202 protein-coding genes, 1 tRNA gene and 1 CRISPR repeat array (2 of these 204 cut by a window edge) are annotated in these 230,686 nt (G+C 49.0%); of the genes, 98 read left to right on the plus strand and 105 right to left on the minus strand.

What is annotated here, in order from left to right; all coding sequences use genetic code 11:
• The 10 genes from bamA to fnr form a co-directional block, all read right to left on the minus strand.
• Window positions 1-1,086 carry the start of an outer membrane protein assembly factor BamA gene (gene bamA, locus ABF87_RS00530; protein ID WP_160827173.1) on the minus strand. Its footprint begins 1,269 nt before the window's first position, so 1,086 of the gene's 2,355 nt are visible here — the first part of the coding sequence; the start codon lies at window positions 1,084-1,086; its stop codon lies off the left edge, out of view.
• 3 nt (window positions 1,087-1,089) lie between these two features.
• Complete coding sequence (rseP, locus tag ABF87_RS00535; protein ID WP_160827174.1) at window positions 1,090-2,457, minus strand: RIP metalloprotease RseP; 1,368 nt, start codon at window positions 2,455-2,457, stop codon at window positions 1,090-1,092.
• 274 nt (window positions 2,458-2,731) lie between these two features.
• Window positions 2,732-3,919 (minus strand): 1-deoxy-D-xylulose-5-phosphate reductoisomerase, encoded by a 1,188-nt coding sequence (gene ispC, locus ABF87_RS00540; protein WP_160827175.1) that lies wholly within the window; start codon window positions 3,917-3,919, stop codon window positions 2,732-2,734.
• Window positions 3,916-4,740, minus strand: coding sequence for a phosphatidate cytidylyltransferase (locus ABF87_RS00545; RefSeq protein WP_160827176.1), 825 nt, complete (start codon window positions 4,738-4,740; stop codon window positions 3,916-3,918). Before ABF87_RS00545 ends, ispC begins: the two co-directional genes overlap by 4 nt.
• 13 nt (window positions 4,741-4,753) lie before the next feature.
• Window positions 4,754-5,521: a polyprenyl diphosphate synthase gene (gene uppS, locus ABF87_RS00550; protein ID WP_160827177.1), complete on the minus strand. Its 768-nt coding sequence runs from the start codon at window positions 5,519-5,521 to the stop codon at window positions 4,754-4,756.
• A gap of 1 nt (window position 5,522) precedes the next feature.
• Window positions 5,523-6,080 carry a ribosome recycling factor gene (gene frr, locus ABF87_RS00555; protein WP_160827178.1) on the minus strand — a complete coding sequence of 186 codons (558 nt, stop codon included), beginning with the start codon at window positions 6,078-6,080 and terminating at the stop codon, window positions 5,523-5,525.
• 116 nt (window positions 6,081-6,196) lie between these two features.
• Window positions 6,197-6,913 carry a UMP kinase gene (pyrH, locus tag ABF87_RS00560; protein ID WP_160827179.1) on the minus strand — a complete coding sequence of 239 codons (717 nt, stop codon included), beginning with the start codon at window positions 6,911-6,913 and terminating at the stop codon, window positions 6,197-6,199.
• A gap of 31 nt (window positions 6,914-6,944) precedes the next feature.
• Window positions 6,945-7,829 (minus strand): translation elongation factor Ts, encoded by an 885-nt coding sequence (gene tsf, locus ABF87_RS00565; protein ID WP_160827180.1) that lies wholly within the window; start codon window positions 7,827-7,829, stop codon window positions 6,945-6,947.
• 154 nt (window positions 7,830-7,983) lie between these two features.
• Window positions 7,984-8,706, minus strand: a complete 723-nt coding sequence (gene rpsB / locus ABF87_RS00570; RefSeq protein WP_160827181.1) for a 30S ribosomal protein S2 — start codon at window positions 8,704-8,706, stop codon at window positions 7,984-7,986.
• Between the two features lie 264 nt (window positions 8,707-8,970).
• Complete coding sequence (fnr, locus tag ABF87_RS00575; protein WP_160827182.1) at window positions 8,971-9,723, minus strand: fumarate/nitrate reduction transcriptional regulator Fnr; 753 nt, start codon at window positions 9,721-9,723, stop codon at window positions 8,971-8,973.
• 147 nt (window positions 9,724-9,870) lie between these two features.
• Here fnr and hemN point away from each other — a divergent pair, with 147 nt between their 5' ends.
• The gene (gene hemN / locus ABF87_RS00580) at window positions 9,871-11,241 is read left to right on the plus strand and encodes an oxygen-independent coproporphyrinogen III oxidase (RefSeq protein WP_160827183.1); all 1,371 of its coding nucleotides are present in this window, start codon (window positions 9,871-9,873) and stop codon (window positions 11,239-11,241) included.
• 89 nt (window positions 11,242-11,330) lie between these two features.
• On the opposite strand, the gene ABF87_RS00585 is transcribed toward hemN, so the two are convergent.
• Window positions 11,331-11,642, minus strand: a complete 312-nt coding sequence (locus ABF87_RS00585) for a cytochrome c (protein ID WP_160827184.1) — start codon at window positions 11,640-11,642, stop codon at window positions 11,331-11,333.
• 812 nt (window positions 11,643-12,454) lie between these two features.
• Here ABF87_RS00585 and ABF87_RS00590 point away from each other — a divergent pair.
• The 4 genes from ABF87_RS00590 to ABF87_RS00605 all read left to right on the plus strand — a co-directional run bounded on the left by ABF87_RS00590 (window position 12,455) and on the right by ABF87_RS00605 (window position 17,306).
• The gene (locus ABF87_RS00590) at window positions 12,455-13,213 is read left to right on the plus strand and encodes a DUF2490 domain-containing protein (RefSeq protein WP_160827185.1); all 759 of its coding nucleotides are present in this window, start codon (window positions 12,455-12,457) and stop codon (window positions 13,211-13,213) included.
• Between the two features lie 213 nt (window positions 13,214-13,426).
• Window positions 13,427-16,372, plus strand: coding sequence for an RNA polymerase-associated protein RapA (gene rapA / locus ABF87_RS00595; RefSeq protein ID WP_160827186.1), 2,946 nt, complete (start codon window positions 13,427-13,429; stop codon window positions 16,370-16,372).
• A 168-nt stretch (window positions 16,373-16,540) separates the two neighbouring features.
• Window positions 16,541-16,936, plus strand: a complete 396-nt coding sequence (locus tag ABF87_RS00600; protein ID WP_160827187.1) for a nucleotidyltransferase domain-containing protein — start codon at window positions 16,541-16,543, stop codon at window positions 16,934-16,936.
• Complete coding sequence (locus tag ABF87_RS00605; RefSeq protein WP_160827188.1) at window positions 16,926-17,306, plus strand: DUF86 domain-containing protein; 381 nt, start codon at window positions 16,926-16,928, stop codon at window positions 17,304-17,306. The genes ABF87_RS00600 and ABF87_RS00605 overlap by 11 nt, the downstream gene beginning before the upstream one ends.
• Before the next feature lie 397 nt (window positions 17,307-17,703).
• Here ABF87_RS00605 and dsr1 read toward each other — a convergent pair whose 3' ends face one another.
• The 13 genes from dsr1 to ABF87_RS00670 form a co-directional block, all read right to left on the minus strand.
• Window positions 17,704-21,525, minus strand: a complete 3,822-nt coding sequence (dsr1, locus tag ABF87_RS00610) for an anti-phage defense-associated sirtuin Dsr1 (RefSeq protein ID WP_160827189.1) — start codon at window positions 21,523-21,525, stop codon at window positions 17,704-17,706.
• A gap of 226 nt (window positions 21,526-21,751) precedes the next feature.
• Window positions 21,752-22,855 carry a Fic family protein gene (locus ABF87_RS00615; RefSeq protein ID WP_160827190.1) on the minus strand — a complete coding sequence of 368 codons (1,104 nt, stop codon included), beginning with the start codon at window positions 22,853-22,855 and terminating at the stop codon, window positions 21,752-21,754.
• Between the two features lie 102 nt (window positions 22,856-22,957).
• Window positions 22,958-24,049: a redox-regulated ATPase YchF gene (ychF, locus tag ABF87_RS00620; protein WP_160827191.1), complete on the minus strand. Its 1,092-nt coding sequence runs from the start codon at window positions 24,047-24,049 to the stop codon at window positions 22,958-22,960.
• A gap of 56 nt (window positions 24,050-24,105) precedes the next feature.
• Window positions 24,106-24,675, minus strand: coding sequence for an aminoacyl-tRNA hydrolase (gene pth / locus ABF87_RS00625; RefSeq protein ID WP_160827192.1), 570 nt, complete (start codon window positions 24,673-24,675; stop codon window positions 24,106-24,108).
• A 105-nt stretch (window positions 24,676-24,780) separates the two neighbouring features.
• Window positions 24,781-25,404 carry a 50S ribosomal protein L25/general stress protein Ctc gene (locus ABF87_RS00630; protein ID WP_160827193.1) on the minus strand — a complete coding sequence of 208 codons (624 nt, stop codon included), beginning with the start codon at window positions 25,402-25,404 and terminating at the stop codon, window positions 24,781-24,783.
• A 64-nt stretch (window positions 25,405-25,468) separates the two neighbouring features.
• Window positions 25,469-26,419 (minus strand): ribose-phosphate pyrophosphokinase, encoded by a 951-nt coding sequence (locus tag ABF87_RS00635; protein ID WP_160827194.1) that lies wholly within the window; start codon window positions 26,417-26,419, stop codon window positions 25,469-25,471.
• 162 nt (window positions 26,420-26,581) lie between these two features.
• Window positions 26,582-26,656: transfer RNA gene (locus tag ABF87_RS00640), tRNA-Gln, on the minus strand.
• Between the two features lie 4 nt (window positions 26,657-26,660).
• Window positions 26,661-27,503, minus strand: a complete 843-nt coding sequence (ispE, locus tag ABF87_RS00645) for a 4-(cytidine 5'-diphospho)-2-C-methyl-D-erythritol kinase (RefSeq protein ID WP_160827195.1) — start codon at window positions 27,501-27,503, stop codon at window positions 26,661-26,663.
• Between the two features lie 30 nt (window positions 27,504-27,533).
• On the minus strand, window positions 27,534-28,193 hold the full coding sequence (gene lolB, locus ABF87_RS00650) for a lipoprotein insertase outer membrane protein LolB (RefSeq protein ID WP_160827196.1): 660 nt from the start codon (window positions 28,191-28,193) through the stop codon (window positions 27,534-27,536).
• Between the two features lie 61 nt (window positions 28,194-28,254).
• Complete coding sequence (gene minE, locus ABF87_RS00655; RefSeq protein WP_160827197.1) at window positions 28,255-28,533, minus strand: cell division topological specificity factor MinE; 279 nt, start codon at window positions 28,531-28,533, stop codon at window positions 28,255-28,257.
• Window positions 28,530-29,342, minus strand: coding sequence for a septum site-determining protein MinD (minD, locus tag ABF87_RS00660; RefSeq protein WP_160827198.1), 813 nt, complete (start codon window positions 29,340-29,342; stop codon window positions 28,530-28,532). Before minD ends, minE begins: the two co-directional genes overlap by 4 nt.
• A gap of 181 nt (window positions 29,343-29,523) precedes the next feature.
• Window positions 29,524-30,291, minus strand: coding sequence for a septum site-determining protein MinC (gene minC / locus ABF87_RS00665; RefSeq protein ID WP_160827199.1), 768 nt, complete (start codon window positions 30,289-30,291; stop codon window positions 29,524-29,526).
• 128 nt (window positions 30,292-30,419) lie between these two features.
• Entirely contained in the window at window positions 30,420-32,162 is a 1,743-nt protein-coding gene (locus tag ABF87_RS00670; RefSeq protein ID WP_160827200.1) for a tetratricopeptide repeat protein, read from the minus strand.
• 389 nt (window positions 32,163-32,551) lie between these two features.
• Here ABF87_RS00670 and lnt point away from each other — a divergent pair, with 389 nt between their 5' ends.
• The 8 genes from lnt to ABF87_RS00710 all read left to right on the plus strand — a co-directional run bounded on the left by lnt (window position 32,552) and on the right by ABF87_RS00710 (window position 40,494).
• Window positions 32,552-34,048, plus strand: a complete 1,497-nt coding sequence (gene lnt, locus ABF87_RS00675; protein WP_160827366.1) for an apolipoprotein N-acyltransferase — start codon at window positions 32,552-32,554, stop codon at window positions 34,046-34,048.
• A gap of 42 nt (window positions 34,049-34,090) precedes the next feature.
• Window positions 34,091-35,017, plus strand: a complete 927-nt coding sequence (gene glyQ, locus ABF87_RS00680) for a glycine--tRNA ligase subunit alpha (protein WP_164503095.1) — start codon at window positions 34,091-34,093, stop codon at window positions 35,015-35,017.
• Window positions 35,014-37,134 carry a glycine--tRNA ligase subunit beta gene (gene glyS, locus ABF87_RS00685; protein WP_160827201.1) on the plus strand — a complete coding sequence of 707 codons (2,121 nt, stop codon included), beginning with the start codon at window positions 35,014-35,016 and terminating at the stop codon, window positions 37,132-37,134. The genes glyQ and glyS overlap by 4 nt, the downstream gene beginning before the upstream one ends.
• 3 nt (window positions 37,135-37,137) lie before the next feature.
• Entirely contained in the window at window positions 37,138-37,677 is a 540-nt protein-coding gene (gene gmhB / locus ABF87_RS00690) for a D-glycero-beta-D-manno-heptose 1,7-bisphosphate 7-phosphatase (protein WP_160827202.1), read from the plus strand.
• Complete coding sequence (locus ABF87_RS00695; protein ID WP_164503096.1) at window positions 37,674-38,411, plus strand: lysophospholipid acyltransferase family protein; 738 nt, start codon at window positions 37,674-37,676, stop codon at window positions 38,409-38,411. Before gmhB ends, ABF87_RS00695 begins: the two co-directional genes overlap by 4 nt.
• On the plus strand, window positions 38,351-39,106 hold the full coding sequence (locus tag ABF87_RS00700) for a SprT family zinc-dependent metalloprotease (RefSeq protein ID WP_164503097.1): 756 nt from the start codon (window positions 38,351-38,353) through the stop codon (window positions 39,104-39,106). The genes ABF87_RS00695 and ABF87_RS00700 overlap by 61 nt, the downstream gene beginning before the upstream one ends.
• Window positions 39,107-39,214: 108 nt before the next feature.
• Window positions 39,215-39,865, plus strand: a complete 651-nt coding sequence (locus ABF87_RS00705) for a hypothetical protein (protein WP_160827204.1) — start codon at window positions 39,215-39,217, stop codon at window positions 39,863-39,865.
• A gap of 203 nt (window positions 39,866-40,068) precedes the next feature.
• A complete protein-coding gene (locus ABF87_RS00710) occupies window positions 40,069-40,494 on the plus strand; it encodes an Hsp20/alpha crystallin family protein (RefSeq protein ID WP_160827205.1) in 426 nt (141 codons plus the stop codon).
• 19 nt (window positions 40,495-40,513) lie between these two features.
• Here the strand turns inward: ABF87_RS00710 and ABF87_RS00715 are convergent, their stop codons facing one another.
• Window positions 40,514-40,663 (minus strand): hypothetical protein, encoded by a 150-nt coding sequence (locus ABF87_RS00715; RefSeq protein WP_160827206.1) that lies wholly within the window; start codon window positions 40,661-40,663, stop codon window positions 40,514-40,516.
• Window positions 40,664-40,677: 14 nt separating this feature from the next.
• Here ABF87_RS00715 and ABF87_RS00720 point away from each other — a divergent pair, with 14 nt between their 5' ends.
• The 3 genes from ABF87_RS00720 (at window position 40,678) to ABF87_RS00730 (ending at window position 43,394) form a co-directional block, all read left to right on the plus strand.
• A complete protein-coding gene (locus tag ABF87_RS00720) occupies window positions 40,678-42,603 on the plus strand; it encodes an ATP-binding cassette domain-containing protein (RefSeq protein ID WP_160827207.1) in 1,926 nt (641 codons plus the stop codon).
• A 106-nt stretch (window positions 42,604-42,709) separates the two neighbouring features.
• A complete protein-coding gene (locus ABF87_RS00725) occupies window positions 42,710-43,036 on the plus strand; it encodes a c-type cytochrome (protein WP_160827208.1) in 327 nt (108 codons plus the stop codon).
• 28 nt (window positions 43,037-43,064) lie between these two features.
• The gene (locus ABF87_RS00730) at window positions 43,065-43,394 is read left to right on the plus strand and encodes a cytochrome c (RefSeq protein WP_160827209.1); all 330 of its coding nucleotides are present in this window, start codon (window positions 43,065-43,067) and stop codon (window positions 43,392-43,394) included.
• A gap of 82 nt (window positions 43,395-43,476) precedes the next feature.
• Here the strand turns inward: ABF87_RS00730 and ABF87_RS00735 are convergent, their stop codons facing one another.
• From ABF87_RS00735 to aat, 6 genes are read right to left on the minus strand one after another with little or no spacing between them, the layout of a single operon-like run.
• A complete protein-coding gene (locus ABF87_RS00735; RefSeq protein ID WP_160827210.1) occupies window positions 43,477-43,917 on the minus strand; it encodes a DUF1841 family protein in 441 nt (146 codons plus the stop codon).
• A gap of 16 nt (window positions 43,918-43,933) precedes the next feature.
• On the minus strand, window positions 43,934-44,566 hold the full coding sequence (gene nth / locus ABF87_RS00740; RefSeq protein ID WP_160827211.1) for an endonuclease III: 633 nt from the start codon (window positions 44,564-44,566) through the stop codon (window positions 43,934-43,936).
• Window positions 44,566-45,216: an RnfABCDGE type electron transport complex subunit B gene (locus ABF87_RS00745; RefSeq protein ID WP_160827212.1), complete on the minus strand. Its 651-nt coding sequence runs from the start codon at window positions 45,214-45,216 to the stop codon at window positions 44,566-44,568. Before ABF87_RS00745 ends, nth begins: the two co-directional genes overlap by 1 nt.
• Window positions 45,217-45,227: 11 nt before the next feature.
• A complete protein-coding gene (locus ABF87_RS00750) occupies window positions 45,228-46,250 on the minus strand; it encodes a quinone-dependent dihydroorotate dehydrogenase (protein ID WP_193567988.1) in 1,023 nt (340 codons plus the stop codon).
• Between the two features lie 24 nt (window positions 46,251-46,274).
• Complete coding sequence (locus tag ABF87_RS00755) at window positions 46,275-47,012, minus strand: arginyltransferase (RefSeq protein ID WP_160827369.1); 738 nt, start codon at window positions 47,010-47,012, stop codon at window positions 46,275-46,277.
• Entirely contained in the window at window positions 47,012-47,710 is a 699-nt protein-coding gene (aat, locus tag ABF87_RS00760) for a leucyl/phenylalanyl-tRNA--protein transferase (protein WP_160827214.1), read from the minus strand. Before aat ends, ABF87_RS00755 begins: the two co-directional genes overlap by 1 nt.
• Window positions 47,711-47,844: 134 nt before the next feature.
• On the opposite strand from aat, the gene ABF87_RS00765 reads away from it, so the two are divergent.
• From ABF87_RS00765 to ABF87_RS00775, 3 genes are all read left to right on the plus strand, one after another.
• Window positions 47,845-48,753, plus strand: a complete 909-nt coding sequence (locus ABF87_RS00765) for a porin family protein (RefSeq protein WP_160827215.1) — start codon at window positions 47,845-47,847, stop codon at window positions 48,751-48,753.
• A gap of 463 nt (window positions 48,754-49,216) precedes the next feature.
• Window positions 49,217-50,128 carry a porin family protein gene (locus ABF87_RS00770; protein WP_160827216.1) on the plus strand — a complete coding sequence of 304 codons (912 nt, stop codon included), beginning with the start codon at window positions 49,217-49,219 and terminating at the stop codon, window positions 50,126-50,128.
• A 278-nt stretch (window positions 50,129-50,406) separates the two neighbouring features.
• Entirely contained in the window at window positions 50,407-51,237 is an 831-nt protein-coding gene (locus tag ABF87_RS00775) for an inositol monophosphatase family protein (protein ID WP_160827217.1), read from the plus strand.
• A gap of 11 nt (window positions 51,238-51,248) precedes the next feature.
• On the opposite strand, the gene scpB is transcribed toward ABF87_RS00775, so the two are convergent.
• The 6 genes from scpB to ABF87_RS00805 form a co-directional block, all read right to left on the minus strand.
• Window positions 51,249-51,884, minus strand: a complete 636-nt coding sequence (scpB, locus tag ABF87_RS00780; RefSeq protein ID WP_160827218.1) for an SMC-Scp complex subunit ScpB — start codon at window positions 51,882-51,884, stop codon at window positions 51,249-51,251.
• Window positions 51,859-52,659, minus strand: coding sequence for a ScpA family protein (locus tag ABF87_RS00785; protein WP_160827219.1), 801 nt, complete (start codon window positions 52,657-52,659; stop codon window positions 51,859-51,861). The genes scpB and ABF87_RS00785 overlap by 26 nt, the downstream gene beginning before the upstream one ends.
• Before the next feature lie 204 nt (window positions 52,660-52,863).
• Entirely contained in the window at window positions 52,864-54,066 is a 1,203-nt protein-coding gene (locus tag ABF87_RS00790; RefSeq protein WP_160827220.1) for a tryptophan--tRNA ligase, read from the minus strand.
• Window positions 54,067-54,092: 26 nt separating this feature from the next.
• Window positions 54,093-54,758, minus strand: coding sequence for a site-2 protease family protein (locus tag ABF87_RS00795; RefSeq protein ID WP_160827221.1), 666 nt, complete (start codon window positions 54,756-54,758; stop codon window positions 54,093-54,095).
• Entirely contained in the window at window positions 54,751-55,383 is a 633-nt protein-coding gene (locus ABF87_RS00800; RefSeq protein WP_160827222.1) for an L-threonylcarbamoyladenylate synthase, read from the minus strand. The genes ABF87_RS00795 and ABF87_RS00800 overlap by 8 nt, the downstream gene beginning before the upstream one ends.
• 58 nt (window positions 55,384-55,441) lie before the next feature.
• The gene (locus ABF87_RS00805; protein ID WP_160827223.1) at window positions 55,442-56,284 is read right to left on the minus strand and encodes a 3',5'-nucleoside bisphosphate phosphatase; all 843 of its coding nucleotides are present in this window, start codon (window positions 56,282-56,284) and stop codon (window positions 55,442-55,444) included.
• A gap of 131 nt (window positions 56,285-56,415) precedes the next feature.
• Here ABF87_RS00805 and ABF87_RS00810 point away from each other — a divergent pair, with 131 nt between their 5' ends.
• The 4 genes from ABF87_RS00810 to ABF87_RS00825 all read left to right on the plus strand — a co-directional run bounded on the left by ABF87_RS00810 (window position 56,416) and on the right by ABF87_RS00825 (window position 58,970).
• The gene (locus ABF87_RS00810; RefSeq protein ID WP_160827224.1) at window positions 56,416-57,639 is read left to right on the plus strand and encodes an NnrS family protein; all 1,224 of its coding nucleotides are present in this window, start codon (window positions 56,416-56,418) and stop codon (window positions 57,637-57,639) included.
• A gap of 180 nt (window positions 57,640-57,819) precedes the next feature.
• Complete coding sequence (locus tag ABF87_RS00815; protein ID WP_160827225.1) at window positions 57,820-58,068, plus strand: type II toxin-antitoxin system Phd/YefM family antitoxin; 249 nt, start codon at window positions 57,820-57,822, stop codon at window positions 58,066-58,068.
• On the plus strand, window positions 58,065-58,355 hold the full coding sequence (locus ABF87_RS00820) for a plasmid stabilization protein (RefSeq protein WP_160827226.1): 291 nt from the start codon (window positions 58,065-58,067) through the stop codon (window positions 58,353-58,355). The genes ABF87_RS00815 and ABF87_RS00820 overlap by 4 nt, the downstream gene beginning before the upstream one ends.
• Before the next feature lie 75 nt (window positions 58,356-58,430).
• A complete protein-coding gene (locus tag ABF87_RS00825; RefSeq protein ID WP_160827227.1) occupies window positions 58,431-58,970 on the plus strand; it encodes a histidine phosphatase family protein in 540 nt (179 codons plus the stop codon).
• Window positions 58,971-58,978: 8 nt separating this feature from the next.
• Here the strand turns inward: ABF87_RS00825 and ABF87_RS00830 are convergent, their stop codons facing one another.
• Complete coding sequence (locus ABF87_RS00830) at window positions 58,979-59,737, minus strand: M90 family metallopeptidase (protein WP_160827228.1); 759 nt, start codon at window positions 59,735-59,737, stop codon at window positions 58,979-58,981.
• 241 nt (window positions 59,738-59,978) lie between these two features.
• On the opposite strand from ABF87_RS00830, the gene cysK reads away from it, so the two are divergent.
• The 5 genes from cysK (at window position 59,979) to ABF87_RS00855 (ending at window position 63,351) form a co-directional block, all read left to right on the plus strand.
• Window positions 59,979-60,959, plus strand: a complete 981-nt coding sequence (gene cysK, locus ABF87_RS00835) for a cysteine synthase A (protein WP_160827229.1) — start codon at window positions 59,979-59,981, stop codon at window positions 60,957-60,959.
• Between the two features lie 29 nt (window positions 60,960-60,988).
• Window positions 60,989-61,906 carry a serine O-acetyltransferase EpsC gene (gene epsC / locus ABF87_RS00840; RefSeq protein ID WP_164503106.1) on the plus strand — a complete coding sequence of 306 codons (918 nt, stop codon included), beginning with the start codon at window positions 60,989-60,991 and terminating at the stop codon, window positions 61,904-61,906.
• A 125-nt stretch (window positions 61,907-62,031) separates the two neighbouring features.
• Window positions 62,032-62,439 (plus strand): heme-binding protein, encoded by a 408-nt coding sequence (locus ABF87_RS00845; protein ID WP_160827231.1) that lies wholly within the window; start codon window positions 62,032-62,034, stop codon window positions 62,437-62,439.
• Window positions 62,440-62,564: 125 nt separating this feature from the next.
• Window positions 62,565-62,777 carry a hypothetical protein gene (locus ABF87_RS00850; RefSeq protein WP_160827232.1) on the plus strand — a complete coding sequence of 71 codons (213 nt, stop codon included), beginning with the start codon at window positions 62,565-62,567 and terminating at the stop codon, window positions 62,775-62,777.
• 346 nt (window positions 62,778-63,123) lie between these two features.
• Window positions 63,124-63,351, plus strand: a complete 228-nt coding sequence (locus ABF87_RS00855; protein WP_160827233.1) for a hypothetical protein — start codon at window positions 63,124-63,126, stop codon at window positions 63,349-63,351.
• A gap of 450 nt (window positions 63,352-63,801) precedes the next feature.
• On the opposite strand, the gene ABF87_RS00860 is transcribed toward ABF87_RS00855, so the two are convergent.
• The 5 genes from ABF87_RS00860 to cysB all read right to left on the minus strand — a co-directional run bounded on the left by ABF87_RS00860 (window position 63,802) and on the right by cysB (window position 67,602).
• Window positions 63,802-64,275 (minus strand): DUF2165 domain-containing protein, encoded by a 474-nt coding sequence (locus tag ABF87_RS00860; protein WP_240143450.1) that lies wholly within the window; start codon window positions 64,273-64,275, stop codon window positions 63,802-63,804.
• Window positions 64,276-64,430: 155 nt separating this feature from the next.
• On the minus strand, window positions 64,431-65,273 hold the full coding sequence (locus ABF87_RS00865; protein ID WP_160827235.1) for a TIM44-like domain-containing protein: 843 nt from the start codon (window positions 65,271-65,273) through the stop codon (window positions 64,431-64,433).
• Between the two features lie 266 nt (window positions 65,274-65,539).
• On the minus strand, window positions 65,540-66,025 hold the full coding sequence (locus ABF87_RS00870) for a DUF3293 domain-containing protein (RefSeq protein ID WP_240143451.1): 486 nt from the start codon (window positions 66,023-66,025) through the stop codon (window positions 65,540-65,542).
• Window positions 66,009-66,563: a cytochrome c gene (locus ABF87_RS00875; protein ID WP_160827236.1), complete on the minus strand. Its 555-nt coding sequence runs from the start codon at window positions 66,561-66,563 to the stop codon at window positions 66,009-66,011. The genes ABF87_RS00870 and ABF87_RS00875 overlap by 17 nt, the downstream gene beginning before the upstream one ends.
• A 73-nt stretch (window positions 66,564-66,636) precedes the next feature.
• Window positions 66,637-67,602, minus strand: a complete 966-nt coding sequence (cysB, locus tag ABF87_RS00880; protein ID WP_160827237.1) for an HTH-type transcriptional regulator CysB — start codon at window positions 67,600-67,602, stop codon at window positions 66,637-66,639.
• A 521-nt stretch (window positions 67,603-68,123) separates the two neighbouring features.
• Here cysB and ABF87_RS00885 point away from each other — a divergent pair.
• The 11 genes from ABF87_RS00885 (at window position 68,124) to ABF87_RS00935 (ending at window position 84,059) form a co-directional block, all read left to right on the plus strand.
• Complete coding sequence (locus ABF87_RS00885) at window positions 68,124-68,348, plus strand: hypothetical protein (protein WP_160827238.1); 225 nt, start codon at window positions 68,124-68,126, stop codon at window positions 68,346-68,348.
• Between the two features lie 87 nt (window positions 68,349-68,435).
• The gene (locus ABF87_RS00890; protein ID WP_160827239.1) at window positions 68,436-70,178 is read left to right on the plus strand and encodes a nitrite/sulfite reductase; all 1,743 of its coding nucleotides are present in this window, start codon (window positions 68,436-68,438) and stop codon (window positions 70,176-70,178) included.
• A gap of 5 nt (window positions 70,179-70,183) precedes the next feature.
• A complete protein-coding gene (locus tag ABF87_RS00895; protein ID WP_160827240.1) occupies window positions 70,184-70,717 on the plus strand; it encodes a DUF934 domain-containing protein in 534 nt (177 codons plus the stop codon).
• 162 nt (window positions 70,718-70,879) lie between these two features.
• Window positions 70,880-71,791 (plus strand): sulfate adenylyltransferase subunit CysD, encoded by a 912-nt coding sequence (gene cysD / locus ABF87_RS00900; RefSeq protein ID WP_160827241.1) that lies wholly within the window; start codon window positions 70,880-70,882, stop codon window positions 71,789-71,791.
• A 106-nt stretch (window positions 71,792-71,897) separates the two neighbouring features.
• Complete coding sequence (gene cysN / locus ABF87_RS00905; RefSeq protein ID WP_160827242.1) at window positions 71,898-73,172, plus strand: sulfate adenylyltransferase subunit CysN; 1,275 nt, start codon at window positions 71,898-71,900, stop codon at window positions 73,170-73,172.
• A gap of 688 nt (window positions 73,173-73,860) precedes the next feature.
• Window positions 73,861-75,144, plus strand: a complete 1,284-nt coding sequence (locus ABF87_RS00910) for an EAL domain-containing response regulator (RefSeq protein WP_160827243.1) — start codon at window positions 73,861-73,863, stop codon at window positions 75,142-75,144.
• 13 nt (window positions 75,145-75,157) lie between these two features.
• Entirely contained in the window at window positions 75,158-78,703 is a 3,546-nt protein-coding gene (locus ABF87_RS00915; protein WP_160827244.1) for an FAD-dependent oxidoreductase, read from the plus strand.
• A 168-nt stretch (window positions 78,704-78,871) separates the two neighbouring features.
• Window positions 78,872-80,863, plus strand: a complete 1,992-nt coding sequence (locus ABF87_RS00920; protein ID WP_160827245.1) for a response regulator — start codon at window positions 78,872-78,874, stop codon at window positions 80,861-80,863.
• A 293-nt stretch (window positions 80,864-81,156) separates the two neighbouring features.
• A complete protein-coding gene (locus tag ABF87_RS00925) occupies window positions 81,157-82,284 on the plus strand; it encodes a Re/Si-specific NAD(P)(+) transhydrogenase subunit alpha (RefSeq protein ID WP_160827246.1) in 1,128 nt (375 codons plus the stop codon).
• Between the two features lie 86 nt (window positions 82,285-82,370).
• Entirely contained in the window at window positions 82,371-82,679 is a 309-nt protein-coding gene (locus tag ABF87_RS00930; RefSeq protein ID WP_090717315.1) for an NAD(P) transhydrogenase subunit alpha, read from the plus strand.
• Window positions 82,680-84,059, plus strand: a complete 1,380-nt coding sequence (locus tag ABF87_RS00935) for an NAD(P)(+) transhydrogenase (Re/Si-specific) subunit beta (protein WP_160827247.1) — start codon at window positions 82,680-82,682, stop codon at window positions 84,057-84,059.
• Between the two features lie 77 nt (window positions 84,060-84,136).
• On the opposite strand, the gene ABF87_RS00940 is transcribed toward ABF87_RS00935, so the two are convergent.
• Window positions 84,137-85,645 (minus strand): EAL domain-containing protein, encoded by a 1,509-nt coding sequence (locus ABF87_RS00940; RefSeq protein ID WP_160827248.1) that lies wholly within the window; start codon window positions 85,643-85,645, stop codon window positions 84,137-84,139.
• Window positions 85,646-85,721: 76 nt separating this feature from the next.
• Window positions 85,722-86,690 (minus strand): phosphoglycerate mutase, encoded by a 969-nt coding sequence (locus tag ABF87_RS00945; protein ID WP_240143452.1) that lies wholly within the window; start codon window positions 86,688-86,690, stop codon window positions 85,722-85,724.
• Window positions 86,691-87,088: 398 nt separating this feature from the next.
• Here ABF87_RS00945 and icd point away from each other — a divergent pair, with 398 nt between their 5' ends.
• Window positions 87,089-88,339, plus strand: coding sequence for an NADP-dependent isocitrate dehydrogenase (gene icd / locus ABF87_RS00950; RefSeq protein WP_160827250.1), 1,251 nt, complete (start codon window positions 87,089-87,091; stop codon window positions 88,337-88,339).
• A 143-nt stretch (window positions 88,340-88,482) separates the two neighbouring features.
• Here icd and ABF87_RS00955 read toward each other — a convergent pair whose 3' ends face one another.
• Window positions 88,483-88,686 (minus strand): cold-shock protein, encoded by a 204-nt coding sequence (locus ABF87_RS00955; RefSeq protein WP_013964362.1) that lies wholly within the window; start codon window positions 88,684-88,686, stop codon window positions 88,483-88,485.
• A 299-nt stretch (window positions 88,687-88,985) separates the two neighbouring features.
• On the opposite strand from ABF87_RS00955, the gene clpS reads away from it, so the two are divergent.
• From clpS to ribD, 5 genes are all read left to right on the plus strand, one after another.
• Complete coding sequence (gene clpS / locus ABF87_RS00960; RefSeq protein WP_160827251.1) at window positions 88,986-89,300, plus strand: ATP-dependent Clp protease adapter ClpS; 315 nt, start codon at window positions 88,986-88,988, stop codon at window positions 89,298-89,300.
• Window position 89,301: 1 nt separating this feature from the next.
• Window positions 89,302-91,557, plus strand: a complete 2,256-nt coding sequence (gene clpA, locus ABF87_RS00965; RefSeq protein ID WP_160827252.1) for an ATP-dependent Clp protease ATP-binding subunit ClpA — start codon at window positions 89,302-89,304, stop codon at window positions 91,555-91,557.
• A gap of 353 nt (window positions 91,558-91,910) precedes the next feature.
• Entirely contained in the window at window positions 91,911-93,158 is a 1,248-nt protein-coding gene (gene glyA / locus ABF87_RS00970) for a serine hydroxymethyltransferase (protein ID WP_160827253.1), read from the plus strand.
• A 64-nt stretch (window positions 93,159-93,222) separates the two neighbouring features.
• On the plus strand, window positions 93,223-93,681 hold the full coding sequence (nrdR, locus tag ABF87_RS00975) for a transcriptional regulator NrdR (protein ID WP_160827254.1): 459 nt from the start codon (window positions 93,223-93,225) through the stop codon (window positions 93,679-93,681).
• 107 nt (window positions 93,682-93,788) lie between these two features.
• The gene (ribD, locus tag ABF87_RS00980; RefSeq protein ID WP_345789858.1) at window positions 93,789-94,850 is read left to right on the plus strand and encodes a bifunctional diaminohydroxyphosphoribosylaminopyrimidine deaminase/5-amino-6-(5-phosphoribosylamino)uracil reductase RibD; all 1,062 of its coding nucleotides are present in this window, start codon (window positions 93,789-93,791) and stop codon (window positions 94,848-94,850) included.
• A gap of 12 nt (window positions 94,851-94,862) precedes the next feature.
• On the opposite strand, the gene ABF87_RS00985 is transcribed toward ribD, so the two are convergent.
• Together ABF87_RS00985 and ABF87_RS00990 are read right to left on the minus strand one after the other, a co-directional pair.
• Entirely contained in the window at window positions 94,863-95,423 is a 561-nt protein-coding gene (locus ABF87_RS00985) for a response regulator transcription factor (RefSeq protein ID WP_160827256.1), read from the minus strand.
• A gap of 4 nt (window positions 95,424-95,427) precedes the next feature.
• Window positions 95,428-96,687 carry an ATP-binding protein gene (locus ABF87_RS00990; RefSeq protein ID WP_160827257.1) on the minus strand — a complete coding sequence of 420 codons (1,260 nt, stop codon included), beginning with the start codon at window positions 96,685-96,687 and terminating at the stop codon, window positions 95,428-95,430.
• 319 nt (window positions 96,688-97,006) lie between these two features.
• On the opposite strand from ABF87_RS00990, the gene ABF87_RS00995 reads away from it, so the two are divergent.
• Both ABF87_RS00995 and ispH read left to right on the plus strand, forming a co-directional pair.
• Entirely contained in the window at window positions 97,007-98,128 is a 1,122-nt protein-coding gene (locus ABF87_RS00995) for a 3-deoxy-7-phosphoheptulonate synthase (RefSeq protein WP_160827258.1), read from the plus strand.
• 96 nt (window positions 98,129-98,224) lie between these two features.
• Window positions 98,225-99,169 carry a 4-hydroxy-3-methylbut-2-enyl diphosphate reductase gene (ispH, locus tag ABF87_RS01000; protein ID WP_160827259.1) on the plus strand — a complete coding sequence of 315 codons (945 nt, stop codon included), beginning with the start codon at window positions 98,225-98,227 and terminating at the stop codon, window positions 99,167-99,169.
• Here ispH and thiO read toward each other — a convergent pair.
• Window positions 99,159-100,262: a glycine oxidase ThiO gene (thiO, locus tag ABF87_RS01005; protein ID WP_160827260.1), complete on the minus strand. Its 1,104-nt coding sequence runs from the start codon at window positions 100,260-100,262 to the stop codon at window positions 99,159-99,161. The genes ispH and thiO overlap by 11 nt on opposite strands.
• A gap of 222 nt (window positions 100,263-100,484) precedes the next feature.
• On the opposite strand from thiO, the gene ABF87_RS01010 reads away from it, so the two are divergent.
• From ABF87_RS01010 to ABF87_RS01035, 6 genes are read left to right on the plus strand one after another with little or no spacing between them, the layout of a single operon-like run.
• On the plus strand, window positions 100,485-101,015 hold the full coding sequence (locus tag ABF87_RS01010) for a GspH/FimT family pseudopilin (protein WP_160827261.1): 531 nt from the start codon (window positions 100,485-100,487) through the stop codon (window positions 101,013-101,015).
• Window positions 101,006-101,503 (plus strand): type IV pilus modification protein PilV, encoded by a 498-nt coding sequence (pilV, locus tag ABF87_RS01015; RefSeq protein WP_160827262.1) that lies wholly within the window; start codon window positions 101,006-101,008, stop codon window positions 101,501-101,503. The genes ABF87_RS01010 and pilV overlap by 10 nt, the downstream gene beginning before the upstream one ends.
• Entirely contained in the window at window positions 101,500-102,312 is an 813-nt protein-coding gene (locus ABF87_RS01020) for a PilW family protein (protein WP_240143453.1), read from the plus strand. Before pilV ends, ABF87_RS01020 begins: the two co-directional genes overlap by 4 nt.
• On the plus strand, window positions 102,309-102,881 hold the full coding sequence (locus ABF87_RS01025; RefSeq protein WP_160827263.1) for a PilX N-terminal domain-containing pilus assembly protein: 573 nt from the start codon (window positions 102,309-102,311) through the stop codon (window positions 102,879-102,881). The genes ABF87_RS01020 and ABF87_RS01025 overlap by 4 nt, the downstream gene beginning before the upstream one ends.
• A 30-nt stretch (window positions 102,882-102,911) precedes the next feature.
• Complete coding sequence (locus ABF87_RS01030; RefSeq protein WP_160827264.1) at window positions 102,912-106,439, plus strand: PilC/PilY family type IV pilus protein; 3,528 nt, start codon at window positions 102,912-102,914, stop codon at window positions 106,437-106,439.
• Window positions 106,440-106,493: 54 nt separating this feature from the next.
• Window positions 106,494-106,973, plus strand: coding sequence for a type IV pilin protein (locus tag ABF87_RS01035; RefSeq protein ID WP_275689391.1), 480 nt, complete (start codon window positions 106,494-106,496; stop codon window positions 106,971-106,973).
• An 87-nt stretch (window positions 106,974-107,060) separates the two neighbouring features.
• On the opposite strand, the gene phoU is transcribed toward ABF87_RS01035, so the two are convergent.
• From phoU to yaaA, 6 genes are all read right to left on the minus strand, one after another.
• Window positions 107,061-107,768 carry a phosphate signaling complex protein PhoU gene (gene phoU, locus ABF87_RS01040; RefSeq protein WP_160827265.1) on the minus strand — a complete coding sequence of 236 codons (708 nt, stop codon included), beginning with the start codon at window positions 107,766-107,768 and terminating at the stop codon, window positions 107,061-107,063.
• Window positions 107,769-107,846: 78 nt separating this feature from the next.
• The gene (gene rpiA / locus ABF87_RS01045) at window positions 107,847-108,506 is read right to left on the minus strand and encodes a ribose-5-phosphate isomerase RpiA (protein ID WP_164503098.1); all 660 of its coding nucleotides are present in this window, start codon (window positions 108,504-108,506) and stop codon (window positions 107,847-107,849) included.
• Between the two features lie 249 nt (window positions 108,507-108,755).
• Window positions 108,756-109,829, minus strand: a complete 1,074-nt coding sequence (locus ABF87_RS01050; protein WP_160827266.1) for a molecular chaperone DnaJ — start codon at window positions 109,827-109,829, stop codon at window positions 108,756-108,758.
• Window positions 109,830-110,007: 178 nt separating this feature from the next.
• Window positions 110,008-110,187, minus strand: a complete 180-nt coding sequence (locus ABF87_RS01055) for a hypothetical protein (protein ID WP_160827267.1) — start codon at window positions 110,185-110,187, stop codon at window positions 110,008-110,010.
• A gap of 223 nt (window positions 110,188-110,410) precedes the next feature.
• Window positions 110,411-110,776: a nuclear transport factor 2 family protein gene (locus ABF87_RS01060; RefSeq protein ID WP_160827268.1), complete on the minus strand. Its 366-nt coding sequence runs from the start codon at window positions 110,774-110,776 to the stop codon at window positions 110,411-110,413.
• Between the two features lie 3 nt (window positions 110,777-110,779).
• Entirely contained in the window at window positions 110,780-111,562 is a 783-nt protein-coding gene (yaaA, locus tag ABF87_RS01065) for a peroxide stress protein YaaA (protein WP_160827269.1), read from the minus strand.
• Between the two features lie 168 nt (window positions 111,563-111,730).
• Between yaaA and ABF87_RS01070 the strand changes: the two genes are divergently transcribed.
• The 3 genes from ABF87_RS01070 to ABF87_RS01075 all read left to right on the plus strand — a co-directional run bounded on the left by ABF87_RS01070 (window position 111,731) and on the right by ABF87_RS01075 (window position 114,573).
• On the plus strand, window positions 111,731-113,203 hold the full coding sequence (locus ABF87_RS01070; RefSeq protein ID WP_160827270.1) for a DegQ family serine endoprotease: 1,473 nt from the start codon (window positions 111,731-111,733) through the stop codon (window positions 113,201-113,203).
• A 178-nt stretch (window positions 113,204-113,381) separates the two neighbouring features.
• Window positions 113,382-113,702 (plus strand): hypothetical protein, encoded by a 321-nt coding sequence (locus ABF87_RS14860; RefSeq protein WP_240143454.1) that lies wholly within the window; start codon window positions 113,382-113,384, stop codon window positions 113,700-113,702.
• Window positions 113,659-114,573, plus strand: a complete 915-nt coding sequence (locus tag ABF87_RS01075) for an amidohydrolase (RefSeq protein ID WP_240143455.1) — start codon at window positions 113,659-113,661, stop codon at window positions 114,571-114,573. Before ABF87_RS14860 ends, ABF87_RS01075 begins: the two co-directional genes overlap by 44 nt.
• Before the next feature lie 59 nt (window positions 114,574-114,632).
• Here the strand turns inward: ABF87_RS01075 and ABF87_RS01080 are convergent, their stop codons facing one another.
• The 7 genes from ABF87_RS01080 to mfd form a co-directional block, all read right to left on the minus strand.
• Complete coding sequence (locus tag ABF87_RS01080) at window positions 114,633-115,025, minus strand: PIN domain-containing protein (RefSeq protein ID WP_205012639.1); 393 nt, start codon at window positions 115,023-115,025, stop codon at window positions 114,633-114,635.
• Window positions 115,025-115,219: a type II toxin-antitoxin system VapB family antitoxin gene (locus ABF87_RS01085; RefSeq protein WP_160827271.1), complete on the minus strand. Its 195-nt coding sequence runs from the start codon at window positions 115,217-115,219 to the stop codon at window positions 115,025-115,027. The genes ABF87_RS01080 and ABF87_RS01085 overlap by 1 nt, the downstream gene beginning before the upstream one ends.
• Window positions 115,220-115,360: 141 nt before the next feature.
• Complete coding sequence (locus tag ABF87_RS01090; RefSeq protein WP_160827272.1) at window positions 115,361-115,657, minus strand: type II toxin-antitoxin system RelE/ParE family toxin; 297 nt, start codon at window positions 115,655-115,657, stop codon at window positions 115,361-115,363.
• Complete coding sequence (locus tag ABF87_RS01095; protein WP_160827273.1) at window positions 115,642-115,875, minus strand: addiction module protein; 234 nt, start codon at window positions 115,873-115,875, stop codon at window positions 115,642-115,644. The genes ABF87_RS01090 and ABF87_RS01095 overlap by 16 nt, the downstream gene beginning before the upstream one ends.
• Window positions 115,876-115,943: 68 nt before the next feature.
• Entirely contained in the window at window positions 115,944-116,072 is a 129-nt protein-coding gene (locus ABF87_RS15200) for a hypothetical protein (protein WP_275689392.1), read from the minus strand.
• 137 nt (window positions 116,073-116,209) lie between these two features.
• Entirely contained in the window at window positions 116,210-116,917 is a 708-nt protein-coding gene (locus ABF87_RS01100; protein WP_160827274.1) for an HNH endonuclease, read from the minus strand.
• A gap of 121 nt (window positions 116,918-117,038) precedes the next feature.
• Window positions 117,039-120,497: a transcription-repair coupling factor gene (mfd, locus tag ABF87_RS01105; RefSeq protein ID WP_160827275.1), complete on the minus strand. Its 3,459-nt coding sequence runs from the start codon at window positions 120,495-120,497 to the stop codon at window positions 117,039-117,041.
• A 656-nt stretch (window positions 120,498-121,153) separates the two neighbouring features.
• On the opposite strand from mfd, the gene ABF87_RS01110 reads away from it, so the two are divergent.
• Complete coding sequence (locus tag ABF87_RS01110) at window positions 121,154-122,044, plus strand: TRAP transporter TatT component family protein (protein WP_240143457.1); 891 nt, start codon at window positions 121,154-121,156, stop codon at window positions 122,042-122,044.
• A 115-nt stretch (window positions 122,045-122,159) separates the two neighbouring features.
• Window positions 122,160-122,759 carry an alpha-ribazole phosphatase family protein gene (gene cobC, locus ABF87_RS01115; RefSeq protein WP_160827276.1) on the plus strand — a complete coding sequence of 200 codons (600 nt, stop codon included), beginning with the start codon at window positions 122,160-122,162 and terminating at the stop codon, window positions 122,757-122,759.
• A 52-nt stretch (window positions 122,760-122,811) separates the two neighbouring features.
• Here cobC and ABF87_RS01120 read toward each other — a convergent pair whose 3' ends face one another.
• The 8 genes from ABF87_RS01120 to ABF87_RS01155 all read right to left on the minus strand — a co-directional run bounded on the left by ABF87_RS01120 (window position 122,812) and on the right by ABF87_RS01155 (window position 131,031).
• On the minus strand, window positions 122,812-123,321 hold the full coding sequence (locus tag ABF87_RS01120; protein ID WP_160827277.1) for an MFS transporter: 510 nt from the start codon (window positions 123,319-123,321) through the stop codon (window positions 122,812-122,814).
• Between the two features lie 282 nt (window positions 123,322-123,603).
• Complete coding sequence (locus tag ABF87_RS01125) at window positions 123,604-124,887, minus strand: MgtC/SapB family protein (protein ID WP_345789859.1); 1,284 nt, start codon at window positions 124,885-124,887, stop codon at window positions 123,604-123,606.
• Window positions 124,853-126,619, minus strand: a complete 1,767-nt coding sequence (gene recJ, locus ABF87_RS01130; protein ID WP_160827278.1) for a single-stranded-DNA-specific exonuclease RecJ — start codon at window positions 126,617-126,619, stop codon at window positions 124,853-124,855. Before recJ ends, ABF87_RS01125 begins: the two co-directional genes overlap by 35 nt.
• Before the next feature lie 45 nt (window positions 126,620-126,664).
• Window positions 126,665-127,513, minus strand: a complete 849-nt coding sequence (locus ABF87_RS01135; protein ID WP_160827279.1) for a transporter associated domain-containing protein — start codon at window positions 127,511-127,513, stop codon at window positions 126,665-126,667.
• 96 nt (window positions 127,514-127,609) lie between these two features.
• Window positions 127,610-128,029: an rRNA maturation RNase YbeY gene (gene ybeY, locus ABF87_RS01140; RefSeq protein ID WP_160827377.1), complete on the minus strand. Its 420-nt coding sequence runs from the start codon at window positions 128,027-128,029 to the stop codon at window positions 127,610-127,612.
• Between the two features lie 33 nt (window positions 128,030-128,062).
• Entirely contained in the window at window positions 128,063-129,064 is a 1,002-nt protein-coding gene (locus tag ABF87_RS01145; RefSeq protein ID WP_160827280.1) for a PhoH family protein, read from the minus strand.
• Between the two features lie 248 nt (window positions 129,065-129,312).
• A complete protein-coding gene (gene miaB / locus ABF87_RS01150; protein WP_160827281.1) occupies window positions 129,313-130,641 on the minus strand; it encodes a tRNA (N6-isopentenyl adenosine(37)-C2)-methylthiotransferase MiaB in 1,329 nt (442 codons plus the stop codon).
• A gap of 18 nt (window positions 130,642-130,659) precedes the next feature.
• Complete coding sequence (locus ABF87_RS01155) at window positions 130,660-131,031, minus strand: hypothetical protein (protein ID WP_240143458.1); 372 nt, start codon at window positions 131,029-131,031, stop codon at window positions 130,660-130,662.
• Window positions 131,032-131,171: 140 nt separating this feature from the next.
• Between ABF87_RS01155 and ABF87_RS01160 the strand changes: the two genes are divergently transcribed.
• The 7 genes from ABF87_RS01160 to cas6f all read left to right on the plus strand — a co-directional run bounded on the left by ABF87_RS01160 (window position 131,172) and on the right by cas6f (window position 141,211).
• Window positions 131,172-132,158 carry an SGNH/GDSL hydrolase family protein gene (locus tag ABF87_RS01160; RefSeq protein WP_160827282.1) on the plus strand — a complete coding sequence of 329 codons (987 nt, stop codon included), beginning with the start codon at window positions 131,172-131,174 and terminating at the stop codon, window positions 132,156-132,158.
• Between the two features lie 367 nt (window positions 132,159-132,525).
• Entirely contained in the window at window positions 132,526-133,482 is a 957-nt protein-coding gene (cas1f, locus tag ABF87_RS01165) for a type I-F CRISPR-associated endonuclease Cas1f (protein ID WP_160827283.1), read from the plus strand.
• Window positions 133,483-133,734: 252 nt separating this feature from the next.
• A complete protein-coding gene (gene cas3f / locus ABF87_RS01170) occupies window positions 133,735-137,043 on the plus strand; it encodes a type I-F CRISPR-associated helicase Cas3f (protein WP_160827284.1) in 3,309 nt (1,102 codons plus the stop codon).
• A 4-nt stretch (window positions 137,044-137,047) separates the two neighbouring features.
• The gene (gene csy1 / locus ABF87_RS01175) at window positions 137,048-138,544 is read left to right on the plus strand and encodes a type I-F CRISPR-associated protein Csy1 (protein ID WP_160827285.1); all 1,497 of its coding nucleotides are present in this window, start codon (window positions 137,048-137,050) and stop codon (window positions 138,542-138,544) included.
• Window positions 138,541-139,557: a type I-F CRISPR-associated protein Csy2 gene (gene csy2 / locus ABF87_RS01180; protein WP_160827286.1), complete on the plus strand. Its 1,017-nt coding sequence runs from the start codon at window positions 138,541-138,543 to the stop codon at window positions 139,555-139,557. The genes csy1 and csy2 overlap by 4 nt, the downstream gene beginning before the upstream one ends.
• Window positions 139,558-139,567: 10 nt before the next feature.
• Window positions 139,568-140,563, plus strand: coding sequence for a type I-F CRISPR-associated protein Csy3 (csy3, locus tag ABF87_RS01185; protein ID WP_160827287.1), 996 nt, complete (start codon window positions 139,568-139,570; stop codon window positions 140,561-140,563).
• The gene (cas6f, locus tag ABF87_RS01190) at window positions 140,564-141,211 is read left to right on the plus strand and encodes a type I-F CRISPR-associated endoribonuclease Cas6/Csy4 (RefSeq protein WP_205012640.1); all 648 of its coding nucleotides are present in this window, start codon (window positions 140,564-140,566) and stop codon (window positions 141,209-141,211) included. It abuts the gene before it with no gap.
• A gap of 132 nt (window positions 141,212-141,343) precedes the next feature.
• A CRISPR array of direct repeats spans window positions 141,344-145,814; the repeat unit is 28 nt; unit sequence GTTCGCTGCCGCGCAGGCAGCTTAGAAA.
• 115 nt (window positions 145,815-145,929) lie between these two features.
• Here cas6f and ABF87_RS01195 read toward each other — a convergent pair.
• Window positions 145,930-146,397 (minus strand): hypothetical protein, encoded by a 468-nt coding sequence (locus tag ABF87_RS01195; RefSeq protein WP_193567986.1) that lies wholly within the window; start codon window positions 146,395-146,397, stop codon window positions 145,930-145,932.
• Window positions 146,398-147,183: 786 nt separating this feature from the next.
• Between ABF87_RS01195 and mutL the strand changes: the two genes are divergently transcribed.
• On the plus strand, window positions 147,184-148,989 hold the full coding sequence (gene mutL / locus ABF87_RS01200) for a DNA mismatch repair endonuclease MutL (protein ID WP_160827288.1): 1,806 nt from the start codon (window positions 147,184-147,186) through the stop codon (window positions 148,987-148,989).
• 137 nt (window positions 148,990-149,126) lie between these two features.
• Here the strand turns inward: mutL and ABF87_RS01205 are convergent, their stop codons facing one another.
• The 6 genes from ABF87_RS01205 to sbcB form a co-directional block, all read right to left on the minus strand.
• Entirely contained in the window at window positions 149,127-150,581 is a 1,455-nt protein-coding gene (locus ABF87_RS01205) for a c-type cytochrome (RefSeq protein WP_193567987.1), read from the minus strand.
• A 1,411-nt stretch (window positions 150,582-151,992) separates the two neighbouring features.
• Window positions 151,993-156,528 carry an Hpt domain-containing protein gene (locus ABF87_RS01210; RefSeq protein WP_160827289.1) on the minus strand — a complete coding sequence of 1,512 codons (4,536 nt, stop codon included), beginning with the start codon at window positions 156,526-156,528 and terminating at the stop codon, window positions 151,993-151,995.
• A gap of 40 nt (window positions 156,529-156,568) precedes the next feature.
• The gene (locus ABF87_RS01215) at window positions 156,569-158,683 is read right to left on the minus strand and encodes a methyl-accepting chemotaxis protein (RefSeq protein WP_160827290.1); all 2,115 of its coding nucleotides are present in this window, start codon (window positions 158,681-158,683) and stop codon (window positions 156,569-156,571) included.
• A gap of 560 nt (window positions 158,684-159,243) precedes the next feature.
• Window positions 159,244-160,755, minus strand: coding sequence for a threonine ammonia-lyase, biosynthetic (ilvA, locus tag ABF87_RS01220; RefSeq protein WP_160827380.1), 1,512 nt, complete (start codon window positions 160,753-160,755; stop codon window positions 159,244-159,246).
• 98 nt (window positions 160,756-160,853) lie between these two features.
• Window positions 160,854-162,140 carry an NAD(P)-binding domain-containing protein gene (locus tag ABF87_RS01225; protein WP_160827291.1) on the minus strand — a complete coding sequence of 429 codons (1,287 nt, stop codon included), beginning with the start codon at window positions 162,138-162,140 and terminating at the stop codon, window positions 160,854-160,856.
• A 76-nt stretch (window positions 162,141-162,216) separates the two neighbouring features.
• Window positions 162,217-163,650 carry an exodeoxyribonuclease I gene (gene sbcB, locus ABF87_RS01230; protein ID WP_160827292.1) on the minus strand — a complete coding sequence of 478 codons (1,434 nt, stop codon included), beginning with the start codon at window positions 163,648-163,650 and terminating at the stop codon, window positions 162,217-162,219.
• A gap of 226 nt (window positions 163,651-163,876) precedes the next feature.
• On the opposite strand from sbcB, the gene ABF87_RS01235 reads away from it, so the two are divergent.
• The 3 genes from ABF87_RS01235 to ABF87_RS01245 all read left to right on the plus strand — a co-directional run bounded on the left by ABF87_RS01235 (window position 163,877) and on the right by ABF87_RS01245 (window position 167,371).
• A complete protein-coding gene (locus ABF87_RS01235; protein ID WP_160827293.1) occupies window positions 163,877-165,199 on the plus strand; it encodes an imelysin family protein in 1,323 nt (440 codons plus the stop codon).
• A gap of 74 nt (window positions 165,200-165,273) precedes the next feature.
• Window positions 165,274-166,893, plus strand: coding sequence for a di-heme oxidoredictase family protein (locus ABF87_RS01240; protein ID WP_205012641.1), 1,620 nt, complete (start codon window positions 165,274-165,276; stop codon window positions 166,891-166,893).
• A gap of 91 nt (window positions 166,894-166,984) precedes the next feature.
• On the plus strand, window positions 166,985-167,371 hold the full coding sequence (locus ABF87_RS01245; RefSeq protein ID WP_160827294.1) for a RidA family protein: 387 nt from the start codon (window positions 166,985-166,987) through the stop codon (window positions 167,369-167,371).
• A 69-nt stretch (window positions 167,372-167,440) separates the two neighbouring features.
• On the opposite strand, the gene ABF87_RS01250 is transcribed toward ABF87_RS01245, so the two are convergent.
• The 11 genes from ABF87_RS01250 to ABF87_RS01300 form a co-directional block, all read right to left on the minus strand.
• The gene (locus ABF87_RS01250; RefSeq protein WP_160827295.1) at window positions 167,441-168,463 is read right to left on the minus strand and encodes a VanZ family protein; all 1,023 of its coding nucleotides are present in this window, start codon (window positions 168,461-168,463) and stop codon (window positions 167,441-167,443) included.
• Between the two features lie 486 nt (window positions 168,464-168,949).
• A complete protein-coding gene (locus ABF87_RS01255) occupies window positions 168,950-169,468 on the minus strand; it encodes a DNA-deoxyinosine glycosylase (protein WP_160827296.1) in 519 nt (172 codons plus the stop codon).
• Between the two features lies 1 nt (window position 169,469).
• Window positions 169,470-170,207, minus strand: a complete 738-nt coding sequence (locus tag ABF87_RS01260; protein ID WP_160827297.1) for a 2,3-bisphosphoglycerate-dependent phosphoglycerate mutase — start codon at window positions 170,205-170,207, stop codon at window positions 169,470-169,472.
• Complete coding sequence (locus ABF87_RS01265; protein WP_160827298.1) at window positions 170,201-171,277, minus strand: fatty acid desaturase; 1,077 nt, start codon at window positions 171,275-171,277, stop codon at window positions 170,201-170,203. The genes ABF87_RS01260 and ABF87_RS01265 overlap by 7 nt, the downstream gene beginning before the upstream one ends.
• Window positions 171,278-171,293: 16 nt before the next feature.
• Window positions 171,294-171,755 carry an HIT family protein gene (locus ABF87_RS01270; RefSeq protein WP_160827299.1) on the minus strand — a complete coding sequence of 154 codons (462 nt, stop codon included), beginning with the start codon at window positions 171,753-171,755 and terminating at the stop codon, window positions 171,294-171,296.
• On the minus strand, window positions 171,748-172,521 hold the full coding sequence (locus ABF87_RS01275; RefSeq protein ID WP_160827300.1) for a phosphocholine cytidylyltransferase family protein: 774 nt from the start codon (window positions 172,519-172,521) through the stop codon (window positions 171,748-171,750). Before ABF87_RS01275 ends, ABF87_RS01270 begins: the two co-directional genes overlap by 8 nt.
• A 98-nt stretch (window positions 172,522-172,619) precedes the next feature.
• Window positions 172,620-173,780, minus strand: a complete 1,161-nt coding sequence (locus ABF87_RS01280; protein WP_160827301.1) for a cysteine desulfurase family protein — start codon at window positions 173,778-173,780, stop codon at window positions 172,620-172,622.
• A gap of 254 nt (window positions 173,781-174,034) precedes the next feature.
• Complete coding sequence (locus ABF87_RS01285; protein ID WP_160827302.1) at window positions 174,035-175,735, minus strand: hypothetical protein; 1,701 nt, start codon at window positions 175,733-175,735, stop codon at window positions 174,035-174,037.
• On the minus strand, window positions 175,717-176,121 hold the full coding sequence (locus tag ABF87_RS01290) for a GtrA family protein (RefSeq protein WP_205012642.1): 405 nt from the start codon (window positions 176,119-176,121) through the stop codon (window positions 175,717-175,719). Before ABF87_RS01290 ends, ABF87_RS01285 begins: the two co-directional genes overlap by 19 nt.
• Window positions 176,096-177,079: a glycosyltransferase family 2 protein gene (locus ABF87_RS01295; protein ID WP_160827304.1), complete on the minus strand. Its 984-nt coding sequence runs from the start codon at window positions 177,077-177,079 to the stop codon at window positions 176,096-176,098. Before ABF87_RS01295 ends, ABF87_RS01290 begins: the two co-directional genes overlap by 26 nt.
• A gap of 145 nt (window positions 177,080-177,224) precedes the next feature.
• Entirely contained in the window at window positions 177,225-177,842 is a 618-nt protein-coding gene (locus ABF87_RS01300; RefSeq protein ID WP_160827305.1) for a DNA-3-methyladenine glycosylase, read from the minus strand.
• A 311-nt stretch (window positions 177,843-178,153) separates the two neighbouring features.
• Between ABF87_RS01300 and mraZ the strand changes: the two genes are divergently transcribed.
• From mraZ to ftsZ, 16 genes are all read left to right on the plus strand, one after another.
• Window positions 178,154-178,600, plus strand: a complete 447-nt coding sequence (mraZ, locus tag ABF87_RS01305) for a division/cell wall cluster transcriptional repressor MraZ (RefSeq protein ID WP_160827306.1) — start codon at window positions 178,154-178,156, stop codon at window positions 178,598-178,600.
• A gap of 21 nt (window positions 178,601-178,621) precedes the next feature.
• A complete protein-coding gene (gene rsmH, locus ABF87_RS01310; protein WP_160827307.1) occupies window positions 178,622-179,560 on the plus strand; it encodes a 16S rRNA (cytosine(1402)-N(4))-methyltransferase RsmH in 939 nt (312 codons plus the stop codon).
• A gap of 5 nt (window positions 179,561-179,565) precedes the next feature.
• Window positions 179,566-179,865, plus strand: a complete 300-nt coding sequence (ftsL, locus tag ABF87_RS01315; protein WP_160827308.1) for a cell division protein FtsL — start codon at window positions 179,566-179,568, stop codon at window positions 179,863-179,865.
• Window positions 179,862-181,586, plus strand: coding sequence for a penicillin-binding transpeptidase domain-containing protein (locus ABF87_RS01320; protein ID WP_160827309.1), 1,725 nt, complete (start codon window positions 179,862-179,864; stop codon window positions 181,584-181,586). The genes ftsL and ABF87_RS01320 overlap by 4 nt, the downstream gene beginning before the upstream one ends.
• A gap of 5 nt (window positions 181,587-181,591) precedes the next feature.
• Entirely contained in the window at window positions 181,592-183,136 is a 1,545-nt protein-coding gene (locus ABF87_RS01325; protein WP_160827310.1) for a UDP-N-acetylmuramoyl-L-alanyl-D-glutamate--2,6-diaminopimelate ligase, read from the plus strand.
• Window positions 183,133-184,524, plus strand: a complete 1,392-nt coding sequence (gene murF, locus ABF87_RS01330; protein WP_160827311.1) for a UDP-N-acetylmuramoyl-tripeptide--D-alanyl-D-alanine ligase — start codon at window positions 183,133-183,135, stop codon at window positions 184,522-184,524. Before ABF87_RS01325 ends, murF begins: the two co-directional genes overlap by 4 nt.
• A gap of 61 nt (window positions 184,525-184,585) precedes the next feature.
• A complete protein-coding gene (gene mraY / locus ABF87_RS01335) occupies window positions 184,586-185,671 on the plus strand; it encodes a phospho-N-acetylmuramoyl-pentapeptide-transferase (RefSeq protein WP_160827312.1) in 1,086 nt (361 codons plus the stop codon).
• Window positions 185,668-187,080: a UDP-N-acetylmuramoyl-L-alanine--D-glutamate ligase gene (gene murD / locus ABF87_RS01340; RefSeq protein WP_160827313.1), complete on the plus strand. Its 1,413-nt coding sequence runs from the start codon at window positions 185,668-185,670 to the stop codon at window positions 187,078-187,080. The genes mraY and murD overlap by 4 nt, the downstream gene beginning before the upstream one ends.
• Window positions 187,081-187,083: 3 nt before the next feature.
• Window positions 187,084-188,244, plus strand: a complete 1,161-nt coding sequence (gene ftsW, locus ABF87_RS01345) for a putative lipid II flippase FtsW (RefSeq protein WP_160827382.1) — start codon at window positions 187,084-187,086, stop codon at window positions 188,242-188,244.
• Window positions 188,241-189,326 (plus strand): undecaprenyldiphospho-muramoylpentapeptide beta-N-acetylglucosaminyltransferase, encoded by a 1,086-nt coding sequence (gene murG / locus ABF87_RS01350; RefSeq protein WP_160827314.1) that lies wholly within the window; start codon window positions 188,241-188,243, stop codon window positions 189,324-189,326. The genes ftsW and murG overlap by 4 nt, the downstream gene beginning before the upstream one ends.
• Entirely contained in the window at window positions 189,323-190,750 is a 1,428-nt protein-coding gene (gene murC / locus ABF87_RS01355) for a UDP-N-acetylmuramate--L-alanine ligase (protein WP_160827315.1), read from the plus strand. Before murG ends, murC begins: the two co-directional genes overlap by 4 nt.
• 34 nt (window positions 190,751-190,784) lie before the next feature.
• A complete protein-coding gene (murB, locus tag ABF87_RS01360) occupies window positions 190,785-191,759 on the plus strand; it encodes a UDP-N-acetylmuramate dehydrogenase (protein ID WP_160827383.1) in 975 nt (324 codons plus the stop codon).
• Window positions 191,746-192,663 (plus strand): D-alanine--D-alanine ligase, encoded by a 918-nt coding sequence (locus tag ABF87_RS01365; RefSeq protein ID WP_160827316.1) that lies wholly within the window; start codon window positions 191,746-191,748, stop codon window positions 192,661-192,663. The genes murB and ABF87_RS01365 overlap by 14 nt, the downstream gene beginning before the upstream one ends.
• The gene (locus ABF87_RS01370; RefSeq protein ID WP_160827317.1) at window positions 192,653-193,429 is read left to right on the plus strand and encodes a cell division protein FtsQ/DivIB; all 777 of its coding nucleotides are present in this window, start codon (window positions 192,653-192,655) and stop codon (window positions 193,427-193,429) included. The genes ABF87_RS01365 and ABF87_RS01370 overlap by 11 nt, the downstream gene beginning before the upstream one ends.
• Window positions 193,430-193,449: 20 nt before the next feature.
• Entirely contained in the window at window positions 193,450-194,688 is a 1,239-nt protein-coding gene (gene ftsA, locus ABF87_RS01375; RefSeq protein ID WP_160827318.1) for a cell division protein FtsA, read from the plus strand.
• 75 nt (window positions 194,689-194,763) lie between these two features.
• A complete protein-coding gene (gene ftsZ / locus ABF87_RS01380; RefSeq protein WP_160827319.1) occupies window positions 194,764-195,915 on the plus strand; it encodes a cell division protein FtsZ in 1,152 nt (383 codons plus the stop codon).
• A 276-nt stretch (window positions 195,916-196,191) separates the two neighbouring features.
• Here ftsZ and cysG read toward each other — a convergent pair whose 3' ends face one another.
• The 6 genes from cysG to ABF87_RS01410 all read right to left on the minus strand — a co-directional run bounded on the left by cysG (window position 196,192) and on the right by ABF87_RS01410 (window position 204,359).
• Entirely contained in the window at window positions 196,192-197,625 is a 1,434-nt protein-coding gene (gene cysG / locus ABF87_RS01385; protein ID WP_160827320.1) for a siroheme synthase CysG, read from the minus strand.
• A 146-nt stretch (window positions 197,626-197,771) separates the two neighbouring features.
• On the minus strand, window positions 197,772-198,713 hold the full coding sequence (locus tag ABF87_RS01390) for a PstS family phosphate ABC transporter substrate-binding protein (protein WP_240143467.1): 942 nt from the start codon (window positions 198,711-198,713) through the stop codon (window positions 197,772-197,774).
• A 491-nt stretch (window positions 198,714-199,204) separates the two neighbouring features.
• A complete protein-coding gene (gene glmM, locus ABF87_RS01395) occupies window positions 199,205-200,566 on the minus strand; it encodes a phosphoglucosamine mutase (protein ID WP_160827322.1) in 1,362 nt (453 codons plus the stop codon).
• A 198-nt stretch (window positions 200,567-200,764) separates the two neighbouring features.
• Complete coding sequence (gene folP / locus ABF87_RS01400) at window positions 200,765-201,598, minus strand: dihydropteroate synthase (RefSeq protein ID WP_160827323.1); 834 nt, start codon at window positions 201,596-201,598, stop codon at window positions 200,765-200,767.
• A 72-nt stretch (window positions 201,599-201,670) separates the two neighbouring features.
• Complete coding sequence (gene ftsH / locus ABF87_RS01405) at window positions 201,671-203,584, minus strand: ATP-dependent zinc metalloprotease FtsH (protein ID WP_160827324.1); 1,914 nt, start codon at window positions 203,582-203,584, stop codon at window positions 201,671-201,673.
• 157 nt (window positions 203,585-203,741) lie between these two features.
• Window positions 203,742-204,359: an RlmE family RNA methyltransferase gene (locus ABF87_RS01410; RefSeq protein WP_160827325.1), complete on the minus strand. Its 618-nt coding sequence runs from the start codon at window positions 204,357-204,359 to the stop codon at window positions 203,742-203,744.
• A gap of 30 nt (window positions 204,360-204,389) precedes the next feature.
• On the opposite strand from ABF87_RS01410, the gene yhbY reads away from it, so the two are divergent.
• Window positions 204,390-204,743, plus strand: coding sequence for a ribosome assembly RNA-binding protein YhbY (yhbY, locus tag ABF87_RS01415; protein ID WP_160827326.1), 354 nt, complete (start codon window positions 204,390-204,392; stop codon window positions 204,741-204,743).
• Window positions 204,744-204,751: 8 nt separating this feature from the next.
• Here the strand turns inward: yhbY and greA are convergent, their stop codons facing one another.
• The 8 genes from greA to ABF87_RS01455 all read right to left on the minus strand — a co-directional run bounded on the left by greA (window position 204,752) and on the right by ABF87_RS01455 (window position 214,817).
• On the minus strand, window positions 204,752-205,228 hold the full coding sequence (gene greA / locus ABF87_RS01420) for a transcription elongation factor GreA (protein ID WP_160827327.1): 477 nt from the start codon (window positions 205,226-205,228) through the stop codon (window positions 204,752-204,754).
• A gap of 65 nt (window positions 205,229-205,293) precedes the next feature.
• Complete coding sequence (gene carB, locus ABF87_RS01425) at window positions 205,294-208,503, minus strand: carbamoyl-phosphate synthase large subunit (protein WP_160827328.1); 3,210 nt, start codon at window positions 208,501-208,503, stop codon at window positions 205,294-205,296.
• A gap of 44 nt (window positions 208,504-208,547) precedes the next feature.
• On the minus strand, window positions 208,548-209,693 hold the full coding sequence (gene carA, locus ABF87_RS01430) for a glutamine-hydrolyzing carbamoyl-phosphate synthase small subunit (RefSeq protein WP_160827329.1): 1,146 nt from the start codon (window positions 209,691-209,693) through the stop codon (window positions 208,548-208,550).
• 169 nt (window positions 209,694-209,862) lie between these two features.
• Window positions 209,863-210,516 carry a hypothetical protein gene (locus tag ABF87_RS01435; RefSeq protein ID WP_160827330.1) on the minus strand — a complete coding sequence of 218 codons (654 nt, stop codon included), beginning with the start codon at window positions 210,514-210,516 and terminating at the stop codon, window positions 209,863-209,865.
• 88 nt (window positions 210,517-210,604) lie between these two features.
• On the minus strand, window positions 210,605-211,792 hold the full coding sequence (locus tag ABF87_RS01440) for an aminotransferase class I/II-fold pyridoxal phosphate-dependent enzyme (protein WP_160827331.1): 1,188 nt from the start codon (window positions 211,790-211,792) through the stop codon (window positions 210,605-210,607).
• On the minus strand, window positions 211,792-212,046 hold the full coding sequence (locus ABF87_RS01445) for an acyl carrier protein (RefSeq protein WP_160827332.1): 255 nt from the start codon (window positions 212,044-212,046) through the stop codon (window positions 211,792-211,794). Before ABF87_RS01445 ends, ABF87_RS01440 begins: the two co-directional genes overlap by 1 nt.
• A 26-nt stretch (window positions 212,047-212,072) precedes the next feature.
• Window positions 212,073-212,987 carry an NAD(P)-dependent oxidoreductase gene (locus tag ABF87_RS01450; RefSeq protein ID WP_160827333.1) on the minus strand — a complete coding sequence of 305 codons (915 nt, stop codon included), beginning with the start codon at window positions 212,985-212,987 and terminating at the stop codon, window positions 212,073-212,075.
• A 6-nt stretch (window positions 212,988-212,993) separates the two neighbouring features.
• Window positions 212,994-214,817, minus strand: coding sequence for a fatty acyl-AMP ligase (locus ABF87_RS01455; RefSeq protein WP_160827334.1), 1,824 nt, complete (start codon window positions 214,815-214,817; stop codon window positions 212,994-212,996).
• Window positions 214,818-215,176: 359 nt separating this feature from the next.
• Here ABF87_RS01455 and abc-f point away from each other — a divergent pair, with 359 nt between their 5' ends.
• Window positions 215,177-217,030, plus strand: coding sequence for a ribosomal protection-like ABC-F family protein (abc-f, locus tag ABF87_RS01460; protein WP_160827335.1), 1,854 nt, complete (start codon window positions 215,177-215,179; stop codon window positions 217,028-217,030).
• 37 nt (window positions 217,031-217,067) lie between these two features.
• Here the strand turns inward: abc-f and fliE are convergent, their stop codons facing one another.
• The 3 genes from fliE to ABF87_RS15370 all read right to left on the minus strand — a co-directional run bounded on the left by fliE (window position 217,068) and on the right by ABF87_RS15370 (window position 219,974).
• On the minus strand, window positions 217,068-217,391 hold the full coding sequence (gene fliE, locus ABF87_RS01465) for a flagellar hook-basal body complex protein FliE (RefSeq protein ID WP_160827336.1): 324 nt from the start codon (window positions 217,389-217,391) through the stop codon (window positions 217,068-217,070).
• A gap of 67 nt (window positions 217,392-217,458) precedes the next feature.
• Window positions 217,459-218,790: a sigma-54 dependent transcriptional regulator gene (locus tag ABF87_RS01470; protein ID WP_160827337.1), complete on the minus strand. Its 1,332-nt coding sequence runs from the start codon at window positions 218,788-218,790 to the stop codon at window positions 217,459-217,461.
• On the minus strand, window positions 218,787-219,974 hold the full coding sequence (locus ABF87_RS15370; RefSeq protein ID WP_345789860.1) for an ATP-binding protein: 1,188 nt from the start codon (window positions 219,972-219,974) through the stop codon (window positions 218,787-218,789). The genes ABF87_RS01470 and ABF87_RS15370 overlap by 4 nt, the downstream gene beginning before the upstream one ends.
• A 318-nt stretch (window positions 219,975-220,292) precedes the next feature.
• Here ABF87_RS15370 and fliF point away from each other — a divergent pair, with 318 nt between their 5' ends.
• The 11 genes from fliF to fliP form a co-directional block, all read left to right on the plus strand.
• Window positions 220,293-221,975 carry a flagellar basal-body MS-ring/collar protein FliF gene (gene fliF, locus ABF87_RS01480; RefSeq protein ID WP_160827338.1) on the plus strand — a complete coding sequence of 561 codons (1,683 nt, stop codon included), beginning with the start codon at window positions 220,293-220,295 and terminating at the stop codon, window positions 221,973-221,975.
• Window positions 221,968-222,963, plus strand: coding sequence for a flagellar motor switch protein FliG (gene fliG, locus ABF87_RS01485; protein WP_160827339.1), 996 nt, complete (start codon window positions 221,968-221,970; stop codon window positions 222,961-222,963). The genes fliF and fliG overlap by 8 nt, the downstream gene beginning before the upstream one ends.
• Before the next feature lie 191 nt (window positions 222,964-223,154).
• Window positions 223,155-223,862, plus strand: coding sequence for a flagellar assembly protein FliH (locus tag ABF87_RS01490; RefSeq protein ID WP_160827340.1), 708 nt, complete (start codon window positions 223,155-223,157; stop codon window positions 223,860-223,862).
• Window positions 223,855-225,270, plus strand: a complete 1,416-nt coding sequence (gene fliI, locus ABF87_RS01495) for a flagellar protein export ATPase FliI (RefSeq protein ID WP_160827341.1) — start codon at window positions 223,855-223,857, stop codon at window positions 225,268-225,270. Before ABF87_RS01490 ends, fliI begins: the two co-directional genes overlap by 8 nt.
• A gap of 21 nt (window positions 225,271-225,291) precedes the next feature.
• On the plus strand, window positions 225,292-225,747 hold the full coding sequence (fliJ, locus tag ABF87_RS01500; RefSeq protein ID WP_160827342.1) for a flagellar export protein FliJ: 456 nt from the start codon (window positions 225,292-225,294) through the stop codon (window positions 225,745-225,747).
• A 211-nt stretch (window positions 225,748-225,958) separates the two neighbouring features.
• Complete coding sequence (locus ABF87_RS01505) at window positions 225,959-227,299, plus strand: flagellar hook-length control protein FliK (RefSeq protein ID WP_160827343.1); 1,341 nt, start codon at window positions 225,959-225,961, stop codon at window positions 227,297-227,299.
• Between the two features lie 426 nt (window positions 227,300-227,725).
• Window positions 227,726-228,205, plus strand: a complete 480-nt coding sequence (gene fliL / locus ABF87_RS01510; RefSeq protein ID WP_160827344.1) for a flagellar basal body-associated protein FliL — start codon at window positions 227,726-227,728, stop codon at window positions 228,203-228,205.
• A gap of 7 nt (window positions 228,206-228,212) precedes the next feature.
• Window positions 228,213-229,190, plus strand: coding sequence for a flagellar motor switch protein FliM (gene fliM, locus ABF87_RS01515; protein WP_160827345.1), 978 nt, complete (start codon window positions 228,213-228,215; stop codon window positions 229,188-229,190).
• A 16-nt stretch (window positions 229,191-229,206) separates the two neighbouring features.
• On the plus strand, window positions 229,207-229,659 hold the full coding sequence (gene fliN, locus ABF87_RS01520; protein WP_160827346.1) for a flagellar motor switch protein FliN: 453 nt from the start codon (window positions 229,207-229,209) through the stop codon (window positions 229,657-229,659).
• Window positions 229,660-229,664: 5 nt separating this feature from the next.
• Window positions 229,665-230,111, plus strand: a complete 447-nt coding sequence (gene fliO / locus ABF87_RS01525; RefSeq protein WP_160827347.1) for a flagellar biosynthetic protein FliO — start codon at window positions 229,665-229,667, stop codon at window positions 230,109-230,111.
• Between the two features lie 115 nt (window positions 230,112-230,226).
• Window positions 230,227-230,686, plus strand: the 5' portion of a protein-coding gene (gene fliP, locus ABF87_RS01530; RefSeq protein ID WP_160827348.1) for a flagellar type III secretion system pore protein FliP. It continues 254 nt past the right edge of the window; 460 of the gene's 714 nt are visible here — the first part of the coding sequence; it begins with the start codon at window positions 230,227-230,229; its stop codon lies beyond the right edge, outside the window.

The raw sequence follows: 230,686 nt of genomic DNA on the forward strand, positions 1-230,686 counted from the left end.
ATCCCGGGTGCGGTCATTGCCGCTGATGTTGATGCGCCGAACATAGACGCGGCGGCCTGGATCGATGAAGAACGTGAACGCGACCTTCCGATTCTCGTGATCCAATTCGGGCGAAGCATTGATGTTCGCAAAGGCATAGCCATCATCCCCGAGCCGGTCAGTGATCAGCTTGGTCGATTCAGTCAATTTCTGGCGTGAAAACACCTTGTCGCTTTTGAGCAGAATCAATTTCCGGATTTCTTCTTCCGGCAACAGCATATCGCCAGCTACTTTGATATCGGATACGGTGTATTGCGGACCCTCGGTAAGGTTGATGGTGATGTAGATATCCTTCATATCCGGGGTAATGGATACCTGCGTGGATTCGATGTTGAATTCCAGATAGCCGCGGTCAAGGTAAAAGGAGCGCAATGTTTCAAGGTCAGCTGCCAGTTTTTGCTTGGAATACTGGTCATTCTTGGTGAACCAGCTCAATATATCCGGTTTTCTGAGCACAAGCTGGCCGCGTAATTCGCTGTCCTTGAATTGTTCATTGCCGACAAAATTGATTTTCTTGATGCGGGCGGTGCGGCCCTCGTAAATATCGAAATTGATCGCGACCCGATTACGTTCCAGAGGTGTGGTCGTGGTCGTGATCTTGACCGCATATTTTCCGCGGGTGATGTATTGTCGCTTCAATTCCAGCTCTGCCCGTTCCAGCAATGACCGGCTGAAGATGCGCGATTCGGAGATGCCCGCCTGTTTCAAGCCTTCGAGCAGCTTGTCTTTTTCGAATTCTTTGGCGCCATTGATGCTGATTTGCGCGATGGCCGGACGTTCATCGATTTCTACAATTAAAATACCTTCTTCGGATTTGATGCGGACATCCTTGAAGAAGCCCGTGGCATAGAGCGCCTTGATGGCTTCGGTGGCTTTGGCTTCGTCTAAGGTATCTCCGACCTTGATGGGAAGGTAGCTGAATACCGTACCTGCTTCAGTGCGTTGTATGCCTTCGACACGAATATCTTTCACTACGAACGGGTCAATTGCCCAGGAAAAGGTCGTATAGAATACGCCGGCGAGTGCAGCCAGATAGGTAAATTTCATTATTTAACCAGTGATGAGCCGATTGATATCGTTATAGATGGCAAACGTCATGAGTGCGAGCAACATGGCCAGCCCGATTCTCTGGCCGATCAGGATAAACTTGTCTGAGAGCGGCGCTCCGCGGATCATTTCAATCAAATAATACATCAGGTGGCCGCCATCCAGAATCGGGATGGGCAGCAGATTGAGCACGCCGATACTGACGCTGATCAGAGCCAGAAAGGCCAGGTAGGAGACCAGTCCCATCTGCGCGGACTGGCCGGCGTAATCAGCGATCGAAATGGGGCCGCTGACATTTTTCCAGGATACATCTCCGGTAATCATCTTGGACAGCATGCGAAGCGTCAGTATGGTGGTTTCCCAGGTTTTCTCCAGGGCTTTCTGAACCGCTTTGCCGGGTGGGTAGGTGACCGTGACCATGAGCTCATCGATCTCGGCTTGATTGATCACCGGCGCAATACCGATTTTACCGATCGGCTTGCCGTTTTCAGTGGCAGCTTCTGGGGTAATGGTCAGATCGACAATCTTGTTATTGCGTAAAATTTCCAGTTCGAGCGTTTTTCCGGGATTATTGCGGATTTTCTGCACCAGTTCCACCCAGGTTTGGATTTCGATCTGATCGATGGCGAGGATTTCATCGCCGACCTGTAAGCCAGCATGATAACCGACACTGTTCTCGATGACCTGCGCAATGACGGGTTGAATGATCGGTTGATAACTGGTCAGCCCAAGAATTCCCGGAAAGTTTTCATTCAATTTATCGGGATCGACGTGGCTCAAATCCAATTGCCGCCAGTTGATCTCGCCTTTTTTGTTGATCGTTTGCACTCTGACATTGGAGGATTGATCTATGGCATAGCGCAGCAATGTCCAGCGCGCATCCTGCCAGCTCGCCACCGGCTCATTGTCGATAGTAACGATGGTGTCGCCGGGTTCAAACTGCGCCTGGGCGGCCGGTGAGCTTGGTTCAACCGGGCCGAGTATGGGCTTCATGCCATTTACGCCGAGAATGAACAACCACCAGTAGAGAACGATGGCCAGTAAGAAATTGGCAATCGGACCTGCTGCCACGATAGCAAAACGGCGGCCTACCGATTGACGATTGAACGAGCGAGATGCTTCTTCCGGCGGGACTTTGCCTTCATTCTCATCCAGCATTTTGACGTAACCGCCCAAGGGAATGGCTGCAATGACCCATTCTGTTTGATCTTTGCCCCAGCGTTTACGAAAAATCGGCTGACCGAAACCGATGCAAAATCGAAGTACTTTCACGTTATTCCAACGAGCGACCAGATAATGGCCAAACTCATGAAACGTAATCAATACGCCCAGCGCGACGATGAACGAAATAATGGTGTAAGTTATTGACATATCAGAGTGTGAAGAATGAAATGCATAAGGAAGAAGCGTTAAGTAAGATCAGAAAAACCACTGCGTTGAAATCAGGCATTAGAATGCTCATCCATTCCCGATAAATTGGATTTTTTTACCAGACTCAGCCTTGTTTGACTATTATTCGCGTTTTTTTTCAGAGCTTTTTTAACTGCGCCGGTGATTGCCATTTCACTGTTTTAAAGTTAACGCGAATCAAATACTACCATTAATAGCAAAAAATTGAATCTCGATATCATCAGCAATTCAATAGCTATTGAAAATTGCTCAACCATTGCCGTGCTTTGTTCCGTGCCAGCGCATCAGTTCTCAGGACATCTTCAAGCGTCGTGATTTCTTCAGGTTGAGTGACCTCCATGACATGTTCGATCATGCGGGGAATGGCGGTAAATGACATAGCTTTGTTCAAAAAGGATTCCACCGCGACTTCATTGGCGGCGTTGAGCACCGCGGGCATATTGCCGCCTGCAGTCAATGCTTGATAGGCGAGTCGCAGACAGGGAAATCTTTCGAAATCAGGTTCTTCGAAATCCAGGTGGGCGACTTTGAACATATCCAGAGCCGATACTCCGCTGTCGATCCTATCGGGGTAACCCATGGCATGAGCGATCGGAGTCCGCATGTCAGGATTTCCCAATTGCGCGATGACCGAGCCGTCCGCGTAGGCTACCATCGAGTGGATGACGCTTTGCGGATGGATGACCACTTGGATGTTTTCCGGCGCGGCATTGAACAGCCAGTGCGCTTCGATGACTTCCAATCCTTTATTCATCATCGTTGCGGAATCGACGGAAATTTTCTGCCCCATATCCCAATTCGGATGGGCGCAGGCTTGCTCTGGGGTTACCGCATCCAGTGAAGCGATAGGCGCGCAACGGAATGGACCGCCGGAAGCAGTCAGCAGGATACGGCTGACGCCGGCGGCTGTCAGATTGCCGTCGAAGCAGTGCGGTAAGGATTGGTAAATGGCATTATGTTCGCTGTCGATCGGCAATAGTGTGGCGTTATTTTGTTTGACCATGTCCATGAAAATCCGCCCGGCCATGACCAAAGTTTCTTTATTCGCCAGAAGCACGAGTTTTCCGGTGCGTGCGGCTGCAAACGTGGGACGGATGCCTGCAGCACCGACGATAGCTGCCATCACAGCATCGACCTCAGGCAATGAAGCGACTGTTTCCAATGACTCAATACCAGACAGCACTTCAGTGCTTAGACCGGCGGAGTGTACTGCTTGTCCCAATTGCTCTGCGCTTTGTTCATTGAGCATGACGGCATAGCGGGGTTGAAACTGCCGGCACTGCGCGAGCATCTTTTCAACATTATTGTTGGCGGTCAGTGCAAACGCCTGAAAGCGATCAGGGTGGCGGGCGATGACATCCAGGGTGCTTTCTCCAATACTACCGGTCGATCCCAGGATGGTAATTTGTCGGACAGTTTTCATGACGATGGCGAATAAAAAATGAGTACAGCCAACATTGCAAGTGGCAGAGTAGAAGTCAGGGCATCAATTCTATCAAGTATTCCTCCGTGTCCCGGCAGAATATTGCCGCTATCTTTGACGCCTGCCTGGCGCTTGATCAATGATTCGTAGAGATCCCCGACAATTCCCAGCCCGGCCATGACCAGTAGTAGGGGCGTCAGCGCCATCATCAAAGCTGGATCGGCCAGCCATAAGCTCCACGCCATACCGTAAAGCAGTACTGCGATCAAAGCGCCTGCCACGCCCTCCCATGTTTTGTTGGGACTGATCGATGGAGCGAGTTTATGTTTGCCAAGGGAGCGCCCGGTAAAATAAGCGGCCGTGTCGGATACCCAGATCGCCGCCATGAATCCCAGCAACAACAGCGGGCTGATCGTGCGCAATTGATAAAGGGCCAGACAAATGGGTAGCAGAACAATCCAGCCTATACTCATCGCGATGACCGGATGGTCAATCGTATACGCTTGCTTTAGATAAAGGGGCGCAGCCATTGTCCAGAAAACGACCGAGAGGATGTAGGCGGCGATCAAATCGCGAGTGTAAATATTCACCTGCATGGATTCCCGTAGAAAAAACACCAGCTCGCCGCCGATCAATACGGTCAACAGCATAAAAACAATGGTGTGCTTGACCGAAAGCCGGGTTAAACGGCTCCATTCGCGCGCACCTATGACTGTTAATCCTAGAATGAAGGTTACCCAGAAAATGTCGGGCAGATAAAATAAGGCGGAAAGAAATAACGGTAAAATAAAACTGGCAGTGATAATGCGGGTTTTAAGCATGAAATGGATTGTTCTAGCCTTTTGCGGACATCGCCGTTCGGGTTTGCTCGCTGGTTCGGCCAAATCGCCGTTCTCGTTGTTGGTAGGATTGAATGGCTAGCTCAAGTTCATGTTCGTTGAAATCGGGCCATAACGTATCGGTGAAATACAGCTCCGTATAAGCAAGTTGCCAAAGCAGGAAGTTGCTGATGCGGCACTCTCCGCCCGTGCGGATGAATAAGTCAGGTTCGGGAGCATAGTTGAGAGAAAGATACCGAGCTAGATTTTCTTCATCGAAATTCAGGGGTAATTCCGCTGATTGCGTCATCATTTTGCGCATGGCTTGCATGATGTCCCAACGGCCGCCGTAATTGGCCGCAATCGTAAAAGTAAGCCTTTTGTTTTCGGCCGTCAATTGCTCGCCAGCGCGGATGAATTCAATGATTTTGGGTTCAAATTTGGATAAATCACCGATGACTTTGAATCGAATTTGGTTTTCGTGCAATTTGGTGATTTCTTGTTCCAGTGCGCCTGTGAACAATTGCATCAGGTAGGAGACTTCTTCAGCCGGCCGACGCCAGTTTTCACTGCTGAACGCAAATACAGTCAGGTAGGGGATTTCGCGCTCAATGCAGGCTTTTATAACGCCGCGGACTGTTTCAACCCCTTGTTGATGCCCGGCTACACGAGGCATGAAACGGTTGCGTGCCCAACGGCCATTGCCATCCATGATGATGGCAATATGTCGAGGTATGGAACCTATTTCAGGAATTTCTCGGGTTGAGCTTGGGCCTTGAGGCATATCAAACAGCCATCAGTTCAGCTTCTTTTGCTTGTAAAACCTTATCTATCTCGGCGATATAGCGATCGGTAAGCCTTTGAATTTCATCTTGGCCTCGACGTTCATCATCTTCTGATATTTCTTTGGATTTCAACAAATCTTTGAGGTGCGCATTGGCATCTCTTCGGATATTACGCATGGCAACGCGCACGGCTTCTGATTCCTGTTTGACGACTTTGATGAGATCACGGCGGCGTTCTTCGGTAAGAGCCGGCATCGGTACGCGGATGGTTTCACCGACCGGCATCGGGTTTAAACCCAAATCGGATTCCCGAATTGCTTTTTCAATGACGTTGGCCATTTTTTTTTCCCATGGAATAACACCAATGGTCCGTGCATCGATCAGAGTGACGTTGGCCACTTGATTGATGGGAGTGGGGGAGCCATAGTAATCCACAGTGACGTGATCAAGGAAACCGGTATGCGCTCGTCCGCTTCTGACCTTACTTAAATCCACTTTTAATGCTTCAAGACTTTTCTGCATTTTTTGTTCAGCAGATTTTTTTACATCAGCAATCATGATTTTTATCCCTTATACAACATTATTTCAAGAGATTGTGGGAGGCTCTGAAAGGGCTGCTGCGATGTAGTCATCCGCCTGGCCGTTTTATCAACTCCTTACTGACAATATCCGGATCAGATCGTTACCAACGTTCCTTCATCTTCTCCAGTTATTATACGTTTTAGAGCGCCCATCTTGAAAATACTAAACACATTCAGAGGCAACTTCTGGTCGCGGCATAGCGTCAGGGCTGTTGCATCCATCACTTGCAGGTTTTTTGCAATGGCTTCATCAAAAGACAATCGATGGAACCGAGTGGCATCCGGATTGATTTTTGGATCACTGGTATAGATACCGTCTACTTTGGTGGCCTTGAGCATGATGTCCACATTCATTTCCATGCCTCGTAAAGCCGCTGCCGTATCGGTTGTAAAAAAAGGATTTCCTGTCCCGGCCGCAAAAATAACTATTTTGCCATCCTTCAGGTATCGCATGGCCCGTCCCCGAATATACGGCTCAACGACTTGGTCGATGCGCAAAGCAGATTGAATTCGGGGGACCAGACCCGCCAGCTTCATGGCATCTTGCAATGCCAAGGCATTCATCACTGTGGCAAGCATTCCCATATAGTCTGCAGTAACGCGCTCAAGCGCGTCATTCGTGGATTTCATGCCACGGAAAATATTACCTCCGCCGACAACGATGGCGATTTCGACGCCAAGTTTACTGATTTCTTCGATTTCAGAAACAATTTTTCCCATTACTGCAGAATTGATTCCATACTTATCTTCACCCATCAGGGCTTCGCCAGATAGTTTCAGTAATATTCGTTTATAAGCAATCGTCGACATTAATGACTGTGTTGTGGAGTGATGAATCTCTTTATTTGGCTTGTTCTATCTGAGCTTTTACTTCTTCGGCAAAATTCTCCGATTTTTTCTCTATTCCTTCACCAACCACAAACATTGTAAAGCTGTTTACCCGAGCTTGTTTTTTTGCCAAGAGCTTTTCAATGGTCTGCTCGGGATCTTTGACAAAGGGCTGACCTAGCAAAGTAACTTCCGCAAGGTATTTTGCGATGCGTCCGTCAACCATTTTTTCGATAATGTTGGCTGGTTTTCCGCTTTCTGCGGCTTGAGCCGTAAAAATTTGACGTTCATGCTCAAGTAATTCAGACGATACTTGTTCTTTCGATACGCAGATTGGCTTGCTTGCAGCGATATGCATGGCTAAATCTTTGCCCAGTGTTTCATCGCCGCCTTCATAGTCAATCATTACGCCAATTTTGGTACCATGCAGATAAGAAGCCAGTCGATTTTGTGTTGCATGTCGTCCGCAGCGGCGAATGCTGATATTCTCGCCTAATTTCATGACCAAGGCTTTGCGGGTTGCCTCAACAGTCTCCCCTTGCGGTAATGAAGCGTCACTCAAGGCCGAAATGTCAGTGAGATCCTTTGTTGCTATTAATTCAGCAAGGTTTTTGGCAAAACTGATGAAATCGTCATTCTTGGCGACGAAATCGGTTTCGCAATTGACTTCAACCAGCGCTCCGTGTTTGCCATCCGCAGAAATGAATACGCCAATGACGCCTTCCGCTGCAATTCGTCCAGCGGCCTTGCTTGCTTTGGCACCGCTTTTAATCCGCAACAGATCTTCTGCTGCTTTCATGTCGCCATTGGTTTCTGTCAGGGCCTTTTTGCATTCCATCATGCCGAGGCCGGTTAATTCACGCAATTCTTTTACCATATTTGCGGTAACGTCCGCCATATTTACTCCAGATACAAAATTAGTTGATGACTGAAAGGAAAGATAGATGACACGAATTACTTACTGCACATCACGTGCTCAGCACAGACAGAAACACTTTCACATACTATCTATCACTGCTAAGCATCGAATCGTGCAATAAGTTTCCGTGACCTTATTCTGATTCTGCGCCGGTCATTTCAACCACTTCCTGAAAAGATTGATTTCGTCCTTCCAGGATAGCATCAGCTACACCGCGAGCGTATAAACGAATGGCTCTACTTGAATCATCATTTCCGGGAATAATGTACTGTAAGCCATCCGGGTTATGATTGGTGTCCACTACTCCAATGACAGGAATACCTAATTTCCGTGCTTCTGTAATAGCACCTTTCTGATAACCAACATCAATGACAAATAGCGCATCAGGCAACCCTTTCATGTCCTTGATGCCCCCCAAGCTGCTATTGAGTTTATCCAATTCTCTCTGCAGATCTAATGCTTCTTTTTTTACGAGTTTGTCGAGTGTTCCGTCCTGAACCATCGTTTCCATGTCTTGCAGGCGTTTGATCGATTGTTTGATGGTTTTGAAATTGGTGAGCATTCCTCCGAGCCAGCGTTGATCAACATACGGAGATCCGCATCGGCTGGCTTCTTCACGCACGATGTCACGTGCTTGCCGTTTTGTGCCGACAAATAAAATAATACCTTTGTTAGCTGATAATTGACGCACGTATTTCATGGCTTCTTCATACATTACCAATGTATTTTCGAGATTGATAATGTGGATTTTATTGCGGTGACCATAAATATATGGTGCCATTTTGGGATTCCAGAAGCGTGTTTGGTGTCCAAAATGCACACCCGCTTCCAGCATTTGTCGCATGGTTACAGACATAAATTCTCCTTTGGGATTGAGCCTCCATTCATTTCAGCAATCAACAGCTCGTTTGCTCTATTTGATAGCAAGCTTTGCCCACTGCACTGATAACGAATGTGTGAATTTAATTTGACTTAATTCCTACTGGATCATCAAGGTCAAATTATTTTTTTATTATAGCATTTTTGAAAGCTTACTCAAGTTGAAACCTGTGGCTGACTGCTGAAGAGAGGAAGGGCTAAGAAGGAAGTTAAGACAATGGCGCAGTGAGTAGAGGTAATTTCAAGTGACGCAAGAAGAATTTCCCATCTTGAGTTTGAGTCGATTCATATCATTGATCTGTATGTGTTTGTTGTCGACGGTAATGATGTTCTCATCTTGTAATTTGGAAAAAGCGCGACTGACTGTTTCAAGTTTGAGACCCAGATAACTACCAATCTCCTCCCGCGTCATCCGTAAATTGAAACTATATTCGGAATAGCCGCGGATTGAGAATCGACGCGATAAATTAAGCAAGAAAGTTGCCAATCGCTCCTCTGCTTTCATGCTGCCCAGCAATAGCATAACACCATGATCTCTCACGATCTCACGGCTCATGATTTTATGGAAGTGATGCATCAGCGAAGGAATCGTGAGACTGATTTCTTCCAGTTTTGCAAAGGGAATTTCACATACTTCGCTATCTTCGAGCGCAACGGCATCACAAGTGTGAATTTCAGAGCTAATAGCATCCAGTCCGAGCAACTCGCCGGTCATATGAAAGCCTGTCACTTGCTGGCGACCATCTTGCTCCAGAACGCAGGTTTTAAGGAATCCGCTTCGAATCGCGAAAAGCGATTGAAATTTCGTGCCGGTATGATGAAGGTATCCTCCTCGCGGGATTTTGCGCTTATGGCTGACCACATCCCCGAGTTTCTGTATTTCATGACTATTAAGACCAACGGGCAAACAGAGCTCTCGCAAACTACAGGTTGCGCAGCTTGATTTGATATTGGATATATCGAGATGGCCGTATGATGAGGTTTGTAAAGACAAAGTTTTTCCAGAGGCTAGAAATCACATTTCTACGTGTGATTGATCTTAATCAATGCTTCTTCCCACGATCTAAGGATAATTTTACCGATATTATTGATCGAAGTGGAAACTCTTTTTAATTCCATTCCTCTCGAAAGGAATAATTGGGTGAATTCGTCGTTATTTTTCAGCTCATCTCCAGTCAATATCAATCTAATCAGGCAATTGGGGCATCATTACGCTGACTATCGATTATATCCACAAATAGAGCATTTTAATGAAGGTTTTGATGCGATTGCCTATACTTCATGGCTCAATGATCAAAAAAGCCGCTATTTTCGAAAATCTTTATCTCTGCATATTAACTTTCCATTGCGAGACGCACTATGTCGTTATCAATTCAGTCAAATCCTGTCCAAAGATGATAATGATATAGAAGAATATTTGTATTATTTGACTCGTGAAATAGAGCTTCAAGCCCAGTTGTTCGAAGATGATTGTATAGTTGAACAGATTTATTTTGGAGGTGGCGCGTTCAATATCCTGAGTAATGTGCAACTGAACGGCATCATCGATGCAATTGAGCAGAATTTTAACGTGATGTACGAAAAGGAGCAGTGTATTGAGATTGATGCATCGTTAGTGACACCTCACGCGATACTTCAATTGAAAGACGCAGGCTTTAATTACGCAATGATGGGTATTAATGCATTCGATCAAGCGGCACAACAATCTATTCATCATTTTCAATCAGAAGATCGTATGGTTCCTGCCATTTGGGAGACTCAGAGCGCCGGTTTTAGAACAATCAGGGTTGAGCTGACTTATGGATGGCCGGAACAGACCCTGGAAAATTTTCTATTAGTGCTGAATAACATCATTGCTGCAAGCCCTCATCAAATTCGATTACTGAACTATCCGTATTTTTACACTAAGATCAAGCCGAAGCAGAGAAATCCTGATGAAGACTTACTTGCTGAAGAGGCGGGATTTGAAATGCTCACAGTCGCGATGAGCTATTTGACTGATGCAGGCTATGTTCATATTGGGATGAATCATTTTGCATCCTCTCATGATCAATTGGTGATCGCACAGCGGCAAGGCCGACTCTATTACGGTTTGCAGGGTTATTCGATTCATCCGAATTGTACTCGCGTCGCGCTGGGAATCTCCGCAGTTGGGAGTACTGGGCCTATTTTGTATCAGAATTTTGGCAGCCTTCAACCTTATTACGGCAAGCTCAAGCACAATAAACTCCCCATTATGCATGGGCATGAACCGAGCGCTGATGACTTAATCCGTCGCTCAGTCATGCAGGCGCTGATTTGTCATTCAGTTTTATCCTATGAGTCGGTAGAAACTTTTTTTTCGATCGAATTCAAGCAATACTTTGCACCTGAACTCGCGAGTTTACGGGTGTATGAGCAAGCCGGGATGCTTACGCTCAGGGATGAAGAAATTGCGGTAACACCAACAGGACAATTATGGGTCGGAAATATTTGTCGAGTGTTTGATCGCTATTTACGCACTGGTCGGTGATTTAAGAATTTTTCCATTCCGCTCTGAACTCCACACCCGAGAATGGATAGAAATTCTCGGGTTATCAGCGTTTTTGCAGAGATCGTAAATTATTTTACTTGGCTATTCGACAATACATAGTCAGCCAAGCGATCCGCCGCATCACCTTGAATGTTTTTAAATGCCGGCATTCTCATGCTCCCCGATTGAAACTTCTTGATAATGGCGTCTTTATTAGCAACCTTTTCGCTCAGGATCATTGCTACGTTTTGGCTTAACGGTTTGTGGCATTCTGTACACGCCGAGCTGAAAATTTTCTCTCCTGACGCATCTGCCGGAGGCGTATAGTCTTTGCTTGTGCTACAACCTACCAGTATGAATGTTGCTGATAATACTGTTAGCGCTAATTTTACGTTTTTCATTGTTATTTAACTCCATGTTTGTTTAATTCGAAAAAGATAGAAGGTGAAGCGAATCGCAATTCAATCGATTCAAGCTTTTGCTATTCTCGATATTGCGTGGTTGTGAGCCAAATGTGCTGGCCACCTTACTCCGTGGTATGACCTATTGTCAAACAATTGTTTTAATGTTTCATCATACTGAAAAAATCGAAAGGTGCATTATTTCGATCGACCATCCTATTGCTCTGATTAGGTAGATAATTGCTGGACACACGTCATATTTTTGTCTTCCTGGATTCTCTTTTGTTCAATAAAACGGCTGAGGTTCTGGATGACTGTCACTATTCAACGAAGCTGCCTTGAAGAAGCATACCGAACAGTAAGGAAGAAATTTCTTTCTTGACATTTTCTTAACATTTGTTGTGTTTTTGTCTACAGAGAGAGTTCGGTAGCATAGAAAAATTTTTTGTATTCTTCATTTAAGGTGTTAAATATTAGACAGAATTTTCTCTAATACCGCCAATCGCTGTAGTTGTATTTCTTGACACTTCTTAACATTTACTATGGTATCGTGCGGGACGAAGTAATCGGGAAAAGTGAGAGGGAGTTGCTGATTTTCTAGGGAAGTTCTGAAAAGACAGCGAATGATTCAAACATAATGAATCGATAAAAAAGTGTAATGGTTTTTCAGAGCTCCCGAAGAACTTCTTGAATGTAAACAACCAGAAAGTAAACTATCGGTGGAACGAAATGAATGCAGAGGCTACAAGTCATTTTGATCTGCAAATTAATTAACTATTTAAAGAAATCATCATTAAAGAAGAGGAGATTGCATGTTTAAGAGAATTGGTATTTTTATTGTGTTCGCTGCACTGAGTTTGACGTTTAATCGAACAGCCCTGGCTGATAAAACCGTAGAGGATTTTGAAGTTTGGGGAGGTATTTTCACGCAGGGTAATTTTGGTTTCGTGAATCCGCAAAACCCTGACTTGAAAAAATTCAGATGGTGGATGGAAGGACAAGGCCGGTTTGGTAATGATGCCACGCAGTTTACCCAATCGCTGATACGTCCTGGCTTGGGTTATGCGATAACCGATAAAATCGTCGTATGGGCAGGTTATGCCTGGGCGCCTTCGGCTGAACCTTTATCAATTGCGCATCCATTTAACGAGCATCGGATCTGGCAACAAGTGACTTGGTCGGATAATTTTCCTTTCGGTAGATTGTCGTTGCGTAGCCGCTTTGAGCAACGCTTCTTTGATCACAACGCGCCACTGCCTGGCAATAACGATGTAGCTCACCGGTTCCGTCAATTGGTGAAATTGGCCGTTCCAATCACTCCCATAGATCCGAACCTTTCGTTTATCGTGCAGAGCGAATTGTTTATCGCGATGACGACCATAGATAACAATCCCGGTTTCATCTCACGCGGCTACGATCAGAACCGGGCTTTTGTTGGATTAGGTTACAAAGTCAATCAATATGCGACCGTTGAATTAGGTTATATGAACCAATTCATCAATCGGCCGCATAGCGCGCGTCCTGATCAAATGATGCATAACCTTGTGGCTAGCTTGTTTTTGAACTTCTGATATTCTTCAGTAAATCAATAAGAAAAAGTTTTTCTGAATGCTTTATAGCCGGTTAGTTTTCTTTCGATCGAAAATTAACCGGCTATAATTTTTCTCCACAGCGTTTTACTCGTTGCTTTTTTAAGCCTTCTCCACATCCGCAAAAATTAAGCTGTAACCAGTTCTGCATCGTTTTCGATTACTATACGGTTCTTTTAAGTCCTGATTTTTTGCATGCAAGATTTTAAGCCTGGCCAACGCTGGATTTGCGACGTCGATTTACAACTGGGACTGGGCACGGTCCGAACTGTTGAGCATAGAATCGTCCACATCATTTTCAAAGCCGCCGATGAAGTTCGATCGTATGCCAAGCAATCGGCGCCGCTCACCAGAATTATTTTCAAAATCGGCGATACCATCCACAGCCAGCAAGGCGTGCGATATCGGGTAACTCAAGTCACGTCTCGGGATGGCTTGATCACGTACTCGGGAATCAGTGAGGCGGGTGAACAGATCGAGCTTGCTGAGGAACAATTAGCACATCATATTCAGTTGAATCGCCCGATGGAACGGCTTTTCACCGGGCAATTCGACCACGATAAATGGTTCCGCATCCGCTACCAGACACTGCTGATCCGCAATCGGCTGGCGCAAGCGCCGCTATATGGTTTGGTCGGTACGCGTACCAGCCTGATTCCGCATCAGCTCTATATTGCACATGAAGTCGGTCGTCGTTTTGCGCCGCGTGTATTGCTGGCCGACGAAGTCGGTCTCGGTAAAACCATCGAAGCCGGTCTGATTCTGCACCAGCAATTACTGACCGAACGCGCCAAGCGTGTGCTGATTGTGGTGCCGGAAACCCTGGTGCATCAATGGCTGGTGGAAATGCTGCGACGTTTCAATTTGCCATTCAGTATTTTCGATGAAGAGCGTTGTTTGTCGCTGGAAGCAATCGACGAAGATGAGGAGGAAGGGGAAGGCGGTAACAACAGTCATTACGAGAATGGCGAAAATCCGTTCCACAGCGAACAACTGGTGTTGTGCAGCCTGCATTTTCTGCGTCAGCACCCGAAACGATTCAAGCAAGCATTGGAAGGTCATTGGGATTTACTGGTGGTCGACGAAGCGCATCATCTGCACTGGTCGCAGCAAGCTGTCAGCCCACAGTACGCCATGATCGAACAACTGGCGGCACGCACCCGTGGCGTGCTGCTGTTGACCGCAACGCCGGAACAATTGGGCAAAGCCAGTCACTATGCCCGCCTGCGTTTGCTCGATCCGCATCGCTTCAGCAGTTTCTCCGGATTTGTCGCCGAAGAGCAATCGTACGAACCGATCGCCCAAGCGGTCGAAGTGCTGCTCGAAGGGCAGGAATTGAGCAACGGCATTCGCCAATTGATTGCCGATACGCTCGACCCGGCGCAGGCCGGCGCCCTGCTGATGCAACTGCAAGACGCTGCTGCGGAACAATCCCAACGCGAACACGCCCGCAACGCATTGGCGGAATCGCTGCTCGATCGGCACGGTACCGGGCGTATTCTGTTTCGCAATACGCGTACGGCAGTCAAAGGGTTTCCCGAACGCAAGCTGGTGGCTAATCCATTGCCGCTTCCGGCGGAATATCAATCCTGCCTGACGACGTTTGAGACCACACCGTTATCCAAACCGCAACTGCTGTTGTGTCCGGAACTGATCTACCAGGTGCGATGCGAAGATGAGCAACCCTACTGGACCGAAATCGATCCGCGAGTGCAATGGTTGATCGACACGCTCAAGCGGGTAAAGCCGGAAAAAGTACTGGTCATCGCCGCCAACGCGCAAACCACACGTGATCTGGCGCAAGCGCTAAAAGAAAAGACCGGCCAGTTCATTCCGGTGTTTCACGAGAGCATGAGTCTGCTCGAACGTGATCGCGCCGCCGCATTCTTTGCCGATCGCGAAACCGGCGGTCCGGTGCTGATCTGTTCCGAGATTGGCAGCGAAGGCCGCAATTTTCAGTTTGCCCATCATCTGGTGCTGTTCGATCTGCCGCTCAATCCCGATCTGCTCGAGCAACGCATCGGTCGCCTCGATCGCATTGGCCAGACCGAAACCATCCAGATCCACGTGCCCTATCTGGAAAACAGCGCGCTGGCGGTGATGTTTCACTGGTACCACGAAGGACTGAACGCGTTTGAGAAAACCTGTCCGGCCGGGCAAACGGTATTTGTCAAGGTGGAAGACCAGCTCATCGCTGCATTGCATCAGCGTGAAACCATCAGCGATACCCTGACGGAATTGATCGGTGTGACCCAGACTGCGTATCAGCAGCTGAACGAAGCGCTCGACCGTGGTCGCGACAAACTGCTCGAATACAACTCGCTCCGTCCGCTCATCGCGAACAAACTGACTCGGCAAGCACAAGCGCAGGATGACGACGCATTGCTGCCGCATTACATGGACACGGTGTTTGACTGTTGCGGCGTGCACATCGAGGAACATCGCGCCGGCAGTTTCCTGATCGAACCGAGCGAACGCATGAGCATGCCGTTTCCCGGTTTGCAGGATGAAGGATCGGTGATCACCTACGCACGCAATGTGGCGCTGGGTAATGAGGATATGCATTTCCTGACATGGGAACACCCGATGGTCACGCACGCCATGGAGCGGATTCTCAGTCAGGAAACCGGTAACGTCGTGGTGGTCATGCTGAAGCACAAACGCGTGCAGCCTGGTACTTTGCTGCTGGAAACCCTATTTGTGCTCGAAGCGGGCGGCCATAACGTGCAGCAAAGCAACCGCTACCTGCCGCCCGCCGTGATCCGCATTCTGCTGGACGAACAAGGCAACGGCGATTATCCGCACCTCGACCACGAAGCGGTCAATCAACACCTGCAACCGGTTGCGACCGGTATCGCCAAGCAAGTGATCCAACTGAAAGAAGACGCCATCCGCGAACTGCTAGCTGCGGGCGAACAACAGGCCAACGCACAAGCGCCGCAACTCATCGCCGCAGCCGAAGCGCGCATCCGGCAAACCTTCACCCCGGAAATCGAACGCCTCAAAGCGCTGCAACACGTCAACCCGAACGTGCGCGACGAGGAAATTCAGTTCTTCGAGCAACAATTGCAGCAACTGACCGCCGCATTGCAGTCCAGCCATCTGCGGCTTGATGCCGTGCGGGTGATTGTGGCGACGTAAAGCCATGAGGCGGACTGCGGGGTCGAAGGCACTGGATTCCCGCTTTCGCGGGAATGATGAAAAAAGCTGAGGTGCTAACGGGGAATGACGAAAAAAGCAGTGATATCAGTGGCGAGAGGGTATGATGCACGCCAGAGTCTGTCCCACTCTCTGAGTTCAGGAGACCGTATGAACAAAGAAATCATCTTGAAGCGAGTGCAAGATCGCTTGCCCGGACTGCTGGCGCTGTATGCCTTTGGCAGCCGCATCCAGGGCCATGCCAGTGCTGAAAGCGATCTGGATCTGGCGGTATTGGTGGCCGGTTATGCCGATCCATTGCTGTTGTTCGATCTGGCTGGAGAATTGGCCGATGTTGCGTGTTGTGCCGTGGATTTGCTCGATCTCCGGGCGGCTTCGACTGTCATGCAATATCAGATCATTACCACCGGCGTACGCTGGTGGCAAAAGGATAGTCAGGCGGCGCTTTTTGAAGCAGCCACTCTGAGTGACAAGACCGCGCTGGATGAGGCCCGGAATACATTGATTGAAGACATTCGACACAGCGGGAGCGTGTATGGCCGATGACGTCTTGCTGAACAAAGCCGCCACCATTGAGCGTTGTGTGCTGCGCGCTCGCGAAGAATACGAAGCCGATCCCGCCACGTTTGCCAAAAATCATACCCGGCAAGACGCCGCCATTCTGAACATCCAGCGCGCCTGTGAAGCGGCGCTGGATATGGGGCAGCACTTGATCCGCCGAGAACGGCTGGGTATCCCGCAAAGCGCGCGCGATGTGTTTGCGCTGCTGGCGCAGGCAGGCTGGATCGATGCGGCCTTGGCGGACAAGCTGAAGCGCATGGTGGGATTCCGCAACATTGCGGTGCATGAGTATCAGGCACTGCAATTACCGATCACCGTGGCGATAATCGAAAACCATCTGGACGAATTTTTGTAGTACAGCAAAGCAGTGCTGCTCAAGGATGCGGCGCACTCCCGGCGGCAAGAATGAGTTGAAAACCGGTGATTTTACATTGTGGTCTAATTCCGTATGGCTTGGGAGCCCGTCTGAGTAGGAACGATGAAATCATACAGGGAAGTGGGAAGCATTGACCGTTGATGCCGTGCGGGTGATTGTGGCGATATAACAAAGCATAGAGTCATCGGCACCGATCAATCCGGATATAATGCAAACTCTTTGTTAACGCTAGGTTATTGCTGATCCGATGCGATATCTCGTTTTACCGCGGGTTAGGGAAAAATACGCATCAATCCCGAAGAAAAGGCACGCCAACTGATCGACCACAAGCTCAAACAGGTCGATTGGATTGTCGTATGATTCTGCCGCATTCAATTCAGAGACCTTGCTTCCGTAGGTATTCTTGTAGCCTCAGGTAACGAGAGTCTTGAGCAAGCTTTGGCGCAGCATGCACGATTTCGTCCAAACATTGCCTCAATTCCTGGGGTGCCCGATACTGTTGATTAGCAATCACTACATCTAGCAGGTACAGAGCATCTGACGGGAATCGTGCGCATAATCCCGATTCGTGGAGTGTATCTACAACGTAATGTGGGTGTTCAATGGGTTGCAACCAGTTTCGTATCGCAGCCAAGGCCGCTGGGAATTCGCCTCCGGCAGCAATGACCAGGCGGGTCAATGACTCGGCGATTTGCGGCGTAGCGAGGTCGCGGAATTTGGGCCAAATGTCTTGCCAGAACGGTTGGACACGATTTTTCCAATAGGCTTTGCGCTGGTCGGCGGCTCCTTCAAGCGCCTGATACAGCGCGCGTGCGCATTCTTCCAGTCCTTCTTTAGGGAGAGCGCCAATCGCGGACTGGAACTCATTCGCGGTGTAACCCTCGATCGGCCCGAGCGCTGCATAGGTCAGAAAAGCTGCGAGCTGCTGACGGTGTTCGCCTAGGCTAGTATAGTGGTTTGCGCTTTCTAGGAACTGAGGCTTGAATGCAGTCAGCAGGGGCTGGTATAAGCGTGGCGACCACAGGAAACCTTCCCACACGGCTTTTGCCTCAACCGGATTGTTCCAACACAACAGCGGCAAGAGATATTGCTCGGTCCAGGTGCGGTCAACTCGGAAGAGCGCGATTAATTGCGAACCCAGCAGTACTCGGCCGTGGCGAAACCGATCCACTTGCGTATCGCAGATTTCTGTGAAGTAGGGCTTGATGTCGGCGGGAAGCTGATCGTTGTCGTTTGGATTGCGTTTGAACCAAAGGTTGATCAGTGCCTGCGTGACATGCCCTACCGGATGATTGATGGCTTCGGTAACAGGGTGATCAAGCGGCTCACCATTGCGAGTCATCCCGGTGCCTGCTTCAAATGGCAGGGCCAGAACCCGGCGGCACAGGTTCAGCAGAATCTCCTCGTGCTGATTGATCGACTTTGAAACAGCTTCAATCCACCATGTCACACTGTGGGCAAGTTCCTGCAGGATGGAGGCGGGCATGGTCTGTACCAGAGGCGCGGCGTAGCGCCAGGACCGCAACACCTTGCCTTCTTCGCTCCAGGCCTGCAGGGCCTCGCGCCATCGGCTGGCTGGCCATTCGTCATCTTGTGTCAAATCGCATAGCGCGTACAGGCTGTTCAGTAAGTGCTTTCGGCAGGCGTCGCGCCACGTGTCGTTGTAGAAGGATCGCCGTTCAGATTGTGGTTTTTTAAGCCATTGCACGAGTTCGCGTCGCTTTCGAGGCGCAATATCGATATCCTGACTTTCTTCATAGTCAGGATCGCCGGTACCACCCATCCAGCAGGAGAATTCATCACTTTCATTCGCGGCCAACTGCGTGTATTCATTGGACAATTCGGCCAAGCGTGCCGCTGCAAGTGCCCCCAGCGTGAGGCCCGATGCGTTCAGTTTGGCCAGATGCAGCCAGACAGAGTGAGCCACCAAGTCTTGCCACCGTTCTGGTTCCAGATCATCCCAGTACATCTCGCGCGGTGGGCCGGCCAGGATGGCTGATTCCAAACGTTCCTGAGCGGCCTCTGCCAGTTGGTGTCCCTGCAGAACGAACAGTCTGAACACCTCCCGCCCCGTATTCGTCGACCACAGCCACCAGGCACCATCGGCCAGCAACCAGTTCACCCACTGCTCGGGCGCGATGCAACCATCCTGACTGGCAGCAAACAGGGCAAGTCGTTTAAAGGTGGGATACGGCAACTCGAACCAGTCCTGGGCGATCCGCACAGCGCGTGTACTATCTTTGGTACGAAGAGCCAGCCAGGCATCGCGTAGCAATTCAATCAAGCTTACCCAGTCGTGGAAGCCCCGGTTTTGCCAGTGTGGGGTAATAGAGGGCAAATTCCAGTGAGAGCTGTCCCTGCGGTCATTATCTTCGCCAATTTCGCGCAACAGGTACAGTGAATCGCGCAGCAGTTGCTGGAAGTCTTCTAACAACTGCGGCAAGGCTGCTATCCACTTTTCATCGGCAAAGTCGCGCAGAGTCGAGTGAACGCGATCAGAGGTCAGCACCAGTTCCCAGTCCATCAATTGTTCGATGTGCGCGGGTTCGTCCGTGTTCGCTTCCTCATCACCCCAGCGAAACCGCTGCTTTAACGCCACACGGGGTGCGAGTAGGTCACGCAGTTCCAGTCGTAGTGTAGTGGTTAGCCCTTCCCGCTTCAGACGATCTTTCCAACGATAAAGATCGAAAGTGCGCCACGGTGATTTTACTCGTCCACTGAGCAGCAGGCGCCACAGGGTTCGCATCAGCGGCCCCGGGATGGCCTTGGGTGCGTGTAAGCGGATATCATCCAGTTCAGCGGTCTTGTCATTACGTTGCAACGAGGCCAAGTGATCCAGTTTATCTTCGATCAGCCGCAACCAGCGGTCGTGTATCCGGCCACCACGTTGCGCGATCCAGAGGATAAGCCTCGGGTCATCCAGATGGCGCGTGAGCCACTGAGCCAGATAAAACATCACGTCGTCCCACTGGCTATCAGTGATGCCGCCGGAGACCAGCCGCAGCGGTAGTGCACGGTCATAGGACGCAGGTCGATGAATCAGGCTGAAGCGTAATTTGGCGTCTGCCTCGTCACGAGGCGGCACGTCGAAGCGAGCCAGATCGCTATGCTGATAGCGTTCGTCCGAGAAGGCCTCCAGCAACCAATCCAGCGACGGGACGGGATTGAAATCGGCAAACCGTTTGGCCGGCAGCCCCGATTTGTCCGACAAGGCCCACAGCATCCGACCTACGAAATCGTCTTGTCGTGTGCTTGCCGAAGGCCGCGCCAGGGCGTGGCTGATTACGATGCGTTCCTTGCCCAGTACGCCGTCGCGGTAGGTTTCGGCCCAGGCTTGCAAGGTCTGGTGTAGGGCCGAATGGCCATGCGCGTCGGCCGTCACGTTGTACAGGATCGGCGTGACGCCCTTGGCTTTCCACTCGTTGATCTTGCGGTTTTCCTGCCCCGACTCACAATCACCCAGCGCCCAGGCCTGCGGTGTGACTTCGCCCAGTATCCGGTCGGCGGCCAACGCATCCATCATATAGCGCAATACCGGATCGTGGATGCTGTAGCCCACGAAACAGACCACGTAGTTGCGGAACAGCTCGCTCACGAAGCGCGCCGCCCAGCGCTCGGTCAGGTATGCCAACCCAAAATCACCGCTGGTGATCACTAGCTGGTTCAAGGCAGTGTCGTCCGTTTTTTCTGGCAGGAGGCCGTGCAGATAGACCAGCCCGTTCCAGCGGCTGTTCTTCGGGATCGGCAACATCGGTGCCGTATAGGCCTGGAACGCCTGGCCTGTGCGCTTGGCTGCCGCATGAAACACGCGGTCGAAGTTAGTGGTGACCAGCCGTAGCGCGCCCTCGCGGCTGCGAGCCAGACGCAACAGCGCCGCCTGCGTATCGGTAGCACCCTTGCGGCGGAACTTCGGTTTCAGCGCCTGCGCCAGCTTGTTTCGGACAGCCAGTCGTTGGCCAGGTAGACGGCGCTCCAGCAAATCAAGTGTGGCATCGAACTGTTCGCGCTTGAAAGCATCTCGCTCAATGTCGTTGAGTGTTGTGCCATTCAGCTGATAAATCTGTTCCACCAGCCCCTTGAAACCTGGCAAACCGGCGGGATAGGAAATGCCGGCGCCGCAGAAGAACACCACGCGACCTTCCTCATGTGCCTGTAGCAGTGCATCTGGAATATCGGGGCCGTGAGTGATGAACTGCATTCAATGTACTCCAGAAAATAGTTGCTTTAGCGTAGCCGGTAGCCTTGTGGTGTTAGTTTTGCAGATGGATATGTGCTTGAATTTGATGACATTAATTTCTACATTGAATCGAAACCGCTTGTTCTGGATCCTGCACACAATATTCTTTTGGTCGGCATCGAAGGTAATTAAGCCTTGAGCAATACCTCGTTCGATAAGCTGGTTCACGGCCTTATTTGTTCCATCATCAGTAGGCGGTAACAACATTGTCATCTCGTGTCAGTAACTGCATCAATTTGGGATGGATGAATAATTTCTCGCGTCCTACGATTCTTTCTTCCAGCACGCCGATGTCTACTAATTGCTTGAGATAGCGTGAGGCAGCTTGACGTCCGGCGATATTTTTTTCAACCAGATTTTGAATCCGGCAGTAGGGCAGATCGAAAATCAGATCGACCAGTTCGCGGCTGTAGATTTTCGGTGCGACTTGCTTCACATGAGTAATTGTCAATTCTGACAAAGTACGGATCGCGGCTATTTTTGCAGTGGTCCAGTGTGCTGTGTCTTCGATGCCTTGCAGCAAATAGACGATCCACGGTTCCCATGCTTGGCTACGCGTGACATCGAGTAGCAGGCGGTAATATTCGATTTTATTTTTAATGATGTAACGGCTGAGATACAGGATTGGTAGTGTCAGCAGATCTTCCTGGATCAGGAACAGGCTATTCAGCACGCGCCCGGTGCGGCCATTGCCGTCGGTGAACGGGTGAATTGCTTCGAATTGGTAATGCCCCGCTGCCATGCGGACCAGCGGGTCGATTTCGCGTGCTTCGTGTAGGTAGCGTTCCCAGTTAGCTAATTGAGTGCGCAGCAGATATTCCCCGGCAGGTGGTGTGTAAATCACTTCGCCGGTTGCCTGATTGGCCAGCGCCGTTCCAGGAACGCGCCGCACTTGCATATCCGTGCCCTTGATGCGTGTGCATACTTGTTCCGCAGTGCGGGTGTTCAGCGGATGCTGCTGCAATGTTTGGAATCCTTCGAGTAAAGCGCTACTGTAACGCAGGGCTTCTCGTGTCACCGGGTCGGCGTATTCATTAGCGCTCTGAAACTGGAACAAACGGTCTGTGGTGGTGACGATGTTTTCGATTTCCGAGCTGGCTTGGGCTTCAAGCAGCGGCAGGGTATTAATCAGAACGCCCTGATTGGGGATGAGTTCGGCGGCTTGCTTGAGTTCTGCCAATGCTGCTCGGGCTGCGATGCATTGTTTGAGCACCGTGCGTGTTTCCAGCTCAATTGCGGGAGGTAAAAGCGGAAGATCGTTGTAGGGTTGATCCGGACGCCAAGCTGACATAGTTTAATTTTTGCATTTTTGCGACATATCGTCAGTTTATGTCGCTCGCAGCGACACGTCAATCTAATGTGTCGCAAAAATAGGAAATTTGAGACATATTGCTCAAACATTGAAGCGAAAATGCATCACATCACCGTCCTTGACGACGTATTCCTTGCCTTCGAGGCGCATTTTACCGGCTTCCTTGGCGCCTTGTTCGCCGTTGTAGGCGATGAAGTCGTCATAGCTGATGACTTCGGCGCGGATGAAACCTTTTTCAAAATCGGTGTGGATGACGCCGGCGGCCTGCGGAGCGGTGTCGCCTTTGTGGATGGTCCAGGCGCGGACTTCCTTGACGCCGGCGGTGAAGTAGGTTTGCAATCCGAGCAAGTCATAGCCGGCGCGCACCAGGCGGTTGAGGCCGGGTTCTTCGAGGTTCAGGTCGGCCAGAAAGATTTTCTTGTCCTCGTCGGACAGTTCCGCGATTTCGGCTTCGAGCGCGGCGCAGATGGCTACGACCGGTGCGCCTTCCTTGGCAGCGTATTCCTGCACGCGGGTGAGCAGCGGGTTGTTTTCAAAACCGTGGTCGTTGACGTTGGCGACGTAGATCGCGGGTTTGGCCGTCAACAGGCATAGTGGTTGCAGCAGATGCTTTTGTTCCTTATCGAGATCGAGCGTTCTGGCGGGGTTGCCTTCGTTCAGATGCGCTTGCACTTTTTCCAGCAAGGCACACAGCTTGATGGCATCCTTGTTGCCGGATTTGGCGACCTTGGATTCGCGTAGCAGCGTTTTTTCCACCGTGGCGAGGTCGGCCAGAGACAGTTCGGTCTGGATCACTTCGATATCGGAGATCGGATCGACCTTGCCGGCGACATGCACGACGTTGTCATCGGCGAAGCAGCGCACCATGTTGACGATGCCATCGGTTTCACGGATGTTGGCGAGAAACTTGTTGCCTAATCCTTCGCCTTTGGACGCGCCCGCGACCAGTCCGGCGATGTCGACGAATTCGACGATAGCCGGTTGCACTTTTTGCGGCTTGACGATGTCGCTGAGTTTTTGCAGGCGTGGATCGGGTACTTCGACGATGCCGACGTTCGGATCGATGGTGCAGAAGGGATAATTTTCCGCAGCGATGCCCGCCTTGGTCAACGCGTTAAACAGAGTGGATTTGCCGACATTGGGAAGACCGACGATTCCGCATTTCAGACTCATGACCTGATTCTCATTAAAAGGTTAAACGACGATTGTATGAAAGTTTTGCCGCATGGTTATGCTTTTGTGTGCAATTTCAGCATGGCAGCTTCGCATGCGCCTTGCACGATGAGCGGCCAGACTTCCAGGCTGCGGGCGATGGCTTCGTCGATCAACGGCGCTTCCTCCTTGCGCGGAGGATGCAGTACATATCCGACGACGGCGTTGCGATCACCCGGATGACCGATGCCGATGCGCAATCGCCAGAAATCCTGAGTACCCATTTTTGCCGCGATATCCTTAAGACCGTTATGCCCGCCCAAACCGCCGCCTTTTTTCAGTTTTGCCACGCCGGGCGGCAGATCCAGTTCATCGTGCACGACGATCATGTCCTGCGGCTGGATTTTATAAAACTGACACAGCGCGGCAACCGATTGACCGCTGCGATTCATGAACGTTTGCGGTTCCAGCAGCCACACATCGGCGTCTTTCTGGCGGATTTGCGCGCACAGACCATGAAAACGCGATTCCGGTCTGAGCGAAACTTGCAGTTTGTGCGCTAGCTGGTCGACCCAGTCGAAACCGGCGTTATGCCGGGTACCGTCGTATTCTCTGCCGGGGTTTCCCAATCCAACGATGAGTTTCATGGCCGGTGATCAGTCGCTGTCAGAAAGATACAGATGGAAAAAACAAATCTGCCGAAACTATTCAATCTCGACAGATTCATTGTCCAACGATTAGAAATATTTGCTTTATCCAGCCTTGGTCTCAGCGCTGGCTTCTGTCGCAGCTTCTTCGGAGAGTACTGAGCGCGGAATGACGATGGTTGCCACCGGTAAATTGTCACCCTTGTGAAGCGCAACGGTTTCAACGCCTTTTGGAAGCGCTAGATCGCTGAGGTGAAGGGTATGTCCGGCAGTCATTTCTGCCAAATCCACGGAAATGAATTCAGGCAGATCTTCGGGTAGGCAACTGATGTCCACTTCGGTAAGAATGTGAGACACGATGCCACCGGAGGTTTTCACGCCCGGTGATATTTCTGCGTTGATGAAGTGCAGCGGGACTTTCATGTGAATTTTTTTATTCTTGTCGACTCTCTGGAAATCGACGTGCAGTACTTGCTGCTTGTAAGGATGCATCTGGATGTCCCGCAACAGCACGGGTTCCTTCTTGCCCGCCACACTCAGCGTCAGCACGGAAGCATGGAAAGCTTCCAATTTCAATTTATGAAATAAATCATTGTGATCCATCTCAATCGATTGAGCTTGCTGATCGCCACCGTAAATGATTGCCGGCACTTTGCCAGAACCACGCAGGCGGCGGCTCGCACCCTTTCCCTGCAATGTGCGCTTGTCGGCGCTGATTTCTATTTTCATCGTGATTACTCCAAAAAATGATTTGTTCGCGACCAAACAAACCGGTTAAAGAAACTGCGGTAAATTACTCCATGAACAGCGAGCTGAGTGAGCTTTCGTTACTGATTCGTAGCATGGTTTCGGCCAGCAGATTGGCAATGCTCAGTTGGCAAATGCGGTCACACGCCAGCGCATCGTCGCGCAATGGAATGGTATCCGTGACGACCAGTTTATCCAGTGCGGATTCTTGGATTCGTTGAACTGCGCTGCCGGATAATACCGCATGCGTGGAGTAGGCCAGCACCGATTTCGCGCCATGGTCTTTCAGGGCCTTGGCTGCCTGGCATAAAGTATTGGCGGTATCAACCATGTCATCGATGATGACGCACGTGCGATCCTTGACTTCCCCAATGATGTTCATGACTTTCGCTTCGTTTGGTTTCGGGCGGCGCTTATCGATGATGGCCAGATCGCACTCCAATCGTTTGGCCAGATGCCGAGCCCGCACCACGCCACCGACATCCGGAGACACGACGACGAGGTTCTGATAATTATGCTTCCAGATATCGCCAAGCAGAATCGGCATGCCATAAATATTGTCGACCGGAATATCAAAGAAACCCTGGATCTGGTCCGAGTGCAAATCCATGGTCAGCAATCGATCAATGCCCACGGTCGTGAGCATATTGGCTACTACCTTTGCCGTGATCGGTACCCGCACGGAACGTGGCCGTCTGTCTTGGCGAGCATAGCCAAAGTAGGGAATGGCTGCGGTGATGCGCCCAGCAGAGGCACGCTTCAGCGCATCGACCATCACCAGTATTTCCATCAGGCTGTCATTGGTGGGGGCGCAAGTGGACTGAAGTACGAAAACATCCTTTCCGCGAACATTTTCAAGGATTTCCACCATGATCTCACCGTCACTGAAACGACCTACCGTGGCTCGTCCTAAATGAATATTGAGATGCTTGACGGCATCTTGAGCCAATTTAGGGTTGGCGGTACCGGTAAAAACCATCAAACTGTCGTAGGACATGTGATTTCTTAGAAATAATTAGCTCAAAAAGAGGAGCCCAACGTACTCTTATTCATCGGTGCTTTTTGCAGTGATCAAACATGAAGCTATCTTCCGTCCGTCTTGATAAGCTTAGGGAACTGCAAGCAACCGGATGTACTTGTCTTGTTATTATTTGATATTTGGCTGGGGAGGTAGGGATCGAACCTACGAATGCCGGAATCAAAATCCGGTGCCTTACCACTTGGCGACTCCCCAAGAGTTATTCATTCATCAAATCATGCAAAGGATGGCGATCCAATCCTTTGGCTATAAAACCTTTCATATTCGCTGGAAGCTGTTTGAAAGCAACCTGAGCATCCTCTTCAGTCGCGAACTCCGCAAATACGCAAGAACCGGAACCGCTCATTCTTGATATTGTAGTATGTTCTAACTGCTTTAGCCACTCCAAGCAACGACTTACTTCAGGATAACGCTGACATACGACTGCTTCCAAATCGTTGTGGCCTTGCCACACGGAAAAGGGCGGTATTTTGATGGGTAATGTGTTGCGTGTCAATTCCTTACTCGCAAAAATTTCGGCGGTGGATACTTGCACTGGGGGCACGAGCACCAGATACCATGCCGCCGGCAGGTCAATGGCGGCGAGTTTCTCACCGATTCCCTCGGCAAAGGCATTGTTGCCAAAAATGAATACCGGAACATCCGCGCCGAGTTGAAGCCCGAGTCCTAATAAGCGGTCTTTGTCCAGATTGAGCTTCCATAAATGATTGAGCGCCAATAATGTAGTCGCCGCGTCAGAGCTTCCACCGCCGAGACCTCCGCCCATGGGAATCTGTTTCTGCAAAAAAATATCGGCGCCTTGATCGGTATGGATTTCTTGCTTGAGCAGCTTGGCGGCGCGCACACATAAATCATTGTCTTCCGGTACGCCGCTCACTGGAGTATGGAGTTTGATCACGCCATCAGCGCGTACATTGAAACTTAGCTGATCAGAAAAATCGATGAAGCGAAACACTGTCTGCAGCAAATGATAACCATCCGGCTTGCGGCCAACGACATGCAAGAAAAGGTTCAGCTTGGCAGGAGCGGAAAATGTGTGCATAGAAAAAACGGTCAGAGCAGTGGAAGGAGGTTACTCAACGTTCCAGTTATCGATAGCCAATCTGATTCTCAAATCTGCATACACGAGCTCCAATACTCTCGGACGAGGAGGTTGATCGGATTGCGCAGACGTGTAATGGGTATAAAGAATTTTCCAGCCATCCTGGCGAATGGCTACTGTTTGCCCGGCAGTATTGACGTCTTTCTCAGCGCCACTAAGCGGAGAATGCACGCCCTGGATCCAGTATTGCAATCCACTCAACGGTAAGCGCCAACCCAGTATTTCCTCAGTGAGACTTTCTACGTCCTTGGCATAGAAAGCTTCGAGTTTGGAGGTAATCAAACGAACACCTTCCGGGCTGTTGGTTATCTCGGCAATGGTTTGGCCAAGCGGTGTAAATAGCAGAATCTCATCGTTGCTGGCAAGGTGCTGCCAGCGGAAGGTTCCGGAAGAGCTTTGATCCCGATCTTGAATGGAGATCCGACCCAGAATGTTGAAATCGGCAGCCGGCTTTGCGGAAGCGGGTGCGGAAGGTTGCAGATAGACAGTGCTGATTGATTCAGTACTGGTTTGAGGCGTCAAACTGGCGCAACCGGAAACGAATGAAAAAAGACAACCGATGAGAAGCCACCTCCAAAGGTCGCACTGATGGCTGTTGAACCAAGTGTTGGGGGACTTAATTTTTCTCATCTTATAATGCAGAGATCGCTGATATTGAGTAGATATCACAGATTCTATGAAGATCGATCCATTAATTATTCAATTCCTTGTTGGCATTGTGATAGTCCGGCAGCACAATATTGAGCTCTAAGGTCTCTTGATTCTCGTCTTGCTCAAAATTGACGGATATCGCATCCTGATCGACATTGACATATTTGCGAATGACTTCGAGGAGTTCTTTCTGCAATTGTGGTAAATAGGAAGGCTGATTACGGTGAGTGCGCTCATGCGCCACCAGGATTTGCAATCGTTCCTTCGCCAGGGGCGCAGTTTTAGGTTTAGATGATCTGAAATAGTCGAGTAAACTCATGATCTTCCTCCGAAAAGCCTTTTGAGAAAACTTTGTTTGCCATCAATGAATCGATGAGGACGTTTTTCTCCGAGATATCGTGCTACTACATCGCTATAGGCTTGACCGGCTTCGCTTTTTTCATCAAGAATGACGGGTACCCCAGCATTGGAGGCAGATAAAACCGATTTTGATTCAGGAATGATTCCCAGTAATTCAAGCGACAGAATCTCCTGAACGTCATCAAGGCCGAGCATTTCTCCGGATTTAACGCGCTGAGCGTCATATCGCGTGAGCAGTAAATATTCCTTGATCGGTTCTTCATTTCGCTCAGCGCGTCGGGATTTGCTGGACAGAATGCCGAGCATGCGGTCGGAGTCCCGTACTGACGAAATTTCCGGATTGGTCACTACGAACGCATCATCGGCAAAGTACAGGGCCAGGTTGGCACCCTTTTCAATCCCTGCCGGAGAATCGCATACGATATATTGAAATTCTTTCGATAATTCATCCAGAACCTTACCGACGCCTTCCAGAGTGAGCGCGTCCTTGTCGCGGGTTTGAGATGCGGGCAGAATATAGAGCAGGTTGCAATTCTTGTCCCGGATCAGTGCTTGACTAAGGCTGGCTTCTCCATTGATGACATTGATGAAGTCATAGACCACTCGCCGTTCGCAGCCGAGAATCAGATCCAGATTGCGCAGGCCGACGTCGAAATCGATCACAGCGGTTTTGTAGCCTGCTTTTGCCAATCCCATTGCAATTGCCGCGCTTGTTGTGGTTTTACCCACACCTCCCTTGCCTGATGTTACGACGATAATTCTTGCCAATTGAACCTCCTTAGCTATGTATATTCTTTAAAAAACGCTGAAGACTGCTGCATTCGACTCGATTGAATACGGCCGTGGTTTGAAATCACGCTCAATATGCTGATATATCCTTAAAAGATTGCGTTTTTTCACCCGATGATGCTTTGCCTGACCATCGCTCGTTCCTGTGTTCAGAGCTTTTTTAAGCAATTTCCTTGATGATCAATGCGTGATCTTGCAGATAAATTTGCACAGGACCGTCGTGAGTTTGTTTATTCAGATCCTCGCTGGTTTTATAATCACCGGCGATTGAAATCAGCTCAGCCTGCAAATCGAAGCAGAATATCCGCGCGGCTGTATTTCCATGCACTCCGGCCAGCGCCCGTCCCCTCAGGGTATTATAGACATGTATATTGCCTTCAGCCATTATTTCAGCCCCAGCGCTGACTTGCGACAGGATGATCAAGTCGCCGGTCGCGTAGATGCGCTGGCCGGAGCGGATGGGCTGAGTAATCAACATCGTGGCAGCAGCGGGTGGAGGCACTGCAGCAGATGAAGGCGGTTCATGGGCGACAGTTGTTTCTGGTTGCGCGGCCGGTTGTTGAGCCAGATCCTGTTTTTGCGGTTCGCCCAGTGGGGCTGAGTTGCCTTGGTCTCGACCCGCATCCACTGGAATGGACAGTGCGCGCGCTTGCATGTTTTGCTGTTCACTGCCGCCACGAATACCCACCGGGAAAAAACCGACTTTGCGAACCATCTGTACGATCTGTGCAAAATCGAAATCCTGCTGGTGCTTATTCAGTTCCCGTAAATCGATGATAAGGGGGGAATCCTTGAAAAACTCCGGTGCCAAATTGATTTTTTCCTGTAATGATTCTTCGATTGCGATCATGTCATTCTTGAACAGAATCAGAATAGGCGCAAAAAAGGTACTGCTCTTGAATTCGAGTACAGGGTTAGTATTAGGCATTTTTGGAGGTTTTTTCGCTACTCATAAGGAGTTGGATGAGTTCGACGATCGTGATCGAGCCGGGTCATTGTACTGCCAAGTGATGTTTTTTTGCATCAAATATGTGATTGCATTATTCCCATGCCCGACTAATCGATGGCTTTCTTTTTGATGAAGCGTTGCAAGGTTTCAAGCAACACTTCATTGTCCGGGTCTTTTTCCAATGCAAATCGCCAGATGTTTTTAGCATCTTCCTTGGCGCCTTTCATCCACAGAACCTCTCCCAGATGCGCGGCAATTTCGGCATCGGGGCGTGCAGCAAAGGCCAGATTCAAATAATTCAAACCTTCGACGAGATTACCCATGCGATAGTGAACCCAACCGAGGCTATCCATGATGTAGGGATCTTCCGGAGAAAGCTCGACGGCTTTCTTGATTAATTTGAGTGCTTCGGGCAAATGAGATCCCCGTTCGGCAAGGCTGTATCCCAGCGCATTGTAGGCATGAGCGCTGTCCGGCTTCAGTTTGATCAGCTTGCGTAAATCCTGTTCCAGTATCTTGAACTTACCCAGCTTGTCGGCTGCCAGCGCCCGATCATAAAGCAATTCCGGATAATCGGGCAGTTTCTTCAATCCATCGTTCAATATGTCAAATACTTCCTGATGAGCTTTGACTCTGCGCAGCATCTGCGCTTCCGCCAGGATCAAATGGGCGGTTTGCTGATCGTTCGATGCGGGCAGTTTATGCAGATTTTCACGGGCTTCTTGCAGATTGCCTTTCAGCGCCAGCAGATCGGCATAGCGAATCTGTGCCGGCAAGTAACGCGCTCCGCTTTTGACCAGTTGATAAGACTCCATTGCTTGATCGAAACGTTTGGTTTCTTCATAGATTTGTCCCAGATGGAAGTGGATCGCGCTGGGGTCTTTATAATCCAGCCGCAACGCTTTCTTAAAGCTTGACTCGGTAATATCGAGCTTGCCCATTTCTGCCGCCAGAAGGCCGATGGCCAATACGATTTCAGGATCCTGAGAATCCTTGTCGATCAGAAACTGCAACTGTTCTTGCGCCGACTCCAACGCGCCATCATTGATCAATTGCCGGATATAGGCGATCCTGACTTCATAGGCCGCAGGGTACTTGGTCAGATAATCACGATAGAACTCATTCGCATTGGCCGGAGAGACGCGTTGCAGAATCCGGCCGTTGTGGATCGCGGCAATCTCCCAGTCGGGGCGCAACGCCAGCGCGCGTTGCATTTCTTCCGAAGCAAGCTGATGCTGATTGGCAAACCATGCAGCCTGAGAAATGGCAAAATGGATTTCCGGCAAATCCTTGTAGGGCTGAGAAAGCTGCTGAACTAATTTCAACGTGGCGGCTTTATTGGGGTTGCGCGAGAGCAGTTGATTGAGCTGCATGAAGGCGGTGCCGACACCGTCTTTTTCGGACGCGAGTAATTTTTCCAAATGTGGACGGGCGGCGTCCAATTTGCCGAGATTGACCAATAACGCTGCGATGGTCTGGCGCGCTTCTGCGGATTCCGGATCAAGCTCGAGCCACAGCGTGGTGGCTTGTTCCGCCGCCTGAGCATTGCCGGCATGGAGCGCAATTTCACTGGCGCGTTTGGCAATTCGCGGATCGCGCGTATTCTTAGCCAGCTTGATATAGCGATTCATCGCAATGTCCAGATTGCCTCGCTGCAAAGCGGTCTCACCTACCAAGAAATCAAATAGAATAGGGGCAGTGAGTTCTTGCTTGGGTAAGTTGAGTTGACTGGTATCGTCCTGCTCCGCAGACTCTTTTGTTTCTTCAGTATTGAGGTTTTCTTTGATGGGAGTCTGTGCGCAGGCAGCTAATCCAAGCAGTAGCGCCATGCAGAGAATTTTAAATGTCATGAAAAATCCAATTGTTTTTCAAATATAGGAAAAAATACAACGATTTTATAGCCTTCCGAGAAATTTGATTGCGCAATGTGCGATCATTTCTTGATCCGTTCGTGCGCCCAGTCGTGAGCATATTCTACTTTTATACGGACAATAAAGTGAATAAATAATTATTTAGTTCCTAGTTTGCTGCATGCTCATAAAAAATAACATCAGATCGAGCGCCCATCAGAGGCTGATTAATTTATGATAGGCGACTGCCTGACAAGCTGGTCAGAACAGTATTACATCACGAAAGTTCATAATGACATACTATTGAACAAGCAGCGGTGCCGCCAGTATGGGCAGTATTGGCATCGCTGATTTTATTCCATCGATTACTTTGGCGTTGATCCGTGAATCTGAATCATATCAAACCGATCGTTGTTTTTTTATTGGGCATGCTGACCGTACTTGGGTTCGCGCCGTTCTATTTTTTTCCCGTTCCAGTCATTACCCTGGCGATCTTGCTCGGTTTTTGCTATCACAGCCGAACGCCCCGGCAAGCCGCATGGTGGGGGTTTTGCTTCGGTATGGGATTATTCTCTGCGGGGGTGACATGGATTTACGTCAGCCTGCATGATTTCGGCGCAATGCCGGTGCATACAGCCGTCATTGCGTTGATCGTCCTGTGTGCCTACTTGTCGTTATTTCCGGCTCTGAGCAGTTGGTTGCTCGCCAGATTGCAGCCCAGTTCGTTTTTCCTATGGGCGCTGGTGGCTGCGGCTTCGTGGATGCTCTGCGAGTGGCTGCGCGGTACGCTGTTCACAGGATTCCCTTGGTTGACCGTCGGTTATTCTCAGGCACCGCATAGCCCCTTGGTGGGCTATGCTCCGCTGGTTGGCGTCTATGGGATTTCGCTGTTGCTGGTGTTGAGTGCCGCCCTGCTGTTCATATGCTTTGAGAAAGGCTTCAAGAATTGGCGTTATGGTCTGCCATTGGTGCTGATCTGGCTGAGCGGCTTCGGTTTGCAGATGATCGAATGGGTCAAGCCGGAGGGTGAGCCGGTCAGTGTCAGCCTGTTGCAGGGCAATATCGCGCAGGATTTGAAATGGCGCGAGGACCATCTCGAGAATACCATGAAAACCTATGCCGATCTGATTCTGGCCAGTGATAGCCGCTTGATTGTCACGCCGGAAATTTCGATTCCGTTGTTCAGCGACGTCATGCCGAAGACCTATTTATCCTATTTGTCTGAACATGCCAAAAAGAATAATGGCGATGTGCTGATTGGCCTGGCCGAACGCACGGTTGATGGTGGAGACGATTATTACAACACGATGTTCAGTTTCGGTTCTGCGCCGGAACAGCACTACCGCAAGCATCACTTGGTGCCCTTTGGCGAATTCATTCCGTTGAAGCCTATTTTTGGCTGGGTGATCGATGTGCTGAAAATCCCGTTGGCGGATTTCTCGCGCGGCGGCTTGGATCAGCAGCCCATGGACATTGCCGGACAGCGAGTGGCAGTCAATATTTGTTATGAGGATGTGTTCGGCGAAGAAATCATTCTGCAGTTACCGCAGGCGACGCTGCTGGTCAACGTCAGCAATGACGCCTGGTTTGGGCGCTCGATCGGGCCGCAGCAGCATTTGCAGATTTCGCAGATGCGTGCGCTGGAAACCGGCCGCTATATGTTGCGTGCCACCAATACCGGCGTGACGGCGATCATCGATGAACGCGGCAAGGTGTTGCAAACCATAGAAATTTTCACCACTGCCGCATTGCACGGATGGGCACAGGGATTCAGCGGCGCCACGCCGTATGTGCGCACTGGGAATTTTGTGCTATTGGTGCTTGCCGGGTTGATTCTGACGTTGGGATTGATGTCCGCCTTTCGCGGTAGAGGTAAAACCCGGTAAAATTCGGCTAACTTTTTTGATGACAACTCAATTCAATTTTTCATGGCGATACTCACGTTCCAGGAAATCATTCTGACTCTTCAGCAGTATTGGGACAAACAAGGTTGCGCGATCCTGCAGCCCTACGATATGGAAGTCGGCGCCGGCACCAGCCATACCGCCACGTTCTTGCGTGCAATCGGCCCCGAACCATGGAAGGCCGCGTATGTGCAGCCTTCGCGCCGGCCCAAGGATGGGCGCTATGGCGATAACCCGAACCGCTTGCAGCATTACTATCAATTCCAGGTGGTGCTGAAACCGGCACCGGCGAATATTCTCGAGTTGTATTTCGATTCGCTGCGTGAACTGGGGTTTGACTTGACGCAAAACGATGTGCGCCTGCTCGAGGACGATTGGGAAAATCCGACACTGGGTGCTTGGGGGCTGGGTTGGGAAACGTGGTTGAATGGCATGGAAGTCACGCAATTCACCTATTTCCAGCAAGTCGGCGGTATCAATTGCAGGCCCATCACCGGAGAAATTACCTATGGCCTGGAGCGTCTGGCCATGTATCTGCAAGGGGTTGAAAGCGTGTTTGACCTGACCTGGACCAAGGGTCTGACCTATCACGATGTCTATCATCAGAACGAAGTGGAACAGTCGACCTACAACTTTGAACATAGCGATACCGAATTTCTGTTTCTGGCATTCAGCAAATATGAAGCGCAGGCCAATCATCTGATCGCAAAGCAATTGGCGTTGCCGGCCTACGAGCAAGTCTTGAAAGCGGCACATACCTTCAATCTGCTCGATGCGCGCGGCGCTATTTCAGTGACCGAGCGCGCGGCGTATATCGGCCGTATACGCAACCTGTCGCGGCAGGTGGCGAAAGCCTATTACGACAGCCGCAAAAACCTCAATCCGCCGTTCCCGCTGGCGCGTCGTGAATGGGTCTCGCAAATGCCTGATATGCAGGAAATCGCATCATGACCAAAAACCTGCTCGTCGAATTGCTGGTGGAAGAGCTGCCGCCTAAGTCGTTGAAACAATTGGGTGCGAGTTTCTCCGAGCTACTCGCCGCTAGCCTGAAAGCGCAAGGATTGATCGCGTCCGATGCAGCGATTACGCCGTACGCCACCCCCAGACGGCTGGCGGTGCATATCGCCAACGTTGCTGCTCAGGCAGCGGATAAACCGGTTTCCCAGAAATTGATGCCGGTGGCGGTCGGATTGGATGCGCACGGTCAAGCCACACCGCCGCTGCTGAAAAAACTGGCGAGCTTGGGTGCGGATGCGTCGGTTGTGCCGCAACTCAAGCGCATCATGGATGGCAAAGCCGAAACCTTGTTCTGGGATAGCACGGTCAAGGGCATTTCATTGACCGATGGTCTGCAAAAAGCCGTGCAGGAAACAATCGGCCGGTTGCCGATTCCCAAGGTGATGACTTATCAGTTGGCAGATGGCTGGCAGAGCGTCGATTTCGTGCGCCCGGTGCATGCGCTGATTGCGTTGCATGGCGCCGATGTCGTGCCGGTCAGCGTGCTCGGCTTGCAAGCCGGACGCGAAACACAGGGCCATCGCTTTGAAGCGAAAGTTGATCCGATCGTGTTGCACAATGCGGATAGCTACGCTGAGCAACTTGCGGTAGAAGGCGCTGTGATCGCTCATTTTGCCGAGCGCCGTACGGAAATTGCACGCCAATTGGCTGCTGCCGTTGCACAGCAGAAACTCACGCTCATCGACGACGATGCGCTGCTGGATGAAGTGACTGCGCTGGTCGAGCATCCCAATGTGCTGGTTGGCCAATTCGATGCCGAATTTTTGCATGTGCCGCAGGAATGCCTGATTCTGACCATGAAAGCCAATCAGAAATATTTTCCGTTGCTCGATGCGCAAGGAAAACTTGCCAATACGTTCCTGCTGGTGGCCAATATCCAGCCCGCCGACCCAGCTCAGATCATCGCCGGCAATGAACGCGTGGTTCGCTCGCGCCTGGCCGACGCCAAGTTTTTCTTCGATCAGGATCGCAAGCGGGAGTTGAAGTCGCGTGTGCAGGAACTGGATAGGGTGGTGTATCACAACAAACTCGGTACGCAAGGTCGTCGCATGAATTATGTTCGCGACATCGCAACTCTGATTGGTGAAAAATTGGGTGGAAATGCGCTGGCTGATCCGGCTTATGGTGCTGCTGAGTTAGCGAAGGCGGATTTACTGACCGACATGGTTGGTGAATTTCCCGAACTGCAAGGCATTATGGGACGCTATTACGCGCAATATGAAGGTTTAAGCGATGATGTTGCGTTTGCCATCGAAGATCATTACAAACCGCGTTTTGCCGGCGATGAATTGCCGCGCAATCGAGTCGGAGTATGCGTGGCGCTCGCGGATAAATTGGAAACGCTGGTGAATATGTTCGGCATCGGTGAAATCCCTACCGGTGACAAAGATCCGTTTGCGTTGCGGCGACATGCATTGGGCGTTATAAGGATTTTAATCGAGAAAGACTTACCGCTTCAGTTGAATGAATTGATCAATCTAGTGAAGGAAGAAATTTTTGATCCTTTAGAACTCGATACAAGTGGAATGCCTGATTTAGCTGATTTACAAATATTCATTTACGAACGTCTCACTAGCTACTTGCGCGACCAAGGCTACACCGCCCAGGAAGTCGATGCGGTGCTCAGTCTGAATCCGCAACTAATTAGTGATATTCCCAAACGTCTCGCTGCCGTGCGGGCATTTGCCGCACTGCCGGAGGCGGTCAGCTTGGTGGCAGCCAACAAGCGGGTCGGCAACATCCTGAAGAAAGCGGAAGGCAGTGTTCCCGCCACGGTTGATGCCAGTACGCTGAAAGAGCCTGCAGAACAGGCATTGCATCAGGTGTTGACGGAGCTGCTGCCGAAGGCGGAAGACTCGTTTGCAGCCGGCGATTACACCGGGTCGCTGCAAATATTGGCGGCCTTGAGAACACCGGTGGATGATTTTTTTGATCATGTCATGGTGAATGTTGACGATGCGTCATTGCGCAATAATCGATTGGCGTTATTGGCGCAGCTCCATCACACCATGAACCGCGTCGCGGATATTTCCAAGTTGGCGGTCAATTAACCGATGAAGCTGATCATTCTTGACCAGGCAGGGGTCATCAATCAAAGCAGCGATACTTTCATCAAAACCCCGGAGGAATGGAAACCTATTCCGGGCAGCCTCGAGGCGATCGGGCGGCTGACGCATGCCGGTTATCGTGTCGTGATCGCCACCAATCAATCAGGCATTGGGCGGGGGCTGCTCGATATGGCCACGTACAACACGATCAATGACAAGATGTATAAGGCCGTCAATCAGATGGGCGGGCGTATCGATGCGATATTCTTTTGTCCGCATACCAGCGCTGATCAGTGTACCTGCCGCAAACCGGCCATCGGCATGTTTGATGAAATCGTGCAACGCTATGGCGTGACGTTGAAAACTGTGCCTATCGTTGGCGATTCATTGAAGGATTTGCAGGCTGCAGCCGCGGTCGGTGCAATACCCATCCTGGTGCTGACCGGCAATGGTCAGACCACCCACGCTCACCCGGATATTCCCGCCAATACCCAGGTGTTTGAGAATCTGGCGGCGGCAGTCGATACACTGGTCGGGGAAGCATGATCGTGGCATTTGTCCGTTCGACGGTATACATGTTGCTGCAAATCCTGATTACGCCACCGTACGCACTGGTCACGTTGGCTTGCTTTCCGTTATCCCCGCAGCATCGTTATCGCGTGACGTCCAGTTGGACGTTCATCATGCTGTTCCTGTTGCGGCATGTATGCGGCATCCGCTATCACATCCTCGGCGCCGAAAATATTCCGACTACGCCGAGCATCGTGCTTTCCAAGCATCAATCGGCCTGGGAGACGCTGGCTTTTCAGAAAATTTTTCCACCGCAGGTCTGGGTGCTGAAAAAGGAGTTGCTGCGTATCCCGTTTTTTGGTTGGGGTTTGGCAATGACCAGCCCGATTGCGATTGATCGCAGCGCCCGCAAAAAAGCGCTGGAGCAAATCGTCGAACAAGGCAAGGATCGTTTGCAGCAAGGATTCTGGATCGTAATCTTTCCAGAAGGCACGCGCATTCCGCCTGGGCAGCGTGGCAAGTATCGCATCGGTGGCGCTTGGCTCGCAACCCATACCAACACCATGGTGGTACCGGTGGCGCATAATGCCGGAGAATTATGGGGACGCAATTCGTTCGTTAAATTGCCGGGTACGGTGACCGTCAGTATCGGCAAACCGATCGACCCGACAGGAATGGAAGCTGGAGAATTGAACGCGCAAGTGGAAACATGGATCGAAAGCGAAATGCAGCAGATCAGCCTTCGGCATCCGCATCCGCAAAAAATGTAGCCGTGCAGGTACAAACCCTCATTTGTGGCCGCTCAATCGCTTATACGCTGACGCGGAGCAGGCGCAGATCGATCGGCTTATGCATCGATCATCGCGGACTGCGGATCAGCGCGCCGTTGCATGCTGCGCTTCCTCAAATCGATGGTTTTCTGCAGAAAAAAGCCGAATGGATCACCCAAAAGCTTGATCTGTGGAGCAATAAAAAAAACCTTTCCTTGGAATGGCGGCAGGATGCCATTTTTCCGTTGCTTGGCGAGCCGTGGCGTCTGACATTGCAATCGTCCGGTGAAATCACGATGCTCCCGTATTGCGGGGATAACGTTATGAAAGGACCGGCGATCGAATTGACGCCGCACCAGGTCGAAAAATTCGTGATGAGCTGGTACCAACAGCAAGCGATTACCTGTTTCAAGCAACGCATCGATATTTACGCCCAAGCCCTGAGTCTACCTGCGCCTTCGTTTCGTTTGTCGAACGCTGCCACGCGCTGGGGCAGTTGCAACAGCCGTGGACTCATTAGTCTCAATTGGCGCTTGGTTCAGATACCGCTGCATTTGGTGGATTATGTCGTCGCGCACGAACTGACGCATTTGATTGAGATGAATCATTCGCAGGCGTTTTGGCAGGTGGTGGAGAGGGTGTTTCCGAATTGCCGGGCGGGACGAAAAGAGCTCAGAAAGTACAGCATAAAATAATTTCGATTCGGCTCGCTATTGGCACTCTCAAAATATCCAATTTACTCGGTTTCTTTTCTGGGAGTGATATGATTTGCCCCATGAATGACTACACCCTGGGAGAAAATCATGCGCAACTCAGAGCCGGAATCATCCGGGCTTAATTTTAATTTGATCATGCCGGCGGCATTACTGCTGGTATTGTTGATCGTGCCGTTTTCAATTAATTCATTTCTGCATTTCATGTCGGGTAAGCGGCCATCTAATCCGGTAGTCATGAAATTGCCGGTCGATAGTGCCGTCGTCACGATGCCATCGTCGGCCAGGCAATATGAAAGCTTTGATGTGGCTCTGAATCTGGAGACGAAACATCTGGTCAAATTTTTGAACGAGCTCATTACCACCGCCTCTGAAGGCACGTCGATTCTCGGGATTACTGGCGTGATTGCACCGAACATGCGCGCTGAAATCCTCGGTGAGGATTTTGAGATCGATCGAACCGGGCCGCTTGATCCTGTTTCAGTGTATGGGGGCACGGCGAGTTGGCGTTGGCGGGTGACGCCCGAGTCATCGGGCGATCAAGTATTGAAATTCCAATTGCATTTATTGACGAAGGATGATGCCCAGGTAGGCGCAAAAATTCTGGAGCTCGCAGAAGCGAATGTGGATATCCAGTCGAATTGGTCGGAAGGGCTCAAACGGCATTGGTATTGGATTGTGCTCTTACTGTTGGTACCGCTGGCGATATTCGTGAGGTTGCGGCGGCATGCTGCGCAATGATTGCTGTTTTAGGTCATGTTCGTATTTTTAGTGTTTCCTTCCGCATCGGCTTGAAAAAAATTGAATCATCCTTATATCGGTTCCTGAAGCTTGTTTTTGTAACTGTAAAGAACGCCGCATCCGAAAATTGAGCAATGAGATTGAATGAGGCGTTGATCGATTAAACGCGTGGTACTTTTTTAATCAATGAGGAGAATCGTATTATGGCCATTACACGTTATGAACCCTGGGGGTTGCTGAGCCAGCTGCAAAGAGAATTGGAACGGAACGTTGCCGAAGGTTCCACCGCAACAGCGGAGTGGGCGCCTGCGGTGGATATCAAGGAAGAGGCGGATAAATTCGTCATTCATGCGGACATTCCTGGTGTCAAGCCTGAGGAAATCGATATCAGCATGGAAGATGGCGTATTGACGATCAAAGGTGAAAAGAAATCTGAAGCGCAAACAGAAAAAGATGGCTATAAACGGGTTGAGCGCACGTATGGTTCCTTTTACCGGCGTTTCAGTTTGCCGGATACGGCCAATTCTGAAGCCATCTCGGCTGCTTCGAAACATGGCGTTTTGGAAGTCGTGATACCGAAGCGCGAGGCTGTTCAACCGAAAAAGATCAATGTCACGGCCGGTGAATGATCCGGTTGCAGAAATCAGATCATGGCGCAAAAATGGAGCTTTGAGCTCCATTTTTGTTTGTGTTTGATTTTTGCTTCTCAAAGCTACCTAAAGCATGACAAAATGGCCAACTTTTTGGGTTGCGCTGAAAAGCATCCCAGTACATTTCCTTTTCATCTGATTTGTTCACGTTAGATCTTATAAATGCCTTTTATTACCTTGGAAAATGCATGTTTGGCTTTTGGCCATCATGCGCTGCTTGATCATGCCAGCTTGCAGCTTGATCCGTTTGAGCGCGTGGGCCTGATCGGTAGAAATGGCGGAGGTAAGTCCAGTTTATTACGCGCTGTTGCCGGCGAGCTGAAGTTGGATGATGGCAAGCTGTGGCGGGCGCCGAACCTAAGATTGGGGTATGTGTCGCAAGAACCGTTATTGAATCCGATAAGTACCGTGTATGAGGAAGTGGCGAATGGATTGGGGAACATCAGTCAGATATTGCTCGATTATCATGACGTTTCGCATGCACTGAGCGAAGCGGGAGAGGATACCGGAACATTGCTGGCGCAATTGCAAGAGTTGCAGAGCGCTTTGGAAGCCGAGAATGGCTGGAATTTTCAGGCCACCATTGAAACCGTGATCGACAAACTGAACTTGCCGGCGGATACTCGGATTGAACATCTTTCCGGCGGTTTGAAAAAACGCGTGGCGCTGGCGCGTGCGCTGGTGGTATCGCCGGATGTATTGCTGCTGGATGAGCCTACCAATCATCTTGATTTTTCGTCGATAGAATGGCTGGAAACGTTATTGCAAGGTTTCGCGGGCAGCGTGTTGTTCATTACCCATGATCGGCGCTTTTTGGATAATGTGGCGACGCGAATCATCGAACTGGATCGCGGCAATCTAACGAGTTTTTCAGGTAAATTTTCTGATTTTCAGCTAAAAAAAGCCGAGATGCTTGAGGTTGAGTCCATTCATCAGCAGAAATTCGACAAATTCCTGGCTCAGGAAGAAGTCTGGATACGCAAGGGAGTCGAGGCGCGGCGCACCCGCAATGAAGGCAGAGTGCGGCGATTGGAGGCGCTGCGCTTGGAGCGGGCCGCGCGGCGGGATCGGCTCGGTAAAGTCAGTATCAATCTGGATGTCGGGGAGCGTTCGGGTAAGCTGGTCGCCGAGCTCGAGCATGTCAATAAAAACTATGGTGATCGAGTCATCATCAAGGATTTCTCGTGTCGTATCATGCGCGGTGACCGGGTAGGACTGTTGGGCCCGAATGGAGCCGGTAAATCGACATTGCTGAAATTGATTCTAGGCGAATTGCAGCCTGATTCGGGCACAATTCAGCAAGGCACTAAATTGTCGGTAGCCTATTTTGACCAGATGCGCGAGCAACTCAATGAAGACATGGTGTTGACGGATACGATCAGCCAAGGATCGGATTTTGTTGAGATTAACGGCAAGCGCAAGCACGTGATCAGTTATCTGGAAGATTTTTTGTTCGCGCCGGAACGTGCCCGGTCTCCCGTCAAATCACTTTCAGGTGGCGAGCGTAACCGGCTGTTGCTCGCCCGGCTGTTTACCCGCCCTGCAAATGTGCTGGTTCTGGATGAGCCGACCAATGATCTCGATATCGAAACGCTTGAAATGCTCGAGGCCCTGTTGCAGGACTATACCGGCACGTTGTTTCTGGTAAGTCATGATCGTGAATTCCTGGATAATGTGGTCACACAAGTAATCGCATTTGAAGGAAATGGAAAATTGTGTGAATATATCGGCGGCTATGAAGATTGGATTCGTGCGAAACATTTTGAAGATACTATCAACGACGAGAAGCTAGTATCGAAGCAGTCAGCGACTTCGCTCGTCGGCAGTTCTAAATCACCCCGGCCATCTCGCGTCAAGAAACTGAGTTACCAGGAAATACGCGAACTTGAGGCATTACCGGGTAAAATTGAGAGTTTGGAGCAGGAGCAAGCGCATATTGTTATGCGCCTGAATCAGCCAACGATTTATCGTGATCATCCAGATGAAGTAAAAACATTGCAAGCCCGTTTTGCTGAAATCGAAAAAGAATTGACTGACTGCCTCACACGATGGGAAGAATTGGAAGCAAAATCGGTTATCAAAAGTTAGTTCTTGCAGTCAATTTCCCCATAAACAACATGGACATGCTTACACTATTCATTGACCAAATCGGGCGCATCGTTTAAAGTTCCACTTTTGAGAGAAGGAGGCTTACATGAAACAAAAATTGATTATGAATTTATTACTCGGCTTGGGTATGCTTTTCGCATTATCCGGAGTTACCCAAGCGGCTGGTGACGCAGCAGCAGCCAAGGAAAAGTTATCAATGTGTGAAGGTTGTCACGGAATTCAAGGGTATAAAACAGCATTTCCTAGCGCATATCATGTTCCCAAACTGGGCGGACAACATGCCGACTATATTATCAAGGCATTGGAAGGATATAAAAATGGCACCCGCAGTCATCCGACCATGACGAGTTTGGCGAAAACACTGTCTCAGCAAGACATCGAAGATTTCGCAGCTTATTATTCTAAAAATTAATTAAGTGATTAACGCAAGGAACGGAATTATGAAGAATTATGTGATAGCCGCAGTAGCCGGCGCAGCTTTGATACTTTCTGGTCAAGTGATGGCTGCTGATATTGAAGCAGGTAAAAGTAAAGCAGCTGAAGTGTGTGCGTCATGCCATGGCGCAGATGGTAATAGCCCTGCACCTAATTTCCCGAAAATCGGTGGACAATACAGAACTTACCTTGCAAAAGTGCTGCAAGATTATAAGAACGGTAACCGTAAAGACCCAGTGATGGCAGGAATGGCCGCTAATCTGAGCACTGCTGACATTGACAATTTGGCATTTTATTATTCAAGCCAAACAGGGGCTCTGAATTCAAACAAATAAATAAGATATCTTATTTATTTTCCGAATTAATTAACAGGATAAATATCGGCGTTGCCGGATTTATCCTGTTTTCATATCTGATTTACTCGATTCTCGAGTTTAACCGTTTATCCAGGCATGCGAAATAAATTGCAGCATCGGGTGCAGTTTCATTGCGTTGAGCCTGCCAAATCATTTCTGCCAGACATTCTATGATGTGGTGTGCTGCAGTGTGATCATCGCCCGTCATTTGTTGCAGACGTGAAAATCGTTCGCGAATTCCTTTGGGTTGATCAATCGAGAGCTGCTCGTTGAGCGCGACATGCATGCTCATGTGCAGAAAGGGATTGGTTTCGCCGGTTTCAGGCAAATAGTCCTTAGTCAAGAACCGTTCTGCGTCGTCCAGAATGGCGTGATATTCGGGATGTAACAGTATGACATCCAATGCAATCGTTTCAATGCCTGACAGAATTTCGTGTTGACGGTATTTGCGCCACGTATCGAAAAATAACTGCCGCGCCTGGTCTCTGGAGGGTTTGAACATAGTGGAATAATAGTACTCAGATGGTTTTTCCCTTGAATTCACACAAATGATTGATGATGCAGTGCGGACAGTCCGGTTTTCTGGCTTTGCATACATATCGACCATGAAGAATCAGCCAGTGATGTGCGTCCAGCCGAAATTCCTTGGGCACGACCTTCAACAGCTTCAACTCCACTTCCAGAACATTCTTGCCCGGAGCTAGACCTGTCCGGTTGGCAACCCGGAAGATATGAGTATCGACTGCGATCGTCGGTTCTCCAAAGGCAGTGTTCAATAGCACATTTGCGGTCTTACGCCCTACGCCGGGTAACTTCTCCAGCAATTCCCGGGTGCGGGGAACTTCGCCCTGATAGTGTTGCATCAGCAATTGACATGTGGCCAGAATATTTTTGGCTTTGGTTTTATATAATCCGATGCGTTTGATGCAATCAACCAAACCCGCTTCTCCTAAAGCCAGTATTTTTGCCGGTGTATTAGCCAATGGGAATAATTTTCTTGTCGCTACATTAACGCTCTTATCCGTTGCCTGAGCCGATAGGATGACGGCAATCAGCAACTCAAAAGGAGAATGATATTCCAATTCTGTCGTTGGATGAGGATTGGCGGATTGAAGGCACGTGAATATTGCGCGCCGCTTGGTGGAGTTCATTATGGCTGCATGGAAGGCTGGTTGTTGTCCGTTTGAGCGCGCAACGCCAGGGCGCGGTCAAGGGCTGCTTGTACAATTGCTTTTTTGCGCTCAGTTGCAGTGGTGGAAGGTAAGTCGTGGACGAGCGCACTTACGGTGTTCTCGGGCTGTTCTTTCTTCAGGCGTTCTGCTTGATCCAGTCGCTGCGATCTTGATCGATGGCGCAGCCGCGCATCCTGTGGAGCAGGCATCGGCACCGCATCCGCAGACACTAAGCGGATGCAATCCATTGGACACGGTGCTATACACAACTCGCAACCGGTACATTCGGCGGCGATGACGGTATGCAACTGCTTGGCCGCACCGACAATTGCATCGACAGGACATGCCTGAACGCAGAAGGTACAGCCGATGCACATTGTTTCGTCAATCAAGGCAGCCATTCTGCCGGTGTTTGGTACACCATGCGCGATATTGAGGGGCTTTGGCGGGATGCCCAGTAACCGGGCCAATTGCTGTATTCCTTCCTGACCGCCGGGAGGGCATTGATTGATATCGGCACGGCCTGCGGCAATCGCTTCGGCATAGGGTTTGCATCCTGAGAAGCCGCATTTGCGGCATTGTGTTTGAGGCAGGAGGGCATCGATCTGTTCTGTCAGGTGTTGATTCATGAGTGGCATTATTACAAGATTTGAGGTGCGCAGATCGCTTGCGCAGCTTCTTTGACCAGTTCCGGACCGCGATAGATCAAGCCGGTATATAGTTGTACCAGCCGGGCGCCCGCCATGAATTTTTCTTCGGCATTCTGTGCCGACATGATGCCCCCTACACCGATAATGGGAATACCGTCGTGCAACAGGTTATGCAATTGCTGGATCACCGCCGTGGCGCGATGAGTTAACGGTGCGCCGCTTAATCCTCCGGCTTCCTGCGCGATGGGCAAGTGCTCGATACCCGAGCGTGAAACAGTCGTATTGGTGGCGATGACGCCATCGATCTGATGAGTCATCAGCAATGCTGCGATCGATTGGATTTGCTCGGCATCCAGATCGGGTGCGATTTTGACAACCATAGGCACGTATTTGCCATGTATCTGCGCCAATTTTTCTTGCTCGGATTTCAATTGTCTCAGCAAATCATCCAATGCATCCGTAGTCTGAAGTTGTCGCAGATGCAGTGTGTTCGGCGAAGAAATATTGACGGTGACATAACTCGCATAACGGTAAACTTTTTGCAGACCCAGCCGGTAATCGTCAGCGGCCTTACCCAATGGCGTATCAAAATTTTTACCGATATTAATGCCCAGAATGCCCCGGTATTGTGTATGGCTGATGTTCTCGATGAGTTTGTCCACGCCATGATTGTTGAATCCCAATCGATTGATCACCGCGCCGGCCTGCGGAATGCGAAACATACGGGGCGGGGGATTTCCTGGTTGAGGCCGAGGAGTGACTGTGCCGATTTCGATGAAACCAAACCCCAAATCAGCCAACGCATCCAGATGCTCGCCATTTTTATCCAATCCAGCGGCTAGTCCGACCGGATTTGGAAAATCCAATCCCATGATGCGCCGGGGTTGGCATGGAATAATGGCAGGTTTTAACAGTCCCCATTGTTTTGCCTGCTCAAGAGCACTGAACGTCAGACGATGTGCGGACTCAGGATCCAGCGTGAACAACAGCGGGCGAAATAGCGTATAAAGCATCATGAGCAATTCTATCTGAACAGATTACTGATCGTCATCCGGGAGCGAGGAGGTATCCGCGAGCAACTGCCAGTTGCCATGGATCAACACTTCCAAGGGCTGGAAATTGGCTTTATAGCACATCTTTCGGTTTTCCTTGATCCAGTAGCCCAAGTAGAGATACTTCAAACCGAGACGCCGGCATTGTTCGATTTGCCACAGGACGTTATAGGTGCCGAAGCTGGCATGAGGGATTTCCGCATCGTAAAATGTATAAACCGATGATAATCCATCGGGCAACACATCGATGATGCTGATCATGCGCAATTTTCCACCGTCACGAAACTCGAGCAGTTTGGAATTGACATGGCTTTGCAGCAAGAAATTCTGATACTGCTCACGGCAGTCATGATCCATTCCCCCTCCCGAATGCCGTGTCAGTTGATATTGCTGATACAGCGCGTAATGATCCGCATTATAGTGAAGCGAATGCTGGGTGGCTGTCAGATTTTGATGCTGCTTCCAGGCGCGGCGTTGAGTCCGTCGAGGAATAAATGCTTGAACATTCACTCGGACGGATAAGCAAGCATGGCAATGCATGCAGTTGGGCCGATAGGTATAGTGGCCGCTGCGACGGAAACCCGCTTGGATCAATTGCCCGTACATCTGATCGTCAATGAGATATTCCGGCGAGGCAACTTCCGAGCAGGCCAATTTGTCCGGTAAATAACTACAGGAGTAGGGATTGGTGATGTGAAATTTCAGCTCTGCTATTTTATTCATCATTCGATCCTGGTACGGCCAAAATCCCATTTTTTGCTCGGCTCGAGGGACGATATTAACAAATCTAAGCGCTGACTGAACTCCATTCTTGAAATTTCGCGCGCACCCAACGATGCTAAGTGATCGCTCTTGACTTGGCAATCAATCAATCCAAAACCCCAAGCTTGTAATTGCTGCACCAGATGAACGAAGGCAAGTTTTGATGCATCCGTCACCGATGAAAACATCGACTCGCCAAAAAACACCTTGCCTAACGAAACGCCATACAGTCCACCCACTAACGATCCATCGACCCAAGTTTCAATCGAGTGCGCCAGCCCCATCTCATGCAGATCCACATACGCCGCGATCATTTCCGGGTGTATCCATGTGCCCGTTTGTTCTTTTCGGGGTGAAGCGCAGGCGTGCATCACTTGGTCGAAACTACGGTCGGTATGGATGCGGTAGTGATCCTTTTTGAGCGTTTTACGCAATGAACGAGAAATTTTCAGTTCGCTCGGGAACAGTACCATACGCGGATCAGGACTCCACCAAAGAATCGGTTCGTCCTTGTTAAACCAAGGAAAAATGCCTTTGCGGTATGCCTCCAGCAGGCGTCGCGGCGAAAGATCTCCGCCGGCAGCCAATAAACCATTCGGCTCACTGAGAGCGTTTTCAAGTGGCGGAAAGGAATCATACGTTTTGTCGCTGGCCATCATAAATTTTAAAAAAATACACAGTTGTTTGGCATTGGCTTGATACAGATCAAGATCGGCAGTGAGGTATTTTCATATGCTGCTGCAATGATTTTAACAGAGCATAAAAAATGTTCGAATAAAGAAAGGAGAATTATATGAAGTATTTTTGGCAAAAGGAAAAGTTAACTGCCCAGTGTGTTGCGGGCTCACTTTTGCTTGCTTTGACGGCTGCTGCACCGCAGGTGCTTGCGAATGATGCGGCAGCTCAGCGTATTCGACAATTGGAAAATAGGCTTCAGGAAATTCAGAATGAATTGATCAGAATAAAGACTGAATCCGCGCAAACTACGCGGAAAGTCGATCAGATCCAGGAAACATCAACACAAACGACACGGAAAGTCGAACAAATTCAGCAAACTACCCAACAGCAAAAGACGGGAATGGATACGGGTGGCAGCGATGTCATCGAAAAACGGACCATGTTATTTTTCCGGGGCGGTTTTGCTCGCAGCGACGAGCATCGTAACGGCGCCACACTAGAAAGCCGCGTGGTGCCGCTGGGCGCACAGGATCAAGCCGATCGCAATGCGTGGTATGTGGGTGCCGGTTTTGATTTCCAGCTGACACGGGATACATGGGGATTATTGCCAAAAACTGAGGTCGATGCCGAATTGATGTTTGAATACAAACAATTCGGCCATGGCGTGCATGGTAATGCGCTCGCGAATGAGCCCAGCATCCTGGCTGGGGCGCCGCTCAATCCCAGAGGGGTGACAGTGAATCAATTCACATTGACGGCAGCACCTAAAATCAAGTTTCTCCATTTTGGGCGATTCAGACCATGGATCATCCCCGGAGGTCTGGCGATTCACGTGATCAGCCCACCTTCTGAATCGGTCACATATTTAGAACCCGGCGTGATGTTTGCAGGTGGTGCTGAGTATCGGCTCTGGAAGGATTTCTTTGTCGGCGCCGATGCACGCTACCATTTGACAGCCGGGTCACTGGATGGCTCTAAAATCGGCGGCTTGACGGTGGGCGGATATTTGGGTATTGGTTTTTAGCGGTATCTGATTGTGTATCTTTATTGATGAAAGTTGCATACGCAGATGAATTGTATCGGTTAGTTTTTTTCCTTCGATTTCGTAGCAGAAGAGTACAAGTGCGTACGAAGCCATTACACCTCACTTATTAGTGAGGTGTTTTTTTATGTGCGAAAGCAAAAAATAAGCGCTGAAAAGGATGCAAGCTACGTGCAGTTAGGCAAGTAATCAAGCGAGAAAGCCCATTGGCGTTGGATAAATGAGCGTCTCAGGCCCGATTTCGACGCAACCACGCGAAAATTTTGTCAAGCTCCGTTAAGAAAAGTGTCTCTTTTTTCCACTATCTTCAATAAAAGTAATCTTCAGCTTTAAATTCGGTTTTATGCTCACCTTAATGAAACTATAATCATCAGGATATTGTCGTTTGGTTTTCATCTAATGGCATGTTTTGATTGTGGAATTATTTACACTGAAGGGAGGGTTCATGAAATATCGTTTAGCTCAGATCATTGGCCACAGTGTTATAAGTTGTGCTTTGATGGCTTCTCCGCATGTTATGGCGCAATCGGGAGTGGATCAGCGCGTAAAGCAATTAGAAAAGAAACTGCAGGAAATTCAGGATGAATTGATCAGAATCAAGACTGAATCTGCGCAGACAACGCGTAAAATGGATCAGATCCAAGAGACATCAACCCAAACGACTAAAAAGGTCGAGCAGATACAGGAAGCCACTCAGAAGGTTGAGCAACCGCAGAAAACGGCAGCAGATGCTGGCGATGTTTCGTTCGCCGAGGTCAGCGAAAAACGCACCATGTTGTTTTTCCGGGGGGGATTTGCTCGCAGCGATGAGCATCGCAATGGCACGACACTCGAAAGCCGGGTGGTGCCGCTGGGTGCGCAGGATCAGGCGGACCGGAATGCCTGGTATGTAGGCGCAGGGTTTGATTTTCAATTAACCCGGGATACCTGGGGGTTATTGCCAAAAACTGAAGTCGACGCTGAACTGATGTTTGAATACAAGCAATTCGGTCACGGTGTACAAGGCAATGCATTGGCGAATGAACCCAGCATCCTGGCTGGTGCGCCGCTCAATCCAAGGGGCGTCACGGTGAATCAATTTACGCTGACGGCAGCGCCCAAAATCAAGTTTCTTCATTTTGGCCGATTCAGACCGTGGGTCATTCCCGGAGGTTTGGCTATTCACGTGATCAGCCCGCCTTCCGAGTCCGTAACGTATTTGGAGCCGGGCGTGATGTTTGGAGCCGGAGCCGAATATCTGCTATGGAGAGATTTCGTCATCGGTGCAGATGCTCGTTATCAACTGACAGCCGGATCGCTGGATGGCGCGAAATTCGGTGGCATGACCGTTGGCGGGTATGTGGGGATCGGGTTTTAGCCTCACCCGGAAAACTGACTTGACCATAATGTGAGATCAGGCACTAAGAGGCTCATTTGTATTCGTAACGACTATGCCTTTTTGCCTGATGTCACGTTGCTGGTGTTATACGCCACCATTCCAAAGTTATCTGATGATGATTGCCTTTTTCGACCATAACTGATTTTTTTGCCACGCAAAATATCGCGAAGCTCGGCAGATCGTTGATCACAAATCCAAGCGTAGCACATCGATTCATATTAAAATCCCGCTTCTTTTGTTAATTCCGAGTCGACACCATGCATCCCATGCTCACCATTGCGGTGAAAGCCGCGCGCCGCGCCGGTAGAATCATCAATCAGGCATCGCAGAATCTCGATGCGCTCACGGTGTCGAAAAAATCGCATAGCGACTACGTCAGTGAAGTCGATGGTGCTGCCGAAGAAGCCATCATCAAAGTCTTGTCGACAGCGTACCCTGATCATGCAATTTTAGCTGAGGAGGGTGGTAGTCGAGGCGATTCCAAAAAATCGGAGTATCAATGGATTATCGATCCACTCGACGGCACGACCAACTTTCTGCATGGTTTTCCCAAGTATTCAGTATCGATAGCCGTGAAATACAAAGGCGTATTGACTCACGCTGTGGTATACGATCCGAACAATAATGAGTTATTCACTGCCAGCCGGGGAAGTGGAGCCTATCTGAATGACCATCGGATTCGTGTCAGCAAGCGGACGCGGTTCGAGGACTGTCTGATCGGGACAGGCTTGCCTTTTCGCGATTTGACGCATATGGATGCGTATTTCGCGATGCTCAAGGATATCGTGCCACGAACTGCCGGAATTCGGCGGCCGGGCTCGGCCGCGCTGGATTTAGCCTATGTGGCAGCCGGTCGCTATGATGGTTTCTGGGAAATTGGCTTAGCGCCATGGGATATGGCTGCAGGTTGCCTGTTGATCACTGAAGCCGGCGGATTGGTAGGCGATTTGCAAGGCGACGGAACCTATCTGGAAAGTGGCCAGATCGTGGCAGGCAATCCCAAAGTGTTTGCATCCTTATTGCAAGTGATCGTGCCACATTTGACGCCGGCCTTGATCGAAGCCCAGCGTGATGCCAAGGCATCCTGATTTCTGAGCGGCTAGTTTGACTCAGTCGACGGTGTGAATTCCGGCAGCGGCAACTCGTGATTCTGATCACCCGCCTCGATCAAAGATTTCATTTCCTCAAGCGGCGGCAATTCTTCCAAAGAACATAAATTCAATTCATCCAGAAAACGCGCTGTCGTCGCAAAAAGGGCCGGTTTGCCAGGCACGTTGCGGTGGCCGACTGATTCGATCCAGCCGCGTGCAGTCAGAGTTTTCAGTACCGATGTCGCGACGCTGACGCCGCGGATTTCTTCAATATCCCCACGGGTTACAGGTTGCCGGTAAGCAATGATGGCGAGTGTTTCCATCACCGCCCGGGAGTAACGCGGTGTGCGCTGCGGCGTCAATCGATCCAGGTAGGGCTGCATTGCCGGCTTGGTTTGGAAACGCCAGCCACTGGCGACTTTGACCAATTCTACCCCTTTGTCATTCCAGTCGCGGCGGATGTCCTCCAGCAAGGTCGACAACATCGCGGCATTGAATTCATGATCGAATAATTTTTTGAGCTCGCTGATCGGTAAAGGCTCCTGTGCTGTCAATAGAGCAGCCTCCAGAATTCGCTTGATGCTATCGGGAGTAAGCGGATTGGATGGTTCTGGCGAATCAGGTGGGTGATATGGAGCGGACATGAATCATTCCAAATGCATGCGATTGAGATATTTCTATCAGTAATTCCTTGGCCAGTTCCAGTAATGCCAGGAACGTGACGACGACTTCGGTGACGGTTGCGGTAGGGCTGAACAAGTCCTGGAATTCTACGTGATGATGTGCACGTAGCTCGCGTAGAATTTTGCTCATGAAGGCGCGTACAGACAGGTTTTCGCGCTTGATTTGATGATGACGGTTCACTTTGGCGCGAGTGAGGATACCAATCCAAGCGTGGCGAAGATCATCGATATGGACGTTGGGCAATTGCTCAGTGGCTTGTTGATCAAGCCACAGTTGAATGATATTGAAATCGCGCCCCGCTTGCGGCAGATCCGCCAGTTGGAGCGCTGCTTTTTTCATTTGTTCATATTCCAGCAATCGTCGCACCAGCTCCGCGCGTGGATCGTGTTCTGGTTCGGATTCCGTTTTTGGGGTGGGCAGCAGCATACGGGATTTGATTTCAATCAACAATGCCGTCATCAGCAGGTATTCGGCAGCCAATTCCAATTGATCGGCTCGCATCATCGCGACATAGCTCATGTATTGCTGAGTCAGTTCAGCCATCGGGATATCGAGAATATTCAGATTATGCTTGCGGATCAAATACAGCAACAAATCCAACGGACCTTGGAACGTATCCAGAAAAACTTCGAGCGCATCCGGGGGAATATATAAATCCTGCGGAATTTCCAGCAAGGGTTCGCCGCAGATTCGGGCTATTGGGGGAGTATCGACGATATCGAGTACTGAATCCATTAAGGTTGGATTATTGAGAGCCGGTGTGGGTGGTGGCTGCGGAGGAAAAAGCGGCCTTGAGGCATGAAATGTCTCTGCCTGTCGTTTGAATGTCCTTCTGCATGTGCACTGCAGCGGTTATATTCGGATTATTTTTCGGTGGCCTGTCCGCTGATTTCGATGGATGCTCAACAGCGGTGCAGGTGCAAATATCGCGATATTTCATCACGAATAATTGAGTCCCATCGCCTCGCGGATGTCGCGCATGGTTTCTTCCGCCAGCTTATTCGCTTTTTCGCAGCCATCCGCAATGATATTGCGCACCAATGTGGGATCTTCTTCGTATGTCATGATGCGTTCGAGCATCGGCGCCTGTTCTGCAAGAATGCTGTCGATGATCGGCGATTTGCAATCCAGGCAGCCAATTTCTGCGTTTTTGCAGCCGTGCTGAACCCAATCACGGGTTTTGTCATCCGAATAGACCAAATGGAATTGCCATACCGGGCACTTGGCCGGGTCACCGGGATCGCTGCGCCGAACACGCGCCGGATCGGTCGGCATGGTGCGCACTTTCTTGCGGATACTTTCCGGATCTTCGCGCAGGCTGATGGTGTTGTTGTACGATTTCGACATTTTCTGACCGTCCAGCCCGGGCATTCTGGATGCCGCAGTCAGCAGCGTTTCCGGCTCGGTCAGAATCATCTTGCCGCCGCCTTCCAGATAGCCGAACAACCGCTCGCGATCTCCCAAACTGAGGTTCTGCTGTTCGTTCAGCAGAGAATGCGCTTCTTCCAACGCGCGCTCGTCCCCCTGTTCCTGATACAACGTGCGCAACTCGGCATACAGCTTGGATTTTTTCGAACCTAATTTCTTGATCGCTAATTCGGCTTTTTCTTCAAATCCTGGTTCCTTGCCATAAATATGATTGAAGCGGCGGGAGATTTCGCGGGTGAATTCGAGGTGCGGTGCTTGATCTTCGCCGACCGGAACCCGATTGGCGCGATAAATCAGAATGTCTGCGCTTTGCAGCAGCGGATAGCCGAGGAATCCATAAGTGCTGAGATCCTTTTCGGTCAATTTTTCCTGCTGATCCTTATAAGTGGGCACGCGCTCCAGCCAGCCCAACGGCGTCATCATCGACAGCAGAAGATACAATTCGGCGTGCGCCGGTACTTTGGATTGAATGAATAGGATGGCCTGCGACGGATCGACACCCGCAGCCAGCCAGTCGATAACCATGTCCCAGACATTCTGTTCGATGATTTCCGGCGTATCGTAATGCGTCGTCAATGCATGCCAATCGGCGACGAAGAACAGGCATTCGTATTGCTGCTGCAACTTGACCCAATTCTTCAATACGCCGTGATAATGTCCCAGATGCAGGCTGCCGGTAGGACGCATACCCGATAAAACGCGATCAGCAAACATGGTGATATCCTAAGTGTAAATCGTTGTTAGACATATAATCCGAACAGTGACACGATGGCAATTTTTGCCCACGTGATCATGGGCCCGATCACGGCACCCAGCGCCCCGCTGAATAACAATAGCAGTAATATCATAAAACCGTAAGGTTCAATGCGCGAGAATTGATACGCCCAGCGATGCGGCAGCAGGCTCACGGCCATTCGGCCGCCATCCAGTGGTGGCAGCGGTAACAGATTCAGTATCATCAGAACCACGTTGATTTCGATACCGGCGATTCCCATCAGCGCCAGTGGCTTGGCGAAACCGCTCTGCGGCATGAGGATCGCCAATTTAATCATCAACGCCCAGAAGAACGCCATCAGCAAATTGGCGCCGGGACCGGCAGCAGCCACCCACAGCATGTCTCTCTTGGGTTGGCGGAGATTGGAGAAATTGACGGGTACCGGCTTGGCCCAGCCAAATAAAAAGCCTGCACCCATTGTCAATTTACTGAGGACAAATAATGTCAGCGGAACCAGAATGGTACCGACGGGATCGATGTGCCGGATGGGATTCAGGCTGATGCGGCCTTCATTAAAGGCCGTGAAGTCGCCAAAATGCTTAGCGATATAGCCATGTGCCGCTTCATGCATCGTGATCGCAAAAATGACCGGCAAGGCGTAAATGGCGATACCCTGAATGATGCTATCCATGGCTGATTCCAAAAATTTCGATACTGCCTTTGCCTTGCCGGAGCAATTCCGGCACATCGGTCGTCAAGTCGATCACCGTGGTCATTTCTATCCCGCAAGAGCCGGCATCCATCACCAAGTCAACCTGGTGCTCCAAACGGCTGCGGATTTCCTCGGCATCGTTCAATGGATAGTCGTCGCCGGGTAAAATCAATGTGGAGCTGAGAAGCGGCTCATCCAATTCCTGCAATAGTGCCAGAACGACCGGGTGATCCGGAACCCGCAACCCTATGGTATTGCGCTTGGGGTGCTGCATGCGGCGCGGGACTTCGCGGGTTGCCTGCAGAATGAACGTATAACTGCCTGGCGTCGTCGCCTTCAGTAAACGGTACTGGCTGTTGTCCACTTTGGCATAGGTGGAGATTTCGGCCAGATTGCGGCAGACCAACGTGAAATGATGGCGCTCGTCGACTTGCCGGATCGTGCGAATCCGATTCATCGCATCTTTGTCGCCCAGATGACAGCCCAGTGCATAACAGGAATCGGTCGGATATACGATAATTCCGCCATTCCGAACAATGGTGACAGCTTGCCTGATCAGGCGCAAATGCGGGGTGTCTGTATGAATTGAAAAAAATTGAGCCACAGTAACGACGCTATTCGAATTAAAGGAAGATAAGCGAATGAATCAATTTTTGAGCGGGCTATCCTTGGTGATTCCAATCATGCCACACCGGCGTGCATCCCGCTGGGAATTCGGGCAATTGTCCCAAATCGAAAAAGCTTTCACCTGGGCCATGGAAATCGGAACCGCATGAAGTCATTAAATTCATTGCGTGCGCATGTCGAGCAAAGTGTTGCACTTGATCCGGCGTATGACTGGATGTAATCACTTCAATCGCGGATCCGCCGAAAGCATAAAATTCCTGCAATAAATCATTCCAGATATTTTTGCCCAGGCCATACCGTCCTGGATGCGCAATGACGGCGCGTCCACCGCTACCGCGTATCCAACCGACGGTGTCACTGAGCGTTGCCCATTCATGCGAAGCGTATCCCGGCTTGCCCTTGACCAGATATTTTTTGAAGACCGATTTTACGTCCTTGGCATACCCTTGCTCAACCAGGAAGCGCGCAAAATGTGTCCGGCCGATCAAACGCCGTTCACCGACATGAGCGTATGCGCCTTCAAGGCTTCCCTGAATGCCGATTTTTGCGAGCTCTGCAGCAATATTTTCGGCGCGTTGCGAGCGGCCGGCGCGAATGTTGGCCAAGCCTTCAACCAAGGGCGGATATTCCGGATCGATGTTCAGTCCAACGATATGCAGCGTACGGCCGCGCCAACTGACGGATATTTCCACGCCATTTATAAATGTGATACTTTTCGCTTCAGCGGCATTTCGTGCCTCGGCAAGCCCGGCAATATCGTCGTGATCGGTCAGCGCCATCGTCGTTACACCACGCAACGCGGCTCGTTCAACCAATTGAATAGGGGTCAATAAACCATCGGAAATGGTGGAATGGCAGTGTAAATCAATGTTAAGCATGAAGCAGGTATGGTGCATGAAGCAGGATCCGCATCATAACAAATAACCTGCTATTAGAGAAATCATTCTATTGGATAATTAGATAGATAGTGTAATGAATGGAGTAAGGATGTGTTTCATAAGGAATCAGCATGGATAATCAATTGACAGTTTGGGATCATATGTCGGCTGCTCCGCATCGCAGCCTGTTTCTGGCGGGTGCACTGCAAGGCGTGCTAACGGTAATGTGGTGGGTATTCGATCTGACCGGGCGCTACGGCATCGCCGGAACAATGACCAATTGGAGTGTTCCGCCGACGTGGGCGCATGCCTTCCTGATGATTTATGGATTCTTTCCCTTCTTCATTTTCGGTTTTTTGTTTACCACGTACCCGAACTGGATGAACGGCGACAAAGTCAGGCCGCGCGAATACGTCATGACGTGCGTGGCGATGGCTGCCGGGGTGGCGCTGTTTTATGCCGGTTTGTTGACGCACAAAGCGATCAGTATCGCCGGCGTGGAACTGATGCTGGCGGGTTGGAGTGTGGCGGTGTATGTACTGTTTCGCATCCTGTTGACCACGCCGGCGCAGGATAAGCGCCATGCCAGGGTAATCAGCGTGGCGCTGCTGATGGGATGGCTGGGCGTGGCGGCGTATTTGGTCTGGCTGGTGACCGATAGTCCGGCTGTGCTCAATTTTGCGCGCCATGCCGGCATCTGGTTCTTTTTGCTGCCCATCGTTCTGACCGTTTCGCATCGCATGATTCCGTTCTTTTCCAGTCGCGTGCTGGACAATTACGAAATGGTGCGGCCTTTCTGGATGTTGTGGCTGATGCTGGCCGGTATTGCGGTGCATGGCAGCTTGCAATGGCTGGAGTTGCCAGGCTATCTGTGGATCGTGGATTTACCCCTGGCCGCGTGCGCCGGTTATTTGTCCTACCGCTGGGGATTCCAGCGCAGCTTCCAGGTCAGCCTGTTGGCAGTGCTGCACGTTTCGTTTGCCTGGCTGGGCGTTGCAATGGCGTTGTATGGCCTGCAAAGCCTGATCTATTTTGCTTCCGGTACATTGCTGTTGGGGTTAGCACCATTGCACGCGATCGGCATCGGCTTCTTCTCGGGCATGATCCTCGCCATGGCATCGCGCGTGACCATCGGTCATTCTGGCCGACCTCTGGAACTGGATCGATTTACCTGGCTGCTGTTTCTGGGCTTCCAGGCAACGGCCGTGTTGCGCATATTGGCTGATATCGTGCCAGCGGGCGCTCCGCTGTTTTATGTGACTGCCGGGTTGGTCTGGCTGGCGTACTTTGGGCTGTGGGCTGGGAAATTTGCGCCGATTTATTGGCGGGCTAGGGTGGATGGGAAAGCTGGGTAATTAAGAGAAATCAGATAATAAAGCTCACTGATAGGGTGTGAATGAGCGTTTGATGATAAGGGGCAGGTGAATGGAATAATTTTTTAGAGTTTTCCTGCCGCTTCTTCATTTTCTATTTGGATTGCCGTTATTTATGCTTATAATCGTACATTGAATAATGTTATTAAGAGTGCTATTAAAATGATAACAGCCAATGATTTAAAAACCAAAGGAATCGCCTGTCTTGAGGAGAGCCTGACTGATAAAACCGAGGAAATCATCACTGTACGTGGTAAAGAGAGTTTTGTAGTGATGAAAATTGAGCAATATCATTATTTGCGTGAAATGGAGCTGGAAGCGGCATTGTATGAAGCGAAACAGGACATGGCAACGGATCGATTCAGCAAAGAAGGTATTGATCAGCATGTGGATGATGTATTTACCGAATGAGCTATACGCTCATTTTCACTGAAAGTTATAAAAAACGCGCTAAACGTTTTGCTCAGAAACATCCGGAATTAAAAGAGCCTTATCGAAAAACCTTACAACTTCTGGCTTTCAATCCCTTCCATCCTTCCTTGAGGATTCATTCGCTGACCGGAAAATTGGCTGGGCTACATTCGGTTTCAATCAATCTTAACTATCGTATTACCCTTGAGTTAGTGATAAGCGAACATGACGTTATCTTAGTGAATGTAGGCAGTCATGATGAAGTCTATCAAATTGGACAAAAGTGATCTTCTGCGAAATTGCACGTTTGTACGATTGGTGATCAAGTATATTTTTCTTCGTTCATAGGCAGGGTTGCTCAGATGGATATCTACTGCATGCGCCATGGCCGCACCAACTATAACGACCTGGGGCTGTGCAATGATGATCCGTGTCAGAATGTGCATTTGACTGAAATCGGTATCGCGCAGGCAGAATCGGCTGCGCTGGCGCTGAAAGATGTAGTTTTCAAGCGTATTCTGGTGTCTCCATTGCCGCGCACGCGCCAAACGGCTGAGATCTTGAATCGATTTCATGCGGTTCCGATCGAAATCTGCCCGGATTTGGCTGATATCCGTTCAGGGTTTGAAGGCAAGGCGATAGCTGACTATTTCCGGGCGATCAGCGCTGATCCGCTGCAAATGCGCATCGATGGCGGCGAATCGGTGCTGGATCATAAGCGGCGGATCCTGGGGTTTATCGATTGGCTGGCAAGTCAAAAGGACGAGAATGTGCTGATCATCGCGCACGAAGAAACGATGCGGGTGTTCATCGCCTACTTTGAAGGTGGTATCGAAGATTCGCAGTTGCGCGACATTCATGTCGGCAATTGCGAGTACCGGCATTATGTGTTGCCGCGCTAAGAAGGAAATTACCGCCAGCGCTTCGCTGGATCCTGGCGGTAAAATAGCATTAGTTGCTCATAGACTGCCGGATAATGTTGTTGCAGCACGAGCGGCTGTTCAAAAAACATTTCGCTCATCACTGCAAAGAACTCCGCCGGACTCTCGGTTGCATAAGGATCGATGGCGGTTTCATGGTGCTGATCGACCTGAGCGCAGAAGTGTTCGTACGCCGCGCTGAATATGTCATGCCACTGATACGCACTCATGTTGGCATGCAATTCCGGACACCCATTGGCGCCTTCATGGAGCATGTCAATTTTGTGGGCAAACTCATGGATGGCCACATTATGTCCGGGCTTTGCATTGATGACGTCATACCACGAAAGGATGACCGGTCCGGCAGACCATGCTTCGCCTGATGCGGCGTCGCGAACGAAATGAGCGACCCCGGATTCATCCACATACTCGTACTCCAGCAGGAATTCCCCTGGGTAGAGAATGATCTGCACCCAATTGCGGTAGTACTCGAGGTCAAGGTTCAGAATCAGCAGGCAGGCCTGGAGCGCGATCATCACCCGCATCTCGTCGGTGATCTCCAGGCCATGTGCGCCGCTGATGGTTTTGTCATGCACAAAAAGCGTTGCCAATGCCCGCAGCCGTGTCAGCTCATCAGGATCAAGCCCCTTCAAGCAATGCAAATTGATCAACTTGAACCAAAGGGAATCAGGAATAGCTTCATGCTGAAGAATCTGATCCCGTCGCCAATTTTTTATGCTCCAAACCATGATGTACTCTCTTTGTGCAAACGATCGCAGTTTCTCTTCATTGTAAGTAAGATTCCATGAATTGATCAAACGAGATGGCAATACTGGACATGGGTTTTATTTGTTGTCTCCTCGAAAGGGCTCGGCTTGATCAAGTCGCGCTTTCAGCTTTGGAATGGATGCGTTATAGTCAATCCTTATGTTGGACGCAATGAGGGGATTGTGTTGCGCTCCTATGCGTATTACTCAAAAAGGAAAATTCATGGCAAATTGGTTTGAAGATAATTCATTGTCGATCGGACGCACTCCGCTGGTGCGCTTGAATCGAGTGACAGACGGCGCGCCGGCGTTGGTGCTGGCGAAAATTGAGGGGCGCAATCCGGCGTATTCGGTGAAATGCCGAATTGGCGTGGCAATGATCGATGACGCGCAGCAGCGAGGATTGCTGGGGCCGGGCAAGGAAATCGTCGAACCGACCAGCGGCAATACCGGCATTGCGTTGGCGTTCGTGGCGGCGGCGCGCGGCATTCCGCTGACATTGACGATGCCGGAGACGATGAGCGTGGAGCGGCGCAAATTATTGGTCGCCTTGGGCGCCAAACTGGAATTGACGGAAGGTGCGCGAGGCATGAATGGCGCGTTGGCGAAGGCCGAAGAAATCGTGGCTTCCGATCCGGGACGATATGTGTTGTTACAGCAGTTCAAAAATCCCGCCAACCCCGCGATTCACGAGAAAACGACGGGCCCGGAAATCTGGGATGATACCGATGGCGCAGTAGACATTTTCGTGGCTGGGGTAGGAACCGGCGGCACGATTACCGGCGTTTCACGCTATATCAAGCAGACCAAGGGCAAGGCCATTACCACCGTTGCGGTTGAGCCGACTGCCAGTCCGGTACTATCGCAAAAACGCGCTGGCGTGTCACTTGCTCCTGGGCCACATAAGATTCAAGGGATCGGCGCCGGTTTTGTGCCGGACAATTTGGAGCTTGATCTGGTCGATGAGATCGAACAGGTCAGTAATGAGGAAGCGATTACGTATGCGCGGCGTCTGGCGAGCGAGGAAGGCATTCTGGCCGGTATTTCCTGCGGCGCTGCCGTGGCGGCCGCGGTACGGCAAGCCAAACGTCCTGAAAATTCGAATAAAACCATTGTCGTCGTATTGCCGGATTCTGCCGAGCGTTATTTGAGCAGTATTCTTTTTGAAGGCATGTTTGACGACCAGGGTCTGACGGCACTGTGAACATTACCAAGCGAACACGAGATTCTTTGTTGCGTACTACCCATCTGGAAATCGACAGCATCGTTGATGAATTGCGCGTCTTGCGCGTGGCTTCACTGGAACGTCGAAACCGCCATGACAGGCCACCGCGATTGCCATCGCGCAAAATTCTGGCAAGCGTAACCGAAGGATTGAGCGCCGCCTTGTTTCCTAATCGCCTGGGTTCATCGGAATTGGCCGATGAAGGCATCGATCATTACGTGGGGCATCTGCTGAACATGACCTTGCGCGAGCTGATGGTGCAGATTCAGCATGAGCTGCACTATAACTCGGGCCTGGAAATTCTCAGTAGCAAAGACCGTGAGCATTCCGTTCTCATTACACAGGCATTTGCCAAAAAACTGCCGGAAATCCGTCAATTGCTCGATAGCGATATCAAAGCGGCATATGAGGGCGATCCAGCAGCACGCAACGTGGATGAAGTGCTGGTGTGCTATCCGGGAATCATGGCGATGATTCATTATCGCCTGGCGCATGAGTTGTATGGCCTGGGTGTGTCGTTGATTGCGCGCATGATGTCTGAAATCGCGCATTCGGTGACAGGCATCGAAATTCATCCTGGCGCGCAAATCGGCGCAAGCTTCTTCATCGATCATGGCACTGGGGTGGTGATTGGGGAAACCTCCATCATCGGGCAGAATGTGCGGTTATATCAGGCTGTAACGTTGGGTGCCAAGCGTTTTCCGGTGGATGAGAATGGTGCGCTGGTAAAGGGTAATTTGCGTCATCCGATCGTGGAAGATGATGTGGTCATTTACGCGGGCGCAACGATACTGGGGCGCATTACGATCGGCAAAGGCTCGACGATTGGTGGCAATGTCTGGCTGACACGCAGTGTTCCCCCAGGCAGTAATATCTCGCAAGCTCAGACGCGCCATGAAGTATTCGAGGGTGGTGCCGGGATTTAATTATTTGATTCATAGAGAAATATATTTAGATCAAACATCAATATCAGAATTGATGCGCGGATGATCAGTCGGCTCTCTTTCTAGGAATTAGGTGAGCTGTATAAAATAAATAGATGGAGGTTTCGATGACGATCAATACATTACAGCTTACATTGGAAGATGCCAAGATCATCGCCGCTGGTGCGGAAGCCGAGGCCAAGCGCCATCAATGGCCGGTCGTGATTGCAATCGTTGATGATGGCGGACATCTGCTTTTCTTACAGCGGTTGGATGATGCACAGTATGGCAGCATCGCAGTGGCGATCGAAAAAGCGCGTGCTGCCATTGCATTCCGTCGACCCACCAAAATATGGGAAGACCATGTCGCAGAAGGGCATGTGCGTTACCTTAATCTGCCCGGTACGTTGCCGATAGAAGGCGGATTGCCCATTTTGATCAATCAGCAATATATCGGTGCCGTTGGTGTGAGCGGTGTGCGGTCGTTTCAAGATGCGCAAATTGCGCAAGCCGGGATCAATGCCTTGCTGTCGTGAAACATCGATAGAGTTGAACATTGGCAAATTTGTGCAGCAGTCAGAGGAACATCGTAGATCTATGATGTACCGAGAACTCACTGAGCAGATGCAATAATCTACCAGAGGAATATGGTTAGATAAGCTTGGGCGAACGCCGCGATGTGCTCCCAGCGTCAGACTTAGTTTTTGCGTTTTTAAATGCGCTGATCGTCCTGGCAAGGCCTTTGCAACCCAAGTTGACCTTGTTTGCCTTTGCAGCTTTGCATGAGCTCAACACCAGTGAAATCGCTTCCATTGTTGGTACTCCCGTTGCTCTCGATTTATCTCCATTCAAAAAACAAAATATTTTTCCCTGATTCCTCTCCATTCGGCGATCTCTCTTACTCATTCTAAATGGCTCGCTCAGTGTCTATTCATGAGGCATGCATTCATTTATCAATAGCTTATAAGTAATGGCTTATCATAAATATCATAATATTTGATTGGTTCTTATATTTTTTTCCCGCTATAGTGCGCTTGAGTGACTTGAGTCGTAAAAGGAAATAGTTTCGCGATCATTGTCACTTAGTGACAATTTTTGCTTATTCTCAAAAGCAATATTGTTCGGAAGTGAACGGGACTTAACCAGAAAATTTCATCGCAGTTGAAGCATATTTTTGGTTCTGTTTGAAGATTAATTTTTATATGGAAGAGGAACAACACATGAAACTAAAACTTTTCGCACTGTTAGGTGCACTGGTTTTTTTGTCGGCTTGCTCATCACTGCCTGAAGCGCCTCAAAGCAACATTACGGCTGGGAACAGCAGGGTTTATTGGATTAATCCAGCAACCGGACAACCCGGTGGATATATCGTCTCAAGAGCGGCATCGCAAAAAAATAAAAATGACAGCTATGCCGATTCTAACGAATCAAGAGTAATCAGCCGGTAAAAAAACTCTGGCTAAGCTCTACAAAAAAATACTAATGGCTTTGTAAATACTCTGCACTATGCGACTTTGTTTTCGACAAGTAACTCTTTTATGGAACGGTAATGATCGTGTTAATGGTTACCGTACTGCTCGCATCAGTTCAAAATAATAATAATGAATCACGGTGATACTGAATCCAGCCAGTATCACCGCTGCTTTTAAAAAACACCTTCCTTCGCAAACTTGCTGTTAACCCAATTACCTGCGAGAAATTGCCCATCATTCCCTCCGGTGTGGCACCTACGGAATTGAGAAATTCTTATGCGTTTTCTCATCCGCGCGAATAAGCATCCAGTCTGATTCAACGCAGCCTGCACGAGCGCAGTAACCTTCAATTTCTCCAATGGCAGCTCACTGCATAAAAAAACCTTGGGGATCACAACAAAAATTTCAAACTCATGCAGAGATCTTTCAAACATGCCGATCATCATCGTGCTGAGTCAGATAAATCAAGGCAACGCTCATAATCATCACCAAGCGGAAAGCGGCCTGTTGCCCATTCGCGACTTCCGACTGCCACATCAAGAACCATTCCCCGCCAATGGTCATGAATCCAGTGAACCATAGCATTAGGCCGAGGGTAAGTCCAAGAATCGCAAATCGTTTGGATTGGTTGAAAGTGGCGGGTTGTTGAATGTTCTGGTAGAGGCGAAAGCTTCCAACGCCACAAAGCCCGGCAATGGCAATTTCAGTCAGGATAATGAAGCCATACACGATATGGTGAATCAGAGGAGCATAAATGGCGCGCCACAATCCTTTGTTATCGGGGAAAGTCGTGTCCATGGCCAGCACATGCTGAACAAGCGCGAAATTGGAGTAATAATCGGTAATATTGTTGAAAGCCACGAGTGTCGCATAGAGCGCAATTGCACCCACTATGATCATTTTGGAAAGTCTCGTGAACATTCGATTAAAACGGAGTGCTTCGGTAAAGAGGGGTTTGAATAATCTGAGATTGGTTTACAACAGGTTATGTCGATCAGATTGCCTTGCTGCGAGCGACGCAATCTGATCAAATATACAATGCTGCAGAAATGAGGTTAGGTCATTTGTTGAATGCCGGCCAAGAGCCAGGAGGCATTCGGATCTTTCAGATCCTTTTGGACATGCCAGATTTCATCAAAGGATTCTGGTTCGCCATTGGGTTCATCGCGCAACTGTCCGGTAAAGCGCACGCTCGCGATGGCAGAGTCGGCGGTTGTCTCGACTTCCAGCACATGTGCATCGATGAACATGACTTCTGTTTTTTGTGACGTGGTGCCGCGTTCTTTGATTTCAGCACTGATTTCGTTGAACATTTCAGGCATTGTAAAGTCACGGATCTGGTCGAGATCGCCCGCGTCGTTGGCTGCCTGGAGCCGGATAAAAGAGGCTTTTGCGTTGCGAATGAACGGTTCCACTTGGAAATCTGCTGGAATGCTGGGCCGGTATGCAGTTCCTGCATTGGGGGCAGAAGCCACGTCAGGCGGTGTATTGAAACGATCGGTATGCGTATTCGCTCCGGAGTATTGCAGCGGCACCGATTCTTGAGTTCTAGGTTTACGCAGCATGCGAATGATGAAGAATACTGCGCCAATCAATAGCACCAGCGTGAGGATATCCATCATATTGATGTTTTCGAAGGCCCCACCCATGAATAAAGCGGCCAGCAATCCCCCGGCAGCCAAGCCTGCGAGTGCGCCGCCCCATTTACTACCGGTGGAAGGCGCTGCTGCCGGCGCTGCCGCTGGCGAATGCTGTGGATTGGGTGCTGCTTGCTGCGGGTTGACTTGACGTTGAGTACCTATATTTTTGCCGCCGCCCATGCGCTTGGCTTCAGCGTCAAAAGCGAGCAATCCAAAGCTAAGGAAAACCAAAGTCAGAAAGGTGAGGGTGTTTTTCATAATGATCTCCCAAACTGTGTTGTTAAAAAAATCGAGTATAGCATCGGGTCTGTATTGCCAGCTACCTGGAATTATTCGTTCTACAATTCACGGGCATCGCTGCAATTTACATTCTTGAGGAAAACTCTAAAAAAATATCAGTTACTGCAAACTCAAATATAAAATGCTGCTACAGGAAATCAATGAGTCTTTGGAATTCGATGTGATTCAGCCTGATTGAGTGCAGTAGTTTTTAGAGTTTTATTAGAGAGTGCGTTTGATGGGTATTAGTTCAGTAAAATCAGGCGAGGAATGGCGTCGCTGTTGATCCAGACGATGGCATTCTGATTGAATCGCCGGCCGATGGAACGGGCGTCGTTCAGATTCAGCCCGATCGCAAGAAAACCCTTTTCGATCGGCCATTGTTCGACAGAATCTTTATGCAAGCTCTCTATGATGGCATAACCCAGATTGCATAAATCATGCTGTAATAATTGATGCGCTCGCGTATTGTTCCGATCGTTTTGCAGCTTGCTCTGAGGATTATAGGCGCTGATAATGGCGCCGCTGGGTTGCTGCGTTGCTTTCAGAAGATGCGCCAGAGGCTGTGAATAATGATTGATTCGCAAGCAGATCAGTTCGTTATGAATGTTGATCTGGTAGTCCGTATTCAGGTAGCTCGCGATGAGATCATGTGAAAAAACGGAGCGCGTCATGGCAGTTTGTGGTAATGACGATAGCATACTAGAAGAATGTTCAATGACTGTGCTCATGGCTATGTCCATGGTCATCGTGCTCGGCTGCATGGATAAGTTCCTGATATTGCTCGGGCGCCATTTTGCTGAGTTTGAAAATGAAAGCCGTCATTCCCCAAATCTCCTGATCGTCATGACTTAGTCCCCACGCTGGCATTGCAGTCATTTTTAAACCGTTTTTGATGACCCAGAAATATGCTTTGGCATGCGCCAATTTCTCGGCGGGGTCGCTGATCGGTTCGCGCTCGTGGAAAATCGGCGCGCTGGGGTATAAGCCGACAGAAAGTTCAGTGGGTTTCATGCCTGGTGCCAAATGGCAGATCGTGCACATCGCATGGTAATGCTCAGCTCCAGCGGAAAGCATGTCCGCTTCTTCCAGCGAGGGCACCGTTAAATCTCTGGAACGAATTTCAATCGAGTTTTCGCGCATGCTCTCAATGAATTTTTCGGTGATTCCCCAATGCTTGTCAGTGGCTGACATATTGTAGGCACCGAATGCAAACGCGATGATGGCGACTATGAATGAAGTGATTAATAGGTTAAGAAGAATTTTCATGGTGGGCTGACCTCATGGATGTGTAATGATGCCCGAATTGAAAGGGAACCGAGCAAGTAAGTCCATGGTACGTTTAAATTCGTTGGGAATCAATTTGCGGTTCGGTGGGGTTATTTTTGCTGCCTTCCAGTTTGGTTTGGATGCTGGCACGGTTAAGGTGCGGTGAGAACATTTCTATAAAATCAAATATGTATCCGCGAATGTAATTGTTGCGGCTGATGCCGATGCGGGTCGTGCTGGGTTCAAAGAGATGGCTGGCATCAATCGATTTGAGGTTCTTGTCGCGTTTGGCTTCATAGGCCATGTTGGCCAGAATACCGATGCCCAATCCCAACTCAACATATGTTTTGATCACGTCCGAATCGATGGCGGTAAGTACTACGTTCGGTTCCAACCCGTGACTTGCAAAAGCTTGATTGATTTTTGAGCGGCCGGTGAAGGCGTCGTCATACGTAATGATCGGATATCGAGTGATCGCCTCAAGCGTGAGCTTCTTTATTTTCAGAAGCGGATGCTTCGGAGTGACGATGACACATCGGTTCCATTGATAGCAGGGCAGAGTGATCAGTTCGTTGAATTGTTCGATGGCCTCGGTGGCTATTGCAATATCCGCCTCGCCCGATGTCACCAGCGTGGAAATTTGTACTGGGCTGCCTTGCCGCAGGATAAGCTTCACTTTGGGGTAACGGGCGGTGAATAGCTTGATGACGGGTGGCAACGAATAGCGAGCTTGTGTGTGTGTAGTGGCAATCGTGAGCGTTCCATCGGCTTCATTGGTAAATTCCCGCGCAATTTTTTTGAGATTGTCGGCGTCACGGAGCATGCGCGTGGCAGTTTTGATGATCAATTGTCCTGGTGGTGTGATTTGGATGATTCGTTTGCCATTGCGTAGAAAAATGTCCACTCCCAGTTCATTTTCCAGCAGTTGAATTTGCTTGCTGATGGCTGGCTGAGAGGTATGTAATTTGGCTGCTGCCCGGGAAAGATTCATGTTCTGATTGGCGGTTTCGCAAAGATAGCGTAGTTGCTGTAACTTCATGGGTAGATAATTGATCATAATAAATAGTTATATGAATCTAGCATAATACTATTTTGAATTATAGAAATAATTATTTAAGATGCGAGCATTAAAAATTAGCGTAAAAATTAATTTTTGGTTTTTTTATAGATAAGCACATCGCGTGCATAGCTGAGGGTAGGGCTATGTTTGGCGGTGTTCTTTGCGTTTTTAGAGCTTTCTCGTTTAATGAACAGGCACCTGTGATCGGGCTTGGAAATAGGACGTGTTTATCGGTGTTGGTATGTATAGACGTTCGCCATTTGGTTTTTTGGTAGAATACCCGATTGCTATGTTTTGCCGGGGCTTAGAGTAGAGTGGTAAAAAACGAATTGGCTTTTGCATGTGCAAGAAAATTTGTCGCCGTCATGCAAAAAATCAGATTGATGAGGCGGCAGGAATGAAGTTGTTCTGTATGTTCACGATGATAACTGGCCGGTGGCGCATGGTTGAATCATGGATAGACTCTGGCAATTTCCCGTGAATGAAACAAGGATTGATTGATGAGTACAAATATTGAGAATAAACCCAAGCAAGTGACGTGGTTCAATGGTTGTGGCGGGCGTATTGGGATTGTGGTCGGTGAAAGTGGCGAATTCGCCTATATTGGTATGGCACTGAGGCATGATGAAGATGATGACGTGAATCATATCATGCAATACGGCGCCAAATTTCCGTTGGAAGCGGCATTATTATTGCCAGTTTCTAAATATTACTCTAAAACATAAACTTAAAAATTAGATGGAATTTTTGGCTTGTAATGCTCATCTTATGTGTTTCTATGCAGTATTGAATGAAATATGAGGTAACTGAAAATGTATCGCTATGATGACTATGATCAACACATCGTCAATGAACGGGTTGAGCAATTTCGGGATCAGGTGCGTCGTCGCCTTTCGGGTGAATTGAAGGAAGAAGAGTTTATGCCGCTGCGATTGCAGAATGGCTTGTATATGCAAATTCATGGATACATGTTGCGCATTGCAGTGCCGTATGGGCTGGTTTCGTCAAAGCAGATGCGCATGTTCGCGCACATTGCGCGCACCTATGATCGTGGCTATGGTCATTTTACAACCCGTCAGAACATTCAGTTCAATTGGCTCAGACTGCAGGATATACCCAATATCCTAGCCGATCTGGCTTCTGTTGAGATGCATGCCATCCAAACATCGGGTAATTGCGTGCGAAATATCACTTCGGATGAATATGCCGGTGTTGCGCAGGATGAAGTGGTCGATCCTCGCCCATATGCTGAAGTGCTGCGTCAATGGAGCACCTTTCATCCGGAGTTTGCATATTTGCCCCGCAAATTCAAAATTGCCATCAGTGGCGGACAGCAAGACCGTGCGGCGATCTATGCGCACGACATTGGTTTGGCGGCGACCCGGAACGCGCAAGGCGAAATAGGCTTCCGTGTTCTGGTTGGTGGCGGTCTGGGACGCACACCCATCATAGGCAGTGAGATTTGCGAATTCGTGCCATGGCAGCATTTGTTGACGTATGTGGAATCGATATTACGAATTTATAACCAGTACGGCCGTCGCGATAATAAGTACAAAGCGCGTATCAAAATATTAGTCAAAGCACTCGGCATCGACGAGTTCAAACGCCAGGTGGAAGCAGACTGGGCGGATATCAAGAATGGTCCGGGCACGCTTACTGCTGAAGAAGTCGAGCGGGTTGCTTCATTCTTTATCGATCCTGACTACGAAACGTTGACGGATCATGATTCCAAATTGAGCGAATTCAAGGCGGATAGCCGCTCATTTTCTAATTGGATGCTGCGTAACGTCAAGCCGCATCGTGTACCGGGCTATGCCATTGTTGTGTTATCCCTTAAAAAACCTGGCGAGACGCCAGGAGATGCCACAACTGAACAAATGGAAGTGATTGCTGATCTGGCAGATCGCTATAGTGGCGGAGAAGTACGGATTACCCATCAACAGAATCTGGTGTTGGCCGATGTACGGCAGAAAGACCTGATCCGCTTGTGGCAGGAAGCCTCGAGGCATGAACTGACGTCGCCGAACATTGGTTTATTGACCGATATCATCAGTTGTCCTGGAGCGGAGTTCTGCACGCTGGCCAACGCACGATCAATACCGCTGGCGAAAGCGATTGCCGAACGATTTGAAGACCTCGATTTTCAGCATGATATTGGCGAGATCACGTTGAATATTTCCGGATGTGTCAATGCATGCGGTCAGCACCACATTGGTAACATCGGCATTACGGGGGTAGAGAAGAAAGATCACGATGAATGGTACCAAGTATCGTTGGGTGGGGCGGAAGGCAACGACAGTTCGATCGGAAAAATCATTGGTCCCTCATTTACATTTCATCAGGTGCCGGAAGTCATCGATCGCTTATTGCAAGTCTATCTGCGCGAACGTATCGAAGCGGAGCGTTTCATTGACACCGTTCGCCGCATCGGACAAGCGCCTTTCAAAGAGCATGTCTATGCGACAGATTTCATAACTGAGGACGATGACATTGCCAACAAGCATGTGGTTGTGCCGGCGCAATATTCCGTTCCTTATTATTCTCCAAGGTTCTAACGCGAATGATCATTAAAAATAGGACCATCGTTGCGGATGAATGGACGGTTTTACGCCTGAGCGAGCAGGATTCGCCGGAAACGGTGGCGGTGCCGGCCGGCAAAGTAATTGTTCCGCTGCAAGTATGGCTGCAACAACGTGATGCCTTGCAGCAGCGTTCTGAAATCGGGGTTTGGCTGGCTACTGATGAGCGGCCGGAAGTATTGAAAGAGGATGTGGACAAGTTTTCCGTCATTGCAGTGAATTTTCCAAAATTTTCGGATGGGCGGGGTTATTCGATTGCCTATAATTTGCGCACCCGTCTCGGTTTTAGCGGCGAATTGCGTGCGATGGGCGATGTACTGCGCGATCAATTATTCTATATGCAGCGCGTCGGTTTTGATGCATTTGCGCCGCGTCCCGACCGGAGCATTGAAGATGCGCTGAAAGGTTTAAGTGACTTTTCCGATGTGTATCAGACTTCATTTGATCAAAAACAACCGTTATTCCGGCGTGTGCAGCGTAAGGGTAATCCTGCAGCAGGTTTGATCGATGAGTAATGACTTGCACACCAAGCTCGGTCGAGTCGTTGCAATTCGGACAAGAACCCGTGCGAAACCCTATCCCGACAGTCACCGCAGAGGTTCAAGCGCCGAGGATGAGGGAGGTTGCCTGCATGTTTTTTGCCAAACCTCGTTCTGGTGTTGAGCGAGAGAACGAAAATGAATGGTCATCCCTATCCCTTTACGCATCTGGATGCGCTGGAAAGTGAAGCGATCCATATCATGCGGGAAGTGGCGGCAGAATGCGCCAATCCGGTGCTGTTATTTTCCGGCGGCAAGGACTCGATCGTCTTGTTGCGTCTGGCCGAGAAGGCGTTTCGTCCGGGACGTTTTCCATTTCCTTTGATGCATATCGATACTGAACATAATTTTCCTGAAGTGATCGAGTTTCGGGATCGTCGCGTTCAAGAATTAGGGGAGCGGCTGATTGTGCGCAGCATGGAGGATTCGATAAAAACGGGCAGAGTAGTTTTGCGTTCCGCAACGCAAAGTCGCAATGCTTTTCAGTCGGTGACGCTGTTGGATGCAATCGCGGAATTCAAGTTTGATGCTTGTATTGGCGGTGCTCGACGGGATGAGGAAAAAGCCCGAGCCAAGGAACGGATTTTTTCTTTCCGCGATGAATTTGGTCAATGGGATCCAAAGAATCAGCGTCCGGAATTATGGGATATTTACAATACTCGCACGCACCCCGGTGAAAATATCCGTGTGTTTCCGATCAGTAATTGGACTGAGCTGGATGTTTGGGAATACATCGCCCGCGAAAAACTGCAAGTACCGGAAATTTATTTCGCTCATTCCCGCGAAGTCATTCGGCGCGCCGCAGGGCTCTTGCCAGTTTCGTATTTGGTGCAGCCGCAAGACAATGAAAAAATCGAAACCCTGACGGTGCGTTTTCGTACCGTGGGCGATATGAGTTGCACCTGCCCCGTAGAATCGAACGCAGGCAATATTGATGAGATCATTGCAGAAACGGCAATGACGCGGATTACTGAGCGCGGGGCGACGCGTATGGATGATCAAACATCGGATGCATCGATGGAATTGCGCAAGAAAGAAGGTTATTTCTAAGTCGCGTGAGATGGGAAAACATCGAAGTACCTCACGTTCATTGACCGAATCGATCCAGATGCAAAAAATTTATTGACCATGAAAAAAATTTCCAGAAGGTTTCAGAATGTCGGTTGTTGAGAAATTCTTCGATCAAGCGGAGTTGTTGCGTTTTATCACAGCAGGTAGCGTGGATGATGGCAAAAGTACGTTAATCGGTCGCTTGCTGCATGATTCGAAGTCTATTTTTGAAGATCAACTGGCATCGATCACTCATACCACTCGTAAGCGGGGCTCCGAAGGCGTAGATCTCTCGTTGCTTACTGACGGGTTGCAAGCCGAGCGCGAACAAGGAATCACTATCGATGTGGCGTATCGCTATTTTGCGACGCCTAAACGTAAATTCATCATCGCGGATACTCCGGGCCATGAACAATATACGCGCAATATGGTGACCGGAGCATCGACTGCCAATCTGGCCATCATTCTGATCGATGCACGTAAAGGTGTGCTGACGCAATCGCGCCGCCATGCCTATCTGGCAAGACTGGTTGGAATTCCACACTTGGTGGTGGCCGTCAATAAAATGGATCTGGTGGATTATTCCCAATCGGTATTTGAGAAAATTTGCACCGACTTCAATGCATTCTTTGAGAAAATTCAATTGCAAAACGTGACCTACATTCCGATGTCGGCATTGAATGGCGATATGGTGGTCGAGCGGGGCGATCATCTGAACTGGTATTCAGGCTCTACGTTGATGGATGTGCTTGAGACGATATCAATCGAAGACGATATCAATCGTGAAGATTTCCGATTTCCCGTGCAATGGGTATGCCGACCGCAAACCAAGGAACTGCACGATTTCCGTGGCTACATGGGACGCATCGAGTCAGGTTCGATACGGGCAGGCGATGCGATTACCGTGCTTCCATCCGGACTGAATTCACGCATCAAGCAGATCCTGAAGTATGAAGGTGCCATCGATGAAGCATATGCTCCTCAATCGATTACGCTGACCATTGAAGACCATGTGGATATTTCGCGCGGTGATGTGTTGGTAAGAACCGGCGATGCTCCCGTAGTTGCAAAAGCTTTCGATGCAATGCTGTGTTGGCTTTCTGAGCAACCGCTTGATCTGAGTCGGAAGTACTTGATCAAACAATCCACCCGTGTCGTAAAAACGCTGATCAGCCGGATCGATTATCGCGTGGATATCAATACGATGAATCAGGAGTCTGCCGCTACGTTAACGATGAATGATATTGCGCAGGTCGGAATCAAGGTGCAATTGCCGTTGGTGTGCGATGATTATCAGCATAATCGTGCCACCGGCTGTTTTATCGTTATTGATGAGAGCAGCAATAATACCGTGGCGGCGGGTATGATTTCCACTCATTAAACAAATTAGACAAATGAGGGATATCGACATAGTGCATCATTTTTGATTGATGTGCTGAAAATAGGCGTTATCAACAGCGTTGCCGACTGACAGATGGTGTTGATTTTAATGCTATGTATGATATCTTCCACAAAACATATTTATTCAGATACTCACCAAGAGATACGGAGCATTTCAGAGCCATCCCCATTTTGTTGATTGTGCGCATGAGCGGTTGTTGATTTTTTTGCTGCAGGTCATTGAATCTACGCATAGCAAAATTAGATGGGGGTGCAAACTTGGTCGTCAACGACAATGCATTGAAGCAGTAAGTCGTTAAGGAAGTGAATGATGCCGAGGGTATTTTCGATATCGTCGAGCATGGGATCAGCATGAACTATTTTGAATCAGAATTTCGTTGATGATGTGTTAACGCTTTCAAAGCCGAATGAAGGATGGCTTTGAAGAAACATAATTGATTTGATCGAATCACTGTATGGATTTGGTGATTGATGTCACAGCAGATCATGCTGATCAAATATATTGGAATGAATGAGATTTTAGCTAAACCGATAGGCACTGTTGAGTTGATCGATACCATCTTATAATGGCTTCGGCATTTTTCATTGCAAGGGTTGTGGCTGACCTTGTTGATGTATCTGAATGAATTGGCGGTTGTTAAGTATATGTTCTCAACTAAATTCTTCGGATGAATAAAAATAAAAAAAATATACGGGTACTGATACTGGACGATGACAAGTTTATGCTTGAATTCGTCAGTCATCTGTTCAGAGAACTTGGGGTTAGTGAAGTACTGGTAGCAGAAGATGGCAGAGCAGGTTTATACGTTTTGTCGGCACAGATAGACCCGATTGATTTACTGCTGTGTGATGTTGAGATGCCAGGAATGGATGGCATTGAATTTTTGCGTAATATTGCGGATCAGAAATACACTGGAAAGATCGTATTGTTTTCTGGCGTGGATGCGGATTTACTGAAGTCGATAGAACGTTTGGCAATTGTGCGCGGATTGGAGGTCATCGGTATTTTGTCCAAACCGGTGACGATTGAATCGTTGGCAGCCTTATTAAAAAAGCTTTCTTCGCCAACGAATAAAACAATATATCCTGCTACTCAGCTAAAATGCATATTCGACGCCGAGGAAATCAAGCGAGCCTTAGTTGCGGATCAAATCAAGATATTCTTTCAACCCAAAATTTCTGCTGCAAGCCGACGAGTAACGAGTGTCGAATGTCTTGCACGATGGCAACATGAGAAATATGGCTACGTTTCTCCGGATAATTTTATTTCCATTGTTGAACAGAATGGCTTGATTAACGATTTTACCCGCACGGTGCTCAAGAAGTCCGTGCAGCAACTTGATGTGTGGCTGCAGCAGGGATTGGATCTTAAAATCTCCGTGAATGTTTCCATGGTGAACCTGGATCGATTTAATTTGCCGGAAATTTATCAAGAAGCCGTGCAGAATTCCAATGTACCGATCGACCGAGTCATCTTGGAGATAACAGAAGGCAAGTTGGGTAAGGATTTCGCTCAGAGTCTGGACATCCTGACGCGTATCCGGTTGAAAGGATTCGGATTGTCAATTGATGATTTCGGCACCGGCTATGCATCCATGGAAACGCTGAAATACATGCCCTTTACTGAACTCAAGATCGACCGGATTTTCGCTCATAATGCAACTGAAGATCCAGCGACGCGAGTCATACTCGAGTCGAGCATAAAGTTGGGTAAGGCGTTTGGTTTGAATGTGGTGGTGGAAGGAATCGAGACTGCTGCGGATTGTGAATTGGTGGCCAGGCTCGGATGCGATGAGATTCAAGGGTATTTTATTGCCAAACCGATGCCGGCTGTTGAATTTGCTGAGTGGTTAAATGATTATGAGAAAAAGAATGATCGCTTCGCCAGCGGCGATGCTCAGGACAATAAACGTAATAATGATGTGAGTTCAATAGAGAAGATACTAAGATAGTAAGAAATTGATTATGACAAATTTAGATGCAGCGTTGCACGTTCAGCAAGAGACTATGACAGCTTCACCGAATTTTAATTTTGATTTCACCATTGCTGATCTTTATCAGCGGACTGGTTTGGTCAAACTGGACAAGTTATTTCTGGATTTTCTCCATACCGGCGACGAAGCGCTATGTAACAGACTCGTGCACGCTCGCGCCCACCCGGATGGGCTCCTCCCCAAAGATGAATCTGCGCTGCTCATCGATGTAGCACCGTGGTTGGAGGATTTCCTGGCTCGGTTATTCAATATCGAAAACGAAGTGCAGCAATTGGCTGCGCGACATCATGAATTGGCTCCGCTGTATTTTTGCAAACGGCAATTCGTCCAGCGCCGGGCCAGAGGAAAAGTTAGCGACGACGAATTGGCTGTGATTGATGGATTGGCGCTCGAGAAAGAATTGACGGCCGAATTTGGCGAACCCTTCACAGAACTGGTGTTTGCTACCAAAGTGGCGCAATGGATGGAAGCAGAGGCGGAGAACGAATCACGTCTGGCTAAGGCGTTGCAGTATGCGGCTTGGGCATTGCGGACTCCAGCAGGACAACGGCATACGCATCAGGGAATTCTCTTCAAATCTCCCGCGAAGCTGGATTTCCAGCATCTACTGTCGCTCGAGACGGAGGATTCGGCGGGATATACAATTCATCGACTCAGCCATGTGCGTGAGCGCAACGGGTTTGCGTTGACCGATCAAGGAACCGATCTGATGGGCGCCCTGGATGAGACCAATTATTGCATTTGGTGCCATGAGCAAGGCAAAGATTCCTGCTCCAAGGGAATGATACAAAAACCTAAGTCACCTGACGAAGCGCGGTCATTCAAACGAAGCGAGCTCGGCGCTTTATTGGCTGGTTGCCCGTTGGAAGAACGTATTTCCGAGTTTCAAAAACTGAAGTCACATGGGGTCGCGGTAGGCAGTCTGGCGATGATCGTGCTCGATAATCCGATGTGCGCTGGCACGGGACACCGTATTTGCAATGATTGCATGAAGTCGTGCATTTATCAGAAGCAGGAACCGGTTGACATCCCTCAGGCTGAGACGCGCACGTTAAAGGATGTGTTGGCATTGCCATGGGGATTTGAGATTTATAGCTTGCTGACGCGCTGGAATCCTTTGAACTTGCGCCGTCCGGTGCCAAAACCGGCATCCGGACGCAAAGTCCTGGTGGTTGGCATGGGACCGGCCGGCTACACGTTGGCACATCATTTGATGAATGAAGGTCATACCGTAGTAGGAATCGACGGACTCAAGATCGAGCCTCTGCCGGAGGATATTTCCGGCGTCAATCCACGCGGTGAGCGGGTGTCCTTCAAAGCCATACGGCTTGCCAGCAGCTTGGAGGAAGATCTGGATCAGCGGATGCCGGGAGGGTTCGGCGGCGTGGCCGAGTACGGCATTACGGTTCGCTGGAATAAGAACTTTCTCAAATTGATCCGCCTATTGCTGGAGCGAAGGGAAGAGTTTGCATTATTCGGAGGCGTTCGTTTTGGCGGTACGCTGACCACTGACGATGCCTTCGCGCTGGGATTCGATCATGTCGCGTTAGCGGCAGGCGCAGGACGTCCCACCGTTCTGGATTTGCCGAACGGGCTGGCTCGCGGCGTGAGGGCAGCGTCGGATTTTCTGATGGCCTTGCAACTTACCGGTGCTGCGCAAAGCGATTCGATCGCCAATATGCAATTGCGCTTGCCCGTGGTGGTGATTGGAGGAGGGTTGACTGCCATTGATACCGCAACCGAGGCGTTAGCTTATTATCCGGTGCAAGTGGAAAAATTTTTGCAGCGCTATGAAATTCTGACGGCCATTCAGGGTGAAGACGCGGTTCAGCAGGCATGGGACACGGAAGAAAAACAAATTGCTGATGAGTTTCTGGCACATGGGCGGGCGATTCGTGCAGAGCGCCAAGCCGCCGCACAGGAACAGCGTGCGCCACGCATCATTCCGTTATTGCAATCCTGGGGAGGCGCGACGATAGCGTATCGCAAACGCCTGGTCGATAGCCCTTCTTATACATTGAATCATGAAGAGGTCGAAAAGGCGCTTGAGGAAGGCATCTGGTTCGCCGAAGGCATGACACCTACTCGCGTCAATGTAGATACCTGGGGACATACGCAATCGGTACATTTTGCCGTGCAAAAACACGATAGTGAAGCGCAGTGGCAGGATGCCGGCACCGTGGAGTTGCCTGCACGCGCGTTGCTGGTTGCAGCTGGAACGCAACCCAATACGGTACTGGCGCGCGAAGATGAAGCATTGTTCAAATTGAGCGGACGTTATTTCGCGGCGTGCGATGAAGACGGTAATCCGGTTCAGCCAGCTTATGCCAACCCTAAGCCCGAATCTCCCATGGTACTACTGAGCCGCTATAGGGATAGCGATGGCCGCTTCATCAGTTTCTTCGGTGATTTGCATCCGTCCTACTCCGGCAATGTGGTGAAAGCGATGTCCAGCGCCAAACAGGGATATCCTGTAGTGCATCGAGTGTTGGAACGTATAAAACCCGCCTTGGATGTGGCGGCGCCGCAATTCTTTGCAGACCTGAATGATCGCTTGCGTCCAACTGTGCATAGAGTGGAGCGGTTGGCGCCCAACATCATTGAAGTGGTAGTGCATGCGCCGATGGCTGCAGAGCATTTCCAGCCCGGGCAATTTTATCGTTTCCAAAATTATGCCGCGCTGGCGAGCACGGCGGGCGATACCCGGCTGGCGATGGAAGGGCTTGCGCTGACAGGGGCTTCGGTCGATATTGAACGTGGTTTGGTATCTCTGATCGTACTGGAAATGGGGGGATCTTCCAATCTGTGCGCAATGTTGAAACCCGGTGAACCGGTGATACTCATGGGGCCTACCGGGACTCCGACCGAAATTCCGGCAAATCAGACGGTGGTGCTGGTCGGTGGCGGCTTAGGCAATGCGGTGCTGTTTTCCATTGGCGCTGCTGCACGGGCAGCTGGATCCAAAGTGTTGTATTTTGCCGGCTACAAAAAGCTGGTCGACCGCTATAAAGTGGCGGAAATCGAGGCGGCCGCAGATATCGTTGTGTGGTGCTGCGATGAGTCTCCGGGTTTTGCCGCGACCCGGCCGCAAGATAAAAGTTATGTCGGAAATATTGTGCAAGCGATGGTGGCTTACGGCAGCGGTGAATTGGGCGTGCAACCGGTCGCATTGTCTGATGCTGACCATATTATCGCTATCGGCTCCGATCGTATGATGGCTGCTGTGGGGGTGGCGCGTCATCATCAGCTGAAGCCGTATTTGAAAGCGGACCATTTTGCCATCGGCTCGATCAATTCTCCGATGCAATGCATGATGAAGGAAATTTGCGCTCAATGTCTGCAACCGCATCAAGATCCGGAAACCGGGAAAATCACTTATGTATTTTCGTGCTTCAATCAGGATCAGCCATTGGATCAAGTGGACTTCTCGGGGCTCGCTACGCGGTTGCGTCAAAATACCGTGCAGGAGAAACTGACTAATCAATGGATCGGACGTTGCTTGGCCAGCAATAGCTAGAGCAGGTTTCGATTGATCGGTGCGCCTTGTGTAGAACTACTTCTGCATGAGGCGTCTGATTGTTGATTGTTGTATATTGCATGAACATCGGGTGGGTATTGGCTTGCACTATCCTGCCCTGGTCGGATGATTGGATTTTCGTATGAAAAAATCGAGGGGGGAAATCTGGTGTCTACAGTATATGGGGCCGATCAAAAATCGATGCGTAGGATTGATAAGCAATACAGTATCGTGGTTGCCGTGGACATGGCCAGCGACTTTCAATTGGTTCGTACGGCACTGAGCAATTCTAATTTTCGGATCATTGAAGCCAAAAATAGCGAGGAAACGCTGCAGTGTCTCAGCAATCAATCCATTGATGTGGTGCTGCTCGATGTTGCTTTGTCCGGAATGAGTGATCCTGGCGTAGGCGAGAAAATTCGTCAGATGAGGGCAATGCCGGGAATATCTGAAGTACCTTTAGTCATGTTGATATCTGATGAAGACGTCGACGCAATCAATGGCCTCAATGCCGGAGCCATCGATTTTGTAATCAAGCCATTTCGCTCCGGTGAGTTAAGGGCGCGTTTGGCCGTTGTCGTGGAGCGGATTCGGCTGAGTGAAGAACTGACAAACGCTCGCCGAGCTGCCGAGTCTGTCCGGCGATCCCAGGCTGCGCTTCTCACCCTGATGAACCAGGAAATTCAAACGCCCATGAATGCCATGATCGGTTTATCGTATCTTGGTTTGCAAGCCAGGCTGGATAAAACTCCTCGAACCTATTTAGAGAAAATCAATTTTTCGGCTCGATCATTATTGAGCCTCATCAATGATGCGATTGATTTTTCACGTATTGAAGGAGGAGGATTGAAGCTGTCTGAAGACGATTTTAACGTGCGTGAATGCTTAACCCAAGTACATGACTTGATCGGTGATCTGGCACGTGATAAAGGATTAGGTTTCAAGCTGGATATTTCTGAAGAAATCCCCGAGATGCTGTGTGGCGATGTGGCTCGCTTAGGTCAAATGCTCATCAATATTACCCGTACCGTTGTTAAGTTGACTGAAAAGGGGACTGTGACTTTTCAGGTTCGCGTCAATGCGCTCAACGACGACTCAGTAGAATTGTTGTTCATTGTTCGAGGTTCGGGTATCAATCCGCAACACATGGAGTGCGTATCGGAAGGGATTAGTCACGCATATCGTTCCAACCCTCTTATGCCGGGAGGAAATACACTGCGCTTGGCGATCAGTCGCGAATTGATCGATCTGATGCAAGGGCGTGTTTGGGTGGAGCGCACATCTGAATGGGACAGCTCATTTCATTGCACTGCTCACTTTAAGCGTGGTCACCACAGGGCAAACCCTGAGGCATCGTTGGCGAAGGAACCTGAATCAGTCAAAGCGCGCATCAATGGTGCTCGAATTCTGGTTATTGAAGATAATCCCACTGACCAGTTAATAATCCGGGATTTGCTCGAGTTGGCCGGTGCTGTAGCGATCGTTGCAGGTAAGGAACAAGATGCAACGGATCGATTGAGCATCGAGAAATTTGACGTGGTAATCATAAACCCTCGATTGGTTTCCACGAATGATGCCGAAGCTGTGCGCCGAATTCGAGCAGGAAGTAAGAATGCACACCTGCGCATAATTGCATTGACCGAACACGCTGTCCTGGCGGAGGATCGCGAACGATATGTTTTGGGCGACATGGATGATTATTTGCCGCGGCCGATCGATCCTGAGCAGATGTATCGGATGTTGGCAAAATGGTTGCCCGCGAAGCCGGGCATATCGGTCGATGAGCACCTCGAAGGCGGGCAGTCCACTAAATCTCCGCCTGTAGATATATCCGTGTTGCATCAAATGTTTCATAACAACGCAACGTTGGTTCGGAAGTTTGGGCTCAAGTTTGTCGAGGTGGCCAATGATACGCTGGCAGAAATGAATCTCGCGCAAGCAGAAAAAGATTTACCTGCTTTGGGACGATTGGGGCATAAATTAAAGTCTTCCGCGCGTACTATCGGTGCTTCGAGTTTTGCTGATCTATGTGAGAAACTTGAGAAAGCCAATTTGAATAATAACTGGTCGAATGCTGAATCTTTACTCAAACAGATTCCTGTGCTGTTGACGCAAATTACCCAGCAGCTGGAGCAGGAGTTTCGCACGATGGATAAATGACCTACGCCTAATAGGCTTGTTTTCTCAGCACATTGAGTCGTTTGGTTGTTCTGTAAGCAACCTTTTTTGATCGATGGTCAGATCCCGCGGTATGTTTCTAAATAATTTCCCCCATCCGAGAGATGCCAATTGTCGCGATCATCGTTCATATCAGTAGAAAATTAACCACGATCAAGTTTTTCCTAATCCAAGTAATGCATTGCAAGCAAATTGATTTATAATCCGCAGTTCATTTAAAGAATTAAGCGCAATTCTGCTGTTTATAAGCAGATTGATAAAAAGGGAGATCATCAATGCATATAGGCATACCCGCGGAGATTCGTGCGGGAGAAACGCGTGTAGCAGTTACACCGGAAACCGTCAAAAAATTTACTGCCAAAGGACTACATAAGGTATCTGTGCAATCAGGCGCAGGTGCTGGCGCGAGTATTCCTGATTCGGCCTATCAGGAAGCAGGTGCAACGCTAGTCACTGACGTGGCTGAGTTGTACGCACAATCTGAAATCGTGCTGAAGGTGAGAGGCCCAGAAGCTGCTGAATTGGCAATGATGCGGAAAAATGCCGTGTTAATCGGCCTGTTGTCACCTCATCAGAAAGAAGGCATTCAAGCGTTGGCACAGCATGGGGTGACTGCATTTTCAATGGAAAAATTACCGCGCATATCTCGAGCGCAGAGTATGGATGTGTTGTCGTCTCAGGCGAATATTGCGGGTTACAAGGCTGTCATTCTGGCAGCCGATGTCTATCAACGATTCTTCCCCATGCTGATGACCGCTGCGGGTACGGTAAAGGCGGCGCGCGTTTTAGTGCTGGGTGCAGGGGTTGCCGGGTTGCAGGCCATTGCAACAGCAAAGCGGCTGGGTGCGGTAGTGGAAGCATTTGATGTACGGCCTGTTGCCAAGGAACAGGTGGAAAGTTTGGGTGCGAAATTTGTTGAAGTACCCCTCAGTGACGAAGAAAAGGCGAAAGCTGAAACGGCTGGTGGTTATGCGACCGAGATGTCGGAAGATTACAAACGCCGTCAAGGAGAACTGGTGCATGAGCGTGCGATTGCAGCGGATATCATTATTACTACCGCATTAATTCCAGGACGTCCGGCTCCCGTGTTGATTAAAGAGGAAACTGTCCAAGCCATGAAGCCGGGTTCAGTGATCGTCGATATGGCGGTCGAAGCAGGCGGCAATTGTCCATTGTCAGAATTAAATAAAACTGTTGTGAAACATGGCGTGCATTTGATTGGCATTGCTAATATCCCAGGATTGGTGGCAGCGGATTCCAGTACATTGTATGCTCGGAACTTACTGAACTTCATAAATTTGATGCTTGATCCGACCAGCGGCGAGCTTAAAGTGAATCGTGATGATGAGATTATTGCGGGAACGTTGGTGTGTATGAACGGAGAGCTGATTACCCAGCCGTAACAAGCCATTCAGGCGAACAACAATCGCCATTCTATTCAATCAGGTTTTGACCGTACAGTTAACGAACGAATTTAAAAGGAGTCATCATGATTGGTGAAATCGATCCGGTTATCATTAATTTAACAGTTTTCGTGTTAGCCATTTTTGTGGGTTACCACGTGGTATGGAATGTAACGCCGGCTTTACATACTCCGCTTATGTCGGTGACCAATGCAATTTCCGGAATTATTTTGGTGGGTGCGATGCTAGCGGCAGGGCCAGCCGAGACTGATTGGGGGGTCTGGTTAGGGGCTGCAGCGGTTACTTTGGCCGCAATTAATGTGTTTGGCGGATTTCTGGTGAGTCAACGGATGCTGGAAATGTTCAAGAAAAAAGAAAAAAAAGGAAACGCGTAAATGTCAGCAAATATTGTAGCACTTGCGTATTTAGTGGCTTCAGTATTTTTTATACTGGCGCTGAAAGGTCTCAGCTCACCTGAATCTGCTCGCCGTGGAAATCTGTTTGGCATGGTTGGGATGGTGATTGCGGTTGCCACGACCTTAACGCTTACCCAGAACTGGCCTTTGATTCTTGGATGCATCGCAGTGGGTGGTGTGATCGGAGCCATTGTGGCGCAGCGCGTGCAAATGACTGCAATGCCTGAACTGGTTGCATTCATGCATTCTCTGGTTGGTCTGGCGGCTGTGTTCATTGCGATTGCAGCGGTAAATAATCCGGTTTCTTTCGGGTTGCCTGAAATTCTTCCTACCGGAAGCAAGCTTGAGCTGTTTCTGGGTACTTTCATTGGTGCGATGACATGGTCGGGTTCTGTCATTGCATTCCTGAAATTATCCGGACGCATGAGCGGAACGCCGATCGTGTTTACTGGCCAGCATATGATCAATTTGTTGATGGCACTCGCAATGGTCGGATTCGGTTTATGGTTTTTCTTTAGCGAAACCACGAACTGGACTGCTTTTATTGCCATGACCGCGATTGCCTTCATTTTAGGATTCCTGATCATCATTCCGATTGGTGGGGCTGATATGCCGGTCGTCATATCAATGTTGAATTCGTATTCGGGTTGGGCGGCAGCCGGTATCGGTTTTTCCCTTGGCAATCCGATGCTGATCATTGCCGGATCATTGGTCGGCAGCTCCGGTGCAATTCTCTCTTACATCATGTGCAAGGCGATGAATCGGCCGTTCTTGTCAGTGATTCTTGGAGGGTTTGGTAGTGACGGCGGAACTGCGGTGGCAGATAGCGGAGAACAAAAGACCTATCGTAGCGGTAGCGCAGAAGATGCTGCTTTCCTGATGGGAAATGCCGATAGCGTCATTATCGTTCCTGGCTATGGATTGGCTGTCGCCAGGGCTCAGCATGCTGTCAAGGAGTTGGCTGAATTGTTGCATGAAAAGGGAGTGAATGTGCGTTTTGCGATACATCCCGTAGCAGGCCGTATGCCTGGGCATATGAACGTGTTGCTGGCCGAAGCGGAAATTCCCTATGAGCAAGTTCAGGAAATGGAAGAGATCAATAGCGATTTTTCGAACACTGATGTGGTTCTGGTATTGGGTGCCAATGATGTGGTTAATCCTGCCGCCAATGTGCCGGGCAGCCCCATCTATGGCATGCCGATTCTCGATGCGTACAAGGCGCGCACCGTAATGGTAGTCAAACGCAGTATGGCTGTGGGGTATGCAGGTCTTGACAATGATTTGTTCTATATGGATAAAACCATGATGATATTCGGAGATGCGAAGAAAGTGGTGGAGCATATGGTTAAGGCGCTTTGATGGGCTTCAAGCAAAAATAGCAAGATTGAAAAAAAGGCAGTGTTCACACTGCCTTTTGTTTTTGTGTTTCAATATTTTTAGGCTTCCAAATCTCTAAATGGATGGGCTTTCGCAATACCGAAGCCCTGCGCATAATCAATTCCAATCTCCTGCAATTTCATCACGATGTCGTCGGTTTCCACGAGTTCGGCAATGGTCTTGATTGCCGATTTTTGAGCAAGCCTGTGAATTGAAATTACTTTGTCCAAATCTTCTTGGTCGCGAAGAATATTGCAAATCAGGCTGCCATCAATTTTTAAGTAATCGATCTTTATTTTGTCGAGCAGTGCTACAGAGCTGGGATCGTTACTAAAACTGCATAACGACAGCAGACAGCCAAGATCATGAATTTTATTCGAGAAAACGATCATATCTGCAGCGCTAGCTTCTGCATCCGCTACTTCAATCTCGAAGCAAAGGTTTGTCGCGGTCACGTTCATGTTCTTGAGTTGCTCCTGAATAAATTCAGGGAAAGCGCGATCACTGAGGGTGTCCTTCGCGACGTTCAAGCAGAAGACCGATTGGTTTTCCGGATGAATCGATAGCCAGGTAACGATATGATTGACGATCCATCGATCGAGTTGAGGCATCAGATTGAATTGATCCACAAAAGGCAAGAATGAGCCAGGCGGCATCAAATTATTGTCTTCTTCATTCATGCGAATCAAAATTTCATAATGCGATGCCGCAGATGAACTAGGTTTGATGGGGCTGATGTGCTGATAGTAGAGATTGAATTCTCCGCCTTCGATGGCTTGAGCAATGCGCGCGGCTGTTGTAGTGGCTTTTGGTGAAACTGGGTGAACGGCAGGTTGCATGGGTGCATGATGGGGAGCGGGTATTTCAACGATGGTTTTTGGTTTTGATCCAGATGAATGTTCCGCTTTATTCTTCAGTGATGCGCGATTTTTTTCTTGAGTGCGGGGAGTATGAATCGTATAGAAACCGATTGCTTTTCCTTTGTTATTCAGATGCGGAACATATTGCTCAGTAAAAATATAAGGAAAACCCTTGGTTGATTTCAGAACCCGTTCATTATGGATGGTTTTTCCTGCAAGAATATCTGCAGCACACTGTTTGATGTCTGTAAAAAATTCTTCACTGGAGAATTCCGTCAATAGCCGCTCGTCAATTTGATCGGGTTTTAATCCGAACCATTTACGGAAAATTCGATTGTGATACCGGCAACGAAGATCGGTATTGAAGTAAGCCAGCATGACGGGAATGTTCTCATCAATAAATAATGATTTTATTTTGCTTTCTGAAGCCGATTTTTCAGCCCATAGGCGATGCTTGATTTCATTCGTCAACCGCTCTTTGACGATGAGTGATTGGTTTATCTGGTTCTGGAGGTTTTTTTCTGTGCGAATTTGCTGAATAAGGACGGCAATTTGGGCAAGAATCAAGCAAGCCCATAATACTGCCGACCAATGCAGAGCAAGTTCACTGAAGAAAAAAACATTGATGATGAGCGCAATAGTTAGCGTCAAAGCAACGCAAGCAGCGAGGTAAGACTTGACACTATGAGAAAGCGAAGTTTTAGGCATAACTATTCCTTATTCTTACTCGTTGTGAGTTTGACCGATGCTCCTGTAATGCTACCGACGATCAAATCGTAATACTTTAATTTGCATCATGTTTTACTATATAAGAAGAAAGAGGTCGTGTCATTAGCCAGAATTTCCATACATTTGAGCGCATAATTTCGAATTCCAACAGCGAATGTTCATTAACGGCAACGAGCGTTATTCGATTAATTCTGCCAGCTTTCAATGCTTGATATAACGGGAAAAACCAATCGTTTTGCATCCTTTTTAGAATTTCTCGCCATTCGTAAGCATTTCGGTACTTGGCATGGACTGATAAATTGTCCAATATTACAAGAGGAGTGCCGGATAATTGATTGTCTGATAACCACTCATTTGCATTGATAGGTAGTTTCGAATAGGGAGTGTGACTGGCTGATGCCAACGCACGAGCAAAGTCATCATCGCTCCAGATATGCGAATATTGGGAATGCATAGAATCCGGCATTATTCCTCCTCCCCAGAACCATACGCTATTGATGGGCAATTCCCCATGAGATTCCCGTTGTTGATTGATGGGATGTTCATGAAGCAGCATCTGCGTTTCATTGAAAATTTTATGCCAGAAGATACTTTCGCTACCAGTTGGTAAAAAATCATTGATATTTCTGCAAGTTACCTGTCCGAGCGAGTAGGTTTGCATCTGGGGTGAGTGAGGTAAGCGGATGTACCAATGATCGTTACGCAAAGGAAGAAGAGAAAAGTCATAGTGGCGCCCCACATCCTGGTTGAAGCTTTGCGTAATTTGCTGTGCTTCTTCTGGGGATATTTTGAAAGCCTGGCTATCAGCCAACATGATGTGGTTTTGTTCGATACGCAAATGCACAGGATCAGCCCGCATCCAAAAATCGTTATGGGTAATTAAGCTGCTATTATCTGCATGGAGCATGATGGGGGCGATGGGCCAATTATGCTGCTTTGCGATATTAAATGCGCTGCATAACCAGGCGTCTATTTCCTGCGCTGGATGTCGGCGAAGCGCACCTTTTGATAATAATTTTTCCAATGATGACAGAGGCAAATCCTCATAGATTTGAGGTTGGGTAGTATCTGGCCAGAATAAACTGGGAATCAAGAGTGTGAGATGCATCGCGATGCTGAAGATCCTTGTGAGTTAATTGATCTGAGTTGCTGAATGTAAAAATGATTGGTCAAAATGTTTCATGATCATTCTAATGCAAGGCATCAATCAGTTGGTCGCTTATCATAGTAAGACATCCGCTTTGTACGTATAATCAACGACTGCTATGGTTGCGTTGTTACTCTATGCAAAGAATAATTCTTTTAGGCGGAAGGCGCGTCTTGAAGGAACGTGATTCATCAGTACGGGACTCGTCTGATTTTACAGAATTGATGAGCGAGCGGTTTGTAAGTTGTATTTGATATTCCAGTGTTGGAGATACTATGTATCAGCATATAAAAGTACCTGCGGAAGGTAAGAAAATTGAGGTTGACCGTAATAATTCACTCAATGTACCGGATAATCCCATTATTCCCTTCATTGAAGGAGATGGCATCGGTGTTGATATCACACCGGTGATGCGCAAAGTGGTCGACGCGGCAGTTGAAAAAGCATATTCCGGTCGGCGCAAGATTTCCTGGATGGAAATCTATGCGGGTGAGAAATCAACTCGGGTTTATGGAGCTGATGTATGGCTGCCTGCGGAAACATTGGCGGCTGCTAGGGAGTTCGTGGTGTCTATTAAAGGTCCTTTAACCACGCCGATCGGTGGGGGTATCCGTTCGATCAATGTCGCACTTCGGCAGCAGCTTGATTTATATATTTGTTTGCGGCCAGTGCGTTACTTCAATGGCGTCCCGAGTCCGGTCAAGTTTCCGGAAAAGACCGATATGGTGATTTTTCGTGAAAATTCTGAGGATATTTACGCAGGTATCGAGTGGGAAGCTGAGTCAGATCAGGCGAAGAAAGTCATTGATTTTCTTATCAAAGACATGGGAGTGAGCTCGATTCGTTTTCCGGAGACCTCAGGTATAGGCATAAAACCCGTTTCAAGAGAAGGAACTGAACGATTCGTTAGAAAAGCCATTCAATATGCCATTGATAATCAGCGTAAATCAGTTACCTTGGTACATAAAGGTAACATCATGAAATTTACTGAAGGTGCATTCAAAAAGTGGGGTTATGCCTTGGCTGCCAGAGAGTTTAATGCGGAGTTACTGGATGGCGGACCGTGGATGAAATTGCCATCCGATAAAGGGGGCATCGTTATCAAGGATGTGATTGCTGATGCGTTTCTACAGCAAATTTTATTGCGACCGGAAGAATATGATGTGGTAGCCACGTTGAATTTAAATGGAGATTATATTTCGGATGCGCTGGCAGCGCAGGTTGGTGGTATAGGGATTGCGCCCGGAGCTAATTTGAGCGATTCAGTTGCAATCTTTGAAGCAACCCATGGTACTGCGCCTAAATATGCGGGTAAAGATCAGGTGAACCCTGGGTCAATTATTTTGTCTGCAGAAATGATGCTGCGGCATATCGGTTGGTCAGAAGCAGCGGATATGCTCATTACGGCCATGGAAAAAACTATTCGAGATAAGTTGGTTACGTATGATTTTGCGCGCCAGATGGAAAATGCTAGACAAGTGAGCTGTTCCGCTTTCGGTGAGGCAATGATTGTGCGATTGGATTGAAAGTAGGAAAAAGCAGTTCTTAAAATAGAATCCCCTTGCCATAGAGAGTATATGGCAAGGGGAGAAACTGCTATCTGCTGTGTATCTTTATGATCTTACTGTAATAAAAGTCTACGCCAGTTTTCTTATTGTTGAACGAACAGTTAAGCGGACTGAATATTAGAGGCTTGTTTCCCTTTCGGGCCTTGAGTGACATCGAAGCTCACTTTTTGACCTTCCTTGAGGGTTTTAAAACCGGACATATTGATGGCTGAAAAGTGTGCAAACAAATCTTCGCTTCCATCATCAGGAGTAATAAAACCAAAACCTTTAGAATCATTGAACCATTTTACTGTACCTGTTGCCATTTCTACTTCCTATATAAAAACTGGGCCGGAAACCCTAATACTATTTGAATTTCAAGACCATAGACGGACATAATTGATACCGCAGAGAACTTGAAGCCAAACGCCACGTATCGTTTTACGCAAATCCGGGGTTAAAGTCAAGCGGTTACAGTACATTTGTCGTTCTCGATCAGCAATTATTTTAAGATACTTGAAAATTTTGTCGTAATCATCAAATATGTGAGAAGTGAACTACTTTATACTAATGATTGAGAATGAGCACGGGAGATAGTGTTTGAAGAAAGTAAGGAAATAATGTCATGTCGGATAATGATTCAGAAGTCACTATTCTGAAGAAAAAACAGGAGAAATCCAAAGATGATTCTCCACCAATGTATAAAATTTTATTATTAAACGACGACTTCACTCCGATGGAGTTTGTAATTGATGTGCTAAAAATATTTTTCCATATGAATCAGGAACAAGCAACAAAGATCATGTTAAAAGTCCATACGGAGGGTGTCGGCGTGTGTGGTGTATACACAAGTGATATTGCAAGTACCAAAGTTAATCAGGTTGTTGAATTTGCTAGGAAGAATCAGCACCCGCTACAGTGTGTGATGGAGGAAAATTAAGATGATTGCTCCGGATTTAGAAGTCAGTCTGCATATGGCTTTTGTAGAATCAAGGCAGAAACGCTATGAATTCATTACTGTCGAGCATTTGCTGCTGGCGATGCTGGATAACGCAAGTGCAGCAGAAGTGCTCACTGCTTGTCTCGTCGATATTGAAGATCTGCGATCAGTATTGATGGATCACATCGCGCGCCATACCCCTGTCATTAATGGTACTGAAGAAGTGGATACACAGCCTACATTAGGTTTTCAGCGCGTCATTCAGCGGGCCATTCTGCACGTGCAGTCATCCGGCAAGAAGGAAGTCACAGGAGCGAATGTTCTGGTATCGATATTTGGCGAGAAAGACTCGCATGCCGTCTATTTTCTGCATCAAAGAGGCGTGACACGATTGGATGTGGTCAATTATATTTCACATCATATCCGTAAAGCATCGCATGATAATGAAGCCAAAACTGGAAATGAAGTGGATGGAGAGCATGAATCCAATTCTGGAGGTATGCTAGAAAACTATACTGTAAATCTCAACCATCTTGCGTTGATTAATAAGATTGATCCACTTGTTGGGCGTGAAAAAGAAATTGAACGGGTGATACAAACTCTCTGTCGGCGCCGCAAGAATAATCCGCTGCTGGTCGGCGAAGCGGGGGTCGGAAAAACTGCAATTGCAGAAGGCTTGGCCAAGCGTATCGTTGAAAAAGATGTGCCGGATTTACTTTTGAAACATCAAATTTATGCACTCGATATGGGCGCTTTATTGGCTGGAACAAAATATCGCGGTGATTTTGAGCAACGCTTGAAAACATTGCTCAAGCAACTGACCGATAATCCTGCAGCCATTCTGTTTATTGATGAGATTCATACCCTGATTGGTGCGGGTGCTGCATCGGGTGGCGTGCTGGATGCATCGAATCTCCTGAAGCCCATATTAAGTTCCGGACAATTACGGTGTATCGGTGCGACTACCTATAATGAATATCGCGGTATCTTCGAGAAAGACCATGCCCTATCAAGACGCTTTCAGCAAATTGAAGTGAATGAACCCAGTGTGGATGAAACGGTGGCGATATTGCGCGGCCTGAAATCCCGCTATGAACAACATCATAAAGTCAAATACACTTCCGGTGCTTTGATTTCCGCTGCGGAACTATCTGAACGGTATATCAATGACCGCCACTTGCCGGATAAAGCCATTGATGTCTTGGATGAAGCGGGGGCTGCTCAGCGAATTCTGCCGAAATCCAAAAAACGTAAAATCATTGGCAGAGGTGAAATTGAAAATGTGGTAGCTAAAATTGCGCGAATTCCTCCGCAGAATATTTCTACCAATGATCGTAACAAGCTAAAAACGCTCGGACGCGATATGAAAACTATAGTGTTCGGACAGGATAATGCGATCGATGCTTTGACAGCAGCCATCAAAATGGCAAGAAGTGGGCTCGGTAATCCACAAAAGCCAGTCGGTTCATTTCTTTTCTCGGGTCCGACCGGTGTGGGAAAAACCGAAGTTGCAAGACAGCTTGCCTATGCATTGAACATTCATTTGCACCGCTTTGACATGTCAGAATACATGGAACGCCACGCAATATCCCGACTGATAGGCGCGCCACCCGGTTATGTGGGTTATGATCAGGGTGGATTGCTGACTGAAACGGTGATCAAACATCCATATGCAGTTCTGTTGCTGGATGAAATTGAGAAAGCGCATACCGACATTTTCAATATCTTGTTACAAGTCATGGACTATGGAACACTGACCGATAACAATGGGCGCAAAGCAGATTTCCGCAACATCATCATCATCATGACCACAAATGCTGGCGCAGATTCTCTAACGAAAGCGTCAATTGGATTTACTCAATCGAAATCCGTCGGAGATGAACTCGTCGATATTAAAAAATTGTTTACACCTGAATTTCGGAATCGGCTTGATGCCATCATTTCTTTTGCGCCGTTGAATGAAGAAATTATTATGCGGGTAACTGATAAGTTTCTGATTCAGCTTGAAACGCAATTGCATGAGAAAAAAGTGGAAGCTACCTTTACCGAAAAATTGCGGAAATATCTTGCCAAACATGGTTTTGATCCGCTGATGGGCGCGCGGCCGATGGAGCGGCTCATTCAGGACACCATACGCAGTGCGTTGGCGGATGAATTGCTTTTCGGGCGACTCGTGAACGGCGGTAAGGTAACGGTGGATATTGATGAGAATGGAAAAGCGGTGCTTTTGTTTGAACAAGAAACGGCAATTGTTTAATCCATTCTGATCGACACGTGTGTGCTATCTTTTCATAAGAGATCTGGAAAATCGGCGACTTTTTGATTTCTTCTGACTTTTGAGAAAGAAGACAGTCATCACAATCGGGTGAGTAAGAATGACTGAATGAAATGCCGCTGTCTGCAGGTCTGTTGTCCGCGATTATTTCTCCTTATTGCGAAAGATGGGTCAACACTTCTAAGAAAGTGATTGTCAGTCAGGACGATTGCGCTTTCCTTTAATATTCTCTGCTTTTCTTTTTTCATTCACTGTCTTGTGATCAGCGAATTGTGTTTTTGCGGTAATATACGTATTTTGCTGGTTTCTAAAAATTTCAAAGGATTGGTATCACCATGTTTTCGCAGAAACACACTATAGAAAATGTCGACCCAGATTTATGGCAAGCGCTGAAAGGCGAAATGCAACGTCAGGAAGAATATATCGAACTCATCGCTTCTGAAAATTATGCAAGTCCTGCGGTCATGCAGGCTCAGGGCTCCGTGTTGACCAATAAATATGCTGAAGGCTACCCCAACAAACGCTATTACGGCGGCTGTATGTATGCCGATCAGGTGGAGCAATTAGCGATTGATCGGTTGAAAGCATTATTCGGTGCCGAATATGTCAATGTACAACCGCATTCGGGTTCGCAAGCCAACGCAGCCGTTTATCTTTCTGCATTAAAACCGGGCGATACTCTGCTGGGCATGTCCTTGGCGCATGGTGGGCATTTGACGCATGGCTCAAGCGTGAGTATGAGCGGTAAAATTTTTCATTCGATTTCTTATGGCCTGCACCCGGAAACGGAACTGCTCGATTATGATGAAGTTGAACGGCTAGCTCATGAGCATAAGCCTAAAATGATTGTCGCCGGTGCTTCATCGTATGCGCGAGTCATAGACTGGAAACGCTTCAGAAAAATTGCCGATGCCGTCGGTGCGTATTTATTTGTCGATATGGCGCACTATGCAGGTTTGGTAGCAGCGGGTTTTTATCCGAATCCGGTGGGAATCGCTGATTTTGTGACAAGTACCACGCATAAAACATTGAGAGGACCTCGCGGCGGCATCATCATGGCCAAGCCGGAGTATGAGAAAACGCTGAATTCCGCGATTTTTCCGCAGACTCAAGGCGGTCCCTTGATGCATGTGATTGCAGCCAAGGCTGTCGCGTTTAAAGAAGCAGCCACTTCAGAATTCAAGAATTACCAGGAGCAGGTGATCGAGAATGCACGCGTGATGGCAAAGGTGCTGACCAATCGTGGCTTGCGAATCGTATCCGGTCAAACGGACTGTCATATGTTTCTGGTCGATTTGCGCGCGATGAACTTGACCGGTAAACAGGCCGAAGAATCGCTTGAACACGCGCATATTACCGTTAATAAAAACGCCATTCCCAATGACCCTCAGAAACCATTTGTGACCAGTGGCATTCGCGTTGGGTCGCCGGCGATCACCACGAGAGGTTTTAAGGAATTGGAAGCAGAACAGTTGGCGAATTTGATAGCTGATGTGCTTGCTGCACCAGAAGATTCTGCCTTGCTGTCGCGCGTGGCAACGGAAGCGAAACAATTATGTGCGAAATTTCCAGTATATGCATAATTTCACTCATTTCGGGGCAGATTTCTAGGTTCTGTCCTGAGGATAAGTATTGGGGTGATGTGGTATGAAATGCCCTTTCTGCTTTGCCGATGATACTAGTGTAATCGATTCTCGCGTTAGCGAGGATGGTCAGAAGATACGCCGCAGGCGGCGCTGCCAGTCCTGTGATAAACGATTTACCACGTATGAAACTGTTGAGCTACGATTGCCTCAAGTGGTGAAACATGATGGCAGTCGGACCGAGTTCGACCGCAATAAATTACTGACGGGATTCAAACGGGCGCTTCATAAGCGCCCAGTTCCTACCAGTTATGTCGATGCGGCGATTGATCGCATTATGCAAAAATTCTTAAGTATGGGCGAACGCGAAGTATCATCGCGCAGCATTGGGGAATGTGTCATGGAAGAACTCTATAAACTTGATCAGGTGGCTTATATACGCTTTGCATCGGTTTATAAAAGTTTCCAAGATGTGGATGATTTCCGTGACGCAATCAGAGAAGTGCAGAATCCGCCCGAATAAATCTACGTTGCAATTCGACATCCACCTGTTGGATTTGGATATGCGCCGGACTCGATCAACGCTTTCAAATAATTCCTGACATGTTTTCCGCCGCTGATTATGCTTTCATGTCACGCGCATTGCAATTAGCCGAGATAGGACTTTACAGCACCACACCGAATCCCAGGGTAGGCTGCGTAATCACTCGAGGAGAGCAGATTATCGGCAGCGGTTGGCATGAGCGCGCCGGTCAGCCTCATGCGGAAGTCATTGCTTTGCGAGCGGCTGGGGCAGCGGCAAGAGGAGCTGTTGCTTATGTAACGCTTGAGCCATGCGGTCATTTCGGGCGTACACCGCCTTGTGCCCATGCATTGGTGGATGCTGGCATTGCTCGAGTGGTCGTGGCGATGGAGGATCCTAACCCCCTAGTATCGGGCCGTGGTTGTATATTGTTGAAGCAGGCGGGGATCGCCGTGCAGACGGGCTTGCTACAGGCCGAAGCGCAAGCACTCAATCTCGGTTTTATTTCTCGCATGGTTCATAAAAAGCCATGGGTCAGGATAAAAATCGCTGCGAGCCTGGATGGGAAAACTGCGCTGAAGAACGGGCTTAGCCAATGGATTACGAGCGAAGCGGCGCGGCATGATGCGCATCGGTGGCGCGCGCGCTCCTGTGCAATATTAACGGGGATCGGGACGGTTAGACTGGATGATCCCGAACTGTCGGTGCGTTTCGTTGAAACATCTCGTCAGCCCAAAAAAATCGTGGTGGATCGCCATCTACAAATTCCATTGAATGCTAAGTTATTTCGCGGTGAGCAGGTGCTCATTTTTACGGCTGATGAGGCAAACGAGGAGAAAAAAAAATTGTTGGCAGAAATCGGAGCACAGGTGATCGTTTTGCCTGATGCCGAAGGCCGGGTGGATTTGGAAAGAATGATGACTCTTTTAGCTACTGAGTTTGCGATGAATGAAATATTAGTGGAAGCGGGCAGTGGTTTGAGCGGTGCTTTGGTCAATGCGGAGTTAGTGGATGAAATGATCCTTTATCTTGCCCCTCATTTGATGGGCGATGATGCGCAAGGGATGATGAAATGGCCAGAATTGATGAATCTTGAGGATAAGAAGCAGCTTAAAATTGAGGATTTCCGTATGGTAGGTCAGGATATGCGCGTAATTGCCAAGCTATAGTGTCGCAAGCAGTTATTCGCGATGAGGCCGCTTGGCGAGTTTCCGTTGCAAGGTGCGCCGGTGCATATTCAAAATTCTCGCCGTGACCGAGATGTTATTATCATTTTCGGTAAGAATCCGTTGAATATATTCCCACTCCAGACGACCCACCGACAGCGGATTGGCGCTGATAGGAATATCCGGTTCTCCTGAGGTTCGCTCAAAAGCAGCCATAATTTCGTCGGCATCAACGGGTTTTGCTAGATAGTGGGTGGCGCCCAGTTTAATGGCTTCGACTGCTGTAGCAATGCTGGCATAGCCCGTTAACATCACAATCCGTGTGCCTGGGTCGAGAATTTTTAATTTTTCGACCAACACCAAGCCGGATTCGGTAGATAATTTTAAATCGACGATGGCATATTCGGGTGCAGAAGTTTCCGCTAATGTAAGTGCGTCTTCGATAGTATGTGCACATACAACGCTAAAGCCCCGCTTGGTCATTGCCTTGGATAATACACCACAGAAAACGGAATCATCGTCGACAATCAGCAAGCTCGGTAATTCATTGTTTTCTATCAATGTTGCTTCAATCATGGCACTAGCCTATCAATGGTAGAATGACTTGAGTGCAAGCACCGCCTGTTTCGAGATTAAATAAACGCACGCTGCCTCCAAATCGCTCAATATTTGCATTAGCCAGAAATAATCCTATCCCAAATCCTTGTCCGGGTTTTTTGCTTGAGAAAAAAGCTTCTCCGACGCGTTGCATGGCTTCTGCGGATAATCCCTCACCGTCATCAATGATTTCGAGATGCAGGGTTTGGTTGTCCCAGTTACTTTTGATTTCAATGCATTTTGAGGACGCATCGGCGGCATTGTTAAGTAGATTGAGAATGGATTGGCTTAGCAATTGATTGTCCATGATGTTGGGGATAGGGAGGGTATCCGAGCTTTGATAGGTGAACCGCACTGACGGCCGTATCAATTTCCACTTATCAAGAATTTGGGCAAGGAATTCATCGACGGGAAGCTCGCTGCCATGCTCAGCTCTGTTTTGCCCCGCTTTGGCAAGCAATTGAGTAAGTGTCTGTTTGCAATGGCTGATCTGATCTCTGAGAATGCGAATATTATTTTGAAATTCGCTATCCTGAACATATTCCTGTTGTAACTCCCTGGTGACCACCGCCATGGTTGATAGCGGTGTACCCAGTTCGTGGGCTGCACCGGCTGCTAATGTTCCTAGCGCGATGATCTGTTCATTGCGTAAGGCATGTTCCCGGGCCTTGGCCAAATCCTGGTCCCGCTCTCGAATCGATGAGCTCATTTTTACCACGAACCACGCAATGATGACGGTACTCAACACAAATGCCAGCCACATGCCTGACACATGCAACGCAAACTCAATCAGATGATTGCTATGATCATGAGGTAGCGGCACGTAATTGAACAGTAACAGTGTATAGCATGCGATGGTGATGATTGCCATCACCCATGTGTAACGCCAAGGCAGTGTCGCGGCGGCAATCGTTAACGGCAACAGATAAAGAGAAATGAAGGGATTGGTGGAACCACCGCTAAAGTACAGCAAGCTGCTAAGGGCGAGCACATCGATCAGCAATTGCAAAAAGAATTCAATATGAGATACCGGCCATTTGCGGTATAACCGCATCCAGGTCAATAGATTGATGAAGGAAAGAACGGTAACGACCGTGATAAGCTCGGTCCACGGAATAACGATATCAATCGTCCAGTACGCTAAACTCAGTAGTGTACATTGAGCAACAATGGCAATATTCCTGAGCCAAAATAATCGCTGTAAATTTTTACTCAGCGGTGACTGACTAAGATCACTAAACATAATAACAAACGGCTTAAATTCGTAGCTAGCTAAACTTTAGAACAATAGCTGAAATTTCCGGCCGTGGCTATGCGACAAATTGTCTCAGGGTGAATTTACTCGCAGGAGGATAACCCATTTCCAATGTGAGCGGAATCGGGGATTCGGAATCGCTGTCGGATGCCGATTGAGCGCTTTTAAGTATTGATTTGAAAGTACGCGATGAATGCATCAATAGTGATTTCTTGTGAATCATAGTAACGGGCAGTTTTTTCGGTTAGAATCGTGAGCCGAGCTTTCTTATGTTGATGAATTAGCACTCTCTTTCAAAAAAATTCTTATGATTCTTATTCTTGTGCCTAATACCCGGCAGGATAGTCCGGAATATAAACAACTTCTAGCGCACCTGGCCAATTTCTCCGGCATATCAACGCGCGTGCATACTGAGGTGGGTGCAGAGCAGACTCTGACAGAAATTTACCTGATCGGTAATACCAAAGTATTATCGATTGAAGATGTCTGCCTGCTTCCCTGTGTCGATCGGGTGGTCAGAGTATCAGAGGAATACCGGATCTTAGGCCGGCATGAGAATGACGATCGCTCCTCTTATTTTGATTACAACGGCGTTCGTTTTGGGCAAGACACTTTGAATGTATTCGCAGGATTATGTGCTGTGGATACGATTGAACATGTTGAGATCATGATGAAAGCGCTACAGGATCATGGTCAAGTGTGTACGCGCATGGGAGCCTATAAACCACGAACCAGTCCGTACGCATTCCAGGGGCACGGCAAAACCTGCTTGCCATATGTGTTCGATCTCGCGGGAAAACATGGCATTAAGGTGATTGCGATGGAGATTACGCATGAATCTCACTTGGAGGAGATCCGCAATGCGCTGTATCAGACCGGCAATACCACGGGCGTCATGTTACAGATTGGAACAAGAAATACGCAGAATTTTGAATTGCTTAAAATCGTTGGCCGTCAACAGGATTTTCCAGTCCTGATCAAACGGGGGTTTGGCATTACGCTGGATGAGTCGCTGAATGCGGCGGAATATTTGGCTTCCGAAGGAAACCGTAAGGTCGTTTTTGGATTGCGCGGCATGAAAACCAATATGGCCGACCCTCATCGCAACTTTGTTGATTTTACGCATGTGCCTGTCGTCAAACGATTAACCCGCATGCCCGTCTGTATTGATCCCTCGCATTCTGTGGGTACGCGTGCTTCTTCACCGGATGGCATTCTGGATATCATGCATGCCACCGCGCAAGGTATCATCGCTGGAGCCAATATGGTGCTGGTCGACTTTCATCCCGCGCCCAGCAAAGCTTTGGTGGATGGGCCGCAAGCGCTGCTCATGAAGGAATTGCCGCGATTCCTGGAAGATATCCAGATTGCGCGGGAAGCCTATGAAAAACGCGTTGCGTTAGTCGAACGCTATCGAACAGAGGAATGATTCATCACCAGACAATGCGGTGACGGGAATCAATTATCTACAGAACGACCATTTACGAATTGCGCTAAGCAAAAGATAGTTATTGGAGAAAACACGATGATCAAAGTATTGCTTTCAAACCCTAGAGGTTTCTGCGCCGGTGTGGACCGCGCGATTGAAATTGTAGAACGAGCCCTGACGATGCACGGGGCGCCCATTTATGTACGCCATGAAGTCGTGCACAATCGTTTTGTCGTCGAGAATCTGGAAAAAAAAGGTGCGGTATTCGTTGAAAATCTGGATGAAGTACCGCAAGACAGCATTCTGATATTTAGTGCGCATGGGGTATCGCACGCAGTGCGCCGGGAAGCAGCCGACCGCAAATTGAAGGTTTTTGACGCAACTTGCCCGCTGGTCACCAAAGTTCATGTTGAAGTAGCCAAAATGCGCAAGGATGGTAAGGAGATCATCATGATCGGCCATCAAGGCCATCCTGAAGTTGAAGGGACGATGGGTCAAATCGAAGGCGACGATAAGGGAATGTATCTGGTGGAAACCGAACAGGATGTGGATGCTCTGAAAGTTAAGGATGAAACGAATCTGGCGTATGTCACACAGACCACGTTATCGGTCGATGATGCCGCACGGATCGTGGATGCACTCAAGCGACGCTTTCCCATGATCACGGGCCCTAAAAAGGATGATATTTGCTATGCAACGCAAAACCGCCAGGATGCGGTGAAGAAAATGGTGGATCAGTGCGATTTAGTGATTGTAGTCGGTTCGCCCAATAGCTCGAATTCGAATCGGTTATGTGAAGTCGCAAGAAACGCCAACGTGGAAGCTTATATGGTAGATCGTGCGGAACAGTTGCAGGAAGAATGGTTCATTGGAAAGAAAAACATTGGAATTACTGCGGGTGCTTCAGCGCCAGAAATTCTGGTACAGCAAGTCATCTCGCGCCTCAAACAGATTGGAGCCGAGCAAATCGGTGAAGATGTAACGATAGAAGAGCTGAGCGGTGTGGTTGAGTCAGTGGTGTTCCCATTGCCTAGGGCTTAAGAAAGTCCCGAAAAACTGCTGAATGACTCCCAACCTGGTAGGGGGCAATATCCAAGGGTTGTTTTGCTCCAGTAATTTCATTGACCAAAATTTTCGCACTGGCTGGCGCCATGGTGACACCATAGCGAAAATGGCCGGCGTTGATCAATACGTTAGTAATAATGGGATGCTTGCCAATGGTCGGCACATTGTCGATCGAAGCCGGACGCAACCCTGACCACTGCTGAATAATCGGCATAGTCCGCAAAGCGGGAAGAATAGGATAGGCTCGGGCTAATAAACACTCTCGCGCGGATACTGTCGTCCGTTTATCAAATCCAACATCTTCCAGCGTACTACCCACCAATAGATGACCGTCCCGGCGTGGTATGAGGTACACGCCATTCTGGACGAGGATTTTTGGTAACGGCGGCTGCTCAAACTTGAACAATAACATCTGTCCCTTGATCGGCCTGATATTCAGTTCGGGCGCGTGGTTCTTTAATATTTCCGGGCTCCAGGCACCGGCACAAATTACGAAGTGATCAGCAAAAAATTCTCCATACGATGAAATGCTCGATTGAGCCCGACGAGCCATAAACTTGACGTCAGTGACTGCGCAATGTTCGATGAGATTTCCCCCTAACTGCATGATCCGTTGTCGTAATGCCTGCAGCAATCGAGGGTTGCGAACCTGCGCGATATCCGGCAACAATAAACCCTCAACATTGATATTATTGCTTTCTAATGCCGGGGTTGCACAGCATTTAATTTTAACTTCCCGTCTCGAACACCACAGCAAGGCAGCCTTTTGATCAAAAGGTGGCAATATCAGCATCCCGGATACGTCATATTCGGGATCGATACCCGTCTCCTGATGCAGAACCGAGCACCAAGTGGGAAATAAGCTGGCGCTGTAACTGGTGAGCTGTGTGACCTCATCCGAATAATCCCAGGGACACAGCGGAGACAAAATACCACCTCCCGCCCACGAAGATTCCTGTCCGGCTGTATTGCGTTCCAGTATCGTGACTTTTGCACCCTGCAACAATAGTTGCTCTGCAGTCGCCAACCCAATGATTCCCGCACCAATGACGATGACATCCTGTTTCATGAAAACGATGATCTATTGCTTATTGTAAAAAATGATGAGTTAACTGGCAGGATGAATTGTAACCTATGAGAACGTTGATCTCTGATTTGATGGGCATTTGAAAGGTGAGACGCGGACGGCTCATTAAAGTTAATGCACTGACTGACCGTTAATCCTTGGACTCCTTCAATTGAAAAATGATGTTCAAAGTGAAAATAATTGTTGCGCATTATGGCGATGAGAATGAAGCAAAGCACTAGGATAGTTGATCAAAATGGATTTACGCTGATTGAGCTTATGGTGACATTAAGCGTAGCCATCATCGTGTTATCGGTGGGCGTGCCCAATTATCGCGGGTTCGTCCAGGATAGCCTATTGGTTACGCAGAGCAATAGTTTTCATTCAGCAATAGCGTTAACCAAGAGTGAAGCGATCAAGCGCAGCAATCGCGTGACCCTCTGTCCGAGCAGTGACGGTACAAACTGCACAGGGGGCACCGTCTGGTCAAATGGTTGGATCGTATTTACCAATCCGAATGGAAATGCTGCTGTTGAGGCTGGTGAAGAAATTCTGCAGGTCGGTGCAGCACTTACTGGAGGGAGTAGCCTTTCAGGTACCCAAGATAGAATTACATTTACAGCTAATGGTTTTTCGATGGGGTCAAATGGCAGATTTAACTTATGCGATAGCCGTGGCGCCTCCTATTCCAAAGTCATCGTTCTGAATAACCAAGGTCGCATTCGCGCTGAGACAGGTACTGGAACATGCTCGTAAATCATCATCTGATAACAAGGCAGCATGGCTTCAGTTTGATGGAAGTGCTGATCACGATTTTAATCGTGTCGTTTGGACTGCTGGGGATGGCGGCACTGATCATTTCAAGCGCGCGCAGTAACAATATTGCGCATTACCGTTCAGTAGCCAGCAAGCAGACCGAAGATATTGCCGATCGCATGCGCGCCAATCGGGCAGGCCTCATTGCCGGCGCCTATGATGCTTTGGCGGCAAATACCCCCAACAGTGTCGATTGTGTGGCGAATGCGTGCAGCGAAACACAGATTGCCACGTACGATCATGCACAGTGGAATGCCACTAATGCTCAATTGCTGCCAGCGGGTGTTGGTACCGTTGATGGAACTGTGGCCGCCGGCTACCAAATTACGCTCAGATGGATAGAAAAAGGCATGAACGAAGCTGATTTGACATGTCCAGACGGAGTGCCTGCAAATACCCGATGTTTCGTAACCAGGTTTGCGCCATGAAAGCTACGTCAATGATCTTTTATGCCCAATTAAGGACTGAACCTGCGGATTCAAATTTGAAAGCCCAATGCGGCTTTACGTTGATAGAACTGATGATTTCCATGACACTGGGTTTGATGTTGCTACTCGTGATTAGTACCGTCTTTGTCAGCAGCCGGCAAAGCTTTCGCGAACAGGAAGATAACGCACGCATTCAGGAGAGTGGACGTTTCGCGCTTGAGATTATCGGACGCAGTCTCAAGCAAGCGGGTCATGTTGAAGTTCCATTCGATGATTTCAAGGTTGCTTTTGAAGGCACGGCAATCAGCGGAACAAACGGCGGCGCGGGCGTGGCGGATACACTGACTGTGCAGCATGAGGGGGCGGTGGGTGATCAGAATTGTGAGGGCACTGGCGTAACTGTTGCTGGCAGCATTATCCAGAATTTTTTTAATCTGGATGCGGTTAATGCCGAGCTGCAATGCCAAGGCGTTAATTCTCCTCCACCTGGTGTGCCTGCAGCGCCAGCGGGTGCACCGATAGGAAATGTATTGTTGGAAAATGTTGAGGATTTGCAGATCGTCTATGGCATCGATAACGATGCAGATCAGTCGGTTGATCGCTATGTCGCCGTCCCTGCCGATTGGAACCAGGTTCTGACTGCCCGCGTCTGTGTGCAGATCCGTTCCGATAAGACGAATATTGTCCCTGCGGAGACGAACTATCTGGATTGCAACAATACACCGATTGCAAATGCTGCGGATCGGCGGCTCAGACGCACGTTTACCGCGACTTTCAATTTGCGTAACCGTATCAATTTCCTGCCATGAGTACTCAGCACAATTTATTCCTGAAACAACGCGGTGCTGCGTTTGTCACGGGCTTAATTTTTTTGATGATTCTAACTTTGCTGGGTATTACGGTCGCAAAGATGGCTACCATCGAAGAGCGCATGTCTGGCAATATGCGCGATCGAATGATCGCCATGCAAGCAGCAGAAATGGCCTTGCGGTATGCTGAGCAGCATATCCGCGACAATGATCCAACCACGAACAATCCCAAAGCCGTGGAGGGCATAGAAGAGTTTGATACCACGTGTACTTCAGGGCTTTGTTACTATGGCGCTGGAGTGGCAGCGCCTCTCGTTTCTGCTACGACGACCTATTGCACACCTCTCTGTCCGTTCAGTTACGCTGAAGGAACTGTATTCAGGACTGACGGCGTAGACTATACGGCACCGGAATTGCCTGCCGGTGTGCCTCTTCCTACTTACCTCATAGAAGGCATCCAAAAAATACCACCCGGTGGCAGTTTGCGATTTTATTACCGCATCACAGTGCGTGCGCAAGGTGTGAAAGCTGGCACCGTGGTGTGGTTGCAGGAAGTGTTTAGACCATAAGAACGTTCGAAATAGAAGGATGGGTTCATCATGAAAACAACATTGTTCCGCCATACTATTACGCTGAATATCATTATCGTCAGTTTATCCATCAATTGGCCGGGTGAAATTCATGCGGCGCCGCCGTTATCAAACAGCCCGCTGTTTTTGGGTGGAAATATTTCTCCAAACGTGATGTTTACCCTCGATGATTCAGGGTCGATGCACTTCGAAATCATGCCTGAAGAATTGATTCGGAAAGATGCTCGCTTCATGTTTCCCCATGCAGATAGTGTTTATGGAGGGGCGGATTACAATAACTATGTGGTCGATTTTGATCCTACCAGCAAATATGCAGCATCATTACGTTCCAGTCATGTCAACAAGATTTATTATAATCCGGCGGTCAGATATCTTCCGTGGAGCAATGCGGATGGGTCGCTGATGAGTAATGCCGACCCAACTTGCGCATATCATAATCCTCTGAACACAGGCGCCGGTTGTCGTAATTTAACCAGCAATAATTCAAAAAGGGTTGAGTGGCTGGAGAAAAGTGGAAATTTGGATGATGAGACTAAAACCTTTTATCCAGCGGTTTATTTCCAATATAACAACAGCGGCAATATTGATGATGCAACGAGCTATACACAAGTTGAGATCAAGTCGTCTACTTCGAGCTATAACGGGGGGGGCAATCGTTCAGATTGCGCAGCAGCCCCAACCTGTACTTATAACGAAGAAATTCAGAATTTTGCCAATTGGTATACCTATTATCGATCGCGCATTTTGTTGGCGCGCGCAGGTATCGGCAGGGCCTTTTCCGCTCAAGGGAACACTATGCGTGTTGGGTTTGCGGCTATTAATAAAGGATCAACGACCGTGGATGGTGTGGCAACAACGGTAGTAAAGCGTGGCGTCAGGCAATTTATTGGCACAGATAGAACCAATTTCTTCACCAATCTCTATGATCATGATATTCCAGCGGCAGGTACACCTTTACGCCAAGCGATGATTGCAGTGGGTGAATATTTCAAGCGGACTGATGACAAAGGCCCTTGGGGACAAACGCCCGGTTCGACAGGTGGTACCCAGCATGAATGTCGTCAAAACTACAATATTCTCATGACCGATGGTTACTGGACTGAGGGAGCAGTGTCCGGCTTGGATAACTCAGATAATCAATCGGGTTCCAGCATTACCAATCATTCATCGCCGGCTTCTCCGGCGACGTATACCTATACGCCAATGTTGCCCTATTCCGATGCCTATAGCGATACGCTTGCAGATGCTGCCATGCAGTATTGGAAAAATGATTTACGCACAGATCTACAGAATAAAGTTCCTACCAATCCGCATGATCCGGCGTTCTGGCAGCACTTAGTGAATTTTACAGTGGGTCTCGGGGTAACCGGCACGTTAACTGAATTACCGTCCGGCGCTCAGTCTTGGCCGGATCCAACCACAACCGATGCAAGAAAAATTGATGATTTATGGCACGCTGCGGTTAACAGCAGAGGAAGCTTTTTTAGCGCCTCGGATCCTGCTGCGTTCTCGAATGCACTCACCAATGCATTGACAGCCATTGTGGCGCGGACAGGATCTGCTTCTGGGGTGGCTACTAGTTCAAGTTCATTAACGACGAATGGGCGCATTTATCAAGCAAAATTCAATAGTGGCGACTGGAGCGGACAGTTATTATCCATTCCCATAAATGCATCGGGTGTGGTTGGAGCACCTGAGTGGAATGCCGCTACGGTTTCTCTTTCACCCAGCACTATTAACCCAGCTTCCCGAGTGATGATTACTAAAGGCGGCAGTGATGGGGTCGCTTTTCAGTATGCAAACTTAACAACCAATCAGAAGACTTTTGTTGACAAGAATGCGGCCGGAGTAGTGGATAATTGTGGCTTGGAAAGAATTGCTTATCTGCGCGGAAGCGCTAGCCAGGAAGCTACCAGTGGAACATTTGCTTGTGCAAGTTCGACGACAATCAATAAATTTCGTGTCAGGAATATTAGTAAGTTAGGAGATATCGTAAATTCCAGTCCAACTTTTGTCGGGAAGCCGGGCGCGGGCTATTCCGATGTCGATCATCCTGGTTACAAGACATTTAAAACCAACTATGCGGATCGCACGCCGATGGTTTATGTTGGCTCAAATGATGGCATGCTTCACGGCTTCAATGCTTGCATTGTCGGCGTAACCCCAGGGTGCACGACTGCAGATGCGGGTAAAGAATTACTGGCTTATATACCGAGCCAAGTGTATGCAAACTTAAGCAGGGTTACCGACAAAGACTATAACACCAGTCATCGTTATTTAACCGATGGCACCCCGATGGTGGCGGATGTCTATTCCAGTAGCACTTCAAGCTGGCGGACAATACTGGTGGGGGGCTTGAATGGCGGCGGCCAGGGCTACTATGCTCTCAACGTGACCAATCCGAAAGATGCGGCTAAATCTGAGCCGGTATTTTCCGAAGCGAACGCAGCCAGCCTGTTGTTATGGGAATTCTCGAACGCTGATGATAGCGATATGGGCTACAGCTACAATCTTCCTCACATCAATTCCTTTACGGGACAGGCCCGGCAGATCGTTAAAATGGAAAATGGAAAATGGGCCGTAGTAGTTGGTAACGGTTATAACAGTGCGAATGGCAAGGCAGTGCTGTACATATTATTCGTTACAAGTGGCGAGGACGGCAGTTGGACGCTGGGAACAGATTACATCAAGGTGGTCGCGGATGCAGGCACAGGTAATGGCTTATCGACGCCTACGCCGTTTGATTCAAACGGCAATGGTTTGGCCGATGTCATCTACGCAGGGGATTTTAAGGGTAATCTGTGGAAATTTGATGTCAGCTCCTCCACACCCAGCAATTGGAAAGTGGCACTGAGTGGATTGCCCTTGTTTGTCGCAGGTACAGCCAAGCCCATTATTTCTCCTCCTGCGGTTACATTTCATCCCAAAAGAGGACAGCAGATCATGTTTGGGACGGGTAAGTATTTAGAAACCGCGGATACTACGGATACAAGCACGCAGACTATCTATGGCCTTTGGGATTTAAACACTGCTGCGACAATAACACAGTCTATGTTGATTCAACAAACCATGACAGATGGAGCAACCAGGACGGCGACACAGCACCAAGTTCCTTATTCTGCGACGATCAAAGGGTGGTATCTCAATTTACCGTTAAGCGGGGAACGGATTACCGCTGTTCCGAGCGCTAATGATGGCATTTTGTTTTTTACCACGATTGTTCCATCAGCTTCGCCCTGTGATTTTGGTGGTAGAGGATTTTTAAATATACTTGATTACTATTCGGGAGGAATGCTGTTTTTTCCTACCTTCGATCATACAAGAAACAGAGTATTATCTTTAGAAGATGGATTGTCGGCTGGTATCGAAATAGGATTTTCGATAGGGGGTGGGACATCTATCACCGATTCTGCTATTTCTGCAGTTAGTGATAATGTGGTAGGTCTTACAGGTGATGATAGAACGTTTCAAACGCTCATGACTAAAGGCGCGGCTGGTCTACGGGGCAGAATCACGTGGCGGGAATTTATGCCCTAGACTCATTTAAAAATGAGACAATGGAAAATGGGAATATTAATGAGAACCAGAGAAATGGTCACCAAAATGAGATTGCAAACTTTTTCACGTCAATCGGTTGGTTTTACGCTGATTGAATTAATGATCACGGTCGCCATCGTCGGCATTATTGCAGCGGTTGCTGTTCCATCCTATCAGGATTATACGCGGCAGAATAACCGCGCTGGTGCAAAAGCATTGCTTTACGAAAATGCGCAATTCTTGGAACGGTTCTATAGTCAGAATAGCCAATACGATGCTTCAGTCGGAGCAGATGCTCGTCCGAACACACCAGATGATGGGGTTATGGTTGTGTTGCCTAATACGCAATCGCCTAGAACGGGTGCGGCGCAATATAATATTTCACGGCAACCCGTGGCAGATCCAAATAATACCTTCGTGCTTCAAGCAGTACCCACCGGGACTATGGCAGGAGATCCCTGCGGTACGCTGACACTCAGCAATACCGGCCTCCAAGGAGCGGGAGGCGATGTGGCGAGCTGCTGGAATCGATGATTCGGACGTAATTTCAATTCAATTTTTCACTGCCGTTGGCTGCTTTGCAAACTTCCTTGACATTCGACACTCTCGGTTTATTCCTCGTTATTCCTTGATTTCCTGCTCGATCTGGTCGGCTGTGACATGGCGAACATCCTTGCCTTTCACCATATACACGACATATTCCGACATATTTTTGGCATGATCGCCAATGCGCTCAATGGCTTTAGCGACAAATAGGATTTCGAGACAAGTGGAGATTTTTCTCGGATCTTCCATCATGAAGGTGATCAGTTGTCGCAGGATGGAACGGAATTCTTCATCGACGAACTCGTCCTGGCGCACAATTTGAGCAGCCGCGTTCAAATCAAGCCGTGCAAATGAATCCAGTGCTTTATGCAGCATATCGGTGGCAATGCTGGCAACATGCTTGACCTCGTTAAAACGAGGAATGTGCATACGGTCTGTGGCATAAATCAATTTCGCCATGCGGGCAATTTTTGCAGCTTCGTCTCCGATTCGTTCCAGATCGGTAATGGTCTTGATCACCATCATGATCATGCGTAAATCGCTCGCAGTCGGTTGCCGCCGCGCAATGATCTGATTACAGATCTCATCGATCGACACTTCCATCGCATTGACCCGGTGATCTCGTGTAATGACCTGATTAATCAATTCTTCATTGCCGGTGGTCAAGGCTTCCACAGCATATTCAATCTGCTCTTCGACAAATCCGCCCATCTGCAGAACACGGGTGCGCACTTCTTCAAGATCAGCATCAAACTGCTTGGAAATATGTTCTTTATTTGCCATGTTTTGCCTTGTGTTGGTAAGTTGGTGAAGAGGTGAATGCGGGAATATTTCGAACACCTGCGTCGAAGAAAATTCCGTTCAAATAGTGAACGTTTTTACGCCGTTATCGGTTCCTAACAACAGCGTATTAGCCGATCGGCGGGCAAAAAGCCCATTGGTCACAATGCCGGTCATTTGATTGAGCGTCGCTTCGAGCTCAACCGGGTTCAGAATTTGTAAGCCATGCACATCGAGAATCACATTGCCGTTATCCGTGACGAAACCTTGACGCAGCGCAGGCTGCCCGCCCAACAAGACGATCTCGCGCGCCACATAACTGCGCGCCATCGGTATGACTTCAATGGGCAGTGGAAAATTGCCCAAAACGTTCACCAGCTTGCTCCGATCGGTGATGCAAATGAACTTTCGTGCGACTGCGGCAACGATTTTTTCCCGCGTCAAGGCACCGCCGCCGCCCTTAATCATGTGCAAATGCTCGGTAATTTCATCGGCACCATCCACATACACGGGAAGATCCACTACGTTATTGAGATCATGTACTTCGATGCCATGTCCTTGAAGGCGTTTCGCAGTAGCATCGGAACTGGCCACAGCACCTTCGATTTTGTGCTTGATTTTGGCGAGTTCATCAATAAAGTAATTTGCAGTTGAACCTGTACCGACGCCAACGATACATCCCATGGGAATATGCTGTATTGCGGCTGCAGCAACTGCGCGTTTTTGTTCGTCCTGTGTCATGATGCCCTTACTGTTCAAAAAATGATTAAAATTCTTTGCAGGATAGCGTTAACTGCTCAGTAAGGCAATGTTTCAGACTATTCAATGCGAGCTTAAGGAAATTATTAGGGAAATCCACAAATCTACTCTCAAAAAAGAACGTAGCTGAATATTTTCGCCAAAGAGCGTTCTCATAGAAAAATAGCACCGTTATGTCGGATAAATGAGCGTCTCGCCTATGTATGAGGCAAACCCAAATGCTGACAGATCTTAAAAAAATTGATCAAATTCTGAGTGTGGAATCCGGTAGCCTTTGAGCCATGACTTGAATTGTTTCAGATCATTGAAGAGCATCAGGTCGTGCTGAATGCGGTTGATTTGACTGCGCAGCGCTCGGGTATCTTCATTCAACAATGCAAATAATCGTTTAGGCGACAACGGTTCATGTCGCGAAAGGCCGAGCATGTCTCTGACTTGTTGCTCGACCTGCATCACTTCTTGCCGAAATTCGTCCAATTGCCGTTGCAGAAACGCATTGTAATATTTCAAGCGATCATCTGCGATAGTCCGAATGGTGTGCTGATTGACCGGTTCGATGCTGAACTGCATTTCCAGCAATTGCGCCAGATCCTTTTCTCCATAGGCTACCGTGACTTTCTGCATGAGCTCGGTTTTGCGCTCGCGCTCGGCCGGATCGAACTCGCGGTCAGGATGCAAGGCGGCGACCAGTTGCCGGTAAATGGCTTGTATCATTTTCGAGGTATTTGTTTCTTCCTCTTTGTCACTTGCTTCCTTGCTTAGTTGTCTGGCAGATTTTTTACGCTTTGACCGTGATTCCTGATCGGTATGTCTTTTTTCCGCTGCCGCGTCAGGATCGGAAAAATTACATTCATCATCCTCGAACTCAACGTCTGTGTGTTGTTTCAAAGAGGATTGCAGCAGTGTTTCGTCGTTCTGAGCGGTCTCATCTAAATCCCGCCCGCTGTGATAATCATATAGCGGTTTTAAATCATGCCGTCCCTGATGTATCAGTTCTTCGCACAGGCTGGTGATCAGGTAAGAAATTTTTTCGTATTGAATCGTCGAGAATTGTTCATGAGTGTATAAATCATCCAGCATCTCCACCATTTCAACCTGATGTTCGCGGAACGTATCATGTAGCGGCATCAGCTTTCGTACAAATTCCTGCTGATATTGCGGGATCGATTCGTGCCAACTGGCCAGCAATGTTTTCTGCATTTCAATTTTCTCGATCAAGTGATTGAATTTCTTCTGAGCGGGAGAAAGGCTGGCGTCATGCGGATTTTCTTGGATACGAATGGTTTTGATCGGGGAATGAGGCATAGCTTGGGGAAGATGCGGTAAATGTGAAAATTTCTAAATGACCGAACCGCCTATTTTTTCACGATTCGACACATCCGTTTAGAATAATTACGTTCTTTACGTTAGACTCATGAAGTAGATGCTTTATCCATGATCATCGTTATGAAAATAAAACTGGAACAGGATGTGCAATCAAGTTTTAACGTCGCGCACGAGCGCGCAATGCTTGCTGCATGCGTAGTTCATGCAGTCCACGCGTAAGCGTCGGAACCGTCCAGGAATAGGTGATATCAGCTACAAGCGACGAATGATCTGCTTGCTCAGATGTGCGCGCAGGGAATTTCGCAAAAAGCAGCAGGGCAAAGCCGTAACCGCGCATTCGTTTTTGTAGACTATATGGCTATTTTTAGAGAATAAAAAAATTGCATGTCCGAGCACAAGCATTTTTCCTCCATTTTCCTGAGGAATTGCTGATCAATTCGGTGAGCGAAATGGAGCGAAAGGCGCACAGAACGAAGCAATAGGGATCCATCAATAAGATAGGCGGGGAAGTACCTCATAACGAAGCGATTTACTCATGTAGTCAAATCATTGTCGTTCCACTAACTTTCCGGCTTGCACACGGCAATATGCTTGATCAATCCGTTGGGCGTGAAAAATATTTGTTCCAACCCATGCCGTTCAATGCGTTTGCCAGTGGACGCGTTGGTGCCGGTCATGATAAAAGTGAACTCGGCGCCGTCATTGCCAATATTGCGGTATTGCGATACTTCCCAGTGCGCATCCGAAAAACGGCCGAAGAATTCGATCATCATGGCGTGGATGGCGTCAACGCTGCGGTATTCGCCAAAAAATTCGGAGTGATAAGTAGCTTCTGTGTCGAATAAAACCTTGATGAGGGCGAGATCGTGCGCGTTCGATAATGCGACATAATGTTTTGCCAGCGCGATTGGATCAAAGATATGCATCAGTTAGCCCTGTTTTGATTCTGTGCGGATGAAGACCCACGCATTCGAGTCGCTATCGGCCGCGCTGAAGCGGTAACCGGCGACATCAAAATGCTTTATCGCTTCGGGATCGGTCAATCGATGATGGATGATGTAACGACTCATCATGCCGCGGGCTTTCTTGGCAAAAAAACTGATGATTTTGTAAACGCCGTTCTTCTCATCCTTGAAAACGGGCGTGATAATGCGGGCGTTGAGTTTGGCGGGTTGGACGGCATGAAAGTATTCATTCGACGCCAAATTAATGAGGGTATCGTCTTTTTGCTTTTTCAGTGCCTGATTGAGCGCATCGGTGATGATGCTGTCCCAGAATTCATAGAGGTTGTTGCCGCGCGAATTCTTGAATTGCGTGCCCATTTCCAGCCGGTAGGGCTGCATCAGATCAAGTGGCCGCAGAACACCATATAAGCCGGACAGGATGCGCAGATGCTCTTGCGCAAACGATAATTCGGCTGGCGTCATCGTCTCGGCATCCAGGCCGGTGTAGACATCGCCCTTGAAAGCCAGAATGGCTTGTTTGGCATTCTTTGGCGTGAATGGCCGCTGCCAGGCAAAATAACGGTTTGAATTCAGCAACGCGAGTTTGGGGCTGATCGACATCAGCTTGCCGATCTGATCGGGTTCCAGTTTTCTCAATGCATCGATCAATTCGGCAGAATCATCGAGAAAATCCGGATGCGTGTGTTTTTCGGTGATCGGCGGTGTTTCGAAATCCAATGTCTTTGCAGGGGAGATGACGATAATCATGGATAGATCCTGACATAAAAAATACAAAAAATGGTATCAGATTAAAGTTCGCAATGGGAAATAGGCTCAAGCGTCTTCAGTACTTGTATTCGTGCATTCAATCCCCAGATACTTTTTCCTGATGGGGCATTGGGCGCGGGCATTTTTTGTTAATCACAGGAGCAAAACATGTTGAGTTTCCGGAAATTTTTTATACTGGCGGTCATGCTGTTGATGCCGATTCCGGTATTGGCGCAGGAGGATGGCGTGGAAAGTCTGCGCCAGACCAGCAAAGCGTTTGCGAATGTCGCACGTAAAGTATCTCCTTCGGTCGTTCTGATCCAAGTCGAGGATGAAGTGAAGCGCGGCAAGCAGCAGAATCCGCTTGGACTTCCTTTCGGCGAAGGAGAATGGCCATTCGGCGATGATTTATTGAAGCGTTTTTTTGGCGATAAATTCCCTGATTTTCCCCGCTTCAATGCGCCTGGCGATCAACGTCCCGCGATGGGGCAAGGTTCCGGGTTCGTTTTTCAGCCCAGAGATAAGAAACTCGTCAACAAAACTTATATTCTCACCAACAATCATGTGGTTGAGGGTGCCGGCAAAATTCGCGTCAAGTTCTATGACGGGCGTGAGTTTGACGCAAAAATCAAAGGCACTGATCCGAAATCGGATATTGCCGTGATCGAGATCGATGCCCGTGGCATGCCGGCCGTGCGGTTGGGCGATTATGACCAGCTGGAAGTGGGTGAATGGGTGGTGGCCATTGGTAATCCTTTTGGTTTGAGTCATACGCTGACAGTCGGCGTCGTCAGCGCCAAAGGCAGAACCACGCTCGGTATCAGCGATTATGAAGACTTCATCCAGACCGATGCGGCGATCAATCCGGGAAATTCCGGCGGTCCGCTGGCGAACCTGGATGGCGAAGTGATTGGCATGAATACGGCCATTTTTAGCCGTAGTGGCGGTTATATGGGCATCGGTTTCGCTATTCCGATCAATCTCGTGGAGCGTATAGCCAGCCAACTGATCGAACAAGGCGAAGTGGTGCGCGGTTATCTTGGCATCATGATCCAACCGCTGACGCCCGATCTTGCCAAATCGTTCGATCTCAAGAATGAGCAAGGTATCTTGATCGCTCAGGTGACCAAAAACTCTCCGGCCGCGAAAGCGGGCCTGAAAGCGGGTGACGTGATTCTGAGTTATCAAGGCCGGTCTGCCGGCGATGTCGGCGATTTCCGCAATCAAATAGCGCTCGTGCAACCGGGCAGCCAGATCAAGTTTGAAATTTTCCGCGATGGAAAGCCGCGCACGATCACCGTCAAAGTCGAAAAAATGACCGACAGTAAAGCTGCAGCGGTTGCGCAAGAACCGGCGCAATTCGCTGAAAAGCTTGGTTTGACGGTACAGACGATTACGCCCGAGCTGGCCCGGCAACTGGATGTGAAGGCGAACGAAGGCGTTCTGGTGACGGAAGTAGCTTCCGGTTCGATTGCCGCAATGGCGGATATCAATCGTGGCAGCGTGATACTGGAAGCGAACCGCAAAAAGGTCAATACGGCTGCTGAGTTCAACCAAGCTGTAAAGAGCGTTTCCGGTAAGATTCTGTTATTGGTGCGCGAAAATGACGTGTCGCGCTATGTAGTGTTGAGCGGACGTTGATTGCGCAGCGGCAGTGATTCCGGCGAATAGCAACTCAGCGGCAAAAAGGGCGGGGTGATCGTGTAGGCATCCGCTCATCCCTTCTTCTCATTGGAGCGTCGGTATCATCGGTATTTGAGGCTCTGGTTTTATGCTGTATGCTCCGCAGGATTTGATAACAAATAGCTCCAGAATGACCATGACCATCGCTCCCGGCATTCTCGCGTTGCATGCGCAAATGCGACGCTGGCGCAGACATATCCATCAATATCCGGAAATCGCCTTCGAAGAATCTGCAACCGCCCAGTTGATTGCCGAGCAGTTACGCCGGGCCGGCATCGAAGTTCATCAGGGTTTTGCTGGAACCGGCGTGATCGGTGTCTTGCGTCGTGGCAATAGCACCAACAGCACCAACAGTATCGCGCTGCGCGCCGATATGGATGCTTTATTTATCCAGGAGCAAAATCAGTTCGACTATGCGTCTCGTCATCCCGGCAAGGATGCACGCCTGCGGCCATGATGGTCATAGCGCCATGCTGCTTGGTGCGGCTCATTATCTCGCCAGTCAGGGGCGCTTTGAGGGGACGGTGTATTTCATTTTTCAACCGGCGGAAGAATGCCGGGCCGGTGCTCATCAAATGATCAACGACGGATTGTTTGAGCAATTCCCGGCGCAACGGGTATTCGGCATGCATAATTTTCCCGATGTTCCGGCCGGGCATTTCGCCGTCAGGCCCGGCCCGATGATGGCATCGTTCGATTGCTTCGAAATCACGCTCAGCGGTCAGGCCACTCATGCCGCGATGCCGCATTCCGGTAACGATGTGCTGGTTGCCGCCGCCTATCTGGTCACACAATTGCAAACCATCGTCAGCCGCCAGATCGATCCAGCCGATGCAGCCGTGGTCAGTGTTACGCAAATTCACGGCGGCAATACCTGGAACGCTCTGCCAGATTCCGCAGTGGTACGAGGAACCTTCCGCAGCTTTAAAAATGCCGTGCGCGAACAATTGGAAAATGCAATTCGTCATGTGGCCGAGAGTATCGTGCAAGGTTTCAGACTTCACGCCGACATCCTGTTTAACCCCGAAAACCCGGGTTATCCGGTTACCATCAACAGCCAAGATGAAACCGCCAGCGCCATCCGCGCTGCTACCGCTGTCGTCGGCGAGCAATGCGTCAATATCGCACCAACCCCCAGTATGGGTGCCGAAGACTTCGCTTTCATGCTGCAACAAAAACCGGGCTGTTACATCTGGATCGGCAACGGCAACTCGCAAGGTAGTTGTCTATTGCATAACCCGAACTACGATTTTAACGATGACATTCTGCCGCTCGGCGCGGCGTATTGGGTTCGACTGGTGGAGGGTGAGTTACCAGAGTATGAGTAGAATATCTATGCGGTGCTAGTTGAAAATCCTTCGTGACTGAAAATTAAAGAGAATTAGGGTTATAGATTTTGCGTTTGATAGAGTTTAACGCCAAGGATTTGGCTCAACATCAGGAAGTGCTTGTCGAGTGAAAATACGTCGCAGCCATTTTCTTTTGCATTTTGCGCAATGATGAGATCGGGAATACCGATGCCGTTTGATCCGGATTTTAAGCACAACCATTGCGATTCAATAATATCGCCCCAATCAATTTTCAAAGGCATTTGTTTAATTTCGTTCAATAGCTTGATGACCTTGACTTGGCCCTTCAGTTTCAAGAAAGGAATCAATTCAGCCAGAATCAAGTCATTGGTTACGATAACGTTTAGGTCAATCAGAACATCCAATTCGGCCGATTGATTACCGGATCGGAAATAATCGATCCAAACCGATGTATCGACCAGCACCAACATTACCGGCGTGCTCGAATGCTATCAAGATCGATATCCAACTCGATCTTCCCTTTGAATTGCTTCAACTCGGCAATTTTTGCTCTCCGCACTAATTCCTCCAAAGCCAACACGATCACCGCCGTTTTAGTTTCAGCTTGAGTGACGCGCATTGCTTCGCTCAGCAGCTGTTCGGGTAAATCTAACGTAGTTCTCATGATGTTTCCTCCTGCAATGCATAAGAGTGTAGGGAGTTATGCATATCGAATCAAGACCGATTATTTGATTTAACTGTCTGTGAAGAGTGAGAGTCATCAGCTGATTGATGTACCTCCTTGCAGTCGGCACATCCTACCGGGTTACCGTGCTCTTGGCCAATGACTGGGATTGCGAGCATCGTGCAAAACGGCCAAAACATATATCAAGTCATGGCGCACGACATAAAACAAACCATAAGGAAAGCGAGGAAGGAGCGCGCGATGCACTTTGGGGATGACTTCTGCATAAAGCAAGGGGGCTTGTTCCAGGCGTTTTAGTTGTAGCTCAATAGCAGCGATAAACTCTTCGCCTAGCCCGGGGTGTTGCGTTTCATACCAGGTGCGAGCTTCACCAATTTCCCGCACTACCCGCGCGGAAAATTTCAAACGGAACGCCATGAACCATCATTCAGGTGCAATTTGACTTGCTCCCAGGAAAACCCGGCATCCGGATTTTCCTCGAATTCCGCCAAACGAGCCTCCAGTTCGGCTTTTAGCTCGGGTGATATTTCAACGGCTTCCGGTACGGCCGCAACGCTATCCCAAATGAGCTCAACGAGGCGGATGCGCTCCTGCACCGGTAATTGAAGAATGTCGGCAATGGAAATATTTTTCATGGCAATGATTGTACGCTATAAAAATGTTAGTACTGCAAGCAATTGTTTAGATGAAAATTGTCTCGTTATTATCCGACAGTCCGGTGGGTATAACCGCCTGTACCGCCATTATCATCGCCACCGTCACGAGTAGGGTGCAATAACCGCAGAGCATTGCACCATTTTTCCGATTGATGTGCCTCCTTGGGTCGGCACATCCTACCGGCTACCGCGCATAGTTAGGTCCGTTTGGGTGTATAGAGTGGAGATGCTTGGTCATGCTGTTGTAGCCACTCAGAATAGCCGTCGAGCGCGGAGCCAGCGACATTGAGTGTGTATTCGACACCGAAAACGGCTAGACAAAAGTAAAGTTCTCCCTGCTCAGTGCCAAAGAAGTCGAACTCGTTGAGACACTGAAAAGACTGACCAGACTCATCGGTGTGTTTGTGGTTGGCGTCGTAGATGACACGCTGATGAAAAAGCCAATGTTGGCCGGATCCCAATCGCGCAGAGGATCAAGCTGTGACTCGTCAATCATGGGGTCGAGGGGATGGTTGGCGGCGAGTAGCTGGAAGGCCATCGCCTCTAAAGCAACCTTCGCAAGAAACCGACTCATCAAGTGGTCGTCTGGGCGGGGTCGGTCGGTAGGAAACATCAACTCGCCAGCGCCCATACTGGCCACCGAATCCCAATGCTCAGTTGGCACCCGGACAACAGTAGAACCGTCCTCCTCTCGAACCAGTTCTACGATGACATTGGGCCGGAGTATCGCTTTCTGAGAGGGAACGTTCCCCTTCTTGTTGGGTATCGCCTGCTGAAAGCGTAGAGAACGGAAATGGCCGGTGTCCAAGACGGGCTTTTCAATCTTTCGGGCGAAGTAGTTGTTACATCCACCACAAACGATTCCAGGTGGCAGCGTATGGCTGCGATTGCCGAGTGACTCGGGCAAAATATGCTCAGTGCTGCGTGAATTGTCCGAAGTCTGTTTGCAGAAAATGCATCGCATCTCAGGAAAGACCCAATTAGAATTAGACGTCCGAAATGACGCAATATAATGCATCATCAATTAAATTTACTTTGTAAATTAACATGCTACCTTCTTTCCACTTATTAAAATGCATCAATTCTTTTTTGATCATATTTTACTGACTTCATAAGTCAGCAAGAAATTACTTTTAAGCCATTCACCCCAACTTCTGCATCAATTCCTTAATCCGCATCACCCGCTGATTCACATCCTCGATTTTGATCTGAATTTTCAACCGATCCTGGCCGGAGAGCGAGTATTCGCGGCTGCTCTGGATCAGTTGGATGATTTTGAGCGGGTCGATCGGTGGGTTCGGGATGAACTGCACCTGGATGCTGTCGGTGCTGGCGTCGATGCGGATGATGCCGAGCGGCTTGGCCGCGATGCGCAGGCGGTGGCAGTCGAGCAGGGCGCGGGCCGGGTTGGGCAGCAGGCCGAAACGGTCGATCAGTTCGCGCTGCATGTCGTCGAGCTGGTCGTCATCGTTGCAGTTGGCCATGCGCTTGTACAGCACCAGGCGTTCGTGGATGTCGTGGCAGTAGTCTTCCGGCAGCAGCGCGGGCACGTGCAGGTTGATTTCAGTGGCAACGCCGAGCGGGTGCTGCATGTCGGGTTCCTTGCCCTGTTTCAGTGACTGAATAGCGGTGTCAAGCATGGTGCTGTACAGGCTGAAGCCGATCTCCTGCATTTCGCCGCTTTGCGATTCGCTCAGCACCGCGCCGGCACCACGGATTTCCAGGTCGTGCATCGCCAGATAAAAGCCGGAGCCGAGTTCTTCCATCGCCTGGATCGCTTCCAGGCGCTTTTTCGCCTGCGCGCCAAGCGCTTCTTCCGGTGGCGTCAGCAAGTAAGCATACGCTTGATGGTGCGAACGCCCGACTCGGCCGCGCAACTGGTGCAACTGCGCCAGGCCGAATTTGTGCGCGTTGTTGATGATGATCGTGTTGGCGCTCGGAATGTCGATGCCGGTTTCGATGATCGTGGTGCACAACAGAATGTTGAATCGCTGCTGGTAGAAGTCGCGCATGACGTATTCCAATTCGCGCTCCGGCATCTGCCCGTGGGCGATGTTGATGCGCGCTTCCGGCAGCAAACTGGTGAGTTTTTCTTGCATCAGTTGAATGGTGCTGACTTCGTTATGCAGAAAATAGATCTGTCCGCCGCGCTTCAATTCGCGTAGACAGGCTTCGCGGATGATACCCATCGAAAAGCCGCTGACAAAGGTGCGAATCGCCAGGCGGCGCTGCGGTGCGGTGGCAATGATCGAGAAATCGCGCAAACCTTCGAGCGACATCGCCAGCGTGCGCGGAATCGGCGTGGCGGTCAGCGTTAGCACGTCGACCTCGGCGCGCAGTTTTTTGAGTTGCTCCTTTTGACGGACGCCGAAGCGGTGTTCCTCGTCGATAATCACCAAGCCCAGGTTTTTGAAGTGCACATCCTTTTGAATCAATTTGTGCGTACCGATGATGATGTCGATGTCGCCTCTGGCCAGCCCTTCGATGGCCTGGGTTTGCTCCTTGGCGGAACGGAAGCGCGACAGCTCGGCGATTTTGACCGGCCATTGGTCGGCAATCAGCCCAAAGCGATCGGAAAAATTCTGGAAATGTTGCTCTGCCAGCAATGTGGTGGGCACCAGCACAGCGACTTGTTTGCCATCGGCGACAGCAATGAAAGCTGCGCGCAACGCCACTTCAGTCTTACCGAAGCCGACGTCGCCGCAAATGAGGCGATCCATCGGCTTGCCGGAGGTCAGATCCTCGATCACCGCTTTGATTGCGGCGGCCTGATCGGCTGTTTCCTCGAAACCGAACCCCTCGGCGAAAGCGTCGTAATCATGCTGCTGTAACGTAAATGTGTGACCTTCGCGGGCCGCGCGCTGGGCGTACAGATTCAGCAATTCCGCCGCGGTATCGCGCACCTGCTGCATCGCCTTGCGCTTGGCTTTGTCCCACTGGCTGCTGCCCAATTTGTGCAACGGCGCAGATTCCGACGCAGCGCCGCTGTAGCGGCCGATCAGATAAAGCTGTGAAACCGGCACGTACAGTTTGTCGCCACCTTCGTATTCCAGAGACAGAAATTCGCTCAGCTCACCCGGCTCACCTTCGCCGACATCCATGCTGACCAGGCCGAGATAGCGCCCGATGCCGTGCTGCTCGTGCACGACCGGATCGCCGGGTTTGATTTCCGATAGATCGCGCAGAATGTTATCGGTCGAAGTGGCGGATTTGCGCGATTCGCGTTCGCGGCGGCCGTGCACGTGCGTGGCGTACAGCTCGCTTTCGGTGATCACCGCGAACCGATCCGCGTCATCGACAAAGCCGGTATACAGCGGTGCGACGCCGAGCATGAAGAATTGCGTGCTGCTTAGGAACGCCGCGTAATCCTCGCAGATCGTCGGACGCAGACCATATTGATGCAGATATTCGGCGATCAGCTCGCGCCGCCCCAAGCTTTCTGCCAATAGTAGGATGCGACCACCTGCCAGGGAAAATTCAGCCGTAAAGGCCGCAAGTTTTTCCAGTGGATTCTCTGCGTGCCGATTGACCTGAACAGAAGGGAGTGTGTGCGTGTGCTTGGGCGCAGCAAGCTTTGATTCTTGCGCGGCAGGCAGAATCTCAATCCGGGCATAAGGCTTTAATTGACCAAAAAAGCCATCGCTGGTCAGGAACAGTTCGGTGGGCGGTAGCAACGGACGTTCCATATCGCCGCGCAATAATTGATAACGCGACTGAGTATCGCGCCAGAATTCATCGATGACCGGACGAACGTCATGGTGCAGGCACAGCACTGTGTTGTCTGGCAGATAATCGAACACTGTGGCCGTTTGGTCGAAGAACAGCGGCAGATAATACTCGATGCCCGCAGGCGTCAAGCCCTTGCTGATATCCTTGTAAATCTGTTTTTTGGTCGGATCGCCCTCGAATTTTTCGCGGAACTTGCCACGAAAAGTGGTGCGGCCGGCTTCATCCAGTGGAAATTCACGCGCCGGCAACAGGCGGATTTCCTTGACTGGGTAGATGCTGCGCTGCGTATCGACATCGAATGTGCGTATTGTGTCGATTTCATTATCCAGCAGATCGATGCGGTACGGCAGCGGGCTGCCCATCGGGAACAGATCGATCAGGCCGCCGCGCACGCTATATTCGCCTGGAGAAAACACCTGTGTTACATGCGAATAGCCCGCCAGGGTCAATTGACTGCGCAATCCCGCCAGATCCAACAATTCGCCTGTCTTAAGGAAAAATGTATGCGCCGCGAGATATTCGCGCGGCAGCATGCGGTAGAGCGCCGTGGTCAACGGCGCGATCAATACGTCACACGCGCCATTCATGACCTGATACAAAGTGGCCAATCGCTCCGACACCAGATCGTGATGCGGCGAAAACGTGTCGTACGGCAAGGTTTCCCAGTCGGGTAACAGATGTACCTTCAGTTCCGGCGCAAAATAGGGGATCTCTTCCAACAGACGTTGCGCATCGAGCGCATTCGCGGTAATGACGGTGATGGGCTTGGCTTGCTGTCCCAGTTGGGCAAGAAATAATGCATCACTGGAACCTGCAAAGTTTCCATGACGCAACACGGTTCCGGGAGTGGGTATCGTAAGGTTTCGCTGCATAGTTTAGGCAATCCATCCGGCAATCTCGGGGTCATGCGCAGTGAGATGGGTGTAATTCAAAACGGCTTATTATAGGCCAGTTTTATGTCATTCATTATTATGCGGTGGCTGGGGTCAGATGTGAGTAATTTGAATTTTAATTGCCGCTGTCTACGCTCTGTCGCGATTATTCACGCATGGGATATAAGTCCCAAAAATTTATGAGAAAAAAACTCATCAATGGGTGAAATGACTCACTGGATTGAATTGTAATATTGATTATCATCGTGGATGTGAAATTTACATGACTAATGGTATTAACGTAATGACTACGAATGTTATTTGCATTGAAGTCGCGCATGCAATTGGTTTATTTGGAACAAAAGACTCAAAATTTTAAGCCAATAATTAGAAAGCGGAATCAGGAGAGAACCGTTTATGAGAGTAAATTAAGTATTTCGAACCTGATTTCAAGCCGCATGACTGGGTAAAGGAGTTTCGACAGCTTCCTGAGTCATGTGTTTCCCACCATCTCCGGCGTCAGTTGAGATGCTGGCGTTTTCATTCCGGGAATTAATTGATTTCATTTCAGAATTGGATGAAGCTCATCAATAGGCCTTAAATTTCCATGTTATTTGGTGTTTTAATTCGAACGAAATCACAGTATTCTAAACGCAATGACCAACAACGATGGCCGTTCAGAGCGGCTTCTCGGAATGCTGATGGATTGCGCGATGAATGCTTTGATGAAATCGAACCTGCAAAAACTGGAAGGGCAGTTTATTCATTTGTTATCGCAACTGATCGCGGTTGCTTGCCTGACAGTGCCGCTGGCTGGGCAAGATGCGTCGGCGACATTATTGACGCCCGAGAATCAGCAGAAAATTGAACTGGCGGTTTGGAAATACGCCATTGACCGGCCGTTGCTGGTGCAAACCATCGAATGGTTCCGCAATTTGACGCGAGATTCCCGTGAACCGACTGCGATTGCCGAGCTTTCTCGTTTGGAATTCATGCGTGCGCAACTCGAGCTGGATAAGAAGCGCCGCATTCAGTTGTTTGAAAATTGTATCAACGTGGCTGACCAGGCGTTGGCGCTGAACGAGAACGAAGTGCGCGGTTTGTTCTGGAAAGCGGCTGCGATGGGCAAGATGGCGGAAGACAGCGGGGTATTGAATGCACTCAGAATGCTGCGGCCGATGGAGAAAATGCTGTTGAATGTGGTCGCGCTCGATGAAAAATACGAAAACGCCGGCGGGCACCGGGCGTTGGGACGCATGTATCATAAACTGCCGGGTTTCCCGATCAGCTTCGGCAGTAATCAGAAAGCGCTGAAGCATCTCAAACGCGCGCACGATCTTTTTCCTCAGGATGTGATCACGCGCGCCTTCTATGCCGAATTGCTGCTTGACGAAGGCAAAATGGATGAAGCCCGCAAACATGCCGATTTCGTGCTGGCGACCCCGATTGCCGAGGAAGATGCGCGCGAATACGCGGAGTACGTCAATATTGCGTTGGCCGTGATCGAAAAAACAGGTGGCGCGCCGCTGCGGTTGGGCAGCAAGTGATTGCTCTACAAAGACAATCCAATTACCTGCGTCGGTCTTTATTGATCGATATCATTCATTTTCCCCGTTAATCAGCTAAACTAGCTCATCCATAATTAACGGGTTCACGAGTGTTATGAACGAAACTGTGATTGATCTGATCCGTCATGGCGAGCCGGTCGGCGGACGCCGCTACCGCGGACATGGGGTCGACGATTCGCTCAGTGAAAAAGGCTGGTCGCAAATGTGGCATGCAGTGGGAAATTACCATGCCTGGCAGCATATCATCACTTCTCCATTGCAACGTTGCCAGCAATTCGCGCATGCGCTCGGGGAACGTCATGCCATTCCTGTGACGATCGAACCGCGTTTCAAAGAGGTGGGGTTCGGCGAGTGGGAGGGGTTGAGTCATGACGAGATCAAGATTGGACGCGCTACGGAATACCAGGCTTTTTTGCAAGATCCGGTCAATTGCCGGCCGCGGGATGCCGAACCGCTCGAAGATTTCATCCAGCGCGTCAATTCGGCGTATGAAGACATGATCGCGTGCCATTCCAACGGTCATATCCTGATCGTTGCTCACGCTGGCGTCATGCGTGCGCTGATCGCCAAAACCATCCAGGCGCCGTCGGCGGGCCTGTACCGCATCAAGATCAGCAACGGTGGCGTGACGCGGATTTGTCATACAAAAACCGGCGGGGTGTTGGAATTGCTGAATGGGAAACTATCCAATTGAAAAATAAGATATTACTGATCGGATATTTCCCAATTCATACATAACTAATATTTTACGGAAATGCCGGGATCTTGGGTTCGGTATGCTCAATTTCTGCTTGGGGAATATGTTGTTTAATAAGCTCTTCAGTCTCTGCAACTTGATCTGTCGGTACATCGACCAGAATCAGAAATTTACCTTCCTCGATCGCTTTCTCGAATTCTTTAATTCGCCTATTGCCAATGCTCATTCCTACCAGACCGCTTACCCATGCACCAAGACCTGCACCAAACAGCGTAGTGCCCAGCAGGATGCCGCCAGCAAAAACCGCTGAAGCGGGGGGAAGAGCCATAGCAACCAGCCCTGCCAGCATGCCAGTCGTTCCTCCCACGGCAAGACCTTGTTCTACGGCTGGAACGAAATCGCTTTTTTGTAAAAGATTACCTTCGGGTAAATCTTCGAGCGGAGTGTCGCGTTTTGCAATCACATGAATAGATTTTTCTTCGATTCTAGTTAAGCGTAATCTTTCAACTACACGTTTAGTCGTATCAATATCGGGACTTAAAAAATAAATTCGACGCATGATTTTCTCCTTGCATATGGTCAATCAATAAGACCAAAAATATCTGCTGGGGCAGAATTAGTATGTACGAAAGCGTACTTAACGCCTTTTGTTGCACCTTGAACCAAGTCTCCCAGGCATTTAACGCAATAGTGCGGCTGAACGTGCGGGAATTTTAAAAAGAGAAGGTTTGGGTGGTTGTGGAGTATGTGTCATGCGCCATGGCGAGTGTGGCGCTGATTGCTGGGTTTCGGCAGAGCCGGATTTACGCTCGAGGCAATGCAAATTGCACGGCAGGATGTATCAGACCAGCAGCAATAGCGCCAGCCCAATCCCGGCAGCCGTTGCCAGCATGCCTGAGATGCAGTGCTTGGCGAGCAGCGTGGTGCCGATGAAGCAGATCAATCCAAGTTTGAAGCCGATATTCGAGAGTATGCCGAGCGAAATGGCGGTTACGGCCTCGCTGGCTGACAGTTTGCCCATTTCAAATAATCGTAGGCTGGATAAGGTAATGGCGTCGACGTCCGTTAGTCCGGATAGCAGAGCCACGGCATACAGCCCTTTGCTGCCAGCAGCATCAGACAGCCAAGCGGAAAAGAACAACACGATGCCGTAAATTCCACCAAAAGCGGCTGCTGTGCGGATTTCGGTGGGATTTTTGATCTCGGGCAGTGCCACTCCGTTGTGATGATTCAGTTGGCGCCACCAATACACGGTAACGGCGGAACCCAGCGCTAAACCGCAACCGAGTACCGGCAATAACAACGGTATGATGGTCGGGGATGCGATGGCGCTGACGATGGCAAGGCGAATCAGTACGGTGAGGTTGGCGATCAGGATAACGACTACGGCCAGATGCGTGAAATCCTGGTTTTCAACGCTACGGCGAGCATAGACCAGCGTTGTCGCGGTGCTCGACACCAACCCGCCCAGCAAGCCCAGGACTGGGCCGTGTGGATGCCCGAGCAGTTGCAGTGCTACATACCCGGCCAGGCTGACGCCGGAAATCAATACCACCATCAGCCAGATCTGGTATGGATTGATGGCATCATACGGGCCGAAGTTCTGATCCGGCAATACCGGCAGAATGATAAACGTGAGCACGGCGAACTGCAGCATCGAAATTAGATCGCGCCGGCTCAATTTCTGGGTAATGCCATGCAATTCGGCTTTGAAATACAGTAATACCGTGGTGATGATCGCCAGCATGATGGCCAGCGTTTCGTTGTGATACCAGACCGCCGCGCCCAGCCCATAGCAGATGAGCAGCGCAACCACCGTCGTCGTGCCCGGATCAGCATTGTCGTCCTTGACCCGCAAATATGTGGCGATGATCATTGCGCCGATCACCAGCAATCCACCGAGCAGCAGCCACGGCGAGGTTTTTTCGGACAGCATCGCGGCGAGGGTGCCAAACAACGCAACCAATGCGAATGTTCTCAATCCGGCGCGGGAGCCGGGACTGCGCTCGCGCTCCAATCCGATCAGCAGTCCGATGGCCAGGCTGGTCAGGAAATGCGGCAATGCCGACAATTCCCCATTCAACGTGAATTCAGGAGGCATGGCCGACGATCGGTTGTTCGGCATCAGACCAGTGCTCAAGCAGCAATTGCAATGTCGTTTTGCCATTGAATTCGTTGACCTGCAGGCGATATACCGCGTCGATCAGGCCGGGCAATGGGCCACTCTGGAAGAACAGAATGGCGTCATAAAACGGTTCGGCTTGGGACATTTCGCCCGGCGCGGCTCGCTTCCGCAATTTCAGTTTGAGGTGTTTTTCGCCGACGATGCGCTGGCTTTCGACCAGAAATTGTGCCGAGAAAGTTGGTTGTGGGAAACCTTGACCCCAGACTTGCCGTGCGAGATATTCCGCCAATTCCATCGTGATTTCCGACAACTCCAGATCGCCATCGGTCTCGATGACGCGCGTCAGATGCGCGGGCGTCAACAGCGATTGCGCGACCTGCTCGAATACCTGGCAGAATTGTTTGTAATCACGGGCGCGGATGGTCAATCCTGCGGCAGCGGCATGGCCGCCAAATTTGAGGATCAGTTCCGGATGGCGCTTGGCGACCAGATCGAGTGCATCGCGCAAATGAAATCCGTTGATCGACCGCCCGGAGCCTTTCAGTTCGTCCGGATTGCCGGCGGCGAAAATGATCACGGGGCGGTGGTATCTATCCTTGATGCGCGACGCGAGTATGCCGATCACGCCTTGATGCCAGTCGGGATCGAACAGGCAAATGCTGTAGGCTTGCTGGAGTTCGGGTTGCTGACAGTCGAGCATCGCATCGAGCTTGTCCAGAGCGTTTTCTTGCATTGTCGATTCAATTTCACGGCGCTGGCGATTCAATTCATCGAGCTGCCGGGCGCATTCCGCGGCGTAGGCGTCATCATCGGTCAGCAGGCAGTCGATGCCGAGCGACATGTCATCCAGGCGCCCGGCGGCATTCAAACGCGGCCCGAGTATGAAGCCGAGCTCATACGTCGAAATTTGCTGATAATCGCGCCGCGCGATCTGCAATAACGCATGGATTCCGGCGCAGCAGCGTCCTTTGCGAATGCGCTGCAAGCCTTGCTGCACCAGGATACGGTTATTGTTATCGAGTTTGACCACGTCCGCGACGGTGCCGAGCGCCACCAAGTCGAGAAAACTGGCGAGGTTCGGTTCGGGGATAGTGGCGAAAGCGCCGCGCTGGCGTAATTCCGCCCGCAATGCCAGCATCAGATAAAAAATAACGCCGACCCCGGCGATGCTTTTGCTCGGGAATGAACAACCCGGCTGGTTGGGATTGATGATGGCCGTGGCAGCGGGCAAGGTATCGCCGGGCAAATGATGATCGGTGATCAACACTTCCATGCCTAAGCGGTTGGCTTCCGCGACACCATCGACGCTGGCAATGCCGTTGTCGACCGTGATCAGAATGTCGGGGTTTTGGGTCGCATGCGCCAGTTGCACGATTTCGGGTGTCAGGCCATAGCCGAATTCAAACCGGTTCGGCACTAGATAATCGACCTGCGCGCCCAGCTTGCGCAAAATGCGCACACCCACCGCGCATGCCGTGGCGCCATCCGAATCATAGTCGGCCACGATCAGCAGGCGTTTTTGGGCGGCGATGGCATCGGCCAGCAAAGATGCCATCACTGTGCAGTTTTTCAACTGCTCGAACGGGATCAGATGGGTCAATTCGGTTTCGAGCTGACCGGTATCCGCGATGCCGCGCGCTGCATAGATGCGTGCCAGCACCGGCGGCAATCCGCAGTCGCTCAACGCCTGAAATGTCTGCGCGTCATAGGAACGCGGGGTAATCTTGGGCATGGGCCGAATAGTACTGCGATTGATCGTGGAGTGCGAGCAGATGAATCATTCCGTGACAGGTTCTGGCGCTGCGGCGAGTTTTTCGACCTTGAGCATGTGCAGGCGGCGGCTATCGGCGCGCTGAATGGTGAATTTGAAATGATCGATCACCACCGATTCATCGCGTTTCGGCAAACGGCCGAATTTGTTGAGTACCAGGCCGCCGATGGTGTCGTAATCGTCATCCGGGAAATGCGCTCCGAAGGTTTCGTTGAATCCGTCGATCTCGGTGATGGCTTTCACGCGATAGGTGCCATCTCCTTGCATGACAATATTGTCTTCTTCTTCATCGAAGTCGTATTCGTCCTCGATGTCGCCGACGATCTGCTCCAGCACGTCCTCGATCGTCACCAGGCCGGCGACGCCGCCGTATTCGTTCACGACGATGGCCATATGATTGCGGTTGCTGCGGAAATCCTTCAGCAGTACATTCAATCGCTTTGCTTCGGGGATGAACACTGCCGGACGCAGCATGTCGCGGATATTGAATTCTTCGGGATCGGCATAATACCTCAACAGATCCTTTGCGAGCAGGATACCGATGATGTCATCCTCCGAGCCTTCAATGACCGGAAAGCGCGAATGCGCGGCTTCAATGACGAAGGGAATGAATTTTTCGGGTTTTTCGCTGATGTCGACGACATCCATTTGCGAGCGTGGCACCATGATGTCGCGGGCCTGCATTTCCGAGACTTGCATGACGCCTTCGATCATGCTGAGCGCGTCTGAATCGAGCAGATTCCGCTCGAAGGCGGAATGTAATACGGTGATGAGTTGTTCGCGGTCTTCCGGTTCGCGGATCAGTAAAGCGCTGAGCCGTTCTAACCAGCCGCCTTTGGGTGATGGGTCATCCATAATGGTGTGAGTGTCGTTTCGATAGTCTCAAAAAACAGTTCATGAGCAAATCCGTGAATACAGGTTTGTGTTGCGCTTATCGCCGTGAGTTCGCATTTATCGCTCGTTATACGGATCATCATAACCCAACCGCGCCAGAATCTGCGTTTCCAGGTGCTCCATCTGCACGGCGTCAGCCTCTTCAATATGGTCATATCCTTGCAGATGCAGGACGCCATGCACGGTCAGATGCGCATAATGCGCCAGCAACGGTTTTTGCTGCGCTTGCGCTTCCTGGCTGATGACCGGTGCGCACAGCACGATGTCGCCGGTCAATGGCTGAGTGTCGTCATACACGAATGTCAGCACATTGGTGGCGTAATCCTTCTGGCGAAATTGCCGGTTCAACTCTCGGCCTTCGGCATCATCCACCAGCCGCAATACGATTTCCGTATCCTGCGTCAGCGCAGCCTTCACCCAGCGGCGAAATTGCGGTCGTGTCGGAATCTCGGAATGGGTTGTCGCATATTGCACCATGAGTTTGAGTGATTTGTCCGTGCGCAAGGTCGATCAGGATTCCGGATTGAGTTTGTCGTGTTTATCGTATGCATCGACGATGCGCTGCACCAGCGGGTGCCGGACGACATCTTCCGACTTGAATCGGCTGAAGGCAATGCCGCGAATATCCTTGAGCACCTGCTGCGCTTCGATCAGTCCGCTCTTTTGATGCTTGGGCAGATCGATTTGCGTGACATCGCCGGTGATGACGGCTTTCGAACCCAAACCGATCCGTGTCAGAAACATTTTCATTTGTTCCGGCGTCGTGTTCTGCGCTTCATCCAGGATGATGAAGGACTTATTGAGCGTGCGTCCGCGCATGAAAGCCAGTGGTGCGATTTCGATGGTGTTGCGTTCAAATTGCTTACTGGTTTTATCAAAGCCCATTAAATCATACAGCGCGTCATACAGCGGGCGTAGATAAGGATCGACCTTCTGGGTCATATCCCCGGGCAGAAACCCCAGCCGCTCACCGGCTTCCACTGCCGGGCGCACCAGAATCAGGCGTGACACCAGATCGCGTTCCAGCGCATCGACAGCGCTGGCTACCGCCAGATAGGTTTTGCCAGTGCCAGCCGGGCCAATCGCGAACGTAATGTCGTGTTCCTGGATATGCTGCAAATACTCAGTCTGACGCGGGGTGCGGCCATATAGATTGGTGCGGCGCGTCAGCAGTACCGGCGCTTCCGGGCGTTTGGCGGTTGGCGTTGTATCAGGATCGCCATCATTTGCCAGCGCCTGATTGTGCGGATTGAGCATTTCGATCAAACCGAGCTGGACTTGCTCCAGGCTCAGATGGTGTTGCGCTTGATCATAAAAACGGCGCAGCACTCTCACAGCCAATTGGGTTTTATCGGATTGGCCGGCAAAGCTGAAATGCTCGCCACGTCGTGAAATGGTGACATCCAGCGCTGTCCCGATCTGCTTCAGATTCTCATCCAGCGCACCGCATAGATTCGCCAGTCGCTGGTTATCAGTGGGGGTAAATGAAATTTCGATGGGTTTGGATTTCAAGGGTGCGTGATACGATTACGATAAAAGAATTTTCTCAGTGGTTGGCCTACTTTGCAAGCACAACCTCATGTGGATGCCTGCCAAGAAGCTCTGACAAGGGCAGCGAGCGACGACTCGGCAAGGCGGAATCGATTGAGCAAGCGCAGTTTGTAACGGAGTGAGCGGACACGCTGAGTCTGATGTCAAGCAGCATGGCCGAGCACAGTAGTTTTTGGAACTTCTTTAAGCATTTGATGCATTTGATGACGTCAGTCGGATACTATTTCGCCGCGCAACGTGTGGGATCTGGCTTCAGTAATACGTACATTGATAAAGTTGCCCACCAGGCTGGAATCGCAGGCCAGATTGACGACCCGGTTATTATCGGTGCGGCCGAAAAACTCGTCGGCATTTTTCTTCGATACGCCTTCGAGCAGCACGCGCTGTACCGAGCCGACCATCTGCTGGCTGATTTTGCGGGCTTGTTGATTGATTTGTGCTTGCAGGCGCTGCAAGCGTTCCAGTTTGACTTCCTGTGGCGTGTCGTCGGGCAAGTCAGCCGCGGGTGTGCCCGGGCGCGGGCTGTAGACGAAACTGTAGGATTCGTCGAAATTCAAATCCTCGATCAATGTCATCGTGGCTGCAAAATCGGCTTCGGTTTCACCGGGAAAACCAACGATGAAATCGGACGACAACGAGATATCCGGCCGGATTGTGCGCAATTTGCGGATGATGGATTTATATTCCAGCACACTGTAGCCGCGCTTCATTGCAGCCAGGATACGGTCGGAACCGGATTGCACCGGCAGATGCAGATGATTGACCAGTTTCGGCAATTGATCGTATGACTGGATCAGGCGCGTGGTAAATTCCTTGGGGTGCGACGTGGTATAGCGAATGCGCTCGAGGCCGGGGATCTCATGCAGATATTCCAGCAGCAACGCGAAATCGGCAATTTCGCCGTCCTCGACGACACCCAGGTAGGCATTGACGTTTTGCCCGAGCAACGTCACTTCCTTGATACCTTGATCGGCGAGCACGGCAATTTCGGTGAGCACATCGCCGAGCGGGCGCGACACTTCTTCGCCGCGGGTATACGGCACGACGCAGAAACTGCAGTATTTGCTGCATCCTTCCATGATCGACACGAACGCGGTTACGCCTTCGGTGCGCGCCGGTGGCAGGTGGTCGAATTTCTCTATTTCAGGAAATGAAATATCCACTTGCGAACGGCCGGTGGCCTTGCGCGTCTCGATGAGCTGCGGCAAGCGGTGCAAGGTCTGTGGGCCGAATACCACATCGACGAACGGCGCACGGCTGACGATCGCCTTGCCTTCCTGACTGGCGACGCAGCCGCCGACGCCGATCAACAGATTCGGATTGGTTTCCTTCAGGTGCCGCACACGGCCGAGATCATGAAACACTTTCTCCTGTGCTTTCTCGCGCACTGAGCAGGTATTGAACAGAATGATATCGGCCTGCGCCGGGTCGTCGGTGGATTCCATGCCGTACGCAGCATGCAGGACATCGGCCATTTTTTCCGAGTCGTACTCGTTCATCTGGCACCCAAAGGTTTTGATATAAAGCTTGTTACTCACAAATCGTCTAGCGCTCTGTTAAAAGGAAAATAAACGCCTCAGCAGGGAAGGGACTCGTTGGCCTTCTCGCTCCGCGGCTTTGACTTCGTCCGGTGTCAAAAACCAGACACGATGTAGATAACCGGAAATGTCCAGTTGATAACGAATCAATCCTTTATAGCTGGCTGTACTGGGCTGAATGATCAGATTATCGATACCGCGCACCTGTCCGCCTGCCGCCATTTGAAACTGCTGACCATTGATCGTAAATACCGGAAACGACACCGCAGTCAAATCCCCCAGCTTGCTGTCGACCGGAAAATTCCTGACCTGCTGACTCAAACCAGGCTGAGACCACAGAATCAGAGTGAAAGTGGCCAGCAATACCAGTATCGATATTTTTTTCAACATTTCTGAACAATGGTCGGATAAAGTTTATGAATCAGCAGGTTGATCTTGATCAGTGGCATACGGCTGCCGGGTGGCTATGATACGATAAACCGCGATTCAGTATCAATGGTTTTACGAATAACGCTTATCTGGGAGGTTTCATGAAATACCTTGGCAAACTTGTTATTGCAGCGATATTCATCGGGTTCACTTCGAGCGCATTTGCGCACAATTTTTCCGGCCTATACATCTTCGGCGATAGTCTTTCTGATGCGGGTAATCTTGCTTTGACGATTGGTACTGATCCTGACCAGACAATCACCGGCAATGACTATGTTCCCAGCAAACCCTACGCGTCGGGTCAGTTAACCAATGGCGACGTATGGGTTTCAACATTTGCCCATGCTATCGGACTAGGGGCTTTTTCAGAGCCTGCCTTGGCCGGAGGCGGCAACTTCGCTTTTGGTGGCGCCAGAACCGGCACTGATGGCGTGAACCTCCCACCCAGCCTGATTGCTCAAGGAGGATTGTTCTTGCGTAGCAACAATGGAGTCGCGCCGAATGATGCGCTGTATGTATTGCAAAGTGGCGGCAATGATGCGCGTGATGCACTTGCGCAGATTCTATCGGGCGTCCCCTCAGAAACAGTGATTGAAGCCACTGCGGCCCAGTATGCGCACTCCTTGGGCGTAATGGTTGATCAACTGCAAATGGCCGGTGCGCATCGCATTGTAATTTGGAACGTGCCCAACATCGGCTTGGCGCCCGCGCTTACCCATCTGGGCTCGCAAGCCTCTCTCCTTGGAGAACAAATGGCAGTTGCGATGAACCATGCGCTGTCGGATCGCATGTCCCTTGAACCCGGCGTCAGTATTTTTGATGATTTCAGTTTGGTTACGCAGGCAATAATGAATCCAGCGGATTATGGATTGACCAATGTAACGGATGCTTGCGGCGCCGCACTCGCTTGCGATCCTTTATCTTATTTATTCTGGGACGGACTTCATCCCACCGCCGCCGGACATGTGCTACTGGCCCAGCATATGATCCAAATGATCCCAGAACCGGCTGCCTATCTCTTGCTGCTAGCGGGTTTGCTGGTAGTCAGTATGCAAATTAGGCACCGCCAGCACTCTGCTGACTGTTGATCATCATGTGAATGGATATCAGCGAAATAGAGGGCAGAAAGCACTCTATTTCGCTCAAGGTCGATTACTCCGCTCATTTATCGTTGCGAGATTATTTTTTCAGTTGATGAACCTTTAATCAAGGAATCGAAGGAAGCGCTTTGGCGTTTTCAGTGCGATCCAATTGGCTGTTATGACAACGTAAACACTCGGCCAGATTTAGGAATAGATGTTGTTTTGCTGGCAATTAACTGAATAATAAGAAATATCGGCTTTGATAGTGGGGTTGAAAAAAAGCAATAATCCGTGAGTACGGAATAAAGGGCGGTAATGGAATGCCATCCTCACAGGTTTATTTTGTTTTTTTAGTTAAGAGGTAGCTACAAAAATGGAACAATTGACCGACCTGAAAGCAATTCTGCACTCCAAGCGAGCCAATATTTATTACCTTGAAAAATGCCGTGTGATGCAAAAAGACGGGCGCGTTCTTTATTTGACGGAAGCCAAGGATGAACAGCTTTATTGGAATATCCCGATTGCCAATACCACGGTCATTTTATTAGGTACCGGCACTTCGATCACGCAAGCGGCAGTACGTATGCTGGCATCGACCGGTGTTTTGATCGGTTTCAGTGGTGGCGGTGGCACGCCACTATTGGCCGCCAGTGAAATTGAATGGCTCACGCCGCAGAGCGAATACAGGCCGACCGAATACGTCCAAGGATGGCTGTCATTCTGGTTCGATGCAGCGAAACGATTGCAGGTTGCCAAACACTTCCAACTTATGCGCATCGATTACCTGCAAGACGTATGGCGCAAGGATAAGGATTTAAAAAATGAGCGCTTCTTTTTCGATGACCAAGATATCACACAGGCGTTCTCAGGTTTTTCAAACAAAGTTGAGCAAGCGAACAATGTCACTGAATTATTGTTGATCGAAGCGCAACTCACCAAAAACCTCTACAAAATTGCTGTCAGCCGAACCCAGCAAAAAGATTTCGTGCGTAATTACGACAGCACCGACAGCGCAAATGCTTTTCTCAATCACGGTAATTACTTAGCCTATGGATTAGCTGCGACCACACTTTGGGTACTGGGCATTCCGCACGGCTTTGCCGTGATGCACGGAAAAACCCGCCGTGGTGCATTGGTGTTCGACATCGCCGACCTCGTCAAAGATGCCATCGTCCTGCCTTGGGCTTTCGTTTGCGCCAAAGAAAAAATGAGCGAACAGGAATTCCGCCAGCAAATCCTGCAAAAATTTACCGAGCATAAAGCCATGGATTTCATGTTCGAGCAGGTTAAAGAGATTTGTATTAAGTATAAAAATTTAACTACGTTTTAATAGGGTAAAGTTTATGTTAAGATTGCTTTGGTTAAATACCACAGGAGTCTTGATGCATGCTGAAGCGCATTCTTTGTTTTTTTGATACTTATTTTGCTCTTTGTTTATTCGAGCTCGGCATATTAGCAAAACTATGATTAAATTCTCAGTACTGCTGTACAAGCAGCTTAGAAATATTAAAACGTTGTATTTACTGCCGCACAGGCAGCTTAATTTATATCTGTATCTCTCTACAACAAGGTTGACCATATTATGATGGTCACCTTCGTCAGCCAATGCGAGAAAAAAGCGCTCAATCGCACCCGGCGGGTATTGGATGCTTTCGCCAATCGTATCGGCGACAACACATGGCAAACCGTGATCACGGAAGAAGGATTGATCGCTGTCAAAACCCTGCTACGCAAAACCGCAACCAAGAATACCGCCGTAGCCTGCCATTGGATCAGATCGCGAAGCCGCAGCGAGTTGGTTTGGATTGTAGGGAATCGCAAGCGGTTTAATGCTGAAGGAGGTGTACCTGTAAATAGCACCAAAAAAGATTTGAGTCATCGTGAATGGGAAAAAGGTTGGCATACAACTGAAATTATCACTACCGCTTCGGCAATTGCAGGTTTGTTCCATGATCTTGGCAAAGCAAATGATTTGTTTCAGGACAAATTGAATCAATGTGTAAAGGAAAAAAACACAAAAAGATTCGAGCCATACCGGCATGAATGGGTATCTTTGCGAATTTTTCAAGCATTTGTTTCTGGAAGAAGTGATCAAGAATGGCTTAAGCAATTGGCCGATATTGATGAAGATTTAGAAAATCACGTTATACAAAAAATAATTATTGATAACCCTGATTCGGACAAATCTAATAATCCATTTGCTACCTTACCTACGTTTGCAAGACTAGTGGCTTGGTTGGTAGTTTCACACCATCGTTTACCTGTTTATCCTAAGCTTGGTAATACAGAACCTAGTTTTGACCAAGCTGACAAATGGCTAATCCTTTCTTTTGATGAATCTTGGAATTCGATCAATAGCCAGAACCATAAATGGGAAGAACGAATCTTAAAAGCTAATTGGACATTCTCTTATCGTACCCCACTGGCAAGCAAAACCTGGCAAAAAAGGGCTAGCGAACTGTCAAGGCGAGCTTTAATTTGCCCAGGTTTGATGAAAGTTGATTGGTTTTGCCAACCGTTTGTTATGCACTTGTCGCGTCTGGCCCTGATGCTTGCTGATCATCACTATTCCGCCAAAGACGCACAAACCCGTTGGCAAGATAGCAATTATCAAGCTTTTGCCAATACCAACGAGCAACGCCAGCCTAAACAAAAACTGGATGAGCACAATGTTGGTGTAAGCCAGCACGCTTTTGAATTCTCTCTTAAATTTCGGCGTTTGCGCGAAGAATTGCCATCGCTTAACGACAACAGAACATTAACCAAAGGCCCGGAAGAAGATAAAGAGCCTTGGCAAGTAAAAGCCTATCAAGCAATGCAACAGATTCAGAGTCAGGCTAAAGAGCAAGGTTTTTTCGGTATCAATATGGCTTCGACCGGAAGAGGTAAAACCTTGGCAAACGCCAGAATCATGTATGGTTTAGCTGATGAGTCAGAAGGCTGCCGCTTTAGTGTTGCCTTGGGTTTACGGACATTAACCTTGCAAACGGGCGATGCGTTGCAAGAACGCTTGAAACTCGATAAAACGGATATTGCTACGCTGATCGGTTCTCAGGCCATTCTGCAGTTGAACCAAATCAATCAAGGTAAACAAACCGAAGATGGCTTGTTTGCCATGCGCGGTAGCGAAAGCTTGGAGTTGGGTTTGGATGATGACGGATTCGACGTCATCTATAACACCGAATTCTACGAAGGACAATTGGAAAAGTGGTTTCCAAACAATAGAAAAGCGAAGAAACTGCTCCATGCGCCCATATTGGTTAGCACAATTGACCATTTAACACCTGCCACGGAAGGCGTTCGAGGCGGAAGACAAATTGTACCGATGTTACGTTTACTGACATCGGATTTGGTCCTAGATGAGCCTGATGAATTTGACCTAAATGACTTGCCTGCACTGACTCGCCTGGTAAATTGGGCTGGCATGTTGGGTGCAAAAGTATTGTTGTCTACGGCAACCATGCCACCTGCACTGGCTTATGCACTATTTGAAGCCTATCAAGAAGGGCGGAAAGCATTTAACACCGCTACCAACCAAGCAATTACAAAAAAATCCGTTGTCTGCGCTTGGTGTGATGAATTTAGTGTGCAGGTGTCAGAACAAGAGAATATTCAGAGCTATATCAAAGCTCATGATGAATTCATTCAAAAACGCATTACCAAGCTGAATCAAGACAATTCGATTTTCCGCAAAGCAAAATTGCTGGAAATTGCTGCCACAACTGATCTACCACCGCTCAACACTATGAGCGTGGTAATCCGTCAGGGCATGGTGGCTTTGCATCAAGGTCATCACCAACAACACGCGTCGGGTAAAAAAGTCTCTATCGGTTTGGTGCGCATAGCCAATATCAATCCCTTAGTAGCCATTGCCAAGCTGCTTTATACCTATCCTGTACCGGAAAATTTCCGTATCCATTACTGCATTTATCACAGCCAATACCCTTTGGCACAACGGGCATTCATTGAAAGTAAATTAGACCAAGCCCTCAACCGTAAAGATCAAGAAGCCATTTGGAATTGCCCTGAAATTCAACACGCATTAAGCCATTATCCAGAGCAAGACCAGATTTTTGTGGTATTGGCAACCTCGGTGGCGGAAGTCGGGCGTGACCACGATTACGACTGGGCGATTGCTGAACCCAGTTCCATGCGCTCAATCATTCAAATCGCCGGACGCATACAGCGGCATCGTAAACAAGTACCGGAAACTGAGAATTTTTATATTCTGGCTAAGAACTATAAAGCTTTAAAAGGAAAAGAGCTTGCCTATGAAAAACCTGGATTTGAATCAAAGCATCGAAAACTACGCAGCCATGATTTAGATGAAGTACTGAATAACCAGCAATATGCAGTACCACGCGCTACACCAAGCATCTTTTGTCCTCCCCTGAACAAAGAAAGCAGAAAGCCACCGTTCCAAAATCTAGTTGTTCTGGAGCACATGGCATACCGTGAAATATTGTTAGGCGATAACGAACAACAGAATAACGCTCGCATCTGGTGGAAAAACCAGGTGTCATGGTGCGCCGAAATCCAGCGCAAGCAACCTTTTAGAGCGTCCTCACCTGATCAAGCGTATTGCCTTTATCTCGAAGCGGATGATGATAAACCTATTTGGCAAATCAAAAACGAAAATGTTAGTCCCTCAAAATATGAAACCACAACGGATATTGTGAATATTGATTTAACTCCAGCTAATGGTAATCAGCCCTGGTTTGACTTTGATCTTCAAGATCAATATGGGTATTTAGCGGAACAGTTTGAAAAATCTTTGAAATATATCAGCTATTGTTTTGGCGAAATACGTTTGCCCGACTATGAAAATCAAATAAATGAATGGTATTACTCCCCAATGCTTGGGGTTTTTAGAGAGATTAGAAAGGAGTAATTTAATGGAAAACCAACAGGTAATTGAAGTGATCGAGGCATTTTTTCAACGAAAAAAAGAACCTGGTTTAGAAAAAATAGTTAAAGAAGCCGTGAAGATTTGTGGTGAAAAAATCGCCAAGTCATCCGAAAGCCAAGAAATTAAAGATCAAGTCAAGGCATTGCTCGACTCGAAAAAACCTAAAGAACAAAGCACACTGAACAATATTCAGGAAAAGTACACGCAATTGCTAAATTTAAGCTATCAAAATCCGGTTTTTTTGAGTGATGTAAAAAGCGACACCGCAAAAAGCATCCTGGCATTAGATGAAAAGTTTAGTCCCAACCATTGGCTTGTCGATGCATCAAACAAAGCCAGTGGTGTGGTTTTAGATGTAACCCACATTTCTAAACTGACCCATTCCAGTGCGAAAGCTTCAAATTTCAATGCATTAGTTTTTGGAACGCAACAACCAAAAACACTATTGATCACTGCCAATTTTACCGGAAAGATACCAATAGATTTTGCTTATTCAACGGCGGAATATGCCCCCATTGCCGAATTTTTGCAGCTAGATTGTGCAGGCCAAATGTTGGGAAAAATACTATGTAACAACCCTGCCGCCTTAAAACCGTTTGCCCAGAATGATGCACAGCTCCAACAATGGCAAGAGCAATTTAGCTTAGCCTTTAACGAAAAAAACAAATCCAGTCATATTTTGGCTAAGCAAGTCTATTTCCCATTGACTTCAGCAACCAGTTATCACTTATTGACGCCTCTGACTTCATCAAGTTTGGCGCAAATCATTTATGACCGTATTTGGGAAGCACGCCGAAAAGATACACCCGTAAATAAAGCTAGAGCTGAAAAAACTTTTAGTTCAGAAGTGGTTAGGTCGTTCCATAGAACCGCCGTATTAAAAACCACCCAAACCAACCATCAAAATGTTTCCAATTTGAATGGCAAACGTGCGGGACAATTAATCTTATTACCCACCATCCCACCACAATGGCAAACTCAAACCAAGCCGCCTATTCACTTAAAAACCTTATTTAATAAACAACTGGCCGCTCAAGCCAAAGAACCGCTAGCAGAACTCAAGAATTTATTGTTGGCCATTAAGGCCAACAAACTCAGTGTAAATCTACAGCGTAAGCAACTCATCCACAGCCATCTCATTGAGATTGCCAATGTAGTGTTCGATTATGCATCTCAGATTCAGGGGCTTAAACACCACATGGGTTGGTCAGAGGAATCTCAATTGCCAGCTCATCAACAATACTGGCTAGACCCTTTAAGGCCGGATGAAGAGTTTCAAGCTGCGAAAGCTACGCTGGATTGGTCAAGCGACGTGGTGGTCGATTTTTCCAAATGGATAAACCGGCACATTAAACACAAACAACTCACACTAGGCGCCGCCCACGAGAAACAGTGGCAAAAACTGTTTACGCCCTTGTTACGCGAATTTAACGCACTAGCCGAAGCAGATTTAGAAATCAGCACAAGAGAGGATAAAGCATGAGTAATGCCTACATCGTTTTTGAGCGTATCAGCGTTCAAGATGCCAATTGTATTGCCGGATTTATCTATGGATTTCCAGCCATTACCCATTTTTTAGGCTTTGGCCATGCCTTGTCCAGAAAACTAACAGTCAGTCGGCAATTGACTTTGCAAGGCTGTGCCGTCATTTGCCATCAGCACCAAATACACGCCTACCAGCCTAAAGGCTACGGTGATTATGTCTTTGCCCAAAGCAAAAACCCACCCACTACCAGAGCCAAGGCTAAAGAAACACCGCCTATTATCGAGGAGGGCAAAATGGATATGACGGTTTCCTTGATCATGGCTTGTCCTGATTTGAGGATAAGCCGGACGGCTGAAATTAACACCCTAGCGCAAAACATCATGAACTTGGCATATCAACATCGCTTGGCGGGTGGCTCTATTCAAAACATTGCCGCCATTCATATACTCAATAAAGATGAGCAAAAGCTGTTGAGAGCATTCAAAAGCTTGCTACTGCCTGGATTTGTGTTGATGGATCGATCCGATTTATTGGCTAGTCACTATGAGACGCTGAAACAGCAGCAATCCGATGTAGAGTTAGTAGATGCCTGGCTGGATTTTTCCGCACTTAAATATCAAGCCAAGCCAAAACTCAAAGAAGGTGAACTTGAGCCTACCGAAAAAACTGAAGCCGAATGGTTACGCATGGATAAGCCGGCCAAAGGCTGGCTCGTGCCTATCACCAATGGTTACAAAGCAATAAGCGATGTTTATGCTGTTGGTGAAGTGGCGAATGCACGTGATACGACCACTCCTGTTTGTTTTGTAGAGACCAGCCACAGCATAGGCGAATGGCGGAGCTTGCACCGTATTCAACAAGTTGCTGACATGCTTTGGCATTACCGCTACGAACAAGACTGGTACTTGTGCTGCCAAGAAGGACAGACTCAGCCGCAATCCGCGACGAATGTATTAGAAGGTGTTGTGGATGATGATTTTGAAGACGATTTTTTGTGTTCACTTAATTAAGGAGAAGATAATGACTGATAAACCAACTAGAACGAATGCATTGGCGCTACCCTCGGTATTAGCATTTAGCCGTAAATTGGAAGTTTCCGATGCATTAATGGCGTCAGGCTTATGGACTGACATCGATAAGATCGAGAAATGGCAATCGATTGAATTACATGAAAAAAGAAACCGGGCTACCCATAGTCAATATGGCGCAAAAGATGAAGACAAACCGAAGCCCAATCTCTCTTGGGGTGACGTTGCTACGTTACCTCATGGTGCCGATACTTTACGGATCAAATTCACCTTAAAAATTTTAGGAAGTCTTGAAAAGCCTACCGCCTGCAATTCGCCAGTGTTTGAAGCAAAGATCATTCAAATTGTGGAGAGTTATCGTAATGAGCATCAATTTAAGGAATTGGCTATCCGCTATGCTAATAATATTGCCAATGGACGGTTTTTATGGCGTAACCGTGTCGGTGCAGAGTCTATCAGTATTCAGGTAAAACATCGTGAACAGAGCTGGCAATTTAACGCTTACGATTACAAACTCGATCAATTTACATCACCAGATGATGACGATCATTCATTTGCTCAATTGGTTTCCGTAATTCAAAAAGGCTTACAAGGCGATGGTTTTGAGTATTTAGAGATTACTGCATTCAGTAAACTTGAGTTTGGGCAGCCTGTATTTCCGTCACAAGAAATGGTACTTAATCCTCCCAAAGGTGAGAAGTCGAAATTTTTATTCCAATTAAGTAGTTGCGCTGCCATGCATTCGGAAAAAATTGGTAATGCTTTACGTACCATTGATACTTGGTACGCAGAGGATGACAAAGCTAGAGCAATAGCCATCGAGCCATACGGCTCTGTTACTTCGCGGGGAGAGGCACATCGGATTTCAAAAAATGATTTTTATACGTTGCTTCAAAAATGGTTAAAGGACGAAGTGATTTCTGCCATACAGCAACATTACGTTATTGCGACGTTAATTCGCGGAGGTGTATTTGGAGGCAATGAGTGAATGATGAAATTTTATCAAGAGCTAACATTACTTCCGCAAGAGGAGATAAACATTTATTTCCTCTGGTCCAAAACCTTCCAGCAAATCCACCTTGGTTTGGTCGAAACACAAGATGCGCAAAAACGCGTGCCGATCGGTCTATCGTTTCCCGAATACAAAATGGATGAAAAATTCGGTGTACTGGGCAGCAAGCTTCGGTTGTTTGCTCCAGACGAAGCTGCGCTGACACGGTTTGATGTCACCAAACGATTAAGCCGCCTGAGCGATTATGTGCATTGCACCGGTATCCGCCCGGTGCCTGGCGCAGTCAAAGGTTATGCCGTTTATCAGCGCGAACAACCCAAAACCGGTCGGGAACGCTTAGCCCGGCGTTATGCGAAACGGCACAACCTGGATTACGAAACTGCGTTCAATGGTAAGGTTGAGTTGTGTGCAAAGCACGATAACGCAACCGAGCATCAAAAAATGTTGATGAGTTACAGTGAAATGCCGCACAAAACCATCACCACCCCGTTTATCCGGCTAAAAAGTTTAAGTAGCGGTAATACGTTCTGCTTGTGGATCAAAAAAAGGGAAATAGAAAACAGCGTTAGCGGAACTTTCACCACCTATGGTTTAAGTTCTGCTGCTTCCGTACCCGAATTTTGACCCATTTTTTTGGTGATCTTTAACAATTCAAATAAATCAGCCAGTTGCGATGTGGGTATTTGCAGGATGGTTATTGATTCAAAAATATCCTATATACTGCACCACGACTGGTTTTAAATATTCCTATCGTCAGTTCGCTGCCGCGCAGGCAGCTTAGAAATGTAAGTCACAGATTTTATAAGATTTTCCTTCGTTCGCTGCCGCGCAGGCAGCTTAGAAAAGAAACGTTGACGCGGTCGACGCCCTCAAAGTGTTCGCTGCCGCGCAGGCAGCTTAGAAACCAGCCGTGTAACCCACACTCGCGCTAAAAAGGTTCGCTGCCGCGCAGGCAGCTTAGAAAAGTCTGAGTTTAGCGATGCGCGCGGAATTGCAGTTCGCTGCCGCGCAGGCAGCTTAGAAAACTTAAAAAAGCCGGCTTGTTGCGAAATTAACGTTCGCTGCCGCGCAGGCAGCTTAGAAAAATTGCCAGCGAAAACGATAACTAAAATTGTAGTTCGCTGCCGCGCAGGCAGCTTAGAAATATAAAAACAATAATTTATGACTGTAAAGTGAGTTCGCTGCCGCGCAGGCAGCTTAGAAAAGCGGCACCTCAAGGTAAAATTTAATGTCGCCGTTCGCTGCCGCGCAGGCAGCTTAGAAATCAGGCGCTGCATCGGCGCTGACACCCTCAGAGTTCGCTGCCGCGCAGGCAGCTTAGAAATTTCGGCCCGGTCGACAACCAGCCGGGACAGCGTTCGCTGCCGCGCAGGCAGCTTAGAAACTGAGGGTGTTGACTGCCCAAGTGGAAACCGTAGTTCGCTGCCGCGCAGGCAGCTTAGAAAGCCTCGTTATCGTCAAAGTCGTGTAACACGATGTTCGCTGCCGCGCAGGCAGCTTAGAAAGTATGACTGTACAGCGGTCTCAGCAAACGATCGTTCGCTGCCGCGCAGGCAGCTTAGAAATGGAGATGGCGCGGACGCCGCACCAGGAATACGTTCGCTGCCGCGCAGGCAGCTTAGAAAGATAGCGTCAAACAGCAAATCATCAAGGATGAGTTCGCTGCCGCGCAGGCAGCTTAGAAAAAGCGACTTAGTGCCGGCCATTATATTTTCGCGTTCGCTGCCGCGCAGGCAGCTTAGAAAGCCAAGTGGCAGAGGCGCAGATCCTTGTTGAATGTTCGCTGCCGCGCAGGCAGCTTAGAAAAATTACCGAAACGCTTATAGTATTCGCCAAGCGTTCGCTGCCGCGCAGGCAGCTTAGAAATGCCCGAGCCGATACTGAACCAGATCAGGCGAGTTCGCTGCCGCGCAGGCAGCTTAGAAAAGCAATGCAAACACCGTACAAATCTTCATTTTGTTCGCTGCCGCGCAGGCAGCTTAGAAAAGTTCAATACAGAATGAAAGACAGGCCAAAGAGTTCGCTGCCGCGCAGGCAGCTTAGAAAAACATATTGGACATCCCATGTCATTCCTTGCTGTTCGCTGCCGCGCAGGCAGCTTAGAAATTTGATATGAATCGAAAGGGTAGGTAGTTGCAGTTCGCTGCCGCGCAGGCAGCTTAGAAATTTGCGTGTATTCATATCAAAAGAAATTGATAGTTCGCTGCCGCGCAGGCAGCTTAGAAAAAATCTTCATGATCCAACCATGGCAAATCTGAGTTCGCTGCCGCGCAGGCAGCTTAGAAATGGAGCAGAGTATTCCTTCACACCTTTTGGAGGTTCGCTGCCGCGCAGGCAGCTTAGAAATAAAAAAATTAGGAACATTTGTGAGCGTTAGAGTTCGCTGCCGCGCAGGCAGCTTAGAAACAGCAAATGATCAGCAAGGGAAAGGTGCAGGCTGTTCGCTGCCGCGCAGGCAGCTTAGAAACGTAACCGCCACAAAGACCATAGCATCAGGAAGTTCGCTGCCGCGCAGGCAGCTTAGAAATTCGATCAGATCAGATTCTTTTACTCCAGACCGTTCGCTGCCGCGCAGGCAGCTTAGAAATGGTATCGTGGAAATGCAAATCCTCGATCATAGTTCGCTGCCGCGCAGGCAGCTTAGAAACAGGACAAATCGTGCTCTAGCAATGCATCTATGTTCGCTGCCGCGCAGGCAGCTTAGAAAAGGTGAAGGGGCTACCGCACCGGCAGTCATAAGTTCGCTGCCGCGCAGGCAGCTTAGAAAATATGCAAAACTTGATGAACCGATGGAACTGAGTTCGCTGCCGCGCAGGCAGCTTAGAAATTTCCTTAGCCTCATTCTCGTGTAACTTTAATGTTCGCTGCCGCGCAGGCAGCTTAGAAAAATGTAATCACTGGAACCGGATTCAAACTTGAGTTCGCTGCCGCGCAGGCAGCTTAGAAAAACTCAAAAAAGCAGGGTTGCTTAAATAATGTGTTCGCTGCCGCGCAGGCAGCTTAGAAAACCAAGACCACATGCGGCGTGCGTTTTTCAGAGTTCGCTGCCGCGCAGGCAGCTTAGAAATTATACGATCTAATCTCAACAATCCTGCCAGCGTTCGCTGCCGCGCAGGCAGCTTAGAAAACTTCAAAGATGGAGGAAGTCATTTTGAATGGGTTCGCTGCCGCGCAGGCAGCTTAGAAACAAAGAAATCAAAGAACTTGTCGAAGATTTATGTTCGCTGCCGCGCAGGCAGCTTAGAAACGTAATCGCACTTGAGTCTGTAACGCTCGATCGTTCGCTGCCGCGCAGGCAGCTTAGAAAAGCATACACGAGATTATGATAGGGTGGTATACGTTCGCTGCCGCGCAGGCAGCTTAGAAAGACAGCATGATGCGTTTTCTGTGGCAATTTAAGTTCGCTGCCGCGCAGGCAGCTTAGAAAATAAATACGAACCAAGAAGTTCCCGATTCGCCGTTCGCTGCCGCGCAGGCAGCTTAGAAAAGCAGAGAAAAGCTGTGCGCGAGTTGCCGATGGTTCGCTGCCGCGCAGGCAGCTTAGAAAAAAATTAGCGCACGTTTTTAATTTATACGATAGTTCGCTGCCGCGCAGGCAGCTTAGAAAAGGAGAAGCCGCCCCTATTTTGACGAGTTTTCGTTCGCTGCCGCGCAGGCAGCTTAGAAAATAGTTCAGGCGTATATTTGCACCACTCCAATGTTCGCTGCCGCGCAGGCAGCTTAGAAAGCTATGATTAATTTTTCCATCATTTTTTCAACGTTCGCTGCCGCGCAGGCAGCTTAGAAAAGTTGCCGCTGCGCGGCGTTGGGCGGCCATTTGTTCGCTGCCGCGCAGGCAGCTTAGAAATGTATTTTTAGGCGTTTCGGGGAAAGTAATCTGTTCGCTGCCGCGCAGGCAGCTTAGAAAGAAAGCCTGGATGATCGCGCAAACACTCAAAAGTTCGCTGCCGCGCAGGCAGCTTAGAAATTTGGGTGCGCGCGTTTTTGTTCTATCAAATAGTTCGCTGCCGCGCAGGCAGCTTAGAAAATAAAATTGTAACTCTTTATTTTTTCTAACATGTTCGCTGCCGCGCAGGCAGCTTAGAAATTTAAGATAATCGACCATACTCGATTGCAAACGTTCGCTGCCGCGCAGGCAGCTTAGAAATAAGGTCTGTTAGTCGTTCGCTGGCTGTTGCTGTTCGCTGCCGCGCAGGCAGCTTAGAAAATAACGGTATACTTTCCCACATAATATATTCTGTTCGCTGCCGCGCAGGCAGCTTAGAAAATATACGGTAATTACAAAAGATGGGAAAGAACGTTCGCTGCCGCGCAGGCAGCTTAGAAAGCTGTCACGACAGCTTCCGCTTGTGAATCCATGTTCGCTGCCGCGCAGGCAGCTTAGAAAGAAATCAACGGTAATGGTTGAATCGTTGCTGGGTTCGCTGCCGCGCAGGCAGCTTAGAAATGGGGTTATCGATTCAACTGATGCGCCACCTGGTTCGCTGCCGCGCAGGCAGCTTAGAAAGATCAGCCCACGCCTTTGCCTCGGACTTGGTGGTTCGCTGCCGCGCAGGCAGCTTAGAAATCCCGCCTGATATGAGAACACTTGGTACTTATGTTCGCTGCCGCGCAGGCAGCTTAGAAAAAACAGTTAACCAGCCCGCTCAGCAGCAACGAGTTCGCTGCCGCGCAGGCAGCTTAGAAAACTCCAAACGGATCTACATAATGCGCAGAAAAGTTCGCTGCCGCGCAGGCAGCTTAGAAAGATAAATAACCGATTTTTCTACAAATATCTGCGTTCGCTGCCGCGCAGGCAGCTTAGAAACTTTTCCTGGAAGTTTATATGATGTATTCGACGTTCGCTGCCGCGCAGGCAGCTTAGAAATTCAGATCTGTATCGTCTTTTCGCTGCTGTACGTTCGCTGCCGCGCAGGCAGCTTAGAAAGACTGCTGTTTCTATTTCTCCAAAATCCCACCGTTCGCTGCCGCGCAGGCAGCTTAGAAAATCTGTGGCGCTGCACTGCTGCTGATATTGTTGTTCGCTGCCGCGCAGGCAGCTTAGAAATATAACTGATTGGAGGCCCTTATAATGTCGCTGTTCGCTGCCGCGCAGGCAGCTTAGAAAAGATTAGTTCTGAAACTTCTACCAACTACACGGTTCGCTGCCGCGCAGGCAGCTTAGAAAGGAGACAGAACCATTTAACGAAAAAGGATAACGTTCGCTGCCGCGCAGGTGTAGTTCAGATTGCCTGTTGCAAAAAACAGTATGGTGCCGAGAGATGCTTGATGTAGAAGAATTGGTTGGTGAAACTGATTAAAGACCAACCACCGAATTTTATCGGTGGTTGTTCGTCACTTTATCAAAGACCTTTATTATCAGAATACTCAGAGTATCCTGAGATCTTCGAGGTAAAGTCACGATCTTGGTGGGATCCTACTATATTTGCTTGATTACTTTTTTGCTCCATCGCCATTTTTCTATGGAGGTCGGCAAATGCCAAGCTTTCCTGTATCGTTTTTTCGTATGCTCGAATATTTGCTACAGCATGCGATTTGGCATCCAAGCCTTGTCTGCCAAAATAATAAGGACGTTCTTCATATTCCTGAAGTATTTTTTTGTTCGCTTGCAGCCTTAATTTTGCATCTTTGGCAACGCCCTCAAAATGTTTAACTAAAGCGTCATGATTTTCATTCGGAATCCCAGTGGGTTTAGCCACTGATGGACTCATTTGTGCACAAGCAGATAACACAGTGAGTGCCAATAGTATGGAAGATAATTTGAGTACTTTATTGATGGGTACTTTCCAGTCATAAATAAATATAGTCATTTTTTATTCCTCCAAGATGCGTTCAGTATAGGTCGGGAAAGCTTTCGTATAGATGGGGGAATTCATCTCGATTAAATTTATCTTGCCTCTTAGACCTGTTCGCATATCAAGCGAGAAAAACTTCACAATTACATTCATATCAATTTCTCCTATTCTCTGATTAAGCGTTTATGAAATATAAACATTACAATTTACAAATGAAATTCATCGCTTATACATGATGAAATCATTAACCATTTTGTGCTTAAGGTCATGAAATATATGAAATTTCATGACCTGTTTTGAAGTCTAGCACAAACAAAAATTAATTCCAACAAAATATCCGACTTTTTTACTCAGGAATATTTTTTGATACAGTTTTATGCAACTATAAAGCGGTCAACTCAGCTGAATTTGGCTAACAAGTGAATGGAAAGTAAGCAAAATAATGACCGTGCATCGTTGTCAGATTCTGTCGCTCAGGTTGTTCTAGCAGCTTACTTTCCTTTTAAATGATAGTTCTTTCCGCTGATACGATGTACGCATGGTGCAACAGGCGATCGAGCAATGAAGCGGTCAGGGTCTGATCAGTGAATAGCCATAATCGCTATAAGAGTGAATAGATCTGTACGCTTACCCACGCCAGCGGGAAGATGGCTCTTTCTATATGAAACTAAGGAGAGCACAAGGCGAGGCGAATTTTCCGGGAAATGGAGAATTTTTTGGATTTCTTCCCGGTGATTCGGACAGTATTTCAAAACTGCTAGAATACGCAAAACAGCAGACAGTGCGAGAATGGAAATAAACATGACGGCAACCATCAAGCCTCTTCCTGAGTTATTAATCAACCAAATTGCCGCCGGTGAGGTGGTTGAACGTCCCGCCTCGGTACTCAAGGAATTGTTGGAAAATAGTATCGATGCGGGCGCCCGGAAAATCATCGTGCAGCTCCAGCAAGGCGGCGTCAAGCAAATTCGCGTGACGGATGATGGCTTCGGCATCGCAAAAGAAGAATTGCCGTTGGCTTTGATGCGGCACAGCACCAGTAAAATCAGTACGCTCGAGGATTTGCATCACATTACCAGCCTGGGTTTTCGCGGCGAGGCCCTGGCCAGTATCGCAGCGGTATCGCGCTTGACCTTGGCCAGCCGTCATGCCAGCCTCGAGCATGCTTGGCAAATCCGGATGGAAAACCAAGGAATGTCTCCTCCCACGCCATCTTCCCTGGCGACCGGCACGATGCTCGATGTCAATGACCTGTATTTCAATATTCCTGCACGGCGTAAATTCCTGAAATCCGAAGCCACTGAATTTGCGCATTGTGATGAAACCTTCAAGCGTATTGCGTTCTCCCAAGCTGGAACTGAGTTTGTATTGCACCATAATGGCAAGGTGCGCCGGCAATTACGTGCCGCCAATCTAGCACAGCGAATTGCAGCCGTTTTAGGCGATGAATTCAGTCAAACGGCTGTGTTCGTCGATGAACAATCCAGCGCGATGCGGTTGCAAGGCATGATTGCATTGCCAGCGTATGCGCGTTCGTCGCGCGATGCGCAATATTTCTTCGTCAATCGGCGTTTCGTCAACGATCGATTGATCTCGCATGCGTTGCGTGAAGCATATCGAGATGTATTGCACCTGGACAAGTATCCGGCGTTTGTGCTTTTTTTGGAGATCAATCCGGAAGAAGTGGACGTCAATGTGCATCCCACCAAAACCGAAGTGCGTTTCCGCGAGTCGCGCGCGCTGCATCAGTTCATTTTTCATACCATCAGCAAAGCACTGGCTTTGCCGCAGAGTGGAGCACGGCAGGGAGGAGAACACCGGGAAGTATCGATGCCGCGTTCCATGTTGGCGTATCCGCGCAATAACAACGCGCAACAGAATCAAGTAGCGCAACCGGCCAATTTTTACCGCACGTTATTTGGCGAACAAGCCGCTGCCCGTGCCATCCGATCAGACGATGCTTTGTCGCCGCCACAGACACAGCGACCGGCACACGTGATGGCGGCAGAAGAGCCGTCGCAAGATCATCCATTGGGTTTTGCGTTGGGGCAATTGCATGGCATTTACATTCTGGCGCAGAATGCGCGCGGACTCATCGTGGTCGACATGCATGCCGCGCATGAGCGGATTATGTACGAGAAACTCAAATCGGCGCTCGATCAGCGCGTGCTGGCGATGCAGACCTTGCTGATTCCAGCGACATTTCAGGCCGACAGCCTGGAAATCACCATCGTCGAGGAAAATTCCGATACGCTGAATCAATTGGGATTTGAAATTGCGGTGTTATCACCAACAACACTGGCAGTACGCGCAGTCCCGGCATCCCTGCAGAATGCCGATATCGTGCAATTGATCCACGATATTCTACGGGAAATCCGGGAGTACGGCGGCAGTCAGATCCTTACTGCCAAACGCAATGAAATCCTCGCCACGATGGCCTGTCACGGTGCCGTTCGCGCCAATCGCAGACTCAACCTGGAAGAAATGAATGCGCTCTTGCGCGATATGGAAATGACCGAACGCGCCGATCAATGCAATCACGGCAGGCCGACCTGGTTTGAAACCAGCCTTGCCGATTTGGATAAATTATTCATGCGCGGGGAATGACGTTTGAACGCTGATATCGTCACAGAGATTTTTTGAAACGCGATAAAACTGCAGATTGTTCCTGTCAAATCGGGGAAGGGTACAACCCTGCTAAGAGTAAATAGCAGGGTTGTATGATAGCGGGGTTGCAGGGTTCTTTACAACGCCGCCAGGAAAGCGACGAGATCGGCCCTTTCTTGGCGGGTCAATCCCATCGTGAAACGTTTATTGTAAAAATCGACCACGGCGGCCAGATCTTTTGCCGAACCATCATGGAAATACGGCGGACGTGACGCTACTGCGCGCAATACCGGCCCCTTGAAACGGCCGATGTCCTTCCATTTTCCGGTGACCAGCGCTCGTCCTGGATCGGTCGTCTGAATCGTCTTGCCGGTGGTTTTGTGCCTCAGCGTATAGAGCGGCATATCGGGTGTGCGCCGCGACGCATCCGCAACACCGATGTCGAGCGGCATCGGCGTCGAATGATTGCCCGAGTTGGGGGTGTTATGGCAGGTCGTGCAGGTGCCTGGCAGCACGCTCACGCCCAAATCATCATTGATGCCTTTCACGCCGCTGATTTGGATGGGCTTGCCGTTAAACAGCGCCTCGCCGCGCGCTATTGCTGCACGGGCTTGTGTCTGGCTGTTCCGAGAATGATTGAAAGGTTTATTCCAGGCGGTATACAACGACATCGCAGTGGGATTGAAAGCTGCGCGGGTACGGTAGTCTCCAGCCACGGTATCGTTCATACCAAAATAATACGACTGAGTCAGAAGCGACTTGGAGCCGCCGAGTGCGCCATTATTCGTCAGGCTGCCGGCGGTTCTGTCGCGCACTTGCGCAGTCACCAGCCCCATTTCGAATGCGACGATTTCTTCGCGCTCCGCCTGACTCAAATCTGCCAATGCTTCGGCATGGCCCAAGGTGGCATGATTGGCCTGAGTCGATAAATCATACGAAACCGGCGAGAAGCAGGTCGTCGTACCCCATAGGCAATCCTTGGATTTGGCGTCATACGTGGTTTCCCGTCCATCCCACATGACAGTGCTGAGGAATTTCAGGTTGGTGGCCGGCATCGGGCGGCGAAACAGCGATAATTCGGCCGCGCTTGCAAAGCCATATGGATCATCTGCCCGAACCAATTCAAACTCGGCATCTGCCGGAATTCCAATGCCGACGCGAATATTGCCTTTGTTCAGCAGCATGCTGTAGGCTTTGCGGCGTTTCTCGACGGTCGAGACATCGGCGCGCGGTGAAGTAGCGCCATCGACTAAGCGAAACAGCGGATCCAATCCGGCGGTTCTGTCAAAACGAGCTTTCACGCCTTTGGGCGTGATCACCCAGCCTTCGGTCGGCACGTGGCAGGTTGCGCAGGTTCGGTCGTTGGTGCCAAACTTTTTAAAGAAAGCATTATCGAAATCAATGAACCCCGCCGTGCTGTAAGTCTTGTCCAGACCATGCGCATTGATGCCAGTGATGCTCGTTGGAGTGGTCGATGCGGTTGGATTCAACCCTCTCCCATCAATTGGGTCGTCGATTGCGAACAGAGGGGTTATGAATAAAATTTGAACGGCTGATACTGCCACAGGTTTTAAAAAATGCCTGAAAATCATGGTGCTCCTTTCTATAAACATGGATGAGACACTAGGGCTTGAAAATGAAACAAATTGCCTAGCTGAAAAGACTGATTCTTCTAGTAAGTTCTGAGCGATTGCAAGGAGGGTCAGACGAGTGGAAATCAGGAGAAAAAGCGCAGTTTGCGAAGTATGCGTGAGTATTCCGAGCCTGATCTCAGCGCGGCACGGCCGAACGCAGCAGTTTTCAGAGCTTCTCTAACGATATTAGAATCAGCACGAATGGATACGCGAAGAATAAAGCAGGCAAATTGCAGAGCATCTGCTCCACTCAAGCTTCTATTATCCAAAGAAGAATTCCTGTTCGATACACTGGCGTGAATGCATGCAGCACTGACTCCGCCTGAAGGGCAAAGCTATACCGTTCTATCGATTGCAAAATCGAATAGAACGTATAGTACGATCTGGTACCACAGGAAATATGTTGCTCACAGCCCCGTTAATCGCTGTCGACGGCGAAGGGCTGGAAACTACCGAGCGCTCGGTAGTGGCAAGTTCGAGCAGGTATCATTGATAGTGATTAGTAGTCGGTATCTCCTTATGAATAGTTAAAGAATCCAAATCATCAAGGAAAGCCTGAGAAACTTCTGCATTCGCACTCGCCGGTGAGGCTGCGGTGAAATCAGGTTCAAAGTGCTCTTTACCCTATTAAATAAACTGCACATTTTCTCTGATTTCACTTGGCTCGATCCGCGCTGGCGCGTTTCTCAGAGAGGCCTTGGGTTCGATGTGAAATATTTTCAGCTTGATACAGTCAGAAGCCTCACCGATGTTTTTGACCCTATTGGTCAAGAATAGGCATTAATGTGCGTTCTGCCGAATCACAAGTTTTAATTGCGTTGAGAAATTGTTGTTGCGAAGACAGTGGATTTGCCGTATCAGAGAGGTGGTATAGGGATACGGATGACTGATTACGCGATGATTATTGTTGATTGTGGCTATAGCGATGTTGCTTACAGCTACTTCGTTTTTTATCAACAATCAATTGCAACTTGATTGGCTATTGAATGGTTTTTCTGTGATCTGAACAGGATTCCTGAGAATCAAATCGGAATTTCGTTATTCCTGATTCAGAATCAACTGCCGCTGAAATATCAAAAATAAGAATGTTAGTAAAAAGTGACTATTTCTCCCCTTAATGTGTGGCAACTTCATAGACTCATAATATCTGATGGAAATAAAGCTATTCCAGATGATTATGATGATTTGATGCTGCTGAATTTTGCTGACTGACTACAGGAATCAACAATCCCTATAGTCATGTATGGTTAACCTGCAGTGGGGGAAATATACGTGCGAAAGAATTCCCTGTCAACCGTTGTGCTTGGTGTAGCGAAAGGAATTCTTTGTGAATAATTTCTTCATCATTGATGAGTCGTTGTTCTGTAATTTATTTCTGAATGAAATTGGATAAATGCTGCAATAAGTCATCTTCCTTGTAAGGTTTGCCGAGAAAGATGTCGACACCGAGATCCTTGGCTATTTTTCGATGCTTTTCAGCGGTTCTCGATGAAATGATGATGATGGCGATATGAGCCGTCTTTGGATTATTACGGATATTTTTGATCAGCTCAAAACCGTTCATCTTCGGCATTTCAAGATCCACGAGCATGACATTCGGCATCGTATCCTTAAGCAGGGCAAGGGCTTCGACGCCATTCTTGGCGATCAGCACATCACAGCCTTCCCGTTCCAATAAGCGGCAAGTTACTTTGCGCACCGTCAGCGAATCATCGACGACCATCACTGTTGGCGTTTTCGGCAATTTCCGTTTTCCCGCATTCTTGAGGGTATTCAGAGGAGCCCGTAACATTTTTTGCACGTCCTGGCGTTGCATCAATTTGACAGGATTGAGGATCAGGATGATTTCACCGTCGCCGGTAAGCGTCGCACCTTCTATGCCAGGTGCCTGGGCCATTTGAGCGCCGGTATTCTTGACCACGACTTCAGTATTGCTGATCAGTTCATCCACATGGATCGCCAGATGCTGTGTGCCGCTATGCAGGAACAACACGTGATCGTGCTGGGAAAATTCCGGATTATGATCGGATTCTCCAAGTAAATGTGCTAAATGGGAGAATTGATATTTTTTTCCATTGAAGTCGATGTGGTGGTCATGATAGATTTTTTTCAGCGTATCAGCGTCGAATTCCCGGTGGTGTTCGACGATGAAGGCGGGAATTGCATACACCTGTTTACCTGCGCGAACCATCAGGGTCTGCGCGACCGATAGCATCAAAGGTAAATAGATAGTGAAGGTTGTACCCTGATTGGGGGCAAAATTGACGCTGATGCGGCCACCCAGCATCGAAATCTCATTTTTCACGATATCGAGACCGATACCGCGGCCAGCGATACCTGTGACCGAGTCAGTCGTAGATAAACCCTGACTAAAAATCAGGGCCATGATTTTGTCGTCATCAATGGCTTCGTTCTTCTTAACCAAACCCAATCGTTGGGCTTCTTTACGGATGCGGACTAAATTCAGTCCGCGACCATCATCGCTCAATGTGATGATGACTTCGTTGCTTTCCTGACGCAAATGCATCATGATGCGCCCGGTTTCAGACTTCTTGGCGTGTAAGCGCTGAGCAGGTTCCTCGATACCATGCGCGATGGCGTTGCGCAGCAAATGCTCCAGTGATGGATTGATTTTTTCGAGTACGTTGCGGTCAATTTCAACGTCTGCGCCGATAATTTCCAGTTGAGCCTTTTTCCCCAGATTCTCGGCGACTTGCCGGGCGATACGGTAATAGCGTTCGGAGAAATTGCTGAACGGCACGGTGCGGATCTGCATTAACGACTGTTGGAGCTGACGGTTGATAACGGATTGTTGTGCAACCGCCTCTTCAGCGATGGTATGGGTCGATCGCAGACTTTTTTGCACTGTGATGATGTCATCGACGCTTTCCGCCATCAGCCGCGTTAGTTCCTGCAGTCGTGAGAAACGATCAAATTCGAGCGGATCGAAAGCATGTTCATGATCGTGCTGCTGCGCAAGATGCGACTGCATGTGCGTTTCTGCCTGAATTTCCACTTCGCGCAATTGATCGTGCAGACGATGCGTGCTTTCAGCGAGATCCTGCAAAGATTGCTTGAAGTTAGTGAGCTGTGCCTCGATTTTTGAGCGCAGAATGCTGGCTTCGCCGGAATCATTGACCAGACGGTCGATCAGTTCGGAATTGATCCGGAGTATGGTTCTAGATTGCAGCGACTCAGTTTTGTCTTGGGCAGAGACTGGCTCGTGCGCTGTGTCCATCGCACCGCTGGAAGTTGCAACAGGCACTTCAGCGGTTTGCAGTTGTTCGATGCGGCCACTGATGGCATCGAACTCGGTTTCAAGCTGATCTAATTGTGCTTCGGAAATGATGCGGTCGCTGAAAGCTGATTCGATGTCGCTTTCCATCGCATGGATCAGTTCGCCGAGCTGCAATGCACCCGCCATCCGGGCGCTGCCTTTCAACGTATGCAGTAATCTTAGCAATGCGCGTTGAATATCCTCGTCTTGAGGCAGTATGCGCCAGGCGCGTAATTTGCTGCCGATCTGAGGCACGATGTCGTGCGTTTCCTCCAGAAATACCGGCAACAATTCCAGATTGATGTGATCGCGCGCCGGCTCGGCCTGAGAAACGGGTGATTCAATTGCAAAGGGCGCAGCAGGTGCGTCGATGGAAACAATCTCCGCAGAAGCTGCAGCAATGCCGGGTTGCGCTTCCGGCATCGGTTCTTGAGCAGGCGCTGCGGTGATTCTTTCCTCGACTGCGCCATCAGTGAGCAATCCCTGCGCCAACAGCAGCAGTTCAGCCGCTTCAACGCCGGAGGCACCGTGTTCACGCAGATTCTTGCACCATTGAAGATAGGATTGTTGCGTCTGGTCGATTAATTCCAGGAGTTTGGCAGAAGCCGCTTTTTTCTCGCTGAGCCAATGATTGAGCACTTGCTCGACATTCCAGGCCACTTCGCTGATGTCATCCAGCTTGACCATCCGACCGCTGCCCTTGAGTGTATGGAAGGCGCGGCGTAGATCAGCGAGCGTTTCCTGATTGGCAGGATCAGTTCGATAATGATCCAGATCGTTGGCGATGCCTGCCAGCACTTCCTCGGCTTCTTCAAGGAAAATGGCCAGCAATTCGGGATCGATCCCGCTGGCTTCCAAATTCTCAGGCTGCGCGATGGTTTCTTTGGTTTCGGGAATGGATTTTACGGCTGGTGCGCTTGACTCCAGTGCTATTTCGAAAAGATTGATCGCTTCTTCGATGATTTGATGGCTGTCAGGCTGTCCGCTCTTGAATGCTTCAATGAAGAAACCCAGGCTGCTCAAGCCATCGACCAACAAGATCTGCTCTGCTTCGACAATGGCATAATCGGGATCGAACAATTTCCCGATCAATTCCCAACAAAAATCCAATAGCGTATTGGCACGCTCGAGATCGAGCATGGTCAGCGCGCCCGTCATCTGATCGAATAACGGTTTCAGCGTGGACAGTTCGGAACGTTGCGAAGGTTCAAAGAAGAATTTGTCGAGTATCGTTTCTACTTGCGCGAGATTGGAGTGAATCTGCTGTGCAACATTGGCCAGTAATTCGTTTTCCTGACTTTTACTGTCGATGCCGCTGAATGCAGGCAAATTGATTAATTCATCGGTATCCGGAGGATTGGTGGTGATCTGCTGCAGCCGTAGCGCGAGCGTATCGATCTGCGCCGGTAAATCAGCAGACAAATGGTTGAAATCATCAATGATGCTTTCAACCAGCAGCAGCGCAGTCGCCATTTCCATCGCCAGCTCTTCGCTGGTGTCTTGCGGTTGCTGATGCAAATACGCGACGGTATCGCCGATGACATCGATCAATCTAACCAGCGGACTACATTCCGTTTGCAGCGCCAGATGCTTCAACCAGTCGGTGTATTCCTGCAAGGACACCAGGCTTTCCTGTTGTCCTGCGCAGAATTCCCGCCAGATATCATTGGTTTGCATCAAGGCGGTGCGCAGTTGATCCAGAATCGGTTGTAGGGTTTCCGATTGCTGGCGGCTCATCAGATCGGCTTCCGTTACTTGCCCCGGCCATGCATAGCTGTTTTTGATGGCCATGATATGCTGGCTGTCTGATTCGCTGTGAGCGATGTGGTAGAGCAATTCACGCAACAGCGGCGCTGTGTTGCCGGGCGTGCCAGCCACCAGATAACGGATGGCCTGCTCGATCTTTCCGCATAAACGGCGGATGGATACATCAACCGAACCCGTGCTCTGTTGTAACAGATCTTGCAGGAATCCGGACGCAACCCACCAGAAGGCGCGTTCTTCGGTAGCTCCTGGAAATTCTTCCAGACGACCCACTGCCTGAGCCATGCGCTGCAGACCGACCGTGTCGGATGGATCGCGCAACCATTTGAGCAAACTAGCCTGAAATTCTCCGCCCAGTTGCTTGGCTACGATACGCGCCGTAGTCGCATCGACTTGCGTTGATTCTGCTTTGAATGCCGGATTCGCCGTCAGGCGGGGAAAAAATAGATCGCTCTCAGGAGCGTTCTCATAGCCGTAGACTTGCATCAAACTGCGATAAGGCGGAAAGAGCCGCAGCGGATTTTCTTCTTTGCCGTCGATCAGTTCGTTGATGTAGTAGCGCAACGCTTTGCTGGATTCCTTCAATGCATCGCAAATCGCCTGAGTGGGTTCGATTTTCTTGATCAGAAGCGCATCGATGATTTGCTCCATCTTTTCACTCACGACGGTGATGCTGCTCAATCCAAGCATTTCGAGCAAGCCATCCAACTGGTGGATATAATTCTTGCAATCTTTGATGGAATTGATTTTATCCGGATGCTCGCTGAGGGTATCCAGATTCTGGTCAATCAAAGAAAAGACCTGGTAAATTCCTTCCTTGATGCCAATAATTGAAGAAATATTTAGTTTGCGTTGGGCGCTCATAGGTCAATATTATCAATCAATCGTTAAATTGGAAATAGAATCAAACATTAAAATTAGATACCGATGCTCTCAATTCTGAAGCGAATCCGGTAATTTGTTTGATGGACGTCGTGGTCTGGCGAGTACCTTCGGTGTTTTGCCGAGTGATGTGCAGAATTTCTTCCATATTTGCAACGACTTCATGAGCCGAACGGGTTTGAATGTGTGTCGTGTCAAATATGTTGGTCACCAGCACCGCCAGTTGTTTCGAAACGGTTTCAATTTCTTCCAACGCCCGACTGACTGCATCAGAGCGGGTTGTGCCTTGAGTCACGCCGACGGTGCTGCGCTCCATCGCCGCCATCGCGTCTTGCGTATCGCCCTGGATCGTGAGGACCAGTTCGCTGATTTGTTTGCTGGCTTCTGCAGACCGCTCGGCCAAGCGTTGCACTTCCTGCGCGATCACCATGAATCCCCGGCCAGCTTCGCCGGCGGCAGTCGCTTGTAATGCTGTGTTAACCGCCAGCACATTCGTCTGTTCGGTGATATCGGTGATCAGCGCAACGATTTCGCCAATTTCCTGCGAACTTTCTCCCAGGCGCTTGATGCGTTTCGAGGTATCCTGGATATGCGTGCGAATCTCATTCATTCCCGCAATCGATTCACGGACCGCCAGTGTTCCTTTCTCAGCGGTCGCCAATGATTGCTTGGCAACGTTGGCGGATTCAGTCGCCATGTCCGCGATTTCCGTAATGGAGTCAGTCATGCCAAGCACTGCCAGCGTAGTGTCTTCAATCTTTGCGGTTTGATGCTGTGCGGCCGCCAACAGCTCGGATGACACCTGTTGCGCTTGATCGGATGCAGTGACGACCAACGTGCTGGATTGATTCACTTGCTCAACCAGCGTGTGCAGCTCCTCAATCGTGCAATTGATGGCATCGGCAATGGCGCCGGTCATTGGATGAGTGATGTCGGTGCGTACCCTCAGGTCGCCATCGGCAATTTTTTTCATGTCAACCAATAACGTTCGGATGGCAGCCTGCGTGATTCCAATGACATCCGGACTGACGATTTCCGGCTTACGCGAATTAAGCTGGAATGCACGCAACGATTTCGCAAAGAACAGTGCGGCAATGATCAAGCTTGCGCCCAGGAAACAACTGAGCACATCCAGTAGAAATGCTACCAGCTTGGCTCGTTCCTCAGTTTCATGACCCAGTTCCTTGATGTGATCGATCATGGTTTCGCTATGGTCGATCACTTCATGAACGACTGATTGTACGGTCATTGCCGCTGTGATTTCCTTTTCGATATCATTCAGATGATCATCAAATTTTCTCATCAATGCATAGATGTGGGATAACAGATCCTGAATGACTTCATCTTTATCCGATGCATTGCCTAGACCGTTACTGCCTTGGCTCAAGATTTGCAGAATGCCGGAAATGTGTGCTCGTTCCCGGGCGATCTGCGCCGTGATATCGCTTGGTGCTGAATCATTCGGGAAAATGCTTTGAATATTCCTGGCTGTCATCTCGATCTGCTGTTTGATCGCTTCGATCGTTTTGATCTGATTGGAAAAGTTGCCTCTCTCCGCCATCCGGCTGATGAGTGCTTCGCTGCGTCTGATCAATTGATGATGAATACCTGCTGCACTGCGCATGTGACCCGCCAAGTCGTTCAAAGTATCCTTATGGCTCTGAATCAGACCGAGGTTCTGGGTTTCAGTGCGCCATTGCTGAAAATAGCTGTCCAGAGCGGGTTGATCGGCAATCGGCACGACGTTGTCCTGGCCGAATGATTCGCTCTGAGTTTGTGCTAACTGCAGAGCATATTGATTCAACTGATAATGCTGTTCTTGCAATCGGGCAAAGGCAGCTGCATTTCCGCTGAGCGCCTGCTCTACGGTGTAAGGGAGCTGGGCGTGGTGAATATGCAATTGCGCCAGAACGTTTGCCTCAATCAGATGGTCTTTTGCATGCCGAGCGCTGAACAGTAACGTCAGCAACAGCAATAGCGCCAGTACGGCTAAAATTGTGCCTGAAATCCACGGATTGGCGTTCGTCGAGGCCGATCGAGAAATCGTTGTCTTCTGCGGTAAAGTAATGACCGGCAAGTTTTTCCGTACAGTAGCGATTCCCGCGTTGAGATCTAATTCAGAAAAGTGTTCTTCCATTGCTTTCTCCAGGCTCAATGATGGCTGTTCAAAATGTCCTTCTTCCTATGGGGACAGTGATTTGATAATAGTCAGGCGGTAGCATAGCTGCTCGCATGCGCAATCAAAAACACGATAAAACCTGGAAAAGGGTGCCTTTTAATGTAGCAATATCGGGTTATTTGTCGTGAATGGCTCAGGAATTTGAATTGTTGAAGTCGAGAAGGGCTGTGAATGGGGATCTCGAACGAATTGAGATTGCTGCAAGATCCAGTCTAAGGGCGCTCGCAAAATTCTAAAAAAACTAGCAACAGTAGCTAAAGAAGAAGCGGAGCGACGTAAAAGAGTAGTTCACAGGTCGAAAAGAACATTGTAAGCAAAAGTCAACGCAGCCACATCGACGGGTGCGAATGAAGCTGTTTTCCAAGGGGTGTGCCACAGAAACCCCGATTGATCGACTGTACGAATGAATCGCTTCGTTGCGCGGTATTCGTTTCGGGAATATCGGATTGATAGGTCTCGATTGCTGTGCTGCGGGTGCCTATCGCTTTATCTGGGGCGATGAATCAATTGACGCTTCTCTACGCAAGAAATAGGGTATACGCGGGATTCTTGGTTTCATCCCAGTAGCGGTAACCCAACTGATCAAGAAAGGTCTTGAAAGCGGATTTTTCATCGGGTGGTACTTGGATGCCGATGAGCACGCGGCCATAATCGGCACCATGATTGCGATAATGAAACAAGCTGATGTTCCAGTTATGGCTCATATTGTTGAGGAAATTCATCAATGCGCCCGGACGATCGGGAAATTCGAAACGGTAGAGGATTTCATTGTTGACGCCGCGCGCTCTTCCGCCGACGAGATGGCGGATGTGCAATTTCGCCATTTCGTTATTGCTCATGTCTTCAGTAGCCAGGCCATTTTGGCGTAATTCCTGAATCAGCGCCTGTGCTTCCTGCTGATTGCGGATCGAAATGCCGACGAATACGTGGGCCACTTTGGGGTCGGAATAGCGGTAGTTGAATTCGGTGATGCTGCGCGCACCCAATAAATTGCAGAACTTTTTGAAGCTGCCGGGTTGCTCGGGAATGGTGACCGACATCACGGCTTCCCGTTGCTCGCCAATTTCCGCCCGTTCGGAGATATGCCGCAGCCGGTCGAAATTCATGTTGGCGCCTGATGCGATGGCCACCAGCGTTTGGTGCAGAATTTTTTCACGCGCGACATAGGCCTTGATACCGGCGATCGACAATGCGCCGGAAGGCTCCAGAATCGTGCGCGTATCTTCGAATACATCCTTGATCGCCGCGCAAATGGCGTCAGTATCGACCAGAATCACTTCATCGACAAATTCACGGCACAATCGGAAGGTTTCCTTACCGACATACCGAACTGCAACGCCATCTGCAAATAAGCCCACTTGCGTCAATCTGACCCGGCGACCGCTTTGCAACGAGCGGTACATGGCATCTGAATCCACCGGTTCGACGCCGATAATCTTGATGTTCGGATAGAGCCGCTTCACATATGCCGCGATGCCGGAAATCAATCCACCGCCGCCGATTGGCACAAAAATGGCGTGGATAGTGCCGGTGTGCTGGCGCAGGATTTCCATGCCGACTGTTCCTTGTCCGGCGATGACATCCGGATCGTCGTAGGGATGCACGAACGTCGCTTGTTCGGTTTTTGCCAGTTCTATTGCGTGCTCGTAGGCATCGTTATACGAATCACCGTGCAACGCCACCGTTGCACCGTGTCCCATCACCGCATGGATCTTGATCTGCGGCGTTGTCACCGGCATCACGATCGTGGCACTGCAACTCAATTTTTTGGCGGCGAGCGCAACGCCCTGCGCATGATTGCCGGCAGAAGCGGCGATCACGCCGCGATTGCGCACCTCCGCTGGCAGTTTGATCATTTTGTTATATGCGCCGCGTAATTTGAAAGAAAACACCTGCTGCAAATCTTCTCGTTTCAACAGCACTTGATTGTGGATGCGTTCAGAGAGGTTGGCGACAGGTTCCAGCGGACTTTCGATCGCCACATCGTACACCTGAGCGGTCAATATTCTTTCGAGGTAATTATTTTTCATCATGCGCAGGGCTAAGCAAATACTGAGTTAATCCCGAATCGGAATGGGGATTTTAGCATGATGGCGGATAGACGTTTTGGTCTGGTTGTGTGAGATCGTCACTTCTCTTTCAAATTATTTTTTGCCATCATCCGTCGCAGTTGTTTCATATAAGGATAATAGTGCACCTCGAGCGAATGGCGAGGGCGGATGATGAATTGCTGCGTCCATTCATGTCCTTCCGTGACTGCTTGTTCCCGCCAGTCGGGGGGAAGTTGAATATGATGCGTCAAAAACTGCCCAACCAATTTCGCCTGCATCTCGGCGAGCGTCCAGAGGCAGCCCTGTGGTTGAATCAAACCGATGAAGAACAAGCTGGGATGGTTAGGATGGAAGATTCGCAGGTAGAGCGGAATATGCGCTGCGTCGTGCCAATTGATGAAATCCGACTCAAAGAAAGGAAAGCTGATGGTATATCCTGTCGCAGCAATGATGACGTCGTAGCATGCCGATGATCCATCGGCAAAATGAACCGTTTGACCGGCGATGTGATGGATGCCAGGACGAGGGTGGATTTTTCCGTGCCGGATCTTATCGAAGATTTCCGAGTTGATCGTTGGATGGGCGCGGGTCGGTGAAAATGTGGGTTCGGGCAAACCATAATCGCGATAGCGGCCGATTTGTAACCGCAGGGTTAATTTCTGCAGCAGGTTTTGTAATTCTCGTGGAAGCCATTGCATCGACTCAGCAAAGGTATCCGTCGGTTTTCCCATGATGAATTTGGGAATGATGTATTGCGGGGAACGAACGCTGATGTCCACCTGACGTGCTTCGCGACTGGCTTCGACGGCACAATCGCAGCCCGAATTGCCCGCGCCGACGACCAGCACGCGCTTGTTTTGCAGGCCTTCGCTGGTCTTGAAATCATGCGCATGAAAATAGCGTCCGCTGAAACTTTGCCGCCATTCCGGATGGCGCGGAACGGAAAGATGCCCATTGGCGACGAGCAGATAATCGAACTCGGATTGAGTGCCGTCGCTCAAGAACAAACGCCAGCGCTCGTTCTCAATTTTCGCGGCATGCATAACGGCGATATTGAAGCGGATGAATTTTTCCAATTGAAAATGCCTAGCATAGGCTTGGAAATACGCAAGAATTTGTTGATGGCTGGGGTAATCGGGATATTCCTCGGGCATCGGAAAATCACTGAATTGGGACAGGCGCTTGCTGGAAATCGTATGCGTCATGTGGCTGATGCTGCTATGTCCCGGCGTGGCGGTATACACCCAGTTGCCGCCGATTTGTCCACCTTGTTCGTAGCAGACGATATCCTGTAGGCCGGCTTCCAGCAAATTCTTGATGGCAGTAAGACCTGAGCAGCCTGCACCGATGATTGCAATGCGCATGGGTTATTTCCGTGAGTGAAGTTTCTGAAACAGCCGATCGACGATCATTCTTAAACAATGCGGCGGCATGCTGCCATTATTGGTTCAGCAGGTCGTTGCCCCAGTGTTCCAAGTCGTGCAGTATCCGCCGGGCGCTTTCATCGGCTTGATGAGTTTCGTGCAATGCCATAATCTGCGCAAAGAATTCTTCAAAAATGATGCCTCCGCCACCGTTGCTTTGCGTCAATCTCCGCATGCGAGTTTCCTGCCAGTGCTGTTTTTCTACCGGCGTCAGCGTTTCCGGCCAGTTGCGGGCGCGATAGCGAAATAACAACTCAGGCAGTCGCTGGTCTTGAAAATCAAAGCGCGCACTGGCCAACTGTTGCGGTGTGGCGCGTTGTATCTGCGGCAGTAATACCGCATCCGCGTTGCCAAGGAAACTATCGTACAGCGCTGCGTCGACATCATAATCGGACTGAAAATCATGATGGAGGTACGCGGTGGCAACGCGCTGAAAAAATTCCGGATAGCGGCATAAGGTCTGCCAGTGCCGGTAGCATGCGGCCATATCCAGCATGATGCGCTCGGCGGTTTCCGGGTTGAGCGTATTGCGGGGCGCAAGCGCCGGGCATTTGTTTATTTTGATGGATTTTACAGGTAACCGTTTCTTGCCTTCCGGTAATTCATCGCTGCGGGTAAACAACAATTGACCCAATTCATCGGCAGTTAGGGATAAGAACATTTCCGGGTCATGGCGCAAGTCGTAAACCAGTACGCTGTTGTTATTGCCCGGTTCGGCGATCAACGGCATGACCAGCGACGTGCAGCCGGTTTTGGCTGGATACATGCGGGTGGTATGGATCACCGGATTATGCGTGCTGAGATCAAGCTGGGCAGCGGCCTTGCGCTTATCGCGCAATTCCAGCAACCAATGATAAAGGCGCGGTTGCTGATTGCGCAGCAGGCGCGCCAGTGCGATCGTGGCGCGCACATCGGACAAGGCATCGTGCGCGGATTCATGCATGATGCCATTGGCGGCCACCAGATCCTCCAATTTGAAACTGGGTTGCCCATTCTCATGTTGTGGCCAGGTGATGCCTGCAGGGCGCAGGGCATAGGTCATGCGTACGAGATCGATGATGTCCCAGCGCGAATTGCCTTGCTGCCATTCGCGCGCATATGGATCGTAGAAATTGCGATACAGCGTGAACCGCGTCACTTCATCGTCAAACCGCAAGGAATTGTAGCCAACGCCACAAGTATGGGGTTTCGTAAATTCGGCATGGATGCGGGCAATGAATTCAGGCTCAGGCAAGCCTCGTGCATCCGCGATCTGCGGCGTGATGCCGGTCAGCAGGCAAGCTTCCGGATGCGGTAAATAATCGCGCGCCGGTTTGCAATAGATCATCAGCGGCTCGCCAATTTCATTCAACGCTTCATCAGTGCGTATGCCTGCAAACTGCGCCGGCCGGTCGCGCCTCGGATCCGCACCGAATGTTTCGTAGTCATGCCAATAAAAGGTGAGCGGCATTATGTGTAATCAAAATGGCTAGAGATGGGTGAATCATTTTTGCTGTTAATTGACATATCGCAAGAAAGCAGCGGCACAGACTCTGTACGAAATTATAACCAGGCAATGAAACAAGGTGAACGTTAAGACAATACTTTTCTTATAGTCATTAAATTTTGATATATAATGAGAATGATTATCATTTATTTGTACTGCAGTATAACCACTAGAGATAGGATTTAAGTTTATGAGAAATTGGATAAAACCGATTCTGATCGGGATAGTAGCTAAAATGTTTGCCACGGTGTCATATGCTGAGCCACCGGAAATACCAAAGCTATATATCACTACAAATGGCCCCCAAGTCAGTTTGTACTGGGACGAAGTGTCAGGAGCTGATAATTACACCTTAATTGCATCTAATTCAGATGATGGATCACTCTTTGGTCAATTTGATTTGGGTACTAATACTCAAGTGAGTACATCTTTACCGCCGGGTTCAAGCTTTTTTGTTTCGATTCGCGCCGGAAATACAGAGGGAAATAGTAGCGTTTCTCTGCCACGCTTATTGGTAGTGCCATCGGTTTCTTCCGAAGTGCCTTCAGTGCAGGATGTGATTCAGAATTACGCGCGTAACGTAGTATTTAATACCTATACCGATTTGGCAGAACAAACCAAAGTCTTGCGTGCCGCGATTGTAGAACTGCAACTGGACACGATGGCTAAGAGTCTTAACCAGGCACAGAATGCTTGGCGTAATGCACGTCGACCATGGGAACAATCAGAGGCATTCTTGTTTGGCCCGGTTGATACGCAAGGCATAGATCCTTCATTGGATAGCTGGCCGATTAATGGAACAGACATACAGAACGTAGTTAATAGCGACACCCCATTAACGACAGAAACAGTGAGCGCCTTCGATCCTTCGCTCAAAGGCTTTCAGGTGATCGAATATTTATTATTCGGCAGTGACAACAGTAAAGTTGCATCGCAATTAACCCCAAGAGAATTGGCTTATCTGAACGCAACTGCCAGTGCGCTTTTGAATGACACTCAGAAACTGGCTGACGCATGGAACCCGAATGGCGGAAATTTTCTTTCCGAATTTTCTAAAGCTGGCGCAGGTAGTACGGCTTATCCTAGCTTAGGTTCTGCTTTACAAGAAATGATCGAAGGTATGGTGGGAATTGCTGATGAAGTAGGGACGGGTAAGCTGAGTAAACCACTTGCAGGGCGTGATCCTACCTTGGTTGAGTCTCAGTTCAGTGCTAATTCACGAACTGATTTCATCAATAATATACGAGGTCTTCAGAACGTTTATATCGGAACCTACTTATTATCCGAGGGGCCGGGATTAAATGATTTGGTCAGATCAGTCAATCCTGCACTTGACGAAGCTATCAATAATCAGATTGAAAAAACTATAGCTGCACTTTATGCCATACCTCAGCCATTTACTGAGTCTATTCTAAACAATGCCGAGTTGGTGCAAACAGCAGTTGACGAGGTGAAGAATTTAGTCACGTTAATGATAGATCAGCTGCTGCCTCTAGCTCGCTCAGTTCAATGAAATGCTCGGGATTTTGCGAGTAATGCAGGTCTTTGATTCAGAAGTTAGTGTTTAAAGTATAAGATGTTTGTGAAATGATGAAGTACCGTGTCTTATTTATTCTTGCCCTACTGGCGCTTTGTTCAAACGTACAGGCTGCACCTCCTGTGGCGCCGGTTGTGGTTTATTCCGTGACCGGCAACCGCGCCACTGCCAATTGGTTGCCATTGGAGGGTTCTAATGGGTACAGGCTCTATTGGCTTTCCTATCCGATGCCTAACGCTGTTGGATCCATCAACAGCGTTGATCTTGGAACTGAAACACAAGTATCTGCAGTGCTTGATGAGGGAGCCATGTATTACGTGGCCATCACGACCTACAACCAAGATGGAGAAAGCACTTTCTCGAATATTGAAGTGATTGCAATCAATAATGAGTTTTCGGGTGGAGATACTACGTTGTTCGTTCAAAGCAGTTCTGCTTTTAGCAACCCAGCTCCCAACCTTAGCCCCGAAGGAGTGGCTCGGCATTTGATAGGCGATTCTGAATTCGAACAAATCTTTGTTACTGCTCCAGCATTGCTCAACAGTGGATTGGGACCGGCATTCAACAATGATAGCTGTGTGGCTTGTCATCCTAAAGATGGCCGGGGGCGACCGCCTGAAGAGGGTGGGACATCTAATTCATTCTTCCTGCGTCTTAGTATCCCTGGAACTGATCCAAATACCGCCGGGCCTTTAGCCATGCCTGGGTTCGGTACTCAGCTTTTTGACCGAATGGTATTCGGCAAACAACGGCAAGCCCGTGTTAAAACAACGTATATCGAAATCGAAGGAAAGTTCGGTGACAATACGCCGTATCGATTACGTAAGCCAATTTTTACCATTGCGGATCCTTATATAAACCTACCGAAACAGTATCTGATATCACCACGGGTTGCTCCTCCCGTATTCGGACGTGGTTTGCTTGAAGCCATTTCGGATGAGACTTTGCTCGGCTGGACCGATGAAGATGATGCGAACAACGATGGCATATCGGGCCGTGTAAACCGAGTGTGGGATGTGGTGAGCGGAACAACTGTCATCGGTCGATTTGGACTCAAGGCCAACAGTCCTTCACTATTGGTTCAGACTGCCGGAGCGTATCATGGCGATATGGGGATTACCAATGAGGTATTCCCGGATGAAAGTACCGTTGGCCAGCCTCAATATGATGGTTTGAAGGACGATCCGGAACTAACGCCGGGTGTTCTTGACGACGTAACATTCTATATCCAAACGCTCGCAGTACCCGCGCGTCGTAACGTCAATGACCCACTCGTGAAAAGAGGTCAAATGTTATTTGATCAAGCTCGCTGTACTTCTTGCCATATTCCCACCGTTACTACCGGCGTTCTTGAAGGTGTGCCGGAAGTATCCAAACAAGTGATTCATCCTTATACTGATTTACTACTTCACGATATGGGGGAAGGACTTGCGGATGGTCGCTCCGATTTTCTTGCTGACGGTCAAGAATGGAAAACACCTCCACTGTGGGGAATTGGTTTTACTAAGGTCGTCAATGGACATACTTTTTTTCTGCATGATGGTCGTGCGCGTGATTTGACCGAGGCCATTCTGTGGCATGGGGGTGAGGCTGAATCTGCCAAAGAATACTTTCGCGTGCTTTCAACTACGGATCGAGAAGCACTGATTAAATTTCTTGAGTCTTTATAAGACCACAGAATATAAGCCTGAGACGTGCTGATTGTTGAGTGAAATGCTATTCTAGGTAACTTTTGACTCTACTTTAAGGAAGGGAAGGCCTATGGCACGAAAACTCATCAGTTCAGGTTCGACGTTCGAGCACGAAATCGGCTATTCACGCGCGGTGGTCGAAGGCAACTGGGTTCTGGTATCGGGTACGACCGGTTTCGATTACAGCACCATGACCATTTCAGACGATCTGCTGGAACAGGCGGAACAATGTTTCAAGAACATTGAATCTGCACTGAAACAGGCGGGTTCCAGCATGAAGGATGTGGTGCGTGTCACGTACGTGTTCCCCAAAGCCGAGGATTTTGAAAAATGCTGGCCGATCATGCGTAAATATCTGGGTGACGTCAGGCCGTCGGCCATGATGTTGGCTGCGGGTTTATCCGATCCGCGCATGAAAATTGAAATTCAAGTCACGGCGTATCGGTCACAAGACTGATCAGGGAAAATACCTGGCGTGTCGCGTTGGAAAAAGTCCATACAGTTGACGTTTTTTCATAAATGAGTTTCAGGAGCGTTCAGTCGATGGTTTCGTTTGCAACCGCCTGATGAAGTAAATACCGACGATACCGCCGGCTGCATCGATGAAGACATCGCTGACCAACGGCGATCGGCCATCAATGAAGAGTTGCATCATTTCGGTACCGGCGGCCATCATGATGATGATGGTCATGAGCTGTGAAAGCGGTGCTTTTTTAATCATCAAGGCGAGCGCCGAACCGAGCAGCAGAAAAACGCATGCGTGCCAGAGCTTGCTCAGCTCCCAAGGCATCACTTTGTTGATGACCGGGCTGATGTCATCGATCTGTGCCTCCACTTCATAGATGACGCTGGTTTTGAGATATCCCGGCAAGCTGGTTCCGATCACGATGGAAATAAAGGCGCCTGCCAATATTGCGCGGAAAAGCATCGATCTTTTTTCCGCAAACAGGCATGAACCGACGAGTAACAGGAAGAATCCTCCCCACGAGAACAGAATGATGTTCTTTACCCATAGGTAAATTTCCGTTTCGTGAACGGGATAAAGCTGCATGTTTCTGACTTGAAGAGATCCAGTCGATTGGTGTAATTCAGCGATGACTCGAGCCGTGCGGGTCTGCGTTGTAATGTAGAAGAAATTCCGATAGAACGTCCAATCCTGGGTGCCGGTGACAGCCGTGAGAATCAATGGCAAATTCCACAGGTCTTTTTGGCCATCATTCTGAACCAGGACGACTCTGGCCAGATTCCATGGTTTCTTGCCACGCACCACATGGTCGCATTTTACTTCCGCAGAAAACAATAGCACCGTGCCTGGTTCGATTGCGGGCAGCGGTTGTTGTACGCTAACACCTGCCTGGGGATTGGTCGAAAACAGCGCTAATTCGTTCTCTGAAGCATCTGCCCAATTTTTCCCCGGCGCCCAGATACCCCAATGACCAGTCAGTACATCCGGTCCGATTTGCTGATACCGATCTATCCAGATCAGTGACGCAAACGTTATTATCGTCAGCACAACGAACACCGCGATATGAGTTTTTAGCAGAGGCATACATTTGGGAATGACATGGATGAATTCTTTACGGCCGCGCCATGCTGTGATTTAGTCAGAATCCACTGATAAAGCACAGTTAATGAGAGTTGAGTGGACATGTGAGGTTGATCTGAACGCAATGACCAAGCGGACTCGTTCTGCAGCGTCTTTTCAAAAATATTGCACCATCAAGGCTACATATCCGGCAATGAAAATGGCGACAACAATGATCACAAGTTTCTTCATCGTATTAATTCCTTTAAGTAATTGATTGGCAAGTCTTGTATTCTATCTGAGCACTGAAAGGTGAGAAGTGATGATCAAGAAGGCGAAATCAATTGAAAAAGCTGTTTACGCAATGTAAATGAGCATTTTGAATCTGACCAGTGATTTAAGCCATGCAGCATGATCAACTCATAGAATTCCAGGGCTTTATTATGAGCAGTTAGTAAAACTCATACGCAGCTTGGCCGTCAAGTGAAATTATGCAGTGTGATTTTTCGCTCAGTTAATGCGTTCCAGCGCCGCTTGTATTGGTTCATGCCACCGTGCCCCTTTATCAGCAAATGATATGCTGGCGTTGGCTGGACTGGTGGATGGCAGGCGCGACAATTGCAAATGAGTAAGATCGCAGGCGGGTACTACATAACGCAAGAAATAGCGCTCGGCAGTTCCCCCGTTGAAAAACACAAATCTGATCTGCTGATGGCTCGAAAAGAGCGATACAAAGTCGTTGAGGATGAAATTATCGTTTCGAATCATTGCATCCAAACTGCCGGTGCGCTCGCACGATTTGAACACATCCCAGAGTGCGAACGGGGATGAGCGTAGTGCGGCAACTTTTTCGTGATAAGGCGCATCGGCCTGGATCTTCAGCAATGGTGCAATAATTGGCCAGAACGCATTGCGAGGGTGAGCATAATATTGATGGGCTGCCAGCGAAGCCTCGCCGGGCATGCTGCCGAGAATCAGAATATTGGCGTGCGGACCGACGATGGGTTCGAAACTATGAATAGCCGGCATGCTAATTCAATTTATCGATATAGTAGCGGCGGGCGACCTTGAGGCGTTGATCAAGCTCGTAAACCAGCGGTCTGCCTGTGGCCAGCTTGGATTTCATGACTTGACTGTAATGAAGATGTTCCAGTAATACTCTGAATGTGCGCAGCGTATTGCGGTGAGAAACGATCAGTATGCGTTTTCCTTGGCTGATTTCCGGTTGAATGGTTTTTTCCCAGTAGGGCTTCACGCGCGCTAAAGTGTGTTGCAGGCTTTCTGCCCGTGGAAGTTCATTTTGATCAATGTGAGCGTAAGCTGGTTGATTGCCCGGGAAACGCGAGTCGGTCGTTTCCAGATAAGGAGGCGTTGCATCGAATTTGATCTGGCAACCTAGAATGGGCCAGATACCGAATTCTTTGATGGCTTCCCAGCGTTGCATGCTTTCCAGCGCGCCATAATGCCGTTCATTCAAGCGCCAGCTCTCGATGATCGGTATGTTCAGTTGCATCGTGGAAAGTACAATCTGCGCCGTGGTTCTGGCGCGCTGCAAAGGCGATGAATAACATAGATCGAACGTGAAACCTGCCTGCTTCAGTAGATAAGCCGCCTGTTCGGCTTCTTGTTCACCCTTCGGGCTCAAGGGCACATCACTCCATCCGGTGAATTTTTTGTCGCGGTTCCAGATACTTTGTCCATGGCGTAGTATAACCAGCGGTGTCACGTGTCGACGCGGAGGTTCATCTGCTGGAATGACTCTCAGCATGGATCGCGAGGAGGCTGAGTGGTGCGGGTTGCTTGCGCGGATTCATGCCAGATCTGCTTCAGTGCCGGCCACAAGCCGCTGCGTAATGTTTTGATGTACTGGGAATTGTCAGTGAGGTTATTGACCAGCCGGCGTTGTGCTTTGCCGAGGTTATGGTAAGGCATGCTCATGAAGAGGTGGTGCGTGGCATGATAACGCAATCCGACCGGCGCCCACAGCGGCGTAACCAGGAAATTGCCGGGAATATTGATGGAATCGAGGTATTGTTCGGCCAGCGTCATTTTTTGCTCGCCCGGATTGCGGTAGGCATGCGCCGCTAGCGTACGCAGTGAATTGAGAATGAAGACCGTGACCGCCGTCAGGTACCACAAGATCAGCACTGAATAGGGAAAAATTCCCGAAATGACCAGTGCAATGATGCTGGCGCCAAATACGCAGGCACCCATTTCTTGCTGGCGCCAGTTATGGTCGTTGCGGATGGCGTTTTCGCCGCGCCGGTAGGCGGGATCGATCGTCAACGAAGAGGCGCGCTCCCAGACGATTTTGCGCAGCGGTGGAATCAGGTACGACAATGGCGTCAATACGACAAAACGCAACACCAGCAATGGCGGGATCAAAAACGACAAGAGCACATACACCACCATTTCAGCAGGCTTGCGGCTCGCGAACGGTAAATATTCGCCATCGGCACGCGTGCCGTAGACATCCGGTTTATGATGATCATTGTGTACACCGTCATACGTGAACGATGGAATCATGAAGGGAATGCCGCAGATGATGTTCCAGACCAGGCGGAAATTCTGGAACGTGCCTTTTCTGAGATGCGCCAGTTCATGGACGAAAATCGCCGAGCGGTACAACGCCAGCACCGCTACCATGAAACTGCCTAATTGCCACAATGAGAACAGCGGCGAAAACAACGCCGTGAAAAAAGCTGCCCAGCCCAGCGTGATATGAAACAAAAAATCAGTCCAGTAAATCCATGGTTTGGGCGTCATTAAGTCGCGCACCAGATGGTGAGCTTCGCGCAAGGGGAATTCTTTGACGTAAGGCGTATTTTGTTCAGTCACGTAGGGTCTCGCAAGATCATGGTTCAGGCCAGCATGCTTGGATATGCTTCACGATGAGCTGGTTCATGGTGGCATCTGTTGCATTGATGTGTCCCAGGTTCGGCACAGCCGGCCAGCCAGCGTCGATGAATTCGTTGCCTGCAAATTGCTGCTGCTGAGCATAGCGGGGAAGCACATGAAAGTGTACATCCGGATCGACCATCATCAGCATCAGATAATTGATTTTGTCATAGTGAAATGCGGTGGTGAGCGCAAATTCAATATGTCCGGTGACGGTATGCAATTCGGTAAAACTTCCTGAACTCAGTTGTGAAAACACCTGTGCCGGTTCGTGAGCCGCCAGAACCAGTGCGCCGAGTGTCGCTTGCATCGGGCGCAGCATGACAGTCCAGTATTGATACTGACAGATGATGGTATGCGGCGCGCCGAATTTGCGCATCGTGGCATTGAAGTCGACAAACGATAAATGGTCAGTCATGTTTGCATGAGCCAAAAATGATGCCGGCGCGCGCCAGATCTTCAATGAAGTCGATTTCGCACCAGCGAAAGCCGCTGACTGAACAGGCATGAACCAGATGCTGCTTCGCCAACCGATCGATGATCGACAAGTACCAGGACTTTAGTTCAGCCGGATGGCGCAGCGCTTCTTCAACAGCTTGGCGGAATAATTGTGCCCCTTGTTCGCGAAAGTAGAGCAAGCCGATCGATTCCGCATTCACTTGCTGGGGTGGTACGATTTTACTGACTTGTTGCACCCAATCATCAGTGCCCAACTGTACTTTCATATCGTCGGCATCGTAGCTATCTTTGTAATCGACACTCAGTGTAATGGCCGCAGGCGTTGAATTCAAGACTTTCTGCAGCAAGGCGGATTCAATGACGGTATCGCCGTTCAATAACAGAAAGCTATCGTTCATTTCATCGCGTGCGATCCAGCAACTGGCCAGATTGTCAGCCACTTCATAGAAGGGATTGAAGAGTGCCTTGATATCGGGATGATCGTTGTAACGCTCCTGGAGCAAGGCTTCGATCAGGGCAACTTGGAAGCCGGTGATGACGGTGATGTGGTTGATACCCACTGCCAGCAGTGCGTCGATCTGCCGTGCCAATACCGGTTGATCGGCAACCGGCAAAAGACATTTTGGCATGTTTTCAGTCAGCGGCAATAGCCGTCGTCCTTGTCCAGCGCTGAGAATGATGGCTTTGATCGGGGTTGCCGGTGAGAATGAGTGATTTGGCGTCATATGGACTTGATATCAGATAGATGGGATGCTATCGGTTACTGAGTTGAGCGAAAAAGTTCCGTGCGGCATTGTAACGAAGTTTGCAGTCGAGGCGCAGTTTATTGCGAAGAGAAGCTGCTCATTTGTTTCAATTCCGCAGCGATGCGTTGCGTGGCGCGCAAAAAGTCATCGATCTGCTGCATCGTGTTATCGCGGCCCAGGCTGACGCGAACCGCGCAACGCGCCAGCATCGGATCGACTTGCATGGCGCTGAGGACATGGCTCTGCCCGGGGTTGACGCTGGAACATGCTGCACCGGCGGCAACGGCAAATCCGGCTTTGTCCAGTTTCACCACTAAAGTGTCCCCTTCGATGTCTGGCAGAGCAAAGTAACACGTGTTCGGGATGCGTATTGCTTCGCGGCCAAAAATGACTGCGTCCATGCTGATCAAACCCTGTTCCAGCCGATCGCGCAACTCAGAAACATGGCGCGCCGTTTCTGCGGTACGCGCTTTTGCCAGCTCGCAAGCCAGACCGAAGCCGACGATGGCAGGTACGTTTTCGGTGCCGGAACGCAGGCCGTTTTCATGCCCCCCGCCATAAATCAGGGGTTTTAACAGCAACCGTTTATCCACGATCAAAGCGGCTGCGCCTTTCGGGCCATTGATCTTGTGGGCTGACAAGGTCATGGCATGCACATTCAAATGGGCAAAATCAACGGGAATCTTTCCCAAACCCTGAACCGCATCGGTATGGACGACTGCGCCATTAACACGAGCCATCTCTGCGACCGCGGCGACATCCTGAATCACGCCGGTTTCATTATTGGCGAGCATCACTGAAACGAGTTTCGGTGGATGTTGTTGCAGGGCAAGTTTCGCTGCTTCCAGATCGATTTGGCCGGAAGGATTAACGGGTAATTGCTGCAGATTCCACGGTTCGCTGCTGTGACGGGACAATGCCTGTGCTGGTTTGAGAACGCAGGGATGTTCGATGGCGCTGATGAATACATGGCCCGGTTTCAGGTTGTCGCTTGCGCCGCGTATGAACAGATTGTTGGCTTCGGAACCGCCGCTGGTAAAAATAACCTGTACTGGCTGCACGCCAACAGCCTCCGCGACTTGTCGGCGCGCTTTGTCGATCGCCCGGCGAGCTTGAATGCCGAGGTCGTGCCGGCTGGATGCATTGCCGAATTCCTGCTGAAAATAGGGCAGCATAGCATTCAGGACTGCATCATCTACACAGGTGGTGGCATTGTGATCAAAATAAACAAGCGTCATGGAAATATAGTATTGATTTAGCAAAGAGTCATTTTAACGGTATTTTTAGGTAGCGCCTAACCGGTTAGTCACTCCGCTGCATGAATGCCGGTTTTGGAGTCGCTATGTCAGTCAAGAAATTTCTATATCTGGTCGCGTGTCGCTGAAATCAAGCTAGCTGCAGAATGTTTTTTGCAGCGCGTACATTGCATTTTACGAATTCTGCCTTGTAATATGCTGTCCGTTCTAGGCTTTACATAATTTCTGCCGGTTCATCACAAGGAGGGAGGGAGATCAGAGCGCGACCATTGCCACTCCGATTGCGTGGATAGGTCGAGATGGAAATGAGGACTGCGGGTTAACCATCCCTCCGGCGATTTATAAAGAATATATCCTTCCAACGATTGACGCGGATAAGAATGAGCGCCCATGCGGGGCAATGTAAAATAACCTTGGTTGTTGAGCATGATGGCATATTCGCCATCCTGATAGGGTCCGAATTCCCACTCTGCTTTCAACGGTTGCAATCTAAGATGAACCGTCAAGGCACGTTCTTTAAGTTTATGTTTATAGTCCTCAACTAAACCAGGTACGATCGACGATACATTCTCGACGCATCGGCAATGCCTTTCATAACGCCAAACACTGGCATGGGATAAATCCAGCGCTGCCAATTGTTCGATATCAGGGATTAACGGTGCCCGTTGGACCGGATGGCGCGAAAGTTTCTGCTGTGCTGCCACTGCTTCGGGCAATACAGCACCAAAATAGTTATCGAAATTTGGCGCTATATAGAATTGGCCGCCGTTACTGTTGAGCATGAATTCATATGATTTTTCAGTGGGATCGGCTAATTCTAATAGTCGTTTATGTTCGTCGTTATGATGGTTCAGGCTGATCCCAGTCAAGATGAACGCAATGCACCAGGCAACGGAATTGCTCAATTGGCTGGCCACGATGGCAAGAAGGTAAGCCAAGAGCATTGCTGTTGCCCATGCAATCAAAAATAAGTAACGATCAGGCGCCGTAACGCCGGGATAATTGACGAGGGGTATGAGCGGAAAAAGCAATATCGCCATAGCGGCAATCGATGTTATGACGTTAATTTTTTGGCGATAAAGTCCATAAAAAATGAGTGTTAGAATAATAAACCATGCTAATGAGCCAAATAAATGATCGCCGGACAGAAGTGAGGGGAGGCTGCCAAACATGTCGAGAATTAAGATGGGATCGAACTGGCCGCCCAAGTTATATCCTCCGAACAGTCGCCCCAATACATGAAAGCGCCACAGCAAGTAAGCCGAAGCTACACAGATCAGAGGAAGTGCCAATCGCAGCCGGGTCTTGAGTGTTCCCGCCGGTAGAAAAGGCAAAATGGCGATTAGCGGGACATAAATTTCCTTGCATGTTACCGCAAGCAGGTAAAAAAACGCGCTGAAGAATGCCCATGAAAAGCGTTGGTCATGGATAGCTCTTGTGTAGCCATATAGAGCAATGACAGTAAAAAGCAATCCGCTGGCGTAATGACCGGTCATGATCTCATTTGCAATGTGGGTAGTTGGTGCGCTTACAAGAAATAGCGCCGAGCCAGTTAGCGCCCAGTGGGCGGGTATCCATAATTTCAATAAAAGATAACTGGCAATGCTGGTAAGCCAGAGCAATATCAGCAGATGTGCATAGAATCCGGCTGGGTCTAAGCCGAATAATTCCAAGTTGATATCATAAAAAAGTGCATTCCATGGCGTTAGGTTGGCTCCAGATTGCAATCGGGTAATGTCAGGAACAAAAAAATACTGCCACGGCGTATATGAGACCGCAAAGTTGAGATGCCCACCGTCATCGAATCGCCAGCCCGCTGAGAGCGTCTCATGATATAACCCAATACTCAGCAAGGCTAACAGCATTGCGCTAAGGATCGTATGAAGCAACGCTTGATCTGTATGCAGGAAATGATGATCTAGTCTAGATTTTTCCATGTCCAATAACGATGGGCCAAAAAAGTAACCAGTGGAAGAAATATGAAGGACAGCAACACACCGATCAAATAATGCCAGTGTAGAGCCTCGCTGACGGCGATGGACATGACCGATACGGCAAGCCCTATCAGCGAGACTGTCAAAAAACGCAAATACCGTTGACCCGTGATGACGGTTCGGAATGACCAGCGGCTATTTGCCCAGAACGAGAATAGGTTGGCACCGATGAACGCCATGCCGTTGGCTGGCATGGGATGAATAGTCAAAAGCTCAACCAGTGCCGTGACCAGCCCCAAGTGGATGAGAGTATTGATCACGCCAATCAGCGAGAATCCCGTCAATTGACGTCCCGTTTCACGATCAAGCATCTGGATTATTGCCGCCATAACGTTGGCGGATGATATAGATCGGCCGCTGTTTGCTTTCGCTGTATATGCGTCCGACATATTCGCCCAATATGCCTATGCCCAGCAGTTGAATGCCGCCGAGAAAAAGAATCGCGGTCAATAGTGAGGCGTAGCCAGGTACGTCGATACCGAAAGCGAGTGTCTTGATGATGATCCAGCAGCCATAAAACAGCGCGACTGTAGCCACCGTAAAACCCATATAGGCCCATACCACCAAAGGAACCGTGCTGAAGCTGGTAATGCCCTCGAGCGCGAGAATCCATAAACGACGGGCGTTGAAAGATGATTTGCCGGATTGCCTGGGTTCTACTGTAAATTCCACTTCGCTGTGTTTGAAGCCCACCCAGGCAAATAATCCTTTCATGAACCGCCGGCGTTCAGGTAGTTGCTTTAATGCGTCGACGACCCGTTTATCCATCAAGCGGAAATCGCCGACATCCTTAGGAATTTCGCATTCGGCGATGGTATTGTGGAGCCGATAGAATCCTTGCGTTATGAACCGTTGCAGCGGGTGATCGGTTGTTCGAGATTGCCGTCGGGCTAAAACGACATCACTGCCATTCTCCCAATGCTCTACCATTGCAGCGATTAATTCTGGAGGGTGTTGCAGATCTGCATCGAGCGGAATCACGGCATCTCCGCTGGCGGCGTCAATGCCTGCAGTTAAGGCTGCTTCCTTGCCGAAATTGCGCGACAATTCCAATACTATGATACGGGAATTCCGATTGGCATGGCGGCGTAGCACATCGAGCGTATTATCGCTGCTGCCGTCATCAATACAGATGATTTCATGGTCATACGGTTGAAGTTGATGCAGAATCAACTCCAGTCTGTCAAAAAAAGCGTCCAATCCTTGCGCTTCATTAAAGCATGGCACCACGATGGATAAACGGCGGGAATCGGAAGCGGTGAATGATGAGTGTGTCAATGTAGGCATCTGCAATTGATGGGGTGCGAGCATTAAAATGCACATGAGCTCTAAAGTGAGCGTCGTTTAATCAGGCTCTATCGGGAGGCGCAGAGCGTAAATTTCAGAAGTGGAGCGCAGTCGGGCCAAGATTTTTAGAGCCAAGTATCAGATTTCAATATTCTACCGGTATCGGATCCAGGCTGCGCCATAAATACCAGGTTGCTACTGAACGCCACGGCTGCCACGGTCTTGCCAGCTCGAGCATTGCCTTTTTGGCGACAGGCAGGTTGCTGTTATAGTGTCGACTGATTGCACGCTGTAATCCGATGTCGTCGAGCGGCAATACATCCGGCCGCTGCATATAGAATATCAGAAACATTTCAGCTGTCCATCGACCTATTCCTTTGATCTGGATGAGCTCATCGATCAATGTTTCGTCATCCATTCGATCCCATTGGGTTTCTTCAAATTTACCCTGCAGAAAATAGCCAGATAAGTCGCGTAAATACTCGATTTTGCGCGCAGATAATCCGCATGTTCTCAATGCTTCATGTTCTGCCATGGCTAGGTCGTGGGGCGTGATGGCGGGGATGGCGACGGAGATTTTCTGCCAAACGCTCTCGGCAGCTTTGACCGAGATCTGTTGACCTACTATGGAGCGCGCCAGCGTAGTGAATGCGCAACCGCGTGAAGTCAATACTGCTCCTTCGTAACTTTGAATAAGATGATGCATGACAGGATCGGATTGCGCCAGTTCTTGCACCGCTTGAATCCAATAATGAGGAGTCATTGTTATATGCGAATGATGAATTCGAGAAAACCAAAAGTGTGCAATTTTTCTGACAAGGAAACAAGTTTATTCATGGGTATAACTTACTAAAGCTAATACTTTACATTTAATTTTTATGCTATCTGCATTATTTATCGAGTTATTTATTCTTTCCTCCATCCCTACAAGCGCTTGATTTAAGTTGTTGTCATGTAACTATAAACTCCCAAATTCTTGCTTGACGATCCAAGTTTTTTTCATTAAAGTGGGAAGTGGTGGGAAAATGTGGGAAATTAATTGATTTGCAAATTTCCCTTATACGAGGAGACAGAATGTTTCGTGGCGTCACGCAACTTAGTCTAGATGCGAAGAGTAGGCTTGCAATACCTGCAAGATACCGTGGCGAGCTCATGTCTTCCTGTGCAGGACATCTGATAGTGACTGTCGATCCTTCAAAATGTTTATTAATTTATCCTCAGCCAGACTGGGAACCGATAGAACAAAAACTCAATAATCTTTCCAGCTTCGATCCTCCCACTCGACAATTGCAGAGATTGCTCGTTGGTAATGCTTGTGACGTCGACATGGATGCCGCTGGTCGTATTTTGATATCTCCGCCTCTCCGTCAATTTGCTGGTTTGTCCAAAGATGTGGTGTTGGTAGGCCAAGGAACAAAATTTGAATTGTGGGATGAAGCTCAATGGAATAAGCAGTTGGAAGAAGCACTGAAGTTCCAGGATGGCAAGATGCCGTCTGAGCTGCAAGGCTTTTCACTGTAGGTGCGCTTGCAAGCAGGGCGAATGCACACCTCGGTTCTGTTGTGCGAAGCAATTGAAGCGTTAGCCATAAAGCCAAATGGTGTGTATGTGGATGCCACCTTCGGGCGGGGTGGGCATAGCCGTGAAATCCTGTCGCAACTGGGTGAGGATGGTCGATTGATTGCACTTGACAGGGATCGGGCGGCCATTGAAGCGGCTCAGGCGATTGCGGATAAGCGATTTGGCATTGTTCATGGCAGTTTTTCCAACATGCGCCGACTATTGCGAGAAATGGATATTACGCATATTGATGGAGTGCTGCTTGATTTGGGGGTGTCATCGCCACAATTGGAAGAAATATCGCGCGGATTTAGCTTTCGTTTGGACGGGCCGCTCGATATGCGCATGGATACGAGTAAGGGCGAGACGGCTGCGGCTTGGCTGGCAACGGTTTCGGAAGATCAACTGGAAAAGGTGATAAGAGAATATGGCGAAGAACGGTATGCTCGGCAGATTGCAAGAGCGATTATTATGGCAAGAACGCGGCGACCTATTGTTACCACATTACAACTTGCCGAGATTGTCGCAACGGTCGTGCGTCCGCGCCAGCGGGAGAGTTTTCGGCATCCGGCGACGCGCACTTTTCAGGCGATTCGGATTTATCTCAATCAGGAACTTGAGGAGTTGTCGTTAGTGCTGCCGCAATGCGTCGAGTTGCTCAACCCTGGAGGACGATTGGTGGTGATCAGTTTTCACTCATTGGAAGATCGGATGGTGAAGCAGTTCATACGCAATGCTGCGAGGAAAGATAGTGTGCCTCGCACTGTGCCTTTGACAGACCGAGAACTGCAACGTTTCAGCAAGTGCACACTCAAGTTGATCGGTAAGGCCATTCGTCCAAAGGAAGATGAAGTGGCGGGAAATATCAGAGCGAGGAGTGCCGTGATGCGGGTGGCGGAGAGAATCGCGATGAATGGATAAGCGCAATGTTCAAATTGAACATTTTCTTAGTAATGGTGGGGATTGCCTGTGCGCTGGGAATTGTAACGTCGCAACACATGGCGCGAAAGCTTTTCATGACGCTTGAAAATGAAAAGGAAACGGAGCGAAAGCTCGAGGTGGAATGGGGGCGGCTGCAATTGGAGCAGAGTACGTTGATCATGCATGGCCGAATTGAACGTATCGCAAAAGAACACCTGAAGATGGTCGTTCCGGCGGCAACCGACATTCAAGTCATCTCGATAGGTGCAAAAAATAACCGGCGAAATAATGGGACTGACCGATGATTACGAACCAACCACCGCAAATCAAATTGTCTGCCTGGCGTTCATTTTTATTATTCAGCTTGTTGGTATTGGGTCTGATCAGCCTAGCGGGACGCGCTGCCTACTTGCAGGGAATGCATCATGATTTTTTGCAGGAAAAGGGGGAGTCGCGATACAGCCGCGTGGTTGAGATGAATGCCGATCGCGGCATGATCACTGACAGGAATGGCCAGATACTTGCGATCAGTTCTCCCATTGCCTCGGTTCATGTGGATCCGAAATTGGTCAAAATTACACCGGAACAATTAAAGCAATTGTCCAAATTGCTGGAGACGCCAAGTACCGTACTAGAGCGGCGCCTGCATCGTGAGAATAGCCGTTTCGTGTATCTGAAGCGGCAAGTGATTCCCGAAATCGCAGAAAAAATTATGAAGCTTAAGATCCCTGGCATTGATTTGACCTATGAATCCAAGCGGTATTATCCCGAAGGGGAGCATGCGGCACATGTGCTGGGCTTTACCGATATCAACGATAAAGGTCAGGAAGGGGTTGAGCGGGGCTGGCAGGAAATCCTGGCCGGTGAATTGGGGAGCCGGCGCGTCATCAAGGATAATAAAGGGCGAATCGTCGAGGATATCGAAAATATACGCTTGCCCAAGCAAGGACAAGATCTCATTTTATCGATCGATCGACGCATTCAATACCGCGCCCATGAAGAACTGAAAGAAGCGGTCAAACTCAATAAAGCCAAAGCTGGCAGCATCGTAGTGCTGGATGCGCAGACGGGTGAAATCCTGGCGTTGACCAATTTGCCCGTCTATAACCCCAATAACCGATCCACCATCAGCAACGACAAAATTCGCAATCGCGCCTTGATCGACACTTTTGAGCCTGGTTCGACGTTGAAGCCCTTCACTGTGGCGGTGGCAATGGAAGTGGGAAAAGTCAATTCGAATACCGTGATGCAAACATCGCCTGGCTTGATGCAAGTGGGCAGGAGAACGATACGCGACGTCAATAACAAGGGTGAACTGACAGTTGCTGAAATCATTCAGCAATCCAGCAATGTGGGAACTGCCAAAATTGCCTTGTCGCTGGCGCCCCAAACGATGTGGGAAATGCTGAACCGCTCAGGCTTCGGAGCAATAACACACTCGGGTTTTCCGGGGGAAGCCAGCGGGGTACTGCGCTCCTACAATACCTGGCGCCCAATAGAACAAGCTACGATGTCCTATGGACACGGAATTTCCACTAGCCTGATGCAATTGGCGCGCGCTTATACGATTTTTACCAGCGGCGGCGAACTGAAGCCCGTGTCGCTGATGAAGCGGGATATGCCGGTCATGGGGCAGCGCGTCATTTCTCGGGATACCGCCCTGGCGATGAGTCGTATGCTCGAGCTGGCGACCAAGCCCGGCGGGACTGCGCCGCTGGCACAGATCAATGGCTACCGTGTCGCTGGCAAAACCGGCACGGCGCATAAGCTGATCGACGGTCAGTATGCGAAGAAACAGTATATCTCGACGTTTGTCGGCTATGCGCCGGCATCGAATCCACGATTGATTATCGGGGTAATGATCGATGAACCTTCGGCCGGAAAGTATTTTGGCGGTGCGGTAGCCGCCCCGGTATTCAGTAATGTGATGAGCAATGCACTGCACAGCTTGAATATTCCACCCGATGCGCCGGCTAATAATGTGGTTACCTTTACCGCCATGCCAGAAATGGATGAAGAAGGATGACTGTGATGGCCGTCAAAAAGAAAACATCCCGATCGTTTGACATTCATCAGCTCGATGAAATGGGTGTGCCTATCACTAATCTCGTGACAGATAGCCGGCAAGTCAGGCCTGGAGATACTTTTCTTGCCTATGCAGGTGAAAGAGCCGACGGACGTACATTCATTCCGCAAGCGATTAAAGCTGGAGCGAATGCGATTGTGTGGGATTCGCAGGATTTTTCGTGGAATCCCGAGTGGGCCGTTCCTGACTTACCGGTCACTGAATTGAAGAGCAAGGCGGGGTTGATCGCCGATCATGTCTATGGGCATCCGTCACAGGATTTATGGGTAGTGGGGGTCACCGGGACGAATGGTAAAACCTCGAGCTGCCACTGGTATGCGCAAGCCATGGCCAATCTGAGCAGGAAAACAGCCATTATCGGCACGCTTGGGAATGGATTTGTCGCGGAACTTGAAGCAAGCGAAAATACAACTCCGGATGCGACCGTGCTGCAGCGCATGCTGAGGCGATTCAAGCAGCGCGGTGCCGAGAATGCCGTGATGGAGGTGTCATCGCATGGGATAGCGCAAGGACGTGTCAACGGCACGGTGTTTTCGGTTGCGGTATTGACCAATCTGTCGCGTGATCATCTGGACTACCACCAGGATATGGATGCCTACGCAGCCACCAAAGCGCGATTGTTTTTCTGGCCCGGCTTGAAGTATGCGGTCATCAATATGGATGATGTGCTGGGTGTGGAATTATCGCGCCAGCTTGCCCATAAAACTACCCATATCATCGGGTATGGATTCAATTATCCGGAACTTGGACATGCAAAACGTTTCAGAATGGTGTACGGCTCAAACCTGCAGGCTGACCTCGACGGAATCGAGTTTGATATCGAATATGAACATGAGCAAGAACACATCGCTTTGAATGTGTTGGGCAAATTCAATGCCTCGAATGTTCTGGCAGTGGTGGCATCCCTGCTGGCCAGTGGGGTCGGTTTATCGGATGCCGTCAAGGCATTGGGTGACATTCGCACGTTGCCCGGTCGTATGGAAAAATATGTCGCGGCTGGTCAGCCCATCATCATTGTAGACTATGCGCATACTCCCGATGCATTGGAAAAAGTGCTCTGCACATTACGGGATACTCTTCGTAGAAGCCAACAAACAACCACGGGTTCCCGCCGGCTGCGTTTATATTGCGTGGTGGGTTGTGGCGGGGATCGGGATAAAGGCAAACGTGCCATGATTGGAGACGTTGCAACCCGGTTGGCGGATTCAGTGATTTTTACCAGCGATAACCCGCGCACCGAAGATCCCATGCAAATTATTCGCGACATTGTGGCGGGTGCCTCGGGCAAAAATCATCAAATTGAAGTTGATCGCGCCTCAGCGATTTATCAAGCAATCGATAATGCTCGATTGGGTGATGTGGTTCTGATTGCAGGGAAGGGACATGAAAAATTTCAGGATATCAAAGGACATAAGATTCCCTTCAGTGATGCCGACGTCGTACAGCAAGTGCTGAACGAATTAACTCGCAAAGTACGGGTCAAGAAATGATGATGATCAGTGAAGTTGCTCACGTATTGCAGACCGGTTGGAATGGCGGGGATGTTTTATTTACGGGCGTAAGCACTGATAGTCGTACCCTCAAGCAGGGAAATTTGTTCGTTGCATTGGCGGGTGAAAAATATGATGGCAATCAATTCGTTGCGAGCGCGATCGAGAATGGCGCAGTTGCAGCGTTGATCAATCGAACGACGGATGACCAACCGCTGGCTGTCGATATTCCAGTGATATGCGTCAACGACACACGCATCGGCCTGGGACGATTGGCTGCTTATTGGCGGAATCGTTTTACAGGGCCTGTCGTGGGAGTGACGGGTAGTAATGGAAAAACCACGGTCAAGGAAATGATTGCTTCCATTCTTCGCTATGATGCAATTCATCAGAGCGTATGCGCAGATAACTCAGCAGATCCTGTTCTCGCGACCGAGGGCAATCTCAATAACGATATTGGCGTACCTCAAATGCTGCTGCGCCTGCGTTCACATCACCGCTATGCGGTGATCGAAATGGGCATGAATCATCTTGGGGAAATTGCCTATCTGACGGAATTGACCAAGCCGACGATTGCAGTGATCACTAATGCGGGCGGGGCTCATATTGAAGGACTGGGATCCGTTGAGGCGGTGGCTCAAGCCAAGGCTGAGATCCTGCAAGGGCTCGATCAAAATGGCACTGCGGTGATCAACGCGGATGATGTATTCGCGCCGCTCTGGCGCCAATGTTCGGGGTCGCGGGCAGTGATCGATTTTGGATTACATACGCCTGCTCGGGTCACCGCTGAATACCAGACGGATTCACTTACGCCCAGGATCAAATTGAAATTGCCGTATGGCAAGGCGGATCTGCAATTGAACGTGCCTGGCAGACATAATATTTACAATGCCTTGGCAGCCGCAGCAGCTGCTTGCGCTTTACATATCGACCCGGTATCGATTGCGGCCGGCCTGGAAAATTTCCACGGTGTGCGGGGGCGCTTGCAAAGAAAAATAGGGCGGCATCATTCCACGCTCATCGACGATACCTACAATGCCAATCCGGAATCGGTACGTGCTGCTCTGGCAGTATTGGCCGCTACCAGCGGGAAAAAAATCCTGGTGTTGGGAGACATGGGAGAACTGGGTCAAGCCGCCATCGATCTGCATCGCTCGATCGGACAAGAGGCGCGCCGCGCGCAATTGGATCAGTTACTGACACTCGGTGAATTGAGTGCGTATGCAAGCCGCGAATTTGGTCATGGTGCGCAGCATTTCAGCTCGCTCGAGGCTTTATTGGATGTCGCCGAGCATCTGCTCGGCGATGATGTGACTGTATTGGTCAAAGGATCGCGCTTCATGAAGATGGAACATGTTATCCAACAGCTTGAAGCCGAACATCGATGAGGATGATCATGCGGAGTGATGAGCGAAGGCTGAATGATCGATTACATGGACAGGAATTCTCATGCTGTTAGCGTTATCTCAATGGTTGGCGCAGGATATTCGTGCCTTTAACGTGTTCAGCTACATCACGCTGCGCTCGATGCTTGCAGTGATTACGGCTCTGATCATCTCGTTCATTATTGGTCCGATGATGATTCGGAAATTGACCGCCTACAAGATCGGCCAGTCGGTGCGTGATGACGGCCCTCAGTCGCATCTCGTCAAAACTGGCACCCCAACCATGGGAGGTGCTTTGATATTGATGTCCATCGTACTGACGACGTTATTGTGGGCTGATTTGAACAATCGCTACATTTGGGTGGTGTTGCTGACGACGGTTGGTTTTGGGGTGATTGGCTGGATCGATGATTACCGCAAAGTGGTCTATCGCAATCCGAAAGGGTTGTCGGCGCGCGCAAAATTCTTCTGGCAATCAGTGATTGCGCTGGTAGTCGCAGGTTATTTGGTATCGACTGCCGAAATTCCGGCACAAACCAATATGATCGTGCCTTTCTTCAAGGAAGTCGCCATTCCGCTGGGAGTCACGGGATTCATCATACTGACCTACTTTGTCATCGTAGGCACCAGTAATGCCGTCAATTTGACGGACGGATTGGACGGCCTGGCCATCATGCCGACTGTCATGATCAGCAGTGCCTTGGCTGTTTTTGCGTATGTGACCGGACATGTGGTGTTTGCGAAGTATCTGGGAATTCCCTATATCCCGAATACCGGTGAATTGGCGGTATTTTGTGGAGCACTGGCCGGGGCGGGACTGGCTTTTTTATGGTTCAACGCCTACCCGGCGGAAGTGTTCATGGGGGACGTTGGCGCGCTCGCATTGGGAGCGGCGCTCGGTGTTGTGACCGTGATCGTGCGGCAGGAAATTGTGCTCATGATCATGGGTGGCGTTTTTGTAGTCGAAACGCTGTCCGTGATGTTGCAAGTGGCTTCGTTCAAATTACGCGGCAAGCGTATTTTTCGCATGGCACCGCTGCATCATCATTATGAATTGAAGGGCTGGAAGGAAAATCAAGTCGTGGTGAGATTCTGGATCATTACACTGATTCTGGTGCTACTGGGACTATCAACATTGAAACTACGATGAATCTACGAGGAAAAACAATACTGGTGCTGGGCATGGGTGAAACCGGTCTTTCCATGGTGAAATGGCTGTCACGCCAAGGTGCGCAGGTACGGGTGGCGGATAGCCGCAAGGAGCCGCCGGGCTGGAAGGAAATCAGCGAAACGTTTCCGCAGGCGCAGATCCATCGCGGCAATTTTATACCTGAGATTTTTGGAAGTGTGGATCTGATCGCGATCAGTCCCGGCGTTCCCGTTGCCGAACCCGCTGTCCAGCAAGCCATTCAGCGCGGTATTCCGCTGGTGGGGGATATGGCTCTTTTTGTCTGGGCACTGCAGCAAAGTGATTTGCCCAAACCAAAAGTATTGGCGATCACCGGTTCAAATGGCAAGACCACCGTCACTGCGATGGTTGGCGCAATGCTTAAAAGCGCAGGTTGGGATGTCGAAGTGGCGGGCAATATCGGCCCTGCCGTGTTGAATGCGCTGATGCATCGGCTCGATGCCGGTAGCTGGCCCAACGCCTGGGTTCTCGAAGTGTCCAGCTTTCAATTGGAAACCACCCCGCATCTGAATGCGGATGTGGCTACGGTTCTCAACGTCAGCGAAGATCATTTGGATCGGTATACCGGCATGCAGGACTATACCTCTGCAAAAGCCAGGATATTCCTGCATGAGCACAATAACGGAATACAAGTGCTCAATCGCGATGATGCGATGGTGCGATCAATGGCGCTGACAGGCAGGCAGAAGATCACGTTCGGTATCGATGAGCCGCGTACACAAACCGATTTCGGCATTGTGAACGATGGTGAAGACTTGTGGCTGGTTGAGGGAGATCTGCAGTTGATGAAGACCACCGAGTTGATCGTGAATGGTTTGCATAATGCCGCCAATGGCTTGGCGGCGTTGGCGATGTGCCGGGCGCTGGGGATTTCTGCGGAGCCGCTGCTGGCGGCGTTGCGGGAATTCCGCGGATTGCCGCATCGAATGGAAAAAGTGGCGGCATTCAATGGTGTCACGTTCTATGATGATTCCAAGAGCACCAATGTAGGTGCGACCGTGGCCGCACTCAATGGCATGAAGCAGAACGTCATTCTGATTGCCGGCGGCGACGGTAAAGGGCAGGATTTTTCGCATCTGCGGCCGGCAGTGGCTGAAAACACGCGAGCTGTGGTACTGATCGGGCGGGACGCTGGCATTATTGCTGAGGAATTGAAGGATTGCGGCGTGCCACTGCATTTCGCCACTACGATGGAAGAAGCCATGCAAAAAAGTTTTTTATTGGCGCAGGGCGGAGATGTGGTGCTGTTGTCTCCGGCATGTGCCAGCTTCGATATGTTCAGGAATTATATACATCGCGCAGAAGTGTTTGTTGCTGCAGTGAAGGATATCGAAAATCGATTTTTTAATTTTGGGCATAAAAAGCATTGAGTGATGATCTATCAAGCCAATAATCCTAAACCGCGACTAATAACCAATTTTGATCAGGCGCTGGTCTGGTCAGTACTGTTGTTGCTCAGCATTGGCTTGGTGATGATTTATTCTGCGTCGATAGCGATTGCCGAGGCTCAGTTCGGCGCTGATCGCGCCATGCATTATTTGTCGCGGCATGGTATTTATCTGCTGGTGGGGTTGCTGTTGGGATTCATCGCATTTCAGGTGCCTATGCAAGTATGGCAGAAATTCGTCAGTTACTTGTTCATCGTTAGCGCCTTGATGCTGGTTCTCGTGCTGGTGCCAGGCATTGGCCATGAGGTCAATGGCAGTCAGCGCTGGATTTCTTTGTATGTCGTGAATTTCCAGCCTTCCGAATTCATGAAATTCGTAATGATTTTGTACACTGCGGATTATGTCATCCGCAAGTCTGCCGATCTGGGTTGCCTGCTGAAAGGCTTCTTGCCCATTACTGTTGTGATGGCGCTGGTAGGGTTTCTGTTATTGCTGGAACCCGACTTTGGAGCATTCTTTGTCGTGACCACGCTGGCCATGTCCATCCTGTTTCTGGGCGGTGTCAGTTTGAAAATATTCATCGGATTGATCGTGATTCTTGCAGCCGGTTTGTATACGCTGATTCTGACTTCCCCCTATCGGGTAGATCGGGTGATTGCCTTCATGAATCCCTGGGAAGACCCTTATGGAAAAGGTTATCAATTGAGTCATGCGCTGATCGCATTTGGACGCGGTGAATGGTTCGGCGTAGGGTTGGGCGGCAGTGTCGAGAAATTATTCTATCTTCCCGAAGCGCATACAGACTTCATTTTGTCGGTACTGGCGGAAGAACTGGGCTTCGTCGGGGTCGCAGCGGTCATCGGATTATTCGTATGGTTGATCATGCGCGCCTTCATCATCGGCCGCTTGGCTGCAAAGCTTGGAGCTTCATTTGCTGCGTTGGTGGCACAAGGCATCGGAATCTGGATTGGCATCCAGGCGCTGATCAACATGGGCGTCAACATGGGTGTCTTGCCGACCAAGGGATTGACGCTGCCATTGCTGAGTTTTGGAGGCAGCAGCATTACCGCCAATTGCGTTGCGCTGGCAGTGCTATTGCGCATCGATTGGGAAAACCGGCAGCGCTTGCGAGGATTGACGGTATGAAGTCGCGCACGATACTGATCATGGCAGGCGGAACAGGCGGACATGTATTCCCGGGATTGGCGGTGGCTGATCATTTGCAGCGCGCCGGCTGGCATATCGTGTGGCTGGGAACCGAACACGGCATGGAAATGAAGCTGGTGCCGCGCTATGGCTATGAAGTGGAAGCCATCAACTTTTCCGGCCTGCGGGGTAAACGACTGATGGCCTGGCTATGGCTACCGCTGCGCTTGATCAGAGCATTCATGCAAAGCCTGACCATTATTCGACGCGTCAGTCCGGATGTCGTGCTGGGAATGGGAGGATATCCTGCTTTTCCAGGCGGAATAATGGCTTCCTTATTGAACAAGCCATTGATTATTCATGAGCAGAACTCATTGCCTGGATTAACGAACCGGCTACTTGCAAAGCTGGCGGATAAAATCATGCTGGGTTTTCCCAATGCCATTCATGCAGATCCGAAGAGAACGGTGTTTTCAGGGAATCCGGTGCGTGCCGAGATTGCGCAGATTGCTCCGCCGCAGCAACGCTTTCCCGGCCGGGAAGGGAGGCTCAGCATACTAGTGATTGGGGGTAGTCTGGGCGCGCAGATATTGAATACCGTGGTGCCGGAAGCTCTCGTCCTGATGGCTGAGCAGCATCGTCCAGTCATCGTTCATCAAGTGGGTGCGCTGCATTTAGAGACCGCACGGCAGCGATATGCCGATCTGCGTGTGCAAGGTGAAGTGCTGGCGTTCATCGAAAATATGGCGGAACGCTATGCGGCTTGCGATTTAGTGCTTTGTCGCGCGGGCGCTCTGACGATTGCGGAATTGAGCGCCGCTGGCGTTGCCAGTATTCTTGTGCCTTATCCCCACGCAGTGGATGACCATCAAACCAGCAACGCGCAGTTTCTCGCTAATGCAGGCGCGGCCATATTGGTTCCGCAGCAGGAATTCACTGCACAAAAATTGACCGAATTGTTGATGCATCTGACGCGTGACAAATTGCTGAACATGGCCATGATGGCGCGCAGCTTGGCAAAACCCGATGCGGCTGCGATCGTGGCCGAAGCGTGTGTTGAACTTTCTGGGGCGACGGCATGAAACATAAAGTCAAGCATATACACTTTGTTGGGATTGGCGGAGCCGGAATGAGCGGAATTGCTGAGGTTTTCGTCAATCTTGGCTATCAGGTCAGCGGTTCCGATTTAATGGAAAATGCAGTGACTCAGCGGCTCACGAAGCTGGGAATTAAGATTTTTCACGGCCATGCGAGCCAGCAGATTGCCGGAGCGGATGCCGTGGTGATATCGACTGCGGTGAGGCTGGACAACCCGGAAGTGATTGCCGCCAAACATAAGAATATTCCTGTTGTTCCACGCGCGATGATGCTGGCTGAATTGCTGCGATTGAGGCGAGGAATCGCGGTTGCGGGAACCCATGGAAAAACCACCACAACAAGTTTGATAGCCAGTATACTTGCGGCGGCAGAAATGGATCCGACATTCGTGATCGGAGGAAAGTTGGAGGCAGCCGGTTGCCATGCAAAATTGGGAAGTGGTGAATTTATTGTGGTTGAGGCTGATGAATCCGATGCGTCATTTTTATATTTGCAGCCGGTGTTGGCTGTGGTGACTAATATTGATGCCGACCATATGGAAACGTATGGTTATGACTTCAATCGCCTGAAACAAACATTTGTCGATTTTGTGCAGCATTTGCCATTCTACGGCATGGCGGTATTGTGTCTGGACGATGCCAACGTCCGCGATGTCATACCGGCCATTTCCAAACCCATTACCACCTATGGATTGTCTGAGCAGGCGCAAGTCAGGGCCATCGATATCCAGCATCAAGGCTGCCAGATGACATTCACTGCCATGATCGGCGTCAATGGTTCGGCGCGCCGATTGGGAATTACATTGAATTTGCCCGGTATGCATAACATTCAGAATGCGCTGGCTGCCATTACCGTGGCCAATGAAATTGGAGTTCCTGATGCTGCCATCATAAAAGCCTTATCTGAATTCAGAGGGGTCGAGAGACGCTTTCAACATTACGGCCAGATCAAGGCTTCCGCGCAAACGAGTTTTTCGCTGATTGATGACTATGGCCATCATCCCGTGGAAATGGAAGCAACGATGAAAGCTGCGCGTGGCGCTTTCCCAGGCCATCGCTTGGTACTGGCGTTTCAACCGCATCGCTATACCCGCACCCGGGATGTATTTGAAGATTTCATCAAAGTGTTATCCCAGGCAGATGTGCTGGTGTTGACCGAGGTGTATTCCGCTGGCGAAGATCCCATCGTGGCAGCAGATAGCAAGTCGCTGGCGCGCGCAATTCGTGTGCAGGGAAAAATTGAGCCGATCTATGTTGAAGAAGTCGAACAGGTGGCCGATGCGGTATTGAATGTGGTGCGAGATGGCGACGTTGTGTTGGTCATGGGAGCGGGTTCGATTGCCAAGGTGGTGGCAACGATTGCTGATATGGACAATATGCTCAGTGTAGTGAATGGCCATGAATATTAAGCACTTTGCGCAAACGATGAGTTCATTCGATAGCATGAGGTTTGATATGCCAGGCAGCGAACGCGGAATTGAGGGAGAAGCTTTGCCAAGCGTTCGGGGGGAATTGCGAACCCATGAACCGATGAGCAAGCACACGTCCTGGCGCGCCGGCGGAAATGCCGAGTATTTCTATATTCCGGCGGATAAGGATGATTTGGCGCAATTTTTGAGGCAAACACAGCTTGAACCTATCTATATGGTAGGGTTGGGCAGCAATCTGCTTGTTCGAGACGGCGGTGTCCCGGGCATCGTGGTCGCCTTGCATGCGCGACTGAATGATCTGTGGTTGGTCGACCAGAGTGAGCGGCTGATATATGCAGGTGCGGGCGTGGCGTGCGCAAAGATTGCGCGATTTGCAGCCAAGCATGATCTGGCAGGGGCAGAATTCCTGGCCGGAATACCCGGCACGGTAGGGGGCGCGCTGGCGATGAATGCGGGCTGTTTTGGCGTGGAAACCTGGAAAATTGTTGAACGGGTCGAAATCATCAACCGCAGCGGTGTGATATTTGATCGCCTGGCGTCTGATTACGAGACCGGATACCGCAGTGTTCGATTGCGGTATCCCGAAAACGATGAATCTCGATCAGAATGGTTTGCGGGCTGTCATTTCCGCTTGCAGCAGGGTGTTCAAGCGGAATCAAGAGAAAGAATCAAGCAGTTGCTGGCGCAGCGCATGGCAAGTCAACCGCTTGATCAGCCGAATGCCGGCTCGGTATTTCGCAACCCACCCGGAGATTACGCTGCCCGCTTGATTGAAAGCTGTGATCTAAAGGGGCGCTGCATTGGAGGGGCCATGGTTTCACCCAAGCATGCCAATTTCATTGTCAATATGGGTAATGCGCGTGCATCCAATATTGAAGCGTTGATTCTGCTTATCCAAGACAGGGTAAAACAACAAACGGGCGTGGAACTTATACCTGAGGTGCGAATGATCGGCGATGCCGGGAGGCTTCATAGTGACGACGCATAACTTTGGCAAAGTGGCAGTATTGCTGGGCGGCAGATCTGCGGAGCGCGAAGTTTCTCTTCAGAGCGGACACGCTGTGCTCGAAGCATTACGGCGCAGTGGAGTTGATGCACATCCATTCGACCCGGCGGAACGGGCATTGGAAGATTTGCAGCATCAAGGCTTCAAGAAGGCATTTATCGCATTGCATGGGCGGTTTGGCGAGGATGGCACCATACAGGGCATCCTGGAATGGATGAGACTGCCCTATACCGGCAGCGGTGTCATGGCGAGCGCATTAGCAATGGATAAATGGCGCACCAAATTGATCTGGCAAGCGGTCGGCATCAGCTCACCTCGTTATGCTGTGTTGCAGGCGGATAGCAACTTTGACGAGATAGCGGAAACATTGGGGCTACCGCTGATTGTCAAGCCGGCGCGCGAAGGCTCCACCATCGGCTTGAGCAAAGTGCATGATAAGCGGGATCTGGCGGAAGCGTATCGGCTGGCAGCGCAACATGACGCTTTGGTGCTGGCGGAAGAATTCATTGCCGGAAAAGAACTGACGGTCGCCATCCTGGGAGAAACGCCCTTGCCGGTGGTCAGGATAGAGATTGCAGGTGAGCTTTATGATTATCAAGCTAAATATGTATCCGATGAGACGCGCTATTTCTGCCCCAGCGGTCTGGCGGATGAGCTGGAAGCTGCAATCAAGGCGCAGGCGCTACAAGCTTATCAGGTGTTAGGCTGCGAAGGTTGGGGAAGAGTGGATCTGATATTAACCGCGGCCGGGCAATGCTATTTTCTCGAGGCCAACACGTCTCCTGGAATGACCAGTCATAGTCTGGTTCCCATGGCAGCAAAGGCAGTCGGCATCTCATTCAACGAGTTGGTAATGAACATATTGGCTTTGGCTCATGTGGAATAATCATCAAGCGCTCACTTTGTTGTCCAGGTCATTGATCACGTCAGTGGTCATCGCCACGCTTTATGTGATTAGTATCCGGCTGACGAAGCCGCCTTTCTTTCCGCTGCAGAGAATCGATATTCATGCTGTGAAGGAAGCAGGAAGTGGGCATGACGAGCTGCTGAATGTGACGCGGGAACAGATCGGACACATTACCAAAAGTGAGATCAAGGGAAATTTTTTGTCAGTGAATTTAACTGAAGTGCGTGAGGCTTTTGTAAAATTGCCCTGGGTGCGCGATGCCAGAGTGACCCGGCGATGGCCTGACGGTTTGGATGTCGTTCTCGAAGAACATCACGCCTTGGCCTACTGGGGTAGTCATGCATTGGTAAATACTTATGGTGAGGTATTCCGGGTCACGGTCAACAGGGAATTACCGGTTTTTACCGGACCGAAAGAAGCCAGCGCTAAAGAAGTCACGCAGAATTACCGGCGTTTTAATCAAATTTTACTACCGTTGCATCAATCAATCGCTGACATAACGTTGACTCCCCGTTATGCATGGCGAATCCGGTTGAATACTGGAACCCTGCTGGAATTAGGACGTGATGAGATCGAAGAGAGGCTGACTCGCTATGTCGCAGTATATAACCATAGCATTGCCCGGTTTAATCAGGAGGGGCCATTGGCATATGTTGATTTACGCCATCCCAATGGTTTTGCTATTCGGGCACCCGGGGTGATGCAGCATGCACCCCGCAAATCCGGTTCGAAAAGAGAAACGTGAAACCAGGGAGAGATTATTCGATGAATAAAGCTAGAGAGAACAGAAACTTGATTGTTGGCCTCGATATAGGCACATCCAAGATCGTTGCTGTGGTCGCGGAAATCATTCCCGAAGGTGGTTTTGAGGTAATTGGCTTGGGCAGCCATCCTTCACGAGGGTTGAAAAAGGGCGTGGTAGCCAATATCGAAACCACCGTGAATGCCATTCAACGGGCTTTGGAAGAGGCCGAGTTAATGGCGGACTGTAAGATTCATGAAGTATATACCGGAATTGCCGGCAGCCATATCAAAGGCTTCAATTCGGACGGCATGGTGCCCATCAAGGATAGAGAGGTCACTGAGAAGGATGTGGAACGGGTGATGGAAGCCGCGAAAGCGGTGAATATTCCTGCCGATCAGCAGATTCTGCACATTCTAAATCAAGAATTCATCATCGACGGCCAGGAAGATGTGCGCGAACCGGTCGGCATGAGTGGCATACGACTGGAAGTCAAGGTGCACATCGTCACGGGGGCAGTGTCGGCAGCGCAAAACATCATGAAATGTGTGCATCGATGCGGGCTCGAAGTGCGCGACCTGATATTGCAGCCGCTGGCATCGGCGATGGCGGTATTGTCGGAGGATGAAAAGGATCTGGGTGTTTGCTTAGTCGATATAGGCGGTGGAACAACCGATATCGCGGTATTCACCAATGGCGCGATTCGGCACACCGCGGTGATTCCGATTGCGGGCGACCAAATCACCAATGATATTGCGATGGCGTTGCGCACCCCGACCAAGAGCGCCGAGGACATCAAATGCCGCTATGGTTGTGCGCTCCGGAGTCTCGCCGATACCAAAGAAATGGTGGAGGTTCCCGATGTCGGTAATCGTGGCTCGCGTCAGTTGTCGAGACAAACATTGGCGGAAGTGATCGAACCCCGGGTGGAGGAATTGTACTGCATGGTGCAAGCCGAACTGCGCCGCAGCGGTTTTGAAGAATTGCTGTCGTCCGGCATCGTGATTACCGGAGGTTCCGCCTCATTGCAGGGCATGGTGGAGTTAGGCGAAGAAATTTTTCATATGCCGGTGAGGTTGGGATTGCCCAATTATCATGGCAATTTAAAGGAAGTGATTCATACACCGCGATATTCGACGGGTATCGGCCTGATTCTGGCCGGAATTCAGCAGATGCAGCATCATCATGGTTCAAAATTACAGGGAGGTTCTGCCAAACAGATTCTTTCGCGTATGAAAGGGTGGTTTCAGAGAAATTTTTAGTAATTATCAGAGAGTTGTTTTGGAGTTGTGGGTTGTCTAGTAGCTTTATTTTCATTGTACTAAAGGAGAGACATTATGTTCGAAATCATGAATAACGAAACTCAGGAAGCGGTCATTAAAGTGGTTGGTGTCGGTGGCTGCGGAAGCAATGCTGTGGATCATATGATTCAAAACGGCATGCACGGTGTCGAATTTATCAGTATGAATACTGATGCGCAGGCATTGAAGGGAAATAAGGCGCCAACGATATTACAATTAGGTACAGGCGTTACTAAAGGGTTGGGCGCCGGTGCAAATCCCGAGATCGGTCGTGAAGCCGCACTGGAAGATCGTGATCGTATCGCAGAATTGATTCAGGGCGCGGATATGCTGTTCATTACTGCAGGCATGGGCGGTGGCACTGGCACTGGCGCAGCACCGGTCGTCGCGCAAGTGGCCAAGGAAATGGGTATTCTGACGGTGGCTGTGGTCAGCAAACCGTTTGCATTTGAAGGAAGACGCCTGGTTGCGGCGAAAGCAGGAATGGAAGCCCTCTCACAGCATGTCGATTCGTTGATTGTCATTCCGAATGATAAGCTGATGATGGTGCTGGGCAATGACATTTCCATGCTGGATGCATTCAAGGCTGCCAATGATGTGCTGTACGGTGCTGTGGCCGGTATTGCTGAAGTGATCAATTGTCCTGGCCTGGTAAATGTTGATTTTGCTGACGTGAAAACCGTGATGTCAGAAATGGGCATGGCGATGATGGGTTCAGCCGTTGCCGCAGGTGTCGACCGTGCGCGTGTAGCAGCAGAGCGTGCCGTTTCAAGCCCGTTGCTGGAAGACATCTCATTGTCTGGCGCACGCGGCATCCTGGTCAATATCACCGCAAGTTCGTCTCTGAAAATGCGCGAAGTTCATGAAGTCATGAGCGCCATCAAGAACTTGACGGCTGAAGACGCAACCATCATCGTAGGTACTGTGATTGATGAAAATATGACTGAAGATCTCCGCGTCACACTGGTTGCAACCGGCTTGGGCACCATTGCCAGCCAAAGCCAGAATTCGCCGTTGACCGTTATTCACAGCCGCACTGGAACGGATGACCGCGACTCCATGTATTCATCAGAAGAACCAGCGGTAATGCGCACCGGCAGGAGAAGCAATGCAACAGTGGCAGCAATGCGTCAGTCAGGAGTTGATCCAATGGATATTCCCGCTTTTCTGAGAAGACAAGCTGACTAGTTAATTGCTTTAAAAGCAGGCTTTGCTGCCCTGTTGGCTTGCCAGCGGGGTGGTTCTGCAGGCGTTGAATGTATCGAACAAATGCTCTCTGTTAATGAAGAGTGCGAGGTGAAAGGCGGCTTCTTAAGCCCGTTCAAAGCTCTTGGTAAGCGTTGACAACCCTTTGATGGCTTCCAAGTGATTTCGCACTCTTCAGATTCCGCAGGACTGATTTCTTTGTTCAATCTCTTGCATCGTGGTCTGATGACTATACATGTAACCGGGATTCTGAACGGTTCATTGATTGGAAGGATTCAATGGGATGATGTTTGGTTGCGAAGATTCATCGGTAGATTCAAACCAAGCCAAATTGTGGTGCAGTTTCACGACTTCTCCGACGATGATCAACGTTGGAGCCGATAAATGCGCAGCTTGCGCGAGCGCAGGTAACGTTTGCAGCGTTCCTGTAACGATCTTCTGGTTCTGGGTCGTGCCTTGTTGGATAATCGCCGCAGGCGTGACATCAGGCAGGCCATGCGCGATGAGTTGCTGGCATAACAACGGCAATCCTAATAATCCCATATAAATGACGATGGTCTGATGAGGGCGGGTGAGTACCTCCCAATCGAGATCGATGCTATTGTTCTTCAAATGTCCGGTGACGAAAATACACGACTGCGCATAATCCCGGTGAGTAAGCGGAATTCCTGCATAAGCGGAAACCCCTGATGCAGCAGTGATACCGGGCACAACCTGGAATGGGATATGGTGCAACGCCAAGGTTTCAATTTCTTCACCGCCTCGACCAAAGATAAAAGGATCACCTCCTTTTAGTCGTAGTACTCGCTTGCCTTCTTGCGCTAATCGCACCAGCAGTTGATTGATCGATTCCTGCTGCAACGTGTGATGATTGCGTTCTTTGCCTGCATATATGCGAGTGGCGTCGCGGCGTACCATCTCCAAAATCGCAGGTGAAACTAGGCGATCATACACAACGACATCGGCTTGCTGCATGAGGCGCATTGCTCGGAATGTGAGCAAATCCGGATTACCCGGCCCTGCGCCGACCAGATACACTTCACCCTGGGGTGGGTCATCGCGTTCTTGCTGCAAAGTTTGTAACAGATACACTTGGGCAGCTTTTTCTTTACCTGACAATATCAGTTCGGTAAATGGGCCTTGAAGCGTTTTTTCCCAGAAAATGCGTCTTTTTTCCGGGTGTGAAAAATGTTGTTTGACGTGTTGGCGAAATTTCCCCGCGATCGATGCCAAGTGGGCATAAGCCACAGGTATCATGGTTTCGAGTTGAGCTCGCAACAGCCGTGCCAAGACCGGAGACTGGCCGCCGCTCGATATGGCGATCAGTAGCGGTGACCGATCCACGATAGAAGGCATGATAAAGCTGCATAGCTCCGGGTCATCGACCACATTGACGGGAATCTGGTGTTGCTGGGCAGCTTCGGAGACCTGCCGGTTAATGGCTTGATCATTTGTCGCCGCAATAACCAATGATATGTTCTGTAAGTGTTCGGGTTGAAAACGAGTAGCCTGATAATGAATTTTGCCATTCGCGACAAAATCGTTGAGTAAGGGATCCAATTTTGGCGAGATGACGGTAACGTGTGCGCCAGCCTGAAGTAGAAGATAAATCTTGCGGATAGCCACTTCACCCCCGCCAACGACCAGGCAAGGTTTGTTTCTGATATTCAAGAAAATGGGCAAGAAATCCATTTGACTGTGAGACTCGAGAATATTAAGGAAATGTTGTTGAATTCTAAATTAGAAAACGACATGAGAATTCACTGATGTTTCCTTGATTGAGCTGCTTTTTATCGATGAGGTGCAAGTTAAACAAAAAACAGCTCAGTGATCGCGATCTACAAACTGGATTCCAATCTAAGAATATCTTCCAACTTTATGTTGATGCCAGATCCCTTGAATACGGTGCCCACTTTTTTCTTATTGAGATGTTCGATATTCAAGTCATACACTTCCTTGGAAAGCGGGAAATATTTGACTTCCGTTACCAGTGAAGGCGCATTTTTCATATAGAAATTAACAAATTCGGTAATCTCGGGCTTGCCGGTCGATTTTGCATTGACATAAATGAATATCGGGCGCGACAGTGGTTTATAGGAATTGTTTTCCACCGTAGTCGCGGATGGCAGAACACCTCCATTGCCATTGTCTATCGCCACTGCATTGATCTTCTTGATATTCTCGATGAAATAGGCGAATCCAAAGAAACCCAATGCATAAATGTCACTGGCGACGCCCTGAACCAGAACGTTGTCATCTTCGGAAGCGGTAAAGTCGCCACGACTTGATTTGGCTTTACCGACGATTGCTTCGGTGAAATATTCGAAAGTTCCGGAATCTGCACCTGGGCCATATAATTTAATTTTCTTGTCAGGCCATGCCGGGTTGATTTGATTCCAGTGCGTGATCTTACCCTGTGCATCGGGTTCCCAGGCTTTCTTCAGTTCCTCGACTGTGATGGTTTTGCTCCAGGTGTTTTTCGGGTTGATCACCACCGTCAGCGCGTCAAATGCGATTGGCATTTCAATGTACTGCACGCCTTGTTGTTTGCAGGCATCCATTTCAGCCTGAGTGATGGGACGAGATGCGTTGACAATATCGATTTCATCGCGACAGAACTTCTTAAAGCCTCCGCCTGTGCCGGAAATCCCGACGGTAACGCGGATTGCTCCACGCTTGGCAATTTGAAAATCTTCCGCAACTGCCTCGGTAATAGGGAAGACTGTGCTGGAGCCATCGATTTTGACGATAGGGCTGGCCATGATGCCATTTGAAACCATTGTAGTGCAGAGCAAAACTATCCCGGCAATCGATTTCAAAGTGATTGAATTTAGCATGTGTATACTCCAAATAATGAATGATGCGGATAAGGCAATCGCTAAGAAACGCTATTATTGACTGCACGAGCGAATCACTTCGTTGCGCGGCACTCCATCCATCGCCTCTTTTATTGATAGATCTTGGTTGTTCCGTTCCGTATATGTATCGTTTTATCTCGTTCGTCCAATTAATCAATGTTTCATCGCGGAAACTCTGAGAAACGACTGTGCTGGGTCAACGGTGTTGAAATCAGGTTCACAATGACCATTTAGCGTACTGCAGAAACTGTGCTTCTTTCTCTGATCCATGCTTAAACATTTGCTTACAAACATTTCCAGGGTTTCTTGAATTGCTACGGCAATATTATTTCAGGATTGTTACAAGATGATGACAACCCAGTATTAATGTATGAACTGTACGTTCAGTATGAACATCGGAATAAGAGATATGTTTAAGTGTCTGATGCGGCTTGTATCGTTTGAGCAATGCGCTCTGCCCAATGATTGATTCTTTGCTTTGATTCTCCCTCGACCATGACCCGAATCACCGGTTCAGTCCCCGATGGACGGATGAGCACCCGGCCTTTGCCATTCAGATCGGTTTCAGCAGCTTCCCGGATCGACTTGATGGTTGCATTGTTCGCAAAATCAAAGGATTTGTGAATTTTTACATTGATCAATCTCTGTGGATAGAGCGAGACTCCGTGCAAAAATTGAGCCAGGGTTTTTTGTGTGTCACGTAATGCATATAACACCTGGAGTGCGGAGATAATACCGTCCCCCGTGGTGTGCTTATCTTTGCATACGATGTGACCCGAATTTTCACCGCCGAGATACCATTTCTTTTCCTGTAACATTTCCAAGATGTAGCGATCGCCTACCTGCGCACGAAGAAACGGAATATTCATTTTCTTGAAACGATTTTCTATGGCTAAATTAGTCATGATCGTACCCACTACCCCGCCTTTGAGAAGCTTCTTCATCTTCCGATGCTTGGCGATAATGTAAAGCAACTGATCACCTTCATATAATCTACCTTGTTTATCGACCATCATGATGCGGTCTCCGTCACCATCGAGTGCGATACCCAGATCCGCATGGTGTTGAAGAACAGCTTTTTGCAATGTTGCGCAATGCGTAGCGCCGCAGTCAAGGTTAATGTTCAGACCATTCGGTTGCACTCCGATCGTGACGACATCGGCTCCCAGTTCGTGCATCACATGACCAGCAATGTTGTAAGCGGCGCCATTGGCGCAATCGACTACGATCTTTAATCCACGCAGATCAAGGTGATAAGGAAAGCTGCTCTTGCAGAATTCGATGTATCGCCCTGACGCATCTCTAATGCGCTGTACCTTTCCTAGCTTTTCAGAGGGCATGGTCTCAATGGGCACATCGATGAGAGATTCAATTTGAAGTTCCACTTCATCGGGTAGCTTACGTCCATCCGCCGAGAAGAATTTGACACCATTATCTTCGAATAGATTGTGTGACGCCGAGATGACGATGCCCGCCTGTAGGCGCAAAGCGCGGATCAGATAAGCGATGGCAGGTGTGGGCATCGGGCCGGACAGAAAGACATCGATACCTGCAGCACTCAAGCCGGCCTCCAATGCGGATTCGAGTATATAACCCGACACCCGGGTATCTTTGCCGATCAGTACGGTCGGTCGGTTTCCTTCTGCTAAATGCCAATCCATCGTCGACAGGACTTTACCAGCAGCATATCCTAGATGCATGATAAATTCCGGTGTAATCGGATAGGTGCCTACCCGTCCTCGTATACCATCAGTTCCAAAGTATTTTTTTGTCAATTGATTACCTTATTGAGAAATTTATAGAGTGAATACGGTGGTGTCGTGGAACATTCAAGCTCTGAAAAAGAACGGTAGCGACGGTAGGCAAGGTGGAATCAACGGGAAAATGCAGTTTGCAAGCTGACAATGTGTATTTTGAGCTTGATTCCAACATAGCCTGACCGAATATGGGCACAGTAGTTTCTTAGAGCTTCCTTAAGCGTCTTTATTCTGCAGTGCGGCATATACTGCAAGTGCATCTTTGGTTGCTTTGACATCATGCACTCGTACAATTTTGGCACCTTTAACTACTGCAAGCAAGGCTGCGGCAATACTTTCATGCAGTCGGTTCTCCACATTGTTGCCAGTGATGGCTCCCAGCATAGATTTACGCGAAATACCCACTAATATCGGAATATCCATAATTTCCAACTGGTTGAGTTGAGACAGGAGGGTAAGATTGTGATGAAGCGTTTTGCCAAAACCAAAACCCGGATCGATCACGAGCCGCTCTTTTGAAATCCCTGCTTCAACCGCTGCAGCAACGCGTCGCTGCAGGAAATTGCTCACCTCATCGATTACATGGGTGTAGCGGGGCTGTTGCTGCATGTTTTGCGGGGTGCCTTGCATGTGCATCAGGCAGACTTTGATGCTGGAGTTTTTTGAAATCACTTCTAAAGCACTGGGGTTTTGCAACGCATTGACATCATTAATCATGTAAGCGCCGGCTTCAATCGCTTCCTTCATGACCTCCGGTTTTGAAGTGTCAATCGAAATTGGAATCTGAGTATCGCGCAAGGCTTCCAGTACGGGAATGACACGATGCAGTTCTTCGTCAATACTGACTGACAAACTTCCCGGACGTGTGGATTCTCCACCCAAGTCCAAGATATCAGCTCCCTCATTAATGAGATTCCTGGCATGTTGAATGGCATCCTGCGTTGATAGATAGCGACCGCCATCTGAGAATGAATCCGGTGTGATGTTGACGATGCCCATGATAAGCGGGCGATTGGGGTGGAGCAATTGGTTCTGGTCGGTTAAGGCCATGGAATGAAGGAAAATACCCAATAAATAAGGGATACGAGTATAACTCGTATCCCTTATCGAGGTATTTGAGAATTAGTCAGCTTCTTTGACTATTTCCTGTGGGGTAGCAGTTTCACCTTTCACATCACGTGTCGTAGAAGGTTCTCCTGTTGTGGGTGAAGACATGGATTGAGGTGGTTTGGGCGGACGAGGAGGGCGACCCTCCATAATGTCGTTGATCTGATCGCTGTCAATCGTTTCCCATTCCAACAATGCCTGTGTCATGGCTTCGATTTTATCCTTATTGGCTTCGATGAGTTTGCGCGCCAGTGTGTATTGCTCATCAACGATGCGACGAACTTCTGCATCGACTTTCTGCATCGTTGCCTCACTGACGTTTTTATGAGTAGTCACTGAACGACCCAAAAAAACTTCTCCTTCATTTTCACCATACACCATTGGACCCAACGTATCCGACATCCCCCATTGAGTCACCATCTGTCTCGCCAGCTCAGTAGCGCGTTCAAAATCATTGGAAGCGCCAGTCGTCATTTGATTCATGAACACTTCCTCAGCAATCCTTCCCCCAAACATGACGGAAATTCTTTGCAGGATTTCTTCACGTTCCATGCTGAACCGATCTTCTGTAGGTAATTGCATGGTGACTCCCAGTGCTCGGCCACGAGGAATGATAGTGACTTTATGCACCGGATCGGTTTTGGGCAGCAATTGTGCAACCACCGCATGTCCTGATTCATGATAGGCGGTATTGCGACGTTCATGCTCCGGCATGACAACGGAACGCCGTTCCGCGCCCATGAAAATTTTATCTTTTGCCCGTTCGAAATCATCCATGTCCACGAGCCGCTTATTGCTTCGAGCTGCAAACAACGCTGCTTCATTCACCAAATTAGCCAGATCGGCACCTGACATACCCGGCGTGCCGCGTGCCAGAATCTCAGCTTTGACGTCCGGTGCCAATGGAACTTTGCGCATGTGTACATGAAGAATTTGTTCACGGCCACGAATATCGGGCAGCGGTACGGTAACCTGGCGGTCGAAACGACCGGGCCGTAACAATGCCGGATCCAATACATCAGGTCGGTTGGTAGCTGCGATCACGATTACGCCCATTGCGCCTTCAAAACCATCCATCTCCACCAGTAATTGGTTCAGAGTTTGTTCGCGCTCATCATTCCCCCCGCCCAGACCAGCGCCGCGTTGACGACCTACCGCATCGATCTCGTCAATAAAAATGATGCAGGGTGCATGTTTTTTGGCTTGCTCAAACATATCCCGTACTCGGGATGCGCCCACACCGACAAACATTTCCACAAAATCCGAGCCTGAAATACTAAAGAAGGGTACTTGCGCTTCTCCCGCGATGGCGCGCGCCAGTAATGTCTTACCGGTTCCAGGGCTGCCGACCATCAGTACGCCGCGAGGAATCCGGCCGCCGAGTTTCTGGAATTTGGTGGGATCACGTAAAAATTCCACAAGTTCTGCGACTTCTTCCTTAGCTTCTTCACAACCGGCAACGTCATTGAATGTGACCGTATTGGCCGATTTGTCGAGCATACGCGCCTTGCTTTTACCAAACGAAAAAGCGCCGCCGTTGCGACCGCCGCCCTGCATTTGGCGCATGAAAAAAATCCATACGGCAATGAGCAGCAGCATTGGGAACCAGGAAATGAAGATACTCATCAGCATAGAGGGTTCTTCTTCCGGTTTGGCCTCGATAATTACGCCTGCTTTGAGCAGATCACTGACCATCCATGGATCGGAGGGAGCATAAGTCGTGAAACGACGACCGTCAGACTTCGTACCTTTGAGGGTACGCCCTTCGATGATAACCTTCGCAATTCTGCCTTGATTCAATTCGGTGATGAATTGAGAATATTCCATTGGAACCTGCGTCGGTTGACGTACGCTGAATTGATTAAATACGGTCATCAACACAAGTGCAATTACTAGCCATATGGCCATGTTTTTAATTAAATTATTCAAGATAGCTCCTTGGTTTGCACCTTAAAATCATTGATTAGTCATTCTAACCTTAACGGGTAGAATATAACAGAAGATATAAAATTGCTATTACATATCATCTTACTATTTCCTTTTCCTTCACCACTGAGGGAGATTCGTGCATTCTTAGCGATTTCAATTATTTTTTTTCAATTCCTAATAAATATAACTCATTGCTGCGATTCCGCGATGCTTTCGGTTTTCGTATGACGACCTGTTTAAAACTCAAGCGCATGGTTCGTAAAAATTGATCAAAATCCCGTCCTTGGAAAATTTTGACCAAAAAATTTCCTCCATAGTTCAGATGCTCTGTCGAGAAAGCGAGTGCCAATTCGGCCAAATACATGCTGTTGGCTTGATCGCTTATCACGATACCACTCATATTAGGTGCCATGTCAGACATTACAAGATCCGGTTGCTGATTATTGAAATATTTTTGTATTTCTAGCGTGAGATCGTCTTCTCTAAAATCACCTTGGATAAATTCGACGCCCGGTAGAGGCGCCATTTCTAGAATATCCAGTGCAACCACTTTGCCTGTGTTTTTCAATTTTTGCCGCGCAACCTGTGACCAGCTACCGGGGGCCGCCCCTAGATCAATCACCAGCATGCCAGGTTTTAGGATGTGGTCGCGTTCATCGATTTCAAGTAACTTATAAGCAGCTCGTGACCGATAGCCATCTTTTTGAGCTTGCTTGACGAAAAAATCATTGACGTGTTCTTTCATCCAGGCTTTGCTGGTTTTGGATGGTTTCATCAAGTAAAATAATTAGTTTGAAGGAAATTTATGTTAGCACTATCCGTTGCTCAGCGACGCGAACTGAAAGCTCGCGCGCATACGCTCCATCCGATTGTGATGATCGGGAAAACGGGATTATCTGAGAATGTGATTGACGAAGTTGATCGTGGGCTGACGAGCCATGAATTGATCAAAATTAAAGTTCAAATCGATGATCGAATAGCTAGAAATGCCTTATTTGAAGAGATCTGCCAGCGTTTAGACGCAGCCGCTGTGCAGCATATCGGTAAAATATTGGTGATTTTCCGTCCCAATCTGGAACAAATACTTAAAAAGCCTTCAGATTCAGTCAAGAGGAAGAAACGTGAACCATTCCGCACCAAACGCAGTTTTCAAAATTAGTGCTGAAATCAGACATACTTGACATCCAATATCTCATACTCACGAATTCCGCTCGGAGCCTGGACTTCAGCAATATCACCGGGGTATTTGCCAATCAAAGCTCGCGAAATGGGGGAACTGATAGAAATCTTGCCCTCTTTGATATCGGCTTCGTCATCACCCACGATTTGATAAGTGACCGTTTCCCCATTCTGCATATCTTCTAATTCAACAGTAGCGCCAAAGACACAAGCGCCATCGGCATTGATGAGTGCAGGATTAATGATCTGTGCGCTGGAAAGCTTGCTTTCAAGTTCAGCAATCCGTCCTTCGATAAAACCTTGTTTTTCCTTCGCGGCATCATACTCGGCATTTTCTGAAAGATCACCATGAGAGCGGGCTTCCGCAATAGCCGCAATCACTGCAGGACGGTGTATCGTTTTCATCTCATGGAGCTCTTTGCGCAATGCTTCCGCACCGGCGACAGTTAATGGAATAGTACTCATCGTGATTCCTTACCTTTCTTCTTCACCTAATTTTTATCATAAAAGAAATTGATTCTTTTTCGTTCTCATGCCTTGAGCTGCAAGTGTAATTTCTGCAAATTATAAGCTTGCAGCTCGCGTCTGTTGATGATACCAACGCAGGCTGCGCGTGCGCCGGCTAACGTCGTATAGTAGGTCACTTTTGCTTGAAGTGCGGCATGGCGAATCGAATAGGAATCTCGTATGGCGCTGCGCTGATTCTTTACGGTATTGATGATCAGATTGATTTCACCATTCTTAATCATATCCACTATATGGGGGCGGCCTTCGGCAACTTTATTGATGGTGATGACATTCACACCGGCTTCTGTTATTGCCGCGGCGGTGCCGCGCGTTGCATAGAGGGTAAATCCAAGTTCTGCGAGATTACGCGCTATCTCTATGGCGTGAAGTTTGTCAGATTGACGCACGCTGATGAAAATTTTGCCGGAAGCCGGTAATCGGACATCCGTTGCCAGTTGTGATTTGATGAATGCTTCAGCAAACGTGGTGCCCATACCCATTACTTCGCCGGTGGATTTCATTTCGGGTCCGAGTATCGTATCCACCCCGGAAAGTTTTATGAATGGAAAAACCGCTTCTTTGACTGAAAAATATGACGGAATGATTTCTTCTGTAACACCCTGTTCGATCAATGTTCTTCCTGTCATGCAACGTGCGGAAATTTTTGCCAGTTGAAGTCCGGTGGCTTTGGAAATGAATGGAACAGTACGTGAGGCTCTCGGATTGACTTCCAGGACATACACGACATTATCTTGGATGGCGAATTGCACATTCATTAAACCGATGACATTGAGCGCGCGCGCCATCTCTGCAGTTTGGCGACGCAGTTCATCCAGAATTTCAGAGGGCAGATTGAAAGTGGGTAAAGAGCAGGCGGAATCACCTGAATGAACGCCTGCCTGTTCGATATGCTCCATGATGCCGCCGATTAGAACAGTTTCTCCATCATAGATGGCATCGACATCCACTTCTGTGGCATTGGTCAGAAAATGATCCAGTAATACCGGTGAATCGTTGGAAACCTTCACCGCTTCACGCATATAGCGCTCCAGATCAGCTTTTTCATGAACGATTTCCATTGCGCGCCCGCCCAGCACGTAGCTAGGACGAACTACCAAGGGATAACCGATTTCTTCGGCGGCGGCTAGTGCCGCCTCCGGATTGCGTGCTGTGCGGTTGGGCGGTTGCCGTAAACCCAGTTGATGCAGCATTTGCTGGAAACGTTCACGATCTTCGGCACAATCGATCATGTCTGGGCTCGTGCCGATAATCGGCACGCCATTGGCTTCCAAATCACGGGCAAGCTTGAGAGGAGTTTGTCCACCATACTGTACGATGACGCCGTAGGGTTTTTCCACAGCGACGATTTCCAGTACATCTTCCAACGTCAATGGCTCAAAATACAGGCGGTCGGATGTATCGTAATCCGTTGATACCGTCTCTGGATTGCAGTTGACCATGATGGTCTCGAATCCATCTTCGCGTAACGCCAGCGCAGCATGTACGCAGCAATAGTCAAATTCGATTCCCTGACCGATACGGTTCGGGCCACCGCCCAGAACCATGATTTTCTTTTTATGGATCGGTTGCGCCTCGCACTCGTCTTCATATGTAGAATACAAATACGCCGTACTGGTTGCAAATTCGGCCGCACAGGTATCTACTCGTTTATAGACGGGGCGCAGGTCGTGTTGATGGCGGAAATCGCGGATGGTCTTCTGTTCGGTATGAAGGAGTTTCGCCAAGCGCCGATCGGAAAAACCGCTGCGTTTAAGTTTGCGCATCACCAGTTTGTCCAGTGCTTCAAGAGTCGTTGCCGTCAATGCCTGCTCTTGTCTGACTAGATCTTCAATCTGTGTCAGGAACCAGATATCGATATGAGTGAGCTGGTGAATTTCTTCAATCGATAGCTTGCATCTGAAAGCATCAGCAATATACCAAATTCGTTCTGGACCAGGATTTGCCAGCTCGGTTCGGATGGTTTCGAGGTTGTCCGTTTTTTCATCCAGACCATCTACACCGGTTTCCAGTCCTCGCAAGGCTTTTTGCAACGATTCCTGGAAAGTGCGTCCGATGGCCATGACTTCGCCGACTGATTTCATCTGGGTCGTGAGACGGTCATTGGTTTGCGGGAATTTCTCGAAAGCAAAACGAGGCACTTTGGTGACGACATAATCAATAGTGGGTTCAAATGATGCTGGGGTGATGCCGCCGGTGATGTCATTACCTAATTCATTGAGTGTATATCCAACCGCAAGCTTGGCAGCAATCTTGGCAATGGGGAAACCGGTCGCTTTTGAAGCCAATGCAGACGAACGTGAAACACGAGGATTCATTTCAATGACCAGCATGCGACCATCATCCGGATTAATCGCGAATTGAACATTGGATCCACCTGTTTCAACGCCGATTTCACGTAATACCGCAATTGATGCATTCCGCATCAATTGATATTCCTTGTCGGTCAGGGTTTGCGCAGGTGCTACCGTAATGGAGTCGCCGGTATGCACTCCCATCGGATCGACGTTTTCTATGGCGCACACGATAATGCAGTTGTCATTCTTGTCGCGTACCACTTCCATTTCGAATTCTTTCCAGCCAATGACGGATTCTTCAATCAACAATTCCTTCGTCGGCGATGTTTCCAAGCCACGTTCGCAGATATTCAGAAATTCTTCGCGATTGTAGGCAATTCCGCCACCGCTTCCACCCATCGTGAAAGAAGGACGGATAATGACGGGATAGCCTACCATCGCTTGAACTTGCAGCGCTTCCTCCATACTATGAGCTACTGCTGAGCGTGCTGAATGAAGCCCGATGCGCGTCATGGCTTGTTTGAATTTCTCGCGATCTTCTGCTATATCGATGGCTTCGCGGGATGCGCCGATCAGTTCGACGTCATATTTCTCCAGTACGCCATGCTTAACCAGGTCGAGAGCGCAATTGAGAGCGGTTTGCCCGCCCATTGTCGGTAAAAGCGCTTCTGGCTTCTCGATCTCAATGATTTTTTCCAGCATCGTCCAGGTAATGGGCTCAATATAAGTTGCATCGGCCATTTCCGGATCTGTCATGATGGTAGCCGGGTTGGAATTGACCAGAATGATGCGGTATCCTTCTTCGCGCAAGGCTTTGCAGGCTTGTACACCGGAATAATCAAATTCGCATGCCTGACCAATGATAATGGGTCCGGCACCGATGATGAGTATGGATTTGATGTCGGTACGTTTAGGCATAGTAGGAATGAGTAAACATTGCGTGATGGACAGTCAAGCCATGATTAAATTCGATTCTTGCGAATTTTCATCAGGTTAATAAAGTGATCGAATAAATAGCCGGCTTCATGCGGGCCGGGACTGGCTTCCGGATGGCCCTGAAAACAAAATGCAGGCTTATCGGTCAATTCAAACCCTTGCAAGCTGCCATCAAATAGAGAGACATGCGTGATGCGTGCATTAGCCGGCAAAGTGTCAGCATCAACGGCAAAACCATGGTTCTGGCTGGTGATGATCACTTTTCCACTGCGGAGATCGTGCACAGGATGGTTGGCACCGTGATGGCCAAACTTCATTTTGATGGTTCGCGCACCCGTGGCTAATCCTAATAATTGATGACCTAAGCAAATACCGAACAGCGGAATATTTTTTTGTAATATCGCTTGGGTAGCAGAGATTGCGTAATCGCAAGGTTCGGGATCGCCGGGGCCATTGGAGAGAAATACACCGTCGGGCTGAGTTTCCAGAATTTTGTTAGCAGGTGTCTGCGCAGGAAATACGGTTACTTTGCATCCTCGTTGAGCAAGCTTGCGCAAGATCGTGCGTTTGATACCAAAATCATAAGCGGCGACATGATATTGGGATGGAGAAATCTGGAAACCCGATTCCAATGACCACTCTCCTTCTGTCCAGGTATAGGGTTGCGGGCAAGTCACCACCTGGGCGAGATCCATTCCAGCCAAACCAGGGAATGCTCTGGCGGCTTGCAATGCGATATCTTCATTAACATTTCCGGCCATGATGCATCCTGACTGCGCACCTCTTTCCCGCAAGATGCGTGTGAGCTTGCGAGTGTCGATCTCGGCGATTGCCACAACATTCTGCTCTTGAAGAAATTTTGATAGTGTTGCTGTTTTGCGATGATTGCTTGCCACTAACGGAAGATCACGGATTACCAGGCCCGCCGCATGCACTTTATTGATATTTCCGGATTCGAAATCTTCAGGATTGATACCGGTATTACCGATATGCGGATAAGTCAGGGTGATGATTTGCCGGCAGTATGATGGGTCAGTCAAAATTTCCTGATAGCCAGTCATTGCCGTATTAAACGCTACTTCTCCTGTACTGAGACCATCAATACCAATGGAAATGCCATGAAAAATCGTTCCATCGGCGAGAGCGAGGATGGCATTCTGGCGCTGTGACACAACAAACTCCTTGGATACTGGCAAGAGGTGAAAAAAGAACCAAGTCAAGAAGTTCTTTATGGCCTGGCTATTGGAGGAAGGATTATACGTGAAAAGGGTTGGTTTTTCTATGCAGCATCATGTTGCCGCCGAGAGAAATCAAAAGCGGTTTGACCCTGCAAATGGATCCTCATTCCAATCTATACTGAATGGGGGCAGGAGGGGTAAGTATCTTGGGTTTGTCTCGAGCGGCGTCATTGAATGAGGGTAATACCGTCTCAAGAAAAGGAAATATCAGGTTTGTAGATTCGCTTGTGTGCGTCAGGCCCTGATTGCGAATAATTTTTATAAGATTAAATAGCTGTGCTTGAGGATCAAACTCGAAAATTAAGGTATGGGTAATTGCGAATATTTGACTGGTGCTGAAAGGTAAGAAAGGAACATTTTTGGCGCTGAGGTCAGTCACCATCGAACTGATTACAATCAGCAGATCTCGTCCATTGAAATAACCTGTTGCGTCAATGGAGTCCAGTCGCCGAGGTAAGCCATCAATTGCCGGAATTCCTGAATATCCAATTGCTGTGACACTATCAATGCATATGTTATTACTGGTATCGATAACGCGTGGGATACCTCCAGTCAGTGTTAGGCGATAAATGCCTTCTCCTGAATTCTCGATGACCTCAAATCTACTTTGGACTAAGCTGGTGGTGTTAGGAGTAATATCATTGGCATTTGTCGCATTCAAGCATTCTAAGCCATCATAAGCGATGGAAGTACCTGATACATTATTTTGAAATAATAAGAAAATGGAAAGGAAAGCTAAAGTTTGTATTAGTTTCACGACTTTTCTCCTGACCATGAATCAAATCCATTAAGCCATGAAGGTATTCAAGAAAGTATCTTCTTATCCAATGGCTGCAATTTAGTATTTATCCGTTTACTAATGAATATAGTTTGGAAAAAGTTTCCCCGACATATTTAATCTGCTCTGCCGTATGAGCGGCGTTTACGCTGCATCGTACCAGCGATTTACCTTCCGGCGCTGCTGGCGGCAATATCAAATTCACATAAATATTATGCTCGAGCAATTTTTGCCATAGCAGTAACGCTTGCTGCGGTGTATCCACGACGGCTGCAATTACAGGTCCCGGATCAGGTCCCAATTGATAACCTGCCTCGTTTAGCTGGGCATACAATTGCGTACAATTGCTCCATAACTGCTTGCGTAAATGACTGCCCGTCCGTAACAATTGCAGCGCCGCGCGAGTTGAGGCGATCGTTGCGGGCGATGGGGATGCAGTAAAAATATAAGGATGACTTACATAGCGCAGCTGTTCCAATTGAGGGTGATTACTGACGCAGAATCCGCCAATGCTGCATAGGCTTTTGCTGAATGTGCCGGTAATGAAGTCGACTTCTTCGAGTAGGTCGGTTTGTTCTACCAAGCCTTGTCCAGTTTCTCCGAGGACGCCAAGAGAATGGGCTTCATCAAGGAGTAAAATGCAATTATAGGCTTTCTTCAGTCTCACAATCTCAGCTAAGGGTGCCTGGTCGCCCAACATGCTATATATGCCTTCAGCGATTACCAAGGTGGTTTCCGTGCGATCGTCAAGCCGGCGAAGCCGTTTCTCCATATCCACCATATCATTGTGTTTGAAACGAATGATATCTGCACCGCTGAGAACACAGCCATCATAAATACTTGCATGAGAGTCGCCATCAATCAATACAGTATCACCCGGGCCAACCAATCCGGAGATAGTGCCTAAATTTGCTTGATAGCCGGTGGTAAAAACGATGCCGGAACTGCAACGGTAGAATTCGGCAAATTCTTTTTCGAGAGCGCGATGACCATAGTAGCTGCCGTTGGCCATGCGTGATCCGGTTGTGCCGGTGCCTTCTTTATCAATGGCTTCATGCGCTGCTTGGATACACTCAGGAGCAAATGTCAATCCCAGATAATTGTTAGTACCTAATAAAAGTACGCGGCGATTTCCAATTCTGGCTTCAGTTGCGGAATAAACTTCTTCGATGGGAATGCCAAAAGCACCAATGCCATCTGGTAAAAGCGCTTTTCTTGCGGCTGCGGCAGAATCTAATTTCTCGAGTAAATTCATTATGATGTTGATTTAATTTTATATACCAGATCAGCTAGTTGACGAACGGTTTGGACATCGGTCAACCCATTAATTGGAATTGAAATATCGAAAGTATCTTCGATCTCCATAATCAGATTAAGAAGTTTGATGGAATCGATAGACAGTTGGGTAATTAAATTAATGTCCGGTGTAATGGGTAACTCGGAGTTAGTTAATGTACTGAGACGATCACAGAGCAATCGCAAAATTTCATCATAGTCGCTGTCGGTCATAAATTGGAACAGTAAATTGTTTAAAATTAGATTACTTTGGGCAAAATATCATGTAAGCGAATTTTTGGCTGCCAATGGGGAAGGACATCCTCCAGAGGCGCATTATCACATACCCAGTTATTATGTTGTAACTCATTAACTTTTCCTGGTGTTAGCATGGGGGAATAATGCAACACTCGAGACAACCGTAAATTTAATGCCGCGATACTTCTCATGAAAAAATCGGGGATTTGTATGCAATGAATTGGCCTTTTCCATACTTTTTGCGCCAAAATAGCTAATTCTGCATAGCTATAACCGTTGGGCATGCCGTCATCCAATTCAAAAGTTTGATTGATTGTTACAGGACAATTCAACCACGCTCGAATGGCGCTCACTAGATCATGGACATGAATCAATCCAAAGCGATTGTTGATGCTTCCGAAAACCGGCAGAATCCCCCGATGCATCGCTTGAAATAGAGGTTTTAGTTCTTTGTCGCCAGGGCCGTAAACTGCTGTTGGCCTAAATATCGTAAATTGCAATAGATCAGAATGTTGGTAAAACTCTTGCTCAGATAGATATTTGCTTTGTGCATACCAGGATAGCTCAGGTTGTCTGGCAGCTAGGGATGATAAATACAAGAAACGAGGATGTTGCGTTTGGTTGAGTACAACTGATAAAAGATTTTTAGTTCCTTCAATATTGATATGTTCAAATTCTCGAAAAGAGCTTCCTTTTACAGTTGCGGCACAATGAATAACAAACGCTGCATCATTTGTTAAATGATGCAGCGCAGTTAAATTATCTAAATCGCCTTTGATCCATACAAGTGATTCATCGTCAGAATATGAATCACGCCGGGTAAGAGCCCTAACTTTCCACCCATCGTGAATGAGCTCTTGAATCAGTACACTTCCAATAAACCCAGTAGCCCCAGTTACCGCTACTAGTTTAGACATAGGTAATTATCGATCACCTGATTCCATGAAGGATAATTGATGTTCCAAATTCGTTCTTTGAATATAGCCCTGTTTTGCAGCAAAACGTGAGAGTTTTCCCGAAGAAGTTCTGGGTAAAGTATGCGGAGCCACTAATTCGACAACGCAATTTACGCCAAAAGCCATATAAACCAGTTGCTGCAATCTCGTTATCAGGGACTGCCGTTCCGCCACCGAAGTAAGTCTGCATTCAATCACTAATACTATCGTTGTGGTTCCATCTTCATCATTAACACCAAATACAGAAGCTTCACGTGATCTTACTTCAGGTTGCAATTCGGCCAATTCTTCTATGTCTTGTGCACGAATATTGCGACCGTTAACGATGATTACATCAGTTCGCCGTCCAGTGATAAAAAGATCTCCTTCAAATAGAAATCCGATATCGCCAGTATCCAACCAGTTACCTGATTTTAGTGCTTTGTGGGTTTCTTCAGGGTTATTAAAATACCCTGTCATAACGCTATTCCCTTGCACTAGAACACTACCTACCATCATTTCCGATAATTGGCGACCATCTTCATCGACTATTTTAACGGTATGACCGGGTATTGGACGACCACAATTTACAAACTCATTCTGTTTACGACCATCAGCTTGCAATCTTGCCGCCATTCTTTTGTCAATTAATGTCTTATGATCAATCTGGATGCTTTTGCATCCTTGGCCAACTTTTGAAAAGGTAACAGCCAGCGTTGATTCAGCGAGACCATAACAAGGTAAAAAAGCTTTTTCGTTAAATCCTGCTGAAGCAAATTTTTCAGCAAAATTTCTCAATATTTCAGGACGAATCATTTCTGCTCCGATACCTGCGGCTCGCCATGAACTTAGATCTAACTCTTTAAGATCTGACTCTCTTGCACGCATCGTACATAGCTTCAATCCAAAAGGCTGACTAAATGCAATAGAACACCGATTGCGACTTATCATACGTAACCACTGCAATGGCCGAATTGCAAAATCTCTGGTAGCAAGATAATCAACTGAAATCTGTGTAACCATCGGCGCTAAAACTAATCCAACCAATCCCATATCATGATAAAAAGGTAGCCAAGAAGCTGAACGATCATCAGGTTTTACTTCCAGTCCATATCGGACAATCCCTTGCAAATTGCACATGAGGGCGCGTTCAGTAATGACCACGCCTCTGGGAGTGCGTGTACTGCCAGAGGTAAACTGCAAATAGGCGGTTTCATTGGGGTGGTTTGCCTGAAACTCGATATCAAGTCTAGGTAATTGCTGTAGCTTTTCTGGGGTTCCACTCCATTGTACAGACGTTGTGCCTTCTACAGCTTCTTGTAAAAAATGGAAATAATCGAGATTTGCGAGAGCAATGCTTGCTTGACTACTTTCAAGCATCCCTCTTAATTGTTGAACGTATATCTCATGACTTCCCAGATTGACTGGAATAGGCATTGCAAAAGGAACTAAACCAGCATAGCGACATGCAAAGAACAACTCGACAAATTCAGGCGAGGTATCAGCAATGATTGCAACACGGCTACCTCGAGGCAAATTAAAGTTATATAAACGCTGAGCTAAAATGCGAGCATTCTGTCTTAATGAATGGTAAGGAAGAACAGAACGCAAATTCCCTCTTGCATCATAAAAATTATATCCAGTCACTCCATTTGCGGCGTACTCTAAAGCATCTGTTAGCGTAGCAAAATTCGCTAACCGTTGAGCAACCGTATTAGGAGTTGGTGTCGGTGTTAAATGTAATTCGCTTGAAGGTTGAGAATTAAACGCTTGCGTTAGCGGAGCGTTCAACTTGGTTATTGTCGAACTCAAGATCTTCCCCTCGAAGTAATAGTACTTGTCATCTTGCTTTCAATAGCAAGAAATTCTGGTTGAGCGTGCCAACTCTGATCATTAACTTTAAATAATGCACTTTTTGCTGGCTGGAAAATTTTCATTCAAACGCTTACCGCTGACATTGCTTAAAAAATATAAGTGTGTCATATTTGACCACAACGCAGCTTATATAAGGTGCTTTTTCCTGTCAAGGCGATAATAGCCGGATGTTGCATAATAGCAACAGATCTGCGGAAAATTCTTTTTGACCTACATGAAATGATAAATAACTCCGAAGTACATTACTTCTTACTTCAAATTCTCGGGCTACTCGTAATTTAAAATAGTAATGTCGAATGCTGAATATTCAAACTTTAGCTTATCTTCAATCTGGAATTCCCTTATTAGAAAACTGTAACTTACAAATTTTTGTCAATCAACGTATAGGCTTGGTGGGCACAAATGGAAGCGGCAAATCTACACTATTTCAATTAATTCGCAAATCGATAAAACCTGATAGTGGTGATATCAATTTGCAAGCCGGGAAAACAATCGCTTTTGTTGAGCAAGAAATTCGCAACTCGAACCAGGCAATTATCGAATTTGTCCTTGATGGAGACGTCGAGTTACGAAAATTGGAAAAGATTCTGGCGCAGGCTGATCACACGGAAGCATGGTTCGAAGCGCAGCAGCGTTATGAATTAATTGAGGGATATACGGCTCGGGCAAGAGCTGCACAATTCTTGAATGGATTAGGTTTTGCTCAAACGATGCTGGATTATCCAGTCAACAATTTTTCAGGAGGCTGGCGCATGCGCTTGAATTTGGCGCGTGCTTTGATGCATCGAGCTGATTTATTGCTGCTGGATGAGCCTACAAATCATTTGGATCTTGAAGCCATCATCTGGCTCGAGCAGTATCTGTCTCGTTATCCTGGCAGTCTGATTGTCGTATCGCATGATCGCGAGTTTCTTAACGCGTGCGTAAATAGAATTGCGCATCTCAATAATCGGAAAATAGATGTGTATGCCGGGAATTATGATGAATTCGAACGTGCACGAGCCGAGCGACTCATGCAACAAACGCAGGCATGGCAGCAACAACAACGAAAAATTGCGCACATGGAAGATTTTGTAAGGCGCTTTCATGCCAAGGCGAGCAAGGCCAAACAGGCTCAGAGCCGCATTAAAGCCTTGGAACGTTTGGTACGGATCGCTCCAATTTATGCAGAAGATGGACATTTTGAATTATTGATAGAGGCACCTGAGCGCAGTCCTGAGGTTTTATTGCGTATAAAAAGCATGAGATTCGGTTATGGTCAGAATCTGCTGTTTCAAGATGTTCATCAAGTGATTCAGGCGGGTACACGAGTAGCATTGCTGGGGCCAAATGGTGCAGGAAAGTCGACGTTGATAAAACTTCTGGTTGGTGAGCTCCAACCTGCAGCAGGTCAGTTGGAATGGGCATCGAATATACGTATAGGATATTTTGCACAGCATCAACTGGAAAATTTGGATGGCGAGGCTACACCTCTGCAGCATATTCAGAAATTAGCGCCCAGTCATACTGAGCTGGATCTCAGAAAATTTTTGGGAAGGTTCGGGTTGGGTAGTGATCGCGAGAATCGTCCTGTGGGGAGCTTTTCCGGAGGGGAAAAGAGTCGTCTGGCTCTCGCTTTATTGGCATGGCAAAAGCCGCACGTGCTATTGTTAGATGAACCCACAAACCACTTAGATTTGGATATGAGAGATGCGCTGGTGATGGCATTGGAAGCCTATCCCGGTGCCGTGGTACTGGTATCGCACGATCGCAACTTGGTGCGCGCAGTTGCTGATGAATTATGGCTAGTAGCTGATGGGAAAGTACAGGCTTTCGAGGGAGACTTGGAAGATTATAAAAATTGGGTTGAAGCTCGCAATAACAATAAAACGGCAGAGCCGAAAGTGTCTGCGCAAAAATCACCACGTAACCTCTCTGATAAAACAAACAAAAAAACATTACTTTCGAAACAATCGAAAATTGAAATAGCTATATCAATAGCGCAAAAAGAATTGGCTGAAATCAATCGTCAACTGGCTGATCCTGCTACCTATATGAGCTGTTCTCGTAGCCAGATCAACCAATTGAGCGCACTTAATTCGGAACTCACCCAGAAAGTGGCCGAACTAGAAGAAAATTGGCTTGAATTAGAGATGAGCTTAGAAAAATGAAGAATTGATGAGACGTGATATATATCAACTGCTTCCATTATACTTGCATATTCATGATTTCTTGATACGCCGTTACAAGCTTGTTGCGAACCTGGATCATCGATTGAAAGGATACATTGGCTTTTTGCAATGAAATCATGACTTCGTGTAAATCAACATTGGATTCGCTACTGACAAATTGCGCGCTAAGATGATCAGCATTCTGTTGCAAATTATTGGTCTGATTGATTGCTGCTTTAAGTTTCTCGCTAAAGTCGATCGCTGATATTTCATCAGAGTTGGGTTGTTTTTTTATACCCGAAGCTAGGGCTGATGCTGCCTGAAGCTGCTGTAGAATATTTTCAACGCCAGATTTGTCCATGATCTACTCCAAAATGATCAATTGAAGGTATGTTTTGAGAAATACATTATCCAAAATATACGATGTATTAGCTCATTAAGCGATATTGCTGCAATTTGTATCGTAACGTCCGTTCCGAAATTCCTAATTTTTTAACGGCCAGTTTCCGAGAACCATTAACTGCGGCCAGAGTCTCGAGAATATGCTTACGCTCAAGTGCTTTGATATCCTCTGTTGGTGCTTCTACTTGTGGTACGAACGTATTTTCGGGTTTTTCGCCGATAATGTCATGCACATTGATTGGAGGCAAATTGATATGCTCAACTTCAATGGCATCCGTTGCCAGGATAGCAGCTCGTTGCAAGACATTTTCCAACTCTCTGACATTTCCCGGCCAGGAGTAGCGACAAAGCTTAGTGATTGCTTCGCGGGTGATTTTATACGGCAAACCTCTTGAATTAGTCACTGCTGCTTGCAAGATTTTCTGCGCCAGCGGCTCAATATCCAAAGGCCGTTCACGTAATGGCGGTATTTCTATGGGGAATACGTTGAGGCGATAGAATAAATCTTCTCTGAATTGACCATTTTTGACTATTGTTTTCATATCTCGGTTAGAAGTTGCCAGTACCCGGATATCCAGCTTGATGGTTTTATGCCCTCCCACTCGTTCAACTTCCCTCTCTTGCAATACACGTAATAATTTTGCCTGCAATTCTAGGGGCATTTCGGAAATTTCATCAAGTAATAGGGTACCGCCCTCTGCCTGTTCAAATTTTCCTGGTTGTGCATGGATAGCCCCTGTGAAAGCGCCTTTTTCATAACCGAACAGTGTCGCCTCAAGCAGATTTTCCGGAATGGCGGCACAGTTGATGGCGATGAAGGGTTTGGCAGACCGCAATGAATGCCGATGGATATATCGAGCAATGACTTCCTTGCCGCAGCCGCTTTCTCCAGTCAGCATAACAGTTGCCGGTGATTCAGCGACTCGTTTGGCCAGCGATAATAATGCCCGGGTTCTAGGATCTTTGGCGATGACTTGATGATCCTGCGTAACCTCAGGCAAAGAAAACTGTTTGACATGTGCCAATAAGCTATCGGGATCAAAAGGTTTCAGTAGATAATCGCAGGCACCCATCCGCATTGCGGTAACAGCTTTGTCGATTTCCCGATAAGCGGTCATCAATAGCACGGGTAATTCGGGATGGAGTGTCTTGATGTTTTTTAGCAAGGTAAGTCCATCGATGGGTTTCATTTGTACATCGCTGATCACGATACCAACCTGACGTTCCTGGAGTATTGCCATCGCATCATCGCCATTTGATGCCGCAATCGCTTGATAACCAGATAATTGCATGGTGGCACATATTGCCTCCTGTAGATCCTGATCGTCTTCTACGATCAATACCGGCAATGCGTTCATACTAAATCTCCTTTGAATCTTGCTAAACGTATTACAAATTCACTTCCTTGATTGGGCAACGACTGTATATGCACGGTACCTCCCATTGACTGAATGACGCCGCGAACAATGGCCAGACCCAATCCGGTTCCTTCCGAGCGTGTCGTGAAGAAGGGTTCAAATAGTCTTTCTTGCAAAGCAATATCTATTCCAGGTCCGTCATTGTAAACGCTCAAGATGATACTTTCTTCCTCGATGAGTCCAGTTAAAATGATCTGTCCCCCCGGGCTGGAAGCCTGCATTGCATTTTCGAGCAGATTGATCATCGCTCCACAGAGGGCCTGATGATTGGTCATTAAGCTTGCTCCCTGAGTGTGATTACGAACTATCAACTGCAAATTCCGTGTAACCAACTGAGGTTCTATTACCTGTTGGAGCTCGGCCAATAAGTTGCTGATGACGACATTTTCGAGTTCTGTGGTTTCACCTTTCACGAAACGCAACATATCTTTCGTCAATTGTTCGAGATGATGCAAGCGGTCAATGGTTTTAGTGGCAAATTTTTGCCGCTCTTCAGGAGTAAGTGCATCACTGCCTAAATGATTGGCATATAAGAGTGCCGTAGCCAGTGGCGTTCGCAACTGATGGGCAAGATTTGCCGCCATTTCACCCATCGAAGTCAAACGTTGATTGCGTCTTATTTTTTCCTGGATTTCATAGTCTTCCGTAATATCGTTGATCAGCAGGATTCGTTTTCCCGTTGAATCCGTAGCGCTGCTCTGAATACGAATGCGCCGCTGCTGGGTGATATTCGGAGAATTTACATGCCATTCATGAGCCATGGAAGTTGAGGATAAGCGTTCTTGAGTGATTTCATTCCATGACAGTCCAACCAAGGGTTCTCCTAAAAGAGACACTGCGGCAGGATTGACCTGCTCGATGCTTTCGTTGGCACCGAGCGCCAGAACCCCACCAGGTAATGTATTCAATAAAAAGGTCAATTGCTGGGATAAATCTTCTTTCGCAATTAATTGCCTTTGTAACTCGCCGTTGGCAAGTGCCAGTTCCCGTGTTAATTGCGCCACCTGATGTTGCAGTTTTTGATACTCCTCGGAGAGCTGTGCAGAGGCTTCATTAAATGCCACAAATGCAAGCTGTAGTTGTTCTTGATCTACGGATAAGGATCTGGTTTCAATAGTTTTCACAGGATAAATACCAGTTATTTGAGATTACCCGTAGCTTAAATGACTGGCGATTTTCTTGATGATGCGAATAAGGCAGGCAAATCTATTCTTTTTTAAGCATTCGTATTTTTTAAATTTATCGATAATCGTCACATCAACAAAATTGCGTTTTTTGTAGAGACTCGAAACGCAAGTGAATACGACATTTAAAAGAAAAATCTGAGAGATGAGCGGTGAACAATTGTTTTGACGAGATTGAAGCATCTGTGAATTGTAAAAATTTTTGAATTTTATTCGATTGATTAATAGAGAAATCAGGACTTTGGCAGGAGAAAGTGCGTGGCTACAGTACCCAGTGAAGAAAAAGTATCGGCACCTACGACAGGCTTTCGTTTAGCACAACTGAATCAGCTCTCCAATCAAAAGAAGCTGGGTCTGATCATGGCGGCGGCAGCTGTCATTGCTGTGCTAGCCGGTGCGCTGATGTGGAGTCAAACACCCGAATATCGTGTGCTCTACAACAATGTGGCCGATCAGGATGGTGCAGCGATCATCAGTGCTTTGCAGCAAATGAATGTGCCTTACAAGTTCTCCAATCATGGCGGAGCCATTCTCGTCCCGGAAAAACACGTGCATGAAGTTCGTTTGCGGCTTGCCGGCCAGGGATTACCCAAAGGTAATCTGCCTGGATTCGAATTGATGGAAAATCAAAAGTTCGGCTCCAGTCAATTTCTTGAACAAGTCAATTATCAGCGGGCACTCGAAGGAGAACTAGCGCGGTCGATTCAGTCACTATCAGCCGTGCAAAGTGCGCGTGTTCATCTGGCCATTGCCAAACCTTCGGTTTTTTCGCGCGATAAACAGCAACCCAGCGTTTCTGTACTCCTCAATTTGTATCCCGGCCGAGTGTTGAGCGTTGAGCAAGTCAGTGCAATCGTTCATTTGATGGCCAGTAGCGTGCCCAATTTGCCCATTAAAAATGTAACCGTAGTTGACCAGAATGGCAATTTACTCAGCACTCAGCATGAGAACAAACAAGATAAGGCGTTTGATGCCAAGCAATTAGAATATATACAGGAGCTGGAAGAAAATTATATCCGTCGCATCGAAGCCATACTGACGCCTATTACAGGCGCTGCCAATGTGCGTGCTCAGGTGACTGCCGATCTGGATTTCTCGCGAATCGAACGTGCCGAAGAAATCTATCGACCCAACAATAGCGAAGCGGATGTCGCCTCGATTCGCAGTCAAAAAACGCTTGAATCAACCACGACTGGCTCCAAAACCGATGGCGGCATTCCAGGTGCGCTGACCAATCGACCACCTGAGCCTGCGTCGGCACCGATCGATGCGAAAGCAGGAGGTGCCGAGACCAATGATAAGGCCCCCCCGCTGCCAACGGATAGGAAAAAAGAATCCACGATCAACTATGAGGTCGACAAAACAGTACAGCATACCCAGCAATCCACTGGTGGCATCAAACGGCTGACTGCGGCGGTTGTCGTGAACTATCGCAAGAAAATCGATGAAAATGGTGAAGTTACGAACGAGCCGTTGAGCGAAGACGAGATCAAAGAAATCAATAATCTGGTCAAGGAGGCGATGGGCTACAACGAGAAACGAGGAGATTCATTGACGGTGACCAACAGCTTGTTTACGACAGAACCTGTCACCATTCTGGATGCCGAGTTTTGGAAGGACCCCGAAGTGATCATGTTGGCTAAGGAGACTGGCAAACAACTGCTCATTGCGGCCGTAGTTCTGTTTTTCCTGCTCAAGATCGTTCGCCCGTCATTGAAAAGCTTCGCGCAATCCTTGCCCCCGCCGCCTCCGGCGCTGCCAAACAAGGTATCTGCTGATGTATTGACTGGCCACTTATCTGAACAAGTGGATGGCATGGCGGCACAAGCCGTGCAGAAGGCCATTTTTGACGAAAATCTCAAAAGAGCAAAACAATTGGCTTTGGATCAGCCCACTATTGTGGCCAACGTAGTTAAAGATTGGGTATCGAAAAATGGATGATGAAGGAATCAAAAAAAGCGCGATTTTATTGATGACGCTGGGTGAAAAAGAAGCGGCCTCAGTGATCAAGCTGCTCGGGCCGAAGGAAGTTCAAAGGCTGAGTGAAACAATGTCCAGCTTGCAGAATGTTCCTCGTAGTGAAGTCGAAGGCGTACTGGAAGAATTTTGCAATGAAGCCGAGGGTAGAACAACGTTGGGACAAGATTCGGCGGATTATATCCGCAATGTCCTAACAGATGCGCTAGGTGACGAAAAAGCCGCCAATCTCATCGATCGGATTTTAATCGGAAACGATACCAGCGGCATCGAAGGGCTGAAGTGGATGGATTCGTCATCGGTAGCGGAGATGATCAAGGATGAGCATCCTCAGATCATTGCTACCATTCTGGTTCATCTGGAACGAGAACAGGCCAGTCAAATTCTGAGTTTTTTCACCGAACGATTGCGCAACGACACGTTATTGCGAATCGCCACGTTGGATAGCATACAACCGAATGCGTTGCGGGAACTGAATGATGTTCTCACGACATTGTTATCCGGCAGCAGTAATATTCGCAAGACGGCAATGGGCGGCATCCGCGCGGCAGCTGAGATCCTTAATTTTGTGCCCACTGCACTGGAGACCAGCGTCATCGACAATATCAAGCAATTTGACGAAGATTTGGCACAAAAAATTATGGATGAGATGTTCGTGTTCGATAACTTGATCGATGTCGATGATCACGGCATCCAGTTGCTCCTTCGTGAAGTACAGTCCGAATCTTTGATCATCGCGTTGAAAGGTGCTCAGGAAGATCTGCGCAAGAAAATTTTCAAAAATATGTCGCAACGGGCTGCTGAAGCGCTCAGGGAAGATCTGGAAAGCAAAGGACCTGTGCGCCTGTCCGAGGTAGAAGCCGAACAGAAAGAAATTCTGAAAATTCTCCGTCAATTGGCTGACGATGGCCAGATTGCGCTGGGTGGCAAGGGCGATGACAGTTTCATTTAACAAAGCTCTAGAAAAGTGATGCAAGATGTTCAGGCAAAGTTGAGTCGAGCGAAAGAGCGCAGTGTGCACGTGCAAAATGAGCATTTTGAGCCTGATTTCAACAGTATGGTCGAGTGCGGTAGTTTCACGAAATTTTCATACGCGATGGTTCTACGTAACGACATGGAAATCACAGAAGCGAAGGTGTGGACATGGTGAAAGGTGATGCAATTTCGAATGGAAAAGGAAATGCGTATCGGCGCTGGGAAATGGATCCGCTGGATGTGCTTGATTCAATATCCAACGATCAACCTGGCAAGCCTGAGGCCAATGCTCAAAGTGATCAATCCAAGAAAACCGAGTTGCCCACTGAAGCGGAGGTAACGTCAATATTCGAGCATGCGAAAAAGGAAGGCTTTGCGGCGGGGCACCAAGAAGGATACGCGCTGGGATACACGGAAGGCCGCAAAGCTGCTGAAACTGCCGTGAAAACGGAAGTGAGCCGGATGCAAATGGTGTTGTCCAACTTGGATCATGATCTGCAGCAACTGGATCAGCTCATTGCCGATGACGTATTGGCTTTGGGCATTGCGCTTGCAAAGAAAATGATTGCTCAGACGCTTGAAATCAAACCTGAATTCATCGTCCCGATCGTGCAAGAAGCGATCCGGAATTTACCCAATGCCATGCAGCATCCCCGGCTTTATCTGCATCCGGAGGATGCCGACATCGTGCATGCGCATCTCGAGAAACATCGGGTGCAGGAAGATTGGTCCATTCGTGAGGATGAGCAATTGACCCGGGGGGGATGCCGTATCGAAGCCAATGGCAGTGAAGTGGATGCCACCTTGGAAGTGCGCTGGCATAGAGTATTGGCAGCGATCGGTCAGAACGTTGAATGGCTGCAGAAGAATGATTAAGCCGGAGCGCCCGGAGCAATGGCGCAGCTTCTTGAAGAACTGCGGCCAATTGGTTGCCTTATCAACGCCGCCCTTATTGAGTGGCACGATTACCAGAGTTTCCGGATTGGTCATGGAAGCCGTCGGGCTCAGGTTGCCGGTAGGAAGTAGCTGTATTATTTTTCTTTCGAATCATCATAGCGTTTCAGCCGAGGTTGTCGGGTTTTCCGGGGATCGGCTTTTTCTGATGCCTTCCAACGATGTGTATGGATTATCTCCCGGCGCCAAAGTAGTTCCCACAGAACTTGCGGTTGAACCTCCTAAAATGGGGAATTCTCATCACCCGCGCAGGCGCGCTTCGGATCGTGCCAAACATGTCGTGGTCGGGCCGGAATTGCTCGGTCGAGTGCTGAACGGTCTGGGCGAGCCGCTTGATCGTCTCGGCCCCACGCGAGCGGAACATAGTGTGCCCCTGTACAGCCGTCCCTTTAATCCATTGGAACGTATTCCCGTAACGCAGCCGCTCGATGTGGGCGTTCGCGCGATTAATGCGCTGCTGACGGTGGGGCGCGGACAACGCATGGGATTGTTTGCCGGCAGCGGTGTCGGGAAAAGCGTGTTGCTGGGTATGATGGCACGGTATACCACTGCCGATGTCATCGTCGTTGGATTGATTGGGGAACGGGGACGAGAAGTCAAAGAGTTCATTGAACATATTCTCGGTGAAGAAGGACTTGCGCGCTCTGTCGTCGTGGCCGCGCCGGCGGATACTTCGCCTTTGCTGCGGCTGCAAGGAGCGGCGTATGCGACTGCAATCGCGGAATATTTCCGCGACAGTGGCAAGCATGTCCTGCTCATCATGGATTCGTTAACGCGCTATGCCATGGCGCAACGTGAGATCTCGCTGGCGATCGGTGAACCCCCTGCAACCAAGGGTTATCCTCCGTCCGTATTTGCCAAGTTGCCTCAATTGGTGGAACGGGCAGGCAATGGGAATCAGAATTGCGGCTCCATCACCGCTTTTTATACCGTGCTCACTGAAGGCGATGATCAGAATGATCCGATCGCCGATAGCGCCCGGGCGATTCTGGATGGGCATATCGTGTTATCACGTCGATTGGCAGAAGCTGGGCATTATCCGGCGATTGACATCGAGGCATCGATCAGTCGTATCATGACCAGTGTGGTGTCGCAGCAACAAATCGATCTGGCCAGACAGTTCAAGAGCTTATTTTCACGCTATCAGCGCAGCCATGATCTGATCAGCGTAGGTGCCTATGTCGCAGGGACGGATCCGGAGCTGGATCGAGCGATCAAACTGTATCCTTTCCTTGAAAGATTCTTGCATCAGAATATGACACAACAGGAAAATTTTGCCGATGGACTTGAGAAACTGACCAGAATATTGGCGTTTGAAACCGCTTCATAACCAAAGGCACAGATAGCGATTATGGCAACTTCATCAATTCTTTTGCTGTTGGAGCTTGCGCAGAAGCAGACTGATGCATCGGCCAAGAAACTAGGCAAATTGAATGCGATACAACAGGAAGCCGAGAAGAAATTGCAATTGCTGGTGCAATATCGGCAAAGCTATCAATCCTATCTTCAAGATGCGATAGCGAAAGGTGTCGATCAGGCGGAATTACTCAATTTCATGGCATTCATGACCAAGCTTGATGCAGCCATTGCCGAGCAGAAGCATGCGCTTGTGCATGCTCAGAACAATCGGATGGCAGCTAATCAGGAATTCTTGGCCAGTCAACGCAAGCTCAAATCCTTCGAAACGCTGCTGCAACGCCAGCATATGGCGGAAAATAAGAAACAACTGAAATCCGAACAAAAATTACAGGATGAATTTTCCGCGAATGCCTATCATCGCACTTCCTCTGCACCAAAAGAAAATTAGAATCCTTTGAAAAAATTCGCCGGCGGCAGAAGCAAGGGGAGACACAGTTGTGAATGATGAGTAATTAAGCATGTTGGATCTGGTTCCGGCATCACCCGACCAGCACCATTATGTTTCAGATCATTTCAATGCGTAAGTCAATAGAATGATCGACCTGGCACACAGATTGCTTAGCTGGGTATGGCGATAACACTGACAGGGATCGAATATCATGCTGAGTATGAATATATCTGCTGCACCGCAGGTCAACTCTTCCACGGACAATCCGTTAGCCATCACTAATTCCAAGCCTAAACCGACGGTCGGCGAGAAACAAAAGCCTGCAACAGAAAAATTCGCTCAGGTTCTCGAACGTGAAATGACTGAAACATCTCCTAAGCAGGAAATCAACAACGCTGCTGCAAAAACTGCGGAACCTGCAAAACCTGTGGAACCTCGGGAAAGCGCTGATTCGATCATTGATGGCAATGGCAATGGCAATGGCAATGGCAATGGCAATGGCAATGGCAATGGCAATGGCAATGGCAATGCGGCATTGATTCAGCCGGCGGTTGTGCCTGCAATCCATCCATTGTTGCCGGGAGTGGCGCTGGATGATGCTCATGCTGACAAGACAGATCCAGCACTCTTGCCACTGCTGGGAATGCCTGTCCCGGGAGTTGTAACACCGGCTATAGAAACGGGAAAACCGGCTACTGAAATCCTCAGTTCACCTATCGCATCGCCGATCCTGTCTTCTTTACCCGCTAATCCATTGCCGTTGCCGAATAGTCAATTGCCCTCTGCAGAAAGTAAGCCTGGAGCGACAGCGCTTTCATTTGCAAGCCAGTTGTTGCTGCAAAAGTCAGCGCAACTCACATCAGTTGCCGATGACATGGCGTATTCTCTGAATAACTCGGGTCAATTCGATTTCGGGCAATTCATGGATGTGGCAGAATCTGCCGTCAACGGCAAGTTATTGCCGTTTTCTCCTGAACTGGGTGATACGGTTCTGATGAATGGCAGTGAAGTGGGCGAGCCGATCTTTTCGGTAGCGGTTGAGTCAGTACCGAGCCTATCCTTAGGGGGAGCTCATGCCGCCTCATCAGCTCCGCAGCACTTGCCTGCACAGGCTGTGCAGGTAGATCAACCTGTAGGTCAACCTAGATGGGGAGGGGATTTTGCCCAAAAAATCGTGTGGTTAACTTCGCAACACCATCAAGTTGCCGAAATCCATTTAAATCCGGCTCATCTGGGGCCTGTTGATGTCATGCTGAACATTTCTCAGGATCAGGCTACTGTGCAATTTGTGTCACCACATTTGGCGGTTCGTGAAGCCATTGAAGCAGCTTTGCCCAAGCTACGCGAAATGATGGCCGAGAACGGTATTCAATTAGGAAATGTCATGGTGGGCGCGGAATCATTTCAACAGGACAACAGGCAGCAGCGATTTTTTTCAGAACAGGCCCACAGTGAATCCGGGTCAGACAACGCACCCCTCAGTTCGGTAGGTCAGATCGAAACGACTGTTGTATCAAACAGACACAACGGTATCTTAAACACCTATGCCTGATGTTATAAACATGCAATTTCTTGTGAGTAATTTGATTCATCGGCCGTGAGATAGGGCGTGGGGGAAACCATCGCCTGTCCAGCGGCATAGCGCCGTCGATCGGTAATGATGGGAGTTATTTCCAATCCTGCAGTTTTTACACAAATTCATCTTTACTGATTCTTGTTGGCTGCTCTTTCAGCATTTCTTGCGGAGATGCTGATCAATTCAGCGAATAAGGTGAAGCGATGGATGCACCGAACGCGACTACTGAAAACTCAACAAGATGTGCCAGCGAGTGAGTCCCGCGTATAGCGAAGCGATTCGCTCGTGCAGTCAATTAATCAGGGTTTCCTCAGAAATAGCGACATTATTTGCTTGTTATTTGTCACATCAATTTCTTATCCTCTCCTAGATAATGAGCTCATCCAATAAGGAGTCGAGCATATGTCTAAAACAATGGAAGCGCCAGTTGCAGCAGAAGGAAAAAAAGGGAAGAAAGGTTTGATCATTACTATTCTGGTGGCGTTGATTGCCATCGGAGGGGGAGCAGGCGGCACATGGTATTACATGAAAACTTCGGGTGGCGACGAAGAACCTGCGAAGCCAAAACCAAAACCCACAGCATTTGCCGATTTGGAGATCTTCACAGTCAATTTGGATGAGGATGGTCATTATCTTCAAGTCGGGCTGACGGTCAAAATTCGGGAAACCCCTGTCGCTGCGGAGATTAAAAAACAAATGCCGGAAATTCGAAACCGTATTCTGATGGTGCTGTCCAGCAAAAAACCTGCACAAATTTCAAATATTGCAGGCAAACAACAATTGAGTCAGGAAATCCTCGCTGAAATCAAGCAGTCGATGAGTTCTGAAGAATTCCAAGAAGATGTTCTGGACGTATTGTTCACATCATTTGTGATCCAGTAGAACGGCTATGGCTGAAGACTTTCTCTCACAGGATGAAGTTGATGCACTTCTGAAGGGCGCTACCACCGAAAGTGAGGAAGCGCCTCAAGAAGAAGAGCAAGGGGGTACCCGTCCCTATAATCTTGGCACCCAAGAACGTATCGTTCGGGGACGGATGCCCACTTATGAAATCATCAATGAACGATTTGCACGGCACTTACGCATCGGTTTGTTCAATTTCATGCGCCGTGCAGTGGATATTTCTGTGGAGCCTGTCAAAGTCATCAAGTTCAGTGAGTTTGTGCGTAACTTGGTAGTTCCAACCAATCTGAACATGGTGCATATCAAGCCGTTGCGAGGCACTGCATTATTCGTTTTTGATCCCAGTCTGATTTTCCTGATCGTTGACAATATGTTTGGCGGCGATGGCCGATATCACACGCGGGTGGAAGGGCGAGATTTCACCCAGACAGAGCAGCGCATCATCCAGCGGCTATTGAATGTGGTTTTCGAGAGCTATGAAAAAGCCTGGCAAGCGGTTCATCCGGTCAAATTCGAGTATGTGAGGTCCGAAATGAATCCTCAGTTTGCTTCGATTGCAACGCCCAATGAAGTGATCGTGACTGCCGCATTTGATTTCGACATGGGCAATAAAGGCGGGAAACTGCATGTATGCATTCCTTATTCAATGATCGAACCGATCCGCGATACGCTTAACAGCACGTTGCAAGGCGATCACCTGGAAGTCGATAAACGCTGGATCAAATCGTTATCGCAGCAGGTGCAGGGCGCCGAAGTCGAGCTGGTAGCCAATCTGGGGCATGCGAAAGTCACATTTGATCAGATTCTCAGCATGCAAGCAGGTGACATCATTCCGATCGATATTCCCAAAACAGTTGCCGTGCATGTGGATGGTGTCCCGGTGATGGAGTGTCATTATGGCACCATGAATGGACGCTATGCCTTGCGGGTCAATGAAGTAATTTCCCTGTCTGAAACCGAATAACTTAGTGGAGAACTCTATGTCAGAGCCGACAGCAAATGAGCAAACCGAACTGGATGACTGGGCTGCTGCCATGGCAGAGCAAGCAGCAGCAACACAACAGGATACCACCAATGTAGTCAATGGCAGCAGCGAGACCCGAAGTGCACAACCGGCGGCGGCCGCTGTTTTTCACGAACTTTCGAGAGATCATGTCACGCACAATGGGCGCCAGGATATTGATTTGATTCTGGATATTCCTGTGCAGATGACAGTCGAACTGGGGCGCACCAAAATCGCCATCAAGAATTTGCTGCAATTGGCGCAAGGATCGGTGGTCGAACTCGATGGTATGGCCGGTGAACCGATGGATGTGTTGATCAATGGGTGCTTGATTGCCCAGGGTGAGGTTGTGGTCGTGAACGATAAATTCGGTATCCGCTTAACCGACATCATCACGCCGAGTGAACGCATACGCAAACTCAATCGCTGATCGCTATGTTGAGGCGCTTCTGGATACTGCTGGGATCAACGTTTCCTTCCCCTTTGCTCGCTGAAACGGGAAAGTCGGGTTATGCGCCGCCTGCGCCAATAATATCTCCGGACAGCACCTTGCAGATGTTGGGCGGCTTGATACTCGTACTTGCACTGATCGGCGGCATTAGTTGGCTTCTCAAGCGCTTTTCGTTGATTCCGGTAGGAACTGCCGGTGCCGTCAAGGTCATTGCAGCCACTGCAGTGGGGCAGAGAGAACGAGTCGTGGTGGTGGAAATTGCCAATACCTGGCTAGTGTTGGGTGTGGCGCCCGGCCGCGTCAGTACGCTGCATACCTTGGACAAAACTGGCGTAAATACAAATGACGAGGCGGGTAATGGCAAAGATGCTTCATCCGCGGTAGAGTTTTCTGAGCAACTTAGTCACAGCATTCATAAAAATCATGGATAACTTTCTGATCGCTATGGCACGGACTGCGAAACAATCGAATCGGTCAAGGCTTGGCCGCTGTCTTGAGCAGCTTCGCGCCAAAAGAACTCATTGGCTGATTGGGATAATAATATCGATGGGTTTCATGGTCTTACCAGCGTTCGCCCAGAAATCAGGATTTCCCGCATTCACCAGTTCCCCGAGTGCGAATGGCAGCACGACGTATACGCTGGGTTTGCAAACTTTATTGTTATTGACGTCGTTGACCTTCTTGCCGGCAGTGGTGCTGATGATGTCGAGTTTCACACGCATCATCATCGTTCTGTCGCTCCTCAGATTGGCGCTGGGTACGCAGTCATCTCCGCCCAATCAGGTATTGCTCGGATTGGCTCTGTTTTTGACGTTCTTTATCATGGCGCCGGTCATTGATAAGGTGTATACCGAAGCATATGTGCCATTTTCCGAAGATAAAATCACAATCTTCGAAGCTGCTGACAAAGCCAGCGTTCCACTGAAGTCATTCATGCTGAACCATACTCGAGAGACTGATCTGGCGCTTTTTGTACAGATATCCGGTCACGAAGAAATTGAAAGCC

Source organism: Nitrosomonas sp. JL21 (genome assembly GCF_009833095.1).
Taxonomy (GTDB): domain Bacteria; phylum Pseudomonadota; class Gammaproteobacteria; order Burkholderiales; family Nitrosomonadaceae; genus Nitrosomonas.

Coding starts and splice junctions, on each gene's coding strand:
- ABF87_RS00720 (WP_160827207.1), top strand. CDS start 40,678: ATGCCTTTTATTACCTTGGAAAATGCATGTTTGGCTTTTGGCCATCAT.
- ABF87_RS15200 (WP_275689392.1), bottom strand. CDS start 116,072: ATGTGCCGACCCAAGGAGGCACATCAATCGGAAAAATGGTGCAATGCT.
- ABF87_RS00785 (WP_160827219.1), bottom strand. CDS start 52,659: ATGGATTCAGTACTCGATATCGTCGATACTCCCCCAATAGCCCGAATC.
- ABF87_RS00755 (WP_160827369.1), bottom strand. CDS start 47,012: ATGAATAAAATAGCAGAGCTGAAATTTCACATCACCAATCCCTACTCC.
- cysB (WP_160827237.1), bottom strand. CDS start 67,602: ATGAAGTTACAGCAACTACGCTATCTTTGCGAAACCGCCAATCAGAAC.
- gmhB (WP_160827202.1), top strand. CDS start 37,138: ATGAAGCTGATCATTCTTGACCAGGCAGGGGTCATCAATCAAAGCAGC.
- ABF87_RS00990 (WP_160827257.1), bottom strand. CDS start 96,687: ATGTTTAGTGATCTTAGTCAGTCACCGCTGAGTAAAAATTTACAGCGA.
- ABF87_RS00820 (WP_160827226.1), top strand. CDS start 58,065: ATGAGCTATACGCTCATTTTCACTGAAAGTTATAAAAAACGCGCTAAA.
- scpB (WP_160827218.1), bottom strand. CDS start 51,884: ATGTCCGCTCCATATCACCCACCTGATTCGCCAGAACCATCCAATCCG.
- yhbY (WP_160827326.1), top strand. CDS start 204,390: ATGTTAGCACTATCCGTTGCTCAGCGACGCGAACTGAAAGCTCGCGCG.
- ribD (WP_345789858.1), top strand. CDS start 93,789: ATGTCACGCGCATTGCAATTAGCCGAGATAGGACTTTACAGCACCACA.
- mutL (WP_160827288.1), top strand. CDS start 147,184: ATGACGGCAACCATCAAGCCTCTTCCTGAGTTATTAATCAACCAAATT.
- fliM (WP_160827345.1), top strand. CDS start 228,213: ATGGCTGAAGACTTTCTCTCACAGGATGAAGTTGATGCACTTCTGAAG.
- fliN (WP_160827346.1), top strand. CDS start 229,207: ATGTCAGAGCCGACAGCAAATGAGCAAACCGAACTGGATGACTGGGCT.
- ispC (WP_160827175.1), bottom strand. CDS start 3,919: ATGAAAACTGTCCGACAAATTACCATCCTGGGATCGACCGGTAGTATT.
- ABF87_RS01290 (WP_205012642.1), bottom strand. CDS start 176,121: ATGGCGGCAATAATCCAGATGCTTGATCGTGAAACGGGACGTCAATTG.
- ABF87_RS01030 (WP_160827264.1), top strand. CDS start 102,912: ATGAAAACAACATTGTTCCGCCATACTATTACGCTGAATATCATTATC.
- cysK (WP_160827229.1), top strand. CDS start 59,979: ATGGCAAATTGGTTTGAAGATAATTCATTGTCGATCGGACGCACTCCG.
- ABF87_RS01020 (WP_240143453.1), top strand. CDS start 101,500: ATGAAAGCTACGTCAATGATCTTTTATGCCCAATTAAGGACTGAACCT.
- ABF87_RS00725 (WP_160827208.1), top strand. CDS start 42,710: ATGAAACAAAAATTGATTATGAATTTATTACTCGGCTTGGGTATGCTT.
- uppS (WP_160827177.1), bottom strand. CDS start 5,521: ATGCCTCAAGGCCCAAGCTCAACCCGAGAAATTCCTGAAATAGGTTCC.
- cobC (WP_160827276.1), top strand. CDS start 122,160: ATGAACGAAACTGTGATTGATCTGATCCGTCATGGCGAGCCGGTCGGC.
- ABF87_RS00940 (WP_160827248.1), bottom strand. CDS start 85,645: ATGCCTAAAACTTCGCTTTCTCATAGTGTCAAGTCTTACCTCGCTGCT.
- mfd (WP_160827275.1), bottom strand. CDS start 120,497: ATGCAGCGAAACCTTACGATACCCACTCCCGGAACCGTGTTGCGTCAT.
- ABF87_RS01250 (WP_160827295.1), bottom strand. CDS start 168,463: ATGCCTCTGCTAAAAACTCATATCGCGGTGTTCGTTGTGCTGACGATA.
- ABF87_RS01390 (WP_240143467.1), bottom strand. CDS start 198,713: ATGGTTTCAAATGGCATCATGGCCAGCCCTATCGTCAAAATCGATGGC.
- ABF87_RS01120 (WP_160827277.1), bottom strand. CDS start 123,321: ATGCGTCGAATTTATTTTTTAAGTCCCGATATTGATACGACTAAACGT.
- clpA (WP_160827252.1), top strand. CDS start 89,302: ATGATTGCTCCGGATTTAGAAGTCAGTCTGCATATGGCTTTTGTAGAA.
- greA (WP_160827327.1), bottom strand. CDS start 205,228: ATGAGTACTATTCCATTAACTGTCGCCGGTGCGGAAGCATTGCGCAAA.
- ABF87_RS00605 (WP_160827188.1), top strand. CDS start 16,926: ATGGCCGATGACGTCTTGCTGAACAAAGCCGCCACCATTGAGCGTTGT.
- ABF87_RS00795 (WP_160827221.1), bottom strand. CDS start 54,758: ATGGATAGCATCATTCAGGGTATCGCCATTTACGCCTTGCCGGTCATT.
- ABF87_RS01055 (WP_160827267.1), bottom strand. CDS start 110,187: ATGCGCGGTTACGGCTTTGCCCTGCTGCTTTTTGCGAAATTCCCTGCG.
- ABF87_RS01085 (WP_160827271.1), bottom strand. CDS start 115,219: ATGAGAACTACGTTAGATTTACCCGAACAGCTGCTGAGCGAAGCAATG.
- ABF87_RS01295 (WP_160827304.1), bottom strand. CDS start 177,079: ATGCCTACATTGACACACTCATCATTCACCGCTTCCGATTCCCGCCGT.
- ABF87_RS00870 (WP_240143451.1), bottom strand. CDS start 66,025: ATGAGCACAGTCATTGAACATTCTTCTAGTATGCTATCGTCATTACCA.
- glyS (WP_160827201.1), top strand. CDS start 35,014: ATGACCAAAAACCTGCTCGTCGAATTGCTGGTGGAAGAGCTGCCGCCT.
- ABF87_RS01010 (WP_160827261.1), top strand. CDS start 100,485: ATGAAGCAAAGCACTAGGATAGTTGATCAAAATGGATTTACGCTGATT.
- ABF87_RS01095 (WP_160827273.1), bottom strand. CDS start 115,875: ATGAAAAATATTTCCATTGCCGACATTCTTCAATTACCGGTGCAGGAG.
- ABF87_RS00585 (WP_160827184.1), bottom strand. CDS start 11,642: ATGAAAAACGTAAAATTAGCGCTAACAGTATTATCAGCAACATTCATA.
- ABF87_RS01325 (WP_160827310.1), top strand. CDS start 181,592: ATGGCCGTCAAAAAGAAAACATCCCGATCGTTTGACATTCATCAGCTC.
- minC (WP_160827199.1), bottom strand. CDS start 30,291: ATGCCTAATACTAACCCTGTACTCGAATTCAAGAGCAGTACCTTTTTT.
- ABF87_RS00700 (WP_164503097.1), top strand. CDS start 38,351: ATGGATCGAAAGCGAAATGCAGCAGATCAGCCTTCGGCATCCGCATCC.
- cas3f (WP_160827284.1), top strand. CDS start 133,735: ATGATGGTCACCTTCGTCAGCCAATGCGAGAAAAAAGCGCTCAATCGC.
- ABF87_RS01195 (WP_193567986.1), bottom strand. CDS start 146,397: ATGACTATATTTATTTATGACTGGAAAGTACCCATCAATAAAGTACTC.
- ABF87_RS00925 (WP_160827246.1), top strand. CDS start 81,157: ATGCATATAGGCATACCCGCGGAGATTCGTGCGGGAGAAACGCGTGTA.
- ABF87_RS00630 (WP_160827193.1), bottom strand. CDS start 25,404: ATGAAAATAGAAATCAGCGCCGACAAGCGCACATTGCAGGGAAAGGGT.
- ABF87_RS01035 (WP_275689391.1), top strand. CDS start 106,494: ATGGTCACCAAAATGAGATTGCAAACTTTTTCACGTCAATCGGTTGGT.
- ABF87_RS01025 (WP_160827263.1), top strand. CDS start 102,309: ATGAGTACTCAGCACAATTTATTCCTGAAACAACGCGGTGCTGCGTTT.
- ABF87_RS00590 (WP_160827185.1), top strand. CDS start 12,455: ATGTTTAAGAGAATTGGTATTTTTATTGTGTTCGCTGCACTGAGTTTG.
- ABF87_RS00615 (WP_160827190.1), bottom strand. CDS start 22,855: ATGTCAGCTTGGCGTCCGGATCAACCCTACAACGATCTTCCGCTTTTA.
- ftsW (WP_160827382.1), top strand. CDS start 187,084: ATGATCTATCAAGCCAATAATCCTAAACCGCGACTAATAACCAATTTT.
- ABF87_RS01210 (WP_160827289.1), bottom strand. CDS start 156,528: ATGAGCGCCCAACGCAAACTAAATATTTCTTCAATTATTGGCATCAAG.
- ABF87_RS00935 (WP_160827247.1), top strand. CDS start 82,680: ATGTCAGCAAATATTGTAGCACTTGCGTATTTAGTGGCTTCAGTATTT.
- ABF87_RS00750 (WP_193567988.1), bottom strand. CDS start 46,250: ATGCTTTATACGCTATTTCGCCCGCTGTTGTTCACGCTGGATCCTGAG.
- ABF87_RS01445 (WP_160827332.1), bottom strand. CDS start 212,046: ATGACCGACAGCGACTATGATGAAATTTTGCGATTGCTCTGTGATCGT.
- ABF87_RS14860 (WP_240143454.1), top strand. CDS start 113,382: ATGACCATCGCTCCCGGCATTCTCGCGTTGCATGCGCAAATGCGACGC.
- ABF87_RS01410 (WP_160827325.1), bottom strand. CDS start 204,359: ATGAAACCATCCAAAACCAGCAAAGCCTGGATGAAAGAACACGTCAAT.
- sbcB (WP_160827292.1), bottom strand. CDS start 163,650: ATGCCGCTCACCTTTTATTGGCATGACTACGAAACATTCGGTGCGGAT.
- ABF87_RS01205 (WP_193567987.1), bottom strand. CDS start 150,581: ATGATTTTCAGGCATTTTTTAAAACCTGTGGCAGTATCAGCCGTTCAA.
- ABF87_RS00875 (WP_160827236.1), bottom strand. CDS start 66,563: ATGAAAATTCTTCTTAACCTATTAATCACTTCATTCATAGTCGCCATC.
- glyQ (WP_164503095.1), top strand. CDS start 34,091: ATGGCGATACTCACGTTCCAGGAAATCATTCTGACTCTTCAGCAGTAT.
- glyA (WP_160827253.1), top strand. CDS start 91,911: ATGTTTTCGCAGAAACACACTATAGAAAATGTCGACCCAGATTTATGG.
- rpsB (WP_160827181.1), bottom strand. CDS start 8,706: ATGTCTGTAACCATGCGACAAATGCTGGAAGCGGGTGTGCATTTTGGA.
- lolB (WP_160827196.1), bottom strand. CDS start 28,193: ATGAGAAAAATTAAGTCCCCCAACACTTGGTTCAACAGCCATCAGTGC.
- ABF87_RS00860 (WP_240143450.1), bottom strand. CDS start 64,275: ATGATCATAGTGGGTGCAATTGCGCTCTATGCGACACTCGTGGCTTTC.
- ftsZ (WP_160827319.1), top strand. CDS start 194,764: ATGTTCGAAATCATGAATAACGAAACTCAGGAAGCGGTCATTAAAGTG.
- ABF87_RS01060 (WP_160827268.1), bottom strand. CDS start 110,776: ATGCATATCTTTGATCCAATCGCGCTGGCAAAACATTATGTCGCATTA.
- csy1 (WP_160827285.1), top strand. CDS start 137,048: ATGGAAAACCAACAGGTAATTGAAGTGATCGAGGCATTTTTTCAACGA.
- murG (WP_160827314.1), top strand. CDS start 188,241: ATGAAGTCGCGCACGATACTGATCATGGCAGGCGGAACAGGCGGACAT.
- pilV (WP_160827262.1), top strand. CDS start 101,006: ATGCTCGTAAATCATCATCTGATAACAAGGCAGCATGGCTTCAGTTTG.
- ABF87_RS00995 (WP_160827258.1), top strand. CDS start 97,007: ATGATTCTTATTCTTGTGCCTAATACCCGGCAGGATAGTCCGGAATAT.
- yaaA (WP_160827269.1), bottom strand. CDS start 111,562: ATGATTATCGTCATCTCCCCTGCAAAGACATTGGATTTCGAAACACCG.
- ABF87_RS01110 (WP_240143457.1), top strand. CDS start 121,154: ATGACCAACAACGATGGCCGTTCAGAGCGGCTTCTCGGAATGCTGATG.
- ABF87_RS00735 (WP_160827210.1), bottom strand. CDS start 43,917: ATGTTCAAACCCTCCAGAGACCAGGCGCGGCAGTTATTTTTCGATACG.
- nrdR (WP_160827254.1), top strand. CDS start 93,223: ATGAAATGCCCTTTCTGCTTTGCCGATGATACTAGTGTAATCGATTCT.
- icd (WP_160827250.1), top strand. CDS start 87,089: ATGTATCAGCATATAAAAGTACCTGCGGAAGGTAAGAAAATTGAGGTT.
- ABF87_RS01225 (WP_160827291.1), bottom strand. CDS start 162,140: ATGCGCATTGCAATCATCGGTGCAGGCTGCTCAGGTCTTACTGCCATC.
- fliL (WP_160827344.1), top strand. CDS start 227,726: ATGTCTAAAACAATGGAAGCGCCAGTTGCAGCAGAAGGAAAAAAAGGG.
- ABF87_RS01050 (WP_160827266.1), bottom strand. CDS start 109,829: ATGCCTCATTCCCCGATCAAAACCATTCGTATCCAAGAAAATCCGCAT.
- murD (WP_160827313.1), top strand. CDS start 185,668: ATGAATCTACGAGGAAAAACAATACTGGTGCTGGGCATGGGTGAAACC.
- ABF87_RS01235 (WP_160827293.1), top strand. CDS start 163,877: ATGAGAAATTGGATAAAACCGATTCTGATCGGGATAGTAGCTAAAATG.
- nth (WP_160827211.1), bottom strand. CDS start 44,566: ATGAACTCCACCAAGCGGCGCGCAATATTCACGTGCCTTCAATCCGCC.
- ABF87_RS01100 (WP_160827274.1), bottom strand. CDS start 116,917: ATGATGCATTATATTGCGTCATTTCGGACGTCTAATTCTAATTGGGTC.
- ABF87_RS01255 (WP_160827296.1), bottom strand. CDS start 169,468: ATGCCGGCTATTCATAGTTTCGAACCCATCGTCGGTCCGCACGCCAAT.
- dsr1 (WP_160827189.1), bottom strand. CDS start 21,525: ATGCAGTTCATCACTCACGGCCCCGATATTCCAGATGCACTGCTACAG.
- ABF87_RS00770 (WP_160827216.1), top strand. CDS start 49,217: ATGAAATATCGTTTAGCTCAGATCATTGGCCACAGTGTTATAAGTTGT.
- ilvA (WP_160827380.1), bottom strand. CDS start 160,755: ATGAAAAATAATTACCTCGAAAGAATATTGACCGCTCAGGTGTACGAT.
- ABF87_RS01080 (WP_205012639.1), bottom strand. CDS start 115,025: ATGTTGGTGCTGGTCGATACATCGGTTTGGATCGATTATTTCCGATCC.
- ABF87_RS00710 (WP_160827205.1), top strand. CDS start 40,069: ATGGCCATTACACGTTATGAACCCTGGGGGTTGCTGAGCCAGCTGCAA.
- ABF87_RS00730 (WP_160827209.1), top strand. CDS start 43,065: ATGAAGAATTATGTGATAGCCGCAGTAGCCGGCGCAGCTTTGATACTT.
- ABF87_RS01135 (WP_160827279.1), bottom strand. CDS start 127,513: ATGGATGACCCATCACCCAAAGGCGGCTGGTTAGAACGGCTCAGCGCT.
- ABF87_RS01270 (WP_160827299.1), bottom strand. CDS start 171,755: ATGACTGACCATTTATCGTTTGTCGACTTCAATGCCACGATGCGCAAA.
- ispE (WP_160827195.1), bottom strand. CDS start 27,503: ATGCACACATTTTCCGCTCCTGCCAAGCTGAACCTTTTCTTGCATGTC.
- ABF87_RS01285 (WP_160827302.1), bottom strand. CDS start 175,735: ATGGAAAAATCTAGACTAGATCATCATTTCCTGCATACAGATCAAGCG.
- ABF87_RS01160 (WP_160827282.1), top strand. CDS start 131,172: ATGAAATACCTTGGCAAACTTGTTATTGCAGCGATATTCATCGGGTTC.
- fliJ (WP_160827342.1), top strand. CDS start 225,292: ATGGCAACTTCATCAATTCTTTTGCTGTTGGAGCTTGCGCAGAAGCAG.
- ispH (WP_160827259.1), top strand. CDS start 98,225: ATGATCAAAGTATTGCTTTCAAACCCTAGAGGTTTCTGCGCCGGTGTG.
- cas1f (WP_160827283.1), top strand. CDS start 132,526: ATGGAACAATTGACCGACCTGAAAGCAATTCTGCACTCCAAGCGAGCC.
- ABF87_RS00695 (WP_164503096.1), top strand. CDS start 37,674: ATGATCGTGGCATTTGTCCGTTCGACGGTATACATGTTGCTGCAAATC.
- mraY (WP_160827312.1), top strand. CDS start 184,586: ATGCTGTTAGCGTTATCTCAATGGTTGGCGCAGGATATTCGTGCCTTT.
- fliO (WP_160827347.1), top strand. CDS start 229,665: ATGTTGAGGCGCTTCTGGATACTGCTGGGATCAACGTTTCCTTCCCCT.
- folP (WP_160827323.1), bottom strand. CDS start 201,598: ATGGCCTTAACCGACCAGAACCAATTGCTCCACCCCAATCGCCCGCTT.
- ABF87_RS00865 (WP_160827235.1), bottom strand. CDS start 65,273: ATGAAAAACACCCTCACCTTTCTGACTTTGGTTTTCCTTAGCTTTGGA.
- aat (WP_160827214.1), bottom strand. CDS start 47,710: ATGATGGCCAGCGACAAAACGTATGATTCCTTTCCGCCACTTGAAAAC.
- ABF87_RS00765 (WP_160827215.1), top strand. CDS start 47,845: ATGAAGTATTTTTGGCAAAAGGAAAAGTTAACTGCCCAGTGTGTTGCG.
- pth (WP_160827192.1), bottom strand. CDS start 24,675: ATGAAACTCATCGTTGGATTGGGAAACCCCGGCAGAGAATACGACGGT.
- cysG (WP_160827320.1), bottom strand. CDS start 197,625: ATGGATTTCTTGCCCATTTTCTTGAATATCAGAAACAAACCTTGCCTG.
- ABF87_RS01450 (WP_160827333.1), bottom strand. CDS start 212,987: ATGTCTAAACTAGTAGCGGTAACTGGGGCTACTGGGTTTATTGGAAGT.
- frr (WP_160827178.1), bottom strand. CDS start 6,080: ATGATTGCTGATGTAAAAAAATCTGCTGAACAAAAAATGCAGAAAAGT.
- ABF87_RS00600 (WP_160827187.1), top strand. CDS start 16,541: ATGAACAAAGAAATCATCTTGAAGCGAGTGCAAGATCGCTTGCCCGGA.
- ABF87_RS01075 (WP_240143455.1), top strand. CDS start 113,659: ATGCGTCTCGTCATCCCGGCAAGGATGCACGCCTGCGGCCATGATGGT.
- cysD (WP_160827241.1), top strand. CDS start 70,880: ATGAATGGTCATCCCTATCCCTTTACGCATCTGGATGCGCTGGAAAGT.
- ABF87_RS00855 (WP_160827233.1), top strand. CDS start 63,124: ATGAAACTAAAACTTTTCGCACTGTTAGGTGCACTGGTTTTTTTGTCG.
- csy2 (WP_160827286.1), top strand. CDS start 138,541: ATGAGTAATGCCTACATCGTTTTTGAGCGTATCAGCGTTCAAGATGCC.
- ABF87_RS01490 (WP_160827340.1), top strand. CDS start 223,155: ATGGTGAAAGGTGATGCAATTTCGAATGGAAAAGGAAATGCGTATCGG.
- pyrH (WP_160827179.1), bottom strand. CDS start 6,913: ATGTCGACGATTGCTTATAAACGAATATTACTGAAACTATCTGGCGAA.
- ABF87_RS01215 (WP_160827290.1), bottom strand. CDS start 158,683: ATGGAAGAACACTTTTCTGAATTAGATCTCAACGCGGGAATCGCTACT.
- tsf (WP_160827180.1), bottom strand. CDS start 7,829: ATGGCGGACGTTACCGCAAATATGGTAAAAGAATTGCGTGAATTAACC.
- ABF87_RS00910 (WP_160827243.1), top strand. CDS start 73,861: ATGAATAAAAATAAAAAAAATATACGGGTACTGATACTGGACGATGAC.
- ABF87_RS01275 (WP_160827300.1), bottom strand. CDS start 172,521: ATGACGCCAAATCACTCATTCTCACCGGCAACCCCGATCAAAGCCATC.
- ABF87_RS01240 (WP_205012641.1), top strand. CDS start 165,274: ATGATGAAGTACCGTGTCTTATTTATTCTTGCCCTACTGGCGCTTTGT.
- ABF87_RS00895 (WP_160827240.1), top strand. CDS start 70,184: ATGATCATTAAAAATAGGACCATCGTTGCGGATGAATGGACGGTTTTA.
- ABF87_RS00885 (WP_160827238.1), top strand. CDS start 68,124: ATGAGTACAAATATTGAGAATAAACCCAAGCAAGTGACGTGGTTCAAT.
- ABF87_RS01155 (WP_240143458.1), bottom strand. CDS start 131,031: ATGTTGAAAAAAATATCGATACTGGTATTGCTGGCCACTTTCACTCTG.
- ychF (WP_160827191.1), bottom strand. CDS start 24,049: ATGAGTCTGAAATGCGGAATCGTCGGTCTTCCCAATGTCGGCAAATCC.
- ABF87_RS00915 (WP_160827244.1), top strand. CDS start 75,158: ATGACAAATTTAGATGCAGCGTTGCACGTTCAGCAAGAGACTATGACA.
- ABF87_RS01125 (WP_345789859.1), bottom strand. CDS start 124,887: ATGCCGAACAACCGATCGTCGGCCATGCCTCCTGAATTCACGTTGAAT.
- murB (WP_160827383.1), top strand. CDS start 190,785: ATGAGGTTTGATATGCCAGGCAGCGAACGCGGAATTGAGGGAGAAGCT.
- ABF87_RS01280 (WP_160827301.1), bottom strand. CDS start 173,780: ATGACGCTTGTTTATTTTGATCACAATGCCACCACCTGTGTAGATGAT.
- ABF87_RS01320 (WP_160827309.1), top strand. CDS start 179,862: ATGATTACGAACCAACCACCGCAAATCAAATTGTCTGCCTGGCGTTCA.
- ABF87_RS00825 (WP_160827227.1), top strand. CDS start 58,431: ATGGATATCTACTGCATGCGCCATGGCCGCACCAACTATAACGACCTG.
- ABF87_RS00545 (WP_160827176.1), bottom strand. CDS start 4,740: ATGCTTAAAACCCGCATTATCACTGCCAGTTTTATTTTACCGTTATTT.
- rsmH (WP_160827307.1), top strand. CDS start 178,622: ATGCACACCTCGGTTCTGTTGTGCGAAGCAATTGAAGCGTTAGCCATA.
- rapA (WP_160827186.1), top strand. CDS start 13,427: ATGCAAGATTTTAAGCCTGGCCAACGCTGGATTTGCGACGTCGATTTA.
- rseP (WP_160827174.1), bottom strand. CDS start 2,457: ATGTCAATAACTTACACCATTATTTCGTTCATCGTCGCGCTGGGCGTA.
- ABF87_RS01440 (WP_160827331.1), bottom strand. CDS start 211,792: ATGAATTTACTCGAGAAATTAGATTCTGCCGCAGCCGCAAGAAAAGCG.
- ABF87_RS00845 (WP_160827231.1), top strand. CDS start 62,032: ATGACGATCAATACATTACAGCTTACATTGGAAGATGCCAAGATCATC.
- ABF87_RS00635 (WP_160827194.1), bottom strand. CDS start 26,419: ATGTCCTACGACAGTTTGATGGTTTTTACCGGTACCGCCAACCCTAAA.
- fliG (WP_160827339.1), top strand. CDS start 221,968: ATGGATGATGAAGGAATCAAAAAAAGCGCGATTTTATTGATGACGCTG.
- cas6f (WP_205012640.1), top strand. CDS start 140,564: ATGATGAAATTTTATCAAGAGCTAACATTACTTCCGCAAGAGGAGATA.
- murF (WP_160827311.1), top strand. CDS start 183,133: ATGATGATGATCAGTGAAGTTGCTCACGTATTGCAGACCGGTTGGAAT.
- ftsA (WP_160827318.1), top strand. CDS start 193,450: ATGAATAAAGCTAGAGAGAACAGAAACTTGATTGTTGGCCTCGATATA.
- thiO (WP_160827260.1), bottom strand. CDS start 100,262: ATGAAACAGGATGTCATCGTCATTGGTGCGGGAATCATTGGGTTGGCG.
- ABF87_RS00805 (WP_160827223.1), bottom strand. CDS start 56,284: ATGCTTAACATTGATTTACACTGCCATTCCACCATTTCCGATGGTTTA.
- csy3 (WP_160827287.1), top strand. CDS start 139,568: ATGACTGATAAACCAACTAGAACGAATGCATTGGCGCTACCCTCGGTA.
- ABF87_RS00955 (WP_013964362.1), bottom strand. CDS start 88,686: ATGGCAACAGGTACAGTAAAATGGTTCAATGATTCTAAAGGTTTTGGT.
- ABF87_RS00705 (WP_160827204.1), top strand. CDS start 39,215: ATGCGCAACTCAGAGCCGGAATCATCCGGGCTTAATTTTAATTTGATC.
- ABF87_RS01505 (WP_160827343.1), top strand. CDS start 225,959: ATGCTGAGTATGAATATATCTGCTGCACCGCAGGTCAACTCTTCCACG.
- ABF87_RS00985 (WP_160827256.1), bottom strand. CDS start 95,423: ATGATTGAAGCAACATTGATAGAAAACAATGAATTACCGAGCTTGCTG.
- carB (WP_160827328.1), bottom strand. CDS start 208,503: ATGCCTAAACGTACCGACATCAAATCCATACTCATCATCGGTGCCGGA.
- ABF87_RS00670 (WP_160827200.1), bottom strand. CDS start 32,162: ATGACATTTAAAATTCTCTGCATGGCGCTACTGCTTGGATTAGCTGCC.
- fliI (WP_160827341.1), top strand. CDS start 223,855: ATGATTAAGCCGGAGCGCCCGGAGCAATGGCGCAGCTTCTTGAAGAAC.
- ABF87_RS00830 (WP_160827228.1), bottom strand. CDS start 59,737: ATGGTTTGGAGCATAAAAAATTGGCGACGGGATCAGATTCTTCAGCAT.
- ABF87_RS01090 (WP_160827272.1), bottom strand. CDS start 115,657: ATGGCGTTCCGTTTGAAATTTTCCGCGCGGGTAGTGCGGGAAATTGGT.
- ABF87_RS01260 (WP_160827297.1), bottom strand. CDS start 170,207: ATGCTGAGAGTCATTCCAGCAGATGAACCTCCGCGTCGACACGTGACA.
- ABF87_RS01070 (WP_160827270.1), top strand. CDS start 111,731: ATGTTGAGTTTCCGGAAATTTTTTATACTGGCGGTCATGCTGTTGATG.
- ABF87_RS01300 (WP_160827305.1), bottom strand. CDS start 177,842: ATGACTCCTCATTATTGGATTCAAGCGGTGCAAGAACTGGCGCAATCC.
- ABF87_RS00930 (WP_090717315.1), top strand. CDS start 82,371: ATGATTGGTGAAATCGATCCGGTTATCATTAATTTAACAGTTTTCGTG.
- ABF87_RS01470 (WP_160827337.1), bottom strand. CDS start 218,790: ATGAACGCATTGCCGGTATTGATCGTAGAAGACGATCAGGATCTACAG.
- ABF87_RS01245 (WP_160827294.1), top strand. CDS start 166,985: ATGGCACGAAAACTCATCAGTTCAGGTTCGACGTTCGAGCACGAAATC.
- ABF87_RS00810 (WP_160827224.1), top strand. CDS start 56,416: ATGGATAATCAATTGACAGTTTGGGATCATATGTCGGCTGCTCCGCAT.
- phoU (WP_160827265.1), bottom strand. CDS start 107,768: ATGGCAAATAAAGAACATATTTCCAAGCAGTTTGATGCTGATCTTGAA.
- ABF87_RS01370 (WP_160827317.1), top strand. CDS start 192,653: ATGTGGAATAATCATCAAGCGCTCACTTTGTTGTCCAGGTCATTGATC.
- ftsL (WP_160827308.1), top strand. CDS start 179,566: ATGTTCAAATTGAACATTTTCTTAGTAATGGTGGGGATTGCCTGTGCG.
- ybeY (WP_160827377.1), bottom strand. CDS start 128,029: ATGGTGCAATATGCGACAACCCATTCCGAGATTCCGACACGACCGCAA.
- ABF87_RS00815 (WP_160827225.1), top strand. CDS start 57,820: ATGATAACAGCCAATGATTTAAAAACCAAAGGAATCGCCTGTCTTGAG.
- mraZ (WP_160827306.1), top strand. CDS start 178,154: ATGTTTCGTGGCGTCACGCAACTTAGTCTAGATGCGAAGAGTAGGCTT.
- murC (WP_160827315.1), top strand. CDS start 189,323: ATGAAACATAAAGTCAAGCATATACACTTTGTTGGGATTGGCGGAGCC.
- recJ (WP_160827278.1), bottom strand. CDS start 126,619: ATGCCCAAGATTACCCCGCGTTCCTATGACGCGCAGACATTTCAGGCG.
- ABF87_RS00890 (WP_160827239.1), top strand. CDS start 68,436: ATGTATCGCTATGATGACTATGATCAACACATCGTCAATGAACGGGTT.
- fliE (WP_160827336.1), bottom strand. CDS start 217,391: ATGGACAAATCTGGCGTTGAAAATATTCTACAGCAGCTTCAGGCAGCA.
- rpiA (WP_164503098.1), bottom strand. CDS start 108,506: ATGACACAGGACGAACAAAAACGCGCAGTTGCTGCAGCCGCAATACAG.
- ABF87_RS00790 (WP_160827220.1), bottom strand. CDS start 54,066: ATGTTTGCTGATCGCGTTTTATCGGGTATGCGTCCTACCGGCAGCCTG.
- cysN (WP_160827242.1), top strand. CDS start 71,898: ATGTCGGTTGTTGAGAAATTCTTCGATCAAGCGGAGTTGTTGCGTTTT.
- abc-f (WP_160827335.1), top strand. CDS start 215,177: ATGCTGAATATTCAAACTTTAGCTTATCTTCAATCTGGAATTCCCTTA.
- ABF87_RS00745 (WP_160827212.1), bottom strand. CDS start 45,216: ATGAATCAACACCTGACAGAACAGATCGATGCCCTCCTGCCTCAAACA.
- ABF87_RS00775 (WP_160827217.1), top strand. CDS start 50,407: ATGCATCCCATGCTCACCATTGCGGTGAAAGCCGCGCGCCGCGCCGGT.
- clpS (WP_160827251.1), top strand. CDS start 88,986: ATGTCGGATAATGATTCAGAAGTCACTATTCTGAAGAAAAAACAGGAG.
- minE (WP_160827197.1), bottom strand. CDS start 28,533: ATGAGTTTACTCGACTATTTCAGATCATCTAAACCTAAAACTGCGCCC.